At 53.5% G+C, this 230,686-nt stretch carries 208 protein-coding genes, 4 pseudogenes and 1 riboswitch (1 of these 213 cut by a window edge); of the genes and pseudogenes, 176 read left to right on the top strand and 36 right to left on the bottom strand.

The window, feature by feature from the left end; translation table 11 throughout:
- Nucleotides 1-34 precede the first annotated feature (34 nt).
- On the top strand, nucleotides 35-541 hold the full coding sequence (locus JQC72_RS07265; protein WP_335342434.1) for an RNA-guided endonuclease InsQ/TnpB family protein: 507 nt from the start codon (nucleotides 35-37) through the stop codon (nucleotides 539-541).
- Nucleotides 542-684: 143 nt separating this feature from the next.
- Here JQC72_RS07265 and JQC72_RS07270 read toward each other — a convergent pair whose 3' ends face one another.
- Nucleotides 685-990, bottom strand: coding sequence for a hypothetical protein (locus tag JQC72_RS07270; protein ID WP_205494282.1), 306 nt, complete (start codon nucleotides 988-990; stop codon nucleotides 685-687).
- 287 nt (nucleotides 991-1,277) lie between these two features.
- Between JQC72_RS07270 and JQC72_RS07275 the strand changes: the two genes are divergently transcribed.
- Nucleotides 1,278-1,784: a GNAT family N-acetyltransferase gene (locus tag JQC72_RS07275; RefSeq protein ID WP_205494284.1), complete on the top strand. Its 507-nt coding sequence runs from the start codon at nucleotides 1,278-1,280 to the stop codon at nucleotides 1,782-1,784.
- 52 nt (nucleotides 1,785-1,836) lie between these two features.
- Here JQC72_RS07275 and JQC72_RS07280 read toward each other — a convergent pair whose 3' ends face one another.
- Both JQC72_RS07280 and JQC72_RS07285 read right to left on the bottom strand, forming a co-directional pair.
- Complete coding sequence (locus tag JQC72_RS07280; RefSeq protein ID WP_205494287.1) at nucleotides 1,837-3,339, bottom strand: sensor histidine kinase; 1,503 nt, start codon at nucleotides 3,337-3,339, stop codon at nucleotides 1,837-1,839.
- Nucleotides 3,336-4,019: a response regulator transcription factor gene (locus tag JQC72_RS07285; RefSeq protein ID WP_205494289.1), complete on the bottom strand. Its 684-nt coding sequence runs from the start codon at nucleotides 4,017-4,019 to the stop codon at nucleotides 3,336-3,338. Before JQC72_RS07285 ends, JQC72_RS07280 begins: the two co-directional genes overlap by 4 nt.
- 249 nt (nucleotides 4,020-4,268) lie before the next feature.
- Between JQC72_RS07285 and JQC72_RS07290 the strand changes: the two are divergent.
- The 3 genes and pseudogenes from JQC72_RS07290 to galU all read left to right on the top strand — a co-directional run.
- A pseudogene (locus JQC72_RS07290) lies at nucleotides 4,269-4,736 on the top strand (PepSY-associated TM helix domain-containing protein); the annotation flags it as partial.
- A 137-nt stretch (nucleotides 4,737-4,873) separates the two neighbouring features.
- Entirely contained in the window at nucleotides 4,874-5,875 is a 1,002-nt protein-coding gene (locus tag JQC72_RS07295) for a glycosyltransferase family 2 protein (RefSeq protein ID WP_205494293.1), read from the top strand.
- Nucleotides 5,872-6,765, top strand: a complete 894-nt coding sequence (gene galU, locus JQC72_RS07300) for a UTP--glucose-1-phosphate uridylyltransferase GalU (RefSeq protein ID WP_205494295.1) — start codon at nucleotides 5,872-5,874, stop codon at nucleotides 6,763-6,765. The genes JQC72_RS07295 and galU overlap by 4 nt, the downstream gene beginning before the upstream one ends.
- Nucleotides 6,766-6,897: 132 nt before the next feature.
- Here galU and curA read toward each other — a convergent pair whose 3' ends face one another.
- Together curA and JQC72_RS07310 are read right to left on the bottom strand one after the other, a co-directional pair.
- Nucleotides 6,898-7,920, bottom strand: coding sequence for an NADPH-dependent curcumin/dihydrocurcumin reductase (gene curA, locus JQC72_RS07305; RefSeq protein WP_205494297.1), 1,023 nt, complete (start codon nucleotides 7,918-7,920; stop codon nucleotides 6,898-6,900).
- Nucleotides 7,921-8,654: 734 nt separating this feature from the next.
- The gene (locus JQC72_RS07310) at nucleotides 8,655-8,864 is read right to left on the bottom strand and encodes a hypothetical protein (RefSeq protein ID WP_205494299.1); all 210 of its coding nucleotides are present in this window, start codon (nucleotides 8,862-8,864) and stop codon (nucleotides 8,655-8,657) included.
- 353 nt (nucleotides 8,865-9,217) lie between these two features.
- On the opposite strand from JQC72_RS07310, the gene glcT reads away from it, so the two are divergent.
- Both glcT and ptsG read left to right on the top strand, forming a co-directional pair.
- Nucleotides 9,218-10,060, top strand: coding sequence for a glucose PTS transporter transcription antiterminator GlcT (glcT, locus tag JQC72_RS07315; RefSeq protein ID WP_205494305.1), 843 nt, complete (start codon nucleotides 9,218-9,220; stop codon nucleotides 10,058-10,060).
- Between the two features lie 195 nt (nucleotides 10,061-10,255).
- Nucleotides 10,256-12,214, top strand: coding sequence for a glucose-specific PTS transporter subunit IIBC (gene ptsG, locus JQC72_RS07320; RefSeq protein ID WP_205494307.1), 1,959 nt, complete (start codon nucleotides 10,256-10,258; stop codon nucleotides 12,212-12,214).
- 93 nt (nucleotides 12,215-12,307) lie between these two features.
- Here the strand turns inward: ptsG and JQC72_RS07325 are convergent, their stop codons facing one another.
- Nucleotides 12,308-12,664, bottom strand: a complete 357-nt coding sequence (locus tag JQC72_RS07325) for a hypothetical protein (RefSeq protein ID WP_205494309.1) — start codon at nucleotides 12,662-12,664, stop codon at nucleotides 12,308-12,310.
- A gap of 76 nt (nucleotides 12,665-12,740) precedes the next feature.
- Between JQC72_RS07325 and JQC72_RS07330 the strand changes: the two genes are divergently transcribed.
- Nucleotides 12,741-13,139 carry a MerR family transcriptional regulator gene (locus JQC72_RS07330; protein WP_205494314.1) on the top strand — a complete coding sequence of 133 codons (399 nt, stop codon included), beginning with the start codon at nucleotides 12,741-12,743 and terminating at the stop codon, nucleotides 13,137-13,139.
- 124 nt (nucleotides 13,140-13,263) lie between these two features.
- The gene (locus JQC72_RS07335) at nucleotides 13,264-13,611 is read left to right on the top strand and encodes a PH domain-containing protein (RefSeq protein ID WP_205494318.1); all 348 of its coding nucleotides are present in this window, start codon (nucleotides 13,264-13,266) and stop codon (nucleotides 13,609-13,611) included.
- Nucleotides 13,612-13,661: 50 nt separating this feature from the next.
- Here the strand turns inward: JQC72_RS07335 and JQC72_RS07340 are convergent, their stop codons facing one another.
- Nucleotides 13,662-14,084 carry a DUF2621 family protein gene (locus JQC72_RS07340; RefSeq protein ID WP_205494319.1) on the bottom strand — a complete coding sequence of 141 codons (423 nt, stop codon included), beginning with the start codon at nucleotides 14,082-14,084 and terminating at the stop codon, nucleotides 13,662-13,664.
- 130 nt (nucleotides 14,085-14,214) lie between these two features.
- Here JQC72_RS07340 and JQC72_RS07345 point away from each other — a divergent pair, with 130 nt between their 5' ends.
- From JQC72_RS07345 to JQC72_RS07360, 4 genes are all read left to right on the top strand, one after another.
- Entirely contained in the window at nucleotides 14,215-15,351 is a 1,137-nt protein-coding gene (locus tag JQC72_RS07345) for a glycerate kinase (RefSeq protein ID WP_205494320.1), read from the top strand.
- A 201-nt stretch (nucleotides 15,352-15,552) separates the two neighbouring features.
- Nucleotides 15,553-16,095 (top strand): copper resistance CopC family protein, encoded by a 543-nt coding sequence (locus tag JQC72_RS07350; RefSeq protein ID WP_205494321.1) that lies wholly within the window; start codon nucleotides 15,553-15,555, stop codon nucleotides 16,093-16,095.
- The gene (locus tag JQC72_RS07355) at nucleotides 16,092-17,192 is read left to right on the top strand and encodes a CopD family protein (protein WP_205494322.1); all 1,101 of its coding nucleotides are present in this window, start codon (nucleotides 16,092-16,094) and stop codon (nucleotides 17,190-17,192) included. The genes JQC72_RS07350 and JQC72_RS07355 overlap by 4 nt, the downstream gene beginning before the upstream one ends.
- A 142-nt stretch (nucleotides 17,193-17,334) precedes the next feature.
- Complete coding sequence (locus JQC72_RS07360; RefSeq protein ID WP_205494323.1) at nucleotides 17,335-18,540, top strand: GTP-binding protein; 1,206 nt, start codon at nucleotides 17,335-17,337, stop codon at nucleotides 18,538-18,540.
- Between the two features lie 199 nt (nucleotides 18,541-18,739).
- On the opposite strand, the gene JQC72_RS07365 is transcribed toward JQC72_RS07360, so the two are convergent.
- From JQC72_RS07365 to JQC72_RS07380, 4 genes are all read right to left on the bottom strand, one after another.
- A complete protein-coding gene (locus JQC72_RS07365) occupies nucleotides 18,740-19,162 on the bottom strand; it encodes a hypothetical protein (RefSeq protein ID WP_205494325.1) in 423 nt (140 codons plus the stop codon).
- A 138-nt stretch (nucleotides 19,163-19,300) separates the two neighbouring features.
- A complete protein-coding gene (locus JQC72_RS07370; protein WP_302104596.1) occupies nucleotides 19,301-20,173 on the bottom strand; it encodes a MurR/RpiR family transcriptional regulator in 873 nt (290 codons plus the stop codon).
- Nucleotides 20,174-20,182: 9 nt separating this feature from the next.
- On the bottom strand, nucleotides 20,183-21,556 hold the full coding sequence (locus JQC72_RS07375) for an aspartate aminotransferase family protein (RefSeq protein ID WP_205494329.1): 1,374 nt from the start codon (nucleotides 21,554-21,556) through the stop codon (nucleotides 20,183-20,185).
- Between the two features lie 198 nt (nucleotides 21,557-21,754).
- A complete protein-coding gene (locus JQC72_RS07380; RefSeq protein ID WP_205494331.1) occupies nucleotides 21,755-22,210 on the bottom strand; it encodes a cupredoxin domain-containing protein in 456 nt (151 codons plus the stop codon).
- Between the two features lie 158 nt (nucleotides 22,211-22,368).
- Here JQC72_RS07380 and JQC72_RS07385 point away from each other — a divergent pair, with 158 nt between their 5' ends.
- The 45 genes from JQC72_RS07385 to JQC72_RS07605 all read left to right on the top strand — a co-directional run bounded on the left by JQC72_RS07385 (nucleotide 22,369) and on the right by JQC72_RS07605 (nucleotide 69,718).
- Nucleotides 22,369-22,596: a WYL domain-containing protein gene (locus JQC72_RS07385; RefSeq protein WP_205494333.1), complete on the top strand. Its 228-nt coding sequence runs from the start codon at nucleotides 22,369-22,371 to the stop codon at nucleotides 22,594-22,596.
- 19 nt (nucleotides 22,597-22,615) lie between these two features.
- Nucleotides 22,616-22,906 (top strand): YolD-like family protein, encoded by a 291-nt coding sequence (locus tag JQC72_RS07390; RefSeq protein WP_205494335.1) that lies wholly within the window; start codon nucleotides 22,616-22,618, stop codon nucleotides 22,904-22,906.
- Nucleotides 22,907-23,036: 130 nt separating this feature from the next.
- A complete protein-coding gene (locus JQC72_RS07395) occupies nucleotides 23,037-23,180 on the top strand; it encodes a hypothetical protein (protein ID WP_205494337.1) in 144 nt (47 codons plus the stop codon).
- Nucleotides 23,181-23,421: 241 nt separating this feature from the next.
- Nucleotides 23,422-24,582, top strand: coding sequence for an ADP-forming succinate--CoA ligase subunit beta (sucC, locus tag JQC72_RS07400; RefSeq protein ID WP_205494339.1), 1,161 nt, complete (start codon nucleotides 23,422-23,424; stop codon nucleotides 24,580-24,582).
- 36 nt (nucleotides 24,583-24,618) lie between these two features.
- Nucleotides 24,619-25,524 carry a succinate--CoA ligase subunit alpha gene (gene sucD, locus JQC72_RS07405; protein ID WP_205494341.1) on the top strand — a complete coding sequence of 302 codons (906 nt, stop codon included), beginning with the start codon at nucleotides 24,619-24,621 and terminating at the stop codon, nucleotides 25,522-25,524.
- 72 nt (nucleotides 25,525-25,596) lie between these two features.
- Nucleotides 25,597-26,685 (top strand): DNA-processing protein DprA, encoded by a 1,089-nt coding sequence (gene dprA, locus JQC72_RS07410; RefSeq protein ID WP_205494342.1) that lies wholly within the window; start codon nucleotides 25,597-25,599, stop codon nucleotides 26,683-26,685.
- Between the two features lie 207 nt (nucleotides 26,686-26,892).
- On the top strand, nucleotides 26,893-28,965 hold the full coding sequence (gene topA / locus JQC72_RS07415; protein WP_205494344.1) for a type I DNA topoisomerase: 2,073 nt from the start codon (nucleotides 26,893-26,895) through the stop codon (nucleotides 28,963-28,965).
- A gap of 18 nt (nucleotides 28,966-28,983) precedes the next feature.
- A complete protein-coding gene (trmFO, locus tag JQC72_RS07420; RefSeq protein WP_205494346.1) occupies nucleotides 28,984-30,303 on the top strand; it encodes an FADH(2)-oxidizing methylenetetrahydrofolate--tRNA-(uracil(54)-C(5))-methyltransferase TrmFO in 1,320 nt (439 codons plus the stop codon).
- A 327-nt stretch (nucleotides 30,304-30,630) separates the two neighbouring features.
- Entirely contained in the window at nucleotides 30,631-31,170 is a 540-nt protein-coding gene (gene hslV / locus JQC72_RS07425) for an ATP-dependent protease subunit HslV (protein ID WP_205494348.1), read from the top strand.
- A gap of 3 nt (nucleotides 31,171-31,173) precedes the next feature.
- Nucleotides 31,174-32,589, top strand: a complete 1,416-nt coding sequence (gene hslU, locus JQC72_RS07430) for an ATP-dependent protease ATPase subunit HslU (protein WP_205494350.1) — start codon at nucleotides 31,174-31,176, stop codon at nucleotides 32,587-32,589.
- Nucleotides 32,590-32,611: 22 nt separating this feature from the next.
- Nucleotides 32,612-33,391 (top strand): GTP-sensing pleiotropic transcriptional regulator CodY, encoded by a 780-nt coding sequence (gene codY, locus JQC72_RS07435; protein WP_205494354.1) that lies wholly within the window; start codon nucleotides 32,612-32,614, stop codon nucleotides 33,389-33,391.
- A 269-nt stretch (nucleotides 33,392-33,660) separates the two neighbouring features.
- Nucleotides 33,661-34,359, top strand: coding sequence for a 30S ribosomal protein S2 (gene rpsB / locus JQC72_RS07440; protein ID WP_205494356.1), 699 nt, complete (start codon nucleotides 33,661-33,663; stop codon nucleotides 34,357-34,359).
- A gap of 403 nt (nucleotides 34,360-34,762) precedes the next feature.
- The gene (tsf, locus tag JQC72_RS07445; RefSeq protein WP_205494363.1) at nucleotides 34,763-35,413 is read left to right on the top strand and encodes a translation elongation factor Ts; all 651 of its coding nucleotides are present in this window, start codon (nucleotides 34,763-34,765) and stop codon (nucleotides 35,411-35,413) included.
- A 115-nt stretch (nucleotides 35,414-35,528) separates the two neighbouring features.
- Nucleotides 35,529-36,254 (top strand): UMP kinase, encoded by a 726-nt coding sequence (pyrH, locus tag JQC72_RS07450; protein ID WP_205494365.1) that lies wholly within the window; start codon nucleotides 35,529-35,531, stop codon nucleotides 36,252-36,254.
- Nucleotides 36,254-36,811 (top strand): ribosome recycling factor, encoded by a 558-nt coding sequence (gene frr, locus JQC72_RS07455; protein WP_205494367.1) that lies wholly within the window; start codon nucleotides 36,254-36,256, stop codon nucleotides 36,809-36,811. Before pyrH ends, frr begins: the two co-directional genes overlap by 1 nt.
- Before the next feature lie 189 nt (nucleotides 36,812-37,000).
- Nucleotides 37,001-37,786 carry an undecaprenyl pyrophosphate synthase gene (uppS, locus tag JQC72_RS07460; RefSeq protein ID WP_205494376.1) on the top strand — a complete coding sequence of 262 codons (786 nt, stop codon included), beginning with the start codon at nucleotides 37,001-37,003 and terminating at the stop codon, nucleotides 37,784-37,786.
- Between the two features lie 21 nt (nucleotides 37,787-37,807).
- Nucleotides 37,808-38,608 carry a phosphatidate cytidylyltransferase gene (locus JQC72_RS07465; protein ID WP_205494378.1) on the top strand — a complete coding sequence of 267 codons (801 nt, stop codon included), beginning with the start codon at nucleotides 37,808-37,810 and terminating at the stop codon, nucleotides 38,606-38,608.
- Between the two features lie 12 nt (nucleotides 38,609-38,620).
- Nucleotides 38,621-39,772, top strand: a complete 1,152-nt coding sequence (locus JQC72_RS07470; protein WP_205494379.1) for a 1-deoxy-D-xylulose-5-phosphate reductoisomerase — start codon at nucleotides 38,621-38,623, stop codon at nucleotides 39,770-39,772.
- A complete protein-coding gene (gene rseP / locus JQC72_RS07475; RefSeq protein WP_302104597.1) occupies nucleotides 39,717-41,090 on the top strand; it encodes an RIP metalloprotease RseP in 1,374 nt (457 codons plus the stop codon). The genes JQC72_RS07470 and rseP overlap by 56 nt, the downstream gene beginning before the upstream one ends.
- Nucleotides 41,091-41,112: 22 nt before the next feature.
- Nucleotides 41,113-42,834 (top strand): proline--tRNA ligase, encoded by a 1,722-nt coding sequence (locus JQC72_RS07480; RefSeq protein ID WP_205494381.1) that lies wholly within the window; start codon nucleotides 41,113-41,115, stop codon nucleotides 42,832-42,834.
- Nucleotides 42,835-43,113: 279 nt separating this feature from the next.
- Nucleotides 43,114-47,406 carry a PolC-type DNA polymerase III gene (locus JQC72_RS07485; RefSeq protein WP_205494383.1) on the top strand — a complete coding sequence of 1,431 codons (4,293 nt, stop codon included), beginning with the start codon at nucleotides 43,114-43,116 and terminating at the stop codon, nucleotides 47,404-47,406.
- Nucleotides 47,407-47,862: 456 nt separating this feature from the next.
- Nucleotides 47,863-48,324, top strand: a complete 462-nt coding sequence (rimP, locus tag JQC72_RS07490) for a ribosome maturation factor RimP (RefSeq protein ID WP_205494385.1) — start codon at nucleotides 47,863-47,865, stop codon at nucleotides 48,322-48,324.
- Nucleotides 48,325-48,347: 23 nt separating this feature from the next.
- The gene (nusA, locus tag JQC72_RS07495) at nucleotides 48,348-49,454 is read left to right on the top strand and encodes a transcription termination factor NusA (protein ID WP_205494387.1); all 1,107 of its coding nucleotides are present in this window, start codon (nucleotides 48,348-48,350) and stop codon (nucleotides 49,452-49,454) included.
- Nucleotides 49,455-49,503: 49 nt separating this feature from the next.
- Nucleotides 49,504-49,782 carry an RNase P modulator RnpM gene (rnpM, locus tag JQC72_RS07500; protein ID WP_205494389.1) on the top strand — a complete coding sequence of 93 codons (279 nt, stop codon included), beginning with the start codon at nucleotides 49,504-49,506 and terminating at the stop codon, nucleotides 49,780-49,782.
- Nucleotides 49,775-50,071, top strand: coding sequence for a YlxQ family RNA-binding protein (locus tag JQC72_RS07505; RefSeq protein WP_205494391.1), 297 nt, complete (start codon nucleotides 49,775-49,777; stop codon nucleotides 50,069-50,071). The genes rnpM and JQC72_RS07505 overlap by 8 nt, the downstream gene beginning before the upstream one ends.
- 18 nt (nucleotides 50,072-50,089) lie before the next feature.
- Nucleotides 50,090-52,327 carry a translation initiation factor IF-2 gene (gene infB, locus JQC72_RS07510; protein WP_205494393.1) on the top strand — a complete coding sequence of 746 codons (2,238 nt, stop codon included), beginning with the start codon at nucleotides 50,090-50,092 and terminating at the stop codon, nucleotides 52,325-52,327.
- A gap of 2 nt (nucleotides 52,328-52,329) precedes the next feature.
- Nucleotides 52,330-52,611: a DUF503 domain-containing protein gene (locus tag JQC72_RS07515; RefSeq protein WP_205494395.1), complete on the top strand. Its 282-nt coding sequence runs from the start codon at nucleotides 52,330-52,332 to the stop codon at nucleotides 52,609-52,611.
- Between the two features lie 23 nt (nucleotides 52,612-52,634).
- Nucleotides 52,635-52,994, top strand: a complete 360-nt coding sequence (gene rbfA, locus JQC72_RS07520; protein WP_205494399.1) for a 30S ribosome-binding factor RbfA — start codon at nucleotides 52,635-52,637, stop codon at nucleotides 52,992-52,994.
- Nucleotides 52,975-53,970, top strand: a complete 996-nt coding sequence (locus tag JQC72_RS07525) for a DHH family phosphoesterase (RefSeq protein ID WP_302104598.1) — start codon at nucleotides 52,975-52,977, stop codon at nucleotides 53,968-53,970. The genes rbfA and JQC72_RS07525 overlap by 20 nt, the downstream gene beginning before the upstream one ends.
- Complete coding sequence (gene truB / locus JQC72_RS07530; RefSeq protein ID WP_205494400.1) at nucleotides 53,967-54,878, top strand: tRNA pseudouridine(55) synthase TruB; 912 nt, start codon at nucleotides 53,967-53,969, stop codon at nucleotides 54,876-54,878. Before JQC72_RS07525 ends, truB begins: the two co-directional genes overlap by 4 nt.
- A 6-nt stretch (nucleotides 54,879-54,884) precedes the next feature.
- Nucleotides 54,885-55,844, top strand: a complete 960-nt coding sequence (locus tag JQC72_RS07535; protein WP_205494401.1) for a bifunctional riboflavin kinase/FAD synthetase — start codon at nucleotides 54,885-54,887, stop codon at nucleotides 55,842-55,844.
- A 316-nt stretch (nucleotides 55,845-56,160) separates the two neighbouring features.
- Nucleotides 56,161-56,430 (top strand): 30S ribosomal protein S15, encoded by a 270-nt coding sequence (rpsO, locus tag JQC72_RS07540; protein ID WP_205494410.1) that lies wholly within the window; start codon nucleotides 56,161-56,163, stop codon nucleotides 56,428-56,430.
- Nucleotides 56,431-56,553: 123 nt separating this feature from the next.
- On the top strand, nucleotides 56,554-58,656 hold the full coding sequence (locus JQC72_RS07545; RefSeq protein WP_205494412.1) for a polyribonucleotide nucleotidyltransferase: 2,103 nt from the start codon (nucleotides 56,554-56,556) through the stop codon (nucleotides 58,654-58,656).
- 158 nt (nucleotides 58,657-58,814) lie between these two features.
- Complete coding sequence (locus JQC72_RS07550; protein ID WP_205494415.1) at nucleotides 58,815-59,795, top strand: polysaccharide deacetylase family protein; 981 nt, start codon at nucleotides 58,815-58,817, stop codon at nucleotides 59,793-59,795.
- A gap of 78 nt (nucleotides 59,796-59,873) precedes the next feature.
- Nucleotides 59,874-61,127, top strand: coding sequence for a M16 family metallopeptidase (locus JQC72_RS07555; protein ID WP_205494416.1), 1,254 nt, complete (start codon nucleotides 59,874-59,876; stop codon nucleotides 61,125-61,127).
- On the top strand, nucleotides 61,105-61,563 hold the full coding sequence (gene dut / locus JQC72_RS07560; RefSeq protein ID WP_205494417.1) for a dUTP diphosphatase: 459 nt from the start codon (nucleotides 61,105-61,107) through the stop codon (nucleotides 61,561-61,563). The genes JQC72_RS07555 and dut overlap by 23 nt, the downstream gene beginning before the upstream one ends.
- A 22-nt stretch (nucleotides 61,564-61,585) precedes the next feature.
- Nucleotides 61,586-61,762: an aspartyl-phosphate phosphatase Spo0E family protein gene (locus JQC72_RS07565; RefSeq protein WP_205494418.1), complete on the top strand. Its 177-nt coding sequence runs from the start codon at nucleotides 61,586-61,588 to the stop codon at nucleotides 61,760-61,762.
- A gap of 90 nt (nucleotides 61,763-61,852) precedes the next feature.
- A complete protein-coding gene (locus JQC72_RS07570) occupies nucleotides 61,853-62,122 on the top strand; it encodes a YlmC/YmxH family sporulation protein (RefSeq protein ID WP_205494420.1) in 270 nt (89 codons plus the stop codon).
- 110 nt (nucleotides 62,123-62,232) lie between these two features.
- Nucleotides 62,233-63,132 (top strand): dipicolinate synthase subunit DpsA, encoded by a 900-nt coding sequence (gene dpsA / locus JQC72_RS07575; protein ID WP_205494421.1) that lies wholly within the window; start codon nucleotides 62,233-62,235, stop codon nucleotides 63,130-63,132.
- Complete coding sequence (locus JQC72_RS07580) at nucleotides 63,129-63,731, top strand: dipicolinate synthase subunit B (protein ID WP_205494424.1); 603 nt, start codon at nucleotides 63,129-63,131, stop codon at nucleotides 63,729-63,731. The genes dpsA and JQC72_RS07580 overlap by 4 nt, the downstream gene beginning before the upstream one ends.
- Before the next feature lie 118 nt (nucleotides 63,732-63,849).
- Nucleotides 63,850-64,887: an aspartate-semialdehyde dehydrogenase gene (locus JQC72_RS07585; RefSeq protein ID WP_205494427.1), complete on the top strand. Its 1,038-nt coding sequence runs from the start codon at nucleotides 63,850-63,852 to the stop codon at nucleotides 64,885-64,887.
- 15 nt (nucleotides 64,888-64,902) lie between these two features.
- Entirely contained in the window at nucleotides 64,903-66,141 is a 1,239-nt protein-coding gene (dapG, locus tag JQC72_RS07590) for an aspartate kinase (RefSeq protein WP_205494429.1), read from the top strand.
- 13 nt (nucleotides 66,142-66,154) lie between these two features.
- Nucleotides 66,155-67,027, top strand: coding sequence for a 4-hydroxy-tetrahydrodipicolinate synthase (gene dapA / locus JQC72_RS07595; protein ID WP_205495288.1), 873 nt, complete (start codon nucleotides 66,155-66,157; stop codon nucleotides 67,025-67,027).
- Between the two features lie 329 nt (nucleotides 67,028-67,356).
- Nucleotides 67,357-67,848 carry a DUF3986 family protein gene (locus JQC72_RS07600; RefSeq protein WP_302104693.1) on the top strand — a complete coding sequence of 164 codons (492 nt, stop codon included), beginning with the start codon at nucleotides 67,357-67,359 and terminating at the stop codon, nucleotides 67,846-67,848.
- Between the two features lie 190 nt (nucleotides 67,849-68,038).
- The gene (locus tag JQC72_RS07605) at nucleotides 68,039-69,718 is read left to right on the top strand and encodes a ribonuclease J (protein WP_205494433.1); all 1,680 of its coding nucleotides are present in this window, start codon (nucleotides 68,039-68,041) and stop codon (nucleotides 69,716-69,718) included.
- 260 nt (nucleotides 69,719-69,978) lie between these two features.
- Here JQC72_RS07605 and JQC72_RS07610 read toward each other — a convergent pair whose 3' ends face one another.
- Nucleotides 69,979-70,611, bottom strand: coding sequence for an NAD(P)-dependent oxidoreductase (locus JQC72_RS07610; RefSeq protein ID WP_205494435.1), 633 nt, complete (start codon nucleotides 70,609-70,611; stop codon nucleotides 69,979-69,981).
- 388 nt (nucleotides 70,612-70,999) lie between these two features.
- Here JQC72_RS07610 and JQC72_RS07615 point away from each other — a divergent pair, with 388 nt between their 5' ends.
- The 8 genes from JQC72_RS07615 to JQC72_RS07650 all read left to right on the top strand — a co-directional run bounded on the left by JQC72_RS07615 (nucleotide 71,000) and on the right by JQC72_RS07650 (nucleotide 80,214).
- Nucleotides 71,000-71,299: a HesB/YadR/YfhF family protein gene (locus JQC72_RS07615; RefSeq protein ID WP_205494437.1), complete on the top strand. Its 300-nt coding sequence runs from the start codon at nucleotides 71,000-71,002 to the stop codon at nucleotides 71,297-71,299.
- A gap of 343 nt (nucleotides 71,300-71,642) precedes the next feature.
- Nucleotides 71,643-72,368, top strand: a complete 726-nt coding sequence (locus JQC72_RS07620; RefSeq protein ID WP_205494439.1) for a ClpP family protease — start codon at nucleotides 71,643-71,645, stop codon at nucleotides 72,366-72,368.
- On the top strand, nucleotides 72,365-72,583 hold the full coding sequence (locus tag JQC72_RS07625) for a YlzJ-like family protein (RefSeq protein WP_205494441.1): 219 nt from the start codon (nucleotides 72,365-72,367) through the stop codon (nucleotides 72,581-72,583). The genes JQC72_RS07620 and JQC72_RS07625 overlap by 4 nt, the downstream gene beginning before the upstream one ends.
- Nucleotides 72,584-72,787: 204 nt before the next feature.
- The gene (locus tag JQC72_RS07630; RefSeq protein ID WP_205494443.1) at nucleotides 72,788-75,082 is read left to right on the top strand and encodes an FtsK/SpoIIIE family DNA translocase; all 2,295 of its coding nucleotides are present in this window, start codon (nucleotides 72,788-72,790) and stop codon (nucleotides 75,080-75,082) included.
- Between the two features lie 352 nt (nucleotides 75,083-75,434).
- Entirely contained in the window at nucleotides 75,435-76,439 is a 1,005-nt protein-coding gene (locus JQC72_RS07635; RefSeq protein WP_205494445.1) for a BMP family lipoprotein, read from the top strand.
- Nucleotides 76,440-76,686: 247 nt separating this feature from the next.
- Nucleotides 76,687-78,210 carry an ABC transporter ATP-binding protein gene (locus JQC72_RS07640; RefSeq protein WP_205494447.1) on the top strand — a complete coding sequence of 508 codons (1,524 nt, stop codon included), beginning with the start codon at nucleotides 76,687-76,689 and terminating at the stop codon, nucleotides 78,208-78,210.
- Nucleotides 78,210-79,286 (top strand): ABC transporter permease, encoded by a 1,077-nt coding sequence (locus tag JQC72_RS07645; protein ID WP_419179850.1) that lies wholly within the window; start codon nucleotides 78,210-78,212, stop codon nucleotides 79,284-79,286. Before JQC72_RS07640 ends, JQC72_RS07645 begins: the two co-directional genes overlap by 1 nt.
- A complete protein-coding gene (locus JQC72_RS07650) occupies nucleotides 79,279-80,214 on the top strand; it encodes an ABC transporter permease (protein ID WP_205494449.1) in 936 nt (311 codons plus the stop codon). The genes JQC72_RS07645 and JQC72_RS07650 overlap by 8 nt, the downstream gene beginning before the upstream one ends.
- Nucleotides 80,215-80,445: 231 nt before the next feature.
- Here JQC72_RS07650 and JQC72_RS07655 read toward each other — a convergent pair whose 3' ends face one another.
- Entirely contained in the window at nucleotides 80,446-81,996 is a 1,551-nt protein-coding gene (locus JQC72_RS07655) for an alkaline phosphatase family protein (protein WP_205494457.1), read from the bottom strand.
- Nucleotides 81,997-82,191: 195 nt separating this feature from the next.
- Between JQC72_RS07655 and yfmF the strand changes: the two genes are divergently transcribed.
- Genes yfmF through ymfI form a run of 3 tightly spaced genes read left to right on the top strand, consistent with a single transcriptional unit; the run spans nucleotide 82,192 to nucleotide 85,566 of the window.
- Nucleotides 82,192-83,490, top strand: coding sequence for an EF-P 5-aminopentanol modification-associated protein YfmF (gene yfmF / locus JQC72_RS07660; RefSeq protein WP_205494458.1), 1,299 nt, complete (start codon nucleotides 82,192-82,194; stop codon nucleotides 83,488-83,490).
- Entirely contained in the window at nucleotides 83,477-84,751 is a 1,275-nt protein-coding gene (yfmH, locus tag JQC72_RS07665; RefSeq protein ID WP_205494459.1) for an EF-P 5-aminopentanol modification-associated protein YfmH, read from the top strand. Before yfmF ends, yfmH begins: the two co-directional genes overlap by 14 nt.
- 59 nt (nucleotides 84,752-84,810) lie before the next feature.
- Nucleotides 84,811-85,566 carry an elongation factor P 5-aminopentanone reductase gene (gene ymfI, locus JQC72_RS07670; protein WP_205494460.1) on the top strand — a complete coding sequence of 252 codons (756 nt, stop codon included), beginning with the start codon at nucleotides 84,811-84,813 and terminating at the stop codon, nucleotides 85,564-85,566.
- Between the two features lie 6 nt (nucleotides 85,567-85,572).
- Here the strand turns inward: ymfI and JQC72_RS07675 are convergent, their stop codons facing one another.
- Complete coding sequence (locus tag JQC72_RS07675; RefSeq protein WP_205494461.1) at nucleotides 85,573-85,953, bottom strand: hypothetical protein; 381 nt, start codon at nucleotides 85,951-85,953, stop codon at nucleotides 85,573-85,575.
- A gap of 143 nt (nucleotides 85,954-86,096) precedes the next feature.
- Between JQC72_RS07675 and JQC72_RS07680 the strand changes: the two genes are divergently transcribed.
- From JQC72_RS07680 to JQC72_RS07720, 9 genes are all read left to right on the top strand, one after another.
- Nucleotides 86,097-86,351, top strand: a complete 255-nt coding sequence (locus tag JQC72_RS07680) for a DUF3243 domain-containing protein (protein ID WP_205494463.1) — start codon at nucleotides 86,097-86,099, stop codon at nucleotides 86,349-86,351.
- Nucleotides 86,352-86,544: 193 nt separating this feature from the next.
- Nucleotides 86,545-87,309, top strand: coding sequence for a DUF3388 domain-containing protein (locus JQC72_RS07685; RefSeq protein WP_205494465.1), 765 nt, complete (start codon nucleotides 86,545-86,547; stop codon nucleotides 87,307-87,309).
- A 35-nt stretch (nucleotides 87,310-87,344) separates the two neighbouring features.
- On the top strand, nucleotides 87,345-88,484 hold the full coding sequence (locus tag JQC72_RS07690) for a helix-turn-helix domain-containing protein (protein ID WP_205494467.1): 1,140 nt from the start codon (nucleotides 87,345-87,347) through the stop codon (nucleotides 88,482-88,484).
- A gap of 31 nt (nucleotides 88,485-88,515) precedes the next feature.
- Nucleotides 88,516-89,733 carry a helix-turn-helix domain-containing protein gene (locus JQC72_RS07695; RefSeq protein ID WP_205494469.1) on the top strand — a complete coding sequence of 406 codons (1,218 nt, stop codon included), beginning with the start codon at nucleotides 88,516-88,518 and terminating at the stop codon, nucleotides 89,731-89,733.
- Between the two features lie 97 nt (nucleotides 89,734-89,830).
- On the top strand, nucleotides 89,831-90,877 hold the full coding sequence (locus JQC72_RS07700) for a helix-turn-helix domain-containing protein (protein WP_205494471.1): 1,047 nt from the start codon (nucleotides 89,831-89,833) through the stop codon (nucleotides 90,875-90,877).
- A 102-nt stretch (nucleotides 90,878-90,979) separates the two neighbouring features.
- Nucleotides 90,980-91,831 (top strand): helix-turn-helix domain-containing protein, encoded by an 852-nt coding sequence (locus JQC72_RS07705; RefSeq protein ID WP_205494473.1) that lies wholly within the window; start codon nucleotides 90,980-90,982, stop codon nucleotides 91,829-91,831.
- 336 nt (nucleotides 91,832-92,167) lie between these two features.
- Nucleotides 92,168-92,752 (top strand): CDP-diacylglycerol--glycerol-3-phosphate 3-phosphatidyltransferase, encoded by a 585-nt coding sequence (pgsA, locus tag JQC72_RS07710; protein ID WP_205494475.1) that lies wholly within the window; start codon nucleotides 92,168-92,170, stop codon nucleotides 92,750-92,752.
- 23 nt (nucleotides 92,753-92,775) lie between these two features.
- On the top strand, nucleotides 92,776-94,017 hold the full coding sequence (locus tag JQC72_RS07715; protein ID WP_205494476.1) for a competence/damage-inducible protein A: 1,242 nt from the start codon (nucleotides 92,776-92,778) through the stop codon (nucleotides 94,015-94,017).
- 9 nt (nucleotides 94,018-94,026) lie between these two features.
- Entirely contained in the window at nucleotides 94,027-95,610 is a 1,584-nt protein-coding gene (locus tag JQC72_RS07720; RefSeq protein WP_205494478.1) for a DEAD/DEAH box helicase, read from the top strand.
- Nucleotides 95,611-95,842: 232 nt separating this feature from the next.
- Here the strand turns inward: JQC72_RS07720 and JQC72_RS07725 are convergent, their stop codons facing one another.
- Complete coding sequence (locus tag JQC72_RS07725) at nucleotides 95,843-96,139, bottom strand: metal-sulfur cluster assembly factor (RefSeq protein WP_419179855.1); 297 nt, start codon at nucleotides 96,137-96,139, stop codon at nucleotides 95,843-95,845.
- 189 nt (nucleotides 96,140-96,328) lie between these two features.
- On the opposite strand from JQC72_RS07725, the gene recA reads away from it, so the two are divergent.
- From recA to JQC72_RS07835, 22 genes are all read left to right on the top strand, one after another.
- A complete protein-coding gene (recA, locus tag JQC72_RS07730; protein ID WP_205494488.1) occupies nucleotides 96,329-97,381 on the top strand; it encodes a recombinase RecA in 1,053 nt (350 codons plus the stop codon).
- Between the two features lie 40 nt (nucleotides 97,382-97,421).
- Nucleotides 97,422-98,072: a regulatory protein RecX gene (locus JQC72_RS07735; RefSeq protein WP_205494490.1), complete on the top strand. Its 651-nt coding sequence runs from the start codon at nucleotides 97,422-97,424 to the stop codon at nucleotides 98,070-98,072.
- 16 nt (nucleotides 98,073-98,088) lie between these two features.
- Nucleotides 98,089-99,081, top strand: coding sequence for a metallophosphoesterase family protein (locus JQC72_RS07740; RefSeq protein WP_205494492.1), 993 nt, complete (start codon nucleotides 98,089-98,091; stop codon nucleotides 99,079-99,081).
- Nucleotides 99,078-100,565 (top strand): AAA family ATPase, encoded by a 1,488-nt coding sequence (locus tag JQC72_RS07745; protein WP_205494494.1) that lies wholly within the window; start codon nucleotides 99,078-99,080, stop codon nucleotides 100,563-100,565. The genes JQC72_RS07740 and JQC72_RS07745 overlap by 4 nt, the downstream gene beginning before the upstream one ends.
- The gene (locus JQC72_RS07750; protein ID WP_205494496.1) at nucleotides 100,531-100,782 is read left to right on the top strand and encodes a hypothetical protein; all 252 of its coding nucleotides are present in this window, start codon (nucleotides 100,531-100,533) and stop codon (nucleotides 100,780-100,782) included. Before JQC72_RS07745 ends, JQC72_RS07750 begins: the two co-directional genes overlap by 35 nt.
- Nucleotides 100,779-101,456, top strand: coding sequence for an ATP-binding protein (locus JQC72_RS07755; RefSeq protein WP_205494497.1), 678 nt, complete (start codon nucleotides 100,779-100,781; stop codon nucleotides 101,454-101,456). Before JQC72_RS07750 ends, JQC72_RS07755 begins: the two co-directional genes overlap by 4 nt.
- Nucleotides 101,457-101,761: 305 nt before the next feature.
- Nucleotides 101,762-103,312, top strand: coding sequence for a ribonuclease Y (gene rny, locus JQC72_RS07760; protein ID WP_205494498.1), 1,551 nt, complete (start codon nucleotides 101,762-101,764; stop codon nucleotides 103,310-103,312).
- A gap of 48 nt (nucleotides 103,313-103,360) precedes the next feature.
- On the top strand, nucleotides 103,361-104,158 hold the full coding sequence (locus JQC72_RS07765) for a TIGR00282 family metallophosphoesterase (RefSeq protein ID WP_205494500.1): 798 nt from the start codon (nucleotides 103,361-103,363) through the stop codon (nucleotides 104,156-104,158).
- 120 nt (nucleotides 104,159-104,278) lie between these two features.
- Nucleotides 104,279-104,539: a stage V sporulation protein S gene (gene spoVS, locus JQC72_RS07770; protein WP_205494502.1), complete on the top strand. Its 261-nt coding sequence runs from the start codon at nucleotides 104,279-104,281 to the stop codon at nucleotides 104,537-104,539.
- Between the two features lie 77 nt (nucleotides 104,540-104,616).
- Nucleotides 104,617-105,564, top strand: a complete 948-nt coding sequence (locus JQC72_RS07775) for a dipeptidase (protein ID WP_205494504.1) — start codon at nucleotides 104,617-104,619, stop codon at nucleotides 105,562-105,564.
- A gap of 245 nt (nucleotides 105,565-105,809) precedes the next feature.
- On the top strand, nucleotides 105,810-107,570 hold the full coding sequence (locus tag JQC72_RS07780) for a 2-oxoacid:acceptor oxidoreductase subunit alpha (RefSeq protein WP_205494506.1): 1,761 nt from the start codon (nucleotides 105,810-105,812) through the stop codon (nucleotides 107,568-107,570).
- Nucleotides 107,557-108,423 carry a 2-oxoacid:ferredoxin oxidoreductase subunit beta gene (locus JQC72_RS07785; RefSeq protein WP_205494508.1) on the top strand — a complete coding sequence of 289 codons (867 nt, stop codon included), beginning with the start codon at nucleotides 107,557-107,559 and terminating at the stop codon, nucleotides 108,421-108,423. Before JQC72_RS07780 ends, JQC72_RS07785 begins: the two co-directional genes overlap by 14 nt.
- Nucleotides 108,424-108,594: 171 nt before the next feature.
- Complete coding sequence (locus tag JQC72_RS07790) at nucleotides 108,595-109,335, top strand: MBL fold metallo-hydrolase (RefSeq protein WP_205494509.1); 741 nt, start codon at nucleotides 108,595-108,597, stop codon at nucleotides 109,333-109,335.
- A gap of 109 nt (nucleotides 109,336-109,444) precedes the next feature.
- Entirely contained in the window at nucleotides 109,445-110,485 is a 1,041-nt protein-coding gene (gene tdh / locus JQC72_RS07795; protein ID WP_205494510.1) for an L-threonine 3-dehydrogenase, read from the top strand.
- Between the two features lie 66 nt (nucleotides 110,486-110,551).
- Nucleotides 110,552-111,727 (top strand): glycine C-acetyltransferase, encoded by a 1,176-nt coding sequence (locus JQC72_RS07800; protein ID WP_205494514.1) that lies wholly within the window; start codon nucleotides 110,552-110,554, stop codon nucleotides 111,725-111,727.
- 441 nt (nucleotides 111,728-112,168) lie between these two features.
- Nucleotides 112,169-113,257, top strand: coding sequence for a class II aldolase/adducin family protein (locus tag JQC72_RS07805; RefSeq protein WP_205494516.1), 1,089 nt, complete (start codon nucleotides 112,169-112,171; stop codon nucleotides 113,255-113,257).
- Between the two features lie 13 nt (nucleotides 113,258-113,270).
- Nucleotides 113,271-114,080 (top strand): SDR family NAD(P)-dependent oxidoreductase, encoded by an 810-nt coding sequence (locus JQC72_RS07810; protein WP_205494523.1) that lies wholly within the window; start codon nucleotides 113,271-113,273, stop codon nucleotides 114,078-114,080.
- Between the two features lie 17 nt (nucleotides 114,081-114,097).
- Nucleotides 114,098-114,958, top strand: a complete 861-nt coding sequence (locus tag JQC72_RS07815; RefSeq protein ID WP_302104700.1) for a diacylglycerol/lipid kinase family protein — start codon at nucleotides 114,098-114,100, stop codon at nucleotides 114,956-114,958.
- Nucleotides 114,959-115,407: 449 nt separating this feature from the next.
- Nucleotides 115,408-116,886, top strand: coding sequence for a tRNA (N6-isopentenyl adenosine(37)-C2)-methylthiotransferase MiaB (miaB, locus tag JQC72_RS07820; RefSeq protein ID WP_205494528.1), 1,479 nt, complete (start codon nucleotides 115,408-115,410; stop codon nucleotides 116,884-116,886).
- Between the two features lies 1 nt (nucleotide 116,887).
- Nucleotides 116,888-117,319 (top strand): YlbF/YmcA family competence regulator, encoded by a 432-nt coding sequence (locus JQC72_RS07825; protein WP_205494537.1) that lies wholly within the window; start codon nucleotides 116,888-116,890, stop codon nucleotides 117,317-117,319.
- Between the two features lie 101 nt (nucleotides 117,320-117,420).
- Nucleotides 117,421-117,996, top strand: a complete 576-nt coding sequence (cotE, locus tag JQC72_RS07830) for an outer spore coat protein CotE (RefSeq protein ID WP_205494538.1) — start codon at nucleotides 117,421-117,423, stop codon at nucleotides 117,994-117,996.
- 142 nt (nucleotides 117,997-118,138) lie between these two features.
- Complete coding sequence (locus JQC72_RS07835) at nucleotides 118,139-119,545, top strand: putative amidoligase domain-containing protein (protein ID WP_205494539.1); 1,407 nt, start codon at nucleotides 118,139-118,141, stop codon at nucleotides 119,543-119,545.
- Between the two features lie 351 nt (nucleotides 119,546-119,896).
- Here the strand turns inward: JQC72_RS07835 and JQC72_RS07840 are convergent, their stop codons facing one another.
- The gene (locus JQC72_RS07840; protein ID WP_205494540.1) at nucleotides 119,897-120,643 is read right to left on the bottom strand and encodes an MBL fold metallo-hydrolase; all 747 of its coding nucleotides are present in this window, start codon (nucleotides 120,641-120,643) and stop codon (nucleotides 119,897-119,899) included.
- Between the two features lie 375 nt (nucleotides 120,644-121,018).
- Here JQC72_RS07840 and JQC72_RS16855 point away from each other — a divergent pair, with 375 nt between their 5' ends.
- Nucleotides 121,019-121,291 (top strand): transposase, encoded by a 273-nt coding sequence (locus JQC72_RS16855; protein WP_205494541.1) that lies wholly within the window; start codon nucleotides 121,019-121,021, stop codon nucleotides 121,289-121,291.
- Nucleotides 121,292-121,533: 242 nt separating this feature from the next.
- On the opposite strand, the gene JQC72_RS07850 is transcribed toward JQC72_RS16855, so the two are convergent.
- The 3 genes from JQC72_RS07850 to JQC72_RS07860 all read right to left on the bottom strand — a co-directional run bounded on the left by JQC72_RS07850 (nucleotide 121,534) and on the right by JQC72_RS07860 (nucleotide 126,045).
- Nucleotides 121,534-124,185, bottom strand: a complete 2,652-nt coding sequence (locus tag JQC72_RS07850; RefSeq protein WP_205494542.1) for a phosphoenolpyruvate synthase — start codon at nucleotides 124,183-124,185, stop codon at nucleotides 121,534-121,536.
- Between the two features lie 172 nt (nucleotides 124,186-124,357).
- The gene (locus JQC72_RS07855) at nucleotides 124,358-125,161 is read right to left on the bottom strand and encodes an efflux permease Rv1217c-related protein (protein WP_205494544.1); all 804 of its coding nucleotides are present in this window, start codon (nucleotides 125,159-125,161) and stop codon (nucleotides 124,358-124,360) included.
- Complete coding sequence (locus JQC72_RS07860; protein WP_205494545.1) at nucleotides 125,158-126,045, bottom strand: ABC transporter ATP-binding protein; 888 nt, start codon at nucleotides 126,043-126,045, stop codon at nucleotides 125,158-125,160. Before JQC72_RS07860 ends, JQC72_RS07855 begins: the two co-directional genes overlap by 4 nt.
- A gap of 189 nt (nucleotides 126,046-126,234) precedes the next feature.
- A riboswitch (cyclic di-AMP (ydaO/yuaA leader) is annotated at nucleotides 126,235-126,403 on the bottom strand.
- A 393-nt stretch (nucleotides 126,404-126,796) separates the two neighbouring features.
- Here JQC72_RS07860 and mutS point away from each other — a divergent pair.
- From mutS to JQC72_RS07910, 10 genes are all read left to right on the top strand, one after another.
- Nucleotides 126,797-129,421: a DNA mismatch repair protein MutS gene (mutS, locus tag JQC72_RS07865; protein ID WP_205494549.1), complete on the top strand. Its 2,625-nt coding sequence runs from the start codon at nucleotides 126,797-126,799 to the stop codon at nucleotides 129,419-129,421.
- Between the two features lie 12 nt (nucleotides 129,422-129,433).
- Complete coding sequence (mutL, locus tag JQC72_RS07870) at nucleotides 129,434-131,308, top strand: DNA mismatch repair endonuclease MutL (protein ID WP_205494550.1); 1,875 nt, start codon at nucleotides 129,434-129,436, stop codon at nucleotides 131,306-131,308.
- A 1-nt stretch (nucleotide 131,309) separates the two neighbouring features.
- Nucleotides 131,310-132,089 (top strand): class I SAM-dependent methyltransferase, encoded by a 780-nt coding sequence (locus JQC72_RS07875; protein ID WP_205494552.1) that lies wholly within the window; start codon nucleotides 131,310-131,312, stop codon nucleotides 132,087-132,089.
- Nucleotides 132,086-133,021 (top strand): tRNA (adenosine(37)-N6)-dimethylallyltransferase MiaA, encoded by a 936-nt coding sequence (miaA, locus tag JQC72_RS07880; protein ID WP_205494555.1) that lies wholly within the window; start codon nucleotides 132,086-132,088, stop codon nucleotides 133,019-133,021. Before JQC72_RS07875 ends, miaA begins: the two co-directional genes overlap by 4 nt.
- Nucleotides 133,022-133,060: 39 nt before the next feature.
- Entirely contained in the window at nucleotides 133,061-133,312 is a 252-nt protein-coding gene (gene hfq, locus JQC72_RS07885; protein ID WP_205494562.1) for an RNA chaperone Hfq, read from the top strand.
- Between the two features lie 123 nt (nucleotides 133,313-133,435).
- Nucleotides 133,436-134,407: an AAA family ATPase gene (locus JQC72_RS07890; protein WP_205494564.1), complete on the top strand. Its 972-nt coding sequence runs from the start codon at nucleotides 133,436-133,438 to the stop codon at nucleotides 134,405-134,407.
- Between the two features lie 79 nt (nucleotides 134,408-134,486).
- A complete protein-coding gene (hflX, locus tag JQC72_RS07895; protein WP_302104604.1) occupies nucleotides 134,487-135,722 on the top strand; it encodes a GTPase HflX in 1,236 nt (411 codons plus the stop codon).
- Nucleotides 135,723-135,737: 15 nt separating this feature from the next.
- Entirely contained in the window at nucleotides 135,738-137,003 is a 1,266-nt protein-coding gene (locus JQC72_RS07900) for a methionine gamma-lyase family protein (protein ID WP_419179851.1), read from the top strand.
- 1 nt (nucleotide 137,004) lies between these two features.
- Entirely contained in the window at nucleotides 137,005-137,505 is a 501-nt protein-coding gene (locus tag JQC72_RS07905; RefSeq protein ID WP_205494566.1) for a DUF456 domain-containing protein, read from the top strand.
- 36 nt (nucleotides 137,506-137,541) lie between these two features.
- The gene (locus tag JQC72_RS07910) at nucleotides 137,542-138,519 is read left to right on the top strand and encodes a LacI family DNA-binding transcriptional regulator (protein ID WP_205494568.1); all 978 of its coding nucleotides are present in this window, start codon (nucleotides 137,542-137,544) and stop codon (nucleotides 138,517-138,519) included.
- Nucleotides 138,520-138,628: 109 nt separating this feature from the next.
- Here JQC72_RS07910 and gltP read toward each other — a convergent pair whose 3' ends face one another.
- Nucleotides 138,629-139,900: a glutamate/aspartate:proton symporter GltP gene (gene gltP, locus JQC72_RS07915; RefSeq protein ID WP_205494570.1), complete on the bottom strand. Its 1,272-nt coding sequence runs from the start codon at nucleotides 139,898-139,900 to the stop codon at nucleotides 138,629-138,631.
- A 284-nt stretch (nucleotides 139,901-140,184) separates the two neighbouring features.
- On the opposite strand from gltP, the gene JQC72_RS07920 reads away from it, so the two are divergent.
- Entirely contained in the window at nucleotides 140,185-140,574 is a 390-nt protein-coding gene (locus tag JQC72_RS07920) for a MerR family transcriptional regulator (protein WP_205494572.1), read from the top strand.
- Between the two features lie 54 nt (nucleotides 140,575-140,628).
- Nucleotides 140,629-141,966 carry a type I glutamate--ammonia ligase gene (gene glnA, locus JQC72_RS07925; protein WP_205494573.1) on the top strand — a complete coding sequence of 446 codons (1,338 nt, stop codon included), beginning with the start codon at nucleotides 140,629-140,631 and terminating at the stop codon, nucleotides 141,964-141,966.
- Nucleotides 141,967-142,065: 99 nt separating this feature from the next.
- Here the strand turns inward: glnA and JQC72_RS07930 are convergent, their stop codons facing one another.
- Nucleotides 142,066-142,233 carry a hypothetical protein gene (locus JQC72_RS07930; protein WP_205494574.1) on the bottom strand — a complete coding sequence of 56 codons (168 nt, stop codon included), beginning with the start codon at nucleotides 142,231-142,233 and terminating at the stop codon, nucleotides 142,066-142,068.
- On the opposite strand from JQC72_RS07930, the gene JQC72_RS07935 reads away from it, so the two are divergent.
- From JQC72_RS07935 to JQC72_RS07955, 5 genes are all read left to right on the top strand, one after another.
- On the top strand, nucleotides 142,232-143,059 hold the full coding sequence (locus JQC72_RS07935) for an ABC transporter ATP-binding protein (protein ID WP_205494575.1): 828 nt from the start codon (nucleotides 142,232-142,234) through the stop codon (nucleotides 143,057-143,059). The two genes, JQC72_RS07930 and JQC72_RS07935, sit on opposite strands and share 2 nt — an antisense overlap.
- Before the next feature lie 722 nt (nucleotides 143,060-143,781).
- The gene (gene asnS / locus JQC72_RS07940; protein WP_205494576.1) at nucleotides 143,782-145,074 is read left to right on the top strand and encodes an asparagine--tRNA ligase; all 1,293 of its coding nucleotides are present in this window, start codon (nucleotides 143,782-143,784) and stop codon (nucleotides 145,072-145,074) included.
- Between the two features lie 74 nt (nucleotides 145,075-145,148).
- On the top strand, nucleotides 145,149-145,874 hold the full coding sequence (locus tag JQC72_RS07945; protein ID WP_205494577.1) for a DnaD domain-containing protein: 726 nt from the start codon (nucleotides 145,149-145,151) through the stop codon (nucleotides 145,872-145,874).
- A gap of 113 nt (nucleotides 145,875-145,987) precedes the next feature.
- Nucleotides 145,988-148,234, top strand: a complete 2,247-nt coding sequence (locus tag JQC72_RS07950; RefSeq protein ID WP_205494578.1) for a YheC/YheD family protein — start codon at nucleotides 145,988-145,990, stop codon at nucleotides 148,232-148,234.
- Between the two features lie 424 nt (nucleotides 148,235-148,658).
- Complete coding sequence (locus JQC72_RS07955) at nucleotides 148,659-149,960, top strand: ammonium transporter (RefSeq protein WP_205494579.1); 1,302 nt, start codon at nucleotides 148,659-148,661, stop codon at nucleotides 149,958-149,960.
- A gap of 870 nt (nucleotides 149,961-150,830) precedes the next feature.
- Here JQC72_RS07955 and dhaM read toward each other — a convergent pair.
- The 3 genes from dhaM to dhaK are packed head-to-tail and all read right to left on the bottom strand — an operon-like array spanning nucleotide 150,831 to nucleotide 152,886.
- Entirely contained in the window at nucleotides 150,831-151,226 is a 396-nt protein-coding gene (gene dhaM, locus JQC72_RS07960) for a dihydroxyacetone kinase phosphoryl donor subunit DhaM (protein WP_205494580.1), read from the bottom strand.
- Between the two features lie 28 nt (nucleotides 151,227-151,254).
- Entirely contained in the window at nucleotides 151,255-151,842 is a 588-nt protein-coding gene (gene dhaL / locus JQC72_RS07965) for a dihydroxyacetone kinase subunit DhaL (RefSeq protein ID WP_302104702.1), read from the bottom strand.
- A 48-nt stretch (nucleotides 151,843-151,890) separates the two neighbouring features.
- The gene (gene dhaK / locus JQC72_RS07970; protein ID WP_205494582.1) at nucleotides 151,891-152,886 is read right to left on the bottom strand and encodes a dihydroxyacetone kinase subunit DhaK; all 996 of its coding nucleotides are present in this window, start codon (nucleotides 152,884-152,886) and stop codon (nucleotides 151,891-151,893) included.
- 344 nt (nucleotides 152,887-153,230) lie between these two features.
- On the opposite strand from dhaK, the gene JQC72_RS07975 reads away from it, so the two are divergent.
- The 5 genes from JQC72_RS07975 to JQC72_RS07995 all read left to right on the top strand — a co-directional run bounded on the left by JQC72_RS07975 (nucleotide 153,231) and on the right by JQC72_RS07995 (nucleotide 161,396).
- On the top strand, nucleotides 153,231-155,831 hold the full coding sequence (locus JQC72_RS07975; RefSeq protein ID WP_205494583.1) for a beta-mannosidase: 2,601 nt from the start codon (nucleotides 153,231-153,233) through the stop codon (nucleotides 155,829-155,831).
- Between the two features lie 252 nt (nucleotides 155,832-156,083).
- Nucleotides 156,084-157,547, top strand: a complete 1,464-nt coding sequence (locus tag JQC72_RS07980) for a PTS mannitol transporter subunit IIBC (protein WP_205494584.1) — start codon at nucleotides 156,084-156,086, stop codon at nucleotides 157,545-157,547.
- Nucleotides 157,548-157,605: 58 nt separating this feature from the next.
- Entirely contained in the window at nucleotides 157,606-159,735 is a 2,130-nt protein-coding gene (locus tag JQC72_RS07985) for a BglG family transcription antiterminator (protein ID WP_205494585.1), read from the top strand.
- A gap of 40 nt (nucleotides 159,736-159,775) precedes the next feature.
- Complete coding sequence (locus JQC72_RS07990) at nucleotides 159,776-160,213, top strand: PTS mannitol transporter subunit IIA (RefSeq protein ID WP_205494586.1); 438 nt, start codon at nucleotides 159,776-159,778, stop codon at nucleotides 160,211-160,213.
- 1 nt (nucleotide 160,214) lies between these two features.
- Nucleotides 160,215-161,396 (top strand): mannitol-1-phosphate 5-dehydrogenase, encoded by a 1,182-nt coding sequence (locus JQC72_RS07995; RefSeq protein WP_205494588.1) that lies wholly within the window; start codon nucleotides 160,215-160,217, stop codon nucleotides 161,394-161,396.
- A 521-nt stretch (nucleotides 161,397-161,917) separates the two neighbouring features.
- On the opposite strand, the gene JQC72_RS08000 is transcribed toward JQC72_RS07995, so the two are convergent.
- Nucleotides 161,918-163,291, bottom strand: coding sequence for an FMN-binding glutamate synthase family protein (locus tag JQC72_RS08000; RefSeq protein ID WP_205494590.1), 1,374 nt, complete (start codon nucleotides 163,289-163,291; stop codon nucleotides 161,918-161,920).
- 111 nt (nucleotides 163,292-163,402) lie between these two features.
- Here JQC72_RS08000 and JQC72_RS08005 point away from each other — a divergent pair, with 111 nt between their 5' ends.
- The 4 genes from JQC72_RS08005 (at nucleotide 163,403) to JQC72_RS08020 (ending at nucleotide 168,682) form a co-directional block, all read left to right on the top strand.
- A complete protein-coding gene (locus tag JQC72_RS08005) occupies nucleotides 163,403-164,800 on the top strand; it encodes an FMN-binding glutamate synthase family protein (protein WP_205494593.1) in 1,398 nt (465 codons plus the stop codon).
- A gap of 273 nt (nucleotides 164,801-165,073) precedes the next feature.
- Nucleotides 165,074-166,492 (top strand): spore germination protein, encoded by a 1,419-nt coding sequence (locus JQC72_RS08010; RefSeq protein ID WP_302104703.1) that lies wholly within the window; start codon nucleotides 165,074-165,076, stop codon nucleotides 166,490-166,492.
- Complete coding sequence (locus tag JQC72_RS08015; protein WP_205494597.1) at nucleotides 166,473-167,570, top strand: GerAB/ArcD/ProY family transporter; 1,098 nt, start codon at nucleotides 166,473-166,475, stop codon at nucleotides 167,568-167,570. Before JQC72_RS08010 ends, JQC72_RS08015 begins: the two co-directional genes overlap by 20 nt.
- A complete protein-coding gene (locus JQC72_RS08020; protein ID WP_205494599.1) occupies nucleotides 167,567-168,682 on the top strand; it encodes a Ger(x)C family spore germination protein in 1,116 nt (371 codons plus the stop codon). Before JQC72_RS08015 ends, JQC72_RS08020 begins: the two co-directional genes overlap by 4 nt.
- 37 nt (nucleotides 168,683-168,719) lie before the next feature.
- Here the strand turns inward: JQC72_RS08020 and JQC72_RS08025 are convergent, their stop codons facing one another.
- The gene (locus JQC72_RS08025) at nucleotides 168,720-170,189 is read right to left on the bottom strand and encodes a UDP-N-acetylmuramoyl-tripeptide--D-alanyl-D-alanine ligase (protein ID WP_205494601.1); all 1,470 of its coding nucleotides are present in this window, start codon (nucleotides 170,187-170,189) and stop codon (nucleotides 168,720-168,722) included.
- A 299-nt stretch (nucleotides 170,190-170,488) separates the two neighbouring features.
- Here JQC72_RS08025 and JQC72_RS08030 point away from each other — a divergent pair, with 299 nt between their 5' ends.
- The 6 genes from JQC72_RS08030 to JQC72_RS08055 all read left to right on the top strand — a co-directional run bounded on the left by JQC72_RS08030 (nucleotide 170,489) and on the right by JQC72_RS08055 (nucleotide 175,307).
- A complete protein-coding gene (locus tag JQC72_RS08030) occupies nucleotides 170,489-171,232 on the top strand; it encodes a sugar phosphate nucleotidyltransferase (RefSeq protein WP_205494603.1) in 744 nt (247 codons plus the stop codon).
- On the top strand, nucleotides 171,229-172,236 hold the full coding sequence (gene rfbB, locus JQC72_RS08035) for a dTDP-glucose 4,6-dehydratase (protein WP_205494605.1): 1,008 nt from the start codon (nucleotides 171,229-171,231) through the stop codon (nucleotides 172,234-172,236). Before JQC72_RS08030 ends, rfbB begins: the two co-directional genes overlap by 4 nt.
- A complete protein-coding gene (gene rfbD, locus JQC72_RS08040; RefSeq protein ID WP_205494607.1) occupies nucleotides 172,233-173,090 on the top strand; it encodes a dTDP-4-dehydrorhamnose reductase in 858 nt (285 codons plus the stop codon). Before rfbB ends, rfbD begins: the two co-directional genes overlap by 4 nt.
- Nucleotides 173,087-173,542 carry a dTDP-4-dehydrorhamnose 3,5-epimerase family protein gene (locus tag JQC72_RS08045; protein ID WP_205494609.1) on the top strand — a complete coding sequence of 152 codons (456 nt, stop codon included), beginning with the start codon at nucleotides 173,087-173,089 and terminating at the stop codon, nucleotides 173,540-173,542. Before rfbD ends, JQC72_RS08045 begins: the two co-directional genes overlap by 4 nt.
- Nucleotides 173,543-173,607: 65 nt before the next feature.
- Nucleotides 173,608-174,522, top strand: a complete 915-nt coding sequence (locus tag JQC72_RS08050; RefSeq protein ID WP_205494611.1) for a glycosyltransferase — start codon at nucleotides 173,608-173,610, stop codon at nucleotides 174,520-174,522.
- A gap of 2 nt (nucleotides 174,523-174,524) precedes the next feature.
- Entirely contained in the window at nucleotides 174,525-175,307 is a 783-nt protein-coding gene (locus tag JQC72_RS08055; RefSeq protein WP_205494613.1) for a glycosyltransferase family 2 protein, read from the top strand.
- 19 nt (nucleotides 175,308-175,326) lie between these two features.
- Here JQC72_RS08055 and JQC72_RS08060 read toward each other — a convergent pair whose 3' ends face one another.
- Nucleotides 175,327-176,790, bottom strand: a complete 1,464-nt coding sequence (locus JQC72_RS08060; RefSeq protein ID WP_205494614.1) for a UDP-N-acetylmuramoyl-tripeptide--D-alanyl-D-alanine ligase — start codon at nucleotides 176,788-176,790, stop codon at nucleotides 175,327-175,329.
- Nucleotides 176,791-176,912: 122 nt separating this feature from the next.
- On the opposite strand from JQC72_RS08060, the gene JQC72_RS08065 reads away from it, so the two are divergent.
- The 3 genes from JQC72_RS08065 to JQC72_RS08075 all read left to right on the top strand — a co-directional run bounded on the left by JQC72_RS08065 (nucleotide 176,913) and on the right by JQC72_RS08075 (nucleotide 180,902).
- Nucleotides 176,913-178,829 (top strand): CgeB family protein, encoded by a 1,917-nt coding sequence (locus JQC72_RS08065; protein WP_205494615.1) that lies wholly within the window; start codon nucleotides 176,913-176,915, stop codon nucleotides 178,827-178,829.
- A gap of 94 nt (nucleotides 178,830-178,923) precedes the next feature.
- Nucleotides 178,924-179,475: an adenylyl-sulfate kinase gene (cysC, locus tag JQC72_RS08070; RefSeq protein WP_205494616.1), complete on the top strand. Its 552-nt coding sequence runs from the start codon at nucleotides 178,924-178,926 to the stop codon at nucleotides 179,473-179,475.
- The gene (locus tag JQC72_RS08075; protein WP_335342415.1) at nucleotides 179,472-180,902 is read left to right on the top strand and encodes an alkaline phosphatase family protein; all 1,431 of its coding nucleotides are present in this window, start codon (nucleotides 179,472-179,474) and stop codon (nucleotides 180,900-180,902) included. Before cysC ends, JQC72_RS08075 begins: the two co-directional genes overlap by 4 nt.
- Before the next feature lie 28 nt (nucleotides 180,903-180,930).
- On the opposite strand, the gene JQC72_RS08080 is transcribed toward JQC72_RS08075, so the two are convergent.
- Nucleotides 180,931-182,280, bottom strand: coding sequence for a sulfatase family protein (locus tag JQC72_RS08080; protein WP_205494617.1), 1,350 nt, complete (start codon nucleotides 182,278-182,280; stop codon nucleotides 180,931-180,933).
- Nucleotides 182,281-182,625: 345 nt separating this feature from the next.
- On the opposite strand from JQC72_RS08080, the gene JQC72_RS08085 reads away from it, so the two are divergent.
- From JQC72_RS08085 to JQC72_RS08205, 26 genes and pseudogenes are all read left to right on the top strand, one after another.
- The gene (locus tag JQC72_RS08085; protein WP_205494618.1) at nucleotides 182,626-183,660 is read left to right on the top strand and encodes a CgeB family protein; all 1,035 of its coding nucleotides are present in this window, start codon (nucleotides 182,626-182,628) and stop codon (nucleotides 183,658-183,660) included.
- 497 nt (nucleotides 183,661-184,157) lie between these two features.
- A complete protein-coding gene (locus JQC72_RS08090) occupies nucleotides 184,158-185,909 on the top strand; it encodes a sigma-54 interaction domain-containing protein (RefSeq protein ID WP_205494622.1) in 1,752 nt (583 codons plus the stop codon).
- A gap of 175 nt (nucleotides 185,910-186,084) precedes the next feature.
- A pseudogene (locus JQC72_RS08095) lies at nucleotides 186,085-186,432 on the top strand (hypothetical protein).
- A 57-nt stretch (nucleotides 186,433-186,489) separates the two neighbouring features.
- On the top strand, nucleotides 186,490-187,638 hold the full coding sequence (locus tag JQC72_RS08100; RefSeq protein ID WP_205495300.1) for an acyl-CoA dehydrogenase family protein: 1,149 nt from the start codon (nucleotides 186,490-186,492) through the stop codon (nucleotides 187,636-187,638).
- Nucleotides 187,639-187,655: 17 nt separating this feature from the next.
- Nucleotides 187,656-187,787, top strand: a complete 132-nt coding sequence (locus JQC72_RS16495; protein ID WP_302104607.1) for a hypothetical protein — start codon at nucleotides 187,656-187,658, stop codon at nucleotides 187,785-187,787.
- Nucleotides 187,788-187,829: 42 nt separating this feature from the next.
- Nucleotides 187,830-187,999: pseudogene (locus tag JQC72_RS08105) on the top strand (enoyl-CoA hydratase-related protein); the annotation flags it as partial.
- Nucleotides 188,000-188,014: 15 nt separating this feature from the next.
- A complete protein-coding gene (locus tag JQC72_RS08110) occupies nucleotides 188,015-189,226 on the top strand; it encodes an acyl-CoA dehydrogenase family protein (protein ID WP_205494624.1) in 1,212 nt (403 codons plus the stop codon).
- A gap of 45 nt (nucleotides 189,227-189,271) precedes the next feature.
- Nucleotides 189,272-190,159 carry an alpha/beta hydrolase gene (locus JQC72_RS08115; protein ID WP_205494626.1) on the top strand — a complete coding sequence of 296 codons (888 nt, stop codon included), beginning with the start codon at nucleotides 189,272-189,274 and terminating at the stop codon, nucleotides 190,157-190,159.
- A 48-nt stretch (nucleotides 190,160-190,207) separates the two neighbouring features.
- Entirely contained in the window at nucleotides 190,208-190,597 is a 390-nt protein-coding gene (locus JQC72_RS08120) for an acyl-CoA thioesterase (protein WP_205494628.1), read from the top strand.
- A gap of 283 nt (nucleotides 190,598-190,880) precedes the next feature.
- Nucleotides 190,881-192,005: a zinc-dependent alcohol dehydrogenase family protein gene (locus JQC72_RS08125; protein ID WP_205494630.1), complete on the top strand. Its 1,125-nt coding sequence runs from the start codon at nucleotides 190,881-190,883 to the stop codon at nucleotides 192,003-192,005.
- 856 nt (nucleotides 192,006-192,861) lie between these two features.
- A complete protein-coding gene (locus JQC72_RS08130) occupies nucleotides 192,862-194,064 on the top strand; it encodes an acyl-CoA dehydrogenase (protein ID WP_205494632.1) in 1,203 nt (400 codons plus the stop codon).
- Nucleotides 194,065-194,823: 759 nt separating this feature from the next.
- The gene (locus JQC72_RS08135) at nucleotides 194,824-195,579 is read left to right on the top strand and encodes an SDR family NAD(P)-dependent oxidoreductase (RefSeq protein ID WP_205494634.1); all 756 of its coding nucleotides are present in this window, start codon (nucleotides 194,824-194,826) and stop codon (nucleotides 195,577-195,579) included.
- Between the two features lie 189 nt (nucleotides 195,580-195,768).
- Nucleotides 195,769-196,527, top strand: a complete 759-nt coding sequence (locus JQC72_RS08140; RefSeq protein ID WP_205494636.1) for a 2-phosphosulfolactate phosphatase — start codon at nucleotides 195,769-195,771, stop codon at nucleotides 196,525-196,527.
- A complete protein-coding gene (locus JQC72_RS08145) occupies nucleotides 196,517-197,578 on the top strand; it encodes a phosphotransferase family protein (RefSeq protein WP_205494638.1) in 1,062 nt (353 codons plus the stop codon). Before JQC72_RS08140 ends, JQC72_RS08145 begins: the two co-directional genes overlap by 11 nt.
- 47 nt (nucleotides 197,579-197,625) lie before the next feature.
- Complete coding sequence (locus JQC72_RS08150) at nucleotides 197,626-198,408, top strand: enoyl-CoA hydratase/isomerase family protein (protein WP_205494640.1); 783 nt, start codon at nucleotides 197,626-197,628, stop codon at nucleotides 198,406-198,408.
- 12 nt (nucleotides 198,409-198,420) lie between these two features.
- Nucleotides 198,421-199,179, top strand: coding sequence for a 3-oxoacyl-ACP reductase FabG (gene fabG, locus JQC72_RS08155; protein ID WP_205494643.1), 759 nt, complete (start codon nucleotides 198,421-198,423; stop codon nucleotides 199,177-199,179).
- Between the two features lie 17 nt (nucleotides 199,180-199,196).
- Complete coding sequence (locus tag JQC72_RS08160; protein ID WP_205494650.1) at nucleotides 199,197-199,646, top strand: MaoC family dehydratase N-terminal domain-containing protein; 450 nt, start codon at nucleotides 199,197-199,199, stop codon at nucleotides 199,644-199,646.
- Nucleotides 199,643-200,065, top strand: a complete 423-nt coding sequence (locus JQC72_RS08165; protein WP_205494652.1) for a MaoC/PaaZ C-terminal domain-containing protein — start codon at nucleotides 199,643-199,645, stop codon at nucleotides 200,063-200,065. The genes JQC72_RS08160 and JQC72_RS08165 overlap by 4 nt, the downstream gene beginning before the upstream one ends.
- A gap of 106 nt (nucleotides 200,066-200,171) precedes the next feature.
- Complete coding sequence (locus JQC72_RS08170) at nucleotides 200,172-200,945, top strand: SDR family oxidoreductase (RefSeq protein ID WP_205494654.1); 774 nt, start codon at nucleotides 200,172-200,174, stop codon at nucleotides 200,943-200,945.
- Nucleotides 200,946-201,015: 70 nt separating this feature from the next.
- The gene (locus JQC72_RS08175) at nucleotides 201,016-202,689 is read left to right on the top strand and encodes a long-chain fatty acid--CoA ligase (protein WP_205495302.1); all 1,674 of its coding nucleotides are present in this window, start codon (nucleotides 201,016-201,018) and stop codon (nucleotides 202,687-202,689) included.
- Nucleotides 202,690-202,797: 108 nt separating this feature from the next.
- Nucleotides 202,798-203,046 (top strand): PAS domain-containing protein, encoded by a 249-nt coding sequence (locus tag JQC72_RS08180; RefSeq protein ID WP_205494656.1) that lies wholly within the window; start codon nucleotides 202,798-202,800, stop codon nucleotides 203,044-203,046.
- 117 nt (nucleotides 203,047-203,163) lie between these two features.
- Entirely contained in the window at nucleotides 203,164-203,472 is a 309-nt protein-coding gene (locus JQC72_RS08185; RefSeq protein ID WP_205494658.1) for a hypothetical protein, read from the top strand.
- 31 nt (nucleotides 203,473-203,503) lie between these two features.
- A complete protein-coding gene (locus JQC72_RS08190) occupies nucleotides 203,504-205,075 on the top strand; it encodes a spore germination protein (RefSeq protein ID WP_205494660.1) in 1,572 nt (523 codons plus the stop codon).
- Nucleotides 205,072-206,196: a GerAB/ArcD/ProY family transporter gene (locus JQC72_RS08195; protein ID WP_205494662.1), complete on the top strand. Its 1,125-nt coding sequence runs from the start codon at nucleotides 205,072-205,074 to the stop codon at nucleotides 206,194-206,196. Before JQC72_RS08190 ends, JQC72_RS08195 begins: the two co-directional genes overlap by 4 nt.
- Complete coding sequence (locus JQC72_RS08200) at nucleotides 206,193-207,362, top strand: Ger(x)C family spore germination protein (protein WP_205494664.1); 1,170 nt, start codon at nucleotides 206,193-206,195, stop codon at nucleotides 207,360-207,362. Before JQC72_RS08195 ends, JQC72_RS08200 begins: the two co-directional genes overlap by 4 nt.
- Nucleotides 207,363-207,368: 6 nt before the next feature.
- Nucleotides 207,369-207,599 carry a hypothetical protein gene (locus JQC72_RS08205; protein ID WP_205494666.1) on the top strand — a complete coding sequence of 77 codons (231 nt, stop codon included), beginning with the start codon at nucleotides 207,369-207,371 and terminating at the stop codon, nucleotides 207,597-207,599.
- 189 nt (nucleotides 207,600-207,788) lie between these two features.
- On the opposite strand, the gene JQC72_RS08210 is transcribed toward JQC72_RS08205, so the two are convergent.
- The gene (locus tag JQC72_RS08210) at nucleotides 207,789-208,535 is read right to left on the bottom strand and encodes a Rossmann-fold NAD(P)-binding domain-containing protein (protein WP_205494668.1); all 747 of its coding nucleotides are present in this window, start codon (nucleotides 208,533-208,535) and stop codon (nucleotides 207,789-207,791) included.
- Between the two features lie 263 nt (nucleotides 208,536-208,798).
- On the opposite strand from JQC72_RS08210, the gene JQC72_RS08215 reads away from it, so the two are divergent.
- Nucleotides 208,799-210,205, top strand: a complete 1,407-nt coding sequence (locus JQC72_RS08215) for a sigma-54 interaction domain-containing protein (RefSeq protein WP_205494673.1) — start codon at nucleotides 208,799-208,801, stop codon at nucleotides 210,203-210,205.
- A 200-nt stretch (nucleotides 210,206-210,405) separates the two neighbouring features.
- On the opposite strand, the pseudogene JQC72_RS08225 reads toward JQC72_RS08215, so the two are convergent.
- Nucleotides 210,406-210,865: pseudogene (locus tag JQC72_RS08225) on the bottom strand (DUF1259 domain-containing protein).
- A gap of 349 nt (nucleotides 210,866-211,214) precedes the next feature.
- On the opposite strand from JQC72_RS08225, the gene JQC72_RS08230 reads away from it, so the two are divergent.
- Nucleotides 211,215-211,718: an Imm6 family immunity protein gene (locus tag JQC72_RS08230; protein WP_205494675.1), complete on the top strand. Its 504-nt coding sequence runs from the start codon at nucleotides 211,215-211,217 to the stop codon at nucleotides 211,716-211,718.
- 538 nt (nucleotides 211,719-212,256) lie between these two features.
- Here the strand turns inward: JQC72_RS08230 and JQC72_RS08235 are convergent.
- Both JQC72_RS08235 and JQC72_RS08240 read right to left on the bottom strand, forming a co-directional pair.
- The gene (locus JQC72_RS08235) at nucleotides 212,257-212,577 is read right to left on the bottom strand and encodes an Imm6 family immunity protein (RefSeq protein ID WP_205494677.1); all 321 of its coding nucleotides are present in this window, start codon (nucleotides 212,575-212,577) and stop codon (nucleotides 212,257-212,259) included.
- Between the two features lie 412 nt (nucleotides 212,578-212,989).
- Entirely contained in the window at nucleotides 212,990-213,616 is a 627-nt protein-coding gene (locus JQC72_RS08240; RefSeq protein WP_205494679.1) for a LysE/ArgO family amino acid transporter, read from the bottom strand.
- 1,101 nt (nucleotides 213,617-214,717) lie between these two features.
- Between JQC72_RS08240 and JQC72_RS08245 the strand changes: the two genes are divergently transcribed.
- Complete coding sequence (locus JQC72_RS08245) at nucleotides 214,718-215,443, top strand: TrmH family RNA methyltransferase (RefSeq protein WP_302104707.1); 726 nt, start codon at nucleotides 214,718-214,720, stop codon at nucleotides 215,441-215,443.
- A gap of 88 nt (nucleotides 215,444-215,531) precedes the next feature.
- Here the strand turns inward: JQC72_RS08245 and JQC72_RS08250 are convergent, their stop codons facing one another.
- The 3 genes from JQC72_RS08250 to JQC72_RS08260 form a co-directional block, all read right to left on the bottom strand.
- A complete protein-coding gene (locus JQC72_RS08250; protein WP_302104608.1) occupies nucleotides 215,532-216,611 on the bottom strand; it encodes a M42 family metallopeptidase in 1,080 nt (359 codons plus the stop codon).
- Nucleotides 216,612-216,739: 128 nt separating this feature from the next.
- Entirely contained in the window at nucleotides 216,740-217,072 is a 333-nt protein-coding gene (locus JQC72_RS08255; protein WP_205494681.1) for a transcriptional regulator, read from the bottom strand.
- 163 nt (nucleotides 217,073-217,235) lie between these two features.
- Entirely contained in the window at nucleotides 217,236-217,391 is a 156-nt protein-coding gene (locus JQC72_RS08260) for a DUF896 domain-containing protein (protein ID WP_205495310.1), read from the bottom strand.
- A gap of 213 nt (nucleotides 217,392-217,604) precedes the next feature.
- On the opposite strand from JQC72_RS08260, the gene JQC72_RS08265 reads away from it, so the two are divergent.
- The 3 genes from JQC72_RS08265 to JQC72_RS08275 all read left to right on the top strand — a co-directional run bounded on the left by JQC72_RS08265 (nucleotide 217,605) and on the right by JQC72_RS08275 (nucleotide 220,604).
- Complete coding sequence (locus JQC72_RS08265; RefSeq protein ID WP_205494683.1) at nucleotides 217,605-218,672, top strand: M42 family metallopeptidase; 1,068 nt, start codon at nucleotides 217,605-217,607, stop codon at nucleotides 218,670-218,672.
- 117 nt (nucleotides 218,673-218,789) lie between these two features.
- A complete protein-coding gene (mraY, locus tag JQC72_RS08270) occupies nucleotides 218,790-219,797 on the top strand; it encodes a phospho-N-acetylmuramoyl-pentapeptide-transferase (RefSeq protein WP_205494685.1) in 1,008 nt (335 codons plus the stop codon).
- The gene (locus tag JQC72_RS08275) at nucleotides 219,798-220,604 is read left to right on the top strand and encodes an alpha/beta fold hydrolase (protein WP_205494687.1); all 807 of its coding nucleotides are present in this window, start codon (nucleotides 219,798-219,800) and stop codon (nucleotides 220,602-220,604) included.
- Between the two features lie 529 nt (nucleotides 220,605-221,133).
- Here JQC72_RS08275 and JQC72_RS08280 read toward each other — a convergent pair.
- The gene (locus tag JQC72_RS08280) at nucleotides 221,134-222,342 is read right to left on the bottom strand and encodes an MFS transporter (RefSeq protein ID WP_205494689.1); all 1,209 of its coding nucleotides are present in this window, start codon (nucleotides 222,340-222,342) and stop codon (nucleotides 221,134-221,136) included.
- A gap of 135 nt (nucleotides 222,343-222,477) precedes the next feature.
- Between JQC72_RS08280 and JQC72_RS08285 the strand changes: the two genes are divergently transcribed.
- The 8 genes from JQC72_RS08285 to JQC72_RS08320 form a co-directional block, all read left to right on the top strand.
- On the top strand, nucleotides 222,478-223,353 hold the full coding sequence (locus tag JQC72_RS08285) for a LysR family transcriptional regulator (protein WP_205494691.1): 876 nt from the start codon (nucleotides 222,478-222,480) through the stop codon (nucleotides 223,351-223,353).
- 321 nt (nucleotides 223,354-223,674) lie between these two features.
- The gene (locus JQC72_RS08290; RefSeq protein ID WP_205494693.1) at nucleotides 223,675-224,073 is read left to right on the top strand and encodes a carboxypeptidase regulatory-like domain-containing protein; all 399 of its coding nucleotides are present in this window, start codon (nucleotides 223,675-223,677) and stop codon (nucleotides 224,071-224,073) included.
- Between the two features lie 511 nt (nucleotides 224,074-224,584).
- Nucleotides 224,585-225,214, top strand: a complete 630-nt coding sequence (locus JQC72_RS08295; RefSeq protein ID WP_205494695.1) for a TetR/AcrR family transcriptional regulator — start codon at nucleotides 224,585-224,587, stop codon at nucleotides 225,212-225,214.
- Between the two features lie 85 nt (nucleotides 225,215-225,299).
- On the top strand, nucleotides 225,300-226,439 hold the full coding sequence (locus tag JQC72_RS08300) for an acyl-CoA dehydrogenase family protein (protein ID WP_205495311.1): 1,140 nt from the start codon (nucleotides 225,300-225,302) through the stop codon (nucleotides 226,437-226,439).
- A gap of 38 nt (nucleotides 226,440-226,477) precedes the next feature.
- Nucleotides 226,478-226,834: an SCP2 sterol-binding domain-containing protein gene (locus JQC72_RS08305; protein WP_302104609.1), complete on the top strand. Its 357-nt coding sequence runs from the start codon at nucleotides 226,478-226,480 to the stop codon at nucleotides 226,832-226,834.
- 61 nt (nucleotides 226,835-226,895) lie between these two features.
- The gene (locus JQC72_RS08310; protein WP_205494697.1) at nucleotides 226,896-228,740 is read left to right on the top strand and encodes an AMP-dependent synthetase/ligase; all 1,845 of its coding nucleotides are present in this window, start codon (nucleotides 226,896-226,898) and stop codon (nucleotides 228,738-228,740) included.
- A gap of 39 nt (nucleotides 228,741-228,779) precedes the next feature.
- Nucleotides 228,780-229,610: an SDR family NAD(P)-dependent oxidoreductase gene (locus JQC72_RS08315; protein WP_205494699.1), complete on the top strand. Its 831-nt coding sequence runs from the start codon at nucleotides 228,780-228,782 to the stop codon at nucleotides 229,608-229,610.
- Between the two features lie 11 nt (nucleotides 229,611-229,621).
- Nucleotides 229,622-230,686, top strand: partial view of a thiolase family protein gene (locus JQC72_RS08320; RefSeq protein WP_205494701.1) — the 5' portion only. The gene runs 90 nt beyond the window's last position; only the first 1,065 of its 1,155 coding nucleotides appear in the window; the start codon lies at nucleotides 229,622-229,624; the stop codon falls past the right edge of the window.

Below are 230,686 nucleotides of genomic sequence, written 5' to 3' on the forward strand. Positions count from 1 at the left end.
GCGTGGTATCCCCCATACGATTCGGAAAAAAAGGATCAGGCCAAACGTCGTTACAACCAGGTATCTTCGTAAATCGGAAAGAATGTTGAAATGGCTCCAACGGATGGTTTCGCGCAGAAAGAAGGGATCCCATCGTTGGAGGAAAGCGGCCCTGATGTTGGCCAAATGCCATGAATACATAGCCAATCAGAGAAAAGACGCCGCTCACAAAATCAGCCGATATTTGGTGAACAACTACGATTGGATTGCCTTTGAAGACTTAAACATTCGGGGGATGGTAAAAAATCACCGTCTTGCCAAGAGCATTGCAGACGCAGGTTGGAGGATGCTGGTTCAATTCACGGCTTACAAGGCAGAGTGGGCCGGTAAGCAAGTGATGGAAGTGGATCCTCGCCACACGTCACAAGTTTGCTCCAAGTGCGGTCAGATTGTAAAGAAGACCTTAAAAGAACGTACCCATTGTTGCTCATGCGGATATGTGGCAGACAGAGATATCAATGCCGCAAGAAATATCCTGCATCGAGCGATGGGAACCTCCTGAACCGAAATCCTACAATGAGAATGAAACCTTTACCAGGCTTGGACGAAGCCATCGTGGATGGATGTGGGTTGCCACGCCAGATGAAGCGAGAAGCCCACGGCGACCAAAGGGAGTGCCTTAGGTGCTTCAGCCGTGTGAGCAAGTCACAATGTGTTCGCCTCCACATCCAGCAGCCTGTTATTCATTACTTCCACTTTTTTACCCAGGTGTTTGAAATCCGCTGACAGGCTCATTGCTGCATCATGAATCTGTTTTTCGATCAGGTCCACACGTGCAATGGTTTCCTGTTGAAGTTTCTTTACTTCTGTCAGGTCTTGATCCATTTTGTCCAACCTGCTGTCCACATTATCCAACCTGCTGTCCACATTGTCCAATCTGTTGTCCATCTTGTCCAACCTTTGATTAACCGCCTTCAACTCATCCAAAATCTGCTTCAGGGTGTTTTCCAAGGTGCACCCTCCCGTTAAAGTATTCGCGAGTTCCGGTACCATTCTCGCTGCTTAGCACTGCCTGCCATTACTATATCATTTTTCCGCCATTTTGTGGCAAAAGAATCGCCAAAATGATGGCTGCGGTTATCCGGTTGATCTCTCCTGATTTGCCTTGATTCGGACTTCATGCTCCGGCAGAGCCGTAGGACAGGAAAGTGATCCTGGTGGCGGGTATCTGACATCGGAAGCAACTTGGTGATAGAATGGATTCTGCTCAGCCGAAACAACAGGAAAGGAGATCCGCCATGATTGACAATATTGTAATCCGGGACGCCACCATCGATGATTTGCCGGCCATCGTCGACATTTACAATTCCACGGTGAGCGGACGAATGGCAACGGCAGACACTGAACCGGTCACCGTGCAAAGCAAGGAACAATGGTTTTACGAACATTCTCCACACTTCAGGCCGCTTTGGGTTGCAGAACATGAAGGAAAAATACGCGGCTGGTTGAGTTTTCAATCGTTTTACGGCAGGCCGGCTTACCATGCTACCGCCGAAGTGAGTATCTACATCCATCCGGAAAGCAGAAAAAAGGGATTGGGCACTCATTTGCTGGGAAAGGCGATTGCGGAGTGTCCGCGGCTGAAAATCAAGACATTGCTCGGTTTCATCTTTGGGCAAAATGAACCCAGCCGGAAGCTGTTTGAACGGTTCAGATTTGAAACATGGGGCCATCTCCCATCTGTCGCCGAACTGGACGGAATCGAACGGGATTTAGTGATTGTCGGGAAAAGAGTGACCCCTTGATCGCCCGTTTTCATACTAGGCAACATCATTGCTCTGATTACATGATTCCCGGTCAGGGGAGCCTGCCGGGTTTTTCTTGAATGGTTGTCTCTCTCTGCCGATGGTCCGCGGGCAGAAAGACCGAAAACCGTGATCCTTCTCCCGGTTTGCTTTCCACCTGTACCCTGCCACCGTGAATCTCCACAATCGATTTCGTAATGGCAAGTCCCAGTCCCGCTCCGCCGGATTTCCGTGTGCGGGAGGTGTCGATCCGGTAAAAGCGTTCAAACAGATGCGGCAGATGCTCTTCAGGGATTCCGGGACCGTTATCCTGAACGCTGAGCATGGCGCCTTCAGGTACCCGTTCCAAAGAAACATGGATCTTACCGTGATTCGGGTCAGTGTGCTGGACGGCATTTTGGAACAGATTCAAGATGACTTGTTTGATTCGATCCCGATCGAAAGTGGTTCGCACATCGGGTTGAACGGAAAAATGAACACTCCTCTGTCCTGCGAGCAGGCGAAGTTGCGGTTCCATTTCACGCAATACTTCATCCAGCAATCCTTCTTCCATTTGAACAGTCGGCTTGCGATCCAACCGGGCCAGCAGCAAAAGGTCCTGTACCAGCTTGGTCAGCCTCTCTGATTCGTTATACATACTGACCAATGCTTTTTGAAGCTGTTCGGGTTTTGCAGCCGCATCGCCACGAAGCAACACTTCCAAAAAACCGTGAATGGATGTCAATGGTGTTCGAAGTTCATGCGAAGCGTCCGCGATAAAGCGGCGCATTTGCTCTTTTGCGTCTTTTTCCGCGGCAAAAGCGGATTCCAATCTTTCCAGCATCCGGTTGAAGGAGACAGCCAGTCGGTCAATCTCCAATTGGCCTTGGTTCACAGGCAGCCGTTCGTTCAAATTGCCGGCATTGATCTGTTCGACGGTATTCACCATTTTTGATAACGGAATCAAGGTCCGGCGCAATATCGGCAGAAACACGATCAGTCCGATGACCAAAGCCAACGTGGCCAACGATATAAAGGTGATCAGTTGGCGGACGAGGATTTCTTTGAGAGGACCTGTACTTGTGCTCACTTGAACGATTCCCAGTAAACGACCTTGAAATCTGATCGGCTGGAACACAACCAGTTGTTGCACCCCGCGATCATTTTCCACGACTTGATAATTCGGTTCCGGCCGGATTTGAGTCATCAGGCGCAAATATTCCTCGATTGAAAACTTCGGAGCTGCTCCGTCATGGGAATCCCATGACCATTCACGCATATTGCCGTTGGTGTCCACAAAAACAACGGTGGTATCGGGAGAAGAAAGCAAGGTATGACGGAACTTCTCATAAGGATTGCTTTCAAGATCCAGCCAGAAGTCGGGTCGAATGGCGTGAATTTGACTTTGGATATTGATTGTGACACTGCGATACAGAAACTGTTCCATCAATACATATTGAAGCGTGCCAATCATCAACAGGATGGCGGCCAGAATCATGAGAGAACGCGACAGAAGCTGAAGCCGGAGGGATTGGGGGGAAAAGAGCAGTCGGAGCCGATCTTTGATGGTTTTCATCCCAAATCCATCCGATATCCGACTCCGCGCAGCGTCCGGATCAGACGATGCTCACGATCATTCAGCTTCTGTCGCAACGAGCGGATATACACTTCCACAATGTTGTCTTCCCCTCCAAAATCATAACCCCACACATGATCCAAAATCTTCGCTTTGCTCAGCACCAGGCCGTGGTTTAAAACGAAAAATTTGAGCATCTCATATTCGGTCGGCGAAAGTTCGAGAATCCGGTCGTGATAGCTGATTTCCTTGCGGCGATCATCAATCCGGAAAGGACCGATCGTCACCTCACCCCACAAATGGGGGAAGTGGTTGCGAATTCTGGCATGAATGCGGGCCAACAATTCCTCAAAGCTAAAAGGTTTGATCATATAATCATCGGCCCCGATGGTCAACCCTTTCACCCGGTCTTCCACTTCTTCTTTTGCCGTCAACATGATCACGGCCATATTCTCCGTTTTTTTCAGGATACGGCAAACTTCAAATCCGTCCATTCCGGGCATCATCACATCCAGGATGACGATATGCGGTTTGAATTGCTTGGCAAGCGTTACAGCCGTGATGCCGTCCGTAGCTGTCTTTACTTCAAAGCCCTCATTTTGCAGCCCCAGTTCCAAGAAGCTCAAAATATTGGGCTCATCATCCACCAGCAATATTTTCACACCTTTTAAATGAGGCATGTGGATCACCTCCAGTCAAAAAGATCCCGGGAGTTTTGAACGTTCCCATTATGACAATGAAAGCTGAATCATTCCTAAAAGGAAGCTGAAAAAAAGCTGAGTGCTGTAAGACAATCCCTTCCCGACAGGCTTCTTTTGCAGCTATGGCGATCGAGCCGACACTTTCAGCGGACTTTCAGCCCCTGTTCAAGTGGACCTCAGGATGAGCCCCCATAATGGAATCGTACTTCGACGGAAACAAAGAGTCAAAGAAAGGGAGGCAACATGAAAAAATTTCGCCAGCTTCATTTGTGGATCGGTTTGATTACCTCCGTATTCATCTTGATTGAAGCCGTAACAGGATTGCTTTTGTCGGAACCGTGGCTGATCGGTGCCGCATCCAAGGGGGAAATGAAAGGAATGCCCATGGGGGGCAAAGCAAGTACCGTGAACAGTGCAAGTATAAAGGAGAATCAGGTGGCCCGCAAATCCATGCCCGACGGAAACAACGAAAAACCTTTTCCGGGGCCGGAACGAAACGGATCTGATCTGGCCGGATGGATTCGGAGTCTGCACGAGGGGAAATGGGGTGGGGCCAATTTGAAAATCGTCGTGGATCTCACGGCTGTCGGTCTCATCATTTTGACGGTGACAGGGATCGTTTTGTCCGTCCGGGAACTTCGCGCACTGCGCAAGCGACGAAAGAAAAATATTGAAACGATCAGCGGGACCGCATGAGAACGGGCAAGGCATCATTTCAATGGACAGAAGGCTCTTGAAAAAATTGGAGCAACCCGTTCGCAAGCAAGAGGCAAGATATCTCGTCAAAAGTATCAAGTTCAACTCAAAAATATATCATTGGAAAGGGTGGGAGGATGGAAGCCAGTGTGAAATACTCCGTGGTGATTCCGGTATACAACGAAGAAGAGGTATTGGATGCTTGCTACCGGCGGGTCAAAGACGTCATGGAGCAAACCGGGGAAGCGTATGAAATCATTTTTGTCAATGATGGCAGTTATGATTCCACACCGCAAAAATTGGAAAATCTAGCCTTGCTGGATCGTCATGTCAAGTGGATCGACTTTTCCCGGAATTTCGGCCATCAGATTGCCATCACCGCGGGAATGGATGCCGCTGCGGGAGAGGCTGTCATTGTCATGGATGCTGATTTACAGGACCCCCCGGAGCTGATTTTGGAGATGATCAGCAAATGGAAGGAAGGGTACGACGTTGTTTATGCAAAACGGCAAAAAAGGCAGGGTGAGACTTGGTTTAAAAAAGTAACGGCTGCCCTTTTCTATCGCTTGCTGCAAAAACTGACCGATCTGGAGATTCCCCTGGACACGGGCGATTTCAGATTGATTGACCGCAAAGTTTGTGACGTATTGAAAACGTTGAAAGAGAAAAACCGTTTTGTTCGCGGAATCGTCACTTGGGTTGGTTTCCGGCAGACGGCTGTTGAGTACGTGAGAGACCCCCGCTATGCGGGAGAAACAAAGTACCCGCTGAAGAAAATGTTGAAGTTGTCGATTGATGCCATTACGTCATTCTCATACAAACCGCTGATGATCGCATCCTATGTGGGGTTTGCGTTGTCCAGCATCAGTTTTTTGTACTTGCTCTATGTACTGTACTTGCGGTTGTTTGGCCATGCCACGGTCGCCGGATGGGCATCCACCGTATCGATCATGTTGTTTTTTAACGGGATTACCCTGATGATGCTGGGCGTAATGGGACAGTATATCGGCAGAATTTATGATGAGTCCCGGAATCGGCCGCTGTATGTCGTGAGGCGGACCATGGGATTTGGAAGGGGACAACAGAAAGTGACGGCGGAAGACCTGGACCAGATGCCGAAAGAGGGGGTAAAACAATGAGAGTAAGGAAAGCCATCATTCCCGCGGCGGGGTTGGGAACTCGTTTTTTGCCTGCCACCAAGGCACAACCGAAAGAAATGTTGCCCATCATCGACACGCCGGCGATTCAATATATCGTAGAGGAAGCGATCGAATCAGGTATCGAAAGCATCATGATTGTGACGGGGAAACACAAACGCTCCATCGAGGACCATTTTGACAAATCCTTCGAATTGGAAAGCTATTTGGAGGAACGGGGAAAGATGGAGCAGTTGAAGGTGGTCCAACGGATTTCCAACATGGTCGACATTCACTATATCCGGCAAAAGGAACCGTTGGGACTCGGACATGCGATACTCTGTGCCGAGCACTTTGTGGAAAATGAACCGTTTGCCGTTTTGCTGGGGGATGATATCCTGGTTTCTTCTCCTCCCTGCTTGCGAAGGATGATGGATGTTTACGAACAAGCCCAAACGCCTGTCATCGCCTTGCAACAAGTTCCTGACGATGAAGTGGACAGATACGGGATTATTTCTCCCGCCGCCATGAATACGTTTGACCGTTGCGCAAACCGATTGTGGCAAATTCAAGGACTTGTCGAAAAGCCGGGACGGGATCAGGCGCCATCCAATTTGGCCGTTATCGGAAGATATATTTTGGAACCGTCCATCTTTCCGTTATTGGAGAAGGCAGTTCCGGGCAAAGGAGGGGAAATCCAGCTGACTGACGCGCTCAACGCGATCAGTCGAAACCAACTGATTTTGGGATTGGAGTTTGAAGGAAAACGGTATGATGTGGGTGACAAATTGGGATATATCCAAGCCACGATTGAATTCGCCCTCAAACGAAAGGACTTGAAAGACGACGTGATGATGTATCTTCAGTCGTTGCGACATGACATAGCCGGTTGAAGCAGGCTGAATAAGGCGCTTTCCGGGAATCCTTTCCTCAGTGTGACTTTATCACAAGGGAAAAGGATTCCCGCGCTTCCCTGTTTCGTCAGACACGCCGTGGTCAGTCAAACTTACGTCCATCCATCAAGGTTACTGCGTGCGTTCGGCCACTTTCACCAGCTGTTTGCCCAGGTTTTCTCCGGTGAACAGCCCCAAGAACGCTTTTACGGTATTTTCGAAACCTTCCACGATATGTTCCGTGTATTTCAGTTGCCCGGTCTTCAGCCACTGTGCCAACTGCCGGGTTCCTTCTTCGAAGCGATCCGCATAGTCCGTCACGATAAACCCTTTCATCAATGCGCTGGTAATCAGCAGTTGAGGCTGAATGCGCGGGCCGATGTCCGCCTTTTCCAGATTGTACAGAGAGATTTGTCCGCACAAGGGAATGCGGGCGCGGTGATTGAGAAGCGAAATGACAGCATCCGAAATTTCGCCACCCACATTGTCAAAATAAATATCGACACCGTTTGGACATGCTTCGGCCAACGCCTTTTTTAAATTCGGTGTGGTTCGATAGTTGATCGCTGCATCCAAACCCAGTTCATCCAACAGATATCGAATCTTTTCGTCGGAACCGGCGATGCCCACGACCCGACAACCTTTGATCTTGGCGATTTGGGAGGCAACCATGCCCACTGCCCCGGCGGCACCGGAAACGACGACGGTCTCTCCGGGTTGCGGTTTGCCGATCTCCAGCATTCCGAAATAGGCGGTGAGGCCTGGCATTCCCAATACGCCGAGAGCGGTGGTGATCGGAGCGAGATCCGGATTCAACTTTCTCACCTGATTGCTCTTGACGGCGGCATATTTCTGCCAACCGTAGTGAGCGAGCACGATATCGCCTTCTTTCAGATCCGCTGCTCTCGACTGCACCACTTCACCCATGACTCCGCCGGTGACGACTTCGTTGAGCGGATAAGGCGGCACATATGATTTTCGGTCACTCATTCTGCCCCGCATATAGGGATCGACGGACAAGTATAAGGTACGAACGAGAACCTCTTCCTCTCCCGGTTGAGGAATGGGTCTTTCAACCAGCTGAAAATGTTCCTCCTCCGGCATTCCCTTGGGTCTTTTCACCAACAGAATTTGCTGATTGGTTTCCGTGGCCATACGGATTCGCCTCCGTTTATATAAGTGTGACAAGTCGAACAATAATGGATTCTCGATGAAAAGTCAACGTGGCAAATGGATGGCCGGAAGGGATATACTTGAATAGGATCAAGATCGATCATGCCGGGAACGGGAATGCACGGAGAATAGGAAAATATGGCAGAAACCGAATCCGATCAAGGGTCGTGCAACAATTGGATGGAATCACGGAATACGGGTGGCAATCAGTGGATGGGTTGCATCGGCTTCATGAATATGCCGAGCAGCAGAAAAAACCCTTCCGGGTGGAAGCAAAGGGGATAAAGGGATTGTTTTCACTGATGATGCGGGGTGAAAAAGATCATGATGTAATGGAGGTGTCCCGATCGATCGGTTGCATCCTTCCCAAAACCCTGTCAAAAAAGCTTCAATGGGCCCATGATTGTCCATGGCCAGTGCGGCAGCGAGGGTGGAACGGGAAACCACAATCGCAATCGGAAATCTTCATATGAGCCGATTGTCATACAAAAAGGGGAGGGATCAAAGGACCGGGTGCATAATCAAGCTACGGACGGCAGGTCGGAAACCGGATTGTATGAGGTGTTCGACACGCCACCGGCGGAAGAGCCAAGCGGGCTGTTGTGAAGCGTGAAATCCGTCTCCCCACCGTGCGGCTTGAGACGGGGAAATGGAGTGGAGGGAGACGGATGTTTGTCAGAAATATTGCTTGATGAAACGATGGTTTTGTCCGGGGATTACGATGAAGAACCGTCCCAATACGAGCTTTCCCAATCATGGTGTTTCATCAAATGCTTCAGGATCTTGGACGCTTTTTTGCAATGACGGTACGCCTTTCGCAACTGATGGTAATCCATCGCATGGTAATGGTCATACATGGGGGGATACTCGATTGGAAGCGTTGGCATCGCGGGATACGGTAACATGAATGGTTGTCTGGGTTCCATCTCACTCGCTCCTTTATGATGTTTTGACAATGGTATCGTATGAGCGTCTATCCGCGTTCGTACTCGGTCATCTGTCTCAAATTCGGCATTCGCCGGATGAAAATGGAACCATGTGACCCAATTGGGGAATAAATATCTAAATATTATTAAAAATGCGATTTTGTGTATAATAGAGCTAACATACAAGAAAGAGGTGATTGACAGGCTGTTCAACGTTCCCTACAATTAGTGTCCGATACGGATATTCCTGACTTGTGACATGACTGGGAAGTTTCACCTGTGACAGGCGGTTTCAAAATCGGGTAAGATAACTATCAGTGTCGAAAAGCGGCAGGAAAAGGAATGGATGGGCCGTGAAGGACGCATTTGTCATCAAAAAAACCTTGAACAACAACGTGGTCATCGCAACACATCCTTCGTACGACGAAGTGGTGTTGATCGGGAAAGGGATCGGGTTCCGCAAAAAGACGGGGGACGTGATTGAGCGGGAAGCCGTGGAAAAATGCTTTACCTTGATCGACAAAAAGGAACAGGAACAGTACAAACAGTTGGTTTCCCGAGTGGACGAGCGTCTGATCGAATTGATGAACGATGCCGTCCGGTTGATCCAGGAGCGTTTTCAAACGCCGCTTTCCGAACACATCCACGTCGCGCTCACCGATCATGTCGGTTTTGCGTTGAAGCGGTTGGAGCAGGGTTTGGAGTTTAACAATCCCTTTCTCATCGAAACCCAAGCGTTGTATGAAAAGGAATTTCAGGTGGCCGAGGAAATCGTGGAGATGATCAGTAAGCGCTTGGGTGTGGAATTGCCTGTAAGTGAAACCGGTTTTATCGCACTTCACATCCACAGTGCAGTGACACGGCGCCACTTGGCGGAAATCCGGCAGTACTCGCGCTTGATCATGAAGTTGATCGACATTGTGGAATCCTCCCTCAAAGTCCGCATCGATCGAAAAAGTTTGGATTACTTGCGCATGATCACCCATTTGCGTTATGCCATCGAACGGACGGTGCGCGGAGAGGATGTCAGCATTCCCGAAGGCTTTGAAGAACTGTTGCAAAAGCAATATCCGGTGTGCTATAATTTGGCTTGGAAGTTGGCCAAGGTGATGGAACGTTCACTGAATCGTCCCGTTCACCCGGCTGAAATCAGCTATTTGACGTTGCATCTGCAGAGATTGTCGCACAAAAACTGAATCATGTGGGCCTTATTTCACGTGTTACTGATTCGATCAGGCATGAGTGGAAAAAGGCTGTAACTTCGTTTGCAATTGAAAGGGCTTCCCTTTTGCAAACGGTTGCAGTGCCTTTTTTGCTCATGCCTTTCATTTTGCCTGAAAGATGCAACAAACGGCCCATCAAAACCCATACTGATACGGGAGGGAGATATCATGTTCAAGCAGGCGTTTGGGAAACTGCAACGTGTCGGTCGAGCGCTGATGCTTCCCGTCGCAATTTTGCCCGCGGCCGGGTTGCTGTTGGGGCTCGGAAACGAAAACGTGTTGAACATCCCGATCATGGAGCATGCAGGCGGCATCATCTTTGACAACCTGGCGCTGCTGTTCGCGGTCGGGGTAGCCATTGGTCTGGCCAACAGTGAAGGAACCGCCGGTTTGGCTGCCGTGATCGGTTACCTCATCATGAACGTCACCATGGGGGAAATGGCCAAGGCATTCGGCGGCAAAAGCGTGGAAACGGTGAAGGTATTGGGGATCGACACCCTGCAAACGGGGGTATTCGGCGGGATTATCATCGGTGTATTGGCCGCATATTTATATAACCGCTTTCACGATATCGAACTGCCGCCGTTCCTCGGATTTTTCGGCGGAAAGCGGTTTGTGCCGATTGTGACGGCCGTCTCGTCGTTCCTGCTGGGCGTGGCCTTCTTCTACATCTGGCCGCCGATCCAGCACGGGATCGATGTGGTGTCTCACATCGTCACCACGCAAAATACGGCCGTGTCCGCTTTCATCTTCGGTGTGATCGAACGCTCGCTGATTCCGTTCGGTCTGCATCATATTTTCTACGCTCCGTTCTGGTTTGAATTCGGCAGCTTCAAAACCGCAGCCGGTCAAATCGTTCATGGAGACGTGCAGCGTTTCTTTGCGGGTGACCCGACAGCGGGAACGTTTATGAGCGGGAAATTCCCGTTCATGATGTTCGGTCTGCCGGCCGCTGCGTTGGCGATCTATCATGAAGCGCGGCCGGAGAAGAAAAAAGTGGTCGGCGGGATCATGCTGTCTGCCGCACTGACCTCGTTCCTGACGGGGATCACGGAGCCGATCGAGTTCTCGTTCCTGTTCGTGGCACCGGCTCTGTATGTGATTCACTGTGTGTTCGCCGGGATTTCCTTTATGCTGATGGACATTCTCGGCGTGAAGGCCGGAATGACGTTCTCCGGTGGATTTATCGACTACCTGCTGTACTGGAACCTGGATACCAAACCGTGGCTGATCATCCCGGTCGGATTGGTGTTCGCGGTCATCTACTACTTCGGGTTCCGCTTTGCCATCCGCAAATGGAACCTCAAAACGCCGGGACGTGAAGATGAGGATGAAGCCGAAGAAGGAAGCAATGCCTCGGCAACGGGTAGCGCCGAATTGGCCCAAGGCGTGCTGGAGTCGCTGGGTGACAAGGAGAACATCACTCACCTGGATGCTTGCATCACCCGGCTGCGTGTCTCCGTGGCTGATCCGCAGAAAGTGGATCAAAATCGGCTGAAAAAACTGGGTGCCTCCGGTGTGTTGGTGATGGGGAACCATTTGCAGGTGATCTTTGGTCCCCGTTCTGAGTTGATCAAGGAACAGATGAAGCAAATCATGGCCGGCAAAAAACCTTCGGAAATCAAAGTGGAAGAAGAGATTTCCGAAGGTGAGAAACAAACGACCGCGACGGTGGAAAATGTGTCGATCGTCGCTCCGATGACCGGTAAGCTGATGCCGATCACCGAAGTGCCGGATCAGGTATTTTCCCAAAAAATGATGGGCGACGGTTTTGCGATCGAACCGACGGAAGGTGTCGTGGTATCCCCGGTTGAAGGGGAAATCGTCAACGTCTTCCCGACCAAGCACGCCATCGGTATCCGTTCCGTGGATGGTCGTGAAATCCTCATCCACGTCGGTATCGATACCGTCAACCTGCAAGGGAAAGGCTTTGAAACCTTTATCTCCGAAGGTGACAAAGTGAAACCGGGACAAAAACTGTTGGAAGTGGATCTGGACTATATCAAGGAAAACGCCACTTCCATCATCACCCCGATCGTGTTCACCAACTTGCAGGAAGGGCAAACGGTCAACCTGAACAAAACCGAAGTTCAATACGGTGAAAAAGATATCGTAACGGTGAAGTAACACGACAGTTTACAACCAAGCGGGAGCCGCATTCCTGATGGAATCGGCTCCCGTTTTTTAAACCATGGATTGTCTCATGCCCAAACTCCTATATTAAAAGTTTGGGTCTGAACTTGCATGATGAATCCAAGTGAAAGTTTCCTTCAAAAATTCCTTTACCCCTTCTGGACCTGTCAAGTGTAAACAAACAGGACGATTGGGTGCTACATGTAATTCGAAATTTAAAAATGGACAACATAAGCGTTCCAGTGAGATAAATTCAGCAATTTTTTTGATCATGGAGGATTCTGCCGGATAACAAACCGCGTATCCGTCAGGAAGTTCATATATCTCCTGCCAATAATTTGATATATAATCCAGAAGTTGCTGATATTTTTCCCTTTGTTCTACGGTCATTGCTGAAGGTACACATGCGATCGGAATACGATCGTTCACATGATCCTCTTCCATGGTAATCCCTCCTAAGTATGAGAAGTTATAATTGAGTATAATACTTAAAGTAAACTTTAAGTCAAAGGAGAAATATATGGGAGATCTTACGATTGGACAGATAGCAAGAAAAGCGAAAGTGAATACTTCTACCATTCGCTATTATGAATCAATTGGATTGCTTCCAAAGCCAAAAAGGGTGAATGGTCAGCGACGTTATTCTGGTGAAATCTTAAATCGGATTCGGTTTATTAAGATCTGTCAACAAGCTGGATTTCGTGTTCGGGAAATCTACTCTTTATTAGAGGGATTTGAAGAGGTCTCTCCTTCTGAGCGATGGCGTACCATGGCAGCGATCAAATGTGCAGAACTGAAGGAGAAAAAGAAACAAATCGATACAATGATTTGCATATTGGAAAAAGGATTAAAATGTCACTGTCTTACTTGGGCTGACTGTTTGATTTATGCAGAACCAGATAGAACAGGTGAGGAATAAAGATTGAAGAAAATCTCTGGAAAAAATAAAGAGATTTTCTTCCTCGATTCCCTTTATTTCCTCTGTTTACTCGAACGGGTTCAAGGGGATGGGGTATGATAGGAGAAAGGAAAGGGGGACTCACGTGGGACTTTTCGGCGGAGGAGACAATGATCGCGGACATATGAAGCAGGTGGCGGAGTTTCTGTTCGAAGGGGAAGAAGTATTGCAGACTTATGGCTTGTTGCTGGATTTTGTCGCGTTGACGAACAAGCGCATTTTGTTTGTCGATAAAACGGCGGTGAGTCGAAGAACAGCCGTCATCTCCATCCCTTACTCCAAAGTGGAGGCGATCTCGATCGAAAAAGGGAAGCTCTGGTCGCTGGCCAACCGGGTCGAGATTCAGACGAAGGGACGGACATACGAGTTGGAGTTTCTCAAAGGAGCGGATGTGATGGGGTTCTACCGGACGCTGGCTCGGATGATCTGTTAGCTGATCAAAAAAGGTTCGTTCCCGAGTATGAAGGGAACGAACCTTTTTGTTTAAAAGTATTCCTGGTAAGGGGTGAGGTCGATCTTCTTTTCTTTCAACGTTTGAATCAGCCATTTGTGATCCCGCTTCGGCGTCGCCTGGATGTATCCGCGGATGATCAGGTCTTCAGTGATGCGGTCGGCGTTTTCCTTCAGCGCCAGCTCGCCGATTTTCCCCGCAATCGTCTGCCGGGCGGTATCCCGGAACAACTTGGGGACCGGACGTACCAAGTCCTCCAGCAGTTCTTTTTGTTCATCCGACCACATGTGCCGCGTTTTTTCGATATAATAAGCTTGCCATTCCAAGATCGACTTGCCGTCTTCCTTGGGCATCCCCTTGAGAAACTTGCGGAACATGAAATAACCGCCGATCGAGAGAAATCCGATCATGATCATGACCCAAATAATAACGGCCCATGTCATCCAAACCGGCATCGTACCACCTCTTTCGCCAACGTCGGTGGTCGGTGTGTCTTTGTTGTCGTCGAACCTCATTATATCCGGACTGTGTGGGGTTGTTCAAGCCGAGCGAGTGGGAAGAATCATTGGATAAGGAGATGTTGGGATGAAGGTGTTGATTGCCTCCGATTCTTTCAAAGGCAGTTTGTCTTCCGCGCAAGTGGTGGAAGCGGGACGTATGGCGGCGGAACGAGTCGATCGACGCATTGAAGTGGAGGGACTGCCGATCGCCGACGGTGGGGAAGGAACGGTGGATTGCGTGTTGCAGGCTGTTGAAGGGAAACGAATCCCGGTGAAGACGGTGGACCCGTTGGGTCGTCCGATCACCGCTGATTTGGCCGTGGTGGGACAAACGGCGATCGTGGAGCTGGCTTCGGCTTCAGGGTTAACGCTGTTGTCTCCCGCGGAGCGCAATCCGTATCAGACGTCTACATACGGGACGGGCTTGTTGATCCGGTATGCACTGGATCTGCCCGAAATCAGGGAGATTTTGGTGGCTGTCGGCGGCAGTGCCACCAATGACGGCGGGCTGGGCATGGCGCAGGCACTCGGACTGACAGCATGGGACAAAAAGGGAAGACCGGTGAAACAGGGCGGTCAACATGTGGGAGAGGTGGCGAAACTGGACACGAGCGGGATGCACCCGCGGTTGAAAGAGGTGAAGATCCGTGTGGCCTGTGATGTGGACAATCCTTTGTACGGGGAAAATGGTGCTTCCCAGGTGTTCGGCCCGCAAAAAGGAGCGACATCCGAGATGGTAAAGATGTTGGATGCGAATCTGCGCCGGTTGTCCGATGTGATACGACACGATTTGGGCGTGGATGTGTCCCGTCTGCCCGGAGGAGGGGCGGCCGGCGGGACGGGTGCGGGATTGGCGGCATTTTGCGGGGCTCGACTGGAACCGGGCATTGAGTTGTTGTTGGATGTATGCCGGTTTGACGAGCGGGTGAAAGAAGTGGATTTGGTCATCACCGGGGAAGGTAGGACGGACCGTCAGACCCTGCGCGGTAAAGCGCCGGTCGGAGTGGCCAAACGGGCGAAGCGGTACGGAAAGCCGGTGATCTGCGTGTCCGGTGCATATGATCCTGCGGTGGCAAAGGAGTTGAGAGCGTGCGGAATCGATGGCGTGTTCAGTCTTTGTCCGGGGCCGACGGATGAGGAAAAGGCGTTTGCGCATGCATCCGAATGGATGGTGTCCACGCTGGAAAACGTATTTGGTTTGTGGTTGGGTGTTGCCGGGTGATTTTGAAAAGCGGATGAGAAACCGGTGATTGGATCATGGGGCCAATGGTGATTCCTTGTTCCGAAAGAAGGGCTTCCCTTTATTGGCCGGCAGTCCGTGGCGTTTTTCGTATTTTCTGTGAAAGTCCTGAGGATTTCACCTGTGTGATATGATGGTGAAGGTTGGGAGCAGCGTTCAGTCTGTTTGGACGAGGTGGTAAACGTGAACCGAAAATGGATTAGGTATATCGGTTTGTGGTTGTGTATCTGGCTCGTGCCTTCATTGGCGGTGGCCCACACGCACCTGAAACAATCGACGCCGGGTGACGGGGAAACGGTGTCGCAACCAGTACAGAAGATCACGTTGGTGTTTGAGGAGCGCATCGAACAGGGAGGGTCGGTGGAACTTCATGACGGAGCCGGGCACACAGTGAAACCCGCTTCCGTGAAGGTTCAAGGGGATACGTTGGAAGCGACGCTGGGATCTGCCTTGCCGGCCGGCCATTACACCGCACAATGGAAAATCATCGGATTGGACGGTCATCCGATGCAAGGGTCGTTTCAGTTCGAGGTGAAGGCGGACCAAACATCAGCCGGTCAAAAACTGTCAAAGGCACCCAATCAACAGCCCGCGCCGCATCACAACCAACATTCCGCTCCGGCGAAAAAATCCGCTTCATCTCCGGTGATTTGGGTGGTGGCCTTACTGGTACTCAGTGCCGCGGTGATAGCGGGCTGGCTGTTCCGGAGGAAGCCGAAAGCATGATCGCATGGGTCCAAACGTTGGCCGAGACGATGGCAGTGACGTGCCTCGCCCTGTTGACGGGCGGGGCGCTTCTTTCACTGGTGGCGGACGAGTACAAACCGATCCTCGTATTTCCTCAGCGGCTGTTTCCCTTTGCCGCTCTGTTAGCGGGGATTGTTTCTTTTGTTCCCGTCCTGCGTCCGGTTCTTTTTTTGGCACCGGATACGGGGTGGATGGAGGCCGTTCGTCTGGGGGTGTTTCACTCGCGTACCGGGCAAGTGTGGCTGGGTTTGTTGGCAGCATCGGTATTACTCGCCCTGCTTCTTCTGGTGCGGAATTTACGCAGCTCCGGATGGACGGCCGGTTGGGCCTTGTGCGGTACATGGATGATGATCCTGATCAAGTCGTGGATGGGCCACGTCGCATCGGTTTCTGGTATCAGTGGTTGGGTTTTGCAATCGGTTCATCTGACCGCGGTATGTGTATGGGCGGGTATATTGATGGTGGTCGGTTTCTTTACTGTTGACACCGTGCGCTGGCTTTCTTTCCTTCGTTGGTTTACACCGACGGCAATCGGTTGCGTAACGGCCGTCATCCTGGCCGGTTGGGGATTGATGGGCATCATTGCTCCCCAGTATGTTGCTTCCTGGGTTTTGCCTTATGGGGAAGCGTTGTTGTTCAAACAATGGACAACGGCGGGAGTTTTGGTCACGGCCGGGGTAAATGGCGGATGGATTCGCCGCAAACTGGCACGGGGGGAAGAGGTGAATCCCCTGCCCTGGATCCGTGCGGAAGCGGTCCTGATTTTGCTGGTGGTGGCGATCACCGCATGGATGAGTCAGGAAGCGGCACCGCACACCGTGGCGGAGACAGTGCAGGCTGTTGGTGTATCCCCGTTGTTTGAAGGATTGTTTCCCGGGAAATGGCATCCCGGTTTACGTGCCGAATGGCAGGGACTTTTCCTCGGGGGATTGTCGATTTTAGTGGCGCTGACGCTTTTGGCGATGATTCCGTTGTTGTACCGCCAGCGACGCTCGGCCTACGGTGCGGTCTGGTTGGCCGGTTTGGCGGCGTGTGCCGGTGTTTTGGGCGTGTTGGTTTGGGCATACGGCGGTTAATCTGTCATGTCACCTGAGCAAGGTGACTTCTTTTTTGTTTATAAAACGTAATAATTACGATTTACAAAAGGAGATTCCTTGTATAAAATGAGATTTGTGCAGTTAAAATCAGTAGTGAATTCGATTTGAGGGGGAGAGAGGGATGAAAGAGAAAATACCGGTCACCGTATTGAGCGGCTATCTGGGATCGGGGAAAACGACGATTCTCAACCATGTTTTGCAAAATCGGCAAGGGCTCAGAGTGGCCGTGATTGTCAATGATATGAGCGAGATCAATGTGGATGCCGGACTGATCGACCGGAGCGGCGCATTGTCCCGGACGGAAGAGAAGTTGGTGGAGATGTCCAACGGGTGCATTTGCTGTACACTGCGGGAGGATTTGTTGCGGGAAGTGGAGCGGTTGGCCAGGCAGGGCCGGTTCGATTACATATTGATTGAGTCGTCAGGGATCAGCGAGCCGGTGCCGGTTGCCCAGACATTCACCTACTTGGATGAGGAACACGGTATTGATCTGTCGTCACTGTGCCGGCTGGACTGTATGGTGACCGTGGTGGATGCGTACCGTTTCTGGCATGATTTCGCTTCGGGCGAGACCTTGTTGGACCGTCAGCAGGCAGTAAGTGAAGAGGATACACGGGATGTGTCCGATTTGTTGATTGACCAGATTGAGTTTTGCGACGTCCTGATCCTCAACAAATGCGATCTGGTGGAGGAGGGGGAATTGCAACGGCTGGAGGCCGTTTTGCGCAAACTGCAACCGCAAGCCAAGCTGATCCGCACTTCTCACGGTCGTATCAACCCGTCGGAAATCCTGAACACAGGCTTGTTTGACCTGGAGCGGGCCAGTCAGGCGGCCGGCTGGATTCAGGAATTGCAAAAAGACAGCCATACTCCCGAAACGGAGGAGTACGGCATTTCTTCTTTCGTCTACCGGCGACGTCGGCCTTTTCATCCTGAACGGTTGGCCCGCTGGATGGAAGAGTGGCCGGAAACGGTCGTTCGCGCCAAAGGCATGATGTGGCTGGCCACGCGCCATGACACCGCCGTGCTGCTTTCGCAGGCGGGACCGTCCATTCAAGTGGGACCGATGGGCCATTGGATTGCCGCCCTGGAGGAAGAGGAGATGGAGAAGGTGTTGGCGGCCGAACCGGAGACGGCACGGCGGTGGCACCCCATTTGGGGAGATCGTGTCACGGAGTTGGTGCTGATCGGGGTAGACATGGATCGGCAACAAGTGGAACGCGAGTTGGATGCATGTTTGTTGACCGATGAGGAAATGCTGTCCGATTGGTCCGCTTTTCCCGATCCGTTGCCGGGTGCGGCAGAGGGGAATGTATCTTTGGCCTGAGCAGTGCCGCATAAGCGAGGTCGCTTCCCGGAAGTCAGCGGATTACAAGCGCACTCCGGCGGCAATGGCGCGTTTGTGCCGAGGGCTGTTCAGGAATTGTGACTGATGCAACCGGCACGATTTCAGCAACTGGCATTTGGCGAGAGGATTCCACAGTGATGCGGAAGTGACGGGCGACCATTGACAGCCGGTGGCTCCGTCACGCTTCTTTTTCCATGTATTCCGGATACTCCAGCAGAAAAGCCTGAACGACGTTTGCGTATTCCTCGTCAGGGATTTCATGCAGGCGTTGTGAGCGAACTTCGAAAAAATAGAGGTCGTCCTCCGGATGGTCCCGGTTGTAGTACAAGGCATACACCCGATTGTCGTGCCGGAAAGTGGCACCCAAAACGGCATGAACCTCTCTGTCTTCCGTCTTCAGTCTCTGGAAGAAAAACGGTTCCACCTGATCCCAGACCGTTTCGGTGTAGGTTTCCCCCGGATAACGCAACCACAGGGTACCATCTTTCCATTCCGCCACAAACAGCTGGGCTTTTTCCTCTTTGGGCCATAACAACAAGAGATGTCGCACGTGCTCGTGGATAAACACATACTGGTGGGGCGTGTCAAATTGGATGTGCAAAGCGATTCCCCCTTTCTGTCCAGGTTGAAACCAAAGTTCGGCGTTCGATTACTGCGGATGCCAATGTCCCAAGCATCCCACATCTTCAGACGTGTGGCGTGTCAATGCAACGGGTTCCACTTCCTCCCCATCCATCTGTCACTTTCGGTTCTCCTCAGGATAATAAATCCCTTCCATCTCCCACAAGTACTCCATATTTGTCAGATGACGAGTGATTTCCTGTTTATTCATCCTTGCAACCGCGATCAATAACGCGTTGATCAGGCTGAGCGGGGCGACGAAGGAGTCGAGGAAAGACGGCGAGTTGCTCGCGGCGATCAGGTATAGATCCGTCGCGTTCGCCAGAGGAGAACGGTGGGAATCGGTAATCGCCAATGTCCTCACCCCGTTCTTCCTAACATATTGCAAGGCTTGAACCGTTCGTGACGTATAGCGGGAAAAGCTGATTCCAATGACCAAATCATTCGAACCCAGTGTGGAAAGTTGTTCATACATCGTATCGGATTCCGTGATCAGCCGGGTGTTTTTCTTCAGCAAATGCAGATAAAACGCCAAGAAGGAACCCAAAGCATGGGAGCTGCGGAACGCGATGATGGTGACGGATTTTGCTTCGTTGATCTGTTGAACCGCTTTGCCGAACATGTCGATGTCCAACATCTGAATGGTTTGTTTCAAATTGGACAGATCATCGGACAAAACTTCATAGGCGATGCGTTGTTCTTCGGAGTACATTTCTTCCGCCATGTCCAGCCGTTCGACCGTTGTGACACGTTTGCGAAGCTGCTCCTGCAAACTGCGTTGCATTTCCGTAAATCCCGCAAATCCGAGGGTGGTGGCGAAGCGGATGACGGTCGCTTCGCCCACGCCTGCTTGTTTGGCCAACTGGGCCGTTGTCAAAAACGGTACGCTGTCCGGGTGTGTCTCGATATAAGCCGCAATTTTCCGTTGTGACTTGCTCATCCGGCTGATATTCTCGCGTATTCTTTGAAAAACGTCTTGCTTGTCGGACAAGGGTAATCCCTACTTTCTCACCAAGCTTTTGACGGCAAGCTCCAATCGTTCCAGTGTTTCATCAATCACTTCGGCGGTATGTGCCGTTGACAGGGAAAAACGATTGAGCGGTTTGATGAAAACCCCCTGGTTTAACAAGTGCGTGTCCAATTTCCTTCGCAAGGACAGATTCGACTCCAGTACATCCTGGATTCGGCGGACAGGCTGATCGGAAAGCACCAGATTGAAAATGCTGCCCACACCGATGGTCTGTGATGCGATCCCGTAGCGGTTCAAGATTTCCTCCATTCCCTTGCGCAATTGCGTTGTGTTTGCTTCCAGTTGCGGATAGACGCCGGATTCTTGAAGAGTTTGGATCGTGGCCAACCCTGCGGTGAGGACAACGGGATGACCGTTATAAGTGCCGCTGTGAAATAAGGGTTGACCCTGACCGAGTGACGGTTGTCGCTGTTCGGTTGTCAGAATGTCCACTCCACCGGCGGGTGAACATATTTCCATCATCTCCCCCCGTCCTCCGACGGCGCCGACAGGAAAACCGCCACCCAACACTTTTCCGAGGGCGGTCAAATCGGGGATTACCCCGTATAATCCCTGGGCTCCCGACAATCCGGTGCGAAACCCGGTCTTCACCTCGTCAAATATCAGTACAATCCCATATTGGTGTGTGAGTTCGCGTAACCGTTTCAGAAAAGTTTCATCCGGTGGAATAAATCCTCCCTGGACGGGTTCCATGATCACAGCGGCGATTTCATGGCGATGTTGATGGAGGATCTCTTCCGTTTGGTCCCATTCATTAAACGGGAGGACCACGGTGTTTTCTGCGTAATAATCCGGCAGAGCGAGGGAATCCAACGTTTTTACCGGACGCTGCTCGCGCTTTCGTTTTTGGGAAGTGACGCTGATCAGCACTTGATCATAACTTCCGTGATAGTGACCTTCAAACTTGGCCAACTTTTTTCTCCCGGTCCACGCCATGGCCAAGCGAATGGCCAGCAATGTGGCTTCCAATCCCGAGTTGGTGAAGCGAACCTTTTCGATCCCGGGGTACAAGTCGACCAATACGCGGGCCATTTCCGCTTCCAGAGGGTGGGGTGTTCCGAAGATCGTGGTACCGATTTGCGAGAATGTATCGTTGATGGCAGCGATGATTCTCTGATCCCCGTGCCCCAAAATGAGCGCTCCGTAACATAGGTTGTAATCAATATATTGATTGCCGTCAACATCGTACAGGTAAGCGCCGGAAGCTGAGTCCATGACGATGGGGTAGGGAGCGAAATATTTGATGTTGGCTGTGACTCCACCCGGTATCCACCGGGCCGCTTCACGGTACATTTGGGCGGAACGAGCAGTCTTGCGGACGAAGGGAGCATCCATTTCCATCATTGTCACCTCATTTGAAATATATACTCCATAATTACGCTCAAATAGGAGTATATATTTCATTTAACGCATTGTCCGTTCATTGTCAAGGAGCAATTTCAGATGCCGAAGGGAAATAGATGGTTGATCAGCTGCGTTTTGATATGTAAATGAAAAAGGCGTGTTTTTCCTCATCGCAATGGAAAACACGCCTTTTTGTGGTTACGTCGTTTGTCTCGGCAAAACGACGATGTATCCGATCATGGGACCGTTGGTTTCGGCGGTGGGATGAGTATGGCAAATCAATTGAAATGTACCGGGTTTGTAGGCCGTAAAGGAGACGCGCGTGATTTGTCCCTGTCTGACATTGCCCCGTACGTTGTATCCTTGGATGGAAAACGGATGTTCTTTGCCGCTGACGCCCCGAATGACCAGATGAACGCGATCCCCCTGGTGAACCACGATCATACCGGGGTCCCACCGGTATGCTTCCAGCTTTTTTCCTTGGTACCGACCTTTGAATTCCCCGGTTACCATATAAAACGTCTTTTCCTGTGATGGCGCAGTCGGTTGACCGGCGGAAGCGTTACGTGCCACAAACGGTGCATTCGTTATATAGACGGCACCCGTCAGGAGCAGGACTGCCACCAAATACAGCCAAAAACGTATTGGTAACATTACCAGACCTCCTTTTGGAAAGGTTATTTTCAATATCACCGGCGGACAAATTTTTCATCCATTTTTATGGAATAAATTGGAGTTTGTATCATGGAATGGGTGGTGCATATAATAAGAACAAACGTTCTGTCGAACGCTCCAAATCGAGGTGGGGAGTTATGGTGGACATCGTACTCCAACAGGCGGTTCGCCGGAACGAACCGGTGGAGATCATTTATATGGACAACCGGGCGGGTACGATCACCCAACGGCAGATACGGATTTACCGGATGACGGCAGAAACGGTCCAAGCTTATTGTTATGAGCGGAAAGCCGTGCGCACCTTCCGGCGGGACCATATTTTGGCTGCACAGAGGGGGGAGCGGCGGCGTGGATCGTGGCAATAAACTGTGGGAGGGCCACCGGATGTTTCTTCCGGAACATGCGGCGTTGTACCGTGAACGAAAACGGGAACGGCATACTCCGCCCGTATTGGACGAACAGCGATGGGAAGAGATCGACCGGTTGGTATCCGAAGCCATGAGGGAAGGTCGGACACTGCGTTGGACCATTTTCCATCCCGAAGGCCCCTATGTCGTCCAAGGCCGCGTCGGCCGGATTCGTCCCGAACACGGATGGATCGAAGTGCGCGGAGCAGGAGACGGGATTCGGGTCCCGCTGAATCGTCTGATCGATGTCGCCCCGGTTGAAGAGTGAAACAAAAGGTCGTCCGTATGGAGAAGGTTTTCGAAAGCGGCGAAACCGTGCTATACTGATGAGTGGATGATGAGGTAACGCTTCCATGCGAACAAGCAGCATGGGACAAACCAGACAGGAGGTTCAAACCATGGCTTCCCATATGCAACCGCGTCCCGAAGAGAACCAAGAAAATGACTTGCTCGACATGATGGTCGGCACGGGTGTTTCTATTGCCTTTTTTATGGGAATCGCCTTGATCGCCGGTGTTATCAGCTATTTCGTCAAGGGATAATGGCCCGCGCGTCGCGGGGGAGAGGGCCGAATCAGGGTGTCGCGCCCTCTGTTTTTGTTGCGCGGCGGGCGGTTGGCAATCCCGAGCGCTTGCGCTATACTTGCAATAGCCGGAAGAAGCGCTTTCGGTTTCTTTCTGCTGTTTGACTGTTTCAAATGAACTGATTATTGGAAGTCGTTTCTCCCAATCAGATGCAAAACCGATCGCGACGGGGGAGAACACCAGGATAGGGGGATGGAGCATGAACGTACATGAGTACCAGGGCAAAGAGGTGCTGAAACAGTACGGGGTTGCGGTGCCGAACGGGCGAGTCGCTTTCACCCCGGAGGAAGCGGTGGAAGCGGCCCGGGCGTTGGGCGGAGAGCTGTGGGTGGTCAAAGCGCAAATTCACGCCGGCGGCCGCGGCAAAGCGGGCGGGGTGAAGTTGGCGCGCAGTTTGGATGAAGTACGCGCGTATGCGGAAGAATTGTTGGGCAAAGTGCTGGTCACCCATCAAACCGGCCCCGAAGGGAAAGAAGTGAAGCGCCTGCTGATCGAAGAAGGCTGCAAAATCGAGAAGGAATATTACGTCGGGATGGTCGTGGACCGTTCCAAAGGTCGCGTGACGATGATGGCTTCCGAAGAAGGCGGAACGGAGATTGAAGAAGTGGCGGCCAAGACACCGGAAAAAATCTTCAAGGAAACGATTGATCCGGCTGTCGGTTTGCTCCCGTTCCAAGCCCGTCGTCTCGCTTATGCGATCAACATCCCCCGCGATCGGGTGAACCAGGCCGTCAAGTTCATGATGGGCTTGTACCAAGCGTTTGTGGATAAAGATTGTTCGCTGGCGGAAATCAACCCGCTCGTCACAACGGCTGACGGTCGCGTGATGGCGTTGGATGCCAAGCTGAACTTCGACGACAATGCCCTGTATCGTCATCCCGACATCGTGGAGTTGCGCGATCTGGATGAAGAAGATCCGAAAGAAGTGGAAGCTTCCAAATACGACCTCAACTACATCGCCCTGGACGGCAACATCGGCTGCATGGTGAACGGGGCCGGCCTGGCGATGGCAACGATGGACATCATCAAACATTACGGCGGCGAACCTGCCAACTTCCTGGATGTGGGCGGCGGCGCGACGACCGAAAAAGTGACCGAAGCCTTCAAAATCATTTTGGCGGACCCCAATGTGAAGGGCATTTTGGTCAACATTTTCGGCGGGATCATGAAATGCGACGTGATCGCCACCGGTGTCGTGGAAGCGGCCAAACAGGTGGGATTGGATCGCCCCTTGGTTGTGCGGCTGGAAGGAACCAACGTGGAAAAAGGCAAACAGATCCTGAACGAATCCGGCTTGAAAATCGTGGCTGCCGATTCGATGGCCGACGCGGCGCAAAAAATCGTTTCGCTGGTGAAGTGACGCAAAACGAGATCATCTGGAAAGGCGGGTTCGAAGTTGAGTATCTTCGTCAATCAAGACACCAAAGTCATCGTGCAGAACATCACCGGTTCCACCGGCTCGTTCCACACCAAGCAAATGCTCGAGTACGGCACCAAAATCGTGGCCGGTGCCACCCCGGGCAAAGGAGGCGCCGAAGTGGAAGGCGTGCCGGTTTTTGATACTGTGGCCGAAGCGGTGGAAAAAACGGGGGCCAACGCGTCGGTGATCTACGTGCCGCCGGCATTCGCCGCGGACGCGATCATGGAAGCGGTGGATGCAGAACTGGACCTGGTCGTCTGCATCACCGAAGGCATCCCGGTATTGGACATGGTGAAAGTGAAACGGTATATGGAAGGCAAAAAGACGCGTCTGATCGGACCCAACTGTCCGGGCGTCATCACACCGGGCGAATGCAAAATCGGAATCATGCCCGGATACATTCACACTCCGGGGCACGTCGGGATCGTGTCCCGCAGCGGCACGCTCACTTATGAAGCGGTGTATCAGTTGACCACCCGCGGCATCGGACAGTCCACTGCGGTGGGGATCGGCGGCGACCCGGTGAATGGCACCAACTTTATCGACTGCCTGAAAGCGTTCCAGGAAGACCCGGACACCAAAGCCGTCATCTTGATCGGCGAAATCGGCGGTACGGCCGAAGAAGAAGCGGCCGAATGGATCCGGGATCATATGGACAAACCGGTGGTCGGGTTCATCGGCGGGCAAACGGCGCCTCCGGGCAAACGGATGGGGCATGCGGGCGCCATCATCTCCGGCGGTAAAGGTACCGCGGCGGAAAAAATCGCAAAGTTGGAGGAGTGCGGGGTCAAAGTGGCACCCACTCCGGCCGCCATCGGCGATACGCTGGTCGAGGTTCTGAAAGAGAAAGGCTTGCTGGAAGCCTGCATCACGAAGAAATGACATCACGGCTTTTTTCAGGGGACCCACACGGCATGGTCCCCTTTTTTATTCAGCTGGAAGCGGGGTGGGACCGTGGAGGAGCGGGATGCATGGATCGCTGTGCATCAGGTGAAGGGAGCGGGTTGGCATACCATTGATCGGTTGCATCGGGCCGGTTGGGTTCCCACGAATCCGATGACCCCGTCCGTGATGGAGGCGGTCAGGGCGATGGGTGTCACGCAACAACGATTGGATCGAATCAGGGAAAAATGTACCCCGTCGTTTGTCCGTGAAGTGAAGGAGGAATTACGAAACAGGGAGATTTGTACGGTGACCGTGTGGGATGACGATTACCCACCTTTGCTGCGGGAGATCCCGCAACCTCCTTGGGTGTTGTATGTCAAAGGGGATGCATCCCTCCTCAGCGGCCCGTGCGTCGCCGTGGTGGGGACGCGCAGGCCGACGCCGTACGGCCGCCGGGTGGCACGCATGTTGTCGGAACAATTGGCTGGTGCCGGCTGGGTGGTGGTCAGCGGGATGGCGGCGGGGATCGACAGTGAAGCACATCGCGGCGCATTGCGGAAAAACGGGGCGACAGTGGCTGTATTGGGAACGGGCGTAGATGTGGTATACCCCAAAAGCAACCGGTCATTGTATCACGAATTGATCCAACGCGGTGTGGTCTGTTCGGAGATGCCGCCGGGGACGGAACCGCATCCCGGTCTGTTTCCTCAGCGGAATCGCATCATCAGCGGTTTGTCATACGGCACGCTGGTGGTGGAGGCCGCGGAGCGGAGCGGATCGCTCATCACCGCCGACTGCAGCATGGAACAAGGTCGGGAAGTGTTTGCCGTACCGGGGCCGATCACGTCCACCCAAAGCGCAGGAACGCACCGCCTCATCCAAGAAGGGGCGAAATGTGTGAGAGGGGTGGAAGACATTTGGGAAGAATTCCCTCATCTCATGCCTGCTCCTCCTTCCGAATCTTTCAGGGAAGCCGCGCTTTCTCTGACGATGGAGGAAGAGCGGGTGTTTGCGCTGATCGGGGTCGACCCCGTTTCATTGGAAGAAGTGATGAATCGATGTCCGCTGCCGGCTGAAGCGGTTCATTCCGTTTTGTTGTCCCTGCAGTTGAAACGGTGCATCCGGCAATTGCCGGGAATGCAGTTTGTCCGCATGTGAGCAGCATATACATATCCCCAAACGGGTGTATGAGATGTTGGTAGTTGGGTAAGGAATGGGTAAGAATGAATCCGTGGGCCGGAATGGGTAGGATTTGTGTTGCTCGGTGTGGTACATGTTACGAACAGCCGCCTGGAGTAATGATTTGACATCGGCGGTTGACATCCGAAATAATAGGAACGGTTTTATATGAGGGGAGGGCACGGGATGGCCGATTCGCTCGTGATTGTCGAATCGCCCGCCAAAGCCAAAACCATCGGGAAATACTTGGGCAAGAATTACATCGTCAAAGCATCGATGGGACACGTGCGGGATTTGCCCAAAAGCCAGTTGGGCGTAGATATCGAACACCGTTATGAACCGAAATACATCACCATCCGGGGAAAGGGAAGTGTGCTGAAAGAACTGCGCGAAGCGAGCAAAAAAGTGAAACGCGTATATCTCGCCGCAGACCCTGATCGCGAAGGGGAAGCGATCGCGTGGCATTTGGCGCACAGTTTGGATCTGGAGTTGGATGCGCCTTGCCGGGTGGTGTTCAACGAAATCACCAAGCAGGCTGTTCGCGAAGCGTTTAAGCATCCGCGCAAAATTGACATGGATTTGGTCAATGCCCAGCAGGCGCGCCGGATTTTGGACCGGCTCGTGGGATACGGGATCAGCCCTTTGCTGTGGAAAAAGGTGAAAAAAGGACTGAGTGCCGGTCGGGTCCAGTCGGTGGCCGTCAAGCTGGTCATTGACCGGGAAAAGGAGATTCGAAACTTCCAGCCCGAAGAGTACTGGACCGTCACGGCTGTGCTGTTGGCCGGCGATGAACCGTTTGAGGCCAAATTTTACGGCTATGGCAAGGACAAAACCGAGTTGAAAACCGAAGAAGACGTGAAGCAACTGCTGGAGAAGATAAAAGGAAAGCGGTTCGTTGTCGGAGAGATCAAAAAAAGTGAACGCAGGCGCAACCCGGCTCCGCCGTTTATCACCAGTTCGTTGCAACAGGAGGCGGCCCGCAAGCTCAATTTCCGCGCGGCCAAGACGATGTCGGTGGCACAACAGCTGTATGAAGGGGTGGAGTTGGGCAAAGAGGGTTCCGTCGGGTTGATCACCTACATGCGTACGGACTCGACACGGGTGTCGGAAGTGGCGCAAACGGAGGCGCGGCAATATATCACGGAACAGTACGGGGAGAACTTTGTGCCGTCTCAGCCCCGGTCGCACAAGAAGAACGCCGGTGCGCAGGACGCACACGAAGCGATCCGGCCCACCTCGGTTAAGCGCACACCGAGCCAGGTCAAGCCATATCTGAGCCGTGACCAATACCGGTTGTACAAACTGATCTGGGAGCGGTTCGTGGCCAGTCAAATGGCGCCGGCCGTGCTGGATGTCATCGCTTGCGAGGTGCACGCCGGAGACGCGGTGTTCCGTGCGACCGGTTCCAAAGTGAAATTCCCCGGTTTCATGAAGGTGTACGTGGAGGGCAACGACGACAACCAAAAAGAGGAGGACAAACTCCTGCCTCCGTTGGAAGAGGGGCAAGTCCTGAAAAGGAAGTCAATCGAGCCCAAACAGCACTTTACCCAACCGCCTCCGCGCTATACGGAAGCGAGACTGGTGCGAACGCTGGAAGAGTTGGGGATCGGTCGCCCCAGTACCTACGCGCCGACACTGGAAACCATCCAGAAGCGTGGCTATGTCACGTTGGAGGACAAACGGTTCGTTCCCACCGAATTGGGGGAGATCGTCATCGAACTGATGGAGGAGTTCTTCCCCGAGATTCTCAACGTGGAGTTTACGGCCAATATGGAAGAGGAATTGGACCACATAGAAGATGGCAAGGTAGACTGGGTCAAGGTGCTGGACGCGTTTTACCGTCAGTTCCGCGAACGGTTGAGTGTGGCCGAAAAAGAAATGGAAACGGTCGAGATCCAGGACGAAGTGTCAGACGAAACATGCGAGAAGTGCGGTCGTCAGATGGTATACAAATTCGGCCGTTACGGCAAGTTTCTGGCCTGCTCCGGTTTCCCGGATTGCCGAAACACCAAGCCCATTCTCAAATCAACGGGGGTGACCTGCCCCAAATGCAAGCAGGGTGAAATCGTGGAACGCAAAACCAAACGTCGTCGGACGTTTTACGGTTGCAGCCGGTACCCGGAATGCGACTTTCTATCATGGGATCAGCCGGCACCGCGTCCATGCCCCCGCTGCAGCAGTTTGATGGTGATCAAAAAGAAAAAGAACGAATCCGTTATTCACTGTACCGAATGCGATTATGAAACAACGGATCGTTGACGAAAGGAGCGCTTTGATATGCCGAAACAACCGGTGAATGTGATTGGTGCCGGGCTGGCGGGGAGCGAAGCGGCATGGCAGATTGCCCAACGCAATGTGCCGGTCCGTCTGTACGAGATGCGGCCGGTCAAACGGACACCGGCGCACAGGGGAGGCGATTTCGCCGAACTGGTATGCAGCAACTCGCTCCGTTCCAATGAATTGACCAATGCCGTGGGTGTGTTGAAAGAAGAAATGCGCCGGTTGGACTCGCTCATCATGCGGTGTGCCGATCAACACGCCGTTCCCGCCGGCGGTGCGCTGGCCGTGGATCGTGAGGCGTTTTCCGCCGCAGTGACGGCGGCATTGCACAATATCCCCCACGTGGAGATCATCCATGAAGAAGTGACGGAGATTCCCGAAGGGATCACGGTGATCGCGACGGGACCGCTTACTTCCGCCGCCCTGTCGGAGAAACTGAAAGCATTGACCGGTGAGGAGTATTTGTATTTCTATGATGCGGCGGCGCCGATCGTGGAAAAAGAGAGCATTGATATGGACAAGGTATTTGTCGCTTCCCGCTATGGCAAGGGGGAAGCTGCCTACCTCAACTGCCCGATGACCGAAGAGGAATTCGACCGGTTCTATGAAGCGCTGGTCACGGCGGAGACGGTTCCGCTCAAGGAGTTTGAGAAAGAGATCTACTTTGAAGGGTGCATGCCGATCGAAGTGATGGCCAAACGCGGCAAAAAAACCTTGTTGTTCGGTCCGATGAAGCCTGTGGGACTGGTCGATCCCCGCACCGGAAAACAACCGTTTGCGGTAGTGCAATTGCGGCAGGACAACAGTGCGGGGACACTGTACAACTTGGTCGGTTTCCAAACCCATTTGAAATGGGGGGAGCAAAAGCGGATATTCCGCATGATCCCCGGTTTGGAAAACGCCGAATTCGTGCGGTACGGTGTGATGCACCGCAACACGTTCATCAATTCACCCAAGGTGCTCAAGCCCACCTATCAATTCCGGGAACGGGATGATTTGTTCGTTGCCGGACAGATGACCGGGGTGGAGGGCTACGTCGAGTCGGCCGCCTCCGGCTTGATCGCCGGGATCAATGCGGCAAGGCTGGCCATGGGTCAAGAACCGGTCGTGTTCCCGCGTGAGACGGCGATCGGCAGCCTCGCCCACTACATTACCACGGCCGATCCGGACAATTTCCAGCCGATGAATGCCAACTTCGGGTTGTTGCCTCCGCTCCCTCAAAGAATCCGCTCCAAAAAGGAACGGAATCTGAAAATCGCCGAACGCGCATTGGAACGCTTACAGGCATTTTCCGGCGAGTTGTATGCCCTCTCTTGATTCAACAACCGTCGGTGTGATACGATTGCATAGGAACGTTCTGCTTTTTCTGAAAAGATTCGGCAGCTGAGAAACAGCAGTGTCACAACTGCTGTTTCTTTATGGCAAAGACACTCCTGCCGTTGCATAAGCGAAACGGAGGCCAACCAATATCTGCTATCCGTGCATATTCACCGAAAATAACCGGGGACTGAAACAGACGAGAATGATCTTTGTGTTTTTTCCCTGTTTGCCACATTTTTGTTCCTTTTTGTTCACTGATGCGCAAACTTTGTCAGAAACGGCGAGGGGATTTGTGAGGTTGATTAAAGATGAGGAGGGAAATACATGTCCGCATTTCACGCAACGACGATTTGTGCCGTACGTCACGAGGGAGCGGCGGCGATGGCAGGTGACGGTCAGGTGACGTTCGGTAACCAGATGGTGATGAAACATCGGGCAAAAAAAGTGCGCCGCTTATACAAGGGGAAAGTGGTTGCCGGTTTTGCCGGCTCCGTTGCAGATGCCATCACCTTGTTCGAAAAATTTGAAGGTAAGCTGGAGGAGTTTAACGGCAATCTGCCGCGGGCTGCGGTGGAGCTGGCGAAGGAATGGCGATCGGATAAGGTGCTGCGCCGGTTGGAAGCGATGATGATCGTCATGGACAACGAACACCTCCTGCTGATCGCGGGTACGGGCGAGGTGATCGAACCGGACGATGACATCGTCGCGATCGGTTCGGGCGGCGGTTATGCATTATCGGCGGCCAGGGCACTGAAACGGCATGCACCGGAGATGTCCGCCCGTGAAATCGTCGAGGCCGCGTTGAAGATCGCCGGCGAAATCTGTGTTTTCACCAACGATCAAATCGTTGTGGAGGAGGTATGATCCATGGCGCAATCCAACCGCAAACGGGAACAGCTGACGCCGCGCCAGATCGTGGAGGAGCTGGACAAATACATTGTCGGTCAGAAAGAGGCCAAACGAGCGGTGGCGATTGCCCTGCGCAACCGCTATCGCCGCAATTTGTTGCCGGATGAGATGAAAGACGAGGTCGTACCGAAAAACATCCTGATGATCGGACCCACCGGCGTCGGAAAAACAGAGATCGCCCGCCGTCTGGCCAAATTGGTGGGTGCACCGTTCGTCAAGGTGGAGGCGACCAAATTCACCGAAGTGGGCTATGTCGGTCGGGATGTGGAGTCGATGGTGCGCGACTTGGTGGAAACGGCCATTCGGATCGTGAAGGCGGAAAAAATCGAAGAAGTGAAGGAACGCGCCGAAGAGCTGGCCGAGGATCGTATCGTCGAAATCCTGGTGCCGTCGCGCAAACCGGGAGCGGGATTCAAAAATCCGTTGGAAGCGTTGTTCCAATCCGCCACTTCCTCCCGGACTGATGATGTGGATGAGGCCGAACGCGGCCGTGTCGCGGAAAAGCGGCGTCAAGTGCGGGAAAAGTTGATCCGCGGCGAGTTGGAAGACCAAATGATCGAGATCGAAGTGGAAGACACTTCCCTGCCGATGATGGATATGTTTGCGGGTTCGGGTGTGGAACAGATGGGGATCAACATGCAAGAGATGCTGGGACAGTTTTTGCCCAAGCGAACAAAGAAGCGTCGCTTGCCTGTACGTGAGGCGCGAAAGGTGTTGATCCAAGAGGAAGGACAAAAACTGATCGACATGGATCAGGTGATACAGGAATCTTTGGAACGGGTCGAACAATCCGGGATCATTTTCATCGACGAGGTGGACAAAATCGCCGGAAAGGACCGTGGCAGCGGGCCGGATGTCTCCCGTGAGGGTGTGCAGCGGGACATTTTGCCGATCGTCGAAGGTTCCACGGTGATGACCAAATATGGACCGGTCAAGACGGATCATATTTTGTTCATTGCCGCAGGTGCGTTTCACACGGCCAAACCGTCCGATCTCATCCCGGAATTGCAGGGTCGTTTTCCCATTCGCGTGGAGCTGAACGATTTGACGGCGGATGATTTCGTCCGAATCCTGACCGAACCCAAAAGCGCGCTCCTCAAACAATACGCCGCGCTGTTGGAAACCGAGGGGATCAAAGTGAAATTCACCGATGAAGCGATTCGCGAGATTGCCGAGCTGGCCGCCAAAGTGAACAAAGAGACGGAAAACATCGGGGCTCGCCGGTTGCACACCGTGTTGGAGTGTCTGTTGGAGGAACTCTCGTTTGAAGCACCGGAAATCCATTTGGAAGAGATCGTGATCACGCCGGAATATGTGCGAAACCGTCTGGCTAAGATCGTCCAAAACAGGGATTTGAGCCAATACATTTTGTAGTGGAGGAATGGAGGAATCGGAGATGGATCTCTTGACCAAAGCCCGCCAGATCAACCGCCTGTTACAGCGAACCGGCGGGCAGGCCGTGAGTTTCATGGAGATGGCCGAAGTCTTGCGGGACGTCATCGTGGCCAACGTGTACGTGGTCAGTCGCAAGGGAAAAATTTTGGGCTACGGCATTGCCCAGGAATACGCGGTCGATGAAATGAACCACGTCGTATTGCGTGACCGGCGTTTGCCGGAGGAATATAACCAGCTGTTGAAGCAGGTGAAGGAGACGTCCCCGAACTTGGACGAGACGAGTGAATACAGTTTCACGAAGCAATTGGGCGGGATGTTTGAACACCGCTATACAACGGTGGTGCCGATCGTCGGAGGCGGCGATCGGCTGGGAACACTTCTGCTCACCCGGTTTGATGCGCCGTTTGTCAACGATGATCTCGTCTTGGCGGAATACGGTGCAACAGTGGTCGGGATGGAGATTTTACGCGAAAAGTCGGAACAGGCGGAAGAGGAAGCCCGTTCCCGCGCGGTGGTCCAATTGGCGATCAACTCGCTTTCGTTTAGCGAGTTGGAAGCGGTGGAACACATTTTCGAGGAGCTGGACGGACCGGAGGGGCTGTTGGTGGCCAGCAAAGTGGCCGATCGCGTCGGCATCACCCGTTCCGTCATCGTCAACGCATTGCGCAAACTGGAGAGCGCAGGTGTGATCGAATCGCGTTCGTTGGGGATGAAAGGAACGTATATCAAGGTATTGAATGAAAGATTGCTGGTTGAATTGGCAAAACTGAAGGAAGTATGAGGGAACCCGGTTGTTGAAAGCGGACGTGTCAGGGCTTTCCCCTGATGGCATGACGGGACACACCCTCGCGTAAGCTTGCGGAGCGAGAGGAAAAAGGCGCATCCGAAACATGAGACCGAAGTTCTTGCCACCGGTGAGACGATTGTGTTATATTATAGAGCGGTGTGAAACACACACGTTGGAGGAAGCGGACGGACGTGCCGCCTGTGGTGTGCGGTCCCGTTCGCGGATGAATCCGGCGGAGGAAGAACAAAAAAGGAGGAATTTTCGTGGCTGTCGTTTCGATGAAACAATTGTTGGAAGCCGGTGTTCACTTCGGACACCAAACGCGTCGTTGGAACCCGAAAATGGCAAAATACATCTTCACGGAACGGAACGGGATCTACATCATCGACCTGCAAAAAACCGTGAAGATGATGGAAGAAGCCTACAACTTCGTCCGCGAGCTGGCCGCACAAGGGGGCAACCTCCTGTTTGTGGGGACCAAGAAGCAAGCGCAGGACGCGGTTCGGGAAGAAGCGGAACGCTGCGGCATGTTCTATGTCAATCATCGTTGGCTGGGCGGTACGCTGACCAACTTCCAAACGATCCGCAAGCGGATCGAGCGCCTGCACCAGCTGGAGGAAATGGAGCAAGACGGCACCTTTGACGTCCTGCCGAAAAAAGAAGTGGTGTTGCTGCGCAAAGAAAAAGCGCGCCTGGAAAAATTCCTGGGCGGCATCAAGCACATGAAAAAACTGCCGGATGCGGTATTCATCATCGATCCGCGCAAAGAACGGATCGCTGTGGCTGAAGCTCGCAAGCTGAACATCCCGATCGTGGCGATCGTGGACACCAACTGCGATCCGGACGAAGTGGATTACGTGATTCCGGGCAACGATGATGCCATCCGCGCTGTGCGGTTGTTCACCTCCAAAATGGCCGATGCCGTGTTGGAAGGGAAACAAGGCGAGCAAAATGCTTCGTAATGGATCGAAAGCAAAGGGTGGCTGTGGGAAGGGATTCCTGCCCACCCTTTTCCTGCGTTACCGGAGGAAAGTGCCGTTTTTTTCAGTGAGCGGCCTTTGAGATGATGTGAAATTGGCTTAAGAAGGAAAAAAGTGCACCCCATTTCCAGGGGCGTGTCTGGTCATTCCGCAAGTCAGCAATGTTGTCCAAGCCTCGACTGAGCAAAGACTCGGAAAGTGCAGGATTGAAATCGCGGCAACTTATCAAAGCGAATCGTGTCCTGCACCGGCCGGGCCGGAGCGGTCATCATTCGCTTTCCTGCAGGGCGCAGGTGGAGCGAGCCGGGAACGCAATGTGGACAGCATTCACCAGACGCACCCCGGGTCGATGGAGGAACAAGACTGTTAAAGGAGGAATTTCCACATGGCCATTAGCGCGGCTCAAGTAAAAGAATTGCGGGAAAAAACGGGCGCCGGCATGATGGATTGCAAAAAGGCCCTGCAAGAAGCGAACGGTGACATGGAAAAAGCAGTAGAAATTCTGCGTGAGAAAGGATTGGCTGCTGCCGAGAAAAAAGCGGGCCGCATCGCCGCCGAAGGGATTGTGGAATCCTACATACACGCAGGCGGACGGATCGGCGTCTTGGTGGAAGTGAACTGCGAAACCGACTTCGTTGCGAAAAACGCAGAATTCCAAGCGTTTGTAAAGGACATTGCGATGCAGATCGCTGCGATGGCGCCGAAATACGTGCGTCGTGAGGAAGTACCTGCCGAAGAGGTGGAAAAAGAGCGCGAGATCCTGCGCACCCAAGCTTTGAATGAAGGCAAACCGGAACATATTGTGGACAAAATGGTGGCGGGTCGACTGGAGAAATACTTCCAGCAAGTGTGTCTGTTGGAACAGCCGTTCATCAAAGACGGCGACAAAACGATCGATCAAATGGTGAAAGAGCAAATCGCCCGGATCGGGGAAAACATCTCCATTCGTCGTTTTGTACGTTACGAACTGGGTGAAGGGCTGGAAAAACGCGAAGACAACTTCGTTGAAGAAGTCATGGCCCAAATGAAGAAGTGAGTTTCGCGTCTCAAAAAAGGGAACACCCGGTGTTCCCTTTTTTGACGACAAGCCACGGAAGGAAAACCAGACACCCTGTCGAATAAGGGTATCGTGTAGAAACGGAGGAACCGTTATGGAGCGGCCCCATTATCGACGTGTCGTGTTAAAACTGAGCGGAGAAGCCTTGGCCGGTAAACAAGGCTACGGGATCGACCCGGAGGTGATCACTTCCATCGCCCGACAAATCCAGGAAGTGGTCGAAATGGGCGTACAGGTAGCGGTGGTCGTCGGCGGCGGCAACATCTGGCGGGGGATGGCCGGAAGCGCACGCGGCATCGACCGGGCGACGGCCGACTATATGGGCATGCTGGCTACGGTGATGAATTCGCTGGCATTGCAAGATTCTTTGGAGCAACTGGGTGTCCCCACCCGGGTCCAAACTTCTATCGAGATGCGTCAAGTGGCTGAACCGTACATTCGGCGACGCGCCATCCGGCATTTGGAAAAAGGGCGGGTGGTCATCTTTGCCGCCGGAACCGGTAACCCCTATTTCTCAACGGACACCACGGCCGCACTGCGTGCCGCTGAAATCGAAGCCGATGTCATCCTCATGGCCAAAAACAAAGTGGATGGTGTTTATTCCGCCGACCCGGCGCGCAACCCGGATGCGGTCAAATATGATGAACTCACCTTCCTCGACGTGCTCAACCAGGGTCTCGGCGTGATGGACTCGACAGCCTCATCGCTTTGCATGGACAACGACATTCCTTTGATCGTATTTAATATTGAGAAAGAAGGCAACATTCGTCGGGTCATTCTTGGAGAAAAAATCGGAACACTGGTGAGGGGGAATATCTGATGCTGGAGCCGGTGAAAAAACAAGCCACCGAAAAGATGGAGAAAGCGATTCAAGTGTTGAAGAAAGATTTGGCCGCATTGCGTGCCGGCCGTGCCACACCGGCATTGCTCGATAAAGTGGTGGTCGAATACTACGGCAGTGAAATGCCGGTAAACCAATTGGCCAACATCTCCACGCCGGATCCGCGCACGCTGGTGATTCAGCCGTGGGACAAATCCGCTCTGGCTGAAATCGAGCGCGCCATCCTGAAATCGGACCTGGGACTGACCCCGTCGAATGACGGCAATGTCATTCGCATCAACTTGCCGGCGTTGACCCAGGAACGGCGTGCCGAGCTGGTCAAGGTGGTCAAGAAGACGGGCGAAGAAGGCAAAGTGGCCATTCGAAACATTCGACGCGACGCCAACGATGAAATCAAGAAACTGGAGAAAAACGGCGACATCTCCGAAGACGAATCCCGCCGCGGACAGGATGAGATTCAAAAACTGACCGACAAATTCATTCAGGAAGCGGACAAGATTGTTGCGGCCAAAGAAAAAGAGATCATGGAGATCTGACAACCGCGCAGCGCAAAACGGCTCGAGGAACCGTATTCCGAAGGCGTTTTCGCCGCGAAAAGGCGTTTGTTTTTTCGGGAAGCCCCTCTTCTTTAAGGATGAGGGGGTTTTTTTCAAATCATTTCTTGGGCAAACAGTTTGTATTATACTAGAGTTGTATTGCGACAGGGAATGTGCGGAGGAATGATCATGATCCAAACGTTGAAGCAATGGTTGACCGGTTATACCGAAGATACGAAACCGAAGGATGAAGATCGGCTGCATGCGCTGAAAAAGGGTCCCATTCCCCGGCATGTGGCCGTGATCATGGACGGAAACGGCCGCTGGGCCAAAAAGAGGGGGCTTCCCCGAATCGCCGGTCACCGCGAAGGGATGAAAACCGTACGTGAAATTGTCCGTGCGGCGGACGATTTGGGTATCCAGTCTCTGACGCTTTACTCCTTTTCAACGGAGAACTGGAAACGACCCAAAGATGAAGTGGAGTACCTGATGAAACTGCCCGAAGAATTTCTGAAAACGGATTTGGATGACCTGAAAAGGCGAAACGTCCGTGTGAAAATGCTGGGCCGGGAGGAGGACTTGCCGCCGCATACGCAGCGGGCCATGCGTACGTTTCAGGAGGAAACGAAAGAGAACACGGGTCTTACCCTGAATCTGGCGCTCAACTACGGTTCGCGGGCGGAAATCGTGTTGGCACTGAAACGGATTATAGAAGACGTGGAAACGGGAAAGATGGATAAAGACGAAGTCGACGAACAAACGGTGGATCGATATTTGTACACGGCCGGGCAACCGGACCCCGATTTGATCATCCGTACAAGCGGGGAGATTCGGATCAGCAACTTCATGCTGTGGCAGCTCGCTTATAGTGAATTGTGGTTCACCGAAGTGGCGTGGCCTGACTTCAATCGCGAACTGTTTTTTCAAGCGATCATGGATTATCAACAGCGCTCGCGTCGTTACGGGGCGGTATGATGAAGACAGGAGAGTTCAAGGATGAAGCAACGTGTGATCACGGGGGTGTTGGGCGCCGCGGGATTTCTCTTTCTTCTGTGGATGGGCGGTTGGTGGTACACCGGACTGGTCGGTCTGCTGGCCACGGTGGGATATGCGGAATACTGCCGGATGAACCGTGTGAAGTGGAACAGCCTGCAAGCAGCCGTGGGTTTCTTGTTGGTCTGGCTCCTGTTTTTGTCCGGACTGGTCTCGGTTGTCCCCCTTCCGTTCACGGGCGTTTTCCATTCACCCGAAAACATACTGATCGGTCTCATTCTCTTTTTTCTGTTGACGGTGTGGACCAAAAACCGCGTCAATATTCATGAGACTGCCTATCTGCTGGTCGGTGCGCTATACATAGGTTATGGTTTTTCGTTTATGATGCAGTTGATCTGGCGACATGATGGGTGGGCATGGACGCTGTTGATTCTGTTGATTACATGGACCAATGACTCGGGTGCCTATTTTGTCGGGAAACGGTTTGGCCGGCGCAGCTTGTGGCCGGCCATCAGTCCCAACAAGACCGTAGAAGGCTCCATCGGCGGCATCATGTTCTCCGTTTTGATGGGCGTGGTCGCCGGATGGATTTTGCCCATCGAGACCGAACCATTGGCCCTGTTGGGCATCAGCCTGCTCGTTGCGGTGACGGGCCAGTTGGGTGATTTGGTCGAATCGGCGTGGAAACGGACCACAGGGGTAAAGGACTCCGGCATGTTGCTGCCGGGACACGGCGGCGTATTGGACCGATTCGACAGCTTGCTGTTCAGTTTGATTGTGCTTAAAGTCTGTCAACTGATTTAAGGAGGAAGTTTCATGAGACATCTGGCCATTCTCGGTTCCACCGGTTCCATCGGCACCAATACGCTGGCCGTGGCGGCGGAGCATCCCGAGCAGTTTGAAGTGGTGGCGCTGGCAGCCGGAACCAATGTCGAAGAGATGGTGCGACAAGCAAACCGTTTTCGCCCCCGCCTGGTGTCCATGGCGACGAAGGAGGCGGCGGAAGCGGTACGGAGCCGGGTGGACGCCGGGATAAAAGTGATGTGGGGCGATGAAGGAGTGATGGCGGTCGCCACACATCCGGAAGCCGATTATGTCGTGTCCGCCATGGTCGGCAGTCGGGGGCTGCGACCGACGTTGGCGGCGATCGAGGCGGGCAAGGACATCGGACTGGCCAACAAGGAGACGCTGGTCACGGCGGGACATATCGTCAAAAAGGCGGCGGAACGCGCAGGTGTCACCATCTATCCGATCGACAGCGAACACTCGGCTATATTCCAATGTTTGAACGGGGAACGCCACACGGATGTGCATCGGATCATTTTGACGGCCTCCGGCGGGGCATTCCGGGATTGGACGCGTGAGCAATTGGCCGAGGCGACTCCGGAGGCGGCACTGAAACACCCCAATTGGTCGATGGGAGCCAAGGTCACCATCGATTCCGCCACCATGATGAACAAAGGGTTGGAAGTGATCGAAGCGCACTGGCTGTTCGATCTTCCGTACGACCGGATCGACGTGGTCATCCATCCGGAAAGTATCATCCACTCGATGGTGGAGTTTGTTGACGGTGCCGTGATGGCGCAATTGGGAACTCCGGACATGCGCGTACCCATACAATACGCGCTTACGTATCCGAAACGTCTTTCGCTCAGCACAAAACGACTGGATTGGGTCGAATTGGGCAGCCTTCATTTCCGACGGGCGGATTTTGACCGGTTTCCCTGTTTGAGAATGGCGTATGAGGCGGGACGAATCGGCGGCACGATGCCCACCGTTCTCAATGCCGCCAACGAAGTGGCTGTCGAACGCTTTTTGGCGCGGGAGATCTCCTTCCTGGAAATGGAGCAAGTCATCGAGCGGGTGATGGAATGGCACCAACCCATCACCGAACCTTCGTTGGAAGCGATCGATGAGGCGGACCGATGGGCGAGAAGCGTCGCCTACGATGACCGGGTACGCGTGTGAAAGCAAGGGATGTCCGGCAGACACGCCCTTGCCATTGAAAAACAAGGCGGTGATCGGGATGCAAACCATCTTGTCATTTGTCATCGTGTTGAGCATTTTGGTGTTCATTCATGAATTGGGACATTTCCTCTTCGCCAAACGGGCGGGAATCTTGGTAAGGGAGTTTGCCATCGGGTTCGGTCCCAAGATTTTCTCCCGTTGGAAAGGGGAAACCCTGTATTCGATCCGCGCTTTACCGTTGGGCGGCTTTGTACGGATGGCGGGGGAAGACCCGGAAATCGTCGAGTTGCAGACGGGCTCCGAAGTGGCGGTGGAATTGGATGATCAGGAACGTGTGACGGGACTCTTCTTCCCCACACATCCAAAGTACCAGTCCCTGCCCGTCAAAGGGAAAGTAACGGCAATGGATTTGGAGAAGGACCTGTTCGTCCGGCTGGAGACGGAAGACGGGCGTTCCCTGCTTTACGACGTTCATCCGCAAGCCTTTCTGTACCGCGATCAAAAGGAGAAAACACAGATTGCCCCTTTGGACCGGCAATTCAGTTCCAAAACACTGGGGCAGCGTGCGTTGACGATTTTGGCGGGACCTGTTTTCAACATCGTGTTGGCCGCTGTGTTGTTCATGGTTCTGGTCAAACTGACGGGTGTTGAATCCAAGGTGATTCACGATGTGGTACCCGGTTCACCCGCGGCCGAGGCCGGGTTAAAATCGGGAGATGTGATTCGCGCCGTGAACGGTCAATCGATCCGTGACGGTGACGATTTGCGGGAGAAGGTGCAGCAATCACAGGGACAACCGATGTTGGTCACGGTACAGCGTGGGGATCAGGTTTTTCAAACCAAGGTGAAACCGATCTGGAATCCGCAAATCAAGCAGTATCTCATGAATGTGCGCCTGGAACAGCAACCGGCCACCGCCACAGAAGTGGTGGTGAAGGGGGCGAAGGAGACCGTCATGTGGACGGACCGGATCTTTGAGGGGTTCGGCCAGTTGATCACAGGCAAAATTGGCATCCAGGCCCTGGGAGGACCGGTGCAGATTGCCTCCATCACCGGACAGGCTGCCGAAGCGGGTCTTCTCGCTTTGATCAGGTGGACGGCATTGCTCAGCCTGTATCTCGGCGTGTTTAATCTGTTGCCCATTCCGGCCTTGGACGGAAGCCGACTGGTGTTTATCGGATTGGAGGCCTTGCGTGGCAAACCGGTGGACCCGAACAAGGAGAGCATGGTTCACTTTGTCGGATTCGCTTTGCTGATGGTGCTGATGTTGGCAGTGACATACAACGACATCATGAAGGTGTTTTTCAGTCAACGTTGAAGGGTGAAATGAGGAGAGATCGATGAGGCAAAAAACAGCTTTGATACCTACCTTGCGTGAAGTTTCCGAAGCGGAGATGGTCAGCCATCGCCTGATGCTCCGGGCTGGCTTGATCCGCCAACTGGCGGCGGGGGTTTACACCTACATGCCGCTGGCATATCGCGTGCTGCGGAAAGTGGAACAAATCGTGCGCGAAGAGATGGATCGGACGGGAGCGCAGGAGTTGTTGCTCCCGGCGATGCATCCGGCCGAACTTTGGCAGGAAACCGGTCGGTACGAAACCTACGGACCGGAACTGGTCAAGCTGAAAGACCGTCACGATCGGGAGTTCGTATTGGGACCGACTCATGAAGAAGTGATCACCGATCTGGTGCGTCACTTCATCAACTCGTATAAACGCCTGCCGATGACACTGTATCAGATCCAGACTAAATTTCGTGACGAGCGACGTCCGCGGTCCGGTCTGTTGCGCGGTCGGGAATTTATCATGAAAGATGCCTACTCTTTCCACACGGACCGGGAAAGCTTGGATGAGACCTACCAAGCGATGTACGACGCCTATGTCAACGTGTTCACCCGTTGCGGATTGGATTTCCGCGCGGTTGAAGCGGATGCCGGCGCCATCGGAGGAAAGGGAACGCACGAGTTCATGGTGCTGGCCGAATCCGGTGAGGATACGATTGCGCTTTGCAATGACTGCGACTATGCGGCCAACATCGAAATGGCCGAGGTGGTGTTCAACGAACCGGCGGAAGTGACGCGCGGGGAGCGGCAGCCGGAGAAAGTGGCCACTCCGGGGGCGTCCACCATTGAAGAAGTGACGAAGGTGTTGGGCGTTGAACCCAATCAGGTGATCAAAAGCATCTTGTTCGTCGCCGACAAGGAGCCGGTGCTGGTATTGGTTCGCGGCGACCATGAAGTGAACGAAGTCAAGGTGAAAAACGCGCTGAATGCCTCGATCTGCGAGTTGGCCGACGAGGCGACCATCCGTCGCGTAACGGGGGCGCCGGTCGGTTTTGCCGGGCCGGTCGGCTTGAAGGAAAAAGTGAAAATCCTGGCCGACCGGGCTGTCAAAGTGTTGCCGGAAGCAGTGGTTGGTGCCAACGAAGCCGACGCGCACTTGATTCATGTGGTGCCGGAGCGGGATTTCCAGGCGGATCTGTATGCCGACTTGCGCAACATCCAGGAGGGCGATGTCTGCCCGCGTTGCGGCGGTTCCATCCGGTTCACCCGCGGCATTGAAGTGGGGCATGTGTTTAAGCTGGGCACCCGCTACAGCGAAGTGATGCGCGGGACGTTCCTGGACAAAGAAGGTCGGGAGCAACCGTATATTATGGGTTGTTACGGAATCGGCATCTCCCGGACGGTGGCGGCAGTCATCGAGCAACATCACGACGAAAACGGGATCATTTGGCCGTCCAGCATCGCCCCGTTCCAAATTCACCTGATCGCCGTCAACATGAAAAACGAGGTTCAGGCTCGTACGGCTGAACAATTGTACGAAGCGCTGACCCAGGCCGGATACGAGGTGTTGTTTGACGACCGGGAAGAACGTGCCGGTGTGAAGTTCAAAGACGCCGACCTGATCGGCATTCCGCTTCGGATCACGGTGGGAGCCAAAGCTTCCGAGGGATTGGTCGAATATAAATTCCGCCGGTCCGGGGAAAGTGGCGAGTTGGCGGTGCAGGAAGTGTTGGAGCAACTGCCGGAGTTGCTCAAACGCGTGGATCAACCCGCGACGTGAGGATCGACAAAACCCCCCGCTCATTTGTGCGGGGGGTTTCATTTTGCAAAGCTCTGACGTCGGTGACCGTGATGGATTTGATCATTTCCGATCACGACAGTGCGCAAAGCAGCTTCGCTTAGGGGAAGTTTCTCGCGATTTCATTCCTGTGCTCTTCCGGGTCTTCGCTCACCATGGAAAGTATTTGCTATCTTACGGATTTACCAAAGATGCCTAGTCGCCTTTCTCTCTTTCTGATACACTCTTAAGAGACGAAATGGTAGGGAGGTGAACCGGGCGATGTCTTCTGCGGCTCTCAAACTGGAGAAGTTGTTGGCGCATACCGATCTGTCGCCGGATTGGTGGAGTGAGCATTTTTCGGGTGCGTACATAGAAAAGGTTCGGGTCAGTCGCAAGAGACAGTCATGGACGATCTTTCTTCGCTTGCCCCGGTTGGTACCGCCGCATATCGTACAAGAGGCGCAAGAGCGGATTTCCCGGGCGTTTCAGGCGGTTGCCCGCGTTTCGCTCAAAGTTCGGTTTGATCATGTGGAAATGAGCCAGCTGTTGGAGATTTACTGGCAGGTGATCCGACATCACGTGGCTGAGAACGTGTCCGCCGCCGCTGCCGGTTGGTTGGGCAAAGCCAAATGGAACTGGGAACGGGATCGGCTCACCATCGTATTTCCCAATCCGATGATGTTGGATATGGCGCGGCAAAAACGGGTGGACGATGCCATCGCCTCCTATTTGCAGGAGCTTTCCGGCGGACGCATTTCGGTGATCCTCTCGAGTGAAGAGGCGGAAACGGCGGAGGAACGGTTCCGCGAACAACAGGAAGAAGCGTTGCGTGCATTGGTGGACGAAGCATTGGTCCGGCGCGAGGAAGCCAAATCTCAGTCGGTGGAACCACCTGCCCATGAGCCGGAGGAGCTGGCCATCGGGTACGACTTTCAGGATGAACTGATCCCGATCAAACGGATTCAGGAAGAAGAGCGTCGCGTCGCCATCAAGGGGGAAGTTTTCAACTCCGAAGTGCGCGAGCTGCGGAGCGGACGGACACTGTTGACGTTTAATCTCACTGATTTTACGGATTCGATTCAAGTCAAGGTGTTTGCCCGCGACAAGGAAGATGCGGCCATGCTCTCCCGCGTCAAAGACGGGATGTGGGTGAAGGCGCGCGGCTCCGTCCAGTTTGATACTTTTGCCCGTGAGCTGGTGCTGATTGCAAACGACTTGCGTGAGACGGAACCGGTGCGAAGAGTGGACACAGCCGAAGAAAAGCGGGTCGAGTTGCATTTGCACACGTCGATGAGTGCGATGGACGGTGTATACGATGCCGGTGACATGATCAAACGGGCGGCCGAGTGGGGCCACCCGGCGGTGGCGGTGACTGACCACGGTGTCGTGCAGGCGTTTCCCGAAGCCTACAGTGCGGGGAAAAAGCACGGTATCAAGGTGATTCTGGGTGTCGAGGCGTATGTGGTGGACGATGGGGTGCCGATTGTGATGAACGCCGCCCACCGTGAGCTGAAAGAGGATACGTATGTGGTGTTCGACGTGGAGACGACGGGCTTGTCCTCGATGCATGACACCATTATCGAGCTGGCCGCGGTCAAGGTGAAAAACGGCGAGATCATCGACCGTTTCGAGTCGTTTGCCAACCCGCACCGTCCGCTGACGGCACAGATTACGGAACTGACCGGGATTACAGACGACATGCTGGAAGGGGCACCGGAAGTGGAAGACGTGCTGTCCCGCTTTCTGGAGTTTGTCGGTGACAGCGTCTTGGTGGCTCACAACGCCCGTTTCGACATGGGCTTCTTGCAGATGGGAGTGAAGCGGATGGGGCGGCAGCCGGTGACCAACCCCGTCATCGACACGTTGGAATTGGCCCGCTTCCTCTATCCGGGGATGAAAAACTATCGACTGAACACCCTCTGCAAACAGTTTGACATTCATCTGGAACAGCATCACCGGGCCATCTACGACGCGGAAGCGACCGGGTACCTCACCTGGAAGATGATCGTCGACTGCTTTGAGCGGGATATCCGGTATCTCGATCAGCTGAACGATTTCACCGGTGACCGGGATATCAGCCGTTTGCGGCCGTTTCACGCGATCATCCTCGTCCAAAATGAAACCGGCCTGAAAAACCTGTACAAACTGATTTCGCTCTCCCATTTGAAATACTTCGGCAACAAAACACCGCGCATTCCGCGCAGTGAACTGGTCAAACACCGGGAAGGGCTGATCATCGGTTCCGGTTGTGAGAAAGGAGAGCTGTACGAGGCGGCTTTGCAAAAGTCACCGCAAGAAGTGGAAGAAATCGCGCAGTTCTACGATTATCTGGAGATCCAGCCGGTGGAAGTGAACCGCCACCTGATCGAAAAAGGAATCGTTGAAAGCGAGGAGCGGCTGCGCGAGGCCAACCGCTTGTTGGTGGAGATCGGGGAGAAATTGGGCAAACCGGTGGTGGCCACGTCCAATGCCCACTACCTTGACGAGTGGGATGCGATCTACCGCGAGATTTTGGTGGCCAACGACAACCGTTTCCGTCAAACTGATCCGTTGCCCAAAGCTTATTTCCGCACTACCGACGAAATGTTGGAGGAGTTTTCGTACCTCGGCGAGGAAAAGGCATTCGAGGTGGTGGTGGCCAATCCGCGCAAGATTGCCGACATGGTGGAAGAGCTGAAACCTTTCCCGGATGACTTGCATACGCCGATCATCGAAGGGGCGGACGAGGAGCTGCGGCGCATTTGTTACGAGACGGCAAAAAACATATACGGAGATCCGCTCCCGGACATCGTGCGCGAGCGTTTGGAAAAGGAACTGGGCAGCATTATCAAACACGGGTTTGCGGTTATTTATCTCATCGCTCATAAATTGGTGACCAAATCGCTGTCCGACGGATATCTGGTTGGATCACGGGGGTCGGTGGGCTCGTCTTTCGTGGCGACGATGAGTTCGATTACCGAGGTGAACCCCTTGCCGCCGCATTACATCTGTCCCAACTGCAAATACAATGAGTTCATCACTGACGGCTCGGTGGCGTCCGGTTTCGACCTGCCGCGCAAGGATTGTCCGGAGTGCGGGACGCAGCTGAAAAAAGACGGACACGATATTCCGTTTGAAACGTTCCTCGGATTTGAGGGAGACAAGGTGCCGGATATCGATTTGAACTTCTCCGGGGAATACCAGCCCCGTGCCCACAAGTACACCGAGGAGTTGTTCGGCAAGGATTACGTGTACCGTGCCGGAACGATTTCGACGGTGGCTGAAAAGACGGCGTATGGATTCGTGAAAAAATACCAGGAAGAACGCCAGCTCAACTGGCGCAATGCGGAAGTGGAGCGCATGGTGCGCGGATGCAGCGGAGTGAAGCGGACAACCGGGCAGCATCCCGGCGGGCTGATGGTCATCCCCAACAACCGGGAAGTGTACGATTTCACCCCCATCCAGCGTCCGGCGGACGATCCCAAATCGGAGACGATCACGACACACTTCGATTACCATGCGATCAGCGGCCGCCTGTTGAAACTGGATATCCTGGGCCACGACGATCCGACTGTGATCCGCATGTTGCAGGATTTGACCGGGGTGGACCCCAAAACGATCCCGACCGACGATCCCGAGGTGCTGAAGCTGTTCAGCGGAACCGAGTCACTCGGAGTGACCCCGGAGGACTTGGGCGGCAACACGATGGGTACCCTGGGCATACCCGAATTCGGTACCCGTTTTGTCCGTCAGATGCTGGAGGACACCAAGCCGACCACGTTTGGCGAGTTGGTCCGCATCTCCGGGTTGTCCCACGGGACCGATGTGTGGCTCAACAACGCTCAGGATCTGATCCGCAGCGGTACGGCGAAGCTGTCCGAGGTGATCTCCACCCGGGACGACATCATGGTTTATCTGATCTACAAGGGACTGCCCCCCTCCAAAGCGTTCAAAATCATGGAGAAGGTGCGGAAAGGGAAAGGTCTGACCGACGAAGAGGCCGATTTCATGCGGCAGCATAATGTGCCGGAGTGGTACATCGAATCCTGCCGCAAGATCAAGTACATGTTCCCCAAAGCACACGCGGTGGCTTATGTGATGATGGCCGTGCGGATCGCCTGGTTTAAGGTGTACTATCCGGCGGAGTATTACGCGACCTATTTCTCGGTCCGGGCCGACGATTTCGACCTGGAGCTGGTGCTCAAGGGCAAGGATGCGATCCGTCGGCAGATCGAGGAAATCCTGGAAAAGGGCAACGCCGCCACGGCCAAGGAAAAGGGCTTGCTGACCGTGTTGGAATCGGCGCAGGAGATGTTGGCCCGCGGCCTCAGGTTCGGCAACATCGATCTGTATCGCTCCGACGCCACCCGTTTCCAGGTGGACGGCGACCGCTTGTTGCCGCCGTTCTCCTCCGTCTCCGGCATCGGGGAAAACGCGGCGCGCAATATCGTGCAGGCACGGGAGCAGGGCGAGTTTCTCTCCATTGAAGACTTGCAGAAACGGAGCCGCATATCCAGCGCGGTGGTGGAAGTGCTCAAAAAACTGGGTTGTCTCGAGGGATTGCCGGAGAGCAACCAGTTGACGCTGTTTTAATGCGTGATCATGTCTCCGGTGCTCCTTTTCGTCTTACATCCGGGGTGCAGGGCGTGTCTGGTGAACCGGGTTCCATCATTCCCGACACGCTTCGCCTGCCCTCAAAGGACGAGCCAAGGAACGCTGCGAACCGATGCGCGCAGCGCTGGGCAAAGTCCCCGCTTGAGAGGGAATTGTCCAAAATGCAATTTCCGTGCATTGCCGGCAGGTGCTCGCCTGTGAAGCGCAACGACCCATAACCGGCCGCGCCTTCACCGGACACGCGTCAAGCATTCCTGCTCCTTTTTGCCACTGCATACCAGTTTCATTGCATCTGACAAAATGATTGTGATATAATGATTTTGGCTAAACTGTAGTGTAGATAACGTCCGGCCGAAAAGAGTGGGTCACAGCCCACTCTTTCGCTTTGTCGCACGGGTTCCGGACAAGAAAGGCACACATGAAGGAGGGTGCGGGTTGAGCCAGCAGGTAGTGGAAACGGTTGAACAGTTGGCGGCCCCCATTTTGGCAGCGGAAGGGCTGGAACTGGTCGACATCACGTTTCAAAAAGAGGGAAAGAACTGGTATTTGCGTCTGTTCATCGATAAAATCGAGGGGCGCGTCGACTTGGACGACATCAGCCGCGTCAGCGAAAAATTGAGTGAAGAATTGGACCGTGTTGATCCGATTCCCGGAGCCTATTTCCTGGAGGTCTCTTCGCCGGGGGCGGAACGACCGCTGAAAAAACCGCGGGATTTTGAGCGGGCAGTGGGAAAATTCGTTCACATCACCACGTTGGAGCCGGTCGCAGGGCGCAACAAGTTTGAGGGAACGTTGACCGCTTACGCGCCGGATGTGCTGACGGTCGAGGTCGAAGGCAAACCGGTGGAGATTCCGTTTGACAAAGTGTCGAAAGCACGGTTGGCCATTGTCTTTTAATCGAAGGGAGGAGAACGTTTCCGATGAATGCAGAGTTCATCGAGGCCCTCAATCAGCTGGAAAAAGAGAAAGGCATCAGCAAGGATGTGTTGATCGAGGCGCTGGAAGCCGCACTGATCTCCGGTTACAAACGCAATTTCCACTCCGCACAGAACGTGCGAGTGGACATCGACCGTGAAACCGGCGCGGTGCGTGTTTTTGCTCGGAAAACAGTCGTCGATGAGGTGACGGATCCGCGGTTGGAGATATCGTTGGAGGCCGCCAGGGAGATCAATCCCGCTTATCAGCTGGATGATATCGTCGAAATTGAAGTGACACCGAGAGATTTCGGGCGGATTGCCGCTCAGACCGCCAAACAGGTGGTCACTCAACGCATTCGCGAGGCGGAGCGCAATATCATCTACGACCAATTTGTCGATCGCGAAGAGGATATCGTCACCGGCGTGGTGCAGCGGGCTGATCATCGCCATTATTATATCGACCTGGGCAAGGTGGAGGCGCTTCTGCCGTACAACGAAACAATGCCGGGTGAGCGCTTCAAACAGGGCGAACGGGTGAAAACGTACATCACCCGCGTCGAGAAATCGACCAAAGGACCGATGATCTATGTCTCCCGTACACATCCCGGACTTTTGAAACGGTTGTTCGAACTGGAAGTGCCGGAAATCTACGAAGGGATCGTCGAAATCAAGTCGGTGGCGAGAGAAGCCGGCTTCCGTTCCAAAATCGCGGTGTCGTCCCGGGATGAACAGGTGGACCCGGTCGGCGCTTGCGTGGGACATCGCGGCATGCGTGTACAGACTGTGGTGAATGAGCTGCGCGGAGAGAAAATCGACATTGTCCGCTACTCCGATGATCCGCAGGAATTCGTGGCCAATGCGCTCAGTCCTTCCAAGGTGGTCAGTGTGGACATCCGGGAAGACGAGAAAGTGGCTCGCGTGGTCGTGCCGGACCATCAACTGTCGCTGGCCATCGGCAAAGAGGGGCAGAATGCCCGTCTGGCGGCCAAATTGACCGGTTGGAAGATCGACATCAAGAGCGAATCGGAAGCGTACGAAGAAGAAAATGTGGATGAGGTAACCGACACCTTGGAACCGGATGCGGAAACGGCGGAGGAAGAGAACGCATAAACCTTCATCGTAACAACTTTCCATCCATCTGAAGGAGGTGGACGGAGCGATGCGGACCAGAAAGGTTCCGATGCGCAAGTGTGTCGCATGTCAGGAAATGATGCCGAAAAAGGAACTGATTCGGGTGGTTCGGACACCTGAGCAAGAGATCCTGATTGACCCCACCGGGAAAAAATCGGGCCGGGGTGCTTATCTGTGCGGCAAGGAGGAGTGCTTCCGGCTGGCCAAAAAGAAAAAAGCATTGGACCGGGCACTCAAAGTGCAGGTGGACGATTCGATCTACGACCGGTTACAAGAAGAATTGTCACGGGTGAAGTTGCATGGATAAACGGTTGCAACTGCTCGGATTGGCACAGCGTGCGGGGAAAGTCGTGACCGGAGAGGAAGCGGTGTTGCGGGCCATCCGCTCGGGTCAAGCCGCCGCGGTGATCTTGGCGGAAGATGCTTCCGACAATACGCGGAAGCGGTTTGCCGATAAATGTTCATACTATGATGTTCCCCTCTGGCACATGGGAACACGGACTGAACTGGGAAGAGCGATCGGGAAGCCGGAACGGGTGGTGATTGCGCTCACTGACCCCGGTTTTGCCCGTGCGATGAGGCAGAAGGCAGAGTAACAGACGGGGGTGACGAGTTTGACCAAATTGCGTGTATACGAATACGCGAAACAGATGAATATGAGCAGTAAAGAAGTAATAACCATCCTGCAACGGATGAACATCAATGTGAACAATCATATGAGCGTGATGGACGATCAAATGGTGCAAAAGGTGGAGCAGTTCATCAAAAAAGTGAAGGAGCAAAACGCTCCGGGCAAAGCGAAACCGTCCGGGGCGTCCGGCAACAAACGCCCGAACGGGTCGTCCAAAACACAAGGGGAAACCAAAGGACATCCAAAAGCGACGGAGCAAAAAAACATGGGTGGGAAGAACAAAGAGGCAAACATGAAGAAACAACGGAACAAAGCATCAAACGACAACGGGGAAACGGTCGGAGTAAAAGGAAAATCATCGCGTAAAGGTGCGTTTGACAACCGCGACAGCGGCGGAAAAAAAGGACGGGGCAAAAAACAAAAAGACCGGAATCGCCGTCCTGCACAGGTGGAGAAACCGGCACCGAAACTGCCGTCGGAAATTGAGATTTCGGGACCGATGACGGTCGGTGAAGCAGCCAAATTGATGCGTCGGGAAGCTGCCGATGTGATCCGCAAGCTGATGGGACTCGGTGTGTTGGCCACCATCAACCAGGAAATCGATCCGGATACGATCACCCTGGTCGCGGAGGAATACGGCATCAAGGTAAAAGTCAAAGAACAGATCGACGAATCGGCCTTTGAGGAAATCGAAGAAGTCGATGCGCCGGAAGACTTGCAGGAGCGGCCGCCCGTGGTCACCATCATGGGGCACGTGGACCACGGAAAAACCACGCTGTTGGACACGATTCGCCACTCCAACATCACGGCGGGAGAAGCCGGGGGCATCACCCAGCATATCGGGGCATACCAAGTGGAAGCCAACGGCAAGAAAATCACGTTCCTCGACACTCCGGGGCACGCCGCGTTCACGACGATGCGGGCACGCGGAGCCAAAGTGACGGACATCACCGTACTGGTCGTCGCTGCGGATGACGGTGTGATGCCACAGACCGTCGAAGCGATCAACCACGCCAAAGCGGCCGACGTGCCGATTATCGTGGCGGTGAACAAGATGGACAAACCGGATGCCAACCCGGACCGCGTCAAACAACAATTGATGGAACACGGTTTGGTGCCGGAAGAATGGGGCGGCGACACCATTTTTGTTCCTGTGTCCGCACTCAAGGGTGAAGGGATCGACGAGCTTTTGGAAATGATTCTGCTCGTTGCGGAAGTGCAGGAATTGAAAGCCAACCCCAATAAACGTGCCCGCGGCGTCGTCATCGAAGCCGAGCTGGACAAGGGACGCGGACCCGTCGCCACCGTGTTGGTGCAAAACGGGACGTTGCGTGTCGGCGACAGCATCGTGGCCGGCAACTATTTCGGTAAAGTGCGGGCGATGGTCAATGACCGCGGCCGCCGGGTCAAAGCGGCACCCCCGTCCACACCGGTGGAAATTTTGGGTTTGCAGGACGTGCCGAATGCCGGGGATGCGTTCATGGTCTTTGAAGATGAGAAAAAAGCACGGGCCATCGCCGAAAAGCGGGCTGAGAAGCAGCGGCAACAGGAGCTGCGTGCGCAAAGTCGCGTCACGTTGGATGATCTGTACAAGCATATTCAGGAAGGCGAAGTGAAGGAGCTCAACATCATCATCAAGGCTGATGTGCAGGGTTCGGTGGAAGCGCTGCGCGGTGCCTTGGAGAAGATCGATGTCGAGGGGGTTCGGGTGAAGATCATCCACTCCGCCGTGGGTGCGATCACCGAATCCGACATCATCCTGGCATCCGCTTCCAATGCGATCATCATCGGTTTCAACGTCCGGCCGGAAACTAATGCCCGTGCCGCGGCGGAGCAGGAAAAAGTGGATATTCGTCTGCACCGCGTGATTTACGATGTGATCGAGGAAATCGAAGCGGCGATGAAGGGAATGCTGGACCCCGAATACGAAGAAAAAGTGGTCGGTTCGGCAGAAGTGCGCCAGATCTTCAAAGTCTCCCGGATCGGGACGATTGCCGGTTGCTACGTCACGGAGGGCAAAATCGTCCGCGACGGAAAAGTGCGCTTGATTCGCGACGGCATCGTGGTACACGAAGGGGAGATCGATACGCTGAAACGCTTCAAAGACGATGTGCGTGAAGTTGCCCAAGGATACGAGTGCGGTTTAACCCTGAAAAACTTTAACGACATCAAAGAGGGCGATGTAGTCGAAGTGTACGTCATCCAAGAAGTGGAGCGGTGAACGTGTACGTCGGCATTCAGGAATGTGAGGGACGGATCATCGGTTCCACCTCGCTCAAAGAGAAGCGTCGGGTGATCAAGAGCGGGATCAGCCGGATTCAACACCGGTTCAACCTGTCGGTGGCGGAAGTCGGATTCCAGGACGACCGCCAACGCACCCGCCTTGCCATGGCCGGAGTCGGCTCCAGCAAAAAAGTGGTGGAACAGGAACTCCGGCAGGCTTTGCGCCTGCTGGAGGATTTGGATGGATTGGAAATATTGCACGCGGAACTATCGTTCGTGTAGATCACCAGGAGGAGGTATCGGCGATGGCTCGCATCCGCGTGAGTCGCGTCGGCGAACAGATCAAAAAAGAGTTGAGCCAGATTTTGCAACAGGAACTGAAAGACCCCCGCATCGGGTTTGTTACGATTACATCGGTTGAAATGAGCGGGGATCTTCAACACGCCAAAATATATGTCAGCGTCATGGGTGACGAAGAGCAGAAGAAAAACACCTTGGCTGCTTTGAACAAAGCCAAGGGCTTTATCCGGTCCGAGCTCGGGCGCCGCATTGCCCTGCGTCATACGCCCGAGCTGGTTTTCAAGGTGGATGAATCGATCGAACACGGTCAATACATCAATCAATTGTTGAGAGAAGTGAAGACGGATGATGCGGGAAACCGGTAATCAATTGGAGGCGGCCACCCGTTTCGTTCAGGACGCTGACCGGATTCTCGTGGTTTCCCATGTCAATCCCGACGGCGACGCGATCGGTTCGACCTTGGCCGTCGGGCAAATCCTGAAACAATTGGGAAAACGTTACATGATGGTCAACGAATCCGCCATCCCGCAGAAATATCAATTTCTCCCGGATTGCGACCAAATCCGGTCCCCGGAAGATCTTCGCACCGAGGCGCCGTTTTCCCATGTAATCGCAGTGGATGCGGCGGATGCGGATCGCATGGGGGAGTGTCGGAAGCTGTTCGTACGGGACGTGCACATACTCAACATCGACCATCACGCCACCAATGACCGCTTCGGCACGGTCAACGTGGTCATCCCGGATGCGGCGGCGACGGCACAAGTGCTGTACGATTGGGTCGAAGAGATGGGATTGGAGTGGACCCGGGAGTTGGCCACCTGCATTTATACCGGGTTATTGACCGACACGGGCGGTTTTCGTTACGCCAACACCACCCCTCGGGTGATGAACCAGGCAGCCCACCTGATTGACCGGAAAGTGGAAGCGCACCGGATTGCGGAGGAAGTGTTGGAAACCACTACGTTGGCGCATTTGCAGTTGTTGCGCAAAGCGTTGGAAACGCTGCGCCTGTCCAAAGACGGGCAGATCGCTTGGATGTGGATCCGCCGGCGAGACATCGAAGCGACGGGAGCCAAAGAAGAGGATTGGGACGGCATCGTCAATTACGCCCGTAATGTGGTGGGGGTCGATGTGGGCATTCTGTTCCGTGAAGTCAATGAGAAAACAATCCGTGTCAGTTTTCGCTCGCGCAGAATCGTGGATGTCGGCGCATTGGCCCAGACGTTGGGCGGAGGTGGTCATGCACGGGCGGCCGGCTGCACGATCATGGGAAGCGCCGGGGAAGTGGAACGGCAAGTGTTGCAAAAGGTGGCCAGCGCCCTGCGGCGCGTGGTGTCATGACGATTCACGGCATCATTCCCGTGCATAAAGCCCCCGGCATGACTTCCCATGATGTGGTGGCCCGCATCCGCAAGCTGACGGGACAAAAGCGCGTCGGCCACACCGGTACGCTGGACCCCGACGTGGAGGGTGTTCTTCCCGTATGTGTGGGACAAGCCACGCGAATCGTGGAGTATATTCAGGAATTGCCCAAACAGTATCTCGGTACCATGGTACTGGGCCGTTCCACCGACACGGAGGACGCCTCGGGGGAAGTGGTGGAGGATCGTCCCGTCGATCGCGTCGATCCCGCCGATATAAACGAGGCGTTCCGGCGTTTCCACGGCACCATCACGCAAGTTCCACCGATGTTTTCGGCGGTGAAGGTAAAGGGAAAACGATTGTATGAGTTGGCGCGCGAAGGAAAGGAAGTCAAACGCCCGGCCAGACAGGTGACCATCTATCGCTTGCACGCTACCCGGATTCAGCCGGAAGGACCCTATCCCGAAGTGGACTTCGATGTCACCTGCTCCCGAGGAACTTATGTGCGAACGCTGTGTGTCGACATCGGCAAAGCGTTGGGATATCCCGCTCATATGGCCCGCTTGACCCGGGTGAGGAGTGGCCCTTTTGTCTTGGAGGACGCAGTGACATTGGAAGAATTGGCGGAAGTGGCGGCGGATGGAAAATGGGAGGAAGTGCTCCATCCGATCGATGCGGTATTGGGCCATTTTCCGGCTGTCGTGGTGTCCGGGCGGGACGAATCCGGTGTGTTGAACGGACAGCCCCTTGAATGCGAACCGTTCGAAGGATGCGACCCGGAAGGGCGTCTGATCCGGGTTTACGGTGACACACACGGTTTTTGCGGTATTTACCGGTTGAATAACGACGGTGTTGCTTTGGCAGAAAAAGTGTTCCGGAATGGGTGAGGCGACATGGAGACGATTCATCTGCAATATCCGTTACATTCCAATCAACCCGTGCCACCGGTGGCGTTGGCAATCGGCTATTTTGACGGTGTCCATCGGGGACATCAGGCAGTGATTCGGCAAGCCCGGCGGATGGCGCAAGAGCGGGGGATCCAAACAGCGGTGATGACATTCCATCCCCATCCCAGGGAAGTGTTGGGCCGGGTCAAGATGTCCCGATACCTCACCCCCCTTCCGGAAAAGCTGGAACAGTTTGCGCAACTGGGAGTGGACCGGACGTATGTGATGAGGTTTGACCGGGATTTCGCCGGCCTTTCCAGGGAATCATTCGTGGAAGAAGTGTTGATCCCGCTCCGCGTACAGGCGGTCGCCGTCGGGTTCAACTTTCGGTTTGGCCACCGTGCGCAAGGGTGCGCGCAAGATCTGGGCGTATTGGCAAAAAACCGATTCCTTGCCCAAGTGGTCATGCCGGTAGGGGTTGAGGGCGTCACCGTCAGCAGCACACATCTGCGCCATGCACTGGGCAACGGGGAAATCGAGTTGGCTCGTCGCATACTGGGACGTCCCTATACCGTGAAGGGAACGGTGGTCCACGGTGACAAGCGGGGGCGAACCATCGGCTTTCCGACGGCCAATGTGCAACCAGCGGAACCGTATCTGATTCCCAAAAACGGGGTCTATGTGGTACAAGTGCGGCGGAATGGCCGGATCGAGACCGGCGTCATGAACATCGGGACCCGTCCGACCTTTGATGATCCCGTTCCGCGGCATACATTGGAAGTGCATCTGTTCGACGTGAACGAAGATCTGTACGGTCAAACCCTGGAAGTGGCGTTCCTCCATTTTCTGCGGGAAGAAAAACGATTTGATTCCGTGGATGCACTGGTCAAACAGATTCAGGAGGATGTCGCCCAGGCACGCAACTGGTTGACGACCCACGGATGGATTGGCCAACAAATGGGATAGGGGCGTGTCGCAACTCACCTTGGCGAACCTCCCGGCCCGACACGGGGTACGCACCGGCAGGTTATTGCCAGGCAAAGTGTATTTTGCCCGCGTTTTAAGCCCGCTTCCCGGAAAGGAACGGGTGAAGTGAACCGGAAAATCGAGGGTAAAAATTCATTTCGGGAGTACCATTTTGCATCGTACTTATGTTATACTGTTATTCGGCACTTCGAACGTATGGGTTCGATGTGACAACAGACCCTGGCGCGGGTGATCGAGTCACCTCGGCGATGACCTGGGCTATGGGCATACGCAATCAAAAGGAGGTGAAACGGCGATGAGCTTGAGCCAAGAACGGAAGCGCGAAATCATCGACGAGTTCAAAACGCACGAGAACGACACCGGATCCCCGGAAGTGCAAATCGCCATTTTGACGCAACGGATCAATGAACTCAACGAGCATCTGAAGAAGCACAAAAAAGACCACCATTCCCGTCGCGGTCTCTTGAAAATGGTGGGGCATCGCCGGAACTTGCTCAACTACCTGAAAAAGAAGGACATTGCGCGTTACCGTCAATTGATTGAAAAACTGGGATTGCGTCGGTGACAAAAAGCGGGGTATTCCCCGCTTTTTTCAGTAGATGCCCTCTAAAACCACAGGGGGCAGGAAATACTGGTTAGATGAAGAAATTTAGCAATGTGCTGTTTGAGAGGAGGATACGTACTCGCTATGGAACCTGCAAAATTTGAGACAGAATTGGCCGGAAGGCGACTTGTCCTGGAATTTGGCAGCTACGCCAATCAGGCCAATGGTTCGGTCCTGGTGCGATATGGAGATACAGTGGTCCTCGCGACGGCGGTAGCCTCCAAAGAGCCGAGGGACACCGACTTTTTCCCGCTGACGGTCAACTACGAAGAGCGTTTGTACGCGGTCGGCAAGATCCCCGGCGGTTTTATCAAACGGGAAGGACGGCCGAGCGAAAAAGCGGTGTTGGCCAGCCGGTTGATCGACCGACCGATTCGGCCGCTGTTTCCGGATGGTTTCAGGAACGAGGTGCAAGTGGTTTGCTTGGTCCTGTCGGTCGATCAGGATTGTTCATCCGAGATTGCCGCGATGATCGGCGCATCCGCCGCGCTGTCGGTTTCTGACATCCCGTTTGCAGGCCCGATTGCCGGCGTGATCGTCGGACGGGTGGACGGGAAGCTGGTAATCAACCCGACAGTGGAACAGATGGAAAAAAGCGACATGCATCTCGTGGTGGCCGGTACGAAAGATGCTATCAACATGGTGGAGGCCGGGTCCGACGAGGTGCCGGAAGAAGACATCCTCGAAGCGATTCTCTACGGCCATGAGACGGTGCGTCGACTGGTCGAGTTTCAGGAGGAAGTCGTCCGAGCGATCGGCAAGGAGAAAATGGTGCCCGAGCTGTACGAGGTGCCGGAAGAGCTGGAGCGTCGCGTTCACGAGATGGCGACGGACCGGTTGATCCAGGCGGCGCAGATCGTGGAGAAACAGGAACGGCAAAACGCGATCGATGCGATCAATCAGGAAGTGCTGGAGGCACTTGCGGAGGAATATCCGGAGCAGGAAGCGGATATCCTCAATGTGCTGCATGACATTCTCAAAAAAGAAGTGCGCCGCATGATTCTCGAGGAAGGCAAACGGCCCGACGGACGGACCGCAGAAGAGATCCGACCGTTATCCAGCGAAGTTCACATTTTGCCGCGCACGCACGGTTCCGGTCTGTTCCGGCGGGGTCAGACGCAAGTGCTCAGTGTGTGTACCCTGGGTGCGCTGGGAGATGTGCAGATTTTGGACGGTTTGGATTTGGAGGAGTCCAAGCGGTTCATGCACCATTACAATTTCCCGCCTTTCAGCGTCGGCGAGGCACGACCGATACGGGCGCCGGGACGGAGGGAAATCGGCCACGGTGCGTTGGGTGAACGCGCGTTGGAGCCCGTCATTCCTTCTGAGGACGAATTCCCCTACACCATCCGGTTGGTATCGGAAGTGCTGGAGTCCAACGGTTCCACCTCCCAGGCCAGCATTTGTGCATCCACGTTGGCGTTGATGGATGCGGGTGTACCGATCAAGGCTCCGGTGGCCGGTATCGCGATGGGATTGGTCAAAGAGGGCGACCGGGTGGCGGTGCTGACGGACATCCAGGGCATGGAAGACCACTTGGGTGACATGGACTTCAAAGTGGCCGGTACACGCAAAGGGGTCACCGCCCTGCAGATGGACATCAAGATTGAAGGCATCAACCGTGACATCTTGAAAGCGGCGTTGGAGCAGGCACGCAAGGCTCGGATGAAGATCTTGGACAACATGGCGCAAGCGATCGCAGAACCGCGCAAAGAGTTGTCGCCTTACGCCCCGAAAATCCTGACGATGCGCATCCATCCCGACAAGATCCGCGATGTGATCGGACCGAGCGGTCGTGTGATCAACCGCATCATCGACGAAACGGGCGTCAAAATCGACATCGAACAAGACGGTCGCATCTACATCGCTTCCACCGATCCGAAACAAAACGAAGCAGCCAAGAAAATCATCGAAGACCTGGTGCGCGAGGTGGAAGTGGGCGAAACGTATCTCGGTACAGTCAAGCGGGTGGAGAAATACGGCGCCTTCGTCGAGGTCCTTCCGGGCAAGGAAGGTTTGGTCCACATCTCGCAACTGGCTGAAAATCGGGTGGCCAAAGTGTCGGATGTCGTGAAAGTGGGAGACACGATTCTGGTCAAGGTAACGGAGATCGACGACCAGGGACGGATCAACCTGTCGCGCAAAGCGGTATTGAAGGAGCAGCCCAACATCAAGATCAAGAACTGAACAGGGTCCCGTTTCCCCGCCCGACGGGGCGGACCCGGAATTTTTCAAAAAAGAGTCAGAGCCGATCTGCCTCTTTTTTATTTGTTCGCGTACAAGCTTCGCATAGGGTGAGGATCGCCTGCATACGTTAGTACCAGCCCGGACGGGAGGTGCTTTCGGTGAGGCGATGGACGGCCAAAGGGGCCTTTTTGTTGATCTGTTTGCCGGTGGTGTGGGGGCTGGTTTCATCGGAACCCGTGGCCTCATATGTGAGCCGGATCAAGGGAAAGGCCGAGCCGGTCTGGCATTCCGACGACCTGTATGCCCGGATTCGGCAGGAAGCGCAAAAACGCGGAGAACCGCCGATCGATGCGCGGGTCGATCGGGTATGGAAAGCCATTCCGGGCTATGACGGTGTTGAGGTTGATGTGGAAGCCACCTACCGTTTGGCCAAGCGTAAAGGGTGGGTGGAACCGAAACAGTGGATTTACCGGGTTGTGCCCGCCCGGGTGAAACTGGACGATCTGGGACCCCACCCGATCTATCGCGGCAATGAACGGAAGCCCATGGCTGCGTTGATGATCAATGTGGCATGGGGCACGGAACATCTGCCCGCCATGTTGAATATCCTGCGGAAAGAACGGATCAAGGCGACGTTTTTTCTTGATGGATCGTGGTTGAAGCGTCATCCGTCCGATGCGAAACGGTTGGCGGCGGACGGGCACGAGATCGGCAATCATGCCTATTCTCATCCGATGATGAGCCGGCTTTCGCGGGAGCGGATGCGAATTGAGATGCAAAAGACGGAGCAGTTGATCCGTCAGACGTTGGGGATTCGATCGCGATGGTTCGCACCGCCAGCCGGCGATTACAATCAGGCGGTCGTGGAAGAAGCCGCCCGATTGAACATGAAAACGGTGTTGTGGACGGTGGACACGGTAGACTGGCGTCCCACCTCCACACCGGAATGGATGACGACCCGTGTGAAGAGAGGTGCCTCCAACGGTGCGCTGGTGCTGATGCATCCCACCGACCGAACCGTAACGGCACTGCCTCAAATCATAAGCGTAATGAAGCAAAATGGAATAAAACTGGGAACGGTCAGTGAAGTTCTGTCATCCAGCAGGGTGGAATCGGTTGAGCCCGTTCCGCCGTTTTGATATAGTAGGGATACTTCTCTCTCCAAAAGACGTTTTCTTCCAAATCAACAACAGATGCAGTCCATAAGGAGGATCAACGTGATCGTTCAACATACATTGCCCAACGGAGTTCGTGTCGTGGCCGAACAGATTCCGTACGTACGTTCGGTGGCGTTGGGGTTGTGGGTCGGCGCCGGTTCCCGTCACGAATCCGAAAAAGACAACGGAATATCCCACTTTATCGAGCACATGCTGTTCAAGGGAACAAAGAAACGGACAGCGCGTCAATTGGCTGAAGCGTTTGATGAGATCGGCGGTCAGGTGAACGCCTTCACATCCAAGGAGATGACGTGCTATTACGCCAAGGTGCTGGATCAGCATTTTCCGATCGCGTTGGATATTTTGGCGGATATGTTTTTTGAATCGACGTTTGCCGAAGGGGAAATCACCAAAGAACAAAAGGTGATCGTCGAAGAGATTCGGATGGTGGAGGACACCCCGGATGATCTGATCCATGATCTGTTGTCGTCGGTTGCTTTGAAAAACCATCCGCTGGGGTATCCGATCCTGGGCAGTGAAAGCAACGTGCGTTCCTTTGATCGCGGTCGTCTGTTGTCCTATCGTGACCGATACTATCGGCCGGACAATCTGGTCATCGCCCTTGCGGGACATCTGCCGGATGATTTCATGTCATTGGTGGAATCTTATTTTGCGTCATTTACGAGCAAACAGACGGCGGAAGTGAAAGAATCTCCCTCGTTTTCCCATGAAGTGATCACCCGGCAAAAACAGACGGAGCAAACCCATCTCTGTTTGGGATTGCCCGGTGTCTCGCTGGCTGATGAGCGCATTTATCCTTTTATCCTTCTCAACAATATCCTCGGGGGCAACATGAGCTCCCGGCTATTCCAGGAAATACGGGAAGAGCGTGGGCTGGCCTATTCGGTTTACTCTTATCATTCCGCTTATCGTGATTGCGGTTTGTTCGCCGTTTATGCGGGAACGGCCCATGGGCAGGAAGAAGAAGTGACCGATCTGATTCTCCGGATACTGGAGGACGTTCGGGAAAACGGTGTGACGGAATCGGAATTGAAAAAAGCCAAGGAACAGATGAAGGGTAGCATGATGTTGGGTCTGGAGAGCACCAGCAACCGGATGAGCCGGTTGGGTAAAAACGAGTTGCTTCTCGGTCGGCATCTCACTTTGGACGAGATGGTGGCGCGTTTGGAAGATGTCACCTTGGAAGACGTCCGCACCATTGCCCGCGAAATTTTCTCTCAGCCGCTGTCGCTGGCCCTGATTTCCCCGTCCGGGAACATTCCCGCATCGTATGGGAGGGATCGACTTGTTTGAAGTGCGCATCCATCAACTTCCCGGTTGCGAAGATTTGCCGCTGCCGGAGAAAATGTCGGAACAAGCCAGCGGGTTCGATCTCAGGGCGGCGGTGATGGAACCGCTGTTGATCGAACCGGGACAGTGGAAATTGATTCCCACCGGCATCGCGTTGGAAATGCCTTCCGGGTTGGAAGCGCAGGTTCGGCCACGCAGCGGTTTGGCGCTCAAAAAGGGAATCACGGTGTTGAATACCCCGGGGACGATCGACGCCGATTACCGGGGAGAGCTGAGAATCATCCTGATCAACCTGGGAGAAGAAATCTTCACCGTTGAACGCGGTGACCGGATTGCCCAACTGGTCTTTCAGCAAGTGCCGCAAGTTCGGTTGACGCCGGCGAGGGAGTTAAGCAAAACCGCCCGGGGCAGCGGCGGTTTTGGTCACACCGGAATCTGAACATAAAGCGGGGGGACATGCGATGGAACCGACGCGTTTAACCGTGTTGGAACAGGAAATGGAGCGGTTGCGGGTGGAATTGCACCAAACGGCGAATACCGATCCGCGGCATTGGTCCCAGGCGACCCTGCTGCCGATCAGCAAGCAACTGGATGCACTGATTGTTGAGTACTACAAGGAAAAGAAGAAACAAATGTGATGGAAGGCACCCTGAAAGGGGTGCTTTTTTCATACCCGCTCGGACGAGGCGATACACTGTTAACAGAGTTCAGAAAAAGGGGGAAGTGTGATGCGATGGAGCGAGCTGGCGGGAAAAGAACTGATCGATTTGCAAAACGGGCAACGGTTGGGTGAATTGGGGCGGGCGGATCTGCTCGTCGATCCTCAGACAGGGGAAATCGGATCACTGCTGTTTCCGGTTGGTCATTCATGGTTTCAACGGAGGCAGGACATGTTGAGCATTTCCTGGAGCAGAATTCGCAAAATTGGGCCGGATATGGTGATCGTTGACTCGGTCGGGGAACGAAACGGTTGGCATCACGGCGGCAAAGGGCGGTAACCGATTCTTTTACCCTGTCATATGATGGCATCATACAGCGGCGATTTCCTATTGGGAGGGTTCGGTTGGGGACGTCTCGTGAACGCTCCAAGGGAAAGGGGTCTTGGAGGATGCTGACAGGGAAACATGTCGCGTTCCTCGGCGGGGATGCCCGTCAGTTGGAAGTGATCAAAAGTTGCATTGAACTGCATGCCACAGTGAGTTTGATCGGGTTCGACAACCTGCAAAAGCCGTTCAGTGAAGCGAACCACCGCGAATTGACCCATGAATTGCTCGAAACGGTGGACATTTTGGTGTTGCCGATCGTGGGAACGGATGAGAACGGTCAGGTGGACAGTGTTTTCACCTCCAAAAAATTGGTCCTGACGGAAAAGCACATACAATCCCTGCCCCGTCACGCCACCATCTATGCCGGCATGGCCAAACCGTACCTGCAGAATCTCTGTGCGGCTCATGGGATACGTCTGATCGAACTGCTGAACCGGGACGATGTGGCCATCTACAACTCCATTCCGACGGTGGAAGGTGCACTGATGATGGCCATTCAAAACACTGATTTCACCATTCACGGTTCCGTGTCGATGGTGTTGGGGCTGGGGCGTGTCGGATTGACACTGGCACGAACGTTGAGCGCGCTTGGCGCGAAAACCCGTGTGGGTGTTCGAAGGTCGGAACATGTGGCTCGCGCGGTAGAAATGGGCTTGCAACCTTTTTACTTACATGATTTGGCGCGGCAGGTACATGATGTGGACTTATTGTTTAATACCGTTCCCTCCTTGGTCGTGACGGCGCAAGTGATTGCGCGGATGCCGCACCATGCGGTCATCATCGACCTGGCGTCCAAACCCGGCGGCGTCGATTTCCGGTACGCGGATAAGAGGGGAATCAAAGCAATGCTGGCCCCCAGTCTGCCCGGCATCGTGGCTCCCAAGACGGCGGGTCGGATCCTGGCGCGGACGATGACCCGCCTGATGATGCAGGACATGGGGACGGAAGAGGTGAAAACATGAACCTGCAAGATAAAACGATTGGATTTGCATTGACCGGTTCTCACTGCACCCATGACGAAGTGTTGCCGCAGATGAAGCGACTCGTTCAATTGGGTGCCCGTGTCATCCCGATCATCTCTCATACGGTGGCCACGGTGGACAGCCGGTTTGGAACGGCGGAGGAATGGTTGTGCCGGATCAAGGAGATCACGCCGGAACCGATCATCTCCACCATACCGGAAGCGGAGCCGATCGGACCAAAAAAAATGTTGGATTGTCTCGTGATCGCACCCTGCACGGGCAACTCGCTGGCGAGATTGGCCAATGCCTTGACGGATGGCCCCGTTTTGATGGCGGCCAAAGCCCAGATGCGCAATCATCGCCCCGTGGTGATTGCCATCTCCACCAATGATGCATTGGGCTTGAACGCTGCAAACCTGGCAAAATTGTTGGCTGCCAAAGATATCTATTTTGTCCCTTTTGGACAGGACGCGCCCGAACAAAAACCCAAATCCATGGTGGCCAGGATGGAGTTGATCCCCGAAACCTGCGCAGCCGCGATGCAAGGTCGGCAATTACAACCCTTAATAGTTGAAAAGTATCGCTACTTGACTTCATAATAGTAAAGAGGCTTGTGAAGCAAACGAATGATACTGGTTTGCGACGCCAGCATATACAAGGGTTCGCCGCTTGTGGAACTGCATCGAGGCGAAACAGGAAACAGGGGAGGAGATGCCGATGTCCGCACAAACGTATACGGTGGCCGTAGTCGGCGCAACGGGTGCGGTGGGAGAACAAATGATCAAAACCCTGGAGGAGAGAAACTTTCCTGTCGGGGAACTGAAACCGTTGGCCTCCGCGCGGTCGGCCGGAACCACCGTTCGTTTCCGCGGTCAGGAGATCGTCGTTCAGGAAGCCACTCCGGAAGCGTTTGAAGGAGTGGATATTGCTTTGTTCAGCGCAGGCGGCGGTGTCAGTAAAGAATTGGCGCCCGAGGCGGCCAAGCGCGGGGCGGTGGTCGTGGACAACTCGAGCGCTTTCCGCATGGAGCCGGATGTACCGTTGGTGGTGCCGGAGGTGAACCCGGAAGAAATCAAAAAGCACAAAGGGATCATCGCCAACCCGAACTGCTCCACGATTCAGATGGTGGTGGCGCTGAAGCCGTTGTACGACCGTTACGGAATCGAACGGATCATCGTCTCCACCTATCAAGCCGTCTCCGGCTCCGGTGCCAAAGCGATGGCCGAGCTGGAGGCACAAACCCGCGCTTATGTGAACGGGGACGAAATGCCGCTCAACGTGATGCCGGTTGCCAAGTTGGATAAGCATTATCCGATCGCGTTCAACGTGATCCCGCAATGCGACGTGGCGCAGGAGAACGGGTACACGTTTGAGGAAATGAAAATGGTCAACGAAACCCGCAAGATTTTCGGGGATGAGACGATCGGCGTGTCCGCCACGTGCGTGCGTGTGCCGGTATTGAGCGGCCACAGTGAGTCCGTCTATGTGGAGTTGAAATCGGATTACGATCTGGACGAAGTGCGGGAGTTGTTGCAGAACGCACCGGGCGTGATCGTCCAAGACGACATTTTCGAACAGATCTATCCGATGCCGGCGAACGTAGCGGGGCGGACAGAGGTGTTCGTTGGCCGCATCCGTCGGGATTTGACCAACCCCCGCGGACTCAATCTGTGGGTAGTGGCGGACAACTTGTTGAAAGGCGCGGCAACCAACGCAGTACAGATCGCGGAAAAATGGATTGCATTTAAGGCATGAAGAAGGGATCGGTCAATGAAGATTTTAGTACAAAAGTTTGGCGGCACTTCGTTGGCCACCTATGAGTTGCGCCAACGGGTGATTCATCATATTCGGAACGGGTTGAACGAAGGATATCAACTGGTCGTGGTCGTGTCGGCGATGGGACGCAAGGGGGACCCCTACGCTACCGACACCTTGTTGGATCTGATCAATCAAAACGGGCGTTCTCTCCGAGCGAGAGAACGCGATTTATTGCTGAGTTGCGGAGAAATCATCTCCGCAACCACTTTGTCAAGCATGTTGCACCGGGAAGGAATCGATAATACGGTACTGACCGGTGGGCAAGCAGGCATCATTACCAATCATCAGCATAACAACGCTCAAATCATCACGATCAATCCCAACCGCATCCGTCAAGAGCTGAACAAGGGAAAAGTGGTCATCGTCGCCGGTTTTCAAGGAAAAACCACCGACGGCGAAATCACCACGCTTGGTCGCGGCGGGAGCGATACGACGGCCACCGCTCTGGGTGTTGCGCTGGGAGCGGAATTGGTGGATATCTTCACCGACGTGGACGGAATCATGACGGCTGATCCGCGGATCGTGGAGGATGCGGTTCCGTTGGAAACCGTCACCTATACGGAGATGTGCAATTTGGCCTTTCAGGGAGCCAAGGTGATTCACCCCCGTGCGGTGGAAATCGCCATGCAAACCAATGTACCGATTCGCGTCCGTTCGACGATGACGGATAATCCGGGGACGCTGGTCACCAGTGCCTCGGAAGTGACGCGTCTGGCCGGGGAAGTGCAGGATCGTCTGATCACCGGCATCACGCAAGTGCCCAATGTTACGCAGATCAAAGTAAAAGCCAAGGAAGGGCAATACGATTTTCAGCTCAAGGTGTTCAAGGCGATGGCCGAAAACGGCATCAGCGTCGATTTTATCAACGTCAACCCCAGCGGCGTTGCCTATACCGTGTTTGACGAATTGGCGGATCGGGCAGAAGAAATCCTCCGATCCATCGGTTTTGAACCGGAATTGCACCGTCATTGTGCCAAGGTCTCCGCGGTGGGCGCAGGTATCGCCGGTGTGCCGGGTGCGATGGCCAAGATGGTGGAGGCGTTGACGGAAGAGGATATTCAAATATTGCAGTCCGCCGATTCGCATACTACCTTGTGGGTGTTGGTGCGCGGGGAGGATATGGTGAAGGCGGTTCGGGCGTTGCACCGTAAATTTGAGCTGCACAACATCCACTGTCAGACGGCGGAGTGAACGGGGAGGGAACATCGTGAAATTCGGTCGATTGCTGACAGCCATGATCACGCCGTTCACCTCGGAAGGAACCATTGATTGGCCGAAGGTGTCGGCGTTGATCGATCATTTGATCGCCACAGGTACGGAGACGATCGTCGTCGCGGGAACAACGGGAGAATCGCCCACCCTCTCCCACGACGAGAAATTGGAGCTTTTCCGCCGTACGGTTCAACATGTGGCCGGCCGGGTCAAAGTGATGGCCAGTACAGGCAGCAACAACACGGCGGCTTCCGTCGCATTGACGCGAGAAGCCGAACAAACGGGCGTCGACGGTGTCATGTTGGTGGCGCCGTACTACAACAAACCGTCACAGGAGGGACTGTACCGACATTTCCGGACGGTGGCCGAGGCCACATCCCTTCCGGTCATGGTATACAACATTCCGGGTCGCACCGGGGTGAATATGACCGTGGAAACCATGGCCCGCTTGGCTGAGATCGACAATATTGTCGCTTTCAAGGAGGCAAGCGGCAATGTCATCCAGGCCGGGAAACTGGTTGAACGCGTACCCGAAGGCGTAGCGGTGTACAGCGGGGATGACGCACTCACCTTGCCGACGTTGGCGGTGGGCGGCCACGGGATCGTCAGTGTGGCCAGTCATGTTGTCGGCTCCGGTATGCAGAAAATGATGCAATCGTATTTTGCGGGCGATGTGCAGACCGCCGCCAAACTGCATGCACGGTATCTGCCGTTGTTTGAAGGTTTGTTTATGGCCCCCAATCCGGTGCCGGTCAAATATGCTCTGTCGCTCAAAGGATTGTGCGAACCGCACGTCCGGCTGCCGCTGGTTGAACTGGATGATGAACAAAAAGAAAAAGTGAAGGCATTGGTGGAGGCGTTGTAAGTCGCCTGAGGAAATTCTTTGTTGAGGGGTCCGGAACCGGACCCCTTTCTGCTTTGACACTCCCCACGTCTCTGAAGACGTGGGATTTCCGGGTCGTTGTGTCTTCAGCCGTTTCCGCTTTGGACAACCCCCGGGTTCAGGAATGTGTCATCGTTCCGTGCAGTGCTACAGCAAGGCTGCATGTATCCGCATGGGCGGTGTACCTGCGACCAACGGAAGTGCCCGTGGTATTACCCATGCACGGGTTCCTCTGACACACTCTCATGGTTTCCGCAGATATCCTGATATGACGCACAAAATCCTGCTGCCAGCAGGACGAGCACGGCTTGATGTTTCCAACATTTCGGGTTTGCCCTGACAATCCCGTGAAGGGGGATAACGGGCAAAGCAATCAAAATACCCAAGGTACTTCCTCTGGTCGCCGTGGGCTTTCGACCAACCAGTTTTGTCATCCGTCCGGTGAAAGAACGCTTTTTCCCCTTCAACAACGTGGTCGCCATACAGGGATGTCGGGAGATATGGGACATGGGCATGTCGGATTCTATGAGGACGGTTATGATATCGAAGCAATTGGTTTTGAGAACGAAGAAGAAACTTGGGATGTATACTTCAATGATTTCATGTATGAAGGATTGTTTGGTTTAAGTCACCCAAGAGATAAAACGCTTGGTGTACTCATATTCAAGGCCAAAAGTTACGATGATGCATGGGAGAAGTTCCATGAATGGGTCAAAAATGTATGGCTCCCATTCAAAGAGTCGGCTGAAGACACATCCCGCAACAAGCCGAGCAGACCGGAGAGGGTTACCGTCGGGAAGTAATCATCGAAGTCCAGTGGCTGAATGTCATCATGTTGGTCCCCGATTTTCGGGGACTTTTGTCTGTTTGGCAAAAAGTCGACTCAAATTTTTCTTCCCTTTCTTGCCAGAGGGTTTTCCATTCGTGTATAATAACCTTAAGTGACTTGTGCGGTTTCGGGTGAGCTACAACTGAATACAGGAGGTTACGTTTTTGACTAAGCACAACCTACGAGGCAAACTGACGATTTTTGCACTCGGTGGGTTGGATGAAATCGGGAAAAACATGTACGTGGTACAGTACGGGGATGATATCGTCGTCATCGATGCCGGACTGATGTTTCCTGAAGAAGACATGCTCGGGATCGATGTGGTGATTCCGGATATCACGTACCTGTTGGAAAATCGTGAGAAAGTACGCGGGATCATCATTACACACGGACACGAGGATCATATTGGCGCATTGCCTTACATTCTGCGCTATCTGAACGTACCGGTTTTCGGAACCAAGTTGACTTTGGGCCTGATCGAACACAAATTGCGCGAAGCGCATCTGTTGAACGAGACGAAACGGGTATTGATCAACAACCGCTCGGAGATCAAGCTTGGTTCGATGAAAGCGACGTTTTTCCGGACCAATCACAGCATTCCGGACTCGGTCGGTGTCTGCTTGGAAACACCGGAAGGAATCGTGGTGCACACCGGTGATTTCAAGTTCGATATGACGCCGGTGAACGGCCAGACAGCAGACTTGCACAAGATGGCGGAGATCGGAAAACGAGGAGTGTTGTGTCTGCTGTCGGACAGTACCAATGCTGAACGTCCAGGATTTACCGGATCGGAAAAAAGCGTGGGCGAATCGATCGAAGAAGTGTTTCGGAAAGCGAAGCAACGAATTATCGTCGCTACATTCGCTTCCAATATCCACCGTATCCAGCAGGTTGTGGATGCGTGTTACAACAACGGTCGCAAACTGGCCGTCGTGGGTCGGAGCATGGTTAACGTCGTCAATATCGGCATGGAACTTGGTTATCTGCGGGTGCCATCCGATTTGCTGATCGATCCGGATGATATCGGCCGGTTGCCTGCCAATCGGGTGGCGGTGATCTCCACCGGAAGCCAGGGAGAGCCGATGTCCGCTCTGACACGCATGGCACATGCTTCCCACAGGAAAGTGGAAGTGCTTCCGGGGGATACCGTTATCATCGCAGCCACACCGATTCCGGGGAACGAGAAATTCGTCGCACGCACGGTAGACCAATTGTTCCGAATCGGAGCAGATGTGGTGTACAACGCCAATACGCCAAACGGGGTTCACGTGTCCGGTCACGGTCACCAAGAGGACCTGAAACTGATGCTCAATCTGATCCGTCCCAAGTACTTCATCCCGATTCATGGTGAGTACCGCATGTTGCGGGCTCACGCCCAACTCGCCGAATCCGTCGGAGTGAAACCGGAAAACATTTTTATCTGCGATAATGGCGACACTGTCGAAATATCAAATGGAAAAGCGCGATACGGACCCAAGATTCCCACCGGCAACATTCTGATTGACGGCTTGGGGGTCGGAGATGTCGGCAATATTGTTTTAAGAGACCGCAAACTGTTGTCACAAGATGGAATTTTGGTGGTTGTAGTCACCCTCAGCAAAACCAACGGGGCCATCTTGTCCGGACCCGATATCATCTCGCGCGGTTTTGTCTACGTGCGCGAATCGGAACAACTGATGGAAGAAGCCAACCGCATCGTCACGCAGACGATGGAGAAATGCGTCAAAGATCGCGTCAGCGAATGGGCTTCTCTGAAAACCAGCATTCGGGATAGCCTGAGTCGATTCCTGTACGAACGGACGCGGCGACGGCCGATGATTTTGCCGATTATCATGGAAGTGTGATCTCGAGCCGAGAGTCCTTGTCTCACAAGGGCGCTCGGCTCGCTTCCTTTTAGTGGATGTACATATAATGCGAATGTCCTTTCTTGGCATTCTTCATAACGTCATACTCGCTGACAGCCGGACAAAACGAGGCAGCAGCGTCTCTTCTTGGGATACCACCTCAGTGACCAAACCGTCAATTCTCTTTGGAGGACAGGAGCAGAGTCACAATGGTGAAGTTCGAAGAAAGAATCCCGCGCTGTTGCTTCTTCGGCGTTATCCTAATTGCTTATGGCAGGGGCTTTTTGGATGTAAGTTGGATCTTGGAGTTGCTCAAGCATAAACCGGGCTAGATCGGCACGAGAAAGTCTGGCTCTGATGATTCCGTGACCATAATAACCAACCCGAACCTTGCCTGTACCCGGCTTATTGGTCAGAAACGGCACGCGCACCAGTGTCCAATCAAGCTCGGATGTGCGAATCGCGTCAGCCATGGTTACGATTTCTTTATATGCCCCGCGCATGCCAAGCTTTATCAAGGTGACCAAGAGCTGAAACTTGAAATCAAACCGGTCATTCGGATCACCAGCGCTTGCTGTGGATACAGCTATGATCCGACGTACACCATGTTTTTTCATCGCCGAGAGGATCTGTTTCGTCCCGGTGCTTAGTGGGGTTCCTTTCACATTTCCTGTCGGTCCCAAAAGACTGATGACCGCTTCTGCCCCACATACGGTCTGCTCAATCGCCTCTATGTCCGTCAACGAACCTTGCACAATCGTTAATCGTTCGCTTTTGATGGCCAGTTTTGCCGGATTGCGAGCGAACGCCACAACTTCATATCCGGCTTCAAGAGCCTGTTTGACAAGAAGCTGTCCCGTTATGCCTGTTGACCCGAAAACAGCGATTCGCATCTTGTTCACCTCCACTGATTGAGTGTAACTCAATCTGATTCAGGCTTCCACAGGGTGCGGACCTCTGCCTCCAAGTGTATACTGGTGACATTTGTCGGAGGAAAGGCCACGGGCAAATGGTGGAGGGTCGAGGGACAGCTCACTTATGTGAAGTGTGCGGCAAACCCAATAACGTCGATTCGTCAGCGGACGCCCATGGGACTGAAGACAATCAACCCTCAGGATTGTTGGCGAACACGGCCTCACTTCTCAACCGTCTACCCGAAAGAGTGGAAAGGTTCCCGGTTTCACTGTAAGATGGAGAAGACATCGGAGTAGCGATGATGGAGAAACCGCCCGTCATTTCAATTGAAGGCGGTCGGAATTTGAAACATTGCAGGTGAGCAAGATGAAATTGGAAATTACGCCGGAGGCACTGGATTGGTTTCGAAATGAACTGTCGCTGAACAAAGGGGATACGGTTCGGTTGCTGATACATTATCAGGAACAGGAAGCCCATTGTTTTGCAGGTACGGGTTTCTCCATGCGGTATTCATTGGAGAAACCGAGGAAGATCGGTTTATTGGCCGAGGTTGAGGGAATCACGTTTTTCATCGATGATGACGACCTGTTGTTCTACCCTGACGCTGATCGACTGCTGCTTCGGTATGACCGTGGAGAGGACAGGATTGTCTATCAAATGGACTAAGGCGTGTCTGCACATCCGTAAAGGAGAAAATTTCCAGGCGAGCGACTTACCAAGTCCGGAAGAGCAAAGACCCGGAAAGCACAGGAACCGAATCACGGGCAATTTCCGCTGAGCGACGTATTTTGCCCGTGTCCTGCGCTCACCGCGCAGCGATCATCGTTGAAGGGCGCAGGTGGAGCGAGGCGGGAAAGCGGTGCGATCCAAATTCACCAGACACGCCTCAGGCGGACTGAAGTGGGAGTTGGACCCTTGAACAAAGAAGGCGACTCCCTTTTTTCGTTTCTGTCCGATAACCAGTGTAGCCATTGCGCATACTAACGGAAAATAGCGAGGAGGATGCGTGATGGAACAGGACCGGGAACAGACGACACCGGAAGCGGAACGGGCGGAGGAAATGAGACGACGAAATGTGATGAACGCGATTCAGCAATTGGGGCAATCCAATGTGCCGCAAATCGAGTCCAACATTTATTGTTTGTCCGTGATCGGTCAGATTGAGGGGCATTTGGTACTTCCTTCGCAAAACAAGACAACCAAGTACGAACATATCATCCCGCAACTGGTGGCGGCCGAGCAAAATCCGCAAGTTGAGGGAATAATCATCGTGTTGAATACGGTGGGAGGCGATGTGGAAGCAGGATTGGCGATCGCCGAAATGATTTCCACGATGAGCAAACCGACTGTGTCGTTGGTGCTGGGAGGCGGTCACAGTATCGGTGTCCCGATCGCCGTGTCGGCCGATGTCAGCTTCATCGCGGAAACGGCCACGATGACGATTCATCCCGTAAGGCTGACGGGTTTGGTCATCGGAGTGCCCCAGACATTTGAATATCTGGAAAAAATGCAAGAGCGAGTCATCCGGTTTGTCGCTCGTCATTCCAATATATCCGAGGAGCTGTTCCGGGATTTGATGTTTCGAACCGGGGAGTTGGCCAGGGATATCGGCACCAATGTAGTCGGTACCGACGCTGTGAAATTCGGCTTGATCGACCGGCTGGGCGGGTTGGGAGACGCCATGGCCGAGTTGAACCGGATGATCCGGTCGCGAAAGGAGCAACCTCTCCAATGATTCACTACTCCGTCATGCCGTTGGAACTGGTTTTTGAGGACCCTGAAAACCAACCCAAATACCATGAGACGTCTGTCAACGGTGTTCATATGTTGATCGAGTGGACCGGACCGTCGGAGGCGCGTATCGTACGCCTGCTTTCTCCCAATCCGCAAGATTATTTAAACCCCAGGTTTCAACCGGGAAATCGCATTCCCCTGAAATGGGCCGACTGATGGCGAAGGAGTGTCCGTTCATTTGTCGAAGCAAGAGAAGGGTGGCCTTTTTCCATCCGGTGATCTTCGCGCATGGCGAAGCGGGCGGAAAAGGATCACCCGACCCGGAATGACCGGAATAGGCGCAATTTTATGCCCTTTCCTGCTTGCGCTTCACTTCCGCTGGTATCATCAGCCTAAGGTACAGATGAAAAGGGGATTGGCATGGCCAAAAGCAAAACCAAACGCAATGAACAGATTCAGCGGGCGATTCAATTTGAACTCTACGGGATTCTTATTCTTACGCTGTCGGTGGTGGCGATGGCCGGACTTGGAGCGGTGGGACGTTCGCTTACCTACGTTTGCCGGATGTTGATCGGCAACTGGAACTTTTTGATTCCTTCCGCTACAGCCGTGTTGGGCGTCTACGTGATGGTGAAGCGTCGCTGGCCGTCGGAATGGACACCGCGGTGGACCGGAACCGTTTTGTTTATGGTCGCCTTTCTGGTATTTAACCATATGAGCATGTTTGATCAACTGCGCGAACATGGAAAAGAGGGGCCGATTCTGCTCACTACCTGGCAAGCGATTTTGGACGAAAGGAATTCGCGATTGCCGACGGATATCGGGGGTGGAATGGTGGGCGCCCTGTTCTACGCATTATTCCACTATTTATTTGATGATTCGGGAACACCGTTGGCTTCTGTGGCGATGGCGGCGGCCGGTTTGCTTTTGATGACGGGATTTTCCTTTGTCCAATTGCTGCGCCTGGGCAAATCACGATGGTTGCAACAATGGGCAAGGTGGAAACAGGGGTTGAACAACGTTTGGAGACGGGGGAAAACGGAGATAGCGAACAAAAAAGCCAAACGGGCCGAGCCGGAAGCAGTCATGAGGGAGAGCGAAGAGATTCCGGTGATTCATGATTTCACCGAAAAAGCCCATGAAACCACCGTGGCCGACACGGACGGACCGGAAACAGAAGCGGATACCCCTCCCAAGGATCAAACCACAACATCCACACGCAAAAAAGCCGACAAAAACGAGTCGATCGTCGTCCAGTTGCAAACTGATGCGGGAATTTCGCCTGAATCGTACCAATTGCCCGCCTATTCGTTGTTGGGCAAACCAAAAAAGACGGGGAAAGCGCGGGAACGGCAGGATATGACCGCCAACGCCAAAAAACTGGAAGCGACATTGGAAAGTTTCGGAGTCAAGGCCAAAGTGATGCAAATTCACCGAGGACCGTCGGTGACACGGTATGAGGTGCAGCCGGACATCGGCGTCAAAGTGAGCCGAATCGTCAATTTGGCGGACGATTTGGCATTGGCGCTCGCGGCCAAGGATATTCGAATCGAGGCGCCCATCCCGGGAAAATCGGCGATCGGGATTGAGGTGCCCAACCGGGAAGTGGCCATCGTCAGCCTGCGTGAAGTATTGGAAAGCGCGCAATATCACGAATCCACCTCCAAACTGAGCATTGCTCTGGGAAGGGACATCTCCGGGGAGCCGATCGTCGGCGACTTGGCCAAGATGCCGCATCTGTTGGTGGCCGGTGCAACCGGATCGGGCAAAAGTGTATGCATCAACGGGATGATCACCAGTCTGTTGTACAAGGCCAAACCAAACGAGGTCAAAATGATGATGATCGATCCCAAAATGGTGGAACTAAACGTATACAACGGGATTCCCCATCTGTTGGCGCCGGTGGTGACCGATCCCCGCAAGGCGGCGATCGCACTGAAAAAAGTGGTTGCCGAGATGGAAAACCGATATGAGCTGTTCGCCAAATCCGGGGCGCGGGATATCGAACGGTTCAATCAGATGGTAATGGACAAAAAATTGGGAGATACCGCTCCATTGCCCTACATCGTCGTCATCGTGGACGAATTGGCTGATTTGATGATGGTGGCGCCCGCCGATGTGGAGGATGCCATCTGCCGTCTGGCGCAGATGGCGCGAGCCGCGGGCATTCATCTGATTTTGGCCACACAGCGCCCGTCCGTCGATGTCATCACCGGTGTCATCAAAGCCAATATTCCCTCCCGGATCGCATTCGGCGTTTCATCCCAAGCCGATTCCCGCACCATCCTGGACATGGGGGGAGCGGAAAAGTTGTTGGGGCGCGGGGACATGCTGTACCTGCCGATGGGTGCCAACAAACCGATCCGCGTGCAAGGCGCATTGGTGACAGATCGGGAAGTGGAAGCGGTGGTTCAGTTCGTCAAAGAACAACAGCAGGCGCGGTACCTTGAGGCGATGATTCCGAAAGATCATGAGGTGACGGAACAGGAAGAAGTGGACGATGAGCTGTATCCGCAAGCGGTGCAAGTGGTGGTGGAAGCCAAGACCGCTTCGGTTTCCCTTCTCCAGCGCCGCTTGCGCATCGGCTATACACGGGCTGCACGCTTGATCGACATGATGGAAAGTCACGGCATCGTCGGGCCGTATGAAGGCAGCAAACCGCGAGAGGTGCGGATGACACCGGAACAGTGGAAAGCGCAAAATCGTTCAGGTTGATACCGGGATTGTCTAAAAGTGGAAGAAAACAAAAGAGTAGAAAATTGAAGTCACCCATGGTATAACAATGAAGGAGCCACCCGGCGGCAATCCGGGTGGTTTTCAGGGGAAGGTCGCATCGCCTGACTGAAGTTCCCGTTTCGGATACATAAGACGACTTCTTCATTTTTCGGCGGTACGCCCTTCCCTGTCCATCCAGGACGGCTTGTAAGCGATTTCAATCTCCAAGCGGTTTCCTCAAGGGGGCGCATGTTTGGTGTGGTGATGGGTCAGTACTAATAGGGACGAAACCGCACTGCTTGGTTGGTTGTATGGTTTACAAGCCCGATCATGGAAACAAGGAGGAGCAAGCATGAAAAAGAAAGTCTGGATTTTCCTTTTGCTCAGCGCAGCATTGGCGTTGACAGCCGTTGGCTGCGCGCCGGGTAAAGCTCCGGGCGGCAAAGGGGGATTGTCTTCCGGGCTGGTGACAGACACCGGCGGTATCAACGACGAATCCTTCAACCAGACCGCTTGGGCCGGGATGGAGAAGGCCAAAAAGGAATTGGGCGCGGATATCCGTTACCTGGAATCCAAGCGGGATGAGGATTATGTTCCCAATCTGACCAAGTTCGCCCGGGAAGGACGCAGCATCACGTGGGGAATCGGGTTCAAGTTTGACAAGGCGATCCCGCAAGTGGCCAACCAGTTCCCCAATCAGAAGTTCGGCATTGTTGACCACAACCTGGACGGAAAAATCCCGAAAAATGTGGTGGCCATTACCTTCAAGGAACACGAAGGTTCGTTCCTGATGGGTGTCATCGCCGGTTTGACGACCAAAACCAATAAGGTCGGATTCATCGGCGGCATCTCCTCGCCGTTGATCAAGAAGTTCGAAGCCGGTTATCGTGCAGGCGTCAAAGCCGTCAATCCGAAAGCAACCGTGCAGGTGGCCTACGCGGAATCTTTCTCGGATGCGGCCAAGGGTCGTTCCTTGGCAGCCAACATGTTTGACGGCGGTGTGGATGTCATCTACCATGCGGCGGGGGCTACCGGAAAAGGCTTGTTTGACGAAGTAAAAACCCGCCCGAAGGGGAAATTCTGGGTGATCGGGGTTGACATGGATCAGTCCCGCCTGGCACCGGACCATACACTGAGTTCCATGGTGAAACGCGTCGATGTGGCAGTGTTCAACGAGATTCAAAACATCAAAGAGAACAAGTTTGATGGTGGTAAGGAAGTGCAGCTGGGCCTGAAGGAAAACGGAGTGGGCATTGCGCCAACCACCAGCAAGCATGTTCCAAAACAAGTGTTGGACAAGGTTGAGGAGTTCAAACAAAAAATCATCAAAGGTGAAATTCAGGTTCCCACCCAATAACATCAATCGCCCTGGGGGTGGATGACTCAGCGATGACGGGACGCGTTTAGCCGGGAGATGTCCGCTTCCTGCGGGGGCGTGTTGGCCCGACCCGGAAAACGGTCCCGCCTTGCATATTGAACGGATTTTCCACTGTGATTCCCGTGGAGCGTATGTGGAGAAACAGCGGCAAAACTGTGGCTTTGCTGAAAGTCGGCTAGCGGTCGCTAGCCTTTTTTACCCTTGTGAGGAGGAAGGGGGAAGAAAGATGAATGTTGTGGAGATGCGCGGCATTACCAAGCGCTTTCCGGGAATTGTGGCGAACGATCGTATCGATTTGACCGTGAAGCAGGGAGAGATACACGCGCTCTTGGGTGAAAACGGGGCGGGCAAGTCAACGCTGATGAACATACTGTTCGGGCTGTATCAACCCGATGAAGGCGAAATTCTCATCAAGGGAAAGCCCGTCCGCATCACGGGTCCGACTGTGGCGAATGAACTGGGGATCGGTATGGTTCACCAACATTTCATGCTGGTGGAACCCTTCACCGTGACGGATAACATCATCCTGGGAGCCGAACCGACAAAAGGTGGCAGGGTGCAGCGACGTCTTGCGGAACAAAAAGTGAAGGAGCTGTCCGACCGTTATGGCTTGCGCGTCGATCCCAGAGCGAAGATCCGCGATATCTCCGTGGGGATGCAACAGCGTGTGGAAATTTTGAAAACATTGTATCGGGGTGCGGACATCCTGATTTTTGACGAACCGACAGCAGTGTTGGCACCGCAGGAAATCGACGAGCTGATCGAGATCATGCGCCATCTCGTTCGAGAAGGAAAAACGATTATTTTCATTACGCACAAACTGAAGGAAATCATGCGCATCTGCGATACGGTCACCGTGATTCGTCGCGGCAAGGTGATTCGTTCGTTGCCGGTCAAAGAAACGAACGAAAAGGAATTGGCTGCACTGATGGTGGGGCGTGAAGTTTCGTTCGACATTGACAAAGAACCGGCCCGCACCAAAGATCCGGTGCTGGAGATTGAGAACCTGACGGTGGAAGACGCTCGGGGGATCGAAGCGGTTCGCGGTCTTGATCTTACGGTACATGCGGGAGAAATCGTCGGGATCGCCGGTGTGGACGGAAATGGTCAAACCGAACTGATTGAAGCCATCACCGGATTGCGAAAGGTCCGCTCAGGATCGATCAAACTGAACGGGCGAAACATCACCAATGAGCGGCCCCGTCGGATTACGGAATCCGGTGTGGGACATATCCCGGAAGACCGGCACAAACGCGGTCTGGTGCTGGATTTCAACATGGGGGAAAACATGGTGTTGCAGACATACTATCAGTCCCCGTTCTCCAAAGGCATCACCCTGCAATACCCGGAGGTTTATCAGTATGCCCAACGGCTGATCGAGGAGTTCGACGTGCGAACCCCTGACGTTTACACGCCGGCACGGGCGCTTTCCGGCGGGAACCAGCAAAAGGCGATCATCGCCCGTGAAGTGAATCGTGACCCTGATCTGCTGATTGCCGCTCAACCTACAAGGGGACTGGATGTGGGAGCAATCGAGTTCATCCACCGCAAATTGGTGGAGCAGCGGGACAAGGGGAAAGCCGTCTTGCTGATTTCATTGGAGTTGGATGAAGTGTTGAAGTTAAGCGACCGGATTGCCGTCATCTATGAAGGGAAGATCGTCGGGTGGGTGGACCCGAAAACGGTCACCGAAGAACAATTGGGGCTTCTGATGGCAGGAAGCACCGCGGAAACGGGGGTGTCGGACTGATGAAAGTGATGTCCAAAATCAATCGCCAATCGTCGTTCTGGGTATCGCTGATCTCCGTGGTGCTGGGTTTGTTGGTCGGTGCCGTCGCCATGACCGCGGCCGGCTACAGTCCGCTCCTGGCCTATGGTGCGTTGTTTCAAAGCGCGTTGTTCCAACCGTATGATTTGGGCGAGACGATCCGAACCATTTCTCCGCTGATTTTGACCGGACTGGCTGTGGCGCTGGCGTTTCGCACCGGTTTGTTCAACATCGGAGTGGAAGGCCAATTTATTATGGGTCAATTGGCGGCGGTGATCGTGGGCTTGAAGATGCAACTCCCGCCGGTGATCCACGCATTGGTGGCCATGATCGCAGGTGGATTGGCCGGGGCGCTGTGGGCTTTCCTTCCCGGATTGCTGAAGGCCAAGCGCGGCGTTCATGAAGTGATCACCACCATCATGTTGAACTTTATCGCGTTGTATTTGTCCAATGTGCTGGTGCGCACGTGGCTGACCAACGGTGCCGACTCCACCGACCGGATCGCCGACACGGCCTCGTTGCAATGGTCGACTCTTTCCGCCTTGTTCGGGGGAGCGCGCATTCATCTCGGCATCCTGTTTGCGCTCTTGATGGCCTTTTTCATGTATTATCTGCTCTGGCGAACCAAGTGGGGCTTCGAACTGCGGGCCGTCGGTTTTAACCCGTACGCTTCCGAATATGCCGGTATGCGTGTGGATCGAAATATCATTTTCTCCATGATGATCAGCGGTTTCTTTGCCGGTTTGGCAGGTGCGGGAGAATTGTTGGGAACGCAAGGATATCTGGCCATTCAAGGCGGGTTTACCGGAATCGGGTTCGACGGGATCGCCGTGGCCCTGTTGGGAGGCAACACACCGGTCGGCGTTGTCCTGTCAGCGGTGTTGTTCGGTGTGTTGACTTACGGAGGAAACAACATGCAGTATGCCGCTCAGGTTCCGTTTGAAGTGATTCGGATCGTGTTTGCGGCGATCATCCTCTTCGTGGCGGCCAATGTGTCCGGGTGGTTACTGGGTTGGTTCCGTTCGCGGAAAAAAGGGAGGGTAGAATCGCATGCTTAACACCTTGACCAGCATTCTGCAAACGACGATCTTGTATTCAACACCGCTGATTTTGGCCGCGATGGGCGGGCTGTACTCGGAGCGTTCCGGTGTGGTAAACATCGCGTTGGAAGGGCTGATGACGATCGGAGCATTCACCGCCGCGGTGACGACGATTTTCACCGGAAATCCGTGGCTGGGGTTATTGGCGGCGATGGTGGCCGGTATATTGTTTGCCCTGCCGCATGCCGTGGCATCGATCACGTTTAAAGCGGATCAGGTGGTCAGCGGGGTGGCGATCAACTTCCTCGCGTTTGGTTTGTCTGTTTATTTAGTGAAACATTTGTACAACGGAGCGGCACAAACCCCTGTGGTGAAAGAAACATTGTCCCGCATGCCGATCCCCGGATTGAGCGACATTCCCGTGATCGGTTCCGCGTTGTTCAACGCGTTTCCCACGACGTACCTGGCTTTTGTCATCGTGGCTGCTTCCTATTTCATTCTCTACTACACACCTTTTGGAATGCGCCTGCGTGCGGTGGGAGAACATCCCAAAGCGGCGGAAACGGCCGGGGTTTCCGTGATCCGGATGCGGTACGTGGCCGTGATGATCAGTGGAGCATTGGCTGGTCTCGGCGGCGCGGGGTTGTCCATCGCCATCGGCAGTGAGTTTAACCAAGCGACAGTGGCGGGACAAGGTTTTATCGCGTTGGCTGCGTTGATTTTCGGCAAATGGCATCCGCTGGGCGCCTTTTTCGCCGCGCTTTTCTTCGGGTTTGCGGTGGCACTGGCGTTGATAGGGCAATTGTTCGGATGGACACAATATGTACCGAGCGAAGTGCTCAATATGTTGCCCTACGTGTTGACCATTCTCGCATTGGCCGGCTTCGTCGGAAGGGCGGAAGCCCCGGCGGCGATCGGGAAACCGTATGAAAAAGACAGTCGGTGACAAAATCAACCCCGTCCCAAACAGGACGGGGTTGTTTGTTGACAAAGTTTGCGGGCTCCAAATTCCCGTCTCAGCTCCATAGCGACAGCAAGATCGCTCGACGGGAAATTCGGAACCGCTTTTCTAAGAAAGGGTGGCCGCTCCTCGAGCGACCTTTGAGCTGGCTCACCCAAGTGGTTCAATCACCTTGTTCAACAGTCTCAATCCCGTTCAATTGGGAGGGTTTGTTTGTCAGCGTGAGCCGTCCAGACGGTGTTGCGTTTCCACCAACCGGATCAGCCACTGTTTCAAATCCACCACCCTTAGCGTACGCGGCAGGGGGAGAGAGGTGTCGCTCACCAGAATGGGAACGAGCAGTTCCTGGCTGCTGGCACCGCCGTGGCTGCCACGGTTGGGCAGGGATGAGGTGCCCCATTCGAATTCATATCCCGGAAGGGAGGTCAACATGACACAAGGTCCGCGTTGGGCGCCGATGCCCCCTTTCACCAGTCGCAGGGCGTCGGGATATCGACCGAATTGAATCAGATGGCGCCGAGGGTCCAATCGAAGATCCAACACGCGAGGATCTCCTTCGAGGTGCCATGTTTGGCCGTAGGGATCACGCCATGGTCCCGCCGGACGGAAACGCAGTTGGTGAGCCCCGTGCCACACCAGGACATCTTGTCCGTTTTGCATGATCACCCAATCGATTCCAGGCATGTGCCGGTATTGTTCGATCAACCGGTCCAACGAGACAGTTGCCCTCAAGGGGTGGACAACGGCCATCCGCTCGTTGGAGGCGATGGCCACGTCAGCGGTTCGTTCACGTGTGGAGACACCGTACGGCAGTAACCGATAGGAGGAAGCCAGTTGTTTTAAGTGAATCAGATGTTTGGCATCCTGTTTTCCTGCGACGACCCCGCTGTCTCCCACCAAGACGAATACATGATCCCGCAGAACCGAATCCCAGGACCCCAAGGACGTGATGAGCTCATGTAGCTCCCGGTCCAATTTCGCCACCGGTTCCCATCGATTCGGACCCAATTGATGTGCCGTTTTGTCTGTGTCCGGCAGATACACCATAATCAGGTCGGGATGGTTGGGATCGCGCAGCCAGCGGGATAACAATCGCAGTCCATCTTTGTTTCGATAGAGTGTGGGTGACAGGCTCGTCGTTTCGTCACCGTCGGTACGCGTAAGGGAAACATAAGGTCCCAGTGCCAACCAAGCGGGTCCTCGGATGGTTTGCCCGGTGAACGGGATGGGGTGGGCAAACGGTCCGCGATACGCGGTCATGTTGATGGTACCGGAAAGGTATCCTCTACGCAGAAGCGCTTCATGAATGGTCTCTGTCCGGGGATTGAGGTGGCGTTGATTGTAGTCCAGAAACCAGCGTGCGGTACGCAAGATCCCTTGCTGGCGCACGTGTGCAATCGTGTCGCCGTAGTTGATGACCCGCCCTTCCTGAGGATTGTACCATTGCAGAGCCGGAATGCGGTGCTGATCGGGATAGGTACCGGTGATCAGGGATTGGTCGATCACCACGCTCATCGTGGGAAACACGCTGACCATGTCTTTTTTGTATTGACCGTGCCGGATCAAACGCGACAGGGACGGGAGACGTCCGAGGCGAATCCCTTTATCAATTTCTCTGGCTGTGAGCGAATCCGCCAGCAAAACCACGACGGTTCGTTTCGGACGTGATGACCGTTCGGGCGAGGGTGCCGGGCCCGGGATCAATGTCGGAACAACGATGGCGACGATCATCAGCATGGCGAGTAGCCAAAGCGCTCGTTTGCTCATTTTCCCCCATCCTTTCTCTTCATCGTGTGGGTCCGTCATAGTATGACCCCATTCGGGGAGATTCGTTCATATCGTCAAGGATGGAATTTCTTTACCGCGGTCATAATAAAGATAGCAACACCTAGAGGAGCGAATGTTTGTTACGCTATAATGAAAAAAGTGATTGTGTGAATCAGCAGAAGGAGAGGTGTGCGTGTGAGCTACGCTCGATTTCAAACGGTTCCGGTTGGCAATTTGCGTGTTCATGTATGTGCAACGGATAAATTTAAAACCAACACCCTATCCGCGATGATCCAACAGGAACTGTCACCGCAAATCGTTACGAAAACGGCGCTGTTGCCCCTAGTGTTGCAAAGGGGAACGGAAACCTACCCGACAACTTTGCAGTTGAAACAACGATTGGAAGAACTGTACGGTGCCAATCTGTTTGCCGATGTATACAAACGCGGGGAGCGTCATGTGCTGCAAGTGGGATTGGAGATCGCCAACGAACAATATTTGCGCGCTCCGGCTTCTCTGTTGGAAGAGGGAGTTGCTTTTCTCAGTGAGGTATTGACGCGTCCCGTCACGGAAAACGGCGGATTTAAGGAATCTTATGTGGCGGCGGAAAAAAAGAACCTCAAACAAAAAATCGAGAGCCTGAAGGACGACAAAATCCGCTATGCCGCCCAACGATGCATCGAAGAAATGTGCGCGGGGGAACCGTACAGTTTGTTCAACTACGGCAGGTCGGAGGATTTGGATCACATCGATGCCCAATCGTTGTATACATATTATCGCGATTTGATTCGCCTTCGTCCCATTGATCTGTTCTTTGTCGGCAATGTGTCGGTCGATGAGGTGGTTCGGCTGGTCGAGCGACATTTTCCGACTGATCAGGCGGAACGTGTACCCGTGGAAACGGGCGAGGTGCGGCATACCGTAAATGAGGTCAAGGAAGTGGTGGATCGTCTGGATGTCAAGCAGGGCAAGCTCAACCTGGGTTGCCGCACGCAGGTTTCCATCCGCGATGACGATTACGTTGCGCTGATGATGTACAACGGCATTCTGGGCGGATTTCCGCATTCCAAGTTGTTTGTCAACGTGCGTGAAAAAGCGAGCTTGGCTTATTACGCATCCTCGCGGCTGGAGAGTCACAAGGGCATCATGACGATTCAGTCCGGGATCGAAATCGCCAACTATCAACGGGCGGTCGACATCATCCGGGAGCAGCTGGACGCGATGCGTCAAGGTGATATCAATGAAGTGGAATTGGAGCAAACCAAAGCCACGTTGATCAACCAATTGCGGGAACGGCAGGATCGCTCTTATGACTTGATCGACGCGGAATACCATTCGATTTTGAGCGGCAGGCCACGCCCGCTGGAACAATTGGTGGAAGAGCTGAAACAAGTCACCAAAGCGGATGTGCAACGCGTGGCGGAAAAAGTGCAGCTGGACACGATCTATTTCCTGCGCGACAAAGGGGAGGGAACGGCAGATGCAGCAAATTGAACATCCCCAATTGAAAGAGACGCTCTATCATGAACAACTGCCCAACGGTCTGGAAGTGTATCTCTTGCCGAAGCCGGGCTTTTTCAAAACGTATGCCACTTTTACCACCCGATACGGGTCGATCGACAATCATTTCCAACCTCCGGGAGAAGAGGAGATCCGTGTTCCGGACGGGATCGCCCACTTTTTGGAGCACAAGATGTTCGAAGAAGAGGACGGAGACGTCTTTACCCGGTTTTCCAAACAGGGAGCCTCGGCCAATGCGTTTACCAGTTTTGACCGGACGGCGTATCTGTTTTCGGCCACCGATCAGATCAAGGAGAATTTGATGACGCTGATCGATTTTGTGCAACGGCCGTATTTCACCGATCAGAATGTGGAGAAGGAAAAAGGGATCATCGCACAGGAAATCCGCATGTACGACGATAATCCCGAATGGCGATCGTACTTCGGTCTGATCGAGGCGATGTACCAACGTCATCCGGTGCGGATCGACATCGCGGGAACGGTGGAGTCGATCGCCAAAATCGACAAAGAGACATTGTACAAGTGTTACGAGACGTTTTACCATCCCAGCAACATGGTGCTGTTTGTGGTCGGTTCGATCGAACCCGACACCACCATGCAGTGGATTCGGGAGAATCAAGCCGCCAAACCGTTCGACAAGCAAGCCGAAATCAAGCGTTTCTATCCCGAGGAACCGGAGACGGTGGCTGAAAAGCGCAAGGAGATCCGGTTGACGGTCGGGATTCCCAAATGCCTGTTCGGTTTCAAGGAGAACCGGATCGGGTTGACAGGGGATGATTTCCTCAAACAGGAACTGGCGACCCAATTGGTTCTCGAAGCGCTGTTCGGTCCCGGTTCCGATCTCTATCAATCGCTGTATGACGATGGCTTGATCGACGACAATTTTGGATTCGACTATACGTTGGAGCAAGGTTACGGCTTCTCCATTGTCGGCGGAGATACACCGGATCCGGACAAATTGACGCAACGGGTGGAGAACGAGTTGCCCCCACGCGTGCAAACCGGTATTCAACCGGATGCATTTGAACGAATCCGCAAGAAAAAAATCGGCCAATATCTCCGCTATCTCAACTCGCCGGAGTGGATCGCCAACCAGTTTACCCGGTATCGTTTTAACGGTGCGGATTTGTTCCGCCTCATTCCGCTGCTGGAAACGTTGACGCCGGAAGAAGTGAATGAACGGATGCGTGAGCATATCAACTGGGACCGTTTTGCGATCTCGATCGTTCGTTAATCCGTTCATTCCAACCATCACGCGCCCGAATGGGCGCTTTTTCTGTGGAGGGATGCAGGATGCACGAAACGCCGTTGAAAGATCGGGTGGCCATCGTGACGGGAGCCAGTCGGGGGATCGGAGCAGCCATCGCCGAGCGTTTGGCTCAAGAAGGTGCATTCGTGGCGGTCGGTTATCGGGTCGAGGAAACCAAAGCGGAGGAAGTCGTGGAACGGTGCCGGCGTCATGGTGTTTACGCATATGCGTACCGGGCTGATGTGCGCTCCCGATCCGACGTGGAGGAGATGGTGAGACGGGTCAAGCGCGAATTGGGTCCGCCGCTGATTTTGGTACACAATGCAGGGGTGGCCGGAATCGGTTTGATTCAGGATGTGACGGACGATCAATACGCCACCGTGTTTGATACGCATATCAAGGGAGCGATTCATCTCATCCAGGCTTGTCTGCCCGACATGTTGTCCCGCCATTTCGGACGAATCGTGTTGCTTTCCTCGATTTGGGGGGAGTCTGGCGGTGCGGGGGAAGCCTTGTACTCGGCCGCCAAGGGTGCGGTCAACGGGATGGCTCGCGCATTGGCCAAAGAATTGGGACCTTCCGGAATCACGGTCAATGCAGTGGCTCCCGGCGCCATTGAGACGGATATGCTCCGGGCGCAACTGGCGGAGGAGGAACGTTCGGCCCTGGTTGGAGAAATTCCGGTGGGGCGTTTGGGACAACCGGCCGACGTTGCCGCCTTGACAGCTTTTCTTTGCAGAGAGGAAGCCGGTTATCTCACCGGACAAGTTCTGCATGTCAACGGGGGATGGTACCCGTAATGCGGTTTAATCCGGCAACGGACCCATTCCCAGAAGGAAACGGACGGTTTCTTCCACTTCCACAGGACCGGCATTCACCAAGCGGAGACATCGGCATCCGGAAAGATCCGGGAAGTCGGCAACCGACAATGGTTCCAATGTCAAAACGAATCGTGCGGACGCCCACATTTCCCTTGAGAGCACTTCATCCGCGGACATGACGGTAATGGCGTAACGTTGGGACAAGGTCTGATAGGCATTCCAGCCATCGTGAGATAAGTGGGCGGGATAAAGGAGCAGGATTTCGTGAGGCTGAAGGTGCATGGAAAGGGGGAATCGACCCGAACCGGGCAGGAATCGTCGTCGAGTCCATTGGAGGAGAGAACGTCGTTGATGATCGATTGGCACGGTGATCACATCCTTTTTCTGAACGTTTTTTCCTATTTTATCCTTTGCGATTTGCCACTTTCTTATTCGCGGCTGCATAAAAAACGCCGGGAACGCTCATATTATGCGTAAACCCCAGAGGGATGACAAAGGAGGGAATCCCGGTGTCCATTTTGAGTGATTTTCAGGAATGGAAAAATTTCCTTTCCCAACGCGTGAATCAAGCAGAAAGCATGGGTATGAACCAAGAAACGATCAATGAGTTGGCTTACCAGATCGGCGATTATCTGGCTCAGGGGGTTGATCCCGAAAACCAACAGGAGAGATTGCTCAAGGATTTGTGGAGTGTGGCCGACGAAGAGGAACAGCGCACCCTTGCCGGATTAATGGTAAAAATGGTGAATGATGGCGAAAAATAAAATAAAAGACTCAAGTATATGAAACGCCCGGATTTTGTAGGGCGTTTCATTTGTGTTACAAAAGGATTTCTTTGTTAAAAAGGATACGCGAACGGTGAAACATGTGATATACTATTAAACAAATTTGGTAGTTCATCTGTTTGTGTTCTGTTTGTGTACAGATGCGTGAAGATTTCATGAAAGGTGTGCCGCGATGAGTGACCACGACTGGTATCTCGAGTATCAAATACATAAAAACAGACCAGGGTTGCTGGGAGACATCGCTTCGTTGCTGGGGATGCTTTCCATTAACATCTTGACAATTAATGGTGTTGAAAACCAGCGCAGAGGGATGTTGCTCCGGACAGCAGACAGGGAAAAGATTCACGCTCTCAAACATATTCTGACCAAAGTGGACAACATCACGATAACGGCGCTTCGCCCTCCCACCCTGATGGATCGGATGGCGGTTCGTCACGGCCGCTACCTGGACCGTTGCCTGGAGGACAAGCGTACGTTTCGCTTCACACGCGACGAGCTGGGGTTGTTGGTGGATTTCATGGCTGAACTCTTCAAAAAGGAAGGTCATCAGCTCATCGGGGTTCGTGGCATGCCACGAGTAGGGAAAACGGAATCCATTGTCGCCTCCAGTGTGTGTGCCAACAAGCGCTGGATTTTTGTCTCCTCCACTTTGTTGAGGCAAACTGTCCGCAATCAGCTGGCCCACGACGAGATGACTTCCCAGAACGTGTACATCATCGACGGCATCGTTTCCACCATGCGTTCCACCGAGCGACATGCAATGTTGGTACGCGAAATCATCCGGATGCCGGCAACCAAAGTGATTGAACATCCGGATATTTTCGTGCGCGAAACGGAATACACACTGGATGATTTTGACTACATCATCGAGCTGCGCAATCACCCTGAAGAAGTCATCGACTATAAGGTGTTGGAGACGGACTACAGCAGCTTCTGATAACCGTGAGTTCCAGGACAGGAGGTGCGGGATCCATGTCGGGTATCGGCTTGCATTTTCGGCAGGCACGAGAGGCGATGGGTCTGAGTTTGCAAGAGGTGCAACAGAGAACCAAAATTCATGCCGAGTATTTGCGGGCGTTGGAGGATGAGCGGTTTGATCAGTTGCCGAGTCCCATCTACGTCCGGGCGTTCATCCGTACCTATGCCAACAGTCTCGGTTTGGACGCCCAAATGATGTTGAGCATGTACGAACAGGCAGTGAATGGAGGTATCACCGCCCCGACGGAAAATACTGCACGGCGGGGACGGATCGGCGCACGTTCGGTCAGCCAACAGACGGGGCGTTTCCGTCGTCCGCGTACCGATCAGTTGGGGAACACCCAGCGAATCCGACTGGGCAATACAGGTCCGATGAGGGGGATGTCCCCAAACAGCGGATTGCAGCAAACGGGACGGTATCAGCAAGTGACAGGTCCGCAACAAACCATCAACGCGGATTTGCAGTCCACCGGCCGCGTTCCGCGCGTTTCGCAAAATACCAGTCGGCTGAACACCGCCAATCTCCCCGTATTGCCGCCAAATTCGGAAACAACTGGTGCCGCTCAACCCGAGGCGGGCAGCATCGTCCCCTCGCGCCGGGGAACCAATGCCAACCACGTTTCAAAAAAGGGAGGCGCGCCGAAATGGGTGGTCCGCGTTGCGGCAGTCGGAGCAATTCTGTTGATTTCTGCCGCGACATTGACTTTCGTTTTGAGCGACGACAACGAGCAGGCTTCGGACAATAACAACTCTTCCTTCAGCAAACTGATTGACCAAGGCAATGGTACGGTCAATGCCAACCAGGCCGTTCAGCCGACACTGACCCGGGTGCAGACTGACACCAGCGATGAAAACTACGAAGGGGATGTGTACGAACTGAAAGGCGCAGACAAAATTGATATAGAAATCAAAGCATCCCAAGGTGAAACGCAGCTGATTTACGGCAACGAAGTGGGTCAGCGCGAAGCGGTTGTTTCCATGAGGACAGGAGACATCCAGCCCATCCAGAAAGACAAGTTCGTATGGTTCCGACTGTCCATTCCTTCTAATGCCGAAATCAAAGTAAACGGCGTCGAAATTGACACGACTGCGCAAAACCTGGCCAAAAGTTACCAGATCGTATTGAAAAAATAGCAGATGAAACATGGGGTGGGAGGTGGGCCGGATGTCGGCCGAAGCAGGTCGCCGGCTCAAGCGAGCTAGGGAATCCAGAGGGTTGACTTTGGAAGATGTCGCGAGAATGACGGGCATCGATCCGCAATATTTACAGGCGATCGAATCGGGGCAGTTGGGGGAATTGCCGAGTCCATACGTCCGTTCTTATTTGCGTTCATATGCCCAATGTGTTGGGGAGGATCCTCAGGCACTCCTTCGTTTGTACACGACCGGCAAAACAACTGCAGGGAATCTCTCCGCCAACGTACGCACCAGTATCCAAGATGCCCGCGCAGGCAGTATGAGAAGGGAAGGGCGCTACTCCTCGCGACGTCGCACCAGCAGCACGGAGACGGCAGCCTCATCAGAAGAAGCGTTGCTTCAGCGGGACAGAAGTTGGAACACCGGGAAGCACCGATCCCTGTCACGGGCAGAACAACCGGACTCTCACAGACGATCAGGAGCATATATCAGAACCCGATCGGCAGGCCGTGAACTGGAATCCTCCCTTTCCCGTCAGCAGCGGGAAGAGGAAGCCGCTATTGTGGAGCGGACGGATGGACAAGCTTCCGCACCGCGAATCGAGGTTCCTGCTGACTGGCCTGATCCGGCCGAGTTGGGAATCCGGTCCGAAGAGCCGGATACGGGAGCGAATGAAGCAAAGCCGGTGCCCGCAGTGCAACCAGAAGAAGCGGAGTCGACCGGTTCCCGATTGTCGCGTAGATCCAAAAAACAATCTGCATCTCATCGTTCTTCTTTCAGCAAGTGGTATACCCGGTTTTTGATCGCGGGGGCTGTATTGTTCGTAATCGCCGCGATTGCGCTTGGCATCACGATCTATATGGACAACAACTCCGTGCCGGTGAAACCAAAATCATCCGCAAGCGCCAGTGAGGAAGGAACGTCGACATCGAAGCAGAAACCGATACTCAACCCCACGGTTACCAGTGCGGTTGACCCTGATCATTACGAGTTGGTCAATGCAAAGGAGATTCAACTCAACATTGTTGCCGTCGGTGATGCGACAGTCACCATCCGCAATCAGGAAATCGGGACTCCTATCAAACAGTGGCAATTGAAAAGCGGGGATCAACAATCTTTCTCTTATTCGAATGATCTGTGGATCACAGTGGACATTCCGCGCAACGTAAAAATCACGGTTTTTGGACAGCCGGTCAATACCGATTATTCCAATGAGAAAAAGATTGAGATAAAATTGATAAAGTAGGAATCTCCATGAGGGCTCTCGGTGTTTCCGAGAGTCTTTTGGCTTCAACAACCGATGACGGCAAAAAAGTACGGGTGCGTTTTGGAGGTGGAGGAAGGTGTCGGCAGATATCGGCCGCCAATTGAAGGAAGCACGTGAATCGCTCGGTTTGACTTTGGAGGATATTCAGGAAAAGACCCGAATTTTAAAGGGTCACTTAATCGCGATTGAAAACGGTCAATTCGACAAATTGCCCAGTCCGTACTACGCACGTAAATATTTGCGGCAATACGCCGAAGCCGTAGGTTTGGAACCCCAACACATCTTGCGCAGATTCCGTACCGATGAAATGACGCAGGAAAAATTGCTGGAATGGACGCAATCGATGCCCGCGGTCAACCCGGAGGAGCACGGACCGTCCCAGACAACGGGCAAATTCGCAACAGAGAGACTGGAACAAACTTCCGTACATAGACCCGGCACGACTAACGGCCAAGTTTATCGGAATGATTCGCAGTCGGTACATAGCACACAACGTTTACCCGCATTGTTGTCCGATCCCGGGGCTAAAGAACAGGGGGCTCCACCGGCGGGGGAAAGCTCGACGGAATTGATGTCGTTGTCGCGTACCAACCCCCCGGTTTCCGTTCGTGGGCGTGGACGACGCAATGTGACGCGCAAAAGGAAAAAGAGCGCATCGCGCGGCAAACAGCGGATGTGGGTATGGGCATTGTCGGGTGTTTTGCTGGTTTCCATTACCGCCGGTGGCGTATATTCCTTCCTCAACAATGATGAGGCGGATGCTGGTAAAGCAGCAACGGGCAAAAATCAGGTTACATTGTCCAATGCCGGAAAAGTGGACCCGAGTGCACAATTGACGCTGGTGGACAAGAACGAAGACACGAACAAGTATGAACTGCGATCCCAAAAACAGCTTCATGTGATGTTTCAATCGATCGATGTATGTCGGGTGGTCATCGCCGAACAACGGAACGGCACACCGATCAAGGATGTGACTTTGCGTCCGGGTGAAGAGTTTGAATACGAGGGGGCTCATGCGGAATTGTGGGTGCACTTGCAGTTCCCGCAAAACATCCGGATGCTGGTGAACGGAAAGCCGGTCGACCCCAGTTTCTACGTGCATATTGTGAAAAAGTTGACATAATCATCAATACCCGGTTTTTTGACAGCGTTTGGGTGGTAGGTTATACTGGCGGAGACAGAGACCCCTTGGGGTGACGGCGAAGACAGGAGGGACAATGACCGCGTGTCCAAACCGCACAACGAGTGGAAAGAAGCCCGTGAGCGGAAGGGATTGACACTGGAGGACATACAGGAAAAAACCAAAATTCAGCTTCGGTATCTCCAAGCGATCGAAGACGGCGATTTCGGGAAACTGCCGAGCATGTTTTACGCCAAAACGTATATTCGGGCTTATGCCGCATGTATCGGTGTCAATCCGACCGCGTTGTTGCGCCAGTATGAAGAAGCAATGGGAGTTGACGGGGAAGTGGAAGATTCGTCTCGACAGGAAGAACGGGTGAGGCTCAGCCGTACCCAGCGGTATGCTGAACAAAAAGCAAAAGCAAAAAGAAAAAGGTTTGAGTGGAAACCGAAAGATTGGAAACCGAAAGCGTTGATGACCAAATGGCATGTGTGGGTGATTCTGGGCGTGCTGCTGTTGGCGATTCCGTTGACGATCCTGTTTCTTCAGAGTGAAGACGGAAGCAATGCCACAACCGGGGGATTGCCCACAAACTCCATCGACAGCGTCAAGCGGCCTGACACCGGCGGTTCTCAGGCCGTGGTACAGCTGGTGAAGCCGTCGGAGTCCAACTATTACGGGGATGTGTATCGCATTGAAAAAGCCTCTGAAGTGATCGTCACCATCAAAGCGAAAAAAGCAACCAAATTCCGTGCACGAGGCGGAGGCCCGACCAAACCGGTCATGTCCCAGATGGTGTTGCAGGAAGGGGAAACCAAGGTGCTGAAACACCCCCATTGGATTTCCCTTAAAGTATGGATCCCCAAAAATGTGGTGATCGACGTCAACGGCTACACGGTTGACACGCAAGGTTTCAAAACGGAACACACGTATCAATTTCAGCTGGCTCGCTGAGCGCCCGTCTTGGAGCAAAAGGGGATTTCCCCTTTTGCTCTTTTTTGACAGCCTTGAATTTGATCGTTTATACTTACGAAAGGATGAACGAGACGCTGGGGAGAACAAGGCAACCGATCACATTTTTCTTACAACTGACACCATCATGGAGGAACTCACTTCATGGCGGAATCGTCGGAAACCGGTGATCCCACTTCGGTTTATCCGTAATTGTTCCCGTGCGCGAACAAAAGTGACGTTGGATTTCCCGGAGATCGGCGATACTGCATACAAAGGAAGCTTTTCCCTTGATTACCCGTTTTTGCGATCTAGATCTCGCGGGGGAGGTTCACTGACGTGAATTTGGCAAATAAAATTACCCTGGCGCGGATATTTCTGGTTCCGGTTGTAATGATTTTTTTGCTGGTCCGGCTGAATTTGGGCGTGATTCGATTCGGCGGCGGGGAGATCACGATTAGTGAAATCATTGCAGCCGTTATTTTCATCTTGGCGGCGATTACCGACGGCTTGGACGGATATATCGCACGAAAAAAGAAACTGGTGACCAATTTGGGGAAATTTTTAGATCCGCTGGCGGACAAACTGCTGATTTCCGCGGCATTGATTTCCTTGGTGGAAATGCAGCGTTTGGAGGCATGGATCGCGATTGTCATCATCAGCCGGGAGTTTGCCGTCACGGGACTGCGGTTGGTGGCGGCGGCGGAAGGTCAGGTCATCGCGGCCAGTGTGCTGGGGAAATTGAAAACCATCGTGCAGATCGTTGCGATCGTGGTGTTGATCGTCAACAATTTCCCGTTTTCCACCATCGCGTTCCCTTTTGACGAGATTATCACCTGGGTGGCGGTGATCATCACCTTGCTGTCGGGAATTGATTATTTCTCCAAAAACTATCAGGTGATTCGCTTCTCCAAAAGCCGTTGACAAAAGAGAAAGGAAGAGGAGTATTGCGCGCCGAAATCATCGCAGTGGGAACGGAGCTGTTGTTGGGACATACCCTGAATACACATGCCTCGTATTTGTCCCGGGAGTGTTCGGAGCTGGGGATCGGCGTTTATTACCATATCACTGTGGGAGACAATCGTGACCGGTTGAAAGAGGTGATCCGGACAGCGCGTGAGCGTTCGGACCTTGTGATCTTGACGGGCGGATTGGGTCCGACCGAAGACGACCTCACCAAGGAAACGGTGGCGGAAGTGTTGGGAATTGAGCTGGTGGAACACCCGCCCACCAGACGCTGGATTGAGGACCTGTTTCGCCAAAGAGGGTTGCCTGTCCCAACCGGCAACTACAAACAAGCCCTCGTTTTTCCGCAAGGCACGGTTTTCCCCAATGATCGCGGTACTGCACCCGGGCTGGCCGTTTCGCATGAAGGGGTTACCTATGTGATGTTGCCGGGGCCGCCACATGAGTTGATCCCGATGTTTGAAACGCGGGTGAAACCGTTTTTGATCTCCCTGTTGCCTGAAAAAGAGGTGATCCATTCGCAGGTGCTCCGGTTTTTCGGCATCGGGGAGTCTCACTTGGAGGAGCGGATCAAGGATCTGATCGACGGGCAGACCAATCCGACCATTGCCCCTTACGCGAAACGAGGGGAAGTCACCATTCGCCTCACCGCCAAAGCGTCAAGCGTACAGGAAGCGGAAGAACGGATCGCGCCCGTCCGGCAGGCGATATTGGACAGAGTGGGAGCGTATTGTTACAGTGAGCGGGACGAAACGTTGGAACAGGTGACGGTAAATCGGTTGCGCGACCGCGGTCAGACGCTGGCATTGGCGGAAAGTTGCACGGGCGGGCTGGTGGCACAGATGATCACATCGGTTCCGGGGGCAAGCGAAGTGTTCAAAGGCGGTGTGGTCTGCTATACCAACGAAGCGAAAGAGCGGATGTTGCAGGTGCCGCGGCATATCATTGACGCGCACGGGGCGATCAGCATGGAAACGGCTTGCACCTTGGCGGAACAGGCTGCACGGCAAATGGACGCCGATTGGGGGCTGAGTGTAACGGGTGTCGCCGGCCCGTCACCCGCGGAGGAGAAACCGGTCGGGCTGATCTATGTCGGTCTTGCTGAGAAAGGACGTCCCACCCGTGCCTACCGTTTTACGTTCCGCGGAACCCGGGAGGAGATCCGGGTTCGTGCTGCCAAGCAGATGCTGTTTCTTCTTCAGGAACGAATTAAAGAAAGGTGAACAGACAACATGAAGTCATTTGAACGATTTGATTTGGATCCCGCCATTCTCAAGGGGATCCGTGATATGGGATTTGAAGAACCCTCTCCGATTCAGGCCGCTTGTATCCCGGCTGTTTTACGGGGAGAAGACGTGATCGGACAAGCACAGACGGGAACGGGAAAGACGGCGGCGTTCGGGATTCCCGTATTGGAGCGGATCGACTCGCGACGTCGAGTGGTGCAAAGCCTGATTTTGGCGCCTACCCGCGAACTGGCCATACAAGTGTCCGAGGAATTGCGGAAAATCGGCCGACCGAAACGGGTTCGCACGTTGCCCATTTATGGGGGACAGCCGATCGGACGGCAGATCAAAGCGCTGCAGCAAGGCGTACACGTTGTGATCGGAACACCGGGACGGGTGCTGGATCATTTGCGGCGCGGCACGTTGAGCCTGGAACATGTCGAAATCATGGTGTTGGATGAAGCGGACGAAATGCTGGACATGGGCTTTATCGACGACATCGAAGCGGTGATGGAATATTTGCCGCAGCACCGGCAGTTGCTTCTTTTCTCCGCCACCATGCCACCGGGTATTCGCAGCTTGTCGCAAAAATATATGCGCAAACCTCGCTATATCACGGTCAATCGGGGCGAAGTGACGGTGCCGGCGATTGAGCAAGCCTACTATCGCGTGCTGGAGAGCGCCAAGCTGGACGCGTTGTGCCGGATTCTGGACAGTGAGGATGTGGACCTGGCCATCATATTCTGCCGCACCAAAAAGAACGTCGATGAACTGGCCGAAAACCTGCAGGCCAGAGGCTATATGGCCGGCGGCCTTCATGGCGACCTGGCCCAATCCCAGCGTGACCGGGTGATGAGCGCTTTCCGCAAAGGGGAGATTGAATTACTGGTGGCCACTGATGTGGCCGCGCGCGGGATCGATGTCGGCAGTGTGTCCCATGTGATCAACTACGACATTCCGCAGGACGTGGAAAGTTACGTTCACCGCATCGGCCGGACGGGCCGCGCGGGCAGGACCGGTATGGCGTTGACGCTCGTTACGCCGCGGGAGATGAAGCAGTTGCGCGCCATCGAAGAGGAGATCGGTCGGGGGCTGGAATCGCGCGAACTGCCCACCTTGGAAGAAGTGGCGCAAAAACAGCAGCGTGCCTGGATGGCCGAGGTGGAGGCCGTGATCGAATCGGGTGAAGATCGTACATTGTTTGAGGAGCTGTACCGCAAGCTGGCAACGAGGCACGCTCCGGAGGCGATCGCCGTGGCCGCCTTGCAGCTGGCATTTGCCGATCGGTTCGCTACCGGTACCGATGCAGCCTACGACTTCGGTGAAACGGGTGCTTCACCGGGGATGGTGCGATTTTTCATCAATGTGGGCAAAAACGTCAACATGCGTCCGCAGGAACTGGTCAAAGTCATCTCGGAATATGCGGGCATTTCCAGTAAGGACGTGGGGCGGATCAACATCTACGATCGCTTCTCTTTTGTGGAAGTGCCGGAGGAAGCGGCGCCGTTCGTGTTTGAGGCGTTGCGCCAGTCCAAAATCAACGGCGCACGGGTCAACTTGGAACCGGCTCGTCCGCGTAACCGTTCATAACCCTGAAAAACAAAACCCCGTCTCTGTGGACGGGGCGATTCAGGTACGCCGTTTTCCCTCTCACTCCTGTTTCTGCGCGCCAAGGACGCGCGTGGGAAAACGGCCACCCTCTTTTGGGAGAGCGGGTCCGAATTTCCCGTCGAGCGACTCTGGCTGTTGCCACAGAGCGGAGACGGGAAATCGAAGCCCCGCGGAACTTTGTAACAAACCCCGTCACTTGCGACGGGGTTTGTTACTGGATGCCCAGTGCGATTTTGGCGTACCGGGACATCCGGTCCTTTGTCCATGGCGGATTCCACACGATGTTGACCTCCACGTCCCGGACACCGTCCACTTTTTTGACCGCCTCCGTCACCTGGTCGTTGATCGTGCCGGCCAGCGGGCATCCCATGGCGGTCAGCGTCATCGTGATTTTGACGTTGCCGTCATCGTCGATATCCACGCCGTATACGAGTCCAAGGTTGACGATGTCGATGCCCAGTTCGGGGTCTTCGACCTCACCCAGTCGTTCCATGATCTCCTCTTTCATCCGTTCTTTATCCAATGATCATCACTCCCGATCGTCGTAGTTGCTTTTTTCATTACTGTACCACAACCGTGTATGCATCAAACCGGATTTGGAACGGCGAATAAATGTTCGCAAAATCTCTTGGCAAAGAATCCAAAACGATGTATGATGAGGATACGAGGCGAAACGAGACAAGGAGTGATACGATACATGTCCGACCGTCGTCAAGCGTTGGAAATGGCACTGAGACAGATCGAAAAGCAGTTTGGAAAAGGCTCGATCATGCGGATGGGGGAAGCGGCCGCGACCCAGGTGGAGACGATTTCCAGCGGATCGATCGCGTTGGATATCGCGTTGGGTGTGGGCGGATATCCCCGTGGCCGGATCATTGAAGTATACGGACCGGAGTCTTCGGGTAAAACGACCGTGGCACTTCATGCAATCGCCGAAGTACAGCGCGTCGGGGGCCAAGCCGCATTTATCGACGCCGAGCATGCGTTGGACCCGGTGTATGCCCAAAAGCTGGGTGTCAACATTGATGAACTGTTGCTGTCCCAACCGGACACGGGAGAGCAGGCGTTGGAGATCGCCGAGGCACTGGTGAGAAGCGGAGCGATCGATATCATCGTCATCGACTCGGTGGCCGCGTTGGTTCCCAAAGCGGAAATTGAAGGGGAGATGGGGGACTCCCACGTCGGTTTGCAGGCCCGTCTGATGTCGCAGGCACTGCGGAAGCTGTCCGGTGCGATCAGCAAATCGAGGACGATCGCGATTTTCATCAACCAAATCCGGGAAAAAGTGGGGGTCATGTTCGGCAACCCGGAAACCACTCCCGGCGGTCGGGCATTGAAATTCTACTCCAGCATCCGCCTGGAAGTGCGTCGTGCGGAGACGATCAAGCAAGGAAACGAGATGGTGGGCAGCCGAACCAAGATCAAAGTGGTGAAAAACAAGGTGGCCCCGCCGTTCAAGCAAGCCGACGTGGACATCATGTACGGCGAAGGGATCTCCAAAGAAGGCAGCATTCTGGACATCGCCACCGAGTTGGACATCATCAGCAAGAGCGGCGCTTGGTATTCGTTTGAGGGTGAACGTCTGGGACAGGGACGGGAAAACGCGAAACAATTCCTCAAAGAAAACGCGGAGTTGTGCGCGAGGATCGAAGCCAGCATCCGTGCCCACTTCGGCTTGGCCGAACCGAAAAAACCCGAAGCTGCCCAGGAGTCCGGAGATCAAGCCGAGCAACTGGAACTCGAAGCCTGACCGTGTCGTGGTCTGACCTTCTGCAAAGGCGGGAAGAGACATGAAACAGGAGCCGGGCACCATTGTTCGGATTGAGCGGCAACCGGGCACAACGGCCCGATACCGTGTGTATATCGAGGGTTGCGAGCCGGTTTTCGTGCATGAGGACGTTTTGGTCAAGATGCGGTTGACCAAGGGACGTCGGGTGAACCCGGTTGAGATCGATGCGGTTTTGGAAGAGGAAGAACAAAACAAAGTGTGGCAGGCCGCACTCAAGTATTTGCAATACAAACCGCGAACAGCTTGGGAAGTGGAGCGTTATCTCCATGGAAAGGGGTTTGCTGCCCCGCATGTGCGGGCGGTGATGGACAAGCTCCATCGTTACGGTTATGTCGACGACCGCCGGTTTGCCGCCGCCTGGGTGGAACAACGACGCGGAAATGGTCGCGGCCGTTTGCTGTTGCGAAAAGAATTGGAGCAAAAGGGGATTGCCGCCGAGATCATCGACGAGGTGTTGGCGGAGGTTCCCGAAGAAGCGGATCGGGAGCTGGCGAGATCGCTGGCGGAAAAACGATATGAGCGGCTCCGCCGGTATCCGTGGCCGACCGTGGAACGACGGTTGGGCCATTATTTGTTGCGCAGGGGTTTTCCGCAATCACTCGTCCGCTCCATCCTGCAAAGCTATCGCGAACGTCATCGGGATTCATTGTGAGAGGGGATGAGATCGGATGCGGCTGTTGTATTTGACCGACACGCATATCAGGGGTACATCACCCCGCAGCCGCACGGACGACTTTCCGGCAGCCATGCGTCGCAAGCTGGAAGAAGTGATCCGGCTGGCACATGACCGCCAAGTGGATGCAGTCTTGCACGGCGGTGACTTTTTTGACCGTCCCGATCTTTCCCCGGCGGTCGTTCGTGAATTTGCCTCCTTGTTGCGCCGGTTGAAGGTGCCGCTGTATACAATCGCTGGTAATCACGACATTTACGGGCATAACCCCGATACGGTCGATCGATCGATGCTGGGGCTGTTGGATGCTTTCGGCGTTATCCGCCTGCTTCGCCCGAGGGAAACGGTCAAGCTGGAAAGAGACGGCGTCACCGTTCAGCTCAGCGGCCAACCGTTTCACCACGAGCTGGACAAGCGGGACCCTGGATTGGATTATGCGGTGAACAACGTGACAGGTGCCGATTTTTGCGTACATATGGTTCACGGCATGGCGGTGGACCGCCACCTGCCCGAAGGCGTACCGCATACGTTATTGGATCATCTGTGGTTTGAATCGGTGGACGTCCTGCTCACCGGGCACTATCATGCAGGGTTTCCCGTTCAACGTCGTGAGGGACGCTTGATTGTGAATCCCGGTGCCTTGGCTCGCATCAACAACCATCCTTCAGAGATGCGACGTCAACCACAAGTCGCTTTGCTCACGTTTGCCGGATCGGTACAGGTGGAACTCATCCCCTTGCAATGTGCGGCCAAGGGAACGGATGTGCTGGACCGTTCTTATCTGGAACAAGCCGCCTACCGGGAGGAGAAATTGGCAGCCTTTGTCCGGCAGGTACGTGCCGCCGGTGAATTTCAGGGGATCGACGTGATCGACATCATTGAGGAAATCGCCCGTTTGGAAGGAATTGAACCGGATGTCAAACACGAGGCGATGCGACGCATCGCCGTCGTGCAGGAGCGGTTGGGGACGGAAGGGGGACGGGAGCGTTGAAGCGGCTGAAGCGTCTGTACATCGAAAATTTCCAGTCGCACGAGCGGACGGAAATTCAATTTGCCGATGGACTCAATGTGCTGATCGGTCCGTCGGACAGCGGGAAGAGTGCCATCTTGCGCGCGTTGCGCTGGGTCTTGTTCAATCAGCCGCGAGGGACGGATTATATTCGAATCGGAGCGGACAAATGCCGTGTCGTCCTGACGATGTCCGACGGAACGGAAATCGTCCGGGAACGTTCAGCTTCCGTCAACCGTTACATCATCCGGACCCCGGACGGACAGGAACGGGTATTTGAAGGATTCGGCAGCGGTGTGCCGCAGGAAGTGCTGGATGCCCACAACATGCATCCGGTCCGGTTGGACAAGGACTGGGAACTGTCCGCCCAATTCGGCAGTCAATTGGAAAGTCCGTTTTTGTTGGCCGAGACGGGCAGTATACGCGCCAAATCCATCGGGCGGATCAGCGGTGCCCACATCATGGACATCGCCTTGCGTGATACGATGCGGGACCGGCAATCGCTGGCTTCCGAGATGAAACACGTGGAGCAGGAAGCGACACGCCTGACGGAAGCGTTGAAGCCGTACGAAGACCTTCCCCGACTGGGACGGGAATTGGAGGAGTCGGAATCGCTTTATCAGGCGGCTGTGCAAATGGAGGAGCGTCTGTCCCGTCTCAAGGCTCTGCTGCAAAAATGGCGGGATTGCCGGGAGCAAATCGCGACCCAGCGAAACATTCTCCAACGGTTGCGACAGTTGCCGGAGGCGGAGGCGAAGATTTCCTCCCTGCAGGCGGACGGTCAACGTCTGATATTGTTGCGCCGCCGTCTGGAGGAGTATCGAAAGGGGCAACGGGAGCAGCGAGCATGCCGCCATACGCTCACAATGACCGAGAAGCTGGTGGAGGCAGCGACAGCCCTCGACAACTTGGAACACCGTCGCGCGCGTCTGCAAACGCTGAGACGGTTGCACGCGTTGTATCATACCTGTAAAAATGAGCAAGCGCGATATCAACTGCGTCTCCGTCTGACCGACGGTGTCGATCTGGTGGCGGCAGTCGTCTCCCGGCTGGATACCAAACGGGTGATTCACGACCGCATGTTGCGCCTGAAGCCGCGTCTGCACCGTCTTCGCCAGGAACGCGAGCGCATCGCTCGGACGTTGGAACGAACACGAACCCTGGCTGAAGCGATGCGGGCCGTGACTGCCGCCGAGGAAGCGTATGGGCGGTGGAGCGTTCTGACGCAGTCCGCACAACGGCTCGGCGATTGCCGCAAGCGGCTGGAGGATGGGCGGAAGTACCTGAAGGCCAATGCCGAGGCGATCGAAGCCAACACCTCGCAAATGTTGCGTCTGTTTCAACAGCTTGGCCGCTGTCCGACTTGCGGTTCCCCCGTCGACGGTTCCGTGCTTCAACACATTTTGGCCGAAGTGCGAGGAGGGGTTTCCCATGCAGCAGTTGGAAGAGAAAATCAAAGAGATTAAAACCGCCCTGGAAAAAGCGAAAGATCTTCGCTATAAAGCGGAAGCCCGCTTGGAGCAACTGGAGAAGCAAGAGGAGGAAATCCTGCAGGAATTGCAGGAGCTGGGAGTGGAACCTTCCCGTTTGGAAGAGGAGATTGCCCGTTTGGAAGAGGAGATCGAACGCCACTTGCAGGAAGCATGGGAGAAACTGCCCCAGGGGCTGATTCAGGGATCATGACCCGTTCCGAAAAGTTGGCGCGTTTGCGGGAGGCAATCGCAGCCGCACGCGCCGAATGGTTGAAACGCGAAGCCAAGCGGGAGGAGCTGGATCGGCTCCGCCAACAGGCGCAAGCCCGGTTGGAAGAGTTGAACAAGCAACTGGATCTGTTCGACAAGGTGCGCGTTTTGTTGCAAACCTCTTCCGAATATGCACGGGAGCAGGCCAAACAACAGATGGAGAGTCTGGTCACCAATGCATTGCAATATGTGTTTGGTTCTGCTTTTCGCTTTGAAATCGAATTGTCCGAACACGGAGGAAAACCGGCTGCCGAATTTTACGTCGTCACCGAATGGGATGGCCGTACCATCCGTACCAAGCCGCAAGACGCCCGCGGCGGCGGCGTGGTGGACATCACTTCCCTGGCATTGCGCGTAGCCATGATTGAAACGTTCCGGCCACGTCTGGACGGACCGTTGATTCTGGATGAACCCGGCAAGCATGTGAGTGCCGAATATGTGATGCCGATGGTGGAGTTTTTGAAGTCCGCGGGCGAAATGTTTGATCGACAGATCATTTTGGTCACGCATAACCCCCATTTGATTGAAGGAGCAGACCAAGCCTTCCATGTTCGCCTCCAATCCGGGAAAACGGAAGTTATTCCCATCTCCCGCCTTGACAATGGTACAGGCTAAATAATACAATTGATATGCATCTTTGTTTTTTAAATCCTTTCTTCGATTTTCTCCCGAATGAGAGGATTTTCTCGGTCAAACAGCAACAAAGATGTAACGGCTTTTCCAAGCAATGAAAAGAAAATGATGGAATGTGGCTTTTAGCTGGAATCCGATCCGCCCGGTTGAGGCGAAACCGAAACAGGCGTCACGGACGCCGCGCAATCCGTTTGACCTCTTGCTGAGCCGAACGAATGTCGCTGGAAGACCGAAGTCCATCGGTCTTGTTTTTTAGGCGGGAACAGAAGGAGGTGGATTGCGAAAAGATGCTCGACCTGAACGTGGCAGGCTTGTTGTTTCTGTTCCTTTTTGCGTTGTTGATCGGTACCGGGATTGGTTACTGGCTACGCAAATCAACGGCCGAAGCCCGAATTGGCAGCGCGGAAAAAGAGGCCGATCATATACTCGAAACAGCTCGCAAAGAGGCTGAAGCAATTAAACGCGAAAAACTGGTGGAAGCGCGGGATGAAGTCCACCGGATGCGAACGGAAGCGGAACGCGAAATTCGCGAACAGCGGAATGAACTGCAACGTTTCGAGCGGCGTCTCATGCAGAAGGAAGAGACGCTCGATCGCAAACAGGAAGCGCTGGAAAAGCGCGAGGAAGCCATCGGTAAGAAAGAACAGGAAATCGAGAAACGCCATCGGGAAACCGAAGCGCTCTACCAAAAACAACTCCAGGAACTGGAGCGCATTTCCGGTTTAACCACTGAGGAAGCGAAGCAAATCATCTTCCAGCGCGTGGAAAACGAGATGCGTCACGAAACCGCCCAAATGATCAAAGAGATGGAACAACAGGCGAAAGAAGAGGCGGAAAAGCGGGCGCGCAACATCATATCGCTGGCGATCCAGCGTTGTGCCGCTGATCACGTGGCCGAGTCGACCGTCTCGGTGGTCACACTGCCCAATGACGAAATGAAGGGCCGGATCATCGGACGTGAAGGCCGGAACATCCGTACCTTGGAAACGTTGACAGGGATTGATCTGATCATTGACGACACCCCTGAAGCGGTGATATTGTCCGGGTTTGATCCGATTCGGCGCGAAGTGGCGAGAGTGGCACTGGAGAAACTGGTCGCCGACGGCCGGATTCATCCGGCCCGGATCGAGGAAATGGTGGAAAAAGCCCGGCGTGAGGTGGATGAGCGCATTCGGGAATACGGTGAGCAAGCGACTTTTGAAACGGGCGTTCACGGGTTGCACCCGGATTTGATCAAAATACTGGGTCGGTTGAAGTTTCGGACCAGCTATGGCCAAAATGTGCTGAAACACTCGATGGAAGTGGCTCATTTGGCAGGCCTTTTGGCTGCCGAGTTGGGAGAAGACGTCGTCCTTGCCAAGCGGGCGGGGCTGTTGCATGATATCGGGAAGGCGATCGACCACGAAGTGGAAGGGTCTCATGTTGAAATCGGGATCGAATTGGCCAAAAAGTATAATGAGCACCCTGCGGTGATCAACGGCATCGCTTCCCATCACGGTGACGTGGAAGCGACCAGCGTGATCGCGGTGTTGGTCGGAGCGGCGGATGCTTTGTCTGCAGCACGTCCCGGTGCCCGACGCGAGACGCTTGAAGCCTACATCAAACGGTTGGAGAAGCTGGAGGAAATCTGCGATTCGTTTGATGGGGTGGAGAAATCGTACGCGATTCAAGCCGGACGAGAAGTGCGTATCATCGTTCGACCAGAAGAGGTATCGGATTCGGAGGCGGTTGTATTGGCCCGTCAAATAACCAAAGAGATCGAAAACCGGTTGGATTATCCGGGACATATTAAAGTAACGGTGATTCGGGAAACACGGGCCGTAGAGTATGCAAAATAAAAGTGGCATTTTTTGCCGCTTTCTTTTTTTCTATACGGAGGCAGGAACATGCGTGTGTTGATGATCGGCGACATTGTCGGCTCATTGGGAAGAACGGCGATTCAAACCCATCTGGACCGGTTGAGGCGGGCGTACAAACCGGACGTGACCGTGGCCAACGGCGAGAACGCGGCGGGAGGACGGGGGATTACCCGTGACATTGTCCGGTCGCTGTTGAAACAGGGTATCGATTGCATCACGTTGGGCAATCATGCCTGGGATCGAAGGGAGATCTTCGATTTTATCGACGGGGAACCGAGATTGGTTCGTCCGGCCAATTATCCGGAAGGTACACCCGGACAAGGGTATGCCGTCATTCCCGTCGGCAAAGAATCGCTTACCGTCATCAACCTGATGGGCCGGACCTTTATGCCTCCTGTGGAGTGCCCGTTCCGTACCGCCGACGCACTGCTCGCCAAACTGAGCGGGAAAACCCATATCGTTGTCGATTTCCACGCAGAAACCACCTCGGAAAAACAAGCGATGGGATGGTATCTGGATGGGCGGGTGTCGGCGGTGATCGGAACGCACACACATGTGCAGACGGCGGATGAACGCATTCTGCCGGGAGGAACTGCCTATCTGAGCGATGTGGGCATGACCGGGGCGTATGACGGTGTTCTGGGAATGTCTCGTCATTTGGTGTTGAAAAAATTCCTCACGCAATTGCCCGTGCGGCTGGAAGTGGAAAAAACGGGTCGGATGCAGGTGAATGCCGTTATCATCGATCTGGACCGAACCAATGGAAAAGCGCACAATATCCGGCGTGTCCGCATTGATGACGACCAACCGTTGCTGGATGGATGAAGCAGCCAGATATTGGGTTTTCAATTTTTTGAATCTTTATTTGGGCTAGGAGGAATTTATCCGGAACTGGCGAATATATATAGCAATGGACTCACTCAAACCATCGAGGAGGTACCGAACATGGAAGTATTAAAAGTTTCAGCAAAGTCCAGTCCGAATTCTGTCGCTGGTGCACTCGCGGGAGTCCTGCGTGAACGTGGGGCGGCCGAAATTCAGGCGATTGGAGCCGGTGCACTCAACCAAGCTGTGAAAGCCGTAGCTATCGCACGAGGGTTTGTGGCACCGAGCGGAATCGATCTGATCTGCATTCCCGCATTTACCGACATTATCATCGATGGGGAAGAGCGAACAGCGATTAAGTTGATCGTAGAACCCCGTTGACACGGGATCCACATAAGTGAAAGGAAACCTGTTTATCTTCGTATAGACAGGTTTTTCTTTCGAAGAGGGGAATCACCATGTTTTGGATCGACGGACATTGCGATGTGTTATATAAAATGTGGAAATCCGGGGGCCAACTTTCCTTTTATGCCCCCGATTCTTCATTGGACGTCACATTCTGTTCCGCACAGCGGTCTCGCCTGTTGATGCAGGTGTTTGCCATTTGGGTGCCGGAGGAGGTGCCGCGTCACCATACTTGGCATGTGGCGCTGAAGCAGGTGGATCTGTTTTATGAGCGCATCGTGGGCGACGGTGCTCGTACGTTTGTCATCACGGAAAGTTCCCAGCTGGATCAACTTGGGGAAGGGAAGCTGGGTGCTTTTTTATTGTTGGAAGGAGCGGATGCCCTGCAGGGAGAACTTGCTTACCTGCGAACGTTGTATCGTTTGGGTGTGCGGCAAGTGGGTTTGACCTGGAATCACGCCAACGAAGTGGCCGATGGAATCGAGGAACCGCGCGGCGGCGGGTTGACCCGATTCGGTCGGCAGCTAATGAAGGAAATGGCCAGATTGGGTATGATTGTAGATGTATCCCATTTGTCGGTCAGAGGATTTTGGGATGTGATGGAACATACGGACGTACCTGTTGTCGCGTCCCATTCCAACTGCTATGCCGTTTGCCCGCATCCGCGTAATCTGAGTGACGATCAAATCCGGGCATTGATCGAACGCGGCGGATTGATTGGCATCACATTCGTACCCAAATTCGTCCATCTGCCGGAGAAGGAGGTATGTTGGGATCATTTGTTCCGGCATATCGACCATATCTGTCATTTGGGCGGAGCGGGGTCAATCGCGTTCGGATCGGATTTCGACGGAACAGAGGAGAAAATTCCCGGTTTGGCGCATGCGGGAGATTTTGCGCATCTTGCTGAAAAGCTGATGAAACGGTATCCGGAGGAGTGGGTCCGAAAGTGGACAGGTGAAAATTGGTTGGCATTTTACCGCACATACCTGAGAAATTGAGTGGTTATGAATAATCGCCAGAAAATCAGCTGACGGGGGGCGCAAGAGGAAAAATCCACCCGAAAAACGGCGGATAAGATAGGAATTCGTCGGATGAGCAGTTGCTTTTTATTTTACAAGGGAATAGAATTGATTAATGATGAACCGTTACCGTTCTTTCTGGTACAGAAAAGGACAAAGGTACGGTATCTTTCACCATTTTTTGTTTTTCAGATAGTCGCAGGGCATCTAAAGGAGATGAGTTCATGGTCAAGCAGCTTTCGTGGAAGGTGGGCGGACAACAGGGAGAAGGGATTGACAGTACAGGCGAGATATTTGCCACCGCGTTGAACCGGATGGGCTATTACCTGTACGGATATCGTCACTTTTCCTCTCGGATCAAGGGAGGGCACTCCAATACCAAGATTCGCATCAGTATCCGCCCGATCCGCGCCATTTCCGACGAGCTGGATATTTTGGTCGCTTTTGATCAGGAAACCATTGATCTGAACGCGTACGAGCTTCATGAAGGCGGCGTGATTTTGGCGGATGCCAAATTCAATCCGCAAATCCCGGAAGGGGTACCTGCGCGGCTGTTTACGGTTCCGTTTACCAAAATCGCGGAAGAAGTGGGCTTGGCCCAGATGAAAAACATGGTCGCCGTAGGCGCTTCCAGTGCGCTTCTGGGATTGCCGGTGAATGCGTTCAAAAGTGTCATCGAGGAGAGGTTTTCCCGGAAAGGCCAGACGGTCGTGGACAAAAACATGGACGCGATCGAACGGGGAGCCCGATTTATCATAGAGCAGACGGGAGGACCTCTGCCGGAGCTGCAACTGGAAAAATCGGACGGAAAAAAACGTTTGTACATGATCGGTAACGATGCGATCGCGTTGGGCGCCATTGCTGCCGGTTGTCGGATCATGGCAGCTTACCCGATTACACCGTCGTCAGAAATCATGGAATATCTCATCAAAAAACTGCCGGAATTCGGCGGGACGGTTGTGCAAACCGAAGATGAAATCGCTGCCATTTCCATGGTGATCGGTGCCAATTACGGCGGCGTTCGTGCGATGACGGCCTCTGCAGGCCCGGGCTTGTCCCTGATGACGGAAGCGATCGGTTTGGCAGGCATGACCGAAACCCCTGCTGTCATTGTCAACACGCAGCGCGGGGGTCCCAGCACGGGTTTGCCGACCAAACAGGAGCAAAGCGATATTCTGGCGATGCTCTACAGCACGCACGGGGAAATTCCGAAAATCGTGATTGCGCCGAGCACGGCGGAAGAATGCTTCTATGATACGATTCAGGCGTTCAACTTGGCGGAAAAATATCAATGCCCGGTCATCATTTTGTCTGACTTGGCTCTGTCGCTTGGGAAGCAAACCGTAGAACCGCTGGACTACAACCGGATTCAAATCGACCGCGGGCAACTGTTGCCGCCGGAAACGGAATTGCCGGCATTGGAAGACTCGCAGTTGTTCAAACGCTATCAATTCACGGAAAGCGGCGTGTCTCCGCGGGTATTGCCGGGTACCAAACATGGTCTGCATCACGTGACAGGCGTGGAACACGACGAAACGGGTCGTCCGTCGGAAAACCCGGTCAACCGCAAAAAAATGATGGAAAAACGGCTCAAAAAGCTGGCGAACGGCATCGAGTTCGAAAACCCGATCATTGCCGACGCACCGCATGAGGAGCCGGATTTGTTACTTGTCGGATTGTGCTCCACTCGCGGCACCATCCACGAAGCGATGGAGCGGCTGGAAAAGGACGGCATCAAGGTGAACCACGTTCACATTCGTCAAGTGTTGCCGTTCCCGTCCGACGTTGTCCGGCCGTACATGGAGCGTGCAAAAAAAGTCGTCGTGGTGGAAAACAACGCGACCGGACAACTGTCCGCGTTGTTGAAACTGTATGTCGGCATGGCCGAGAAAATCGTTCATCTCGGCAAATACGATGGCAACCCGTTCCTGCCCTCGGAAATCTACAACCAATGCAAGGAGCTGATGGTCCATGGCCACATTTAAAGATTTCCGCAACAAAGTGAAACCAAACTGGTGCCCGGGTTGCGGAGACTTCTCCGTATTGGCCGCCATGCAGCGTGCATTTGCCAATTTGGGGCTGGAACCGGAAGACGTGGCCATCGTGTCGGGAATCGGTTGTTCCGGACGGATTTCGGGATATGTCAACGCATACGGCTTCCACGGCATTCACGGACGTGCCCTGCCGATCGCACAGGGACTCAAACTGGCCAACCGTGAGCTTACCGTGGTGGCTGCCGGCGGTGACGGAGACGGATTCGCGATCGGGATGGGGCATACCATTCACGCCATTCGGCGCAACGTTGACATCACGTACATTGTGATGGATAACCAAGTGTACGGCTTGACCAAAGGACAAACATCTCCGCGAAGCGAGATGGGCTTTAAAACGAAGAGCACGCCGAAAGGCTCCATCGAGGCACCGCTCGCACCGATGGAAATGGCTCTCACGGCAGGGGCCGGCTTTGTGGCGCAGGCGGTGTCCAGCGACCTGAAACAGTTGACGCACATCATCGAAGAGGGGATCAAACACAAGGGCTTCTCCCTCATCAACGTCTACAGCCCGTGCGTCACCTACAACAAGGTGAACACCTACGACTGGTTCAAAGAGCATCTGGTGAACTTGGAAAAAGATGAATCATATGATCCGTCGGACCGGCAGGCAGCGATGCAAAAGCTGATGGAGCACAACGGACTGGTCACCGGAATCATTTATCAGAACAAGGATTGCAAATCGTATGAGGACCTGATTCCGGGCTTCCGTGAAACGGCGTTGTGCAAGCAAGACCTGAAAATTACCCAAGAACAGTTTGACAAGTTGGTCGCTGAGTTCGCATAAAGGGCCTGACTCAAGCCGCTTTCCCAAAGGGAAGCGGCTTTTTTCATCAAAAACGGGTAAAGTGCAATTGCCGGTGAAAAGCTGTACGCGGGCATGTCTGACAGTGGCGAGAATCGGGGAGCTTTTTCCCCGGGAAGTGACTTCACCACAGTTAAAAAGGATGTGATAAGTGTGCGGTGGACGGTATTGGGTTACCAATCTCCCTATCCGGGAGCAGGGGGAGCGACACCGGGGTATTTGCTGGAATCAGGGGAGAGGCGCATATTGATCGATTGCGGAAGCGGTGTGTTGTCCCAATTGGATCGGTATTGCCGACCATATGAACTGGATGCGGTCGTGTTGTCCCATTTGCATCATGACCACATCGCCGACTTTTTCGTGCTGCAGTACGCGATCCGATTGGCGAGACAAATGGGGCGCCGCACGAGTCCGCTCACCGTGTATGCACCGGGAGTCCCGGAAAAATGGGGCCGTCTCCTGACATATCATGATGCAATTGATTGGCGTCCCATCGAGAAACATCGGGAAACGTCTGTGGGAAGCGTGCGTTTGTCGTTTCACCGGACGGACCACCCCATTCCCTGTTATGCGGTGTTGGCCGACAACGGGAGAAGCCGGATTCTGTATGGTGCGGATGCGGGTCCGCGAACAGATTGGGGCCGAATGGCACAATCCCCTGATCTGTTTGTATGCGAAGCAACCTATTTGAAACGAAATGTCCCTCCACATCCGAGCGGTCATCTCTCGGCGGAGCAAGCAGCTGTGGCGGCCGAACGAATCGGCGCCAAACGGTTGCTCTTGACACATTTGTTTCCGGAATACGCTCCGGAAGAGGTGAAGCGTGAAGCGCATCCGCATTTTTCGGGTACACTGTACGTAGCCGGGATCGGTTTTTCAATTCGGTTGGGGTAATGTCCGTTTACAATGGACATTTCCCATTCCCGAACTTTGGATAATGGTGTATAATCATCGTGAAATCATAGTATCGCTGTCATTTTATGATGGGGAAGGAGTGTCCATTGTGGGCGGAACAATGCGCGCCTTGGTGAAACATCATGCCGGATTCGGCGCAGAGTTGCGGGAGGTGCCGATTCCGGATTATGGTCCCGATGAGGTGCTGATTCGCGTCAAGGCGACGAGCCTTTGCGGAACCGATGTTCATATCTATTTGTACGACGATTGGGCCAAAAGCCGGGTGAAACCGCCGTATGTTTTCGGTCACGAGTTTTCGGGAGAAGTGATGGCCGTCGGGGATCAGGTGACTTCCTTTCAGGTGGGGGATCACGTGTCGGCGGAAACCCATATCGTGTGTTACGAATGTCCGCAGTGCCGGCGGGGCGAATATCACGTCTGCCAAAACACACAGATTATCGGTGTGGATCGGCAGGGTTGCTTTGCCGAATACGTGGTGATGCCGGCGAAAAACTTGTGGAAAAACAGCAAAAGCCTGCCGTTTGAAGTGGCCACGTTGATGGAGCCGATGGGCAACGCCGTACACACGGTGCTTTCCGGCCCGATTGCCGGCAAGACGGTGGCGGTGATCGGTTGCGGTCCGATCGGGTTGATGGCCATTTCGGTGGCACGGGCGAGTGGGGCATCCAAAGTGCTGGCACTGGACGTGAACGAATATCGTTTGGATATGGCCGTGCAGATGGGAGCGACCCATATTGTACATGCACGAAATGAAGACCCGGTCAAAAAAGTATTGTCGCTGACAGGGGATCAGGGAGTGGACGTCGTATTGGAAATGTCGGGTCATCCCGTTGCCATCCAACAGGGGCTCAAGATGTTGACCATGGGTGGGCGAATCTCGATGTTGGGTCTCCCGACGCGTCCGGTGGAGTTGGATATCACCAACGACATCGTGTTCAAGGGGATTCAGATCCATGGCATTACCGGCCGGAAAATGTTTGAGACTTGGGAGCAGACGGCAGGATTGCTCGAGTCTGAACAAGTGATCCTGGAGCCGTTGATTACCCACAAGTTCCCGCTGGAAGAGTTTGAGCAAGCATTTGAACTGATGATGAGCGGCAAATCCGGCAAAGTGATTTTGTTGCCCTGAGCAGGGTTTACAGTCTGCTTTTTCTGTTTTGGAGATGTGGATATCATGAATCGAGGAGGGGACCTCGTGAAAGGGTTTGAACACCTGGAGCAGGAAATCGACCAATGGAAGAAAGAAGGAGTATTTCGTCCGCTGACGGAGCTGGAGTCGGATCAGGGTTCCAGGGTGATCATCCGCGGAAAAGAAGTGATTCAGCTCTCTTCCAACAACTATCTCGGTCTGACCACGCACCCCCGTCTGAAACAGGCGGCACTGGAAGGGGTGGAACGCTACGGTGCTGGAACCGGTTCGGTTCGGACCATCGCCGGCACTTTTTCCATGCACGAAAACTTTGAGAAGCGGCTGGCCGAATTCAAACATACGGAAGCGGCATTGGTGTTTCAATCCGGCTTTACGGCCAACGTCGGGGTGATTTCGTCCATCCTGACGGAAGAAGACGTGGTGATCAGTGATGCGCTCAACCATGCCAGCATCATCGACGGCATCCGTCTGACCAAGGCACAGCGAAGGATTTATCGTCACGCCGATTTGGATGATCTGGAAGCGGCGCTGAAGGAAACGCAGTCAGCCCGCAAGCGGCTGATTGTCACCGACGGGGTTTTCAGCATGGATGGTGATATCGCACCGCTCCCGGACATCGTTGAGCTGGCCGAGAAGTATGATGCGTTGGTCATGGTGGACGATGCGCACGCCAGCGGTGTGTTGGGCAAAAACGGTCGCGGAACGGTGGACCATTTCGGTCTGCACGGACGGGTTCATATCCAAGTGGGTACGCTGTCCAAAGCGATCGGGGTGTTGGGCGGATATGTGGCCGGTCCGAAAGTATTGCGAGACTACCTCATTCACCGGGCGCGCCCGTTCCTGTTCAGCACCTCCCATCCGCCGGCCGTCACCGCGGCTTGTCAGGCGGCGTTGGATGTTCTGCTGGAAGAACCGGAATTGATCGACCGACTGTGGGATAACACCCGTTTCTTCAAACAAGGGTTGGAATCGCTTGGCTTCAACACCGGCAAGAGCGAGACTCCGATCACACCGGTCATCGTCGGTGAAGGGGCAAAGGCGATGGCGTTGTCTGACGCGTTATTTGAAGAGGGCGTCTACGCTCAGGGCATTGCTTATCCGACCGTCCCCAAAGGCGAGGCACGCGTTCGGACGATCGTGACCGCACAACATACCAAAGAAGAGCTGGAACAAGCGTTGCATGCATTTGAAAAAGCGGGCAAAAAACTGGGGATTATCTAGGGCGCGTCTGGTAAATCCGTAAGGGAGCAAATATTTTTCCCAAGTGAGAGACTGACCAAGCCCTGTCAAGCAAAGACCCGGAAAGCGCAGGAATGAAGTCGCGGGCAACTTCCTCTCAGCGAAGCGTACTGTGCCCGCGTCCTGTGCTCCGGTGTAGCGCCCATGACTTGCTTCCCTTGCAGGGCGCAGGTGGAGCGAGCCGGGAAAGCATTAGACAGTATTCACCAGACACGCTCCAGAGGTTTCGTGAATGGGATACCGTTCATCCCTTGGTCAGCATTTCCCGTCAAGTGCCGAGCTGAGGCAGGGAAAGCGGAACCCGCTGTGTTTGTCAACAGCTTCAGCGCCTTCCGATTGATTCACGGAAGGCGCTTTTTTTACACATGAAAATACCCTTGGTTGGAAACGATAACAGAAAATACCATACAGGGGTGTGAGAGCATGAAGGCATTTTGCATGGTGGGAGATTGGCGAAAAACCCCCTCAATGGAACGGTTTGCGGATGGACTTCGCCGCGTGATGACGGCCAACGGCTATGCATATATTGTAGAACCACGGTCGGATGTGCAATTGGTGTTCAACTTCGTTGATCCGCTCCAGCCGCGTCATTTTCATCGGGAAGGCAAGGGCACGTTCGTGGTGACGGTCGTGGAGAACGATCAACCGGCATCCGACATTCTCAAAGCGGGCTACCCGATCTTGGTTCGCTCACTGGGCAACATGATGATTTACTCGGATGTCTCCGGTGCAAAACCGCAAACGTATTTCATCACGCTGGAACAAGGATGTTATCCCGTAAGAGCGGATGATGACGAGGAACGCTTTTACCAACGCGTATTTGAACGTTTGCGCCCACTGGCGACGGCCAGGTTGGTGATCGACAACCGGTTTGATCCGGATTTGCCGGAAGAATTGTGGGAAGGGGATCAGTTGACGCAGGGGATCAATCGGGCCGGAAAATGGTTGGACAGCATGAACCTGCTTCCCACACCGTTTCCGCTCGAAGAATTGGTGTCTCCCCGTGAGCTGCGACACATCAAACGTTTGTACGGTATTGGCGGTCTCAGCTACGGCAACCTCAGCGCGCGAAAGGATCAAAACCGGTTCTGGATGAGTGCCAGCGGGGTCAACAAAGCCAATCTGGAGCGGGTGGGACAAGATATCCTGCTCATCAAAGGGTATGATGACAAAAACCAAGCAATGGAGATCAGTGTGCCGCCCCATGTAAAACCGCGCAGAGCGTCCGTGGATGCGATCGAACATTGGATGATTTATACGGAACATCCTCAAGTCGGGGCGATCGTGCACGTTCACGCATGGATGGACGGCGTTCCCTCTACCGAAATCAACTACCCTTGCGGAACGCTGGAGCTGGCCGAGGCGGTGGCGGAACACATCCGTCGGGCGGAAGATCCTTCCCGGGCGGTGGTGGGGCTGAAAAATCACGGATTAACAATCACGGGAAGGGATTTGGAAGATATTTTCGAAAGGATCGACGGGAAGATCATTCCGCAGGTGCCGATGTCGTGAGGAGGAGATGATCATGAGCGGGCGAATCGTGTTGGTCACGGGAGCCGCCGGCGGCATCGGGCGGGAAATCGTCCACCGATTGGCGGCACGGGGTGACCGAACGTTGTTGGTGGGAAGAAATGAAGCGTCATTGCAAACGTTGGCACGGGAGGTGCCGGGCGGAGAGGCAATGGTGTGCGATGTGACGAAGCGGAATCAGGTTGAGCGGCTCGTTGAGGATGTCATCACCCGATACGGCAGGTTGGACGTCTTGATCAACAATGCGGGTTACGGATGCTTCGGCGGCGCATTGGAGGTACCCATTGAAGACTACGCGGGTATGATGGAAGCAAACTATCTGGGAGCGGTTCACATGAGCTTGGCTTTCCTGCCCCACATGTTGCAAAGGGGTGCCGGGCGCATCGTCAACATCGCCTCCATCGCAGGATTGACGGGTGTTCCCAATCTGGCGGGATATTGTGCATCCAAGTTTGCGCTGCTCGGGTTTTCAGAATCGCTTCAAATGGAATTTGCCCCGCGGATTCAAGTGGGTGTGCTTTGTCCGGGACCCGTGGATACGCCGTTTTTCCGAGGCGCGTCTCCGTCCCGGTATTTTCCCGCCCCGATCGCCCGCCGGACATTGCCGCCATCCGTGGTGGCCGAGCACGCGCTTCGGTTGATCGATCGCCCCCGGATCAAAGTGATCCCCCGGACGCTGGACATGGCCATCCGTCTGCGCCGCTGGTTTCCCCGGATGGCCATACGCGTGACGGGATACTTGTACGATACGCTCCGGAAACAAAAATCCGCATCCGCCGTCTCCCCCCTCGCCGGGAAGGAGTGAAGCCTGACGTGTACATCATGATCGTCAACCCCGTCTCGGGCAACGGGAGAGGACGGAAAGTATGGGAACGTGTAAGCCGGTTGCTGAAGAAGGAAGGACTCCCGTACCGTGTGTACTTTACCACCGGTCGTGGTCACGCAACCGTGTTGTCCCGCCAGGCGGTGGAATCTCCTCAGGTGAAAGCGGTCGTGGCCATCGGCGGCGACGGAACGGTTCATGAGGTTGGCAACGCTTTGGTAGATACAAATGTCCCGCTCGGCTATCTTCCGGCCGGTTCGGGAAATGACTTTGCCGTCGCCCATCGCATTCCCCTCGATCCGTTGAAAGCGTGGGAGCGTGTATTGCACGGCAGGAGCCGTGCGGTGGACACGGCCCGGATCGGGGAACGCTTCATGATCGGTTTCATGGGGATCGGTTTTGATGCCGCGGTGGCCAAACGGGTGAACGATTCCCGCTGGAAACGTTTCGGGAAGTTTGTCTATGCGGGCGGTGTGTTGAGAGAATGGGCGCGTTTTCAACCGGTAAATGTGCGGATCACGATGGATGGCACTTTATATGATCTGGATCGTGTGTGGTTGATTGCGGCGGCCCACATTCCCAATTATGCAGGTGGAATGCAGATTTGCCCAGGTGCGGAAGATGATGACGGTCGGTTGGACATCTGTTGTGTAAGGGATGTCACCCGTCGCGACTTTTTGCGCCTGTTTCCCTCGGTCTATCGGGGAACCCACGTGGACCAGCCGTTTATTGTGTTTCGACGCGCCAAACAGTTCACGGTCTCCTCTGAAATCCCCCTGCTGGTCCACGCAGATGGTGAGGTCATTGGCCAAACCCCGATTGCGGTAACTGTGTTGCCACAGTCGTTGAAGGTACTGTAGATGTACGATTTTTCGGCCGATATGGGGGAAGCAGGGCCCAAACGGTTCCCTTGCGCACCCGGCGAAAAGTGAAGCAACGTTGCCGCCGCCGGTGGGTCGAGAGTTGGTGGTCCAAACGTTGCTGACGTTTTGGATGCGTACGCCATCTCGGCCCCAAAAGCATCCGTCTTCGCGGTTGAACGGATTCACGTTTGTGACGGTACTCCCTCACTTTCGCGATTGACCGGATTTTCCGTTTTCCTTGCCCGTGATGACATGCCCCTTTGGATTGTGATGAAAGGGAGTGCTTCCAGTTTCAGCCGTGTGAAGCTCACCAACAACCGATGCCCCTGCGGGGCGTTTTTCTTTTCCACATTTCTCCCTGCATTGCAGGGGTTTGCCGGTTCGGGTATAATAAATAAATTGCAAAGGTATGTCATTTCCACCTGTAGAAAGGTGTTGAATAAATCATGACCCAAAAAGTGAAGGATTGGGAACGTTACTTCGTTCCGCCGGATCTGAAGGCGGCGAAAAAACGCGGCAAACAGGACGTGGAAGTGCTTCAGTTTGGTGAGATACCGGAAGATATGCGCCGGATCGGCGAAGGGAAATATTATCTGATCCGCACTTACGGCTGTCAAATGAACGTACATGACAGCGAGACGATCGCGGGTATCCTGGAAATGATGGGATATCGTCCCACAGAGTCGGAAGAGCAGGCTTCCGTCATTTTGCTCAATACCTGTGCCATCCGTGAAAATGCGGAAGACAAAGTCTTCGGCGAGATCGGCCGGCTGAAACCGCTGAAGATGGAAAATCCCGATCTGATATTGGGGATGTGCGGATGCATGTCCCAGGAAGAAGGTGTCGTTAACCGTATTTTGCGTCAGCATCCCTATGTGGATCTGATTTTCGGGACGCACAATATTCACCGCCTGCCCTTCTTGTTGAAGGAAGCGCTTTTCAGCAAGGAGATGGTGGTGGAAGTTTGGTCCAAAGAAGGGGATATCGTCGAAAACCTGCCCAAGGTGCGGGAAGACGGTCTCAAGGCCTGGGTCAACATCATGTACGGTTGCGACAAGTTCTGTACGTACTGTATCGTACCCTACACGCGCGGAAAGGAACGCAGCCGCCGGCCGGAGGACGTATTGGCCGAGATTCGGGAACTGGCACGGAAAGGGTATCAGGAAGTCACCCTGCTGGGCCAGAATGTCAACGCGTACGGAAAGGACTTCAAAGATCGTCATTACACGTTTGCCCACCTGATGGACGACGTGCGCAAGATCGGCATTCCGCGCGTTCGTTTCACGACCAGCCATCCGCGTGATTTCGATGATCACCTGATCGAGGTGCTGGCCAAAGGAGGCAACTTGGTGGAACACATCCATCTGCCGGTGCAGTCGGGCAGTACGGAGATCCTGAAGATGATGGCGCGGAAATACACCCGGGAACAATATCTGGAGCTGGTTCGCAAAATCAAGGCGGCCATTCCGAACGTGTCGTTGACGACCGACATTATCGTCGGTTTTCCCGGTGAGACAGACGAACAGTTCGAAGAAACGCTGTCGCTGGTGCGTGAGGTGGAATTCGATTCGGCGTTTACGTTCATCTACTCTCCCCGGGAAGGAACCCCGGCAGCCAAGATGAAAGACGATGTCCCGCCGGAAGTGAAGAAAGAGCGCCTGATGCGGCTCAACCGGTTGCAGGACGAGATCAGCCGCAGAAAAAACGAAGCGCTCCGCGGCAAAGTGGTTGAGGTGCTGGTCGAAGGGGAAAGCAAAAAAGATCCCAATGTGCTGTCGGGACGGACCCGTTCCAACAAGTTGGTCAACTTCACCGGTCCGAAACACCTGATCGGTCGGTTTGCCCATGTTCGGATCGATGAGCCGAAAACGCACACGCTGAAAGGAGTATGGGTGGAAGAAACCTATGCCCAGGTGGGGATGTGACATGAATCGCATCTTGAACGACGTCCATCCCGTGTTGCAAACGGCGGCCGAGCTGGGTCGCCGTTTGCGGCAGACAGAAGAGGTCAGCCGGTTTCGACAAGCGGAGAAACAAATCCAAAACAGCGCCCGTGTCAATGGTCTGATTGCAGAGATCAAAAGAAAACAAAAAGAATTGGTTCATGCCAAGCACTATCAAAAAACAGAATATGTACGCCGGCTTGAACAAGAATTGAAAGCCTTGCAGGAAGAGATGGAAAATTTGCCGATTGTCCGGGAATACCAACAGAGCCAAGTGGAAGTGAACGACCTCCTGCAAACGATTCAGCAAGTGTTGGCCGATGCGGTCTCCCGCAAGATCGACGTGGAAGTGGGCGGGGATGTTTCCCGGAGTGGGTGTGGCAGCGGAGGCCCATGCGGATGCAAAGGCCATTGAACGGCAATTCCCCACGGATTTTTCCGTGGGCTTTTTTTGCACCCTAGACTCCTGCCCTGCATACACATGGTACTGAACGATTGTTTGGAGGAGGGAGCGACATGGCAAAAACAGACAGAGACGTGCAATATCGCCAAATCATCACCAAAGCGATTTGCGGCAGGGGTCGTAAGTTCTCCCAGGCAACGCACACCATCCACCCACCGGACAATATCTCCAACATTTTGGGTGCTTGGATTATCAATCATTCATATGAAGCGCACCGTGTGGGTGAGGTTGTCGAGGTCATGGGAAACTACGACATCAACATCTGGTATGCCACCAAAGGCAATACCAAAACGGATGTGGCCAAGGAAACGGTACGGTATGTTGATCAGGTGCCGCTTAGCTTCTACGACCGGAATCTGCGGGAAGATACGATCAGCGTGAATGCGGTTTCCACGCAATCTCCCAACTGCATCGAGGCAACGATCGCCTCCAGCGGCGATGCCGTCCTGGTAAGGGTGGAACGGGAGTTTCTCGTAGAAGTGACGGGGGAAACCAAAATTTGCGTCGCCTGCTATCCACACGATTATGAGGACCTGGACGACAAAGCGTATGAGCCGTCCTCGTTGGAAGCGGATGTGCAGGACTTTGACGATTTGGATCCCGATTTGGTCATCGACGATCTCGATTGAACCGATCTGGAGGGGGAAGATCCCCTCATTGTTGTTGAGGGGGGCATTTGCCCCCCTTTTTGTTTATTCGCTAACCTGCCACCCAGGTGCTTCATACCATATCAGTGTATGTGATGTTGGAAAAAGTGAAAGGGGAAAGGCGATGAGCTCCCTCACTCTTCCATGTAAACAATGGGATGATAAACAGTGGATTCGGAGTGAAGCGATTTCCGCAGAACGGGTTCTTTCCCCATCGATTCGATTGGAACTTTCGAATGCACCGGCTGAGTTTTCCGAATCGATGTTGGTACTCAATGACGAGGTCGTAGTGGAACGCATCCGCAAAAGGGAAATCAAAGCAGGGGCTTTGAAGCTGCATGGCATCTCCTTCGCCACTGCCCAAATGCGGCTGCTCAGGCAATACATTGTGGTCGCTTTCCAGACGGAAACACTGTTGGTGTATCGATCCAAAGGCAGCTCGGTTTGGCTGGCACAGGGTAAAAAGCCCCAACGTGTTGCGTATGAACGTGTGCCCCTGAAAGAAAAAAATCGGGAAGTCAATCGGGTTCAGCAGCTGGCCGTGCGTTCGTTGTATGCGCTGGGATTGGATTACGGTGTCGTCAAAGTGGGGACGCTGCCGGGCAGAAAATTCGTTGTGGTGGATGTGATTCCCAATCCGAGATTAAACACCGACATGGAGAATGTGTTGGTTCATGCGATTTACCGATATGCCAAACAATTGGGAGAAACCGCGGTCAAGCCCGAATCCGTCACGTTGGGAGCAGATCCGGAGTTTATCATGAAACATGCCAATGGGCAACTGGCGTTGGCGTCCCAATATTTCCCCCGTTTTGGCCGGGTGGGATGCGATGAGATCTGGCATGGGCAGAATCGCGCCAACAAACCCTTGGTGGAGATTCGCCCACAACCCACGCCCGAGCCGCGCAAACTGGTGGTGCGGATTTACCAGGGATTGATCATGGCTGCCAAAAGAGTGAAGGCGGGGAATGTCGTGTGGCTGGCCGGTGGGATGCCATGTTCCGGTTATCCGTTGGGCGGTCATATCCATTTCAGCGGCATTTTGCTCAATTTCAAACTGCTCAGGGCGTTGGACAACTATTTGGCGTTGCCGTTGGTGTTGGCGGAGGACCCCAATGGTGTCAAACGACGGCCGAAATATGGTTATCTGGGGGATTTCCGTCATCAGTTCCACGGTGGTTTCGAATACCGGACATTGCCCAGCTGGCTGATTTCACCCACAGTGACAAAAGGGGTAATCGCGGCTGCGCAACTGATTGCTTCCCGCTATCCCTATCTGGAGTTGGAACCGCTCAAAAGATTGTCCGTGCAACGGGCATATTATCAGGGGATCAAAACCGACATCCAACCGCTGGTGGAAACATTGTGGGAGGATTTGCGCGGGTTGAATGAATACCAAGGTTATGCGGAATTTCTGGATCCTTTTTACGAGTATCTGTTGTCCGGCCAAACCTGGGATGAACAAAAAGACATTCGCAAGGTATGGAAAGTCCCTCCCTACCAGCCCTCCCCCCGGAAGACCGCCCAGTGACTTGAATGGGTTGGCTCCGTCGACCAGGGTTTCAAAAGCGAGTTGTTCTGTTTCTGGCTCAAATTCTCGGGGCAACTGAGGAGAATGTTCGGCCATCCATGTATTGCCAATGATCCGTCTCCAGCATTTTCTTCAGCCATTCTGATGTGTCTCCGGGAGTCAAGGTGGGACAGCGGGAACGATTCGATCCCACATCGCCCGGCATAGCGCGAAGTTGATCATTCTTTCCTTGAAAGAGAAAAGACAAAAAGCCACTCTTTCAAGTGGCCCATGCTGCTGACAAACTAGAAGATCAACAGCCACAAGACTTGTCTATTTACAGACGATTACCGATTTCGTTTCCAAGCTGGTTTATTCAATATGGATTGACTGCTTCGGTTCCAACATCTCCAGAATCACATTCTGTTGCCGGGCCGATTTCATCAAGCGATCAACCAAATCAGGCGTTTCATTGTATACCGGCGGGTTGTGGAAGGTTCCGTAATGGATGGGAACAATTTTTTTGGCCCGTAAAACCAACGCTGCGGAAACGGCCTGCTCAGGGGTCATACAAATCGGCTGACCGCTCGGGGTCAATTCCTCTTCTTCGACTATCGCCCCGTTAACAGGAAGAAAGGCAATATCGAAGGGACCGTGTTGTTCCGCGATCTTCCACCAGTAACCGTGCCATAAGGTATCTCCACAATGTATGATCTTCCTTCCTTCAGCCTCCACAACCCAACCGACTTGTGGGTCGCCAAGGCCGTCCACCGAAGAAATCGCCTTGATCCGCAGAGAACCCAGGGTAATAGTATCCTCTGGCCGGACTCCCTTCCCATTCCGGAGAGAGGTTTTCTCCGTCTTTTCCAGGGAATAGGCGGGAACGTACACTGGTACTTCCGCACCGTATGTAGAAACGATCGCCTCAGCGTCATAATGATCCGAATGAAGATGAGTTACCAGCACCGCATTGGCACGTCCGAAATCACTTAATGGATACAACCGTTCCCGCGGACGTCCGAAAAAGGACTCATTGACGTGAAACATTGGGTCAATTGCCACAGCCGTGCCTTCCCATTCCACCAATAATCCGGCCCAGTTAAGGCGTTGAATGTTCATGTGGTCTGCCTCCTTAGCGATGGATTCTCCGAAACTCCCTAACCGACAGAATCGGTTGCTCAGGATAAAAGAAAAATGTCACCCGTCTGATAACACAATGTGTTAATTTTATGGTAAATCGGATTTGATAATCAGTAAAACCGAATGTTTTGATTATAACAATCTCTTTTTCCGATGGAAGGGGAAATCTCGTCATTCTCAGCCTGTAGTAAGGAACGGGAATCCCCACTCTTGGACCTATGTTAACAGCCTCATTTTTTGGTCGAAATCAGAAGTTAACATCAAGGGAAAAGGACGGAATGGTATGTTTCAAACCCACTCCCATCGGCAAGGGCGCTGAACGCTGGGTACCTGACGAGTCCGATTTGCCATGCCTTGAAAGAGCAAGGGATCTTTGCCGTCATCGCCCACCGCGAGTGCAAGTCCGATCCGCAAACATGCCGGGATTGCCCGTTTTTATCCCGGTGCACGCGTTCGAAGAACCATGTGAAAACCATCGCCTGTCACGATTGGGAAGATACCAAGGAGTGGGTTCGTCAAAACCGGTTAAGCGAGCGGGGAAAAGCGCTCAACAAGCGAAGAAAAGAGATGATCGAGCGTAGTTCGCGGTTGCGAAGGAACTGCACGAACTTCGCTACGCATGGATGAGGGGGCGTGCCAGAGTAACAGAGCAATGCCTCCTTACTGCCGTGTGCCAAAACATCAAGAAAATGGCCATGCTCCTCTGGAGGAGGAGCATGGGTCTCGAAGGCGGGCCCTTCTCCGTGATCTCTGTCCAAATTTCTCTGTTTTCTTCTGATCCTTATACAAAACCCATTTGTTTTTCGCTGGGTTTGAGCCACTCTTTTTCAGAGTGGCCCCATTCTTCGTTTTTGATTGCCGCCCGACGATCAGCTTTTCTCATCCAATATCTCCACATAACCTTTCGTGCCGTCAACACGGACATATTGGCCATCTTTCAATATTTTTGTTGCATTCTCCACACCGACAACGGCGGGGATTCCGTACTCCCTTGCCACAACGGAACCGTGGGTCATCATCCCTCCGACCTCTGTCACGAGCGCTTTTGCGGAATGAAAGAGAGGGGTCCAGCCCGGATCGGTATAGGGGGCGACCAAAATATCCCCTTTGTTCAGTGATCCTTCTTCCAGTCTGCGAACCACTTTGACATACCCTTCCGCAACGCCCGCAGATACGGGAATGCCGACCAAAGCGCCTAGAGGTGCCTGCTCGTTGCTGATTTCGGCAGTAAATACTTCTCCACTGCTTGTGATGACAAGGGGAGGGGTGAGCTTCCGGTACCTCTCTTCCAATGCCTTCCGGGAATGAATCAATTCCCTGACATCACCGTTGAAGCGGTTCTCCAGCAAGGCGACCAGTTCATCCAATGTCAAATAGAAGACATCTTCTTTCTTTTCAAGGATTCCTTTTTCAAACAGAGTGTTCGCTTCTTCCAAAATGGCTTCTCTGTAAATGTCAAAATAGCGGATCATGATATACTTGGGCAGTTCACGGATTCCCACCGTATTTCGGTAGAGGGTGATAAGGCGGGATAATTTTTTTGCTTTTCTTGTGCCGCCGGGTGTTGCTTTGACCCGTTTCAATAAGGATTGAATCGCCTCATTCGCTTCTTGCTCTCCCTGTTTGAATTTTTCCCGGTGTTCATTCGGGGCATTGCTTCTCATATGACTGAGAATGGATGGGACGAGCATGGTGGGCGCTTCTTTGTAGCGAACCCGAGTGATATCAATTTCCCCCGGGGCCCGCATCCCGAACCTTTCCATAAACCGGTCCAGTGCGGCTTTAAATGCATCTCCGCCTTCCACTTTGCTTAAGCCTTCATAAAACATTCGGTCTTCCGCCCGTTCCAGATATTCCACTACTTCAGGATAGTTTCTGGCCGTGTCGGCCAGATCCCCGATCATCAGCCCCATTTCACTTGTCACATTGCCCGGAGGGGATTTGTAAACCGATGCGCTCAATTCTTCACCCAGCCATTTTTTTACTTTTCGTTTTATGATCGGTAATGTAATGAACCCTGTATATACGTAGGCCATTGGAGCAACCAGTGAGAAAAACCCGCGCTTGGCATGTTTTTGTATGAACTGAATCCACTGTGCTCCGGACCGTTGAAACACCTCCTGTCTAAAGCGGGACAAGTCCTGCTCATAGGTGGAGGTAGCCCTCTGAACGGCCAGATGCGGATTTTCAAAATACATGATTTTGATCAACCGGGGAATCACTTTGCCATAAAATGCAAGCAGCTGTTTCACTGCGCGGAAAACCTGTCTCTTCACCCCCCGTTTGGGTGCTCTCTTTTGAAACTCTTCGCTTAAAACAACCTTCTTCAGCGCCAACACATTATCGTCCGTCACAGAGCTTTTGAGAAGCTTACGCTGTACGAACTTCAAATACATGAAACTGGAACAATCCCAGAAGAGCCTGCCACCCGCTTCAACAAACGGAGATGAATCATCTTTAAACGGATCGAGCGCTTTCCAGACGGAGATCCCGAGCGGTTTCATATAGTCTGTCATCATTTGACTGTGGCCAATTGAAAGATATACATGGTAATTGTCATCATCAGCAGCCGGAACCGGGTACAGAGAAGTGATGGGACGGCTTTGCAGGATATAGATGCGGTCACCTTCCAGACACCACTCGATATCTTGTTCCGCACCGTAATGTTTTTCGATCCTGCGCCCCAGTTCCGCCAGCTCCAAGATCTTCTGATCCGGAAGCGCTTGTTGTTGTTGAAGTTCCGGCGGAAGTTCCCTGATTTCCGTTCCACCCCGGGAAACAGGGAAGATGCCTTTCTCCTTTTTCGCGATTTGTTTCTGGATAATCTGCTGGTCACGTACTTTATACAAATCGGCCGTCACAATGCCGGAAACAAGTGCCTCTCCAAGTCCAAACCCGGCATCAATGGAAACCGTGCGCCGATGTCCTGTAACCGGGTCTGCCGTAAACATGATGCCGGACACATCAGGAAATACCATCCGTTGCACCACGACAGACAAGGATATGGACCGATGATCGAATCCGTTATTGATACGGTATACGATCGCCCGATCTGTGAAGAGGGATGCCCAGCATTTTTTGACTGCTTCAATGAGTTGTTCAGCCCCCTTCACATTCAGGTAGGTTTCCTGTTGACCAGCGAAAGAAGCGGTTGGTAAGTCCTCGGCTGTTGCACTGGAGCGGACAGCGTAAGCATGATCTTCACCCAGTTTCGACCACGCCTTGATGATTGCTGATTTTATTCGATCAGAAAGCGGGATCGTAAGCAAGTGATGACGAATTCTCTGTCCCAATGAGCGGATCTCGTCGAGTTGTTCCGGTTTCAACTGATTCATCAGGTTGAACCATTCATCCATCTTATCACTTGCTTCGATGAAATGGCGGTAAGCCGATGTCGTGATGCAAAATCCAGGAGGAACGGGGAATCCCGCTTTTGTCATCTCTCCCAGATTTGCTCCTTTCCCGCCGACCATAGGCAAGCTGTGGCGATCGATCTCATCGAAATACTGAACATATTTCATGACCTTTCACTTCCTTTTCAAACAAGTAGGGACCAAAGCTCCACGACTTCACGCGCTGTTCGATACGGACACAATCCGTGACACTGAAGTAGAGGGAGGTGCCCAGTCGGGCACCATCATGAGTGCCAGCAGGGAATGAACAGGATCGTTTTTCGGAACGCCATCTGCCTCGTCACAATGACAAATCTCGCCGGCGGAAAACCATCGTCGCAATGAGGAACAGCACCATCGCGGTAAAGCCCAAACCTGCCGCTATCCACAAAATGTCTTCTTCTCCCCGTGCGAGACGTGCCGGTTCATACAGGCTGAACAACGTCCAGTTCCGGAGCCAATCCAGTTTTTCACCCAGTTTACCGGCAAAGTCCATCGCATAGAACAGGATGGTCACTGTTGCCGACCAGGATACCGCCTTCTTTTCATCGTCAAACAGGCACGAAAACAGGAAGCTGTATGCGCCGATCACAGAAAAAAACAGGAAACAGACCAGATTCAGTTCCATGTAGTCTGACCGATTCAAGGCGGGTTGATCCAGCAGCCAGGTATCTCCCGCGATCCCGCCGAGAAAGGTGAACAGGTTGATCAGCCCGAGCCCCGTGATGAAAAATGCGACTTGCGTCAGGATGAGCCGTGACCGGGACAACGGCGTTGACAGCAGAAATGCCATGGACCCCCGGTCGACATGCCGAGCCACCAGCCGGGTCGGGATCACCACGCTGTACACCATCAGCAGGATCAGATACAGGAAGGAGTGGTACTCAACAGCGATAAAATCGTTCAAACGCTGTACACCGGCCTCAATTCCCAACACTTTCATCATCTCTTCCGGCATTTTCTTCAGCAATTCATTCATGTCTCCGGGATTCAAGCTGGGATAGATGGAAACAATCATCAGCACATAAAGAAACGACCCGATCGCCATCGCTGCCAATGTCTTGCCGTGCAACCGCCACATTGCCCGGTACAGCGCAAGGTTCATCGTTCGTTCGCCTCCCGTCGTTCATAGTAGTGCATAAAGATTTCTTCGAGATCCATCTCTCTGTGTTCCAAATGGCGCACATCCACATCGCCCAGAGCGCGGATCAGGGGATTCAGATCACCTTGTACCTCGATTTCAACCGTGGTTGCTCCCCGGCGGACCACACTGAGCCCGGCCTGAATCAATCGGTCGATGTCCGATTTTCTTCCCAGCGTCACAACAAACGCTTTCCGCTGCTCACTGCGCAATTCCTGGACGGATTTCACAGCGATCAGCCGTCCTTTCCGGATGATGCCGACCCGGTCTGCCGTGCGCTCGATCTCCGGAAACTGATGAGAGGACATGAAAATCGTTTTTCCTCGCTTTTTTTCTTCCAGAATCAATTCCACAAACCCCCGTTGCATCAGGGGATCCAAACCGGAGGTGGGTTCGTCCAGGATCAAAATCTCCGGATCATGCATGAATGCGGCCACAATGGCCAGTTTTTGTTTCATTCCCTTGGACATTTTTCGGATCGGGACTCGGGGGTCCAGTTCCAGTCGCTCCAGCAGCTCATTCCTTCTGTCATCCTTCTGTCCACGGAGTCCCGCCATCAAATCCAAGAAACCGGTACCGTCCAGTCCTTCAAACATGGCGATCTCCCCCGGGAGATAACCGGTGACTTTTTGAATCTTGTCCGATTCATTCCAGCAGTCCATGCCCCCGATCTCCGCTTTGCCCTCATCCTGTCTCATAAAACCCATCAAGTGACGAATCGTAGTGGATTTTCCCGCACCGTTTGGTCCGAGATAACCGAATACTTCACCCCGATTCACTTCAAGGGTGAGATCAAAAATTCCCTTTTCACCCGGAAACCGTTTGGTCAATCCATGAATCCGTATCATGATCGAGCCTCCTCTCCGCCTTTCCGGCGATAAAAATCATCCGTAACGTCCATCATGGTGTCTTTCTTTCGCCATCGCCATTCTTGAGCGTAAAAGCTTCCCGTCACCAACAGAAAAAGCCACGAGAAGGGTGTCTTCCCGTGGCTTTTTGAGCACAGCAAAAACAGCCGTGCTGCCGCACGATTCCACTCCCCCTCTCACAACGCTTACGAGGTTAGCTGACGGATTCGGGTGGCTGAGAGTCACCCTACCCGGGCATTAACCCGGGATTCACCCCATGCAGTCCGTGACCGATTCGCCACAGCCTGCGGTTGGTTCCCCCGCTCCCGCGTATCGCGGGATTCAGCGATTTACGAGGATGTATTTTATTTTTAAATCGAGCTCATCATACTCCTCCGACCACCTGATGTAAAGTGTCATTTTTCATCAAAAAGGAATGAAATACCGTCATGTGACCCGATCCGTTTGATGGGAGATCCATTTCTCTTCTGTTTACTCCCCCTGACGAAATCCGTCGGGCAAATCCTTTTCAAACCATATTCCCGGATACAGGTTGATCATGAGGAATGACGAAGTGCGAAAAGATGTATGGATACGGCACTCGCAGTTGGGGCGGACTGCACCGTGTTCGTACAGTTGAGACCGCTCCTCATTGTTGATCGGGGTGAAACAGACGTTGTTCGGTCCGTTGGGGAGTGTTACAATAGACCGTACGAAACAACGACTCTTACCGTTCGGAGGGTGTCCTGTTTTGGCCAAATATACGCCGATGATGGAACAGTACTTATCGATTAAGGCAGAGTATCCGGATGCCTTTTTATTTTTCCGTTTGGGCGATTTTTACGAGATGTTTTTTGAGGATGCAAAAAAAGCAGCCGAAGAGCTGGAAATTACGCTGACCTCACGCGACGGCGGGAAAGAACGGGTACCGATGTGCGGTGTGCCGTATCATTCCGCCGAGGCGTACATTGAGCGATTGATCGAAAAAGGATACAAAGTCGCGATCTGTGAACAGGTGGAGGACCCCAAAGCGGCCAAAGGCGTGGTCAAACGCGAAGTGGTTCGCGTGATCACACCGGGAACGGTCATTGAGGAAAAAATGCTGGCCGACAAAGAGAACAACTTTTTGGTGGCGCTCGCTACCGATGGCCGTGCGCATGCGTTGGCGGCCGGGGATCTTTCCACCGGTGAATGGTACGTGACCCAGTTGGAAGGGTCATTGGACCGGCTGATGGATGAAACCGGTGCATACCGACCACGGGAAGTGCTGCTCGACCCCGCATTGGCCGGGGATCGTCACTTCCAAAAGCGGCTTGGCATGCGGTTGGGATGTCTGTTCACCCCAATGACCGAGGAGAAACTGGGGAACGCCGGTGAACTGGAAGCGGCATTGGCCCAGCAATTTCCATCGGCAAAAGAGGTGTTCACGACAGCGCTTTTGGTCCGGGCTGGCGGGATGTTGCTTCGCTATCTGCAAGATACGCAGAAGCGATCCCTGCGGCATCTCAATCGGGTTCGACGGTATGATGCCCGCCAGTTCATGATTCTGGACGAAGCGGCCCGGCGCAATCTGGAACTGACCGCTACGTTAAAGGACGGTCGGCGTCAAGGATCGTTGCTCTGGTTGCTGGATCAGACGGCGACCGCGATGGGGAGCCGGATGTTGCGCCAATGGTTGGACAAGCCGTTGGTGAACAAAGAGGCGATCGAGGAACGGCAGGACGCGGTACAGGCGTTTCTGGACGACCTGCTGTTATTGGAGGAAGTCCGGGAACGATTGAAGGAAGTGTATGATCTGGAGCGATTGGCTGCCAGGATCGCGTATGGTTCGGCCAATGCCCGGGAATTGCAAGCGCTTCGCCGTTCGCTGGAGGCGCTTCCCGCATTGCGGCAGGTGTTGGCCCGGGTGGATTGCCCGCCGCTTCGGATGATGGGCGAACATATGGATGTGTGCGCAGATGTGGCGGAGCTGATCGCCAGGGCGATCGAGGATGATCCCCCCGTTTCGGTCAAAGAGGGCGGCTTGATCCGGGAAGGTTATCATCCCCATTTGGATCGGCTGCGTACGGCGCAACGGGAAGGGAAGAACTGGATCACCCAGTTGGAGCGTCGCGAGCGGGAAGCGACGGGCATCAAGTCGCTCAAAGTGGGTTACAACAAGGTATTCGGTTACTATATCGAGGTGACCAAGGCCAATCTTCGCCATTTGCCGGAAGGTCGATATGAACGGAAACAGACCTTGGCCAACGCGGAGCGGTTTATCACGCCGGAGCTGAAGGAAAAGGAACAGTTGATTCTGGAAGCGGAAGAAAAGTCGGTGGAATTGGAGTACCAGCTGTTCACCGAGGTCCGCGAACAAGTGGCCCGGCAGATTCCGCGGTTGCAAAAGCTTGCCGAACAAGTGGCGCGGTTGGATGCGTTGCAATCGCTTGCCGCCGTGGCCGACCGCTACGGATATGTCCGTCCGGTCATCCGCACGGACGGTCGCTTGCGAATCGAAGCGGGGCGGCATCCGGTGGTGGAGGCGGCCAACCGGGAGGAGCCGTTCGTGGCCAACGACGCGGATATGGACCCGGAGGACCGCCAGATCTTGCTGATCACCGGTCCCAACATGGCCGGAAAAAGCACCTATATGCGCCAGGTGGCCCTGATCACGTTGATGGCGCAAATCGGCAGCTTCGTTCCCGCGAAGCGAGCGGAAACCCCCATCGTGGACCGGATCTTTACACGGATCGGTGCGGCGGACGATCTGGTCGGGGGCCGGAGCACGTTTATGGTGGAGATGGCGGAGACGTGTCAGGCGCTCACCCAGGCGACGAAACAAAGCTTGATCCTGCTGGACGAAGTGGGACGCGGTACCTCTACATACGACGGCATGTCTCTTGCCCATGCGATCGTGGAATACATCCACGATCATGTGGGGGCAAAAACTTTGTTCTCCACCCACTATCATGAACTGACCCGGCTGGAGGAAACGCTTCCCCGGGTGGTGAATGTGCACGCCCGATGCGTGGAGAAAGACGGAAAAGTGGTCTTTCTCCACCGGATCGAACCGGGGCGTGCTGACCGCAGTTACGGGATTCAAGTGGCTGAGCTGGCCGGATTGCCGCCGGAAGTGATCCGTCGGGCCAAAGTGATTTTGGACCAGCTGGAGGGGCAGTCGGAAACGGCCGCCACGGTTCAGCAGTTGGAGTTGTTCCCGACCGTTCCCGAACCGGAGACGCGAAAGGAAAAGGTCCCCGAACCGGAATTGAGTGAGACGGAGCGGGAAGTGCTGAAGGAACTGGCCGAGTGGGATCTGATGGGTTCCACCCCCCTGGACGCGATGCAGTTGATCCACCGTCTGCAACAACGGCTGAGATCCAGCCGGGTGTAGGGAGGGCCGAAGATGGGAAAGATCCGCATTTTGGACGATCATTTGGCCAACCAGATCGCGGCGGGAGAAGTGGTGGAGCGACCGGCATCCGTGGTGAAAGAGCTGGTGGAAAACGCGATCGATGCGGAGGCGGACCGGATCGCGGTTGAGTTGGAGGAAGGCGGTATCCGCTCGATCCGCGTTTCCGACAACGGTTGCGGCATGGACCGGGAGGATGCGAAACTGGCTTTCGCCCGGCATGCCACCAGCAAAATTCGCCGGGAGCGGGATCTGTTCGCGATCCGCACGTTGGGTTTTCGCGGAGAGGCACTGCCCAGCATCGCTTCCGTATCCCGTCTGACTCTGACCACCCAGGACGGATCAGACCAACCCGCCACCCGGCTCAAGCTGGAAGGGGGCGAAATGGTCTCGATTGAGGAAACGTCCCGTTCCCGGGGAACGGATGTGCGGGTGGAAGACCTGTTTTACAATACGCCGGCTCGTTTGAAATACCTGAAAACCGTCAACACTGAGGTTAGTCACGTGGCCGATGTGATCGGCCGATTGGCGCTGGCACATCCGAATCGGGCATTTTCGCTCCGCCACAACCGACGTGAATTGTTCCGGACACCCGGCGACGGGAAATTGATTCACGTCATCCATGCCTTGTACGGAAAACAAGTGGCGTCCCACATGGTGCAAGTGGAAGCGGAAGATCCGGATTTCCGCCTGACGGGGTTGGTGGCCCGTCCCGAGGTGACCCGGTCCAACCGTTCGTATTTGTCCATCATTCTGAACGGACGCTATATCCGCAGTGTTCCATTGGTACAGGCGGTATTGCAAGCGTATGAAACGCTGTTGCCGGTGGGGCGTTATCCGATCGGTGTGTTGTGCGTGGAGACGGACCCCAAACTGGTGGATGTCAATGTGCACCCCGCCAAGCTGGAAGTGCGCATCAGCAAGGAAAAAACGCTGTACGACCTGATCGTGCAGTCGGTTCACCAGGCATTGCACCGGCAAGTGCTTGTCCCCAAGGTGGAAAAAAAGACGGGCGGTCCGACGGTGCGAAAAACGCAAGTGGTGCAGGAACGGTTGTCCTTTGACCGGCCAGCAGAGCGGCCGCGATCGGATGAGTATCCGTCATTGTCACGTCCGATAAGGGAAGACCGGGTAAACGAGCCGCCTTCCAGGCCAGAGAGGACGGAATCCGTTTCCCGCGCCGGTTTGACCGGGCAAAAGGCGGTTCCGGATCGGTTGTCGGTTCAATCGCGGGAAAAACCGGAGCAATCGCCGACGGTCGCCGAGCAGGAATCGGAGGAGAACTCCCGTTTTCCGATGATGGAACCGTTGACGCAAGTTCACGGCACTTACATCGTGGCGCAATCGGAAGACGGTTTCTATTTGATTGACCAACATGCGGCACATGAACGGATTTACTATGAACGCTTCCTCCGCCGTATGAAAGAGACCGATCCCGAGCAACAACCCCTGTTGGTGCCGATGACGGTGGAATGCACACTGGCCGAGGCGGAAACGATCCGAAGCAAGCTGGATGATTTGCGCGCAATCGGTTTGGAAGTGGAACCCTTTGGGGGAACCACGTTTCTCGTGCGCTCACACCCGCGTTGGTTTCCCGACGGACAGGAGGAGGCGATCATCCGCGAGATCGTCGATTGGCTCAAGGAGCACGGTCGGGTGGATACGGTTCGCCTCCGGGACGCCAGTGCCAAGCTGATGGCGTGCAAAGCGGCGATCAAGGCCAACCGCCACCTGCGGCGGGAGGAGATGGAACGATTGCTCGAGGAGTTGGGGGCATGCGCCAATCCGTTCACTTGTCCGCATGGCAGACCGATTCTCGTGCATTTTTCCACCTATGAAATCGAAAAGATGTTTAAGCGGGTGATGTGAGATGTTGGTGACCACGTCTTTTCATCCGCATGCCGGACAAAGGGAAGAGGCGCGGCATCTGGCCCGTCGGCTGGGTGTGCCCTACGTCGACCGGGAGCGTTTTCCCCTGGCGGAGTTGATGGAGCGAAACGGTGCCGATTCCGCAGTGGTGGTGACGCGGGAGGGATGGCACTGGGAAGATCGCGAAGGGCGGCAGTTCTTTTTTCACCCCAACATGTCCGTCCCGCGGATCAAACAACTGCGACAGGGAAACCCCGACCCGTTGGTGACCGTCAGCGGGATGCAACCCGGAGACCGGGTGTTGGACTGCACATTGGGGATGGGAGCAGATGCCGTCGTCTCCGCCTTCGTCACCGGGCAAACCGTGACCGGCTTGGAAAGTCAGCCGGTCATTGCCGAACTGGTGGCCCACGGTCTGAAAACATATCCGGCGAAAAACGAGGAATTGAAAAAGGCGATGCGTTCCATTGAAGTGGTTTGTACCGATTATCGGGAGTTTTTGCCGCAATGTGCGGAGCGCTCATACGATATCATTCTGTTTGATCCCATGTTCCGCGAAACGGTACGCGCATCCAGCGGAGTTCAGCCGCTTCGTCTGCTGGCCAATCTGGACCCGCTGGACCCGGAGACGGTTCGTCACGCGGTTCGGGTGGCCCGCAAGGCGGTTGTGCTGAAAGAGCGGCCGCAAAGCGGCGAGTTTGAACGATTGGGATTCGACATCGTGAAACAATCCGCCCGTTTCGCACTGGGTGTGATCCGGGTCGAAGGAGGGAGGGGATGAAAGAGAAAGCGGATTTGCTCGTCATCGTGGGGCCGACGGCGGTGGGCAAAACGGCGCTCAGCTTGAAGCTGGCCGAGTCGTTTCGCGGAGAGATCATCTCCGGCGATTCGATGCAGGTATACCGGTACATGGACATCGGTACCGCCAAGGCGACGCCGGCCGAACGGGCGCGTGTCCCTCATCATATGATCGACATCGTCGATCCGGACTATCCGTTTTCCGTGGATGAATTCCAGCGGATGGTAAAAGCGAAGATCCGTGAGATCCAGGTCCGCGGAAATCTGCCGATGCTGGTCGGGGGGACGGGATTGTATGTACAATCCGTCACCCACGGGTATCAGCTGCCCGGTGTGAAGGAAGACCCGGCCTTTCGGGAGGAGATGCATCGTTTGGCGGATGAACAGGGCAACGAAGCCCTGCACCGGCGATTGGCGAAGGTGGACCCGGAAACGGCGAAACGCCTGCATCCCAATGACAGACGTCGCATCATCCGTGCGCTGGAGGTATTTCATGCCAAAGGGGTTCCATTTTCCCATTTGCAAAAGCAGGAAGGTTCCCTGTACAATACATTGTGGATTGGCCTGACGATGCCACGGGAGCAGTTGTATGAGCGCATCAACCGGCGCGTGGATCAAATGATGGCCGACGGTTTGGTGGAAGAGGTGAAACGGTTGCGGGCGCTCGGTTACCGGGGTGACCTGACCTCCATGCAGGCGTTGGGATACAAGGAAATTCAGCAGTATCTCGACGGACATTTGACACTGGAGGAAGCAGTCGAGGCGATCAAGCGGGGGACGCGCAAATTTGCCAAACGACAGCTCTCTTGGTTCCGGCGTCTGAAAGAAATCCGTTGGTTTGACGTGACCCGCCCGGGCTTCACGGAAGAAATTCATCAGGTTGTAGCAGGAAAGTTCCCTGGTTACAGCGAATAGAGTAAACTAATGCCAAAACGTACATAGGAGGTACGGACTTTGAAACAATCCATCAACATTCAAGATACGTTTCTCAACCAAATCCGCAAAGAAGCGGTCCCTGTTACCATCTATCTCATAAACGGTTTCCAGCTTCGCGGAGTCGTACGGGGCTTCGATAATTTCACAATCGTGATTGACAGCGACGGTAAACAACAGATGGTCTATAAACACGCGATTTCCACTTTTACGCCGGCACGTCCGGTCTCTTTGCAACAACCGCAAGCCGAAGAGGCCGGTAAAGAAGCATAATACCGCCTCCCACAGAAACAACCGAGCGCACAACCCGCTCGGTTGTTTCATTTTTGTCCTTCACCAAATGCTGGGCTCCTGCGTATATATATGGAGCCGAATCGACCATAAGAGGTGACAAACATGAGCAGGCGGGTCATCACAAGAGAAACCAACCGGATTCAGGTGGTACTGGACTATGACTCGGATCGGGAAGGGTCGTCAGCGGCAACCGTTACCGATGTGATGGCGGATGCGATCGATCAACCGGAACATCTTCCCCTGCGTCGGTGCCTCGATGATTTGGATCGACTGGTAGGACTCAAGCGGGTCAAAGCATTCATCCATGAGATCTACGCTTGGCTGGAAGTGGGACGTCGGCGGATGGCGGCGGGGTTGTCGGCGGAACAGCAAGTGCTTCACATGATTTTCACAGGCAATCCGGGAACCGGAAAGACAACCGTGGCCCGTATCATGAGCCAACTGTTCAAGGAAATGGGTGTATTGGACAAAGGGCATTTGGTTGAAGTGGAACGGGCGGATTTGGTGGGGGAGTATATCGGCCATACGGCACAAAAAACGCGGGAGCATATCAAACAGGCGCTGGGAGGGATTTTGTTCATTGACGAGGCATATTCCCTGGCGCGCGGAGGGGAAAAAGATTTCGGCAAAGAGGCGATTGATACGCTGGTAAAAGCGATGGAGGACCACAAAAACGAATTTGTTCTCATTTTGGCCGGTTATTCAATGGAGATGGACCGGTTTATCCATTCCAACCCCGGTTTGCCGTCCCGGTTCCCGATTCATCTGGATTTCCCCGATTTCACCATCGATGAGCTGGTTGACATCGCGGACCGAATGGCAAAAGAAAGGCAATACCGGCTGTCCAATCCCGCCAAGGAAAAGTTGCGTCGTCATTTGCTCAAGGAGATGCGCTCGACGCACCCGTTCGGCAATGCCCGCTATGTTCGGAATCTGGTGGAACAAGCGATTCGGTTGCAAGCGGTTCGCCTGTTGAACGCACGCTATCCCACTCGGGATGATTTGATGTCCATCCGTGCGGAGGATCTCCGGTTTGCGCAAACTTCTTCCCCCACTTTTTCGTGGTATACTTAACATGGTTGTCAAATTTCCGCAAACCGGGGAGAGAGGATGAGGGACGATCGGAGAGGTCGAATCCAGGGAAAAAGCGATATTGGTCGGTTGCGGGTCCAAACGGGACGAATGGGAGGTCCGTTCCTCCCTGGAGGAGTTGTCCCGTTTGGCCGATACGGCCCGCGCCGAGGTGGTGGCCACTTTTGTCCAATTTCGGGACAAGGTGGATCCGGCCTGGTTCATCGGGCGCGGGAAAGCGGAAGAAATCGCGCGGGAAGCGGAAGAGCAAACGGTTGATCTCGTCGTATTCGACCGGGAGTTGACGCCGGCGCAATTGCACAATCTGGAACGGTTGATCCCCTGCAAGGTGATTGACCGCACCCAGTTGATTCTCGATATATTCGCCATGCGGGCCCGGACAAAAGAAGGGCGTCTGCAGGTGGAACTGGCACAACTGCAATACTTGCTGCCGCGCCTTTCGGGGCGGGGAAGGGAGCTGTCCCGTTTGGGCGGCGGGATCGGCACACGGGGTCCGGGGGAGACCCAACTGGAAACGGACCGACGTCACATCCGACGACGCATCCGCGATATTCGGCGCGAGTTGGAACAGGTGAAAAAACATCGGGCGCTGCATCAGTCCCGACGCCGAAAAAACGAAATTTTGCAGGTGGCGCTTGTCGGGTATACCAATGCGGGGAAATCCACGTTGCTCAACCGGCTGACCGCTTCGGACGTGTTGGCCGAAGACCGTTTGTTCGCCACATTGGACCCGACTTCCCGGGCGTTGCCGTTGCCTTCGGGGGAAACGGTGCTGCTGACGGACACCGTCGGTTTTATCCGGCACCTGCCGCACCAGTTGGTCGCGGCATTTCACTCCACATTGGAGCAGGTAAAAGAGGCCGATTTGCTGTTGCATGTAGTGGATATGAGTCATCCGGAAGCACAGGAACAAATCGAGGTAGTGGAATCGGTTTTGGAGGAGTTGGGAGCGTCTCACTTACCGGTGTTGTTGGTGTTCAACAAAGCAGACCGGGTGGCGGAAGCGCCATTGTTGGCGCCCGGTCGGGATACGATCGCCATCAGCGCATTTTCTGACAGGGACTTGGAACACTTGGTGCGCGCCATCGATGCAAGGCTGTATGAGACGGCCGTCATCGGGCGGGCGGAGATCCCTGCGGAGAAAGGGGATTGGCTGGCTTTGCTCCACAGTCGGGCACAGGTACAGGAAACGGAAATGGACGGTTCATGCCTCAGCATTACCTTTCGCATGCCCAAGCGGCGCTTTGATCGGCTTCCACCTGATTTACTGTCGCAAATTCAAATTCTGTCAATGTAGAAGTGGTGTGGTAGAGTGGACAAGTATTTGAAGCATGCAGAGGTCATCCAAAACTGGGCGCTTCGCGCAGAGGAGAAGATCGCGCGGCGTCTTATGGAAATCGAACGCGTGGTGGAAGAAAACCAATGGCGCGTATTGACCGCTTTCCGTGAGGAAGGCGTCGCCGAATATCATTTGCACGATTCCACCGGATACGGTTACGACGATCTGGGACGCACCGCGCTGGAATCGATATTTGCCAACGTGTTTGGGGCAGAAGCGGCACTCGTCCGCCCGCATATTGTTTCGGGCACACATGCGATTGCCGCTTGCCTGTTTGGTGTGCTCCGGCCGGGTGACGAATTGTTGTACATCACCGGCCAACCGTACGATACATTGCATCAGGTGATCGGCACAGGGCGGGACGGTTCCGGTTCGCTGGCCGACTACGGCATCCATTACCGCTTTGTTCCGTTGTTGCCGGGCGGAGAAGTGGATGAGGAGGGTGTGCGGCGGGCGATCAACGAGCGGACGCGCATGATCGGTATCCAACGGTCTCGCGGATATACGGATCGCCCCTCGTTCACGGTGGAGCAAATAGCCGGCATGGTTCGGTTGGTTCGGTCCCTGGCACCCGATGCTGTGATTTTTGTGGACAATTGTTACGGCGAGTTTGTGGAAACGAAGGAGCCGACGCATGTCGGAGCCGATTTGATCGCCGGATCGCTTATCAAAAACCCCGGTGGCGGCTTGGCCAAATCAGGCGGTTACATTGCCGGGAAAAAAGAGTGGGTGGAGCGTGCCGCCGCCCGATTGGTGGCACCGGGTATTCGAGCGGAAGGCGGTGCCACACACGGGTATTTGCGCGATTACTTCCAAGGGTTGTTTTTGGCGCCGCATGTGGTGGGGGAAGCATTGAAAGGAGCGGTGTTCGCGGCGGCCGTACTGGAGGAGGCAGGCTTTTCGACGGACCCCGGATGGGATTCGCCGCGGACGGACATCATCCAGCAGATCCGATTCGGCAACCCGGAAGCGTTGATCGCGTTTTGCCGGGGCATTCAGGCGGCATCCCCGATTGATGCCCATTTGCGGCCCGAACCGGCGCCGATGCCCGGTTACGATGATCCGGTGATCATGGCTGCGGGCACATTTGTTCAGGGGGCGAGTATCGAGTTGTCCGCCGACGGTCCGCTCCGGCCTCCCTATGTGGGATTCATGCAGGGCGGACTGACGTATGCGCATGTGAAAATCGGGATTTTGACGGCGTTGGATCACATTTTGGATATCAGGAGTGAAGGATAACATGGACACAGTGGGACATGTGTTGGTTTGGGTATTGATCGTCGCTTGTTTTCTGGTCGGCTTCGTCGGACTGTTCATCTCGGTATTGCCGGAGACGGTGGCAGTGGTGGCCGGGTTTGTCCTGTATCATTTTCTGATCGATTCCGATGCGCTGGGTTGGCCGTTTTGGACGGGTGTCATTCTCCTCACTGTCTTCAGCATGTTGATCGATTATATCGCGGGAGGGATTGCCGCCCGGAAATACGGAGCGTCCAAATGGGCGACTTGGGCGGCGATCATCGGAACGATTGTGTTTCCCATTCTGCTCGGTCCCCTGGGATTGATCGGGCTGATCTTCGGCCCGTTTGTGGCGGTGGTGCTGGTCGAACTCTTGCAACGCAAACCGTTCGGCCAGGCGGTACGCGCCGGATTCGGCACATGGGTGGGGATGATCAGTGGCATCTTTTTCAAAGGTTTGATCATGGTGGCGATGATTGTCTGGTTCCTGATCTTGGTGTTTTGAGGAGGCTGAAAGAAGCACTTCCGGGAGTGTGGAAACATGGCCAACATCAGACAGATCGCTGAAATGGCCGGTGTGTCAGTGGCGACGGTATCGCGCGTATTGAACAACCGGCCGTATGTGAGCGAGGAAAAGCGAAAAGCCGTGATGAAAGCTGTCCGGGAGTTGAACTATAAACAAAACATTCATGCCATCCATCTCAAAACGGGAAAGACTCACACAGTCGGTGTGATTCTCCCGTTTGTCAACCATCCCTACTTCGGGGCGATTCTGGAAGGGATTGCAAGTGAAGCGCTGAAGGCGAACCATCGTTTGATCGTGTGTCAAACCAACTATGATCCCGATGAGGAAATCGGGTTGCTGGAATCGCTCAAAATGAAGCAGATGGATGGTGTCATTATTTGTTCCAAAGCTGCGGATTGGGAACGCATCGAACCGTACGCGGTTCACGGTCCGATCGTTGCTTGTGAAGATACGGGCGACAAGGACATCTCATCGGTATATATCGATCATTACGGCGGTTTTATGACGGGGATGCGGTATCTGATCGAGAAAGGGCACCGTCGCATCGGTTATTGTATCGGGCGCGGACACAGCTTCAACAGTCGAAACCGAAAACGGGCCTTTCGGGACGCGTTGGAACAAATCGGTGAGATCCCCCGCAGGGAGTGGATGTTTGAGCAGTGTTTGACCATCGAAGACGGGGTGCGGGTTGTGCATGATTTGTCCAAAATGGAGGAGCGCCCTTCGGCGTTGTTGGTTTCATCTGATCTGGTGGCCGCGGGCATCATCATGGAGGCCCGCCGCCGGGGCTGGCGAATCCCGGGAGATTTGGCGGTGATGGGATTTGACAATCTTCCGATCGCACAAGTATTGGATTTGTCTACGATCGAACACCCTGGACGCCGAATGGGCGAGTGCGCTTTTCGCCTGTTGCTGTCCGGAATCGGGAAAGAACGGCCGGAACCGGAGCGCATCGAACTTCCCTACCGGTTGATCGAGCGGGGAACGGTATGAGATGAGATGCCGACAAAAAAAGCCGTTACCGTGTCGGATTATGTCCGGCTGGTAACGGCTTTTGTATCGTAACGGTTCGCAAGGCTTGTCCTTTGATTTGGCGAGTCGTTCACGCCGCTTGCTTCACTTCTTCCCAATAGGCTTCCGCTTGTTTATCATTGTACTGTTTCTCCCATTTGGACATCACGATGGCCGCCAGCGAGTTGCCGCAGACGTTGACTGCCGTCCGGGCCATGTCCATCAAACGATCAACACCGGCGATGAAGGCCAATCCTTCCACCGGCAATCCCATCGCACCCAGCGTAGCCAGGAGTACGACGAAGGAGACGCCCGGTACGCCGGCGATCCCTTTGGAGGTGACCATCAGCGTCAAGAGCAAGGTAATTTGTTCTCCCACCGACAGATCGATGCCATACATTTGCGCGATAAAGATGGCCGCAATCGCCTGATACAGCGTGGAGCCGTCCAGGTTGAACGAATAGCCGGTCGGGATGACGAAGGATGTGATGGCTTTCGGACAGCCGAATTTCTCCATCTTCTCCATCAGCTTCGGCAATACCGTTTCCGAGCTGGCGGTGGAATAGGCCAAGATCAGCTCATCCTTCAGAATGCGGATGATCCGGAAGATGCTCGTACCGACGATTTTGGCTGTCACGCCCAGCACGACCAAAACGAAGAAAATCATCGATGCGTACACGAGCAACACCAATTTGCTCAGCGGTATCAACGAATCCACGCCGAATTTGGAGACGGTAACCCCGATCAGGGCAAACACGCCGAACGGCGCAAATTTCATGACCTGGTTGGTCACGTAGAACATCGCTTCAGCAGTTCCCTGGAAGAACCTCAACACCGGTTTTCCTTTGTCTCCGATGGCCGCCACACCCAATCCGAACAGTACGGAAAAGAAAATGATGGACAGCATGTGGCCTTCCGCCAGGGAGGTAAACAGGTTTTCCGGTACGATGTTGACGAAAGTATCGGCAAAGCCGTGATCTTCCACTTCTTTGGTAGTATCCACATATTTTTGGATATCTTCCTTATGCAGCGATTTCATGTCCACGCCGGCGCCGGGCTGGAACACATTTGCAGCGAGCAGTCCGATGATCAGCGCGACAGTGGTGATGATTTCGAAATACAAGAGCGTTTTCCCGCCCAATTTTCCTAATTTTTTAATGTCTCCGACACCTGCGACGCCAACGACCAAGCTGGAGATGACGATCGGGATCACGATCATTTTGATCAGCCGAATGAAGATATCGCCGATCGGTTTCAGATATTGTTCGACGGCAGGGTTGCCATAAAAAACGGCGCCTACCGTTATACCCAAAATCAATCCGATCAAGATTTGCCACGCGAGTCCCAATTTCCCTTTTGCCATATTCTCACCCTCCCGTTTGTCGACATGGTTGTGCTTCTTGGGTCAAAAAATGTTGCACACAATACAACATATTAGATCAATTTCAGCTTTCAATCAAGCGAGGGGCCTTCATTCCCCCTTCCATACAGGTACTGGCATGTGATAAGGTGGGATTACAAGGCAGGAGAACGCTCCGAACAAAAAAGCGATCCGTTGATTTATGTCATTTTTTCTAACACCCATTGACAAATGAAATTGACACGAATACAATAGCAGTAAAGTCAAGCAAGAGAGGAGGCGCCCACATGCGAGATGAGATCCGTAGGAACATGCCTTTGTTTCCCATGGGCATCGTGACAAAATTGACGGAACTCACTCCGCGGCAGGTGCGCTACTACGAGCAACAAGGTTTGATCCGACCCGCTCGGACAAAAGGAAATCAACGCCTGTTTTCCTTCAATGACGTAGATCGCCTGTTGCAAATCAAAAGCTTGATGGAAAAAGGCGTGAACGTGGCCGGCGTCAAGGAAGTGTTATTGAAACAGGCGGCGGAATCGGCACAGCCATCCAAAGAGAAACGTCGTCACGACATCACGGATGCCGAATTGCGCAAATTGTTGAAACGGCAACTGTCTGAGTTGCGTCCGGGTCAAGCGCATTTGATCCAAGGAGAACTTTCCCGGTTTTTCCACTGATGCGATCAAGCCATCTGGCTTACCATAAACACACCAGAAAAAGGAGCGTTCTCTATGCCTCGATTCACACGTGAAGACATTTTGAAGTCTGTAGAAGAGAACAACGTCCAGTATATCCGTCTTCAGTTCACGGATCTGTTGGGCACGATCAAAAACGTGGAAATCCCGCGCAGTCAGCTGGAAAAAGCGCTGGACAACAAAATGATGTTTGACGGTTCTTCGATTGAAGGGTTTGTGCGGATTGAAGAATCCGATATGTACCTGTATCCGGATCTGGACACGTGGGTGATTTATCCGTGGAGCTCGGGGTCTGAAGGGAAAGTGGCCGGACTCATTTGTGATATTTATCTGCCGGATGGCAATCCGTTCCCGGGAGACCCGCGCGGCATCCTGAAAAAAGTGCTGAGAGAAGCCGAAGAAATGGGCTTCACTTCGTTCAACGTCGGTCCGGAACCGGAGTTCTTCCTCTTCAAAACCAACGAAAAAGGCGAACCGACGATGGATCTGAATGATAACGGCGGTTATTTCGACTTGGCCCCCCTGGATCTGGGCGAAAACTGCCGTCGTGACATCGTCGTGACGCTGGACAAGATGGGCTTCGAAGTGGAAGCTTCCCACCACGAAGTGGCACCCGGTCAACATGAGATAGACTTCAAATACGCCAACGCGGTGCGGGCGGCCGACAATATTCAGATCTTCAAACTGGTGGTGAAAAACATCGCCCGCCGTTACGGTCTGCATGCAACCTTTATGCCGAAACCGCTGTTTGGTGTGAACGGTTCCGGTATGCACTGCCACCAATCCCTGTTCCGGGGCAATGAAAACGCCTTTTACGATGAAAACGACGAGCTGGGTCTGAGCGAAACCGCACGTTATTTCCTGGCCGGTATTTTGAAACACGCCCGTGCCTTTGCGGCGATCACCAACCCGTTGGTCAACTCTTACAAACGGTTGGTGCCGGGGTATGAAGCTCCTTGCTACGTGGCTTGGTCTCCGAAAAACCGCAGTCCGTTGGTGCGCGTACCGGCTTCCCGCGGTTTGAGCACCCGGATCGAAGTGCGCAACCCGGACCCGTCCGCCAACCCGTATCTGGCTTTGGCGGTCATGCTGAAAGCCGGTCTGGACGGTATCAAAAACAAATTGCCGCTTCCGCCGCAAACAGACCGCAATATTTACGTCATGGACGAAGAAGAACGTCGGGAAGCGGGCATCGAATCCTTGCCGGCCACGCTGAAAGAAGCGTTGGAAGAGCTGAAAAAAGATCCGGTTATCTGCGATGCGCTCGGCGAACATGCCTTGGCCCACTTCATCGAAGCCAAAGAAATCGAGTGGGATATGTTCCGCACGCAAGTTCATCCTTGGGAGCGCGAACAATACCTGTCTCTGTACTGAGCCGACAAAAAAGGCACCTCCTGCGACCGTGCAGGGGGTGCCTTTTTTTGATGAACTTTATCCGAAAAAACTAGACATCGGGAAGGAGTTCGATTAGGATTAATAGTGTGACCATTTACTGATAATGATTTTCAAATTCATCGTATGCGTGCAGGGGTTGACGCGCAATCCGCTGACGCTGTTCAGCGTGTTGGGCGTTTCCTCCTGCACCAGCTTAAATGGACGGACATCGAGGATTCCCTGATGGATTGAGGAGGGTGTAAACATGAACGAAACACATTTCTGTGTCCGGGATCTGTCGTTGGCGTACGGAAAAAAACGAATCATTGAAACACTCAACATCGACATCCCCATCGGTCACATCACGGCGCTGATCGGTCGCAACGGTTCCGGCAAATCGACCCTGCTCAAGGCGATGGCACGGCTGATTCAACCGCAGGGAGGGGCCGTCTATCTCGATGGCAAAGCGATTCATGAGATGCCGACGCGGGAAGTGTCCCGTCGTCTCGCCATCTTGCCGCAACATACCCAATCTCCCGAAGGGATGACAGTGGAAGAGCTGGTATGGCACGGACGATTTCCACATCAGTCAGTTTGGGGAGGCAGGCGCAAGGAAGACCGTCAAATCGTCCAATGGGCGATGGAGATGACGGGTGTGGCGGAATGGGCTGACCGTCCGCTCTCCTCTCTGTCCGGAGGCCAGCGGCAACGGGCGTGGATCGCCATGGCACTCGCGCAAAAAACGCCGCTGTTGTTGTTGGATGAACCGACGACGTATCTGGATTTGGCCTATCAGATTGATTTGCTGGATCTGTTGAAACGGTTGAATGAAACGGAAGGAATCACTGTCGTCATGGTTCTGCATGATATCAACCAGGCGGCACGCTATGCCCATCGACTGATCGCGCTTCAAGACGGCAAGGTGGTCGCACAGGGTACACCGTCATCCGTGATCACCCCGCAAACCATTGAATCCGTCTTTGGCATTCAGGCCAAAGTGATTGCCGACCCCGTGACGGGTCACCCGATGTGTATCCCTCTCACTACCGCGACCAGAGAGGATACGCAACAACCCATGGCACTGGGGCAATAGAAGGCGGACTGAAAAATAAGCCGGAGGGTTGGAGAACATGGGGTGAGCGGGATGACTCGTGATGAACGAAATCCCTGCTGGCGCCACCGAAAACGGTGAAAACGCTGTTGGTGCTGCACCCGTTTTCGGGGGACAGGTATCGGCGTTGATCGATGAAGCGCTGCCATGACAGCGATGAGACATTGCAAACAACCGGTAGTAACTCGTCGATCGACTCGGTGGATTTCACAAGCCCGGCGCGTTTGGGTGACATTTGACCATGGAATCATTTGTCACCTGGACGGGAAACGCTTTGATGGAAGTGTATGGTGGAAGTCGTTTCGAAGATTCGTGACCGGTGAGAAGAATCTGACCACCACTTCGTTCATTACCGGCGGTGATCGACAAAAGCAAGCCCATGGCGATTCACGCCTGTCATACCGGAAACAGACAAAGAAAAGCGTCCTCATCAAAGCCGCGATTCATCGCCAACAACGATTGAGTGAAAAAATCCGCTGCGAAAGATGCGCAGCGTTTTTTTACGATTAAAATAATATAAACAAGTTTGCTGCACAAACCATATGTATACTCCTGCCCATCATGCTAGCCGTCACGACGCCAAGAAAACCGACGGGTTACGCGATGTTTCCCGGTTTTTGCCGAACGGTGAACCGGTTTCATTGACTGCCCCGATTTGATGGTTGTATAATGAACGAAGTCGATGAAATGATGGAGGTTGGCGAATGGTGTTAACCATGATTCGGGATATCGCCGCCCATGTTGGAAAAGAAGTGAAGTTGGGCGGATGGCTTTATAATAAACGATCCAGCGGTAAGATTCAGTTTCTGCAGATTCGTGACGGTTCCGGCGTGATTCAAGGCGTTTTGGTAAAAAGTCAAGTCTCCCCGGAAGTGTGGGAGAAGGCGAACCGGTTGACACAAGAGAGTTCCTTGTATGTGCAGGGCACGGTTCGCAAGGACGACCGGGCTCCCAGCGGATACGAGTTGGACGTGACTGACGTCGACATCATCCAGGTGGCGGACGAATATCCGATCTCACTGAAAGAACACGGAGTCGAATTCCTGATGGACCATCGCCATCTGTGGATTCGCACTCCGCGGCAACAAGCGATTCTGCGGATTCGTGCGGAAATCATCCGCGCGATTCAGGACTATCTGAACCACAACGGGTTTACGCTGGTGGACCCGCCGATCTTAACACCGTCTTCCTGTGAAGGAACGACAACGCTCTTTCACACCAAATATTTCGATGAAGATGCCTATTTGACGCAGAGTGGGCAGCTGTATTTGGAAGCGGCCGCGATGGCGCTGGGACGGGTGTATTCATTCGGTCCGGCGTTCCGTGCGGAAAAATCCAAAACACGGCGCCACCTGATTGAGTTTTGGATGATCGAACCGGAAATGGCGTTCGTCGACCACGAAGGGAACATGAAGATCCAGGAGGAATTGGTATCCCACGTGGTACAGCACGTCCTGAACCAATGTCGGCGGGAACTGGAAACCATCGGTCGCGACATCGCGCCTTTGGAAAGGGTGAAACCGCCTTTTCCGAGGATTACTTATGATGAAGCGGTGGAATTGTTAAAGAAGGAAGGATTTGAGTTTGAGTGGGGCGAAGATTTCGGAGCACCCCATGAAACCAAAATCGCCGAGAGTTTCGATCGCCCGGTGTTCATCACCCACTATCCCACGGAGATCAAGGCATTTTACATGAAACCCGATCCCAACCGGCCGGAAGTCGTGCTGGGAGCGGATTTGATCGCACCGGAAGGCTATGGGGAAATCATCGGAGGCAGTCAACGGATCGACGATCCCCAACTGCTGGAACAGCGATTCCAAGAACACAACTTGCCGCGTGAGGCGTACCAATGGTACATGGATCTTCGTAAATACGGCACCGTCCCGCATTCCGGATTCGGTCTGGGATTGGAACGGACGGTAGCCTGGATTTGCGGTTTGGATCATGTTCGTGAAACGATTCCGTTCCCGCGGATGTTGAACCGATTGTATCCGTAAATAACGAGAAATGGCGGTCTGTTGGGCCGCCATTTCGTTTCCCCGGCAGTAACTTGATGAGAGGTGGAAGAAACATGGATCGAAAGCGGTCGCCGCACACCGCGCTCGTCCAGATGTTGCAGGAAGGGTCCATTTCTTTACCGGTCGTGTTGTTCACCCAGTACAAACGGTTGGGCCTTTCCGAAGGGGAAGTGATGCTGCTCATTCACATCATGTTGTATCAGGAAAAGGAAGGGAAGTCCTTCCCGACGGTAAGCGAGCTGGAAGAGCGGATGAGTGTGTCGGCGGACCAAGTCGTTCGGTGGCTCCAATCCCTGGTACGCGGTGGCTTTTTGTCCATAGACGAAGAAGTGACGGAGAACGGAATTCACAGTGAACGGTATTCCACCAGACCACTGTTGCAACAATTGGCCGCCGCTTATTTGGAAGGCGAGGTCCCCGATATGACGGAAGAGGAGGGAGAGGAAGACGTTTACGGACGACTGTTTCAAACGTTTGAGCAAGAGTTCGGGCGTCCGTTGTCGCCGATGGAGTGTGAAACATTGTCCCATTGGATTGACCAGGATGGTTATTCCACCGAGCTGATCCTGGCGGCTCTGCGGGAGGCGGTTTTCAGCAACAAATTGAATTTCCGTTACATTGACCGTATATTGTTGGAGTGGCAACGCAACCGGATTCAAACGCCCGAAGAAGCAATCGAGTATGCCAAAAAGTTTCACCAAAAGGGCGTGCTGTACCAATCAACGCCTCACCAGAAAAAGGACGGGTTTTCGTTTTACAACTGGGTAAACCAGAATTAACCTCAAAATAGACAGAAGCCATGCGGCTTTTGTCTATTTTGTTTTTTATAGACGAATGTTTACGTTCCTTTTGCCCCTTCGGCATACACATATAGGGACAGGAGGGGAGCGGGATGACATATGACGTAGGTATTTTGGTAAATCGGTACATTTTTCGTCAATGCCTTTTGGGTAAATCCCCCTATGAGTCTTTCGCCCTGTATGACCGGTTTGCCAGGCGCGAAGGGCTGCGTGCCGTATTTTTCTCTCTGGAGGATATCGCATTTGATGACTTGTCGGTGCGCGCACATATCTGGAAGGGACCGGGTAACTATCAAATTCGTCGGATTCCCCTGCCAACGGTGATTCATAATCGTGTGCGGCCCACATCACGCGAGGCACAGGGACGCTTATTCCGCTTGCGTACCCTGCCTTTCACGCAACTCTTCAATGCTAACAACCGAATGAATAAATGGTTCATGTACGACTGTCTGAAACATGACTCCGAACTGGTTCAGCATTTGCCTGAAACGGCCAGACTGACTCCAGAAACCGCGATATCGTTTTTGAAAAAGCACGGTTCCGTCTATATCAAACCGACCAACAAAAGTTTGGGGATCGGTTTGGTACGATTGGATCCGTTGAGGGATGAGGAAATCTGGGTGGCGTCCACTCCTTACCGATTCAGAAGGACGTTGTATTCAATACCTGAGCTGAAGGCGTTTATCAGCAGACTTGGCCGGAAAGGGGAAACCATCGTGCAGCAGCCGGTTTCACTTTCCCGTATAGGCGAGCGACCCATCGATCTGCGGGTGGCCGTTCAACGCGATCGGCAAGGAAAGTGGCAAGTATCGGGGATCGTCGCACGTGTGGGTCCTGAACACGGTATCGCGACCAATGTGGCTGTGGGTGGCCGGGCGGTACCGCTCAAGTCAGTTTATTCCCAATTCGAAGGGTTGTGCCCGCTTCCCAGGTTGAAAGAGCAAATCGAACGGATCGTGTTACAAGCGGCGGAACGATTGTCAGAAAAGATACCGGGAATGGCCGATCTCGGTTTTGATGTGGGTGTGGATCAAAAGGGACATTTGTGGATCATCGAGGTGAATGGCCGCGATTTGCGCATTACGTTTCGCCAAGCCCAGGAATGGGGACAATGGCATGAAACGTTTGCCAAACCCATGGAATATGCCGGTTGGCTGTTGCGACAGCAGCCGCATATACAACCGCCCAAACCGACGGTAGCATGGTTGACACCCGGCTCCCTCCCGGTGACACCCGATGGAGGCGGATCGGTGGAGACATGTGTACGCGAAATATTGCCGCATTTGGCCGAGACACATCAAGTGTACCTGATTGGAAAAAACATCCAAACGGAACACGCATTGTGCGTTCCATGTCGAGCCGACCATTCGCAATGTTATCTCAAGGAAGCGATTGGTCATCTGAGACGCTTACGCCCGCAGTTGATTCACATCGATAACCGTCCGGCGTATGTCCGACAGGTCCGGTCGGCATGTCCGGATGCCCGCATTACGTTGTATCTTCATTCGGAGACGTATGCGACACCGCCGATGATGGACAAAAATTCATTGCGAAAGAGTATCCGGTTGGCAGACCGGGTGATGACGAACAGCCGCTTCATGGCCCAATGGTTGTACCGGCTATTTCCACGAATGGCAGACAAGGTGACAGTTGTGCCGCTGGGCGTCAATCTGGAGAGATTCCCTCCCATCGGCGACCCTGATGTACTGCGCCAACGCATCGAGCTCCGAAAAACCATGGGTCTGGAAGAGAAAAAGGTGATTTTATATGTTGGCAGGGTCATCGAACAAAAGGGACTGGCATTTTTACTCCGCGCCTTACCGATCATTCGACAAAAACATCCGGATACTGCATTGGTGATTGTCGGCAGCAGTCGCTACGGCCGTCATGTGGAAACACCTTATGCAAAAGAAATTCAGGAACAGATCCGCTCATTGAAAGAGGACGTTCATTGGATTCCCCACGTCCCGCATACGGAAGTGCCGCGATATTATCAGATGGCCGATGTATTGGTAACCCCGTCCATCGGACCGGAAGCGTTTTGTTTGGTCAATGTGGAAGGGATGGCAACCGGTTTGCCTGTCGTATCGGTAAAAACGGGAGGTATTTCGGAGGTGGTGGAGGACGGCGTATCCGGTATTCTCGTTACCAAAAATTATCTGGCCAAACGTTTGGCCCGGGCTTGCATCGATTTGTTCGATCACCCGCACAAGATGGAGCAATTGAGCCAGGCCGCCCGAAAGCGTGTGGAGGACCACTATCGATGGGAATTGGTGGCCGAGCGCTTCCAAACCGTTTTCCAACAACTCATGCAAACGACCATCGATGCAACCGGTTGACCGGATTCATGTCAACAAAGTTGCTATTATGCGTGTGATGAGGTCGTGGCCGCCGTGACGCGACCGCAAGTGGCGGGTACGGACGAAGGAGAAAGCGAAGCGGAGTCGGCTGTGACAAGTGCAATCGGTGCGCTGATTGCAACAAGGTGCCGCGATCTCTGTAATTCAACTGGAACGGATTTGGGTAGTATGGAGTTGAGAAGTGCGAAAAACACTGCTTTGACGGGAAATTTGGACCCACTACCCGAAATTTCGGGAGGTTCAATTTCCCCGATAATCCTCTCCACATTGTGGAGGGGATTTTTTGGTCGTTCGAATGTAAGAAAAATTGACATAAAAGTATTGATCTCTGCCCCTGTTCGTGTTAATATACATAATCAAAGAAAGGTTATGTCAGGAAAATTAACACAAGGGGTGGGCGAACATGTCGGTACCTTTGTTGTTGGATACAGTGTGGGTGTTGTTGGCTGCACTTTTGGTTATTTTCATGCAAGTCGGATTCGCGCTGTTGGAGGCAGGCTCCGCTCATTTGAAACATGCGGGGCATATCGCCAGCAAACAATTGATCAGTTTTGCCACGGCTTCATTGTTTTTCTGGGCTTTTGGCTATGCAGTGACATTCGGGGCCGGAAATGAGTGGTTCGGCACGAGCGGTTGGTTCCTGTCGCTGCCTGATGAGAAAGGAAAGATCCCCGTGGAGGTTCTTTACCTGTTCCAGCTTTCTTTCGCTGCGGTGTCACTCGCAATCGCATGGGGAGGATTTGCCGAGCGGGCGAAATTGATCGTATATCTCTTGTTCGGTGCACTTTATACCTCCGTCGTTTATCCGGTGGTTGGGCACTGGATTTGGGGCGGCGGTTGGTTGAGCGAGCTCGGGGCACAAGATTTCGCCGGTTCGACGGTGGTGCACCTGCAAGGCGGGATCGCTGCACTGATCGCCACGCTGTTGCTCAAACCGCGGATCGGCAAATACGGGCCGGACGGTAATCCCAAAACGATGCAGGGACACAATCCCGTTTTCATCACAGTGGGTGCGATGATCATCTGGCTGGGTTGGTTCGGTTTCAACGCGGGGAGCACACTGGGAACGAAAGACGGATTTTTCGGATATGTGGCGTTGACGACCAACCTGGCGGCTGCGGCGGGGGTTTTGAGCGCTTGGCTCGCAGTTTATGCGATGACCAAAAAAGCGGATATTCCGTCTATCGCCAACGGTGCGTTGGCGGCATTGGTGGCCATCACGGCGGCATGTGCGTTTGTTGAGCCATGGGCGGCTGTGGTGATCGGGGCCGTCGCGGGTGCGATGAGTGTCTGGACGGCGGTTGCGATTGAGCGGATGGGGGTCGACGATCCGATCGGAGCATTTTCCGTGCACGGTTTGGCTGGAATCTGGGGCACGCTTTCCACCGGTTTCTTCGCTGCACCACATTTGGTGGAGTACACCGGCATTGGACGTCCGGGATTGTTTTACGGCGGCGGATGGACCCAATTGGGTGTGCAAGCACTGAGCGTGTTGGTGGCGGCGGTGTACGTGGCTGTGGTTTCCTGGGCGATTCTGTGGGTCATGGATCAACTGTTCGGTCTGCGCATCAGCAAAGAAGAGGAAATCAAAGGTCTGGACCGGAGCGAACATGGCATTGAGCCTGAAGCCGTACCGCAAGAAGCATCCGCTGCGGGTAAACCTGCAACGGCTCTCCGGGCTTCTGCAGCCGGGGAGGCGATTTGATCACCGGAGTGTGTCTGGTGAATATTGTCCACACCAGGTTCGCTTCACCTTCGCCCTGCCGGGAAGCGGATGATGCTTGCTCCGACCCGGAGCGCGGGTCGCGGGCAAAGTACGCTTCGCTAAGAAAAAGTTGCCCGCGATTTCATCCCTGCGATCCCGGTCTTCGCTCGGCCGGGCTTGGTTGGTCGCTCACCTGGGAAAACATTTGCTCCCTCGCGGATTTACAGAAAAAGCCGTCTGAAAGCCCACGGCGACCATAGGAAGTACCCTAGGGGTATTTGAATCGTGGGATGAAAGGCGGAGTTGCTCGGTATCCCCTTTTGGGGATGGTAAGAGCAACCAATTTGTTGTATAATCGAACGTATGAGCGGTGCTCATCCACTGGTAGTGGGCATGTTCCTGTGTACGTCATGGTATGAGGTTCCAGTGGCGAACAAATCTCTCCCACTGGGTAAAACCATGAGAGTGAGGCAAAAAGAACTAGCGTACTGGTAATACCACGGGCACTTCCGTTGGTCGCAGGTACGCCGCCCATGTGGGTACATGTGCCCGGTGGCGCAGAACCATATGGGACGGGGTGATGACACCCCCCTAGCTTGAGGGTTGCCCGAAACAGAAATGGACTGAGGGCGCTAACCACTCAAGAATCCCACGGCGACCATAGGGAGTGCCTGTGGTACTTTAGCCGTGTGGAGTGTCAACAGACACGCTCTCATACAAAAATTCAGAGGTCACCACATCACAGGCACAAACAACCGGCATCCTGTACGTCAAAGAATCAGGTGCCGGTTGTCCCTTTCAAGCCCGACTCATTTTGTTTTCAGGATGCGAGCGATTGGAGGGGGTACTGCATACGGACCCGGGTACCTTTCATTTTTTCGTCAGTGATTTTGCCTCAAGTGTTACCTTGATTACTTTTTCCAAGGTACTGCCGCATCCTGACTCCACAACTGCCACATAGGCTCCTTCCACCAATGGAGCGTCTGCGATATGAACCTTTGTGATGTGATCTTCCGCCAGTTGTTCCAACGCCAATTCGGTATTGATGAGCGCGCTGCCGAGGTCAAAGAAGACAATAACGCCTTTATCGGAATAAACAGACTTGATGGCGTTTTGTATCTGATCTACACTTGTACCAATTTCCCCCTCATCCGTCCCCCCTGCCAAGGCGATCGGAACATGAGGATTCACCTGGGAAAGCAGTTGTTTTAAGCCTTTGACCAACTCATGACTGTGTGAAACAAGAACAACACCCACATATTCCACTATTTCATATCTCCTTTTTCGTCCTCGGTCAGTTTTCAGGAAGGATTGAGCACAGGGTTTCAAATAATAGGTAAGAGGAAACGGCGCCAGGGTCCAAATGTCCGATTGATCTTTTCCCCAAAAAGGAAGCACGCCCTTTCTTGGCTTCCAATCCCTTCGTGTTTTCCATTTGTTCTCTTGCATAGGAAATCAATTTTCGTATATTGAGCGTGTTTCCGCTTTGTTGGATATACTTGGTGACCGGTTCCCAAACATCCAGCATGGTTTTGTCGCCAACCTGCGATTTCCCCCTCAGCTTGATGCCGTTGACGGATTCTTGCAAGGCTTGGCCCAGTTCACTGATTGTGATCCCCTGTTTTCCTTTCAATACCTGCCCCGCTTTGATGAAAGCAGTCCCATATAACGGACCGGAAGCGCCTCCAACTTTTGAAACAAGCGTCATTCCAATATCTTGAAACAACTTCCCGATATCGTCATAGGCAGTCTGATGTATTTTATTGATTACCTCTTTGAAACCTCTGGTCATGTTGATTCCGTGATCCCCGTCGCCGATCGCTTGATCAAGCTGTGTAAGATATTCCTTCTGCTTGTCTATTTGGGCATTCAATGCTTCCATCCATTTGATGATGTGCTCAGATTGAATCAACACGTGTGTACCCCCTCGTTATTTCTTCCAAGCGATCGTATCCGCAGGTGCTTCCAACAGCTCAATCAGTTGATCATCCAGTTTTAGGAGTGTGATAGAACATCCAGCCATTTCAATCGCTGTCATATATTCACCCACATAAGTATCGTAAACGGAGATATTCCTGTTTTTTAAGATTTGAGAAACTTTTTTATTCAGAATGTATAGTTCCATCAACGGGGTTCCTCCAAGACCGTTGATCATGACCGCTACTTGATCGCCGGAGATTAATTTCATATCGTCGAGTATACGGGATAACAAGATTTCTGCGATCTCATCGGCTGTAGCTACGGCGGTTCGGTGAGTACCAGGTTCCCCATGAATTCCGATGCCAATTTCCATTTCCGTTTCACCAATTTCAAAACTGGGTTTTCCGGCGGCGGGAACGGTACAAGGAGTGAATGCGACGCCCATGCTTCGAACGTGCTGAATCACCTTGTTCGCCACCTGTTCCACTTCTTTCAGAGAAGCACCTTTTTCGGCAAGTGCTCCGGCTATTTTGTGAACAAAAACCGTTCCTGCTATTCCCCTGCGTCCCGTTGTATATGTACTGTTCTCAACGGCAACATCATCATTGACAATGACTTTGGCAACCTGAATCCCTTCAGCCTCTGCCAGCTCAGCAGCCATCTCAAAATTCATCAGATCCCCGGAGTAGTTTTTGATGATTAACAGCACCCCGTTGCCGGTATCAACGGCTTTGATGGCTTCAAGAATCTGATCCGGTGTCGGGGAAGTAAAGACTTCTCCTGCTACGGCTGCATCGAGCATCCCCGCTCCAACATATCCGGCATGAGACGGTTCATGTCCGCTTCCGCCCCCGCTGACCAAAGCAACCTTTCCTTGAGACGGAGCATGAGCGCGAATTAAAACATTGGTTCCCGGCAGGTTTTTCAGTTTGTCGGGATGGGCGAAAACCATACCGTCAATCATGTCGCGTACCACTTGTTCAGGGTTGTTGATCAACTTCTTCAAGAGAATCAATCCTTTCTTCCTTATTTCATAATTTACAAAAAAATTTACCGATAAACAAGCGCGCGATTTCCACGGTCTTCATGTAAAATGGAGGTAGCAAGTAGGTTGATCATCTCTTTGGTGTCCGGTATTCCCTTCACTGTTTCTGATGCAGAAACACTATTGAAAAAATAATTATTTTTCAATATATTATTATATCATACAACATTTTAAGATCAACGATTCCTTATGCCGGCTTTTCAAACGGATGATATTGCAAATCCATACAGAAGTTGTACGGAAAGGAGGGATGGGGCGGATTCCCACAACGAAAACCGTGGGTTTTTCCACCGCCCGTACTTTCCATGAAAATCAATCAAAACTGGAAGATTCAATGGTTTGAACCGGGACAGGCCAATGAGCTTGAGGTCGCAGATCCCGATTACATCGATCACTTCTGGATTTCCGCCAAGGTCCCCGGGGATGTTCATTCGACGCTCATCGAGAAAAAGATCATTGACGATCCTTTCGTCGGTCATAACGATATAAAATGTCGCTGGGTCGAAGAGAAAGTTTGGTGGTACCGCACCGAATTTGATTTTGACGAGAAGATCAAACCGGAGGAGCGCCTGTATCTGATTTTTGAGGGTCTCGATACGTTTGCGACGATCTATTTGAACGGGATCGAACTGGGGAGCACGGAAAACATGTTCATCGCCCATACGTTCGACGTGACGCGGGAAATCCGCGGGGGGCGCAACGTGCTGGCCGTCAAATTCGATCCCGTTTCCCTTCGCGTGAAAGGGAAACGACAGGATTTTTGGTCCGGCTTCAGCAAGGAACGGATCTGGGTAAGGAAAGCGCAGATGAACTTCGGCTGGGATTGGGGACCGCGTCTCGTGACAGTCGGCATTTGGCAAGACGTACGCCTGGAGAAGAAACGTTTCGCCAAGCTGGAAAGCGTGTTTGCGCGCACACTGGCGATCGGGGAAAACAAAGCCACTGTCGCCATCGATGTGGAAGTGGATGATTTTGGACAAAACGCCAACGGGATCGGTTCCGCTGCATTCCTTCCCACTTCGCACGACACGTTTGAGGTGGAGGTGAGCCTGACTTGCGACGATTGCCGGGGCGAACATGAAGGGGGACAAAATGAACGTGTTGTACAAAGAACCCATTTAAACGGAACATCTGCTCACCTGATCCTCGAGGTGAAAGAGCCCAGACTGTGGTGGACACACGATCTGGGAACACCCCATCTCTACCGCTTGGAAGTAACATTGTTCAAGGACGGCGAAGCGATCGACCGATATGAGCAAGATTTCGGCATTCGCATGCTCGAGGTGCGGCGTACCGACGAGAAAGGAAACGCCCGGTTTACGTTCGTTTTGAACGGTGTGGAACTGTTTGCCAAAGGTGCGAACTGGATCCCGGTGGACAGTTTTATCGGTGCGGCACCCGATTCCCGGTACGTTCATTTGATCCGGCTTGCGCGTGAGGCGAATATGAACATGTTGCGCGTGTGGGGCGGCGGGATCTATGAAAAAGATGTCTTTTATCGGGAGTGTGACCGGCAAGGAATCCTCGTTTGGCAGGACTTTATGTTCGCCTGCGCGTTGTATCCCGATTTTAACCGCAATTTCATGGCCAACGTGCGCGAAGAGATTGCCCGGGTGGTCAAGCGGTTACGTAACTACGCCTGCGTCGCTCTCTGGTGCGGCAACAACGAGAATGACTGGATCTACGAACAGATGAAGGCGTCGGGGGAAATCACCACCCCGTTCTACGGGGAAAAAATTTATCACGAGCTGATCCCGCAAATGTTGGCGGAACTCGATCCCACGCGCCTGTACTGGCCCAGCTCCCCTTATGGCGGAAACGACCACAATTCCGCGGAGGAAGGGGATCGCCACAATTGGCAAGTGTGGCACGGCAAGGTTGAGCCGCGCAAGTTCGGGGAAATACCGCGCGTCGATTACAGCGTGGAAGGCGTGTCTTTCAAGAACTTCAAAAAAGATACGGCGAAATTCGTCAGTGAATTCGGCATGCACGCCGCAGCGAACCGCTATACGTTGGAACGCAATATTCCTCAAGGGAAGTTTTTCTGGGGAAGCGACGAGTTGGCATATCGCAACAAAGATGATCATCACCAGAAAGGAATCCTGTTGATGGAAGGGTACACCGGCGTACCCCGCAACCTCGAAGAGTACTTGAATTTTTCCATGTTAACGCAGGGGGAGGGATTGAAATACGGGATTGAACATTACCGAAGGCACAAACCTTCAACCAGCGGCGCATTGTTCTGGCAACTGAACGATTGCTGGCCGGGGACGAGCTGGTCTGTTATCGACTATTATCTGCTGCCGAAGGCGGGTTACTACTATGCGAAAAAATGCTTCCATCCCGTGCTGTATACTTTGGATCACGAGTCGGGGGAAGCGTTGCATGTGTGGGTCGTCAACGATCGGTTGGAAGATTTGCAGGATACCGTTTCGTTGCACGTGTACGACTTTGACGGAAAGCCGGTATTTTCCCGGGAGATGGCGGTTCAGGTTTCTGCTAACGTTTCTGTGCGGGTTGCCCGGTTTACGGAGGAAGAAATGTTACAAGGTCATCCCGCGAACCGGGTGGTCGTTTGTTTGCGTTCCGTGCGGGGAGTCACACCGGAGAACTTCTATTATTTGCGCGATCAAAAGGAGCTGGGGTTGCCGGAGACGACGCTGCGCGTGAGGGTGGATGAAAAGCGGCAATGTGTGACGGTCTTTTCGGAGCGGTTGGCCCGTTTCGTCAAAATCGAGCTTCCCGGGGACATGCTGACGTTCAGCGACAATTATTTCGATCTGTTACCGGGAATGTCCCGGACGATTCAAATTGATCATCTGGAAGGGAAGAAAGTGGCTTTCGACGGATTGAGGGTTTCCGCGCTGAACGTGTCCCGCACGCAATATGAGCAAGAAATCGGTTGATATCCTTTCGGTTGAAGGCACGCGATACGCGTGCCTTTTTGTCCGTTTTTAAAAGATGTCAATAACCAATATGACAATATGATGTTAAAATCTTGTTGAGATCGTATTGAAAACGCTTTACTATACAGGTGAAGAGACATCTGTCCACATGTGCACAGGATAGGAACAGTGAATCTTCATTTTTAAAATGGTCAACAATTTACTCTTTTTTGTCGTTATCAATCGACCGGAATCAACGGGAGGGGAATTGTCATGAATACAAACGGAAATACGTTCCCGCCCCTGGCTTCTGCTGGTGAGGACGCAAAATCATTGAAAGTGAAGATTCAGCGGTTTGGCAGTTACTTGAGCGGCATGATCATGCCGAATATCGGTGCGTTCATCGCCTGGGGGTTGATTACCGCCTTGTTTATCCCTACCGGCTGGCTGCCAAATGAACATTTGGCAAAGCTGGTCGAGCCGATGATCACGTATCTGTTGCCCTTGTTGATCGGCTTCACCGGTGGGAGAATGGTTTATGATATACGGGGTGGTGTCGTCGGTGCTGCCGCTACGATGGGGGTGATCGTCGGAACGGATATTCCCATGTTCTTGGGCGCGATGATCATGGGCCCCCTCGGCGGGTTTACCATTAAAAAATTTGACGACCTGATCCGCGGAAAGGTTCGGTCCGGTTTCGAAATGCTCATCAATAACTTTTCCGCGGGGATTATCGCCGCGATTTTGACAATTCTCGCCTACCAGGCGATCGGCCCCGTCGTTTTGGCGTTGAACAAAACGTTTGCTGCCGGGGTGGAAGCCATCGTCAACGCAGGACTCTTGCCTTTGGCGAACATTTTCATCGAACCCGGAAAGATTCTCTTTTTGAACAATGCGATCAACCATGGAATTTTGAGTCCGCTGGGGGTTGAACAAGCGGCGAAAACGGGAAAATCGATCCTCTTTTTGCTTGAAACGAACCCAGGACCGGGTCTTGGCATTTTGCTTGCGTACTGGCTGTTTGGCAGAGGGATGGCAAAGCAATCGGCTCCTGGGGCGGCCGTCATCCATTTCTTTGGGGGCATTCATGAGATCTATTTTCCCTATATCCTGATGAAACCCTTGTTGATCCTGGCCGTCATCGCGGGCGGTGTGAGCGCAGTATTCACCTTCACATTGTTCCATGCCGGTCTGGTGGCCGTGCCTTCTCCCGGAAGCATTTTTGCCTTGTTGGCGATGACGCCGAAAGGGAACTATCCGGGTGTATTGGCGGGTGTCATCGTCGGTGCGGTCGTCTCGTTCCTCGTCGCTTCCCTCATCTTGAAGCGGAGTAAAGGGGATGGAAATGAGGAAGACTTGCTGAAAGCGACGGCAAAGATGGAAGAAATGAAAGGGAAGAAAAGTGAAGCCGTCGAAACTTTGGTGGGTTCTTTCGCGAAAGCGGAAGTGAAAAAAGTCGTTTTCGCCTGCGATGCGGGAATGGGTTCCAGCGCGATGGGGGCTTCAATCTTGCGCAATAAGATGCAGAAGGCCGGCCTCGACATCGAAGTGACAAACACCTCGATCAACGAGTTGCCGCAAGACGCAGATATCGTGATTACCCACAAGGATCTGACAGAGCGGGCGAAAGCAAAATTGCCGCAGGCGACCCACATTTCCGTCGAAAACTTCTTGAACAGCCCGAAATACGACGAACTGGTGGAACGTTTGAAAAATCATGCGGATGAAACATCGTGAGAAACAAGAATCAGCTGTGAGCGGTCCCCGTGCGGGGCCGCCATTGGAGTGATCTGCCATGTACGTATCAGCGAGAGAACGGCAAATCCTGCAACTGTTACTCAACCAAGAAGATATAATGACGGTCAAGGAGATCGCGGCTGAGGTTCAGGTGAGCGAAAGAACGGTTCACCGGGATCTGAAAAACGTGGAAGACATTTTAGAGTCGTTCGGTCTCTCGCTGGAAAAAAGAACGGGAATCGGGATCAAGATCAGCGGTCCCACCGAAAAAAAGAAAGAACTGGAGTTTTTCCTCTACAATGCATCACATTCCGAGTTTACGCCGGAAGAAAGGCAAACGATCATTTTATGTACGCTGTTGGCGTCGGAAGAACCGGTCAAGCTCGTCGCCCTGGCGAACGAATTGAACGTGACGGTGGCGACGGTCAGCCACGACTTGACGAAAATAAACGACTGGTTGGCGTCGTTTCATCTTTCTCTCATTCGCAAGCGGGGTTACGGCGTGCAAGTCACCGGTTCAGAGATGGACAAACGCAAGGCAATCAGCAGCCTGATCGTGGAAAACATGACGGAAGTGGATTTGCTGGCGTACCTTCGTGATCAAATTCAAAGAAAATCAGCTCAGCGGGTGAAAACGGTCTCCGAACATTTGCTCGGGTTTGTGGATAAAGAAAAACTGATGATCGCGGAAAAAGCGGTGGAGGAAATCAGAGACGAACTGCCGTATGCCCTGTCGGACAGTGCGTATATCGGCCTCGTCGTCCACCTCGCGCTCGCCCTCGAGCGGCTGCGGAAAAGCGAACAGATCGATATGGACCCGCACTCTCTCGAGACTTTGAAAAAAACGGGAGAATATCAAATCGCGTCAGGAATCATTGACAAGTTGCGCAAAGCATTGGACCTGGAGATCCCGGAAGCGGAAATCGGCTATATCGCCATGCATTTGAAAGGGGCGAAGCTGAGAAACGCGCTGGATCTTGATCCGGAAGACGTCAATTTTCTCCTCGCGTTGCGGGCAAGGGATTTGATCGACTACGTGAGCGAACGAACGAACGTTGACTTGCGGGCAGACCAATCCTTATTCCAAGGACTGGTCACCCATTTGCAACCTGCGATTTACCGGATTAAGAAGAAGATGGGAATTCACAACCCGTTGCTGGAAGAAATCAAACGGGATTACGGCGAATTATGCACGATTGTCAGAGCGGGTGTGGAAAAAGTTTTCCCCGCTCTGTCCATCCCGGAGGAGGAGATCGGGTATCTCGTTTTGCATTTCGCTTCCAGCCTCGAACGAATGAACGAGCCAAAGGAACTTCACGCTTTGATCATTTGTTCCAGTGGCATCGGCTCTTCGAAGATGCTGGCGACAAGGATCAGAAAGGAACTTCCGGAAATCAAACGGTTGCACTACGCGTCGGTCTTTGACTTGACATCGATCAACCTCGACGATTATGACGTGATCATCTCTACGATCCCCTTGGCGGGTTTTGCAAAGGAGTATGTCCTGGTCAACCCGATGCTGACGGAGAACGATGTGAAAAACATCCGTGACTGGATACACGGACGACGGCCGAAACGGCGCAGAAACAACACATCTGTCAACAGGACTTCTGTTCGTGAAGAGGAAGCGTCAACCGGGGTGTCAGGAGAGAGGACCCGGACATGCCGCATTCCTTTCCAGGATATTCACGAATACTCCGGGATCATCAGCACTGTCCTGGAAGGCTTTCGGCTGACGATCTGCGAGAATCCACAAGGGATCGAGGATGTGCTGAGGGCCGCTTGTTGCGATTTGCAGCGACGGGGAGTCATCGAGCACCCGGAGGCGGTAACCGAAGCTTTGCTGGAACGACAACGGATGCGGGGACTCGGCATTCCGGGTTCTTCCCTCGCTTTGTTCCATACAAGAAGCCCGTATGTGCGCAAACCGTCTTTTACGATCTGGGGATGGACGACTCCCCTGGCAATCCGGGCAATGGATGATACACAGACGTGGACGAGAAATCTGTTGCTCATGCTCTCACCTGAAACAGCTTCGAAAAAAGCGTTGGAAGTGTTGAGTCACATCAGCGCGCTGATCATCGAAAGCGAAGAGAGCATGGCATTATTCGACTCGCAAGACCAAGAAGCAATCGCCTCGTACCTCAACGAAAGATTTCAACAGTTTTTAAGGGATAAGTTGGAGTGAAGAGGAGCAAAAGGAGCATTTTAGGGGGAGGAGACAAACGATGACGAAACCGATCCTTTCCGAAGATACGATTATGCTGAACGCAAAGGTGAATGACAAGGAAAGCGCGATTCAACTTGCCGGCCAATTGCTGGTGGACAATGGTTTTGTCGAGGAAGCGTATATCGAGAAGATGCTGGAAAGAGAAACGGTGACGTCCACCTATATCGGCAATCATGTGGCGATTCCCCACGGTACGGAAGATGCCAAGAGAGTGGTGAAAGCATCCGGAATTTCGATCGTGCAGATCCCGGAAGGCGTCGATTTTGGCGGAAACAATGTGGCGAAGCTCGTTATCGGGATCGCCGGAAAAGACGATGAACATTTGCAGATTCTCTCCAAAATCGCCATTGTGTGTTCCGAACCGGAAAATGTAGAAAAAATAGTAAACTCAAAAACGAAGGAAGAACTTCTTTCGTTTTTTGCAGAGGTGAACTGAGATGTTGGCCGTACATTTTGGAGCAGGCAATATCGGGAGAGGATTTATCGGCGCCTTGCTGGCACAGTCCAGATACGAAGTATGTTTCATTGACATCAACGATGCGCTGGTCGAAGCGTTAAACCATAAGCAGTCGTATCGCCTCGTAAAAGCGGGAGAGACACGAGAAGAATCAGAGATCGATCACGTCTGGGCGATCAATAGCCGGACGGACAGAGAAAAGGTCGTGGCGACGATTGCGCGCGCTGATCTGGTGACAACGGCCGTGGGGGCAAATGTGCTGCCACTGATCGCGGATCTCATCGCTGAGGGCCTGCAAAAAAGGATCAGTGAAACGGAAAAACCGCTGAACGTCATCGCATGCGAAAACATGATTGCCGCCAGTTCTCTCCTGCGGGAAAACGTGTACAAACACGTGACGGAACAAGAAAAAGGGGTGTTTGCGCAGCGTTTCGGATTTCCTGACGCCGCTGTCGACTGCATCGTCCCCAACCAGACGCATGACGATCCTCTCACTGTCGCTGTCGAGCCTTATCACGAATGGATCGTTGATGGAACCAAGGTCAAGGGGGAACTGCCACCTGTACGGGGCATGAAATGCGTGGACGATTTAACCCCCTATCTGGAGAGGAAATTGTACACTGTAAATACGGGTCATGCGATCACTGCTTACCTGGGATATGCCTGTGGGTATCCCACGATCAAAGCAGCGATCGACGATCCGTTTATCAGGGAAATTGTGCAAAAGGCCCTTGGTGAGACGGGATCGTTACTCATCGATAAATATGGCTTTGCTCCTGAAGAGCATGCCGCCTATATCACAAAGATCATTGACCGTTTCCAAAATCCGTATATCTCTGATGATGTGACGCGCGTTGCCCGCTCGCCGATTCGCAAACTCGGAGCGAACGATCGCTTGGTCGGCCCTGCCCGCCAGCTGCTTGCCCGGGGACAGAAACCGGAAAACCTGGCGCTCGGCATCGCTGCCGCTTTGGCTTATGACTATGAAGGTGACAATGAAGCGGTACAATTGCAGCAGACGATCGCCCGTACAGGAATCGATGGTGCCCTTTGTGAATACGCTGGCCTTTCCCGGGAAGACGAACTCGTACAGCTGGTCTTGGAACAGGGACGCCGGTTAAAGGAAGTTTTACAGAAAAAGTCGCCAGAAAGCCTAAGGTGACCATCGTGAGTGTCTGTGGTACTTTAGCCGTGTGAAGTGTCAACATGTCATTCGTCGCGAAGGGCTGAAAGAAACACTGTCGTTCAAGAGAGTATGAAAAAATCAATCTCGAACAAGTTCCATTTGACGGCTGTTACCTCACGCCAAGCCGGGAGAGGAGCAGTCCATTTTTTTAGGTTTATTATAGAATAAACAAGTTTGCAACACAAACAACTAAAACAATAAGTGCATTCCATCTGTCCAGGAGATGGAATCGAACTGAGTGTTAAGTTGTCATCGCATGATTTTGGAGCAATTGGGCACGTTGAAAAAGAACAGACGAGGGGAGCGGGTAGAAAAGGAAGACCAAGTCAGGACTGGTGGCGTTTAGCAATTGTATCAAAAAGGTTTTACAGTGCTGCGGTTCGAGTTTCTGCGGCCGGAGGCCGGAGGATTCTTTTGATTGGATTCTGTTGATTATTGGGGCTTTTTTCCCCTATCGGTACTCATGCTGGGGGATTGGCCCCGTTCTTTTTTTACTTTTACATCAACGGAACTTGTGCGATATCGGCCGATACTTGATCCATGGCGACGAGATCCTGTTTGTCCACGTCCTGTAGGCGTGTTTTTCCCAAAGCAATTGTAGCCAGTTTCATTTCCTCCACCGAGGATTGCAATAACTGTTTCACATATTTTGCAGCCTTTTCCACATCCAGTTGTTCGGACAGATCCGCATCATACCATACCACTTCTGTAGGAGGTTCCCACGGAAGGGCCTTTTGACTTCCCTGGAGGTGGGAGGCGGCGAAAAGAACGATAGAACCGAGGGCAACAGCATCCGCTCCCAAAGCAAGCGCTTTGAGAAAATCTCCCGGTGTGGACAATCCGCCGGAGACGATGATACTTACTTCGTCTTTTTTCTTCTTTTTTTCCAGAAACTCGACCGCTCGGCACAGCCCGATCACTGTTGGCAGGCCAAAATCGTCCTGAAGGATGGGAGGAGTTCCTTTCGTTGCCGCCTGTGCACCGTCCAACGTGATGAAATCCACCCCAGCGTAAATAGCGATTTCCAGGTCTTCTTCGATTCTGCCGGGTATCATCTTCATTCCGATCGGAACTCCATCCGTCAACCTTCGCAATTTATCAACAAGCTTTCTCCAGTCGTGTTTCCGGGTGACTCCCGGCATCCGGCTGTGAATCTCAGCTGTATCACCCGGGGATAGTCCCATCAATTGCATTGCCCGTCCTTTCAAATGAATGGAGGGCACTTGACTGGGAGCGGGACCCGATGACCCTTGTCCGATGTGAATCTCGATCATATCCGCTTGCTTCAGAATCTCCGGATCTTTGGCCCATTTGGCCCGGCTGTACTGTATTACCATTTTGTCAGCATAGTGACGTTCTTCTGGGAGGAATGGACCTTCCCCAGAGTTCGTCGCTGTCCCCGCCATCGATGCTCCCTTGGCCAGTGCTATTTTTAACCGTTCACTTACAGCCAACCCGTATGCCATCCCGGTGATCATTAAGGGGATGTCCAACTCCAACGGGCGTTTTGCACAGGGCCCGATCACGGTACGCGTGTCGACCTGGATCTTTTCTTTTGTCGGCAAATCAGCCATTTGGGATGGCAAAAACATCAGTCCCTGAAAGTGAGGCATTGGTTTGGGGCTACCGAGAGGCCGCTTCACCAAAACACCGCTCTCCGCCCGCATACCGTTTTCCACGATGATTTGCGGATGGATGCGCCGAGCAAGTGACACCATCTCCCATAGGTTCATGGAATATGGGTCTGTTTCGATGATTCGGATGGCCTTTCGCCACAGTCGTTGGATTAAAGGGCGGGTAAAAACCAAAACCATCCCCGCCAAGAGAGTGACAGCCGACGAGGTACCGAGTGCAACCCAGAAAAAAGTCATTTTTTACTCCTTTACAACTCTCTTTATTATCCATTTATTAATATCCGTTTGAACGGAAAAAATAATCATCATCAAAACAAGCAAACTTTGCGATTAGAATGGATGATGACCATGAATGTTTTTTGGTTGACTTTTCTCGCTACGTTGGCAGTGACCATCACGATATTGTTGCTCTTTTTCGTTTCATATCGCTTTCTTTTCAAAAAAATGGCCGGTCGTATCATTCGATTGATTTTAACGGAAACCTACTCCAAAAATATTTGGGAACTGATTTCGTCAGGCATGTTGCGTTTTAAACCGCAAAAAATTGTCGAAATGGCGTTGCGGGCGGAGGAAAAGGAGGGAATCGTCAGGTCGCTGGGAAGTCCGAAAAAGATGGTCGGTTTTGAGGGTTTGATGTTTTTGCCGGCACAGTTGGCGGTGATGCCGACCAAAGAAGATTACCATATACAGACTAAAACCGTAATCGGACCTCGTGCTGAGCGTCCGCTTCAATTGGAGATCCCTCTTCTGATCGGGGGAATGGGTGCCGGTACGGGAGTCAGTGAGCGCATAAAATTGGCGATTGCCAAGGGAGCAACCGCAGCGGGAACCGCTACGAATACCGGTGATGGCCCTTTTTTGCCTGAAGAGAGAAAATGGGCCGACAAACTTGTTGTACAGTACAGCCAAGCCGGGTGGATCCGGGATCCTCAAGAGCTCGAACAAGCGGATATGATTGAGATCCGTGTGGGAAGCGGTGCCTCGGCGGGAATATCCTATGAATCCCCTCTTCAACGGATGTCAGAAGCCTCAAGGCAGTGGAAGGGTCTTCAACCTGGGGGACCCGCCCGCATTCGTTCCCGTATTCCTGGTGTTGATCGACCGGAAAACTGGCGGGAGCTCGTGGCAAATCTACGGGAAATGACAGGGGGTGTTCCCATCGGAGTGAAACTGGTTCCCTCCCGAGTTGAAGAGGATATCGAATGCGCCTTGGATGCTGATGTCGACTTCATAACGATCGACGGGGCACAAGCGGGAATCAAGGAGTCGGCACCGATCCTGCAGGACGATTTCGGTCTACCCACCCTCCGCGGTTTGGTCCGGACTGTGAAGGTTTTGAGGGAGAAACGGGCTCTTCAACGGGTAAGCGTTATTGTTTCCGGAGGATTGTACACTCCAGGAGACTACCTGAAAGCGATTGCGCTGGGGGCAGATGCCGTGGCTTTGGGTACCACGGTTCTGCTTGCAGCGATACATACCCAAATCACCAAAGTGCTTCCCTGGGAGCCACTCTCCCAATTGGCCTGGGCTGAGGGTGATTTTGCGAATCGTTTGGACGTGGAGAAGGCGGCACGAAACGTGGCCAACCTACTTCGATCATCAGTGGAGGAAATGAAAATCGCCGTTACATGTCTGGGGAAAAAAGCAATACATGAAGTCAATCAAGATGATCTTGTTGCATTGGACCCGTTTACAGCTCGCATAGCTGAAGTTCCCTTGGCTTATGAAAGATCTTCAGGATCCTAATTTTGCCTTAAAAAATAAACAAGTTTTCAGCACAAGCCATCATAAACCAACAAATGAATCCCATCTTCAGGGAGAGTGGGATCAATCCGAGGATTCAGGGGGTATTGCATGACTTTGGGGCAGTTGGGCACGCTGAAAAAGAACAGACGAGGGGGGAATGATGTGCTTTTTTTTCGGTCGGGCAGAAACAGAAGACGTAAAAAACAGTTACCGAAACGGGAAAAGCAACCCGTCTATCCAACGTTGGAGGAAAATCTCCGGTTTGTACAAGAGATGTTGTTTCATACCAACGATCTCAAGCATCGGACCGTCACGTTTCAGGGAAAACAACTACTGATTCTGTATTTGGAATCAATGTCTGACACGGAGCGCATTGAAAAAGAAATCCTTTTCCCGATCGTTCACGAAAAGGAGGGGGATGTTCAGGATGTGGTCACTGACGCACATGTCGAAAAACAAGAGGATTTGAGGACCGCTGTCGACAAGCTGGTACAGGGACAAGCCGTCATAATCTTGGAGGGGGATACGGTTTGTTATGTGGTGGATACCCGTACTTCACACAATCGCGGGATAGAAGAACCGGACAACGAACGGGTGGTACGCGGTGCGCACAATGGATTTATCGAGAATTTAACGGTCAATTTGTATCAGTTGCGCGCGCGGATCGAGAACCGTCATCTTGTTGTTCGCTACTACACCGTCGGAAAAGAAACGAAAACAAAAATCGCGATCATCTATATGGAAAACCTGGCCAACCCTGATTTGATCCAAGAAGTGGATAAACGAATCCGCTCGATCTCCACCGACACCATATTGAATCCGGGATTTATCCAGGAATTCATGGAGGATGATCCGTGGTCTCCGTTTCCCCAAAGTTTGAACACGGAACGTCCCGACCGGGCAATGGCTCATTTGATGGAAGGTCGTGTGGTGTTGTTGTCCGAGGGAGACCCAACAGCGCTGATCATGCCTGTGACATTGTTCGCGTTTTATCAATCACCAGATGACTTCCACACCCGGTGGTGGGTTGGTACATTTGTGCGGATGATCCGCTTTGCCAGTTTTTTGTTGGCATTTCAATTGCCGGCCATCTATATCGCGGTTGTTTCGTTTCACGCTGAAGTGTTGCCGGTAGACTTGGTGTACACCATCAAAGCGTCATTGGACAAAGTCCCGTATCCACCCATATTGGAAGCGTTTTTGATGGAGCTGGCGCTGGAGCTGATTCGCGAAGCGGGGATTCGGCTGCCCAGTCCCGTCGGTCAGACGATCGGTATTGTCGGCGGTTTGGTGATGGGGGACGCCGTCGTTCGTGCGGGATTGGTTTCCTACACCATGGTTATTGTCGTGGCGCTGACCGCCATTTCGTCTTTTGTGGTGCCGTCCAACGAAATGAGCACGTCCATACGGTTCCTTCGATTTCCATTGATGATCGCGGCGTCTATGTTCGGTTTTGTCGGGATCGTATTCGGGACGATGGCGGTGTTGATCCATCTCACCAAATTGACGTCGTTTGGAACGCCTTATTTTGCTCCAGCCGCTCCGATGCGGTTGAAGGATATGAAAGATACGATATTGCGCATGCCCATTTGGAAGATGAATCAACGACCGCATGATCCGCACCCACAGCGGAAGAAGCAGGAAGATGACAGCTCCAGAAGGTGGAAAAAGGATGATCAAGGAAAGCAGTAGGATCACCCAAGGACAATTATTTTTTTACATGATCCAGGCCCAGGTCGGGATCGGCATCATGTCGTTGCCCCATGATGTGCACGCCGTGGCCAAAGGTGGTGCCTGGATTTCCATTTTAATCGGCGGTGTTGTTGTTCAGTTGGCCATTTTGGTCATGTGGGCATTGTGCAAGCGGTTTCCCAATCTGACGATGTTTGAGTATTTGCCTAAGATTTTCGGAAAGTGGATCGGCGGTTTCTTCAATTTCGCCTATATTATTTTCTTCATTTTGATGGCCACGTTGGTACTCGTGCTATTCGAGAGTTTAATTAATAAATGGGTTTTCCCCTTGACACCAAGGTGGGCGGTGTTGGCGCTCATCGTAATGACCAGCGTGTATTTGGTCATCGAAAGTTTGCGGACAATCACACGGTTCTACGTCTTTGTCTCCGTCTTGATTGTGTTGATCGTGTTGATCGCGTTGAATGCTTTTACCATCGCCGACTTCACTTACATGTTTCCGATTACCGAAGCGGGTTGGGGAAAAATCTTTCTCGGTTCCAACAAAGTGATTGTTTCTCTCCTGGGATTTGAGATGCTGTTGGTTGTTTATCCTTTCGTGGAGGGAAAAGCGGACGGAAAATTGAAAGCGGCTTCCGCGGGCAATGCATTTACCACTTTGTTGTACAGTTTTCTGGTATTTATCGCATTGATCGTGTTCAGTCCCATGGAAATGGCGATGATTCCGGAACCCATTCCGTATATGTTGAAAGCTTTTTCGTTCAGGGTGGTGGAACGGTTGGACTTGCTTTTTTTGTCCATCTGGACGGTGATCGTGGCCACGTCGTACATGAATTATCTGTTTTTGGCTGCCAACGGTTTCGGTCATTATTTTCATCGCGGCAATCACCGCACGGCTGTTTATTATACGGCGATCATCAGTTACATCCTGGCGCTGATCCCTCAAAGTCCCGATGGAATCGAATTCCTGACCCAAATCGTGTCGTGGGCAAGTTATGCCTTCGTCTATGGATTGCCTGTGCTGTTTTTATTGATTTCCTTGGTCTTTCGAAAACGGGAAAAGGGGAAAACGGCATGAGTAAGTGGCGGAACTCCATCGTGTTAATCCTTTTAATCATGATACTCCCCGGATGTTGGGATATGGAATTCATTAAAGACGCCCGGTTGATCTACGCTACCGGTTTTGATTTGTTGCCCGGCGGGCAATTCAAGCTTACGGTTACGATACGTGACTCGATCGAAACCGGTGGTGGAACCGAGCAACACAATACGATTATGGAATCGGTCGCTCGTACCACGCGGGAGAACCGTGATCTGATGCAATCGATGGTTTCGGGGAAACTCAGTGTATACAAAATCCGTGTGCACCTATTGGGGGAAAGTGTGGCCAAGAAAAATATCTTTCCTTTCATGGACGTCTTGTACCGGGATCCCAAAAGCGCTTTGAATGCGCGAGTATGCGTTGTGGAGGGAAATGCCAATGAGTTGCTCCGATTAAATAAAGTGGGAGTCACCTATATCGGAGAAACGGTGGATGAAATGATTTCAGGCGAAGAACAAATGACCGTCGTTCCCAAAGAGAATCTCGGTTCCATCGCTCCGGTGATGTGGGATCATGGACAGGATTTCACTCTCCCCATGGTCAAAAAGACAGCGAAAAATGTGAAGGTGACGGGCACGGCATTGTTCCACGGACACCATATGACAGGAAAGCTGAACCGTCAGGAATCGACGTTGATGTTGTTGATGGCCGGTCGAAAAGCGGATACGGCCAGGTTGACCATTCCGGTGGATCAAAAACAGAACCCCCAAGTGGCCAATTTCATCACGTTCGACGTCAACAAGGCCAAACCCAAAATGAAGGTGACGGTCAAACCAGGAAATCGGATCGATGTGGATTTTCCCATGAAGCTGACCGTGTCGGCCGTGGAATATCCATTGGGTGAACTGTCGCAAAAAGCCGTCGTCCAAAAATTGAACAAACAGTTATCCGCCATTCTCACCGCCCGTTCACAGCAAGTCATTCAAAAGCTGCAACGGGCCAATTGCGACGTGTTTGGGATCGGGCGTCATCTGATTGCGTTTCACCATGATACCTGGAAACAATTGCATTGGAAGACGGATTACCGTAAGGTGCGGTTTCACCCGCGCGTCCAGGTGGAGATCATCGGGAGCGGAATTTTGAATTGAAAAGCACACCCTTTGATCGGGTGTGCTTTTTCTTATATCAGCCTTTTTTTAACTTCCGAATGACTTTCTCCAAGTGCATCTTTCTGGATGCTTTGAAGTAGATGACGGCATTGTCGGGCAACTGTTTCAGATGCCGCAACAGTGGAGCGATTGAATGATAATGGAACACTTTTTTGGGGTCCATCCCTTTTTTGATGGCGGATTGGGCGATGAGTCTGGCATATTTCCCCACGGTGATCAGTTGGGTCAAAGGAAGATGAGCCGCGATCCATCCGACTTGTTGATGTGCGGATCGGGTCAAATGTCCCAGTTCCAACATATCCCCCAGAACGGCAACATGCGGTCGTTTTGCTTCCCATTCACGAAACGATTTCAATCCGGCTACCATCGCCGAAGGATTGGCATTCCAAGCATCATTGATCAACCATCGGTTGCGCGATCCCTTGACCAGTTGCATGCGCATCCGGGGTGGTCGGAACACCGCCAGCCCTTTTCGGATCTGCTCAATGGGAATGCCGAGAGATCTGGCGACGCCGATCGCCGCCAATGCATTGTAAACGTTGTGCCTGCCGATCGCCGGGATAAAAAAAGGTACGCTTTTCCCGTCGAAACAAGCAGTGAAGACCAAACCGTTGGTGCGTTGCTCGATGTCTTTGGCCCGAATGTCCGCAATGTTTTTGATGCCGAACGTGTACACTTTCCCTGAAAAGTTTCGTGTGCTTAACTTGCGTGAACGCTCATTGTCAGCATTGAGCCACAAGATTCCCTTCGGATTCATGCCGTCGATCAGTTCTTGTTTGGCGCGAACGATGGTGTCAAGATTCCCCAAACTGCCCACGTGCGCTTCTCCCACATTGGTGACGACGCCAATATCGGGACGGACAATGCGGCATTGTCGGGCGATGTTGTTGAGCGATTTCATGCCCATTTCCAGTACCAGGTATTCATGTCTCGGGGAAAGGCGGGTCAAATAGGAGGGGAGATACGTAAAAGTGTTGAGGTTGCCCATTGTTTTGACGATCGGTTTTTTCTGTGACAAGATGGCAGACACCATTTCCGTTGTGGTGGATTTGCCCGCACTTCCAGTAATCCCGACCACTTTGACAGCCGCTTGCTTCCAGTTCCACATTGCCAATCTCCAAAAGGCAACATACGGTTCTCTCACACTGATGACAGCGGTAGACAGGGGAACGGACAAGGCGGACACCGATGAGGGAATTACCACAGCTCTGGGTCCGACCCGACGAATGGCGTTCAATTGGTCGGTCCGCGATTTTTTGATTGAGAAGAAATACAGATGCTCGGCACGCAGGTATTTGGGTTTACCGTAATTGGCCGACGACAACAACAGATCTTTTTTACCGCGAATCAGCGTGCCATCGACGATATTCAGCAATTGGCCCAACGTGATGAATTTCGTCGTCAATCCCTCCCCTGGGGACGGTTGTTCCATGGATTGGCGCGTGTCATTCCATATCGCCCCCACCGCCTTCCCGGCCTGTTCCAACTGTATCTCTTGAAAGACGCAATCCAAGGTCGCTTACAACCGAGAGGCACAGGGGATGGCAAAGTACATCGCCTTCGGGGCTCATCACACCCCTGACTGAACCGTTCCCACCTTACTGATGCCCTATATTCTATGCCCATTCGGTCGATTGGCGAACAGGCGGATACCCATTTTCCACACAGGCGGAAATGATGGACACAGTTGGGCTTTCGCCCGTACGAGGCACCTCCGGTGAGAATACCATGGTGAGAGATAAAAGGCGGTCGCGGTGAGAAGACGCCGGGGAGGGATGGAACGGCATGAAAGGGATCGTTTTGGCAGGCGGAACGGGTTCCCGTTTGTTTCCGCTGACCAAGGTAACCAACAAACATTTGTTGCCGGTCGGACAATATCCGATGATCTATCATCCAATCTCCAAAATGGTGGAGTGCGGCATCCGCAATTTGTTGATCGTGACGGGTGTTGAGCACATGGGGGATGTCGTGCGCCTGTTGGGCAGCGGTACCGAGTGGGGGGTACAGTTCACTTACAAGGTGCAGGATCAACCAGGCGGGATCGCACAAGCGCTGGGGATGGCCGAAGATTTCGTTGACGGTGATCGGATGCTGGTTCTGTTGGCGGACAACATTTTCGAAGACGATTTGTCGCCTTATGTTCGCGCTTTCGAACGCCAACCCGCAGGAGCCAAATTGCTGCTCAAAGAAGTGGCCCACCCGGAGAGGTTTGGTGTGGCGGAGCTGAGCGGGGATCGCATTGTGTCCATTGAGGAAAAGCCGCGTGTTCCCAAAAGCAGTTATTGCGTGACGGGTATTTATCTGTATGATGCCCAGGTGTTTGACTTCATCCGGCGTTTGTCCCCTTCCGATCGGGGAGAACTGGAAATCACGGATGTGAACAACCTCTACATTCAACACAGCATCCTCACGTACGACATCCTGCGCGGATGGTGGACTGACGCGGGAACACCCGCATCACTCTTGAGAGCCAACCAACTGTCCCGAGGGATCCGGTTGAATACCCGGTCAAGGGGGAGCGGAACATGAGTCGAACCATATTGGTGACCGGTGGAGCGGGGTTTATCGGGAGCCATTATATCCGTTATCTGATCCAGTATCACCCGGATGTGGACGTGATCAACGCCGACGCACTGCGTTACTCCGCCAACTTGCTCAATTTGGCGGAGGTCGCGGATCATCCCCGATACCGGTTCGTTCATGTGGATTTGGCGGACCAGGCGGCGGTGGAGCGGTTATTTCAGCGCAAGATCGACGAAGTCATTCATTTTGCCGCGGAATCGCATGTCGATCGCAGCATCGAAGGAGCGGAGGTGTTCATCCGGTCCAATATCATCGGTACGTACCACCTGTTGGAAGCAGTCAAAAAGGCCGGCGTTGAAAAAATGGTGCATATTTCCACCGATGAGGTATATGGCAGTTTCCCGACAGGACGGGCACATGAACATTCCCCTCTTGCCCCCAGCAACCCGTATTCCGCCACCAAGGCCTCGTCCGATCTTTTGTGCCAGTCTTACGTGAACACCTATGGATTACCGGTGGTCATCACACGTTGCACCAACAATTATGGCCCCAACCAATATCCCGAAAAACTGATCCCGTGCTTGATCCTTCGCGCTCTTGAAAACCGGCCGCTCCCGATCTACGGAGACGGGTCCCAGGAACGGGACTGGATTCATGTGTGGGATCACTGTGTGGCCATCGATCGGGTCAGACGGCACGGCAAAGCGGGGGAGGTGTATCACATCGGTGCCGAACACACCATCACCAATCTGGAGGTGGCCAAGCGGATCTGCACCCTGCTCGGCAAACCACATTCTTTGATTCAACATGTGGACGACCGGCCCGGACATGATACCCGCTATTCGCTGGATACGTCAAAAATCCGTGAGGAGTTGGGATGGCGGCCGATGATCCCGTTTGATCGGGGACTCAAAGAGACGGTCGAATGGTACCGCAGGCGGCAGGATTGGTGGGAAGCTGTCCGTTCCAAGGTATATCGTCGGCCAATGGAAGGAGGGGAGTGGCGGTGAACATCCTGGTAACGGGCGCAGGCGGACAACTGGGGCGTGATGTGGTCCGCGTGTTGGGAGAACAGCATGAGGTGAAGGGATATACCCGTGCGCAATGGGATGTGACCGATGAGGCCATCACCTGGAAAATCCTCACGAATACCCGGCCGGATGTCGTGGTTCATTGTGCGGCCCATACCGACGTGGACCGCAGTCAGACTGATACGGCGGAGGCGCACCGGGTCAACGGACGAGCCACGCGTCAACTGGCATCCGCATGCGGCATCCTGGGAGTACGTCTGGTGTATATCAGTACGGATTATGTATTTGACGGCAAGAAAGAGGACGGTTATACGGAATTGGACCGTCCCCGTCCCATCAATGTCTACGGTCGCACCAAACGGTTGGGTGAACGATGGGTGCAAAGATGTTGTCCCCAGCACATGATCCTGCGCACCTCTTGGCTGTACGGCACGCATGGGCGCAATTTCCTGTCCGCCGTTCTCTCCCAGGCAAAACAAGGCGGACCGCTTCATGTGGTGAACGATCAACGGGGCTGTCCGACCTACACAAGACATTTGGCACAAATGATCGATCGGCTGATCCGCTTGCAGGCGCAAGGGACCTTTCACACGGCTCATACGGGTTCCTGCACCTGGTACCAATTTGCTGCTGCGATCCTGCAACACGCCGGTTATACCGACATTGACCTGCAACCCATCTCAACCGCGGCATTGGATCGTCCCGCTCCCCGTCCTGCAGTGTCTGTTTTGCACTCCGTGCGCATTCCCAAACTGGGACTCTCACCCATGCCGGATTGGCGGGAGGGTTTGGCGGCCTATTTCCGGGATCGACAGGAGGGGGAAGAGACATGATCGACGGTGTGGTATTTCAAAAACTGGAAAAATATTGCGATGACCGCGGCACGTTTATGGAGATTGTACGGGAAGACCAGCATTTGTTACGCCGTTTCGGACAAATGTCGGTATCGATGTCCTATCCGGGTGTGATCAAGGCGTTTCACTATCATCGGGAGCAGGACGACTTGTGGTATTTCGTTTCAGGCAACGCACAAGTGGTGTTGCACGATCTTCGGGAAACGTCCCCCACCTGTCGGCAGACGGATGTCTATTACATGGGGGAGGAGAATCCTTCCGTCCTGCTGATCCCCAAAGGCGTGGCCCACGGTTACCGCGTGTTGGGAAACCGACCGGCGGTGATCGTATATTTGACAACCCATGCTTACAATCGGGAACAACCGGACGAGGAGCGTTTGCCCTGGAACGATCCCGACATCGGATTTGATTGGACGACCCGTTTCCGGTGACGCGGGAAAAGGTGCGTTCCGCTTGATGGATGGACCGTACACGCCAACAGGCAGGAGGTGTTGCCATGGATGTCTGGATTATACCCGATGCGTGGGTTGACCGGGATGCTTCCCCGGCATTCCCCCCCGTCGGCCGGGACCGGGACTCTGTCCGCGTGACGCTTGAGAAGCTGGATGATTGGGGACAAAAGGACCAAGTGACGGCCACCGTAAGCACTGCGCCGGTTCGAATTCATGTTCCTTTTCGTCTGTGGGATCATCGGTTGATCCGACGTTTGCGCAAACAGCAACCACAGGCCCATTTCGTGTTTTATGCGGCGGAACTGTCAAAGCACTTGCCGTTGCGGGGAAAAGGCGACCAATTATGCGTTCCGTCTTTTTACCTGCGCAACCAATACCGGAAACGGCATGGTCTTTCAAAAGCGGCGATTCGCGTTTGTCACCCGGCCGTCGTCGTGGAGACCCCGCACCGCTGGGATGGGGAAGGCATGCGCATGAGGACGGCCGAGCGCCGTGAGCGGGGATGGCAGAAGCGGAACGTGTTGTTGGTGGATGTCTCCCAAGCCACCAACGTGCAACGTTCGCTTCTGAAGAAGGAATTATCGGTTTCACGAAATCGGTTCCCGTCACTGGTGGTGCATACAGTGTTCCGGCCGACGCCATTTGGCGAACGATGTCCGCTGTATCTTGCCGCCGATTGGTTGTTGACCGTGTCCGCTTCCACCCGGTCCCTGTGTCCGATGCATGCCGAGGCGATGGCGACCGGCCTGCCCATTGTAACATTTGATCTGGGCGACCACGGGGAATGGGTACGACACGCGCATAACGGCTTGGTGCTGCATTTGGCACACTGGCGCGCCGAATGGCGACGGTACCTCGCCGAACTGTTGGCCGTCCCGGAATGGACCCGGGATCTCGGGAAAAATGCCCGTGCGATTGCCGAGCGGTATTTGATACCGAAAACAGAAGGAGGGATGTAAGGGTGGGACAAACACCAACCACCACCATTATCATCCCTTCACGCAACCAGCGGCATACCACGCTCCAATGTTTGCAGTGCATCCGTCAGTATACCACATCCCCATTGGAGATCATCGTCGTGGACAACGGTTCGACAGACGGGACGGCGGAAGCGCTGGCCAGCCTGCCGGAAGTTCGTCTGATCCGCAACGACCATAACCGCGGTTTTGCGGCTGCGGTCAATCAAGGTATCCGATCCGCCAACGGCACCCATATCGTATTGCTCAACAATGATACGTTGCCTTCCCATCGATGGTTGGCAAACCTGTTGACCGTTTTGCGGTCCGATGCACGAATCGGTTTGGTGGGTCCGTTATCCAACCGCGTCATTCCGGAACAAAAAGTACGCATTCGGTTTCCCACAGCTGAAGCGATGCATGCATTTTGCCGGAAATTTCATCGCAGAAGCGATCCGGCCAAATGGCGAAACTCCCCGCGATTGTCCGGTTTCTGTCTGGCGTTTCAAGCCGGATTGGTCGAGCGAATCGGGTTGCTGGATGAACGGTTCGGTGTGGGCACGTATGAAGATGACGATTATTGCTATCGGGCGCGATTGTCCGGTTACCGTTGTGTCATCGCGGGGGATACTTATGTGCACCATTTGGGCAGTCGGACGTTCCGGAAAAGGGGAAGGGAGGAGTTTCAGAAAATCCTGGCACAGAACCGACGGTATTTCACCGCCAAATGGGGGATTGCGCCGGAGGTGGCGGCCAGAGGGACTCTGTACAACATCATCCCCAAATGATGGGAAGCTCCATCCGTCATTACCGCTTTTTCCGACGTCTTGCCATGCCAGCACCTTTTGCCCGTTTGGCACGTTGCCCGTTTGGAAGCGCTTTGCCCGGTCGGTCGCCTTTGGGAGGACGCAGTTTTTTGACCAGGGTTTCCAGATGAACGTTATGTGATGCTTTGAAATACAGAATGGCGCCTGCCGGCACACTTTGGAGAATATACTGATACGCCTGGGCTTGGTTGTTGAAACTGGCGATCCGGTTTCTTGGATAACCGTGGTCGGCCGCGCCGGCGGCGATATGGCTGGCCAGTGATCCGATGGTGATCAGACGGGTGGGGTTCAGTCTGGCGACGGCTTGGCCCACTCTGCGATGACCGGGTACACTCAATGTGCCCAAAGCCGACATGTTCCCCAATACGGCCACAGTGGGGCGACCGCCGCTGATCTGTTTCAGTACGTGCAATCCGGCGACCATGGCAGTCGGGTTGGCATTGTACGCATCGTTGATCAGCAGGAAGTTTCGAATGCCCCGTAACCGCTGCAACCGCATATACGGGACGGGAAAACGGCTCAACCCTCTCTGAATGGACGCTGTCGGCACCTTCATGATGCGGGCCACGGCGATGGCGGCCAATGCGTTGTACACGTTGTGTTTTCCCCAAGTCGGGATTTCGTAAGAAACACCGTTTACGAGAAACCGCATGCCTCTCGTCGTGTATTGGATATGGGTGGCTCGGATGTGGGCGGGTTGCTGGATGCCAAAGGTAAGAATCCGACCTTGAAACCGGTTGAGACGGAGCTTTCTGGATCCCGGATCGTCGGCGTTGATAATCAGGGTTCCTCCCGGCCGGATGCCGTCCACCAACTCCTGTTTGGCTCGCACCACATTGTCGAGTGAGTTGCCCAAACTGCCCACATGCGCTTCGCCCACGTTGGTGACCACACCGATGGAGGGTTTGGCATACTGGCACTGCTTCCGAATGTTTCCCAGGCTGGCCATGCCCATTTCCAGTACGACGGCCTGGTGGTGGCTGCCGAGATTCATCAGGTTGTACGGCAGGGCTTGCGCAACATTGTAATTGGCATAGGATTTGAGAACCCGATATTTTTGCATGAGAATGGAGGCGAGCATTTCCTTGGTCGTCGTTTTTCCCGCACTTCCCGTCACCCCGATGAACACGGCCCGCGATTGATTACGTTGCCATCGTGTCAGTTCCCACAATCCCCGATACACGTGGGGGGTGACGATCAATCGGTGATGCGCCGGGATCAGTGATTCCCAACGCGGAGGAGCCACTACGGCAGTACACGATTTTTGACGGAGAGCGGCCAGTTGCCTGGCCAGTCTCTGATCAGTATGCATGAAATACACGACGCCTGGCCGAATCTGACTCGTTTGTCCATACACTGCGTGTTTCACAGGTGTGCGCGGATTTCCGCGTTTCAGTCTTCCGCCTACGATTTGTGCCAATTTTCCCAGTGTGATAGAAAACAAATCGGTTCACCTCGTCATTTACGGTGATCTTGTCTTATAGTATGAAGGTTGTTTTGTTCCGTGTTAGACATGTGCTGTCCTTGAAGAGAAAATAGTAGAAACGTACAGGGAGGGGGTTGCAGATGAGGGGGGTGTACGTATCCACCTCCGTACGGAACCCGTTCGGTTTTTTGGACCGCGAAGTGGTGCGGGCATTACGACGAGTGGGGGTGGAGGTGGTATGCGTCTCCCCCGGTCCCGGCTTTCCCTCCACACTCGCCCGGGCGGTACGGATGCACCGACCGCATTTCATATTGGCCATGCTCGGATGTCGTCTGAAAGAGGCCGATTTACATGCCATTCGACGAGTTCCGGTGCCAACCGCCGTTTGGTATACGGACGACCCCTATGCCGTCGACGATTCGTTGCGTACATGCCGCTTTTTTGATGTCGTTTTCACCAACGAACGGACTTGCGTGAGCGTCTATCGGCGGCACGGTTGTCCAAACGTGGTCCATTTGCCTTTGGCTGCACCTTACCCCGCTTATGCCCCCCGACGGACCTTCTTTGATTATGGGAGTCGGATTTGCCTGTTGGGTTCCGCTTTCGACAATCGCCTGGCTGCAGTGCGAAAACTGATGCCGTTTCTGAGCGAACATCCGACCCGATTGATCGGTCCCGGTTGGCGACGGGCGTTGAAAGGACAACGCAGCGGGAACATCCGAACGCTGGATCGTTGGGTATCTCCGGTGGAAGCATGCCGCTATTACAACGGGGCGGATATCGTTATCAATGTTCACCGTTCACCGTTGGATCGGCATCTGGGTCAAAACCGCCGCGGCATCGGTGCGCGCACCCCCAACAACCGGACATTTGAAATCGCGGCGTGTGCCACATTTCAGTTGACCGACAAGCGGGACGGTCTGGCTGAACTGTATGAACCCGGACGTGAGATCCATCATTACGAGACGCTGGAGGAATGCCGCTCGCTCATCGACTATTATCTTCGAAAGGATGAAGAGCGCGATCGCATGGCATGTCGGGCGTATGAACGAACGTTGCGCGAACATTTGTACGAACATCGGATGATCGCCATTTTGCGATACCTGTTTCCACGGCGTTCGTTTCGTTTTCGGGCGGAAACCGGGGTGGAGACGGCGACGGCGGGAAAAAGCAGCTGGCATCTCACCGGTGAAATGACCCGGTTACCGGGAGCGGGTGGCCGGTTTGTGCTGATTTGTCCGGAACACGAATCCGCGGCGCCCGATACGATCCGTCAGTGGTTGATGTACGCCGAGGGGGATTCCGGGATCGGGATGCTGTATCCCGGTTCCGATCTCCCCCAATGGACCACCTCGCAAACCGCGACGGGAACCGTTGCATTGGTGCGTCGTGCCGTCTTCCGGCGAGCCGTGCAGACCGGATGCAGGAACCTGGCATCACTGGCGGCGTTTTGCCGAAGGCACGGCAAGCGGATCATCAGTGTGGGTCGGGGATCGGAGGAGAACGGCAATCTCGAACACGAAGAGCGACCGGAAGAATTGGCCCACCCGGGGGAAATGATGCGATCCGCCCTGCGGGAACGGATCGCATGTGCCGTGGTTGCTTTGACGAAACCTACACCATTTGTTTCTCCGCCTGCTTGGATGCCCGATGCGATGCGCGGGTCGATCGGGGTATTGGGATTGCCCACGGTGGAGGAGGAGCGTTGGCGGGATTGGCTCAAAGCGTGCCAACCGACAGGCATGCAAGTGATGACGGTCCATTCGCTTCGTCAATCGCTTTTGGGCGGAACGTCGCGAGCCTTATTGAAATCCCGGCCGGTTCATGTCGTGGTCGCGCCATCCCGCCGATCAGAAGCGGCGTCAACGATCAGCCGCGGATACTGCATCGCCCGTGTCACCTTCTTGCAACCCGGAAGCACGGCCGAACAGCTCAGGGATACCATCTGCCGATCTCAGGCCAGTTGGGTGTGGTTGTTTGTTTCCCCCTCCCGAGCGTTGTACCTGGCTCCGTTGCTGGCGCGCGAATGTTACCGATCGGTGATCGCCCTTTGCTGAGGACGGATACCCCATTTTCCAACCTGATGGGCATCCGGGCGTTTCCAGCCCTTCCAGACAGGCATATAGTAACCCCGAGACGGGAGGGTGACCCATGGGATCAAAAGGTGTGACTGTCTGGTTAACCGGCTTGTCCGGATCAGGCAAGACGACCATCGCCAAAATGGCGGAAGCCAAACTGAACCAGCGCGGACAACCCGTTCAACTGTTGGACGGGGATACGGTTCGGGAACGATTGAACAAAGATTTGGGGTTTTCCAAAGCGGACCGTTTTACGCAGGTGGAACGGGTGACTTATGTGGCTGAACTGTTGACATATCACGGCATCATCGTATTGGCCGCGCTCATTTCACCGTATCGGGAGATACGAGCGTATGCCCGTCGTCATATCCCATCTTTTGTCGAAGTTTATGTCCGATGCCCGTTGGAAGAATGCGCGAGACGGGACGTGAAAGGATTGTACGCCCGTGCCTTTCGGGGGGAAATTCCGCAATTCACCGGTGTGAGCGATCCCTACGAAGAGCCGGAGAACCCCGAACTGATCTTGGATACACAACGGGAGACCGTGGATGAGAGTGTGGAAAAACTGCTTCGATACTTGGAGAGACAGGGATATATTTTGCCAATGGAAGGGGAGGGAGCGTGAAAACGAAAAAAGTGATGGTGATCGGGCTGGATTGCGCCGCGCCGGAATTGGTGTTTGAACGATGGACCGATGAGTTGCCCCATTTAAAGCGACTGATTTACAGCGGCGTTTCCGGACGTCTGCGGAGTACCGATCCGCCGATCACCGTACCGGCATGGGCCTCGATGGTAACCAGCAAGGATCCCGGACAATTGGGGTTTTACGGGTTTCGCAACCGTGTCCGTTATGGATATGGAGGAAACCGGATCGTGGACAGCACGGATCTGCGTGAACCGACTGTTTGGGACATTCTGGGGAAACACGGACTGCGCTCCATCGTCATCGGCGTGCCGCCATCCTATCCACCCAAGCCGATCCGCGGCTGTCTGATCTCTTGTTTCCTTACACCGGATCGGTCATATCCACACACCTTTCCGGCCAAGCTGGCGAAGGAAATCGAGCGGGAAGTGGGAGCATACCAATTCGACGTGGACAATTTCCGTACCCATGATGTAGGGTCACTGTTGGAGCGAATCTATGAGATGACACGTATCCGTTTTGCCACGGCACGCTATTTGATTCAAAACAAACCATGGGATTTCTTTATGATGGTCGAAATGGGGACGGACCGGATTCATCACGCGTTCTGGCACTACATGGATGAGCAGCACGTATTGTACCGTTCTTCCCCGTACAAAGACGCCATTCGGGAGTATTACCGGTTTGTGGATCGCGAGATCGGACAGTTACTGGAACTCGTCGACGACGATACTGTCGTGATGGTAGTATCCGATCATGGCGCCAAACGGATGGACGGCGGTTTCTGTATCAACGAATGGCTGATCCGGCAGGGACTCTTGAAGCTGAAAAAACCCGTGAACCAACCCACACCGCTCACCCCCGAACTGGTTGATTGGAAACAGACACGCGCATGGGGCTACGGCGGCTATTACGGACGGTTGTGTATCAATGTAAAGGGACGGGAACCGCACGGGATCGTACCGCGTTCCCGGTATGAGTGGCTGCGAAATCGGATTGTACGAGAGTTGCGTACAATGAAGGACGAAAAAGGGAATCCGTTCAAGACACGGGTGATCAAACCGGAGAGGAAGTATGTCGTCACACGCAACATCCCGCCGGATCTCTTGATCTATTTCGGTGATCTGTATTGGCGGTCAGTGGGAAGTGTCGGTATGGGCAGCTTGTTCGTGTATGAAAACGACACGGGACCCGACGGAGCCAATCATGATTATGAAGGGATTTTCATCGCCGCCAAAAAAGGAGCGCCCGTCAGAGATGAACCGCGTGCCCTGAACAGGTTGCACCTGATGGACGTCGCACCGACAATCTTGCGCGAATTCGGTATTCCGCGGAGAAAGGGGATGCAGGGAAAAACGATACCCATCCGTTTGGGGCCACATCCCGACATCAAAAAAACCCGCCCGTGACGGTGGGTTTTTTTGATGTGTGAGGGGTTCAATATCCCAACTCACTCAGACGTTTCTTCACTTTTTCCTCTTCTGCCGCCGTTTGTCTGTGCAGGCGCACTTTCACTCCGCGGGACAGGGGGTCCTTTCGCTTGTATTTTGTCAACTTGAGTCGAATCCACCGGGTCATGTTGGCATGCAGTCGTTTGGCCACTTTGGGGGCGCGTTGTATGAGATTTTTCGTTTCTTTCGGGTCCAGCTTCAGGTTGTACAGTTCATACCGCGGATTGCCGTAGACGTCCGGTTCCAGCGACTGAATCAGTTTCCAATGCGGTGTCCGAATGCTCCGTTTCAACTGCCAGTTGGCCTCGCATGAAATGGCGAAGGGGCGTACGTTTTTCGCTTTTCCTTTGATTGTGGGAACCATGGAAAATCCGTCCAACGGTTGGATGTGTCGCGGTATGGGGATGCCGGCGATGTCGAGAATGGTGGGCAGGAGGTCGGCATGCTGGACAAGGTCGGGAATGCGTCGTTGGGCGGGTAGCTTGGCAGGGCAGGAGAGGATGAGCGGAACATGGATGGTGGGTTCGTACAAACCGTGGTGATCATAGTAAATGCGGTGTTCTCCCAAGCTTTCACCGTGATCGGATACCAGGATGACAAGGGTATTTTCCCATATCCCCCAATCTCTCAAATGCGATACCAATTGACCGACGGCATCGTCCGCCTGGCTGACGGCGGCATCGTACAATTCATTGATATGTTGAGGATTGTTGATCTCTTTGCTCCAACGACGGATGAAGCTCCACAGCGGCTCCCGAAGAACGGTGTTCAACCCGGGTGCCTGTTGGAGCTGTCGGGGAGAGCGGACATGCATCCGGCTGAAAGACGGTTGCGGCAAATAGGGAAAATGCGGGTCCCAGTAATGAACAAACAAGAACCAGTCTTTTTCCCGTCTGTGATTTTGCAACCAACCGAGCGCGTGTCGGTTGATTTCATGTGCAGGTACGGTGAGATGGGTTTTTCCTGGTCCGGCAGGATCGATATATGTCTGGTATCCCTGTTTGAACCACGGGTTGAACTTGCCGGTGATGCGCGTATTGCAGTCGACGGCGGCCGTTCGGTAGCCATTTTTTTTCAGGATCTGGCTCAGGGGAATGAGCCGGGAAGAGATGGTAGTCGGCTTCATATTGACGATACCGTGTTGGTAGGGAGATTTTCCGGTCATCATCGTGACAAAAGAGCTTTGGGTCACATTGTTTTCTGCGATGCAACGTTCAAACAGTACACCGTTCTTTGCAAGCTGATCGATATGCGGGGTCATGTTGGGTTTGTTGTAACCGTAACAACCGAGACGATCAGCACGCAACGTATCGATGGCGATCATCAGAATCTTCACACGGGATCACCTGCCTTTGAGCCTGTCAGCCAACATCTGACCCGTCAACGAGCAGGGTGTCTGCTCAGTCTGATTGATGCGGCAAACAGTTTGCGTATTGTGACTTGGCCGGGAAACGGTTCGTTCTTTCTCTTGTTCTCAGTCAGGCAGACGGGCCGGCATCTCCCTATAGCGTATGATAGGACCGGAAAGCGGGTTCCACTCCCGCACCAAACGGGCGGATCAACGGAGGGACAGGACAAACGAGGGTTTTTCCAAGGGAGCCGAACGGGACCGAGGCGGACCAAATATAATGGTGTAGTCGCGCATCCTCTTACAGAAAGGGGAGGAAGGGCAAGAATCCCTATGCGTTTATTCTATGTTTCTTCCGGTTGCGGGTTTCACTTTCAACACTACTTGTCCGATGAAGACGAAAACATCATCAGCGCTTTTCGGGAGATTGCCAAAACCACACCGGATTTCCACTTTGATACGTTTCTTCTCCAACGGGAACCGCTGAAGCGGCTGTCGACAAAACTGGCTTCCTTTCGCCCCGATTTTATTTTGGTTTTTCGTGGTTATCGCTTACCAACTGCCGCCGTCCAACAACTTCGCAAATTTCGGGTGCCCTTCGGGATCTGGGTGGTGGATGATCCGTATCGACTGAAGACACACGAACAACTGGTGAAACCGTATCCGTTCGTGTTTACGCAGGATTCCGGCAGTGTATCCTTTTACCGAAGCATGGGGAAAAAGGCGTTCCATCTCCCTTTGGCCGTCAACCCGGCCAAGTACCGTCCGGTCAGGGTACCATCCAAATACCGGTCCGATATTTGCTTTGTGGGAAGCGCGTTTCCCGTTCGGTTGCATTTTTTCGATCAGATGACGCCGTTCTTACTGAAAAAACGGTTTATTATCATCGGTCAATGGTGGGAGCGGTTGAAAAACTATCACAAGCTGAAGCACCGCATCCGCAATCAACCCATCCCGCCGTCGGAAGTGGTCAAATACTACAGCGGTGCCAAGATCGTACTCAACATCCATCGCACCCATAACGATCGGCGGGATAACCATCGCAACCTCCCCGCCTATTCTCCCAACAACCGAACGTTTGAGATTGCGGCCTGCCGCTCTTTCCAACTGCTCACCTGCCGTCGGGATCTCAAGCGGTTTTACGTACCGGGACAGGAGATGGTCTGTTTCCAAAACATCCAGGATCTCAAACGGAAAATCAACTACTATCTCTCACATGACGACGAGCGAAAACGGATCGCGGTCAAATCCTATCAACGCACGCTGCGGGATCACACCTATCACGTGCGTCTTCGCTATTTGCTCCATCTGCTGGATCAACATCTTGGAGGAAGGGCGAAAGTGGCGAAGTCGGATCGGATTCCGTGATCATATAACAAGCCGTCTCCTGATCAAGGAGACGGCTTTGATTTCTGTTTGATGCGCTTTTTTTATCTTCGGGACTGAACAATCGCTTCGAGTGCCTGCACGATATCCCGTTCGATCGCACGCTTTTTTGGTGCGGAACGTTCCCAGCGACAGTTCGCTCTCATGATGATGAAACAGCATTACAACAAAAAAGCGTGGTTTTAGCCTGCCATGAAAATAAAAGGGGGCCTAAACGCCAAAATATCGGCCGAAAGTTCAATGATTCACACACCTCATTTTGTGCGATTTTTCGTATAATTGTATTATACGGGGTTTTACCGGCATTTTCTGAATTGATCAAAAGGGTACCGACTTAGCGAGAGGGCTGAAGCCTTTCATTGTCCGACGCTCCTTTCATCTCAACCCAAAGGGCCGGGTTTTCCCGCTCGTTCTTTATCATTGGAGAACCGGGAAAAAGAGATTGACGATCGGGATTTTACTTGGTAAGGGGATGGACGATGGCTGAGAAACTTCACGATTGGAAGCATCTTTGGCACCAAACACCCTGCCCCATGGCAGTTGTGGATGACTCGGGGATGATCCGCTACGGAAACCGAGAGTTGCTCCAACTGGTGGAACAGAAAAATCCGGATGGTCGATCCTGGGATTCGTTCATTCAGGCAACTTCCTCAAGGGAACATCCCGGACTTCAACAGATCGACGGCGAGAGATACAGGGTTCGTTACGGTGTGCTGGATGAACCGAAGGGTTGGCGTCTTTACTTGTTGGAAAAGGTCTCCACTGAAGGACATGCTCCTCTGCCGTCGCCCAACGAATTGGATTTGGACACGCTCATTGAAAACTCCTATGACTGTATCTACATTACGGACCATAACGGGATCACGCTCCATACAAACTCAGCGATTGAAAGACTGACGGGAATTCCAAAGGAGTATTATATCGGGAAAGACGTTCGGTATCTGGAAAAAAGGGGCATATTGAAAAAGTCTGTGACGCTGGAAGTGTTGAAAACAGGAAAAACCGTCAGCACGGTACAGGCCAATAAACGAGGGAAAGTGCTCATCATTACGGGGAATCCGGTCTTTGACAACGAGGGCCGGGTTGTACGGGTGATTACCAATATCCGGGATGTGACCGAATTAAATCGCCTCCGGGATGAACTGGACGAAACGCGCAAGCTGTCGGAGCGATACCGGAATGAACTGTCCGAACTGAGGAAGTTATGCCTGAAAGAAGAACCCTCCATTGTGATGAACGATGTGGCCATGCAGCAGGCCTATCATCTGGCAATGAAAGTGGCCGCTACTGACGCGACGGTTTTGCTGTTGGGGGAATCCGGCGTGGGCAAAGAAGTTTTCGCTCAGATGATCCATAAAAACAGCAACCGATATGAAAGCGGTTCCTTTATTACCGTTAATTGCGGCGCGATCCCGAAGGAACTGATCGAATCCGAATTGTTCGGGTACGAGGGAGGTGCCTTCACCGGAGCCCGAAAAAAAGGGAAACCGGGAATGTTCGAGTTGGCCGAGAATGGAACCCTGTTTTTGGATGAAATCGGGGAGCTCCCTCTGGAGATGCAAGTAAAGCTCCTGCGCGTGATTCAGGAAAAAAAGGTCCGAAGAGTGGGGGGGACACGGTCCGTTCAAGTCAACGTGAGAATCATTGCGGCAACGAACCGCGATTTAAAAGAAATGGTGAAAAAAGGAGCGTTCAGGGAGGACCTGTATTACAGGATCAGCGTGGTTCCAATTGAAATCCCTCCCCTCCGACGGCGAAAAAACGACATTAAACCGTTGCTGATTCACTTTCTGGACAAGTTTAACCGTAAATACCGCAAGTCGTGTTATTTTGTCCAAGACGTTTTCGAGAAACTTCAGGAATACGAGTGGCCGGGAAATGTCCGGGAGCTGGCCAATATGGTGGAACGGCTGGTCATCACCTGTCCGGAGGATGCGATTCGACCGGAATATATTCCGGAAATACGGGAAAATCAAAACGTTGAATCCCGCGGCGGACGATCCCGGGAGATTGTACCGGAGATCAACGGGGAAATCTACAACCTGTCGGGCTTCAACCGTTCCTTTCAATCTTTGAACGACTTCCTCTCGCACCTGGAGCGCGAGATTTTGGCCGAAGCCTATGAACGGTTCCACAGTTCTTATCAGGTGGCGCAACATTTGGGAATCAGCCAGTCCACAGCCATGCGGAAGGCTTACAAATACGGTATCAGAGAAAGAAGTTCCTCTTAAGTCAATTTCGGTTTATAAACCGAAATTGACTTATTTTTTGACTTATATGGAGATGAATGATGCCCCCCCTTTTTGGGGTGTTTGGGGAAACGTCATGTGGCATGGCTTTTGCGTGAAAAAGGGAGCGGGAGGTGCGAAACGGTGAGAGGTTGCTGGATAGTCGGAGCGGGCAGGTTTGACGATGGACGAAATTGACTTGGTCGAATTGAACGAGGCTTTTGCCGCCCAGGCGGTGGTGTGCATGCGCGAATGAAACATACCCACAGAAAAATGCCATGTGAACGGTGGTCCCATTGCGATCGGCCCCCATTGGGAAGCACGCGGTTTTCTACTGTACGAGATGAAACGCCGCCAAGTCCGTTATGGATTGGTGACCATGTGCATCGGAGTGGGACAAGGAATCGCCATCATTGTGGAACGAATAGAAAGTGAAAGGAGGGAGGATCGGTATCGGCGGTGCGGGAGTGATGGGGAGGGAGATTGTTTGGGTGAAGACCGGACAGGGCGTTTACCGGTACGATGAGCGGGGACGGCGCATTCCCTGCAAAGAAGAAGAGCTTGCAAAGTGAGGGTGAGCGTATTGGAACTTGTGGTCAAACCCGAAATCCGGCAGCTGCAGACAGTGGTCAGGGATTTTGTGAAGGAAGTGGTCGAACCGGTCGCGCAGATGATTGAAGAAGAAGACCGTATTCCTGAGGATGTCGTGGAGCAAGCAAAGGAACTGGGATTGTTCGGTCTTTCCATTCCCGAGGAATACGGTGGGTTGGGCCTGAATATGACGGAGAAGTGCCTTTTGTTGGAGGAACTCGGAAAAACCCATAACGGTTTCACCAGTCTCATCGGCGCTCACACCGGTATCGGAACCGTCGGAATCGTGGAGTTGGGAACGGAAGAACAGAAGCAGCGGTTCCTGCCGAAAATGGCGACGGGAGAATGGATCGGTGCGTTTGCTCTGTCCGAACCCGAGGCGGGATCGCATGCGGCCAACCTGCGCACCCGTGCTGAACGCAAGGGGGATTGCTATGTGCTAAACGGGATGAAACACTTTATCACCAACGGTCCGGAAGCCCGTGTGATCACCGTCATGGCCAGTACCGATCCCGCCAAGGGTGCCAAGGGGATCACCTCCTTTTTGGTGGAAAGTGATTTCCCGGGGTTCAGTCGAGGTCCGTCGGATGTGAAAATGGGACTACGTGGTTCCCACACCTGCCAGTTGTTTTTCGAGGAATGCGAGGTGCCGGTGGCAAACCGCCTGGGAGCGGAGGGAGAAGGGTATGTTAACGCATTGAAAATCCTGGCCAACGGTCGGGCCTCACTGGCCGCCCGCTGCCTGGGGTCTTGCGAGAAATTGTTGGAACTTTCCATGGATTACGCCATGCAGCGGAAACAATTCGGAAAACCCATCTTTGAGAATCAGGCCATCCAACACATGTTGGCGGACATGTATCTGGAGATTGAAACGTTGAGGAGCTTTTTGTATCGGGTGACTGCCATGGTGGATCAGGGGAAGAAAGTCATCAAGGAATCGGCGGCGGTGAAATTGTATGCTTCGGAGGTGTACAATCGCATCGCGGATCGGGCGGTACAGATTTTCGGCGGAATGGGTTACATGAAAGAGTTTCCGGTGGAGCGGTTTTACCGGGACGCCCGAATTACGCGGATCTATGAAGGGACGTCGGAAATTCAGCGCAACATCATTGCCGCGCAATTGAAGAAGGAATACGTCTGATGGGGAGGAACAAAAAGATGCCGGCCATCCGACAATTCGTCTCCGGGTCTGCCTTCGTCGGCAGGGCAGCCCGAGGAACGGGGATGTGGTCAACGTGGGGATCGTTGCTGTTGGATGAGCCGTTTCCGGGGAGCAAATCCGGTCATTGATATACAAGCCGGGGTTTGATTGATGAGATCGAGCAGTACGAGAAACTGACCATTGCTGTGGTCAACGGTTATTCGTTGGGGGGAGGATGTGAGTTGACCATGGCATGCGATCTGCGGATTGCACAGGAAAATGCCAAGTTGGCTTTCCGGAGCTCAGTTTGTCCATTATTCCGGGAGCGGGCGGAACCCAGCGGTTGGCTCGCCTGGTGGGATAAGGAGTGAATCGCATGTTTGACTTCTCATATTCGGAAGACCAATTGTCTGTCAAGAAGCTGGTACGTAAATTCGTGGATCGGGAAATCATGCCGAACATCGAAAAATGGGATGCAGAGCAACACTTTGAAGCCAGCATCATCGATAAATTGGCAGCTCTCGGACTCATGGGTGTCTGCATCCCGGAACAGTACGGTGGCCAAGGCATGGACTACATCACCTTTGCCATTGTCTGTTCCGAACTGGAGCGCGGAGACACCGCCTTCCGAACACTCGTCTCCGTTCACACGGCGCTGAACAGCATGACGCTGTTGCAATGGGGAGATGAATTTCAGAAAGAAAAGTATTTGAAGCCACAGGCGCAAGGGAAGAAAGTGGGTGCCTTTGGTTTAACGGAACCGAATGCCGGGTCCGATGTGGCCGCCATTCAGACCCGGGCCATCAAGGATGGGGACTCCTACATTTTAAATGGGAGTAAAACCTGGATCTCTCTGTGCGATGTCGCCGATCATTTCCTGATCTTTGCCAAAACCTCTCCGGATCAAGGACACCGTGGAATCTCCTGCTTCATCGTGGAACGGGCCTATCCCGGGGTCACAACCCGTGGATTCAAGAATAAACTGGGCATCCGCGCCGGGAATACGGGTGAAATTTTCATGGAGGACGTACGCGTCCCTGCTGAGAATCTCGTAGGTGAAGAGGGCGAAGGTTTCAAAATAGCCATGTCCGCTTTGGATAACGGACGCTTCAGTGTTGCCGCCGGGGCTGTCGGATTGATTGACGCCTGTATCGAAGCGAGCGTCAAGTATACCCATGAACGGGAAACCTTCGGGCAATCCATCGGGAAACATCAACTGGTTCAGCAAATGATCGCCAAAATGGTGGCAGGCTACGAAGCCTCCAAACTTCTGGTTTACCGAGTCGGCTGGATGAAAAACAAAGGGATCCGCAATACCCGGGAAACTTCCCTCGCCAAATGGGTCGCTTGTGATGCCGCATTCAATGCTGCCGTGGATGCGGTCCAAATTCACGGGGCCAACGGCTATTCCCATGAGTTCCCGGTAGAGCGGTATATGAGAAACGCAAAAGCCCTCGTTATTTATGAAGGAACCAGAGAGATTCATCAAGTGATGCAAGCAGAATACGCATTGGGTTACCGAAAAGACAAGGAACTCCGCAAAAATCTGCCCTCCTGGCCATTTAAAGAGGCGAAGAAACCGGTCTAGGCCAATCGGCTTGATCCCATCAGTAAAAGGAAAGAGGTATATACAATGGCAACCTTCAAAGAAAAAACGCTGGCAGCCATTATTCGATGGAGAGCGAAGTCGCAGATGGCCAAGTATGCTCTACGTCCTTCAACCGTTCCGAAGGTGCAGTTTGAAGAGCGGTTTGTTCCGACACCTGTGGGTGACTCCCGCGTACTCGTGTACCGGCCACTTCGTTCGTCTGAAGGATCATTACCGGTCTATGTCAATTTTCATGGGGGCGGCTTCATACTTGGCAGTGCGGAAATGGACGACGTATGGTGTCGCGTGATTGCCGACCGGGCGGATTGTGTGGTTGTGAATGTGGATTATCGGTTGGCGCCGGAGCATCCATTTCCCACTGCTCTGGAGGAAGGTTACGGCGTCATCAGATGGATGTACGACCAACCTGGGCAGTTGGGGATCAACAGGGAGCGGATTGCGGTTGGCGGTCACAGCGCCGGCGGCAATTTGGCTGCCGCGATTTGCCTCCTTGCACGCGAACGAAGCGAATTTCCAATCACATTGCAAATATTGGACTATCCGCCGCTTGATCTGGCGACCGATCCTTATGAGAAACCGACGCATCCTCAAGCCATCCCACCATGGTTGGCCGCCATTTTCAACGGCTGTTACCTGCCGTCACCGGAGCAGGCGCGCAACCCGCTCGCCTCGCCGATTTATGCGGAGTCACTGGCGGGGTTGCCTTCCGCTCTCATCATCACGGCGGAGTTCGATTCTCTAGCCCCGGAAGCAGAGCGGTATGCGCAGCGGCTAAGAGAAGCAGGCATAGCTGTGAGTCACAAACGCTACGAAGGTGCCGTTCACGGGTTTACACACTCCGGCCCATTGGAATTGGCGGAAGATGCTTGGGAGCTCATCATCACCCATTTACAGCAAGCATTTGGAAAGTAAAGTCCAAATCCTGTCAACGACAAAAAGGGAAAAAGGGGGGATTGATCCATGTTTGTCACGAGGATTCGTCCGCGTGTATCCGAGACAGATGGAGTCGGTCACATCAATAACACGACCATTCCGATTTGGTTTGAATCAGGTCGCGATGAAATTTTTCGTTTATTCACACCTGATTTGTCATTTCAGAATTGGAAATTGGTCTTGGTGAACATGAACATAGACTTTGTAAAAGAAACTTTCTATGGTCGGGAAGTGGAGATACAAACGTGGATCAAGAAAATTGGCAATACAAGTTTTCAAATACAGGAGGAGTTGTATCAAGACAATGAATTGCGAGCGCGGGGAGAGTGCACATACGTCCATTACAATTTTGTGGAGCAAAAACCGGAACCAATTCCGCCGCACATTCGGATACAACTGGAGCAACATCTTCGCTGAACGGGTTCAGATAGATCCTGAATTACCGATCGGCTGGAGGATGAGGATACGGCAGATCTTGTCATCGAAGCAATGTCGGAAAGATTTGACGCCAATTGGACGAATTGGCCAAACCAGGGGCGATTCCGGCAAGCAACACTTTGTCTCTGGAAACGGTGATCACAAAAACATCCCGTTTTATGGTTGACCCAGTCCGAAAATGGGTTTCGTCATGATTCGAGTCATTTACGTGCCGGAAATCCACGGAAGGATATGACGAACCTCATAAAGGAGGGACTTTCAAATGAAAATTCGCGCCGCCGTTCTGTATGAAATGAACCTGCCGTCTCCTTACAAGGACAGTCGGCCGCTTCGAATCGAAACGCTCGACCTTGACCCGCCCAAAGTGGGCGAAGTGCTGATTCGCATACGTGCCGCCGGTTTGTGCCATTCGGACCTGTCCGTCATTAACGGCAGCCGGCCCCGTCCGATGCCGATGGCGCTGGGTCACGAAGCAGCCGGTGAGGTCGTGGAAGTGGGGCCTGGTGTAACCGACCTCCGACCTGGCGATCATGTGGTCTGCGCCTTTGTGCCCAGTTGCGGACATTGCCTTCCTTGCCAGGAAGGACGTCCGGCCCTCTGTGAACCCGGCGGTGCTGCCAACAGCGCGGGGACCCTGCTGTCCGGGGAAAGAAGGTTACACAAAGACGGGATGGATATTCATCACCATCTGGGCATATCGGGATTTGCGGAGTATGCGGTCGTAACAAGAAACTCCTTGATCAAGGTTGACCCGGAAGTGCCGTTTGATGAAGTCGCAGTCTTCGGGTGTGCTGTGATGACCGGAGTGGGAGCCGTGGTCAATACCGCCCGCGTCCCGGTGGGCAGCAGTGTGGCCGTTGTCGGTCTGGGCGGAGTCGGCCTGAGCGCCGTACTTGGCGCCCTCGTGGCTGGAGCAAGGCGCATCATCGCTGTGGATGTCAATCCCGCAAAGCTTCAGATGGCACTGGAACTGGGGGCCACCGACGCATTTGACGCACGTGATCCGGAAGTGGTGCAACTGATTCGCGCGGCTACCGATGGCGGTGTGGAATTCGCATTTGAAACCGCCGGTGCAGTGCCTGCCATGCAGACTGCTTTCGCCATCACGCGTCGCGGTGGCACAACCGTCACGGCTGGACTGCCTCATCCGGAACACCATTTTTCTTTCCCGCACGTCCTGCTCACCGCTGAAGAGCGAACCATCAAGGGGTCTTACGTTGGAAGCTGTGTTCCGGCACGCGACATTCCTCGTTTGATCGAGCTGTACAAGCAGGGGCGCTTACCGGTCAACCGGTTACTGACTGATCGCCTGCGTCTTGAGGATATCAATGAAGGATTTGATCGACTGAATCGCGGTGAGGTTTCACGGCTTGTTGTCATGATGTAGGTGTGTAAACATTTTGACGCGAAGCAGAAGGATGACTTTAACAGTCCACACGTCTGAAGGTGTGGGATTCCTGGGTCGTTGGCGTCCACAGTCCGTTTCCGCTTTGGACAACGCCCGGTGTTTAGAGGTGTGATTTCACCCCGTCCCATGCAGTTCTGCAGCAATGCTGCACGCATGGGCGGCGTACCTGCGACCAACGGAAGTGCCCGTGGTATTACCGGTACGCCGGTTCCTCCTGACTCACGCTCACGGTTTTACCCGGTGGGAGTCTTCGTCACCAGAACCATCTGTCATGCCGTACAAAATCCTAATGACAGCAGCATGAGCACAGCTCGATGACTATGCCAACATTTCGTGTTGGGCCCCTGACAATTCCCATGAAGGGGATAACGGACAAAACTGTCTTTCATCCCACGATTCAAACCGCTTCCGACAGCCATTTCTGTAAAGATGATTTGGTTACATGAAAGATATGGATTCTTTCTTTTGGATGATCCCTCGTTTCGAAAAACCACTTGGTAGGATCTCTTTTGTAAACAAAATTTGTTTCCATATGAAACACAACAATATACTTAACCGCGCTGCATTTCTGTGCTCACCGTTTGACGTTGCGCTTTCTGTGTATATTTAACATAATTTTCTGTTAATAACTCCTTGAACGCTGCATCGATACTGGCATTCATCTTGCATATATATTGGGTTGAGTGAAATGGACGTCCCCCAACCCACTTATCTCCGGTGGGTGAAGGAGTGAAGGGCCGCCTGATATGTTCCGCGTACTTCCTTGTCGGAAGCGGAAAGATTCTCTGGCGGAGCTGCAGGGTCGGTAAACCATGGGAGAAAGGGATGGAGACTGATGGACTTCGCGTATTCCGGTCGGGTGAAGGAGTATCAAGAACGGTTGCTTCGCTTTATGGAGGAGGTGGTGTACCCGGCGGAAAGGATTTATGTGGAACAGCTGCGGGAAAGCCCCACGCGGTGGGTCGTCCCGCCGGTGATGGAGGAGATGAAAGCGAAGGCCAAAGAGGCCGGACTGTGGAACCTGTTTCTGCCGGAGAGCGACAAAGGGGCGGGTTTAAGCAATTTGGAATACGCCCCCCTGTGCGAGATCATGGGACGCTCTCCCATCGCCCCCGAGGTGTTTAACTGCTCCGCCCCGGACACGGGCAACATGGAGGTCTTGGAGCGATATGGGACCGAGGAGCAGAAGGAGAAGTGGCTCATTCCCCTGTTAAACGGGGAGATCCGTTCGTGCTTTTCCATGACGGAACCGGATGTGGCCTCTTCAGATGCCACCAACATCCAGACCAGCATTCGCCGTGACGGAGACGAGTATGTGATCAACGGGCGGAAGTGGTGGTCCTCCGGTGCCGGCGATCCCCGGTGCAAAGTGGCCATTGTGATGGGCAAGAGTAATCCCGATGCGCCCAAGTACCAACAGCATTCGATGATCATCGTCCCTCTGGATACCCCGGGAGTGCGCATTGAGCGGATGCTGCCGGTGTTTGGTTACGATGACGCCCCTCACGGCCACGCGGAGATCACCTTTGACAATGTACGCGTGCCGGCCTCCAACATCATCTGGGGAGAAGGCAAGGGATTTGCCATCGCCCAGGGCCGCTTGGGACCGGGAAGGATTCACCACTGCATGCGCCTGATCGGGGCGGCGGAGCGCGCCTTGGAACTGATGGTTCGCCGCGTCAAAGAGCGGGTGGCATTCGGCAAACCCTTGTCTGAGCAAGGGGTGATCCGGGAGTGGATCGCCGACTCCCGCATCGAGATTGAACAAGCTCGCCTGCTGACGCTGAAAGCAGCGTACATGATGGATATCGCGGGCAACAAAGTGGCGAAAAAGGAGATCGCCATGATTAAAGTGGTTGCTCCCAACATGGCTCTCAAAGTCATCGACCGTGCCATTCAGGCCTTCGGTGCCGCCGGTGTCAGCGAAGATGTTCCTCTCGCCTTCATGTGGGCCAATGCCCGTACCCTGCGTTTGGCTGACGGCCCCGACGAGGTGCACCGCCGGGCCATAGCCCGCATGGAGTTAAGTGATGAGTGACAAGGGGAAAGACCACGGGGAAGACGATTACGGACGCCACTCCCGATGACTGTGGCCGGAATCCCAAATTTATTAAGTATTGCCGAGTGGACAGAGGTCAATATCGCCTGTTTCACCGGATACTACGACGAGCGTTAAAAGGGACACCCAACCTGCTTGAAGATCTACAGTTTTCGGATGTGGAGCAGGAAATCTGCGAGATGTGATCAAGCAGAACGCCGAGGGGATCGGTAAAACCGGCCTTTGACAAGAACGCCATGACGGATGATGAGCATGTTCTTCCGGACGGCGACCTAAGCACAACGGGTGACGGGGGGAGCCAGCGGAAGTCCTTGTTGTCGAAGAGGCGGGTCCCAGCCCATCCTCATCGATCACATGGACGGGAACACCGATGGAGATACCACATCCGCGTCCGGAAGACGGGTTGTTCCGTTGCCTTTGACCGCATGGGCATGCAGGGTTGGTCGGGGTGCCGTTGGATTCCGAGAAACTCGTCGTCCTTGCTCATAGGTTACGAGATGACACGGTGAACGTTGTCCCCCGGTCTGGCCGGAGGAGTTGGCCAAATCGCAGGAAAACAGGTACAACATCATTCCGCACTTGAAGGAGAAAAGGTTCCCGAGGGGCAGATCGATCAGATCTTTGTGAAAAACCCGGCGCAGATGTTCGGCGTCAACAAAGGTGCAATTGTAGCCGAAACCTCCCCCCGTATCCGGGGATAACTTTCTATTCCATTGCAGAAAAACGGAGGTTCTAGCGATGCGGTTAAAGGGAAAAGTGGCGATTGTCACCGGCGGGGCAAACGGGATCGGCCGCGCCGCCGCCAAAGAGCTGATCCGGGAGGGGGCCAAGGTGGTAGTGGCGGATCTTGACCGGGCCAACGGTGAGCGGACGGTGGCCGAGATTGAAGCCGAAGGGGGATCTGCCCGCTTCTTCCAGGCAGACATCTCGCAATACGACAGTGTGAAGGTGTTGGTTCAGGATACTCTCCGCCATTTCGGCAAGTTGGACATCATGTTCAACAACGCCGGTGTCGTCAATCGGCGTGAGTCCCTTTTGGATTTGCCGGTAGAAGAGTATCACCGTACCGTGGAAGTCAATCAGCACGGGGTTTTCTACGGGATCAAGGCGGCGGGAAACGCGATGAAGGAAAACGGAGGCGTCATCATCAACACCGCCTCCATTTACGGCTTTATCGCCGACCGTAAATATTTCCCCTACCATGCAAGCAAGGGCGCGGTAGTGATGATGACCAAAGCGGCTGCCTTGGAGCTGGCCCCCTACAACATCCGCGTCGTAGCCATCGCGCCGGGGCTGGTGGATACGGAGATCGTGAAGCCGTTGAAAGCGCGCTCTGAAGTTTGGCAAGCGGTGGAAAAAGCACATATGCGCGGCAGGGCGGGGAATCCCGTGGAAGTGGCCAAGGTGGTGGCATTTCTTGCCAGCGATGACGCTTCCTTTGTCAACGGATCCGTCCTGTTTGTCGACGACGGCGCGGTCGCCTTTAAACGATGAAACAGGAAGGACGAGACGGAGGAAGAGATGATCATGCACGGAGCGGATGGCGAATACAAGTACCCAGGGAGATCTTTCTGAATGAATGGCCCCCAAGACGGCAACGGGCAATTTCTTCGCCGGCGGCTCACAGACATGGCGAGGAAGGAAGCATGGAAGCAGCAAATACGTAACAGGAGCTGAATGCATTTGGCAAAGAAGATGCGTGTTTGGCTGAAAAAAGAAGAGATTGATGCCGCCAGGCTGACGGGGGCAACGGCCGTCGTCATGGATGTTCTCCTGGCGACAACGACGCTTCTTGCCATCATTGAGGCTGGCGCCCGCAGGATCTTGCCCGCCGGCAGCCTGGAGGAGGCGCATCGTTTGGCGGATGAACTGGCATCCCCCCTTCTCCTGACCGGAGGGGAGGAGGGTGGCGTCATTGTCGACGGATTCGATTGCGGCCCTTTTCCCGATGAATATCCCGCGGAAAAAGTGAAAGGAAAAGATGTCATCTATCTCACCACCAACGGCACCCGGGCGATTCACCGCGCCAAAACTGCTGACGAGCTGTTGATCGCCTGCCTTCGCAACGCTCCCGCGGTAGCCCGTTACTTGCAGAAGGTAGAGACCGAAACCGTCTGGCTGATCTGTGCCGGCTCTCAGGGGTGGGTTTCCCTGGAAGATACCTTGTGCGCCGCCGTCATTTTGGCGGAGATGGACCTGACCGGGTGGGATTTGGACGATACCAGCCTGTTGCTGCAGCAATTGGGCGTCAGCCACCGGGGAGACATCCCTTCCCTTTTGAAAAAAGGTCGGGTAGGCCGGTGGTTTGAACGAGAAGGGCTGACCCACGTCTTCCGTCATACGGGGGAGGTAGGGGCCAGTAATACCTTGGTCTTCTTACAAGACGGGCTGCTTGTACCGCTACAAAGCAAAGTGGGTTGGAGGGAAGCACATGGAAGATAAGACGATTCCCGTTCGCGAAGGGGAGGAATTTGACCGGGAAAAGGTGGCTCGTTTCTTAAGGGAACACATCGACGGCCTGGCGGATGTCCCCATGGAAGTACGGCAGTATCCCACCGGGGCTTCCAACCTGACCTATTTCATCCGGATCGGGGAGTGGGAAGCGGTGCTGCGTCGTCCTCCCTTGGGTCCGTTGCCGCCCAAGGCCCACGACATGGAGCGGGAAGCAATGCTGCTGGAGAAGCTGCATCCAGTATTTCCTCTGGCACCGAAGCCTTATGTCATCTGCCGGGATGTTTCCGTCTTGGGAGCAGTCTTTTATGTAATGGAACATCGGCGGGGTGTCGTCATCGATGATGCTTTTCCCCCGGAGGTGAAGCCGACACCGGATCTCTGCCGGCGGATTTCCGAAGCGATGGTGGACACCTTGGTGAAGCTCCATGACATCGATTGGCGGGAAGCGGGGTTGGCCTCCATGGGACGTCCCACGGGATTTTTGGCGCGGCAAGTGAAGGGGTGGATCACGCGGTATGAAAAGGCGAAGACCGACGAAATCCCAGAAGTGGCGCCCCTCGTCCGCTGGCTGTCGGAAAACGTGCCTGAGAGTCCCGCTCCGACGGTGATCCACAACGATTACAAGCTGAACAACATCCTGTGGGATGCGGAGGATGCGGCTCAACCTGTGGCGGTGCTGGATTGGGAGATGACCACCATCGGCGATCCCCTCTTTGACCTGGCTGTGGCTTTAAGTTACTGGGTACAGCCGGACGATCCCGAGGAGCTGACCCGTGTGTTGCCCACGGTAACCACCTGCCCCGGCTTTGTCTCCCGGGAGGAATTGATTGAGCGATATGCCCAAAAGAGCGGACGTGACCTTTCTTCCCTGCACTTTTACATGACTTTCGCCTATTTCAAAAATGCGGTGATCCTGCAGCAGATCTACGCCCGCTGGAAAAGGGGGCAGACGAAGGATAAGCGGTTTGCCTCCTTCGGAGAGTGGGTGCGCCATCTGATCCGACACGCCGATGGCTTGGCCCGGGCTGGAAAACGGTAGTCCAGAAAAAATCCAAATATAAATATAAGGCAGAAAGGGGCCTGACCATGTTTGAAACGATCCTTTTTGAGAAAGAGGAAGGGTTGGCAACGATCACACTGAACCGTCCCCAGGCGCTGAACGCTTTTGACGAGCAAATGCATGAAGAGATCTATCAAGCGGTGAACCTGGCGGCCGGGGATGCCGATGTCCGCTGTATCCTGCTGACGGGGAGCGGCCGGGGGTTCAGCGCCGGTGCAGACATCAAAGTGATCAAGGAGGCAACCGGGGAAGTGGATCTCGGGGAATATCTCAGGAAGACCTATAACCGACTCTTGCTCAGAATCCAGGAAATCGAAAAGCCCTTTGTTGCCGCCCTTCACGGACCGGTCTACGGGGCGGGCTTAGGCGTGGCTCTCGCTTGCGACTTTCGCATCGCCGCCCCCAGTTCCAAATACTGCATGGCTTTTATCAACATCGGCTTGGTTCCCGATGCCGCCACCTCTTTCTTCCTTCCCCGGATAATCGGATTGGGCCGGGCGTTGGAGATGACTATGACCGGGGAGCCGGTGGACGCTGAGGAAGCGTACCGCATCGGTTTGGTCAACAAAGTGGTGGCGGAGGAGGAGTTGGTCAAAGAGGCGAAAGCTTTCGCACGGCGCTTGACACAGGCTCCCACCAAAGCCCTCGGCTTGAGCAAAAGGATGTTGTGGCAAAGCTTTGAAAGCGACCTGGCCACTGCTCTGAACCGGGAAGCCGAGTTCCAGGCGGCTTGCGGCAGGTCAGCGGATCACAAGGAAGCGATCGCCGCTTTTTTCGAGAAACGGAAGCCCAACTTTATCGGTAAGTGAGGAGGAATCATCATGCGATTGAAGGATCGCGTCGCCTTTATCACCGGGGCCGGACGGGGGATCGGCAAAGCGATTGCCCGGCGTTTTGCCCGAGAAGGAGCCAAGGTGTGCTTGACGGATATCGATGAGGCAGGAGTGTACACTTCTGCTGAAGAGCTGGAAAAGGAGGGGCTTACGGTATTTGCCGTCCGGGTGGACGTCACAGACCGCGGCCAAGTGGAGGCGGCCGTCGAGGAGACGGTGAATCGCTACGGCCGCTTGGATATCCTGGTGAACAACGCCGGGGTGATCCGGGACAACCTCCTCTTTAAGATGAGCGACGAGGATTGGGAGACGGTGATGAATGTTCATCTGAAGGGAGCGTTTTACTGCAGCAGGGCGGCTCAGAAGTATATGGTGGAGCAAAAGTACGGTCGCATCATCAACATCTCCTCCACCTCCGCCTTGGGAAACAGAGGTCAAGCCAACTACGCCGCCGCCAAGGCGGGCCTGCAAGGATTCACCAAGACCTTGGCCATCGAGTTGGGGAAATTTGGCATTACCTGCAACGCCGTCGCCCCCGGATTTATCGATACCGAGATGACCCGGGCGACGGCGGCTCGAATCGGGGTGGATTTCGACCAGCTCTTGGAGATGTGGGTGAAGGAGATTCCGGTAGGAAGAGTCGGAAAACCGGAGGATATCGCCACTGCTTGCCTTTTCTTCGCTTCGGAAGAGGCATCTTATGTCAACGGACAGGTGCTGTACGTAGCCGGAGGACCCAAAGATTGATCCGCGAGGTGAGTCCCATGTGGCAACACTTGATCGGAAAGCGTTCCGAGCCGGTGACCAACTGGGTGGAGCGGGGAGCGGTAAAGCGATTTGCCGAATCGATTCAGGATTTGAATCCGCTCTATTTTGACGAGGGAGAGGCAAGAAAGAGCCGTTGGGGGCGGTTGATCGCCCCGCCCACCTTTCCGATGACTTTTGACTACGGACGGATCGAGGGGTTGAGCCTGCCGGAGAGCGGGTTGATCCACGGCGATCAGACCTTCCGATACCGCCGCCCCCTCTTTGTCGGGGAAGAGGTCTCCTGCTACACGGTGTTAAAGGATGTGACCGAGAAAAAGGGGAAAAGCGGCCATCTCACCTTTCTGGTCTTTGACCGGATCGGGGAAGACCGGGAAGGTGAGCCCATCTTTACCGCAACCACGACGGTGGTGGTCACCGAAGCGGTGAAAAGGGGGATAGCGGGATGAAACCGGTCGCGTTAACGTGGCAAAAAGGGCAAGAGCTGCCGGCAGTGACACTGCCGCCGGTAACGAGGTTGCAGCTGATCAAATACGCCGGGGCTTCCGGGGATTTCAACCCGATTCACACCATCGACGAAGCGGCCGAACAAGCTGGCTTGCCCGGGGTGATTGCCCACGGGATGCTGACCATGGCCACCATGGCGCGCCTGTTTACCCCTTATTTGGACCAGGGGTTTATTCAGCGCTTTTACACCCGGTTTGCAGGCATGGTCTTCGTTGGTGACGCGCTCACCATCAGCGGCAAAGTCGTCGAAACCCAATACACAGAGGAGGGAGAGCTCGTCACCTTCGACGTTTTTGCCAAAAACCAAAAAGGGCAGGTTGTCGCCAAGGGCAGTGTCGATTTTCTCGTCTTCAGGGATTAGAAAAACGCAGGTGATGGGTTGAGCCATCGCCTGCTTCCATACTTGTTGGGATTCCCGGGTAAGCGGATACTTCTAATTGCCAACCAACTGGGATGGGGTGATAAAGTTGACCGTATTCGATTTATTTCGTTTGGACGGAAAAGTCGCCATCGTGACTGGCGGAGGAAGGGGATTGGGGCAGCAGATTGCCCAAGCCTATGTGGAAGCCGGCGCGAAAGTCGTGCTCTGTTCTCGAAGGGTGGAGAACTGTGAACAAGTGAAATCTGAACTGGAGGCACAGGGGGGAGAGGCTGTTGCGCTTCCCTTGGATGTCACCCATCCTGACTCGGTGAACGAAGTCGTCGCCAAGACCATCGAACGCTTCGGCCGCATCGATATCTTGGTCAACAATTCCGGTACCTCTTGGGGCGCGCCGGCTTTTGACATGCCCTATGAAGCGTGGCAAAAGGTGATCCAAACCAACCTGACAGGCACATTCCTGATGTCTCAGGCCGTCGGCCGTCACATGCGCGATCAGGGGGGCGGCAAGATCATCAACATTGCGTCTGTGGCCGGATTGCGAGGCTCTGAGCCGGAGGCATTGGACGCGGTCGGTTACAATGCAAGCAAAGGCGGGGTGATCACGCTGACCAAAGATCTGGCTGTGAAATGGGCTCGCTACAACATTTGTGTCAACGCGATCGCACCCGGTTTTTTTCCCACGAAGATGACGAAAGTCGTGCTGGAACGCGGTTACGACCGGATTATCGAGGCTACGCCCCTCCGACGGGTCGGGGGAGAACGTGATCTGCAAGGAGCGGCCCTTTATTTCGCATCGGCGGCCTCCGATTTCGTCACTGGGCAGATCCTCGCGGTCGATGGTGGTTCAATGGCGAAATAGCCTGTAGGTAAAAGTCAAGTGCTTCAGAATGGGAACGATGGTTCCAACATTCAAGGTGAGGTGTGAAATGATGACGGAGCGCCATTTTCAGTTCTGGCCGAAACGTCTGCCAACCACACTGACCATCCCGGAGACGACCATATACGACAACCTTGAGGTTTCTGCCCGGCGTTACCCGCAAAAGACTGCCATCCATTACTATGGAAACACCATTTCCTATCGAAAACTGTGTGATGAAGCGAATGCGCTCGCAGGGTATCTTCAGACAGAACTGGGCGTGGCAAAAGGTGACAGGGTCGTTCTTTACATGCAGAACTCGCCGCAATACATTGTTGCCTTTTACGCCATCCTGCGTGCGAACGCGGTGGTAGTCCCGATCAACCCCATGAATACCACGGATGAATTGGCGTTCTATGTCACAGATTGCGGTGCAAAGGTAGCCATCATCGGTCAGGAACTGTATGAACGGATCGCCCCCGTTTTGCAGAAAGGCGTTCTCAAACATCTCATTGTCGCTGCGTATTCGGATTATTTACCCGGAACGGTCGAATATGAACTGCCAGAGGCGGTAGCTGCTGCCCGGCGTGACATCGACAACACTGCGGTGACATCCTGGAACGAAGCACTGGCCGGAGGATATCGACCGGGTCCGATTGAAGCGGGGGCGGATGACTTGGCGGTACTCCCGTATACGTCGGGGACGACCGGTAAGCCGAAGGGCTGCATCCACACGCACCGGACGGTCCAGGCGAACATCGTCGGCAGTTGTGCTTGGTATCAGCTCACCCCGAATGCCACCATTTTGGCGACGCTGCCTTTATTTCACGTGACCGGTTTGCAACACAGTATGAATGCGCCGATTTACGCAGGCAGCACAATCGTGCTCTTAACCCGCTGGCATCGGAATGTTGCGGCTCAGTTGATTGAGCGGGCAAAGTGCACGCACTGGACAAACATCGCGACAATGGTGGTGGATTTTCTGGCAAACCCCAATTTGTCCAAATACCGTCTCCATTCGATGTGCCTCATCGGGGGTGGAGGAGCGCCCCTGCCGAAAGCAGTGGGAGAGAAGTTGTACCAGTTGACGGGGATTCGCTACGTCGAAGGGTACGGATTATCCGAGACGATGGCACAGACTCATTTCAATCCACTGGATCGTCCAAAACTGCAGTGCGTCGGGGTTCCGTCCTTCGACGTCGATGCACGCGTTGTCGATCCCGAAACCCTGCGGGAACTCGGCCCGGGTGAAGAAGGGGAGATTGTCGTGCGCGGGCCACAGGTGTTTAAAGGATACTGGAATCGTCCGGAGGAAAACAACAAGGCTTTCGTCGAGATCGATGGGAAGACGTTTTTCCGCACAGGCGACATCGGCAAATACGACGAGGAAGGTTATTTCTTTATCATCGATCGCCTCAAGCGCATGATCAATGCTGCCGGGTTCAAAGTATGGCCTGCGGAGGTTGAATCCATCCTGTACAAACATCCCGCTGTGGAGCATGCGTGCGTCATCGGCGCACCTGATGATCGCCGCGGCGAGACGGTGAAAGCGTTTATCGTCCTGAAAGAGACAGCGGTGGGCACTGTCACGGAAAAAGACATCATTGTCTGGTCCAAGGGACAGATGGCAGAGTACAAATACCCTCGTATCGTGGAGATTGTTCGCTCTCTTCCCATGTCTGGAAGCGGTAAAATCCTCTGGCGGGTGCTGCAGGAAGAAGAACTGAAAAAGCAAAAACAAGCATGAGGAAGAAGCGTTTCCCCCCGCTCGTTGATATTATTCAGAATGAATGAAAAAATAAAACGGAAATGTATCAGCTCTTCCGAGGAGGTAGATGGGTAAAAACAGCAGGTTTTGCTAAAAAACTGGTTCAGCATCTTGGACCATTTGGATGAGATTTTCCCGTTTATCGGCAACGATACGGAGATCCTTCATGCCAACAGTGCCTATTCCCGGCTGATTGGCGTCCCCAGGGATCAGGTGATTGGCAGGCGTTTATCCGACATCGAGCCCAAAGCCCGGATCATCGAGGTGCTGGAGTCGGAGTGGCCGGTCTATCACGATTACTCCTATATCGAATCCGTGGGCATGGATATCGGGTAATAGTTTTCCCGTCTACGCCGAAGAGAAAAAGTAGGGTAGGTTGGTATTTTCCCCCGGTTTCGCTGTTTTCTGCCGACTCCCCCCGTATGGTGCAAGAAGGAAAAGGCGGCCGGCAACGTGCGGGAACTGCAAAGCTGTATCGAGTACATGTACGCCCTCTCCGAAGGGCATCTTCTGGATGTTCAGCACCTGCCGCAGCACATCTGGGAGTCGGTCAAAGGCAACCAGAACGCCATTGGTGAGTGCAGAGAAGAAACCCCGGCTCTTTCCTTGAAAAAGGAAGCCTCTTCCAAAGCAAACCTGAAAGAGGTCGTGGAGCAGGTGGAAAAAGAAATGATTATCAAGGACCGTTCCTTTGAGGAACGGATTTTTTTATCCTTTTGTTTCCCGGTTGTGTTTTCTTTTTTTTGCTTTAGTACAAAATAATGGATAGATATCGAAGGGGGAGCTGTCATCCATGTCTGGGTTCAGAGGATTTCGCAGGCGCAGAAAACGGAAGAACAGCGGAAGTGATCCGGTTATTCCCAGTTCGGGGGAAGGTTTGCAGGTCGCCCTCCATCCCGAACTGGAGAAAAACCGCCGGGTGATGAAGGATTTGTTCGAACGGTGTGACGATGTCACATTCCGTCCATTCCGGATCGGAAAGGAAATCGAGGCGGAAATCGTCTACATCGATAACATGGCCGACATCGAGGAACTGAACGATCATGCCCTGGCTCCCTTGATGAAAGCCTCCCTCACCCGTCCGGAGGAGATCGAAGGGTTCTTTCGGGAAGAGCTGCCCATTGTCTCCGCCAAACCGGTTCAAACCTTTGAGGAGTGTGTCAAGCATGTGGCGTCCGGCGATCCCGTACTGTTCATTGACGGATGGGACCGGGCACTGAACCTGGGGCTGCAAAAATGGGAGAAGCGGGGGATCAGCGAGCCGGAAGGCGAACCGGTGATCCGAGGCTCCAAGGAGGGATTCATCGAGTCGGCCTTGTCGAACACCGCCCTGTTGCGCCGCAGAATCCAGAGTCCTCAATTGAAAATGGAGGAAATGCGGCTGGGCCGTTATACCCAAACCCGGGTCATCGTCGCGTACATCGAGGGAATTGTCAACCAAGGCGTGCTGGACGAGGTGAAACGGCGGCTGGAGCGGATCGATATCGACGGGGTCTTGGAATCCGGGTATATCGAGGAACTGATCGAGGACAACCCCTACTCGCCGTTTCCCCAGATGAACGTCACCGAACGGGTCGATACGGTGGCCGCCGACTTGTTGTCGGGACGGGTCGCCATCATTACGGACGGATCGCCCGAGGTGATGACCATGCCCCTCAACTTCCCGACGCTTTTGCAGGCCGCGGAGGATTACTATGTCCGTTTCACTTATGCCACAGCCGTCCGTTGGCTGCGATACCTGCTGTTTTTCTTCTCCCTGACCGCTCCGTCCTTTTACGTGGCCACGATCACCTTTCACCCGGAAGCGGTGCCCACGGAGCAGCTCTTCAACTTCGCGGCGGCCCGGGAAAAGATTCCCCTCCCGACCATCGTAGAAGCGTTGTTGATGGAGATTGCCTTTGAGGCGTTGCGGGAGGCCGGCCTCCGCCTGCCGAAAATTGTCGGTCCCGCCGTCTCCATCGTGGGCGCGTTGATTATCGGGGAAGCGGCGGTAACGGCGGGACTGGTCTCCGCTCCGGTGGTAATCGTCGTGGCGATCACCGGGATCGCTTCGTTCTCCATTCCCCGATATGCGTTGGGGTTTAGCATGCGCGTTCTCCGCTTTCCCCTGTTGATCCTGTCGGGGTCCTTCGGCATGGTCGGCTTTTCCCTGGGGCTGATCGCCCTTGCGGTCCATTTGGCTACGCTCCGTTCCTTCGGCGCGCCGTATCTCGCCCCCCTCGCACCGTTCCGGCCCAAGGAACTGAAGGATGCCCTCTGGCGGTCCCCGTGGTGGAAGATGAATCAGCGTCCGCGTCTATCCCCCAACGAATACCGGCAGTCGTCGGACCAAAAACCGGGGCCGGAGCAAGGAGGGGAGAGATGAAGATGAGAGAAGGAACAGGGATGATCGAGCGGGGACGCATCAGTGCCGGCCAGATGGCCCTGATCTTGTACGTTGGCTGTGTCGGTGTCAAGATTCTGACCGCGCCCCATCTGGCGGCCAAGTGGGCGGGACAGGACATGTGGCTGACTCCCCTGGTGGCGGCCTTCAGCGGCGTCTCTTTTTATGTTGCACTCAAGCTCCACCGGCGGTTTCCCGGGGAGACGATCATCCAGTACAGTCCCCGGATTCTCGGCTGGTTCGGCAAGGGGATCGCCCTGCTCTATTGGATCGTCTACATCCATGCCTGCTCCTTCGTGCTCCGGTATTATGCGGAGCTTGTGACTGGCGTGTTTTTGCCGGAGACGCCCGCGGCGGTGGTGATGGGCGGAATGGCCTTGGTCTGTGCGGCCGCCGTCCGGGGCGGGTTGGAGACCATTGTCCGTACTGCCCAATTCCTCACCGTGCCGGCCTTCACCGTCTTGGCGATCCTTGCGGTTTTGTCGTCGACGGAGTGGGATGTCAAGAACCTCTTTCCGATTCTGGAGCACGGAGTCGGTCCTGTGGTGAGAGGGGCGGTGAACCCGTCGATCTGGTACAGCGAATACTTTTTGGCCGCTTTTCTGCTGCCCTACGTGAAGGAACAGGACAAAGCGGGACGATGGGGTGCCGTCTCCGTCTTCGGGTCGGTGTTGACTCTGCTAGTGTTCGATCTGATCGCCGTGTTTGTGTTGGGAAACCAATCAGCGACCTTCCTCTATCCGCTCTTTGAAACGTTCCGGCTCATCAGTCTGGCGGGTTTTTTTGAACACATCGATGCCTTTTTGCTGGCGATGTGGTTGACCATCATCTTCGCCAAGATCTGTCTTTTCCAATACGTCGCCGTTCTGGGATCCGCCCAGTGGCTGGGTCTGTCCGACTACAAACCCCTGTCGCTGCCCATCGCCTTCATCCTGGTCGCCTTCAGCATCTGGACCGCGCCGAATCTCTCCTTTTTGAACCGGTTCCTCGATGGGGAAGGCGTGTTCTACAGCCACCTGGTGCAGGTGGTGATACCCTTGGGGCTGCTGGCGGTGGCGGGGATCCGGAAAGTAAAGGGGACGCGGAAGGAGGGGAGGGCATGATGAGAGCGGGCCACCTGAAGGGAGCCGGGAAAAAGGCCTTGTGCCTGTTGCTGATAGTCTCCCTCCCGATCCTCCCCGGTTGCTGGGACCGGAAGGAATTAAACGAGATCGCCCTGATCCGGGCCGTTGGAATCGACCGGACAGAGGACGGGCAGATCGAAGTGACGATCCTGCAAGCGATTCCCGTGCGCGCCGGCACGGAGAGCGGAGGAGGGGGAGGCGGACAGCAGCAAATAATCCTTTCCGCACGGGGCATCACCATCCCCGAAGCGAAAGCCAAATTGCAGGAAAAAATGGGCCGGCGCATTTTCACGGGCCACCAAGAAGTGGTTGTGTTGGGGAAGCGGCTGGCCAAAACGGGGATTCGGGAAGCGCTGGATTTCTTTGCGCGCTTTCCCGGGTTCAGGAAGGATGCCTTTCTGTTCGTGTCCAAAGGTACGCCGAAGGAGATCTTCGAGACCGTTGTGCCGGGGGAATCCACCGCCACGGAAAACCTTTATAAGATGGTGAGATTGGAGCGGGCGGTCGACATGACCATCATGCGGGTGCTGCAGGAGATGTCCGGTGACGCGGAAGCCACGGTCATCCCCATGGTAATGAAGGTGAACGACACCACTCTGGCCCTGAATGGCGCCGCCGTCTTCCGGGGGGATAAAATGGTGGATCACCTGGATCGGAAAGCGGAAGAAGGGCTGTTGTGGATTCGGAATGAATTTACCTCCAGGATTATCAACACCCGTCTCCCGGGGGAAAGGGGATATGTCTCCCTGGAAGTGACCAAGTCGGAGGCCGAGCTGATCCCCAAGATCGAAGAGAAGAAACGGCGGATCCTCCTGAAGGTGACCGCCGAGGACGATGTGCAATTTAACGGCACCCGCCTGTCTCTGTACAATCCGTCGAACGTCGACCGGGTCGCCCGGGCGATGGAGCGGATCGTTCGGGACCGTCTCCGCTGGACAGTGGAAAAAATGCAGAAAAAAGCCCGGGCGGACGTCCTCGGGTTCGCCGGGGCGTTCCACCGGGAATACCCCGAGGAGTGGGACAAGATGAAGGATCGCTGGAATGAGCAGGTGTTTCCCCGGTTGGAAGTGGACATCCAGGTCCGTGTGCACATCCGCCGGCCCGGGATAACCGACCGACCGGCAGGCCTGCCGGAGGAGAGGTGAAGCGGCGTGAATTGGGCAAAGGTGTTGGCGGCCACGGTGGTCAGCGTGCTGATCGTGCTGTTCGAGTGGCCGAAAATCAACCGGGGGCGTAAAAAGGAGAAGGCGGCCCTGTTGGTGTTCACCGCCATCGGGTGGGGATTGTGGCTGTTGCTCATCTATTTCCCGGACTTGCCAGGTCCCACTCATTTCGTGCAGAATTTGTTGCGCCCCCTCGGCAGGATGTTGTCGGGCGAGTGAGAGGGGTTGTCCCGTCAAGGCCGCCAAGGGGGAAACAGTGTAGTCTATCCCGTGGAACTTGAATTGATTACGAAATAAATCTGGGTCGACACCACATCATCGACAAGGCGTTCTCCCATTTATCTGACGCTGGTCACCTCCACCCTTCGCATCAACCGCACCGGAAAAAGCTCCGTCCCGGGAGCTTTATTATGCATTCATGAAGCGGTCGGAATATGTCCTCAAGGTATGACGGTAGGGTTTCAGATCCCGGATGATCCGGTTGATTTCATCCTGTAGGGAGGAAGGTCGCCCTGGAAGAAGCATTTCTTTGAACCATCCACATCTGATGGGTTTCGTTTTCTTTCCGCGGGTTGGGCAGTGACCGGATGTCCACTTGGATCCCTTCCCTGCGCCCCGCTTCTTTAACTGAATGGGCAAGATCTTTGGGCTGATCAGCATCGTTGCCTGATTGTATACGTGGAAACCGCCGTCCGCCGGCAGTTCGACGGTCCGGACCAGGGAACGGATGGCGTCATCCAGGGTGATCATCGGCTTCTTCTGTTCCCCTTTCCCATACACCGTAATCGGGAACCCCGCAAGAGCCTGGGCACAGAAGCGGTTGGCCACAACCCCGAAATAGAAATCGAAATTGAACCGCGTGTCCAGAAGGGGGTCCATGCGGGTTTCTTCGGTCTGCGTACCGAATACGATCGAGGTGCGGACATCGGTTACGGTGAGCCCCCACATCCGGGATGCCAGAAAGAGGTTGTTGATGTCGTTCGCTTTGCTCATGTGATACCAGGATGTGGCCATTCCCGCATAAGGGATGATGTCTCTCCCGTCTTGGGTCTCGACGGTCAAGAAGCCTTCTGGAATGGTGAAATTGGGAGCCCCGTGAACCCCGGTGGTCGTCGTTTCAATAAAATGGGTGGATAGGAGGTTCGACTGTTTCAACCCCCAAAGAAGGTTTCGGCACATCCGGTTGTTGTTTTCCTGAGTGTAATCGGCCGGCATGCCGTTGATGTGCGAAATGGTGCTGCGGGTTGGGCAGAGGTATGGAGGATCACCCGGGGCTTGAATGTTTCGAGTTTTGGTTGACGAAATCCCGGTCAGGTCCCATCCCCTCTGCTGCTGGAATGTTATACCTCATGTTGACTCTATTCAGAATGAATGAAAAAATAAAAACAACAACGTATCAGCTCTTCCGGGGGGAAAAGATGGGCAAGAGCCAGCAGGTTTTGCTAAAAAACTGGTTCAGTATCTTGGATCATTTGGATGAGATTTTCCTGTTTATCGGCAACGATACGGAGATCCTTCATGCCAACAGTGCCTATTCCCGGCTGATTGGCGTCCCCAGGAATAAGGTGATTGGCAGGCGTTTATCCGACATCGAGCCCAAAGCCCGGATCATCGAGGTGTTGGAGTCGGAGCGGCCGGTCTATCACGATTACTCCTATATCGAATCCGTTGGAATGGATATCGTGGGCAATAGTTTTCCCGTTTACGACGAAGAAGGGGAAAAAGTCGGAGCAATCGGCATTTTTCGTCCAGTTTCCCTGTTTTCCGCCGACTCCTCCCTCCCGTCGCCCCCCGTATGGTGCAAGAAGGAAAAAGCGGTGGAGGGAGAGGACCCCTTCAGTCGATTGATCGGCGAGAGCCGTGAGTTGAAAAATGTGATTTACATCGCAAAAAAGGTGGCCCAGACGGATACCACCGTGCTCCTCAGAGGAGAGACCGGGGTAGGGAAAGAGGTGTTTGCAAAGGCGATTCATGAAGCCAGCCCCTTCTCTGACGGCCCTTTTGTCGCACTCAATATGGCTTCCATCCCGGAGACCCTGATCGAATCAGAGCTTTTCGGCTATGAGGCCGGCGCATTCACAGGAGCACAAAAGGGAGGTAAGCCTGGTCTGATTGAGCAGGCTGAGGGCGGAACGCTGTTTTTGGATGAAATCGGAGAAATCAGCCCCATACTCCAATCCAAGCTGCTTCGGGTGCTTCAGGAGCGGGAAGTGATCCGGGTAGGGGGGACCAAAGCCCGCTCTGTCCGCTTCCGTCTCATCGCCGCCACCAATCGCAACCTGGAGTCCATGGTGGAAAATGGGAAGTTCCGCCCCGATTTTTACTATCGGATCAGCGTGATCCCCATCCACCTCCCGCCCCTCAGGGAACGTGCTTCCGATGTACTCCTGTTAGCCGAGCACTTCAAGCGGCAACTGGAGGAACGACATGGTCGGCAGAAAGCCTTTTCTCCACGGGTCCTGGACATGATTAAACAGTATTCCTGGCCCGGCAACGTGAGGGAACTGCAAAGCTGTATCGAGTACATGTACGTCCTCTCCGAAGGGCAGCTTCTGGATGTTCAGCACCTGCCGCAGCACATCTGGGAGTCGGTCAAAGGCAACCAGAACGCCATTGGTGAGTGCAGAGAAGAAACCCCGGCTCCTTCCTTGAAAAAGGAAGCCCCTGCCAAAGCAAACCTGAAAGAGGTCGTGGAGCAGGTGGAAAAAGAAATGATCATCAAGGCCCTGCGGGAATCCAGGACCAAGACGGAAGCCATCCAACGTCTGGGTATGAGCCGCAAGGGATTCTATATGAAGCTGAAAAAATATCAGCTTACCTTCTGAGTATCGAGGAAACTACTTTGTGTATGAGATGACCTGGAAAATCCTTTTCGTTGCAGTCAATGGATGGGCTTCATTTCCTGCAAGAAAGGATGGTCGGATTGAACAGTCTCGATTGATTCAGTTTGGGAGGAAAAACGGCGATAGTTGTCGACGAAACCATAGCCGATCCCCTTAGCGGCGATCGGCTATATGTATTCTTATTAGGATTTTGTCGCTTGAATAGCTGCTTTCACTGTCCGGGCAAGATCTCTCATGTTCCCGATTCCCTGGAAATGTAAATAAATGATGCGTGGTTTTTCATGAATCCAGTGATTGTGTATCGCAGAAATCTATATTTCCTTTACGGAACGTATCCAATACTGAAGTTACTTCGCTTTCAAGCAGTGAAAACTCTCCCATCACCACTGTTTTTCCGTTTGTTTGTTCAAATGTGGCGATAAACTCCAACTCCATTGTTTCCGGGGATAGTTTGATTCCTTTGTAAGTAATGGGGATATTACGCGCAATTTCCACCTTGCAAACCCCATTCTCCACTTTGGCTTTCGTACCAAAAATTTGCTCAAGGACCTTGCAGTTGGTTTCCTCATTTCCATCAATCTGTTGCATGGGGAGAAAAAGGATGATGAAACAAGCCATCCAAATAAAAATGATTTTCTTCATATAGACCCACCCGGCATTTTGTTTGACTTATATCCTAACCATGTGGATTCTTGGTTATTCGAAACATCTACCAGTCCGGGTTTGGAAATCGGGATCAATGTTTCCACAAAAACATCATCAATGAGACTTACAATATAATGTTGTGAGTGGCAGTTAGGAGGGAAACATTTTGCGTTTCAAAGGAGAGCCGGTGAGGAGCGTCGTTGAGACAATTGTAAAAACAGGATAGTTTCGCCGTACGGTCTCTTTTGCATCTTGGTGGTATTCTTTTTTAGCTGTAGCGATGTCCCTCTATCCCAAAAAGACTTTAAAAATAGAAAATTAATTAAATAATGGAGGCGTTCCTTTCATGGAATGGATCATGAATGTGAATACAGATGCGAGAGTGGCTTATTTATTGACATTAACAGAAAAAGTGATGGATCAAATAGACCATGAAGAAGGGTATCATCAGGCGGGAAAAACGATCGACATGTGTTGGGAGTGGGTAGAAGAAAAGAAATATAGTGGAGATGAGCTTTATCTTATGTTAGATAACGAAGACGATGGTGGGGTTAGTATTTATGAGCTGTTGACTGATGACCCTCAACAAGAGAGGATATGGTTATGTATCATTGATGCAATTGCATATACAATATGGCAAGCATATAAACATGAAAATGATGAATATTTACCACAGCCCATTGAGACTGTCGATGATGATACGATTGATGAGTTTATTACAAATATAAGGAAAATACATGGATATAATGAAAACTGGGAGAGCATTCTGAAGCAATATTTACTGGATCATTATTCGCCAGAAAGTAGTAATAAAAAAATATTTAGATCTGAAATAATGAATAAGATTTAATTTAGTCGTGACTTATTCACTGGGACCATTGTTTGTAGTGCCCAACCACAGTTGGAAGGATGGTTTGGTGCAGCGGAAGATACCGAGGAATTAAGGCACGCGTATTTGTAAGCTTATCAGGCACGGGAAGCAAACAATCAGGAAATAAATCAAATACGCACGATGAAATGATTTGAAAATGGTGGTCAAAGACGCGCTAATGCACACGGCGCAGCTGATCTCGATTTCCACATGGCACTTGCGCAAATAGCCTTAAAGCGGTAAGACTTTCTGTGCAACGACTTTTCCATACGTCACATGTACGCCATATTGAACCTTATGGTGATCTAAAGGCCGGCTATGAAACTTATGAACGCTTGGTGGAAGCGATTGCTGCACGGGACGAAGTCAAGGTAAATGGACTGTTTGGAAATGATGTTTGCTCGTAGCAAACGTTTGATCTCCGAGCAAATGGGGGAGCGAATGGACACTTAAGGATTATCTCCTTTACTCAGGGACAAGCCTTCTTTCAGGCTAATTCGACACATTCAAATCTGACTCAAAATCTCATCAAACTGATCAATGGTTGATCACTTTCCATTTCCAGGATTTGCGGAACATCATCTGCCTTTTCATATTGATAGGCTTGCCATATCGCGTAACATACTGCATCCATGATACAAAACAAGACGAACTTGGCTTGAGGATTTTCTTTTATTTCATCATATCCTTCAATCAAAATTAACCCATCATCTTCATCATTGAACCTCTCATAAAGTTCGTCTCCACTATGTTTTTTCTCTTCCACCCATTCCCAGCAAGTCAAGGTTAATAAATAAGCTACTTTTGCATCTGTATTTACATTCTTGTACCACTCCATAATGAAAACCCCTTCCCGGATGGTCATGTTTATATTGTTGTCCATTTTTTACTACAAAGAAAGGTTTCTTAGCATCTTTGTTCTCTCTTTCATCTGATGATCGGCCGGCATGGTTCAGTCTATTTCACCGCATAAGTTACGTCACTTCTTGTTAACGTGGCTCAAAAGTAGGGGATATCCAGCCTATTCTGGACATGCAAGCCGTAAGTCGCTTGAGGTGTAAATGTTAGCCATTAACGATGTTCAGGATGAATATGAACGCGTCATCCCCGAGGTTCCTGAATAAACACAAAATGACTTGAGAATCGAAACTCAAGTCATTTGGGAATATGAAATCAAACGTTCTCTCAACCTCTTAAAAAGTACCGGGCTTGCGGGAACCAACCCGGAGAGCCATGTCCACAAAATACCTTTAGCCGGTATTAGCGCCCCAAAACAATTGATAAATGAGATATAAGGCTACGCCCCAAATAATCAACGCAGACAACTTGTTGATTTTACCAACAATCGTACCGGTACGATCGATGTTCCCAACGATTCTTCCAGCTATAGCCAGTCCGAAAAACCAAGCCCATGAAACAAATATGCATGCCAGGGTGAAAGCCATCTTTTCTGTTCCTGTATAACTTAGAGAGTTGGTTCCAATCACTCCTACAGTATCTAAAATAGCATGAGGATTCAATAGGGAAACCGAAGCAGCAAATGCAATTTGCTTTTTAGGTGAAACTTCCTCTTCGCGATGACTTGGAGAGCCCCCATGGGAACGCCACACTGACAAACCCATATACAAGAGAAAGAAAATACCGATACCAAATAATACAAATTGCAACCATGAAACAGTTAATATGACAAAAGAAACACCCAGTACAGCGGCAACAATTAATAAGGTGTCGCAAATGGAAGCTGTAATGATAACAGGCAGTACTCTTAAGAAACGAGATTGTACTGCTCCTTGGTTAAACACAAACACATTTTGTGCTCCAAGCGGAATGATCAAACCAAATGCCAATACCAAACCATGTAAAGTCGCGCCGATCATTTTCACATCCTCCTATATCAAAAGGAACAGAAGCGATATTGTATGATTGTGATCGTTTCAATACGATCCAAAGCGAATATGATATGGTCTTAAAGCGAAAAAAGGTCGTCTTGCCAAGGCGACCTTCAATTCCCGTCATCGCCTTATATCCAAGAACTCGATCATGAGATCCCGCGCTCCAACAGCAGGTGAACCATCATCCTCCAGCAAAGCTGCTTCGTATGTTTTGCTATTTCGTGAGGTAACCATCTGTACCACTTCCAACTCCGGATGTCGGGATCATGCCAAGACAAATTGTTGACCGGCCATTCCCGTTGCACCAACAATGGCCGTTTTTCACTTCGTCACATTGATCCCTCCAGTGCCATACAGGAAATTCATACAACAATATTATTATAATTATTTAATAAAGAACAATAAAAATGTTTGATAGATATCATTACAAAAAGCGATGGTCAGGAAACAGTTAAGCTGGTTATGCATGTTTTCCCGGTTCTCAAATGATGCAAAGACGAACGCGACGGTGAAAAAGTTTCATCTCACGGCGAAAGCGGGAGTCTTAAAACTGAAGAATGTTGGAGAATACGTGAACTGTGAACGGGTCCTCTCCAGAACCGGAGATCCGCATGCAAAAAGGTGACCGTGTTGTCGTTGTCTTAGTAACTTTAGTCAATCACAGAGAGGGCACATATCCCATCCATTTTGGGTTTCATGCGTGAACCGATGAGGAAAGTGCGTGTCCGAAGCGATCGAGTCATCGTGTATGTTCACCAACGGTAAATAATGGATAATATTCTGTTATTTACATTTGAGTGAATTTCACTTATGTGTTAGTATAATGGATCTGATGAAAGCACTGTAACCCTTGTGGTGTGATCATCAAATGGAAGTCGTAATGAAATAATATGAGAAACGAAAAAAGGTGAGTTTCTGCGATCACACAAACTGACGAGAGCAACGAGTATTGTGGTACAAGCTGAAAAGAGATACGATGGGTGGCCACCTGGCCAACTTCCTAACGCCTATAAAAATATGGGAGAGGGGGGAGAAAAGTTGCGAGTATCAACTCAAAAGTCCGGGAAAGAAAATGATTTGATCCAAATGCTGTTGGAAACAGGTTTATTGCAGGAAAAAGAGCGCTGGATATGGGAGATGATCCAGCCTGAGCGATTGATGCGGTTGTATCAGGTGTTGAATCAACGTACAAGATATATCTCGGTTTTGCTTGAAGCTGTTGATGACGGACACAACCAAGCAGCGGTTCTGCGGACGGCGGATGCCTTTGGCATCCAGAATATCTCCGTTGTCACCGGGAATAAACCGTTTGAACCGAGCAAGAAGATTACTCAAGGTTCCCATAAATGGCTGACGATCAGAAAGAAGCCCGATCTGCAAACGGCGATAAAAGATTTGAAGTCGGAGGGTTATCAAATCTACGCCACATATCTTGGGGATGATGCTGTTCCGATCGGGGAAATCGACCTTTCCAAGCCCACCGTGCTCATTTTCGGCAACGAGCACAAGGGAATCTCGAAGGAAGCAGCCAACCTGGCGGATGGGAAATTCTATATTCCCATGTATGGCTTTGTGCAAAGTTTCAACATCTCCGTAGCAGCGGCGCTTGCCTTGCAGGAAGTAACGAAACGGGCCCGTGAGATAGCCGGAGATCGCTATGGTCTGACCGACGAGGAGAAACGGGAGTTGCTGCTGGAATGGATCATGAAAACGCTTCGGCCACAAGTCCGGAAAAAGGTGCAAAAGAAATTGGAGATGTCAAGGCAAACGCCTGCCAACCAAAAAAGCAGCGTCCACAGGTTAACCGGCTGATAAACCATGGGCTGGATGTTTCCATCCCCAATGAATAACGGCTCTTTCGCTTAATCGCGAACAGAGCCGTTATTTCCATCTATACGACTTAGTATTGATGGAGACGTTCCACAGTCGTGAGATCCAGCTTTTTCACCAGCGCGGTCAGCAATTGAACCAGCTGTTCCAAGTCATCTTCATGAATAATGGAAGTGTGGCTGTGGATATACCGTGACGGAATCCCTACGGAAATCGTCGGTACACCTTGATGGTGTAAATGAATGCGGCCGGCATCGGTGGCACCGCGGTCGATACTCTCATACTGCAATGGGATATCCAGCTCTTTTGCCGTATCCCTGAGCATCTGGAGCAAGCCGCGGTGTGCAATGTGCAGTGCATCGTAAATGACGACCAGCGGACCCTTTCCCAGATGACAGGGAGCTTGATCCGGCGAGGTGCCCGGTATGTCTCCGCCCAACCCCACATCGATCACGATGGCGACGTCCGGGTCCACCACGGCTGCGGAGGTTCCGGCACCGCGAATGCCCACTTCTTCCATGACCGTTCCCACCGCATACAGGGTGCCCGGTAACTCCTTCTGATCCAACCTGCGCATCACTTCCACGGCTACCGCGCAGCCCATTCGGTTGTCCATTGCTTTGGCCAACCAATACTTCGGATTGGCCATCACCGTAAACGGCGAGTGGGGGACGATGGGATCGCCGGGACGAACCCCCATGGCTTCGGCTTCGTTCCGGTCCGCCACCCCGATATCGATAAACAGATCCTTGAGTTCCACCGCTTCCTTACGTTTGGCGGGCGGGAGCGAATGGGGAGGCTGCGAGCCGATGACCCCCAGCAATGTACCTTGCTGAGTCCGAACTTCAACGCGCTGGGCCGGCAACACTTGGCTCCACCATCCGCCCAACGGTTGAAACTTCAAATAGCCTTCGTCGGTGATCCGGGTCACCATCCAACCCACTTCATCCAAATGTCCGGCCAACATCACCCGCGGTCGATCCTGCGTCCCCCGTTTTTCGGCAATCAGGGAACCGAGGTTGTCGGTGGTGATGTGATCGGCATGGGGTTCGACCCATTTCCGCATCACATCGCGTACCGGTTGCTCGTATCCTGATGGACCGAATGCTTCCGTCAGTTCTTTTAACATGACTTTCAATGATGCTTGCATCTCCGGTTCTCCTTTTTTACAGATTGGCATCATCAATATATGCGTCGACATATGGCACAAGGATTCCATTGCAGATGTTGATGACGATTTCATCATATCCTGTCAGAGACGGATGGACAACCGGTTTGCTAACGACTGGTTTCCACAGGACGCCATTGTTGGATCACCGAGCGGATGTCGTCCACCTTCTTCCAATATGCTTCCATCGTCGACCGACCTTTGGGTGTGATCCGGATGGTGGTTTGTGGAATTTTTTTGCGAATGAAGTGTTTGTCCACTTCAATCAGACCTGCTTCTTCCAATTTGGACAGGTGACACGACAGGTTTCCTTTTGTCAACCCGGTCAGTTCCTGTAAAAACAGGAACTCCGCTATAGTACAGGCATACAGAGCGGACATGATCGCCAGGCGGGCAGGCTCGTGCACGGTTTTGTCCAAACGCGCCAGTTCCTTGAAGGGCATCAAGGGGGATCACCTCGAAATAAATGGAAGATCTTTGTTTCATCATATAAGACAGATCAATTCATATCAACAACCGGTCTACACTACAAACCAAATGCAAAAAACAATTGGGCTGAAAGCCCGTAATTTCCCATACTTTGATATAATCAAAGCGGATGCCCGCTCAATCGACAAAACGAATGCGATCCAGTTGCTGTCGAAGCTGTCCGCGGATCGATTGCAAATAAGCCTGGCGAAGCTGGGCTTGTTCGCGCTTTTCCTCCGGGGTTAAGCCTTCATTTTTTTGCTTGCGGGCCAATTCGTTAATGCGTTGAATCATTTCTTTGGTAATCACGTCACTCACTCCTCTTTACACACTTTACCGGAAGTCGCGATGGATGGCAAGTCATTCGTGTATGCCCCAACAATCCCCGTGAAGGGGATCACGGGCAAAGCATCATCCCACAATGCAAATACCCAAAGGGTACTTCCTATGGACGCCCGCGGGCTTTTTGACAGCCATTTCTGTAAATGGAGAAAGGATGACGAACCAATGATTCAATGGGAACTGTTTCGAGAACTGACACAGACACCTGCAGCACCCGGTTTTGAACAGGAATTGCGCCGGGTGATACGCAAACACCTGGAACCGCTGGCCGATGAGGTTGTGCAGGACCGGTTGGGCAGCGTGTTCGGCGTCAAGCGGGGTGACGAGGAACACCCCCGGGTGATGGTGGCTGGACATATGGATGAAGTAGCCATGATGATCACCCGCATCACCGAAGATGGCTTTCTCAAATTCCAACCGTTGGGCGGATGGTGGAGCCAAGTGATGCTGGCGCAACGGGTGGAGATCATCAATGAAAAAGGAGAGCGAATCCCCGGTGTGATCGGCTCCGTGCCGCCTCATCTGTTGGATGTGGAAGCGCGTAAAAAGCCGGTGGACATTCAGAAAATGTTTATCGACATTGGTGCACGGGACAGGGATGAAGTCGAATCGCTGGGTATTCAGCCCGGTGATGCAGCCGTTCCTGTCTGTCCTTATGTGGAAATGGCCACCGGCAGACGGATCATGACCAAAGCGTGGGATAACCGCTTTGGTTGCGGGATGGCGATCGAGCTGTTGCGGGAACTGAAAGGCACTCCCCACCCCAATACCGTTTATGCGGGTGCCACCGTTCTGGAAGAGGTGGGCGCCCGCGGAGCGAAAACATCCGCCCAGATGATCGAACCGGATGTGTTTTTTGCCGTGGATGCAGGTCCGGCCGGGGATACACCCGGAGTGCGCGACGGATTCGGCAAACTCGGCAAAGGGGTGGTCATCCGCATCTTCGACCGGACGATGGTCACGCTTCCCGGTATGCGGGAGTTTTTGCTGGATACGGCGGAGTCAGAAGGGATTCCGTACCAGTTTTTCGTTTCCCAAGGGGGAACGGATGCCGGCCAAGCGCACCTGACAGGAAAAGGCGTGCCCTCCGCGGCGGTGGGCATCGTTGCTCGTTACATCCATTCCCATGCGTCCGTGATCGATAAAGAGGATGTGGAAGCGGCCAAGCAATTTTTGGTAGCGCTTGTCAAACGTCTTGACAAGTCTGCGCTGGAGTCGATCCGTGGGCATTGACGACGACAGATACCGGTTCACTCCTTGGAAATTCGAAATAGGCTACAGGGATTTGGGAATCTCTGGAGAACCCTACAGTAACCTCCCTGTTGCCGGCTCGGATTGTCCGGAAAGGAGATGAATCGGTTGTTGATCATCAATGTGTTGTTGGTGGCGCTGGGGATAACGATCGTGCTGTCCCCGGTGGTCATCCCCATTCTTCGCCGTTTGAAATTCGGCCAAAGCATCCGGGAAGAAGGACCACAGGGACACCTGAAGAAGGCGGGAACCCCGACGATGGGCGGTGTGATCTTTCTCACGGCGATCGTGCTGACCGTCATTCCGTTCAGTCAGCATTGGCTGAAAAGACTGGTCAACGCCGACGTGTTTTTTCTTTTGTTCGCCACCCTGGGCTATGGCATTTTGGGGTTTCTGGACGATTACATCAAAGTGGTGATGAAACGCAATTTGGGGTTGACCGCTCGCCAAAAGTTGTTGGGTCAGCTTTTCATCGGGCTGGTTTTGTTCTGGGTGTTGTTGGAAGTGCGGGTATTTCACCCCAACACGATCGGGTACATCTTTTCCGTTGGCGTACCGGGAACGGACTGGATCATCCACTTGAACTGGCTGTATCTTCCGCTGTTGTTGTTTATCATGATCGCCACTTCCAACGCTGTTAATCTGACAGACGGCCTGGACGGGTTGTTGGCGGGAACTGCTGTGGCCGCCTACACTGCCTATGCCGTGATCGGCTGGGTGCAAAGCAATCTGGCCGTGGTTCTGTTTGCAGTGGCCGTGATCGGGGCGTTGCTCGGGTTTTTGGCGTTTAACGCGCATCCGGCCAAAGTGTTTATGGGAGACACGGGCTCATTGGCGCTGGGAGGCGGATTGGCGGCATTGTCCGTCATCACCAAAACGGAATTGCTTTTACCGATTATCGGTGCGGTTTTTGTGGCGGAAGCCTTGTCCGTTATTTTGCAGGTGATTTCGTTCAAATGGCGGGGCAGACGCATTTTCCGCATGAGTCCGTTACACCACCATTTTGAGCTTTGCGGATGGTCCGAGTGGAAGGTGGTGGTCGTTTTCTGGATGGCTGGATGGATGTTCGCGGTGGCGGGGATCTATCTGGAGGTGTTCGTGAGATAAATGTTGTACCACCGGGATATCGGGTCCGGCATGCCGGTTCTGATGCTGCACGGATTCGGTCTGGATCACCGGTCGATGATGGGATATATGGAGCCGTTGTTTCAGAAACGGAACGGTTGGCGCAGAATCTATGCCGATTTGCCGGGAATGGGAAGAACCGGGGAGCTGGACGGGATCGAATGTGCGGACGACTTGTTGGGGGCCATTTTGTCGCTGATCGATGAGACCATCGGGGACCAAGCTTTTCTGATCGCGGGAGAATCCTACGGTGGCTATCTGGCACGGGGCGTTTTGGCCAAAAGGATCTCTCAAGTGGCCGGGATGCTCCTCGTCTGTCCGGTTGTAGAACCCGACAAAAGCAAACGAACTCTGCCGGAGCGGACCGTTTTGTATCGCGACGAATGCTTTGTGGCCACGTTGACTGACGAAGTGAAGGAGATGTGGGAATCCATTGCCGTGATTCAAGATCGAAAACATTGGGAGATGATGAAACGAGAGCTTCTTCCCGGTGAGGAATTATCCCGTTTGCACACCCGTTTTTTGGCCAAGATCAAACGGAACTACGCTTTCAACTTCAACCCGGACTTGTTGGATTCCCCTTTCGGTCACCCGGTGCTGATCGTAACCGGCCGACAAGATCACATTACCGGTTTCCACGATGCGTGGTCCCTGGTGAAAATGTATCCACGAGCCAGTTTTGCCGTGCTTGACGGCGCAGGACACAATTTGTCCATTGAGCAACGAGAGACGTTGCGTGTGCTGATTGGGGATTGGTTGGATCGGGTGATGAAATGCAACACGGTTTGAATAGCAAATCCAAAATGGCGGAAACCTATTTACAGAAACTGCCGCCTAAAAGCCCACGGCGACCATAGGAAGTACCCTTGGGGTATTTTAATCGTGGGATGAAAGGCGGCGTTGCTCGGAATCCCCCTTGTGGAACGTATGAGCGGTGCTCATCCCACTGGTTATGGGTTCCGTTCCTTAAAAACGTTATGGTATGGGGTTCCAGCGGCGAATCAGTCTCTCCCGCTGGGTAAAACCATAAGAGTGAAAAAAGGAACTGGGACACTGGTAATACCACGGGCACTTCCGTTGGTCGCAGGTGTCCCGCCCATGCGGGTACATACAGCCCAGCTGTAGAACTGCATGGGATGGGCTGATGAGACAGCCCTGAACTTGGGAGTTGTCCGAAACAGAAATGGACTGAGGACGTGAACTACCCAAGAATCCCACGGCGACCATAGGGAGTGCCTGTGGTACTTCAGCCGTGTGGAGTCTCAACATCAACAAACCCCCCAATGATGAATATGGGGGGTTCTGCAAGCAGAGAAGTTTAATGTTTGGCGGAAACAGACGGGCCCTGTTTTCCATGTGCAAGAACAAAGGTGAGGAGCAATGCCAACAACAGCATCGTACCGATCATGGAGATAACGCCGTCCCATCCGAATCGGCTCCAAAAGAGACCGCCGCTGGTACCCATCACACTGGAACCGAGATAGTAGAAGAGCAGATACAACGACATGGCTTGCGTTTTGTACCGGTGTGCCTGTTTCCCCACCCAGCTGCTCACAACTGAGTGGCTGCCAAAGAAGCCGAACGTGAACAAGGCTACACCCGTGATTTTGACAACCAAATGCGGGTTGATCGTCAGTACGGCACCCAACAACATGATGCCAATCCCGTACCACAAAACGGTGGAGCGTCGGAACCGGTCGGCCAATCGTCCCATCCACGCGGAGCTGAATGTGCCGACCAGATAGACGATAAAGATCAACCCGACACTGGTTTGGCTCAAATCATAAGGGGGTGCCATCAACGGATAACCGATGTAGTTGTATAAGGTGACAAAACCGCCCATCAGCAAAAATCCGATACCATAAAGACAAATAAGTGCAGGATCTTTTAAGTTACGCAACAATGATGACCACAGCCGACGCCAAGTGGTCCGTTTCGGAGAAAAATGGTGCGAATCCGGCAAGTTGCGCCAAAACCACAAACTGATTAGTATACCGATCACACCCATAACGCCCAGTGCCACATGCCAGGAAAACTTCTCCGTCAGCCACCCTACCACCAGACGACCCGTCAATCCTCCCAATGCACTGCCGCCGACATAGATGCCCATCACACGCCCCATGTTTTTGGGATGAAATTCCTCATTCACATAGACCATGGCGATCGCAGGAAACCCGGCAAGTACGATCCCCTGCAACGCACGAATCACCAGTAACAACGAGAAGCTGGGGCTGAATGCGGCCAAGATCGACAAAATCGCGGAGAGCATCAGCGAAACCGTCATGATGGGTTTGCGCCCTTTCGATTCGGATACCACCGAGATGATCAGCATGCATACCGCAAGGGCGCCGGTTGTCAGCGACAGCGACAGGCTGGCCGATGCGGGTGAGACGTGAAACTGTTTTGCCAACAGTGGAATCAACGGCTGTGTACTGTATAGCGATGCGAACGTGACAAAGCTGCCTAAAAACAGGGCGGAAATTGCTTTTCCATAGTCATTGCTTCCTCTTTCGATATAATCATCCACTGTGTGTCATCCCTTCCAACGACTCTAAATCATGACCTGATTCACTGTATCATCTTACGCTTGACAGCTCATATTGTCCAATTTATTATTTGCATGAGTTTCATGCGTTTTGGTTATGGATTGGAGGGGATGTACATGGAGTGGCAACAGCTGGAATACTTTCAAACGGTTGCACGGGAGCAGCATTTTACCCGTGCCGCAAAAAAGCTTGCCATCTCCCAACCGGCACTGAGCCGCTCGATCGCCCGGTTGGAAGAAGAATTGGGAGTTCCGCTGTTTGAGAGGTCCGGCCGTTCCATTCGCCTCAATCGTTATGGAGAGATGTTTTTGGAGCAAGTGGATGCCGCTCTCGGTCTGATAAACGAAGGCGTGCAAAAACTGCGGGACATGGTGGACCCTGAGCGGGGTACGGTGTCGCTGGCGTTCCTGCATACTTTGGGAACACATTTGGTACCGGATTTATTGGGTTCTTTTCGAAAGGAACACCCGCACATTCAGTTCCAATTGTTCCAAGACGCCTCTTCCGTTCTGTTTGAGCGGTTAAAGGCAGGGGAATTGGATCTGTGCCTGTCGTCCGGACCCGTAAAAATGTCGGGTGTGGTGTGGGAAGAATTGTTTCGGGACGAGTTGTACGTGATTGTTCCCGAACACCATCCATTGGCCGATCGGGACGAAATCAACCTGTGGGAAATTGCGGACGAACCGTTTATCTCCCTGAAGAAGGGATACGGTTTGCGCGCATTGACCGACCGACTGTGCCGACAAGCGGGATTTACGCCGAACATCACGTTTGAGGGAGAAGAGGTGACCACTGTGGCCGGTCTGGTTTCCGCCGGGTTGGGGGTGGCGCTCATTCCGGAAACCGGAGGGGAAGATATGCGACAAATCCGGCGCTTACATGTGAGATCCCCGCATTGTCAGCGTGTGATCGGGATCGCGTGGGTGGAAGGGAGGTACCTGTCTCCGGCCGCGAAGTTGTTTCGCCAGTTTGTGTTGGACCATTTTCGGTGAGGAATGGTCGGGCAAGTGAGCTGAAACCCATCTTGCCCGACAAAACCTTGGGTATCATTTCTAACACTCTCATACACTCTTCCGGTATGCAGCGGATACTTATGGAGGGTTGGATCTCCGGTTTGCCGAAGCTCGTACAAATGTGGAACGAATACAGGATATGGTGCCATAGGAATTCACGCTTATGGTACAGGGAACGGCGAAGTGTATCATCATGGCCCTCGACTGTGGCCATATGCTGCAGCCGTTCTACTTGATTTTGCCCATTATGAGTGATCGTCGTGAGGAGGTGTACCAGTGTGTTGGCTGAGGTGTTTCCTTGTGATTTTTTTGATGGGCTCCGTTATGGGTTGTGTACAGGATGATAATCAACCATCACAACATAGCCAACAACCCACTAAGCACATACAGGAACCACCAAACACTGAACAACCAACACCTTCCGAGGAAAGAGAAATCGTGAAGTTGTCAGGCAAGGTAGAAGATACAGAAGGGAAACCGATTCAAGATGTTGCCATTCTCCCTGAACCCCAATTCAAGCTGAAATACCCTTGGAAGGAAATCGGCTATCTTACAAGTAAAAAAGGGACATACACGGTGTCTTTGGAACCAGGCCCGTACAAGATCACAACCAAAAAAAGCGGATATGAAATTCAGACCAAAAGAGTCATGGTGAAGGAAAATACCGTAGTGAACTTTGAGCTCAAAAGAGAAAAATGATATTTATCTAAAATAAAATGAGACTTGATCATCCCAAAATCAGCACATAGACAGGTATCAAACTAACCGATATAAACCCGCAAATGAAAAAGACCTCCTTATGGGTATTGGGGGGGAGAGGGGAACCCCTCTATTTTTTCTGGGGGTGTGGATGTTTTCCTTCGTTTCCCATCTTAGGAGGGACGACGACGATTCACGAAATGGGGAGCCACTCTGGAAAATGAGTGGTTTTTTGTCTTGAAAACGAACGTTTTTGAGACTTTCCGACGAAGCCCCTTGTGTTGCCGCCAACAGGCTTTATTTCGGTCTCAAAAGTCATTATCAAACTCAATGTATCAATAGTGACCATTTATGGTAACTACTTTACCCCTGGTGAGAGCTCCAAAATGCTCATTGAAAACATCGCGCATAAATTATTAATCAATTTTAAATAAGCAGAACGGATTGACAATTGGGTTCAACTATTCTACAATACCAGTACGTACTGGTATCAATCAGGGAGTGATCGATCGTGCAACCTTTACTTTTCACCACCAAGATGCCGCAACATGCCCGGGACAAGATTCTGTTTGCCGCTCTGCAGCTCTTCACCTCCAAAGGGTTTCAGGAAACATCCATCCTGGAAGTGGTGGAGACGGCCCGGGTCTCCAAAACCACCTTTTACAACTTTTTCCGCAACAAAGAGGAACTCCTCGTCCGCTTGTTCGAGCAGCTGGCAGAAGAGATCCTGGATGAGGTGAAACGGGCTGTACGCGAGGAGAAACAGGCCACTTACAAAGGGTTTGCCGGAATTCGTCGATACCTCCAACTGTGCACAGAACGGGATTCCGTCGCCCGTCTGTTGTTGATCACAGCCGCCGGTGTGAGTGGGGAAGTGGAGGCGGTGCGCCGGAAGGCACATGCCCGCTTTGCCCGCCTGATTCAACGGACGGCACTGGAGGTCATGCCGGAAAAGGTTTCGGAAGCAGAAATCGAGGTGGTGTCCAAGGCGATGGTAGGGGCGGTCAATGAAGTGGTGATCCAGCGGGTGGCCGATGGATCGGAAGAAATGGACATCGATCATCTGGCCCGGCTGCTGAATCGGATTGTGGTGAGCTCCTTCACGAATCTGACCGTGGGGCGCCCCACTCCGTCAAAGTAGTCGGATGATCCCTGATGCATACCGGTACGCATGAGAATTGAAGGGAGGCGTGACCATGTTTACCCGGCAGGGACAGCAGTCTTCCTTGTGTTTTCAACTTTCCCCGGAACAGGAAGAGTTGCGTAAGTGGGCACACGGATTTGCAGAGAAGGAGATTCGTCCGGTGGCTGCGGAGTACGACGAGCGGGAAGAGTTTCCCATGGAAGTGTTCAGAAAGGCAGCCAAAGCAGGCTTGACCAGTTTTGCCTGCCCCGAGGAGTACGGTGGCGGCGGGTTGACCAGTGTGATGGCCGCTTGTCTCATTAATGAGGAACTGTTCTGGGGATGTGCCGGCATCGCCACTTCCATCTCGGCGATCGGACTCGCAGGTCTCCCCATCTACTACATGGGGACCGAAGAGCAAAAGAAAAAGTGGCTCCCCTATCTCTGTGATCCGGAAAATCCCCGTCTGGGCGCCATGGCGCTGACGGAACCGGGGGCTGGCTCCGATGTGAAGGCGATCCAGACAAGGGCGGTGTTGGACGGGGACGAGTGGGTTCTCAACGGCCGTAAATGTTTCATCACCAATGGCGGAATCGCCGATCTTTACGTGATTTTCGCCAAAACAGACCCGGATGCGGGCTATCACGGGGTGTCTGCCTTCATCGTTCCCGGAGATACGCCGGGGCTGTCGGGAGGCAAGAAGGAGCGGAAGATGGGGATTCGCGCTTCCCACACCGGCGATGTCATTCTGGAGGATGTCAGGGTTCCCAGGGAAAACCTGCTCGGTGAGGAGAACATGGCATTCTTCGGGGCGATGAAAATGCTGGAGTATTCCCGTCCTGCAGTGGCCGCCGCAGCGGTCGGCGTAGCCCGGGCCGCATACGAATATGCATTGGAGTATGCCAAGCAGCGGGTGCAGTTTGGTCGGCCGATCATCAAAAACCAGGCTATCGCCTTTATGTTGGCGGATATGAAAACCAAGATTGATGCAGCCCGGTTGCTGACATGGAGAGCGGCGGATTTGGCGGACCGGGGAGAGTCCTGCGCTGTGGAAGGGAGCATGGCCAAAGCCTTTGCGGCGGAGACGGCCATGGAGGTAACCACCAATGCGGTGCAAATTCTGGGCGGTTATGGCTACATGCGGGATTATCCGGTGGAAAAATGGATGCGGGATGCCAAGATTCTGTCCATCTATGAAGGGACAACTCAAATTCAGAAAAAAGTGATTTCCGCTGGATTATAAAACATTTTCATTAATCAAAAAAATAGGAGGAATTCATGATGAGCAATCGTTACAGTGCCGACATGAAAACGGCTGAGGTGTTTCAGGAAATCGAGAAGCGAATCAATGAGAATCCCAAACCTGTTGAAGGAATTGAAAGCGTTTACCAGTTTGAGTTGAGCGGGGACGACGGAGCAACCTACCAGCTGCACCTGTCCAACGGTACCGCCAAAGTGGTGGAGGGGCCGACGGATTCCGCCGATTGCACGTTGCAGATGGACGCCAAGGATTTTAAAGACATGCTGTTGGGCAATTTGAACGGAACGGCGGCATTCATGACCGGGAAGCTGAAGATCAAAGGCGATATGAGCAAGGCGATCAAGCTGCAGACCATTCTCAGCAAATACGAAGTATGACGACGGGGCCGGGGTGAGGGAGAAGCCGTACGAGGTTCACCATGATGGGAGGCCGGTGTCCATGAAGCCGAATAATCTGCTGGACATGGTACGGCGAACGGTAAACAATTTTCCGGACAAAACGGCATTGATGTACAAAAACGACGGGCTGTACAAGGGCATCACCTACCGCCAACTGTGGGAACAGATACGGGATACAGCTGCAGGGCTGGCCCGTCTCGGATTGCGGAGCGGGGATAAAGTGGCTCTCATCTCCGAGAACCATCCCTATTGGCCGGTGACGGATTTGGCTGTCGCCAGCCTGGGCGGGGTGAGTGTGCCGGTGTATCCGACGTTGCCTGCGGATCAGGTGGCCTTCATCCTGAAAAACGCGGATTGCCGGATGGCCGTGGTCGAGGACGAAGATCAGCTGGAAAAAATCCGGGATTACAGAACGGAACTGACACACATCGTGATCATGAAACCGGGTCCGGGTTTCACTGGGGATCAAGGTATTCTCACTTTTGATACTTTACTGAAGGAAGGCGCCGCGCATCCCCTGGAGAATTGGGAGAAAGAGCTGAATCGGATCGGCCGCGATCATCTGGTCACAATCATTCACACTTCCGGTACGACCGGCCGCCCCAAAGGCGTGATGCTCACTCACGGCAATTTCTTGGCCAACATGGAGGGGGTTCATTTCTGGTGTCTGGAAGTGCGCCCCGATGATGTGTTTCTCTCTTATCTCCCCCTGTCTCACGTCTTTGAGCGAATGGCAGGGCAATACATCCCTTTCTCCGTGGGGGCGACGATTGCTTACGCGGAAAATGTCAACACCATTCAGGAGAATTTGCAGGAAGTCAAACCCACGGTGATGACCAGCGTACCCCGTCTGTTTGAAAAGGTGTACGCCCGGGTTCAGGAACAGGTCAATGCGGGAACACCGTTGCGGCGCAAGATTTTCGATTGGGCGATCCGGGTGGGGATGGAGCGGTATGAATACTATTTGCGCACCCCCATTGACGAACTCCTGCTGGGGGACGGTATGCCTCCGAAGTTGAAACGGCAATGGAAGATCGCCGAACGTCTCGTCTACCGTAAGGTAAAAGAACGCCTCGGCGGGAGGATCAGGGGGATGGTCTCCGGCGGAGCGCCGCTTAACCCGGAGATCGCCCGATTCTTTTGGGCGATCAACCTGCCGGTACTGGAAGGGTATGGTATGACGGAGACGGCTCCCGTGATCGCGACCAATCCGATGGTTCGAACGAAGATCGGCACGGTGGGAAAACCGCTGCCCAACTTGGAAGTACGCATCGCTGACGACGGGGAAGTGCTGGTCAAGGGACCCAACGTGATGCAGGGATACTACAAAAACCCGGAAGCCACCAACGAACAGATTCGGGACGGATGGTTGCACACGGGGGACCTGGGGGAGCTGGACGAGGACGGGTACCTGAAAATCATTGACCGCAAGAAAAACCTGATCATCTTGTCCACCGGAAAAAACCTTGCTCCTCAACCCGTTGAAAACGCCATCAACAACAGTCCCTACATCGCCCAGTCCGTCCTGATCGGCCACGGGCGCAAGTACGTGATCGCTTTGGTGGTGCCCGACTTTGAGAATCTGGAGCCTTGGGCCCGGAAACAAGGATGGCCCACCGAATCCCGGGAAGCGTTGGTCCGCCGCGCCGAGGTGAAAGAGTTGCTGCAACGAGAGGTACAACGGCTGACTGCCGGTTTTGCCTCCTACGAGCAGCCGAAAAAAGTGCTCGTGGCGGAAAAGGAATGGACCGTCGAAGACGGTGAGCTCACGCCTACCCTCAAGGTGCGGGTGAAGGAAATCGAGAAGCGGTACCGGGAAGCCATTGATCGGGCTTACGACGAAGAGACGCCGTCGAAAACGGAAATGGCCACGGTACAAGCTTAAATGATTGATTATTCATTCAGAGGATGGGAGGGAAGATGGATGACGTATTCGCTGGAAGGAAAAGTGGCATTGGTGACGGGTGCCTCCCGGGGATTGGGCCGTGCGGATGCGCTTGCCTTGGCCAGGGCGGGAGCTGACGTGGTGATTACGGATATCCTCTTGGAAAGCGAAAATAACGAAGAAATCGCCGAAACATACGGGCCGATCAGCCAAGTGATGCAATCCACCGGTGTCGTTTATGCCGAAAAAACGGCGGAAGAGATCCGCAAAATGGGACGGCGTTCCATGGCCATCCGCATGGATGTGACCGATCGGGAGCAAGTGGCGGAAGTGTTCCGCCTCGTGAAGGAGGAGATGGGGGGGATCCACATTCTCATCAACAACGCGGGGACATTGGATCACGTTTCCCAGATCGAACATCAGAATGACGCCTTTTGGGAACGGGATCTGAAAGTCAATCTGACCGGCGCCTACAACACCACCAAGGCCGTCTGGCCGATCATGAAGGAGCAAAAGTGGGGACGGATCATCAACATGGCTTCCGTGGCCGGCACGCTGGGTGGTTTCGGTCAGGCGAGCTACTCCGCCACCAAAGCGGGAATTTTGGGGTTCACCAAGAGCATGGCCTTGGAGGGGGCGCGCTACAACATCACCGTGAATGCGATCGTTCCGGGGATTATCAACACCGAGGCCTTCCAGATGATCAATCCCAAGATGAAGGAGCGAATGATCCAGCGCACCGCTTTCAAACGGCCGGGAGAACCGGAGGATATCGCCCATGCGATTTGTTTCCTGGCCTCGGATCACGCTCGCTACATCACCGGGATCGAACTGAACGTCTCCGGCGGAATCGAACTGTTCACCTTTTAGGAGGGATCGGGATGAAGCAGGACAGGGACGCCGTGATCCTGGATGCCGTCCGGACGCCGATGGGGCGAAAAAAGGGAATGCTGAGCCGGACGCGGCCTGATGAGATGGCGGCGCACGTGTTGTCCGGGATCGTGGAACGAAACGGTATCGATCCGGGGGCGGTGGAGGATGTCAAAATGGGCTGTGTCACCCAGATCGGGGAACAGGGGTACAACATCGGCCGACTCGCCGCTCTGATTGCCGGGTTTCCGGTGGAGGTGTGTGGGGTCAGTTCCAATCGGATGTGCGGTTCCAGTCTGGAGACGCTGAATCAGGCGGCGCACGAAGTGATGGCGGGGATGGGAGACCTGTTCATTGCCGCCGGGGTGGAGAGTATGAGCCGTGTTCCCATGGGCAGCGACGGGGGCAACTTCAGCGAAAAACTGACGGACCGGTATACGATCATCCCCCAGGGTTTTTCCGCGGAGATGATCGCCTCCCGGTGGGGGTTGTCCCGGGAAGAGCTGGATTCTTTTTCCTATGAAAGTCACCAAAAAGCGATAAAGGCGAGACGGGAAGGGCGTTTCGACAACGAAATCCTGCCCATTGAAGTGGAGGATGAAAGCGGAAACATCCGACGCATGGAAGTCGACGAGACTCCCCGGGAGGATACCGATCTGCAAAAGATGGCCGCGTTGGAACCTTCGTTTCAGGCCGACGGCGTCGTCACCCCCGGTAACTCCAGCCAGATCTCCGACGGTGCCGCCGCCGTTCTCATCGCTTCCCGCAAAAAGGCGAAGGAGCTGGGCATCCGCCCCCGGGCCCGCATTGTGGCCACCGCCACTGCGGGTGTGGACCCGACGATCATGCTGACCGGCGTGATCCCGGCGACGGAGAAGGTGTTGAAAAAAGCGGGACTGCAGATGGAGGACATCGATCTTTTCGAAGTGAATGAAGCTTTCGCCTCCGTGGTGCTGGCTTGGCAACGTGAAACCGGTGCCCCGTGGGAAAAAGTGAATGTCAACGGCGGGGCGATCGCCCTGGGCCACCCCCTCGGGGCCAGCGGTGCCCGAATCACAGCCACGTTGGTCAATGAG

The organism is Polycladomyces zharkentensis (assembly GCF_016938855.1).
GTDB lineage: Bacteria > Bacillota > Bacilli > Thermoactinomycetales > JIR-001 > Polycladomyces > Polycladomyces zharkentensis.

Excerpts from the sequence above, each read along its gene's own strand:
- JQC72_RS07275 (WP_205494284.1), top strand. The coding sequence starts at position 1,278 with ATGATTGACAATATTGTAATCCGGGACGCCACCATCGATGATTTGCCG.
- JQC72_RS07280 (WP_205494287.1), bottom strand. The coding sequence starts at position 3,339 with ATGAAAACCATCAAAGATCGGCTCCGACTGCTCTTTTCCCCCCAATCC.
- JQC72_RS07285 (WP_205494289.1), bottom strand. The coding sequence starts at position 4,019 with ATGCCTCATTTAAAAGGTGTGAAAATATTGCTGGTGGATGATGAGCCC.
- JQC72_RS07295 (WP_205494293.1), top strand. The coding sequence starts at position 4,874 with ATGGAAGCCAGTGTGAAATACTCCGTGGTGATTCCGGTATACAACGAA.
- galU (WP_205494295.1), top strand. The coding sequence starts at position 5,872 with ATGAGAGTAAGGAAAGCCATCATTCCCGCGGCGGGGTTGGGAACTCGT.
- curA (WP_205494297.1), bottom strand. The coding sequence starts at position 7,920 with ATGGCCACGGAAACCAATCAGCAAATTCTGTTGGTGAAAAGACCCAAG.
- JQC72_RS07310 (WP_205494299.1), bottom strand. The coding sequence starts at position 8,864 with ATGGAACCCAGACAACCATTCATGTTACCGTATCCCGCGATGCCAACG.
- ptsG (WP_205494307.1), top strand. The coding sequence starts at position 10,256 with ATGTTCAAGCAGGCGTTTGGGAAACTGCAACGTGTCGGTCGAGCGCTG.
- JQC72_RS07325 (WP_205494309.1), bottom strand. The coding sequence starts at position 12,664 with ATGGAAGAGGATCATGTGAACGATCGTATTCCGATCGCATGTGTACCT.
- JQC72_RS07330 (WP_205494314.1), top strand. The coding sequence starts at position 12,741 with ATGGGAGATCTTACGATTGGACAGATAGCAAGAAAAGCGAAAGTGAAT.
- JQC72_RS07340 (WP_205494319.1), bottom strand. The coding sequence starts at position 14,084 with ATGCCGGTTTGGATGACATGGGCCGTTATTATTTGGGTCATGATCATG.
- JQC72_RS07345 (WP_205494320.1), top strand. The coding sequence starts at position 14,215 with ATGAAGGTGTTGATTGCCTCCGATTCTTTCAAAGGCAGTTTGTCTTCC.
- JQC72_RS07355 (WP_205494322.1), top strand. The coding sequence starts at position 16,092 with ATGATCGCATGGGTCCAAACGTTGGCCGAGACGATGGCAGTGACGTGC.
- JQC72_RS07360 (WP_205494323.1), top strand. The coding sequence starts at position 17,335 with ATGAAAGAGAAAATACCGGTCACCGTATTGAGCGGCTATCTGGGATCG.
- JQC72_RS07375 (WP_205494329.1), bottom strand. The coding sequence starts at position 21,556 with ATGATGGAAATGGATGCTCCCTTCGTCCGCAAGACTGCTCGTTCCGCC.
- JQC72_RS07380 (WP_205494331.1), bottom strand. The coding sequence starts at position 22,210 with ATGTTACCAATACGTTTTTGGCTGTATTTGGTGGCAGTCCTGCTCCTG.
- JQC72_RS07385 (WP_205494333.1), top strand. The coding sequence starts at position 22,369 with ATGGTGGACATCGTACTCCAACAGGCGGTTCGCCGGAACGAACCGGTG.
- JQC72_RS07390 (WP_205494335.1), top strand. The coding sequence starts at position 22,616 with ATGTTTCTTCCGGAACATGCGGCGTTGTACCGTGAACGAAAACGGGAA.
- JQC72_RS07395 (WP_205494337.1), top strand. The coding sequence starts at position 23,037 with ATGGCTTCCCATATGCAACCGCGTCCCGAAGAGAACCAAGAAAATGAC.
- sucC (WP_205494339.1), top strand. The coding sequence starts at position 23,422 with ATGAACGTACATGAGTACCAGGGCAAAGAGGTGCTGAAACAGTACGGG.
- topA (WP_205494344.1), top strand. The coding sequence starts at position 26,893 with ATGGCCGATTCGCTCGTGATTGTCGAATCGCCCGCCAAAGCCAAAACC.
- trmFO (WP_205494346.1), top strand. The coding sequence starts at position 28,984 with ATGCCGAAACAACCGGTGAATGTGATTGGTGCCGGGCTGGCGGGGAGC.
- hslV (WP_205494348.1), top strand. The coding sequence starts at position 30,631 with ATGTCCGCATTTCACGCAACGACGATTTGTGCCGTACGTCACGAGGGA.
- hslU (WP_205494350.1), top strand. The coding sequence starts at position 31,174 with ATGGCGCAATCCAACCGCAAACGGGAACAGCTGACGCCGCGCCAGATC.
- codY (WP_205494354.1), top strand. The coding sequence starts at position 32,612 with ATGGATCTCTTGACCAAAGCCCGCCAGATCAACCGCCTGTTACAGCGA.
- tsf (WP_205494363.1), top strand. The coding sequence starts at position 34,763 with ATGGCCATTAGCGCGGCTCAAGTAAAAGAATTGCGGGAAAAAACGGGC.
- pyrH (WP_205494365.1), top strand. The coding sequence starts at position 35,529 with ATGGAGCGGCCCCATTATCGACGTGTCGTGTTAAAACTGAGCGGAGAA.
- frr (WP_205494367.1), top strand. The coding sequence starts at position 36,254 with ATGCTGGAGCCGGTGAAAAAACAAGCCACCGAAAAGATGGAGAAAGCG.
- uppS (WP_205494376.1), top strand. The coding sequence starts at position 37,001 with ATGATCCAAACGTTGAAGCAATGGTTGACCGGTTATACCGAAGATACG.
- JQC72_RS07465 (WP_205494378.1), top strand. The coding sequence starts at position 37,808 with ATGAAGCAACGTGTGATCACGGGGGTGTTGGGCGCCGCGGGATTTCTC.
- JQC72_RS07470 (WP_205494379.1), top strand. The coding sequence starts at position 38,621 with ATGAGACATCTGGCCATTCTCGGTTCCACCGGTTCCATCGGCACCAAT.
- rseP (WP_302104597.1), top strand. The coding sequence starts at position 39,717 with ATGAGGCGGACCGATGGGCGAGAAGCGTCGCCTACGATGACCGGGTAC.
- JQC72_RS07480 (WP_205494381.1), top strand. The coding sequence starts at position 41,113 with ATGAGGCAAAAAACAGCTTTGATACCTACCTTGCGTGAAGTTTCCGAA.
- JQC72_RS07485 (WP_205494383.1), top strand. The coding sequence starts at position 43,114 with ATGTCTTCTGCGGCTCTCAAACTGGAGAAGTTGTTGGCGCATACCGAT.
- nusA (WP_205494387.1), top strand. The coding sequence starts at position 48,348 with ATGAATGCAGAGTTCATCGAGGCCCTCAATCAGCTGGAAAAAGAGAAA.
- rnpM (WP_205494389.1), top strand. The coding sequence starts at position 49,504 with ATGCGGACCAGAAAGGTTCCGATGCGCAAGTGTGTCGCATGTCAGGAA.
- JQC72_RS07505 (WP_205494391.1), top strand. The coding sequence starts at position 49,775 with ATGGATAAACGGTTGCAACTGCTCGGATTGGCACAGCGTGCGGGGAAA.
- rbfA (WP_205494399.1), top strand. The coding sequence starts at position 52,635 with ATGGCTCGCATCCGCGTGAGTCGCGTCGGCGAACAGATCAAAAAAGAG.
- JQC72_RS07525 (WP_302104598.1), top strand. The coding sequence starts at position 52,975 with ATGATGCGGGAAACCGGTAATCAATTGGAGGCGGCCACCCGTTTCGTT.
- truB (WP_205494400.1), top strand. The coding sequence starts at position 53,967 with ATGACGATTCACGGCATCATTCCCGTGCATAAAGCCCCCGGCATGACT.
- JQC72_RS07535 (WP_205494401.1), top strand. The coding sequence starts at position 54,885 with ATGGAGACGATTCATCTGCAATATCCGTTACATTCCAATCAACCCGTG.
- rpsO (WP_205494410.1), top strand. The coding sequence starts at position 56,161 with ATGAGCTTGAGCCAAGAACGGAAGCGCGAAATCATCGACGAGTTCAAA.
- JQC72_RS07545 (WP_205494412.1), top strand. The coding sequence starts at position 56,554 with ATGGAACCTGCAAAATTTGAGACAGAATTGGCCGGAAGGCGACTTGTC.
- dut (WP_205494417.1), top strand. The coding sequence starts at position 61,105 with ATGGGAGGGATCGACTTGTTTGAAGTGCGCATCCATCAACTTCCCGGT.
- JQC72_RS07565 (WP_205494418.1), top strand. The coding sequence starts at position 61,586 with ATGGAACCGACGCGTTTAACCGTGTTGGAACAGGAAATGGAGCGGTTG.
- JQC72_RS07570 (WP_205494420.1), top strand. The coding sequence starts at position 61,853 with ATGCGATGGAGCGAGCTGGCGGGAAAAGAACTGATCGATTTGCAAAAC.
- dpsA (WP_205494421.1), top strand. The coding sequence starts at position 62,233 with ATGCTGACAGGGAAACATGTCGCGTTCCTCGGCGGGGATGCCCGTCAG.
- JQC72_RS07580 (WP_205494424.1), top strand. The coding sequence starts at position 63,129 with ATGAACCTGCAAGATAAAACGATTGGATTTGCATTGACCGGTTCTCAC.
- JQC72_RS07585 (WP_205494427.1), top strand. The coding sequence starts at position 63,850 with ATGTCCGCACAAACGTATACGGTGGCCGTAGTCGGCGCAACGGGTGCG.
- dapG (WP_205494429.1), top strand. The coding sequence starts at position 64,903 with ATGAAGATTTTAGTACAAAAGTTTGGCGGCACTTCGTTGGCCACCTAT.
- JQC72_RS07600 (WP_302104693.1), top strand. The coding sequence starts at position 67,357 with ATGTTTCCAACATTTCGGGTTTGCCCTGACAATCCCGTGAAGGGGGAT.
- JQC72_RS07610 (WP_205494435.1), bottom strand. The coding sequence starts at position 70,611 with ATGCGAATCGCTGTTTTCGGGTCAACAGGCATAACGGGACAGCTTCTT.
- JQC72_RS07615 (WP_205494437.1), top strand. The coding sequence starts at position 71,000 with ATGAAATTGGAAATTACGCCGGAGGCACTGGATTGGTTTCGAAATGAA.
- JQC72_RS07620 (WP_205494439.1), top strand. The coding sequence starts at position 71,643 with ATGGAACAGGACCGGGAACAGACGACACCGGAAGCGGAACGGGCGGAG.
- JQC72_RS07625 (WP_205494441.1), top strand. The coding sequence starts at position 72,365 with ATGATTCACTACTCCGTCATGCCGTTGGAACTGGTTTTTGAGGACCCT.
- JQC72_RS07630 (WP_205494443.1), top strand. The coding sequence starts at position 72,788 with ATGGCCAAAAGCAAAACCAAACGCAATGAACAGATTCAGCGGGCGATT.
- JQC72_RS07635 (WP_205494445.1), top strand. The coding sequence starts at position 75,435 with ATGAAAAAGAAAGTCTGGATTTTCCTTTTGCTCAGCGCAGCATTGGCG.
- JQC72_RS07640 (WP_205494447.1), top strand. The coding sequence starts at position 76,687 with ATGAATGTTGTGGAGATGCGCGGCATTACCAAGCGCTTTCCGGGAATT.
- JQC72_RS07645 (WP_419179850.1), top strand. The coding sequence starts at position 78,210 with ATGAAAGTGATGTCCAAAATCAATCGCCAATCGTCGTTCTGGGTATCG.
- JQC72_RS07650 (WP_205494449.1), top strand. The coding sequence starts at position 79,279 with ATGCTTAACACCTTGACCAGCATTCTGCAAACGACGATCTTGTATTCA.
- JQC72_RS07655 (WP_205494457.1), bottom strand. The coding sequence starts at position 81,996 with ATGAGCAAACGAGCGCTTTGGCTACTCGCCATGCTGATGATCGTCGCC.
- yfmH (WP_205494459.1), top strand. The coding sequence starts at position 83,477 with ATGCAGCAAATTGAACATCCCCAATTGAAAGAGACGCTCTATCATGAA.
- ymfI (WP_205494460.1), top strand. The coding sequence starts at position 84,811 with ATGCACGAAACGCCGTTGAAAGATCGGGTGGCCATCGTGACGGGAGCC.
- JQC72_RS07685 (WP_205494465.1), top strand. The coding sequence starts at position 86,545 with ATGAGTGACCACGACTGGTATCTCGAGTATCAAATACATAAAAACAGA.
- JQC72_RS07690 (WP_205494467.1), top strand. The coding sequence starts at position 87,345 with ATGTCGGGTATCGGCTTGCATTTTCGGCAGGCACGAGAGGCGATGGGT.
- JQC72_RS07695 (WP_205494469.1), top strand. The coding sequence starts at position 88,516 with ATGTCGGCCGAAGCAGGTCGCCGGCTCAAGCGAGCTAGGGAATCCAGA.
- JQC72_RS07720 (WP_205494478.1), top strand. The coding sequence starts at position 94,027 with ATGAAGTCATTTGAACGATTTGATTTGGATCCCGCCATTCTCAAGGGG.
- JQC72_RS07725 (WP_419179855.1), bottom strand. The coding sequence starts at position 96,139 with ATGAAAGAGGAGATCATGGAACGACTGGGTGAGGTCGAAGACCCCGAA.
- recA (WP_205494488.1), top strand. The coding sequence starts at position 96,329 with ATGTCCGACCGTCGTCAAGCGTTGGAAATGGCACTGAGACAGATCGAA.
- JQC72_RS07735 (WP_205494490.1), top strand. The coding sequence starts at position 97,422 with ATGAAACAGGAGCCGGGCACCATTGTTCGGATTGAGCGGCAACCGGGC.
- JQC72_RS07740 (WP_205494492.1), top strand. The coding sequence starts at position 98,089 with ATGCGGCTGTTGTATTTGACCGACACGCATATCAGGGGTACATCACCC.
- JQC72_RS07750 (WP_205494496.1), top strand. The coding sequence starts at position 100,531 with ATGCAGCAGTTGGAAGAGAAAATCAAAGAGATTAAAACCGCCCTGGAA.
- JQC72_RS07755 (WP_205494497.1), top strand. The coding sequence starts at position 100,779 with ATGACCCGTTCCGAAAAGTTGGCGCGTTTGCGGGAGGCAATCGCAGCC.
- rny (WP_205494498.1), top strand. The coding sequence starts at position 101,762 with ATGCTCGACCTGAACGTGGCAGGCTTGTTGTTTCTGTTCCTTTTTGCG.
- JQC72_RS07765 (WP_205494500.1), top strand. The coding sequence starts at position 103,361 with ATGCGTGTGTTGATGATCGGCGACATTGTCGGCTCATTGGGAAGAACG.
- spoVS (WP_205494502.1), top strand. The coding sequence starts at position 104,279 with ATGGAAGTATTAAAAGTTTCAGCAAAGTCCAGTCCGAATTCTGTCGCT.
- JQC72_RS07775 (WP_205494504.1), top strand. The coding sequence starts at position 104,617 with ATGTTTTGGATCGACGGACATTGCGATGTGTTATATAAAATGTGGAAA.
- JQC72_RS07780 (WP_205494506.1), top strand. The coding sequence starts at position 105,810 with ATGGTCAAGCAGCTTTCGTGGAAGGTGGGCGGACAACAGGGAGAAGGG.
- JQC72_RS07785 (WP_205494508.1), top strand. The coding sequence starts at position 107,557 with ATGGCCACATTTAAAGATTTCCGCAACAAAGTGAAACCAAACTGGTGC.
- JQC72_RS07805 (WP_205494516.1), top strand. The coding sequence starts at position 112,169 with ATGAAGGCATTTTGCATGGTGGGAGATTGGCGAAAAACCCCCTCAATG.
- JQC72_RS07810 (WP_205494523.1), top strand. The coding sequence starts at position 113,271 with ATGAGCGGGCGAATCGTGTTGGTCACGGGAGCCGCCGGCGGCATCGGG.
- JQC72_RS07815 (WP_302104700.1), top strand. The coding sequence starts at position 114,098 with ATGATCGTCAACCCCGTCTCGGGCAACGGGAGAGGACGGAAAGTATGG.
- miaB (WP_205494528.1), top strand. The coding sequence starts at position 115,408 with ATGACCCAAAAAGTGAAGGATTGGGAACGTTACTTCGTTCCGCCGGAT.
- JQC72_RS07825 (WP_205494537.1), top strand. The coding sequence starts at position 116,888 with ATGAATCGCATCTTGAACGACGTCCATCCCGTGTTGCAAACGGCGGCC.
- cotE (WP_205494538.1), top strand. The coding sequence starts at position 117,421 with ATGGCAAAAACAGACAGAGACGTGCAATATCGCCAAATCATCACCAAA.
- JQC72_RS07835 (WP_205494539.1), top strand. The coding sequence starts at position 118,139 with ATGAGCTCCCTCACTCTTCCATGTAAACAATGGGATGATAAACAGTGG.
- JQC72_RS07840 (WP_205494540.1), bottom strand. The coding sequence starts at position 120,643 with ATGAACATTCAACGCCTTAACTGGGCCGGATTATTGGTGGAATGGGAA.
- JQC72_RS07850 (WP_205494542.1), bottom strand. The coding sequence starts at position 124,185 with ATGAAATATGTTCAGTATTTCGATGAGATCGATCGCCACAGCTTGCCT.
- JQC72_RS07855 (WP_205494544.1), bottom strand. The coding sequence starts at position 125,161 with ATGAACCTTGCGCTGTACCGGGCAATGTGGCGGTTGCACGGCAAGACA.
- JQC72_RS07860 (WP_205494545.1), bottom strand. The coding sequence starts at position 126,045 with ATGATACGGATTCATGGATTGACCAAACGGTTTCCGGGTGAAAAGGGA.
- mutL (WP_205494550.1), top strand. The coding sequence starts at position 129,434 with ATGGGAAAGATCCGCATTTTGGACGATCATTTGGCCAACCAGATCGCG.
- JQC72_RS07875 (WP_205494552.1), top strand. The coding sequence starts at position 131,310 with ATGTTGGTGACCACGTCTTTTCATCCGCATGCCGGACAAAGGGAAGAG.
- miaA (WP_205494555.1), top strand. The coding sequence starts at position 132,086 with ATGAAAGAGAAAGCGGATTTGCTCGTCATCGTGGGGCCGACGGCGGTG.
- JQC72_RS07890 (WP_205494564.1), top strand. The coding sequence starts at position 133,436 with ATGAGCAGGCGGGTCATCACAAGAGAAACCAACCGGATTCAGGTGGTA.
- JQC72_RS07905 (WP_205494566.1), top strand. The coding sequence starts at position 137,005 with ATGGACACAGTGGGACATGTGTTGGTTTGGGTATTGATCGTCGCTTGT.
- JQC72_RS07910 (WP_205494568.1), top strand. The coding sequence starts at position 137,542 with ATGGCCAACATCAGACAGATCGCTGAAATGGCCGGTGTGTCAGTGGCG.
- gltP (WP_205494570.1), bottom strand. The coding sequence starts at position 139,900 with ATGGCAAAAGGGAAATTGGGACTCGCGTGGCAAATCTTGATCGGATTG.
- JQC72_RS07920 (WP_205494572.1), top strand. The coding sequence starts at position 140,185 with ATGCGAGATGAGATCCGTAGGAACATGCCTTTGTTTCCCATGGGCATC.
- glnA (WP_205494573.1), top strand. The coding sequence starts at position 140,629 with ATGCCTCGATTCACACGTGAAGACATTTTGAAGTCTGTAGAAGAGAAC.
- JQC72_RS07935 (WP_205494575.1), top strand. The coding sequence starts at position 142,232 with ATGAACGAAACACATTTCTGTGTCCGGGATCTGTCGTTGGCGTACGGA.
- JQC72_RS07930 (WP_205494574.1), bottom strand. The coding sequence starts at position 142,233 with ATGTTTACACCCTCCTCAATCCATCAGGGAATCCTCGATGTCCGTCCA.
- asnS (WP_205494576.1), top strand. The coding sequence starts at position 143,782 with ATGGTGTTAACCATGATTCGGGATATCGCCGCCCATGTTGGAAAAGAA.
- JQC72_RS07945 (WP_205494577.1), top strand. The coding sequence starts at position 145,149 with ATGGATCGAAAGCGGTCGCCGCACACCGCGCTCGTCCAGATGTTGCAG.
- JQC72_RS07950 (WP_205494578.1), top strand. The coding sequence starts at position 145,988 with ATGACATATGACGTAGGTATTTTGGTAAATCGGTACATTTTTCGTCAA.
- JQC72_RS07955 (WP_205494579.1), top strand. The coding sequence starts at position 148,659 with ATGTCGGTACCTTTGTTGTTGGATACAGTGTGGGTGTTGTTGGCTGCA.
- dhaL (WP_302104702.1), bottom strand. The coding sequence starts at position 151,842 with ATGGAAGCATTGAATGCCCAAATAGACAAGCAGAAGGAATATCTTACA.
- JQC72_RS07975 (WP_205494583.1), top strand. The coding sequence starts at position 153,231 with ATGAAAATCAATCAAAACTGGAAGATTCAATGGTTTGAACCGGGACAG.
- JQC72_RS07980 (WP_205494584.1), top strand. The coding sequence starts at position 156,084 with ATGAATACAAACGGAAATACGTTCCCGCCCCTGGCTTCTGCTGGTGAG.
- JQC72_RS07985 (WP_205494585.1), top strand. The coding sequence starts at position 157,606 with ATGTACGTATCAGCGAGAGAACGGCAAATCCTGCAACTGTTACTCAAC.
- JQC72_RS07990 (WP_205494586.1), top strand. The coding sequence starts at position 159,776 with ATGACGAAACCGATCCTTTCCGAAGATACGATTATGCTGAACGCAAAG.
- JQC72_RS07995 (WP_205494588.1), top strand. The coding sequence starts at position 160,215 with ATGTTGGCCGTACATTTTGGAGCAGGCAATATCGGGAGAGGATTTATC.
- JQC72_RS08000 (WP_205494590.1), bottom strand. The coding sequence starts at position 163,291 with ATGACTTTTTTCTGGGTTGCACTCGGTACCTCGTCGGCTGTCACTCTC.
- JQC72_RS08005 (WP_205494593.1), top strand. The coding sequence starts at position 163,403 with ATGAATGTTTTTTGGTTGACTTTTCTCGCTACGTTGGCAGTGACCATC.
- JQC72_RS08010 (WP_302104703.1), top strand. The coding sequence starts at position 165,074 with ATGTTGTTTCATACCAACGATCTCAAGCATCGGACCGTCACGTTTCAG.
- JQC72_RS08015 (WP_205494597.1), top strand. The coding sequence starts at position 166,473 with ATGATCAAGGAAAGCAGTAGGATCACCCAAGGACAATTATTTTTTTAC.
- JQC72_RS08020 (WP_205494599.1), top strand. The coding sequence starts at position 167,567 with ATGAGTAAGTGGCGGAACTCCATCGTGTTAATCCTTTTAATCATGATA.
- JQC72_RS08030 (WP_205494603.1), top strand. The coding sequence starts at position 170,489 with ATGAAAGGGATCGTTTTGGCAGGCGGAACGGGTTCCCGTTTGTTTCCG.
- rfbB (WP_205494605.1), top strand. The coding sequence starts at position 171,229 with ATGAGTCGAACCATATTGGTGACCGGTGGAGCGGGGTTTATCGGGAGC.
- JQC72_RS08045 (WP_205494609.1), top strand. The coding sequence starts at position 173,087 with ATGATCGACGGTGTGGTATTTCAAAAACTGGAAAAATATTGCGATGAC.
- JQC72_RS08050 (WP_205494611.1), top strand. The coding sequence starts at position 173,608 with ATGGATGTCTGGATTATACCCGATGCGTGGGTTGACCGGGATGCTTCC.
- JQC72_RS08065 (WP_205494615.1), top strand. The coding sequence starts at position 176,913 with ATGAGGGGGGTGTACGTATCCACCTCCGTACGGAACCCGTTCGGTTTT.
- cysC (WP_205494616.1), top strand. The coding sequence starts at position 178,924 with ATGGGATCAAAAGGTGTGACTGTCTGGTTAACCGGCTTGTCCGGATCA.
- JQC72_RS08085 (WP_205494618.1), top strand. The coding sequence starts at position 182,626 with ATGCGTTTATTCTATGTTTCTTCCGGTTGCGGGTTTCACTTTCAACAC.
- JQC72_RS08090 (WP_205494622.1), top strand. The coding sequence starts at position 184,158 with ATGGCTGAGAAACTTCACGATTGGAAGCATCTTTGGCACCAAACACCC.
- JQC72_RS16495 (WP_302104607.1), top strand. The coding sequence starts at position 187,656 with ATGCCGGCCATCCGACAATTCGTCTCCGGGTCTGCCTTCGTCGGCAGG.
- JQC72_RS08110 (WP_205494624.1), top strand. The coding sequence starts at position 188,015 with ATGTTTGACTTCTCATATTCGGAAGACCAATTGTCTGTCAAGAAGCTG.
- JQC72_RS08115 (WP_205494626.1), top strand. The coding sequence starts at position 189,272 with ATGGCAACCTTCAAAGAAAAAACGCTGGCAGCCATTATTCGATGGAGA.
- JQC72_RS08120 (WP_205494628.1), top strand. The coding sequence starts at position 190,208 with ATGTTTGTCACGAGGATTCGTCCGCGTGTATCCGAGACAGATGGAGTC.
- JQC72_RS08125 (WP_205494630.1), top strand. The coding sequence starts at position 190,881 with ATGAAAATTCGCGCCGCCGTTCTGTATGAAATGAACCTGCCGTCTCCT.
- JQC72_RS08130 (WP_205494632.1), top strand. The coding sequence starts at position 192,862 with ATGGACTTCGCGTATTCCGGTCGGGTGAAGGAGTATCAAGAACGGTTG.
- JQC72_RS08135 (WP_205494634.1), top strand. The coding sequence starts at position 194,824 with ATGCGGTTAAAGGGAAAAGTGGCGATTGTCACCGGCGGGGCAAACGGG.
- JQC72_RS08145 (WP_205494638.1), top strand. The coding sequence starts at position 196,517 with ATGGAAGATAAGACGATTCCCGTTCGCGAAGGGGAGGAATTTGACCGG.
- JQC72_RS08150 (WP_205494640.1), top strand. The coding sequence starts at position 197,626 with ATGTTTGAAACGATCCTTTTTGAGAAAGAGGAAGGGTTGGCAACGATC.
- fabG (WP_205494643.1), top strand. The coding sequence starts at position 198,421 with ATGCGATTGAAGGATCGCGTCGCCTTTATCACCGGGGCCGGACGGGGG.
- JQC72_RS08160 (WP_205494650.1), top strand. The coding sequence starts at position 199,197 with ATGTGGCAACACTTGATCGGAAAGCGTTCCGAGCCGGTGACCAACTGG.
- JQC72_RS08165 (WP_205494652.1), top strand. The coding sequence starts at position 199,643 with ATGAAACCGGTCGCGTTAACGTGGCAAAAAGGGCAAGAGCTGCCGGCA.
- JQC72_RS08175 (WP_205495302.1), top strand. The coding sequence starts at position 201,016 with ATGACGGAGCGCCATTTTCAGTTCTGGCCGAAACGTCTGCCAACCACA.
- JQC72_RS08190 (WP_205494660.1), top strand. The coding sequence starts at position 203,504 with ATGTCTGGGTTCAGAGGATTTCGCAGGCGCAGAAAACGGAAGAACAGC.
- JQC72_RS08195 (WP_205494662.1), top strand. The coding sequence starts at position 205,072 with ATGAAGATGAGAGAAGGAACAGGGATGATCGAGCGGGGACGCATCAGT.
- JQC72_RS08200 (WP_205494664.1), top strand. The coding sequence starts at position 206,193 with ATGATGAGAGCGGGCCACCTGAAGGGAGCCGGGAAAAAGGCCTTGTGC.
- JQC72_RS08215 (WP_205494673.1), top strand. The coding sequence starts at position 208,799 with ATGGGCAAGAGCCAGCAGGTTTTGCTAAAAAACTGGTTCAGTATCTTG.
- JQC72_RS08230 (WP_205494675.1), top strand. The coding sequence starts at position 211,215 with ATGGAATGGATCATGAATGTGAATACAGATGCGAGAGTGGCTTATTTA.
- JQC72_RS08235 (WP_205494677.1), bottom strand. The coding sequence starts at position 212,577 with ATGGAGTGGTACAAGAATGTAAATACAGATGCAAAAGTAGCTTATTTA.
- JQC72_RS08240 (WP_205494679.1), bottom strand. The coding sequence starts at position 213,616 with ATGATCGGCGCGACTTTACATGGTTTGGTATTGGCATTTGGTTTGATC.
- JQC72_RS08245 (WP_302104707.1), top strand. The coding sequence starts at position 214,718 with ATGCTGTTGGAAACAGGTTTATTGCAGGAAAAAGAGCGCTGGATATGG.
- JQC72_RS08250 (WP_302104608.1), bottom strand. The coding sequence starts at position 216,611 with ATGCAAGCATCATTGAAAGTCATGTTAAAAGAACTGACGGAAGCATTC.
- JQC72_RS08255 (WP_205494681.1), bottom strand. The coding sequence starts at position 217,072 with ATGCCCTTCAAGGAACTGGCGCGTTTGGACAAAACCGTGCACGAGCCT.
- JQC72_RS08260 (WP_205495310.1), bottom strand. The coding sequence starts at position 217,391 with ATGATTCAACGCATTAACGAATTGGCCCGCAAGCAAAAAAATGAAGGC.
- JQC72_RS08265 (WP_205494683.1), top strand. The coding sequence starts at position 217,605 with ATGATTCAATGGGAACTGTTTCGAGAACTGACACAGACACCTGCAGCA.
- mraY (WP_205494685.1), top strand. The coding sequence starts at position 218,790 with ATGAATCGGTTGTTGATCATCAATGTGTTGTTGGTGGCGCTGGGGATA.
- JQC72_RS08275 (WP_205494687.1), top strand. The coding sequence starts at position 219,798 with ATGTTGTACCACCGGGATATCGGGTCCGGCATGCCGGTTCTGATGCTG.
- JQC72_RS08285 (WP_205494691.1), top strand. The coding sequence starts at position 222,478 with ATGGAGTGGCAACAGCTGGAATACTTTCAAACGGTTGCACGGGAGCAG.
- JQC72_RS08305 (WP_302104609.1), top strand. The coding sequence starts at position 226,478 with ATGAGCAATCGTTACAGTGCCGACATGAAAACGGCTGAGGTGTTTCAG.
- JQC72_RS08310 (WP_205494697.1), top strand. The coding sequence starts at position 226,896 with ATGAAGCCGAATAATCTGCTGGACATGGTACGGCGAACGGTAAACAAT.
- JQC72_RS08315 (WP_205494699.1), top strand. The coding sequence starts at position 228,780 with ATGACGTATTCGCTGGAAGGAAAAGTGGCATTGGTGACGGGTGCCTCC.